The organism is Limosilactobacillus pontis (genome assembly GCF_002940945.1).
GTDB lineage: Bacteria > Bacillota > Bacilli > Lactobacillales > Lactobacillaceae > Limosilactobacillus > Limosilactobacillus pontis_A.
The window spans coordinates 1-223,265 of the sequence record NZ_PNFV01000003.1 but is presented as its reverse complement, the minus strand read 5'-3'; the positions used below and the strand labels follow the sequence as shown (position 1 = coordinate 223,265).

General features: G+C 48.5%; 194 protein-coding genes, 9 tRNA genes, 1 rRNA gene, 2 other RNA genes, 2 pseudogenes and 2 other annotated features. Of the genes and pseudogenes, 177 read left to right on the top strand and 31 right to left on the bottom strand.

Features of this window, described 5'->3' with window-relative positions:
- Positions 1-68 precede the first annotated feature (68 nt).
- The 3 genes from rrf (at position 69) to CK797_RS03950 (ending at position 381) form a co-directional block, all read left to right on the top strand.
- Positions 69-185, top strand: a 5S ribosomal RNA gene (gene rrf / locus CK797_RS03960).
- Positions 186-192: 7 nt separating this feature from the next.
- Positions 193-265, top strand: a tRNA-Asn gene (locus CK797_RS03955).
- Between the two features lie 43 nt (positions 266-308).
- Positions 309-381 (top strand) — tRNA-Thr (locus CK797_RS03950).
- A 247-nt stretch (positions 382-628) separates the two neighbouring features.
- Here the strand turns inward: CK797_RS03950 and CK797_RS03945 are convergent.
- Positions 629-982 carry a helix-turn-helix domain-containing protein gene (locus tag CK797_RS03945; RefSeq protein ID WP_104688502.1) on the bottom strand — a complete coding sequence of 118 codons (354 nt, stop codon included), beginning with the start codon at positions 980-982 and terminating at the stop codon, positions 629-631.
- A 178-nt stretch (positions 983-1,160) separates the two neighbouring features.
- Between CK797_RS03945 and CK797_RS03940 the strand changes: the two genes are divergently transcribed.
- The gene (locus CK797_RS03940) at positions 1,161-4,820 is read left to right on the top strand and encodes an SEC10/PgrA surface exclusion domain-containing protein (RefSeq protein ID WP_181049515.1); all 3,660 of its coding nucleotides are present in this window, start codon (positions 1,161-1,163) and stop codon (positions 4,818-4,820) included.
- 196 nt (positions 4,821-5,016) lie between these two features.
- Here CK797_RS03940 and CK797_RS03935 read toward each other — a convergent pair whose 3' ends face one another.
- Together CK797_RS03935 and CK797_RS03930 are read right to left on the bottom strand one after the other, a co-directional pair.
- Positions 5,017-5,562, bottom strand: a complete 546-nt coding sequence (locus CK797_RS03935) for a hypothetical protein (protein WP_104688500.1) — start codon at positions 5,560-5,562, stop codon at positions 5,017-5,019.
- 149 nt (positions 5,563-5,711) lie between these two features.
- Positions 5,712-6,200 carry a flavodoxin gene (locus CK797_RS03930; protein WP_104688499.1) on the bottom strand — a complete coding sequence of 163 codons (489 nt, stop codon included), beginning with the start codon at positions 6,198-6,200 and terminating at the stop codon, positions 5,712-5,714.
- A 150-nt stretch (positions 6,201-6,350) separates the two neighbouring features.
- Between CK797_RS03930 and CK797_RS03925 the strand changes: the two genes are divergently transcribed.
- From CK797_RS03925 to CK797_RS03840, 18 genes are all read left to right on the top strand, one after another.
- Positions 6,351-6,423: transfer RNA gene (locus tag CK797_RS03925), tRNA-Asn, on the top strand.
- Between the two features lie 62 nt (positions 6,424-6,485).
- A complete protein-coding gene (locus CK797_RS03920; RefSeq protein ID WP_104688498.1) occupies positions 6,486-6,782 on the top strand; it encodes a hypothetical protein in 297 nt (98 codons plus the stop codon).
- A 282-nt stretch (positions 6,783-7,064) separates the two neighbouring features.
- Positions 7,065-8,564, top strand: coding sequence for a peptide MFS transporter (locus CK797_RS03915; protein WP_104688497.1), 1,500 nt, complete (start codon positions 7,065-7,067; stop codon positions 8,562-8,564).
- Between the two features lie 185 nt (positions 8,565-8,749).
- Positions 8,750-8,832: transfer RNA gene (locus CK797_RS03910), tRNA-Tyr, on the top strand.
- An 8-nt stretch (positions 8,833-8,840) separates the two neighbouring features.
- Positions 8,841-8,912 (top strand) — tRNA-Gln (locus tag CK797_RS03905).
- 209 nt (positions 8,913-9,121) lie between these two features.
- Positions 9,122-11,593, top strand: a complete 2,472-nt coding sequence (locus CK797_RS03900) for an MMPL family transporter (protein ID WP_181049514.1) — start codon at positions 9,122-9,124, stop codon at positions 11,591-11,593.
- Between the two features lie 72 nt (positions 11,594-11,665).
- Entirely contained in the window at positions 11,666-12,310 is a 645-nt protein-coding gene (locus CK797_RS03895) for a hypothetical protein (RefSeq protein ID WP_104688495.1), read from the top strand.
- Between the two features lie 190 nt (positions 12,311-12,500).
- Positions 12,501-13,847: an MFS transporter gene (locus CK797_RS03890; RefSeq protein WP_104688507.1), complete on the top strand. Its 1,347-nt coding sequence runs from the start codon at positions 12,501-12,503 to the stop codon at positions 13,845-13,847.
- 136 nt (positions 13,848-13,983) lie between these two features.
- Positions 13,984-15,633: a TrkA C-terminal domain-containing protein gene (locus tag CK797_RS03885; RefSeq protein ID WP_104688494.1), complete on the top strand. Its 1,650-nt coding sequence runs from the start codon at positions 13,984-13,986 to the stop codon at positions 15,631-15,633.
- Positions 15,634-15,658: 25 nt separating this feature from the next.
- Positions 15,659-16,372 (top strand): aspartate/glutamate racemase family protein, encoded by a 714-nt coding sequence (locus CK797_RS03880; protein ID WP_104688493.1) that lies wholly within the window; start codon positions 15,659-15,661, stop codon positions 16,370-16,372.
- Positions 16,373-16,532: 160 nt separating this feature from the next.
- A complete protein-coding gene (locus CK797_RS03875; RefSeq protein ID WP_104688492.1) occupies positions 16,533-17,234 on the top strand; it encodes a GntR family transcriptional regulator in 702 nt (233 codons plus the stop codon).
- Positions 17,235-17,285: 51 nt separating this feature from the next.
- Positions 17,286-18,758 carry a nicotinate phosphoribosyltransferase gene (locus CK797_RS03870; RefSeq protein WP_104688491.1) on the top strand — a complete coding sequence of 491 codons (1,473 nt, stop codon included), beginning with the start codon at positions 17,286-17,288 and terminating at the stop codon, positions 18,756-18,758.
- A 5-nt stretch (positions 18,759-18,763) separates the two neighbouring features.
- Positions 18,764-19,591, top strand: coding sequence for an ammonia-dependent NAD(+) synthetase (nadE, locus tag CK797_RS03865; protein WP_104688490.1), 828 nt, complete (start codon positions 18,764-18,766; stop codon positions 19,589-19,591).
- Positions 19,592-19,609: 18 nt separating this feature from the next.
- Positions 19,610-21,787 carry a Tex family protein gene (locus CK797_RS03860; RefSeq protein WP_104688489.1) on the top strand — a complete coding sequence of 726 codons (2,178 nt, stop codon included), beginning with the start codon at positions 19,610-19,612 and terminating at the stop codon, positions 21,785-21,787.
- Positions 21,780-22,241 (top strand): SprT family protein, encoded by a 462-nt coding sequence (locus CK797_RS03855; protein ID WP_104688488.1) that lies wholly within the window; start codon positions 21,780-21,782, stop codon positions 22,239-22,241. Before CK797_RS03860 ends, CK797_RS03855 begins: the two co-directional genes overlap by 8 nt.
- A 49-nt stretch (positions 22,242-22,290) precedes the next feature.
- A tRNA-Leu gene (locus tag CK797_RS03850) sits at positions 22,291-22,376 on the top strand.
- Positions 22,377-22,535: 159 nt separating this feature from the next.
- Positions 22,536-24,485 (top strand): glycoside hydrolase family 2 TIM barrel-domain containing protein, encoded by a 1,950-nt coding sequence (locus tag CK797_RS03845; RefSeq protein ID WP_104688487.1) that lies wholly within the window; start codon positions 22,536-22,538, stop codon positions 24,483-24,485.
- Positions 24,469-25,428, top strand: coding sequence for a beta-galactosidase small subunit (locus tag CK797_RS03840; protein ID WP_104688486.1), 960 nt, complete (start codon positions 24,469-24,471; stop codon positions 25,426-25,428). Before CK797_RS03845 ends, CK797_RS03840 begins: the two co-directional genes overlap by 17 nt.
- A gap of 90 nt (positions 25,429-25,518) precedes the next feature.
- On the opposite strand, the gene CK797_RS03835 is transcribed toward CK797_RS03840, so the two are convergent.
- A complete protein-coding gene (locus CK797_RS03835) occupies positions 25,519-27,282 on the bottom strand; it encodes a cell division protein (RefSeq protein WP_104688485.1) in 1,764 nt (587 codons plus the stop codon).
- Between the two features lie 184 nt (positions 27,283-27,466).
- Here CK797_RS03835 and CK797_RS03830 point away from each other — a divergent pair, with 184 nt between their 5' ends.
- The 3 genes from CK797_RS03830 (at position 27,467) to CK797_RS03820 (ending at position 30,031) form a co-directional block, all read left to right on the top strand.
- The gene (locus CK797_RS03830; protein ID WP_104688484.1) at positions 27,467-28,417 is read left to right on the top strand and encodes an AEC family transporter; all 951 of its coding nucleotides are present in this window, start codon (positions 27,467-27,469) and stop codon (positions 28,415-28,417) included.
- A 63-nt stretch (positions 28,418-28,480) separates the two neighbouring features.
- Positions 28,481-29,167 (top strand): 2,3-bisphosphoglycerate-dependent phosphoglycerate mutase, encoded by a 687-nt coding sequence (locus CK797_RS03825; RefSeq protein WP_104688483.1) that lies wholly within the window; start codon positions 28,481-28,483, stop codon positions 29,165-29,167.
- Positions 29,168-30,031, top strand: coding sequence for an alpha/beta hydrolase (locus CK797_RS03820; RefSeq protein ID WP_104688482.1), 864 nt, complete (start codon positions 29,168-29,170; stop codon positions 30,029-30,031). It begins immediately after the preceding gene.
- A 49-nt stretch (positions 30,032-30,080) separates the two neighbouring features.
- Here the strand turns inward: CK797_RS03820 and CK797_RS03815 are convergent, their stop codons facing one another.
- From CK797_RS03815 to CK797_RS03805, 3 genes are all read right to left on the bottom strand, one after another.
- Positions 30,081-31,421 (bottom strand): aminopeptidase C, encoded by a 1,341-nt coding sequence (locus CK797_RS03815; protein WP_104688481.1) that lies wholly within the window; start codon positions 31,419-31,421, stop codon positions 30,081-30,083.
- Positions 31,422-31,672: 251 nt separating this feature from the next.
- Positions 31,673-32,356, bottom strand: coding sequence for a ribose-5-phosphate isomerase RpiA (gene rpiA / locus CK797_RS03810; protein WP_104688480.1), 684 nt, complete (start codon positions 32,354-32,356; stop codon positions 31,673-31,675).
- An 11-nt stretch (positions 32,357-32,367) separates the two neighbouring features.
- Positions 32,368-32,664: a GNAT family N-acetyltransferase gene (locus CK797_RS03805; protein ID WP_104688506.1), complete on the bottom strand. Its 297-nt coding sequence runs from the start codon at positions 32,662-32,664 to the stop codon at positions 32,368-32,370.
- 128 nt (positions 32,665-32,792) lie between these two features.
- On the opposite strand from CK797_RS03805, the gene CK797_RS03800 reads away from it, so the two are divergent.
- From CK797_RS03800 to rplA, 12 genes are all read left to right on the top strand, one after another.
- Positions 32,793-33,329 carry a dUTP diphosphatase gene (locus tag CK797_RS03800; protein WP_104688479.1) on the top strand — a complete coding sequence of 179 codons (537 nt, stop codon included), beginning with the start codon at positions 32,793-32,795 and terminating at the stop codon, positions 33,327-33,329.
- An 11-nt stretch (positions 33,330-33,340) separates the two neighbouring features.
- Entirely contained in the window at positions 33,341-34,717 is a 1,377-nt protein-coding gene (gene radA / locus CK797_RS03795) for a DNA repair protein RadA (protein WP_104688478.1), read from the top strand.
- A gap of 27 nt (positions 34,718-34,744) precedes the next feature.
- Positions 34,745-35,896, top strand: coding sequence for a PIN/TRAM domain-containing protein (locus tag CK797_RS03790; protein WP_104688477.1), 1,152 nt, complete (start codon positions 34,745-34,747; stop codon positions 35,894-35,896).
- 360 nt (positions 35,897-36,256) lie between these two features.
- A complete protein-coding gene (gene cysS, locus CK797_RS03785) occupies positions 36,257-37,669 on the top strand; it encodes a cysteine--tRNA ligase (protein ID WP_104688476.1) in 1,413 nt (470 codons plus the stop codon).
- Positions 37,670-37,681: 12 nt separating this feature from the next.
- Positions 37,682-38,095, top strand: a complete 414-nt coding sequence (locus tag CK797_RS03780; RefSeq protein ID WP_104688475.1) for a Mini-ribonuclease 3 — start codon at positions 37,682-37,684, stop codon at positions 38,093-38,095.
- A complete protein-coding gene (rlmB, locus tag CK797_RS03775; RefSeq protein ID WP_104688474.1) occupies positions 38,085-38,834 on the top strand; it encodes a 23S rRNA (guanosine(2251)-2'-O)-methyltransferase RlmB in 750 nt (249 codons plus the stop codon). The genes CK797_RS03780 and rlmB overlap by 11 nt, the downstream gene beginning before the upstream one ends.
- A gap of 455 nt (positions 38,835-39,289) precedes the next feature.
- Complete coding sequence (locus tag CK797_RS03770; RefSeq protein WP_104688473.1) at positions 39,290-39,883, top strand: RNA polymerase sigma factor; 594 nt, start codon at positions 39,290-39,292, stop codon at positions 39,881-39,883.
- 119 nt (positions 39,884-40,002) lie between these two features.
- Entirely contained in the window at positions 40,003-40,152 is a 150-nt protein-coding gene (rpmG, locus tag CK797_RS03765) for a 50S ribosomal protein L33 (RefSeq protein WP_104688472.1), read from the top strand.
- Between the two features lie 12 nt (positions 40,153-40,164).
- A complete protein-coding gene (secE, locus tag CK797_RS03760) occupies positions 40,165-40,341 on the top strand; it encodes a preprotein translocase subunit SecE (protein WP_104688471.1) in 177 nt (58 codons plus the stop codon).
- 116 nt (positions 40,342-40,457) lie between these two features.
- Entirely contained in the window at positions 40,458-41,006 is a 549-nt protein-coding gene (gene nusG, locus CK797_RS03755; RefSeq protein ID WP_104688470.1) for a transcription termination/antitermination protein NusG, read from the top strand.
- A 131-nt stretch (positions 41,007-41,137) separates the two neighbouring features.
- Positions 41,138-41,563, top strand: a complete 426-nt coding sequence (gene rplK, locus CK797_RS03750; protein ID WP_104688469.1) for a 50S ribosomal protein L11 — start codon at positions 41,138-41,140, stop codon at positions 41,561-41,563.
- A 93-nt stretch (positions 41,564-41,656) separates the two neighbouring features.
- On the top strand, positions 41,657-42,349 hold the full coding sequence (rplA, locus tag CK797_RS03745; RefSeq protein WP_104688468.1) for a 50S ribosomal protein L1: 693 nt from the start codon (positions 41,657-41,659) through the stop codon (positions 42,347-42,349).
- A gap of 134 nt (positions 42,350-42,483) precedes the next feature.
- Here the strand turns inward: rplA and CK797_RS03740 are convergent, their stop codons facing one another.
- Positions 42,484-43,275: a 2-keto-4-pentenoate hydratase gene (locus CK797_RS03740; RefSeq protein WP_104688467.1), complete on the bottom strand. Its 792-nt coding sequence runs from the start codon at positions 43,273-43,275 to the stop codon at positions 42,484-42,486.
- A gap of 187 nt (positions 43,276-43,462) precedes the next feature.
- Positions 43,463-43,690 (bottom strand) — a binding site (T-box leader).
- A 92-nt stretch (positions 43,691-43,782) separates the two neighbouring features.
- On the opposite strand from CK797_RS03740, the gene pepI reads away from it, so the two are divergent.
- The 8 genes from pepI to CK797_RS03700 all read left to right on the top strand — a co-directional run bounded on the left by pepI (position 43,783) and on the right by CK797_RS03700 (position 50,454).
- Positions 43,783-44,670 (top strand): proline iminopeptidase, encoded by an 888-nt coding sequence (pepI, locus tag CK797_RS03735; protein WP_104688466.1) that lies wholly within the window; start codon positions 43,783-43,785, stop codon positions 44,668-44,670.
- Between the two features lie 99 nt (positions 44,671-44,769).
- Positions 44,770-45,966 (top strand): PLP-dependent aminotransferase family protein, encoded by a 1,197-nt coding sequence (locus CK797_RS03730; protein ID WP_104688465.1) that lies wholly within the window; start codon positions 44,770-44,772, stop codon positions 45,964-45,966.
- Positions 45,967-46,146: 180 nt separating this feature from the next.
- Positions 46,147-46,265, top strand: a sequence feature (ribosomal protein L10 leader region).
- 32 nt (positions 46,266-46,297) lie between these two features.
- Positions 46,298-46,798: a 50S ribosomal protein L10 gene (gene rplJ, locus CK797_RS03725; protein WP_104688464.1), complete on the top strand. Its 501-nt coding sequence runs from the start codon at positions 46,298-46,300 to the stop codon at positions 46,796-46,798.
- Positions 46,799-46,860: 62 nt separating this feature from the next.
- On the top strand, positions 46,861-47,226 hold the full coding sequence (gene rplL, locus CK797_RS03720; protein WP_104688463.1) for a 50S ribosomal protein L7/L12: 366 nt from the start codon (positions 46,861-46,863) through the stop codon (positions 47,224-47,226).
- 360 nt (positions 47,227-47,586) lie between these two features.
- Positions 47,587-48,630: a DUF5692 family protein gene (locus tag CK797_RS03715; RefSeq protein WP_225365018.1), complete on the top strand. Its 1,044-nt coding sequence runs from the start codon at positions 47,587-47,589 to the stop codon at positions 48,628-48,630.
- Between the two features lie 131 nt (positions 48,631-48,761).
- Entirely contained in the window at positions 48,762-49,085 is a 324-nt protein-coding gene (locus tag CK797_RS03710) for a PadR family transcriptional regulator (protein ID WP_104688461.1), read from the top strand.
- Positions 49,082-49,696: a DUF1700 domain-containing protein gene (locus CK797_RS03705; protein ID WP_104688460.1), complete on the top strand. Its 615-nt coding sequence runs from the start codon at positions 49,082-49,084 to the stop codon at positions 49,694-49,696. The genes CK797_RS03710 and CK797_RS03705 overlap by 4 nt, the downstream gene beginning before the upstream one ends.
- A 2-nt stretch (positions 49,697-49,698) precedes the next feature.
- Positions 49,699-50,454 (top strand): DUF4097 family beta strand repeat-containing protein, encoded by a 756-nt coding sequence (locus CK797_RS03700; protein ID WP_104688459.1) that lies wholly within the window; start codon positions 49,699-49,701, stop codon positions 50,452-50,454.
- A gap of 146 nt (positions 50,455-50,600) precedes the next feature.
- On the opposite strand, the gene mscL is transcribed toward CK797_RS03700, so the two are convergent.
- From mscL to nrdH, 6 genes are all read right to left on the bottom strand, one after another.
- A complete protein-coding gene (gene mscL, locus CK797_RS03695) occupies positions 50,601-51,026 on the bottom strand; it encodes a large-conductance mechanosensitive channel protein MscL (RefSeq protein ID WP_104688458.1) in 426 nt (141 codons plus the stop codon).
- A 125-nt stretch (positions 51,027-51,151) separates the two neighbouring features.
- Complete coding sequence (locus CK797_RS03690) at positions 51,152-51,622, bottom strand: hypothetical protein (protein ID WP_104688457.1); 471 nt, start codon at positions 51,620-51,622, stop codon at positions 51,152-51,154.
- Positions 51,623-51,782: 160 nt separating this feature from the next.
- Positions 51,783-54,413 (bottom strand): bifunctional acetaldehyde-CoA/alcohol dehydrogenase, encoded by a 2,631-nt coding sequence (gene adhE, locus CK797_RS03685; protein WP_104688456.1) that lies wholly within the window; start codon positions 54,411-54,413, stop codon positions 51,783-51,785.
- A gap of 296 nt (positions 54,414-54,709) precedes the next feature.
- Positions 54,710-55,732, bottom strand: coding sequence for a class 1b ribonucleoside-diphosphate reductase subunit beta (gene nrdF, locus CK797_RS03680; RefSeq protein WP_104688455.1), 1,023 nt, complete (start codon positions 55,730-55,732; stop codon positions 54,710-54,712).
- Between the two features lie 74 nt (positions 55,733-55,806).
- The gene (gene nrdE, locus CK797_RS03675) at positions 55,807-57,978 is read right to left on the bottom strand and encodes a class 1b ribonucleoside-diphosphate reductase subunit alpha (RefSeq protein ID WP_104688454.1); all 2,172 of its coding nucleotides are present in this window, start codon (positions 57,976-57,978) and stop codon (positions 55,807-55,809) included.
- A gap of 103 nt (positions 57,979-58,081) precedes the next feature.
- The gene (gene nrdH, locus CK797_RS03670) at positions 58,082-58,303 is read right to left on the bottom strand and encodes a glutaredoxin-like protein NrdH (protein ID WP_104688453.1); all 222 of its coding nucleotides are present in this window, start codon (positions 58,301-58,303) and stop codon (positions 58,082-58,084) included.
- A 241-nt stretch (positions 58,304-58,544) separates the two neighbouring features.
- Here nrdH and tadA point away from each other — a divergent pair, with 241 nt between their 5' ends.
- The 24 genes and pseudogenes from tadA (at position 58,545) to CK797_RS03555 (ending at position 90,266) form a co-directional block, all read left to right on the top strand.
- A complete protein-coding gene (tadA, locus tag CK797_RS03665; RefSeq protein ID WP_225365017.1) occupies positions 58,545-59,045 on the top strand; it encodes a tRNA adenosine(34) deaminase TadA in 501 nt (166 codons plus the stop codon).
- A 35-nt stretch (positions 59,046-59,080) separates the two neighbouring features.
- Positions 59,081-59,178, top strand: an RNA gene (gene ffs / locus CK797_RS03660) — signal recognition particle sRNA small type.
- Positions 59,179-59,318: 140 nt separating this feature from the next.
- A complete protein-coding gene (gene dnaX, locus CK797_RS03655; protein WP_104688452.1) occupies positions 59,319-61,211 on the top strand; it encodes a DNA polymerase III subunit gamma/tau in 1,893 nt (630 codons plus the stop codon).
- A 21-nt stretch (positions 61,212-61,232) separates the two neighbouring features.
- Complete coding sequence (locus CK797_RS03650; RefSeq protein WP_104688451.1) at positions 61,233-61,541, top strand: YbaB/EbfC family nucleoid-associated protein; 309 nt, start codon at positions 61,233-61,235, stop codon at positions 61,539-61,541.
- 3 nt (positions 61,542-61,544) lie between these two features.
- A complete protein-coding gene (gene recR / locus CK797_RS03645; RefSeq protein WP_104688450.1) occupies positions 61,545-62,144 on the top strand; it encodes a recombination mediator RecR in 600 nt (199 codons plus the stop codon).
- 3 nt (positions 62,145-62,147) lie between these two features.
- Positions 62,148-62,399, top strand: a complete 252-nt coding sequence (locus CK797_RS03640; RefSeq protein ID WP_104688449.1) for a YaaL family protein — start codon at positions 62,148-62,150, stop codon at positions 62,397-62,399.
- A 14-nt stretch (positions 62,400-62,413) separates the two neighbouring features.
- Positions 62,414-63,073: a dTMP kinase gene (gene tmk / locus CK797_RS03635; RefSeq protein WP_104688448.1), complete on the top strand. Its 660-nt coding sequence runs from the start codon at positions 62,414-62,416 to the stop codon at positions 63,071-63,073.
- 5 nt (positions 63,074-63,078) lie between these two features.
- Positions 63,079-63,402 (top strand): cyclic-di-AMP receptor, encoded by a 324-nt coding sequence (locus CK797_RS03630; protein WP_104688447.1) that lies wholly within the window; start codon positions 63,079-63,081, stop codon positions 63,400-63,402.
- 17 nt (positions 63,403-63,419) lie between these two features.
- The gene (gene holB, locus CK797_RS03625; RefSeq protein WP_104688446.1) at positions 63,420-64,442 is read left to right on the top strand and encodes a DNA polymerase III subunit delta'; all 1,023 of its coding nucleotides are present in this window, start codon (positions 63,420-63,422) and stop codon (positions 64,440-64,442) included.
- On the top strand, positions 64,442-64,792 hold the full coding sequence (locus tag CK797_RS03620) for a DNA replication initiation control protein YabA (RefSeq protein ID WP_104688445.1): 351 nt from the start codon (positions 64,442-64,444) through the stop codon (positions 64,790-64,792). Before holB ends, CK797_RS03620 begins: the two co-directional genes overlap by 1 nt.
- An 8-nt stretch (positions 64,793-64,800) precedes the next feature.
- The gene (gene rsmI, locus CK797_RS03615; RefSeq protein ID WP_104688444.1) at positions 64,801-65,670 is read left to right on the top strand and encodes a 16S rRNA (cytidine(1402)-2'-O)-methyltransferase; all 870 of its coding nucleotides are present in this window, start codon (positions 64,801-64,803) and stop codon (positions 65,668-65,670) included.
- 9 nt (positions 65,671-65,679) lie between these two features.
- The gene (locus CK797_RS03610) at positions 65,680-66,444 is read left to right on the top strand and encodes an acyl-[acyl-carrier-protein] thioesterase (protein ID WP_225365016.1); all 765 of its coding nucleotides are present in this window, start codon (positions 65,680-65,682) and stop codon (positions 66,442-66,444) included.
- 203 nt (positions 66,445-66,647) lie between these two features.
- Positions 66,648-68,159: an exopolyphosphatase gene (locus tag CK797_RS03605; RefSeq protein WP_104688443.1), complete on the top strand. Its 1,512-nt coding sequence runs from the start codon at positions 66,648-66,650 to the stop codon at positions 68,157-68,159.
- A 2-nt stretch (positions 68,160-68,161) separates the two neighbouring features.
- Complete coding sequence (locus tag CK797_RS03600) at positions 68,162-70,417, top strand: RNA degradosome polyphosphate kinase (RefSeq protein ID WP_104688442.1); 2,256 nt, start codon at positions 68,162-68,164, stop codon at positions 70,415-70,417.
- On the top strand, positions 70,410-71,372 hold the full coding sequence (locus CK797_RS03595) for a Ppx/GppA family phosphatase (protein WP_104688441.1): 963 nt from the start codon (positions 70,410-70,412) through the stop codon (positions 71,370-71,372). The genes CK797_RS03600 and CK797_RS03595 overlap by 8 nt, the downstream gene beginning before the upstream one ends.
- Before the next feature lie 137 nt (positions 71,373-71,509).
- Positions 71,510-72,505 carry a UDP-glucose 4-epimerase GalE gene (gene galE / locus CK797_RS03590; RefSeq protein WP_104688440.1) on the top strand — a complete coding sequence of 332 codons (996 nt, stop codon included), beginning with the start codon at positions 71,510-71,512 and terminating at the stop codon, positions 72,503-72,505.
- A gap of 111 nt (positions 72,506-72,616) precedes the next feature.
- A complete protein-coding gene (locus tag CK797_RS03585; RefSeq protein ID WP_104688439.1) occupies positions 72,617-72,823 on the top strand; it encodes a hypothetical protein in 207 nt (68 codons plus the stop codon).
- The gene (locus tag CK797_RS03580) at positions 72,820-73,398 is read left to right on the top strand and encodes a Fic/DOC family protein (RefSeq protein ID WP_104688438.1); all 579 of its coding nucleotides are present in this window, start codon (positions 72,820-72,822) and stop codon (positions 73,396-73,398) included. The genes CK797_RS03585 and CK797_RS03580 overlap by 4 nt, the downstream gene beginning before the upstream one ends.
- A 71-nt stretch (positions 73,399-73,469) precedes the next feature.
- Positions 73,470-74,195, top strand: coding sequence for a tRNA (adenosine(37)-N6)-threonylcarbamoyltransferase complex dimerization subunit type 1 TsaB (tsaB, locus tag CK797_RS03575; RefSeq protein ID WP_104688437.1), 726 nt, complete (start codon positions 73,470-73,472; stop codon positions 74,193-74,195).
- Positions 74,179-74,748 (top strand): ribosomal protein S18-alanine N-acetyltransferase, encoded by a 570-nt coding sequence (rimI, locus tag CK797_RS03570; protein WP_104688436.1) that lies wholly within the window; start codon positions 74,179-74,181, stop codon positions 74,746-74,748. Before tsaB ends, rimI begins: the two co-directional genes overlap by 17 nt.
- A 2-nt stretch (positions 74,749-74,750) precedes the next feature.
- A complete protein-coding gene (tsaD, locus tag CK797_RS03565; protein WP_104688435.1) occupies positions 74,751-75,782 on the top strand; it encodes a tRNA (adenosine(37)-N6)-threonylcarbamoyltransferase complex transferase subunit TsaD in 1,032 nt (343 codons plus the stop codon).
- 293 nt (positions 75,783-76,075) lie between these two features.
- Entirely contained in the window at positions 76,076-81,367 is a 5,292-nt protein-coding gene (locus tag CK797_RS03560; protein ID WP_181049513.1) for a mucin-binding protein, read from the top strand.
- A gap of 409 nt (positions 81,368-81,776) precedes the next feature.
- Positions 81,777-81,920, top strand: a pseudogene (locus CK797_RS09235) (YSIRK-type signal peptide-containing protein); the annotation flags it as partial.
- Between the two features lie 2,082 nt (positions 81,921-84,002).
- Entirely contained in the window at positions 84,003-90,266 is a 6,264-nt protein-coding gene (locus tag CK797_RS03555) for a mucin-binding protein (RefSeq protein ID WP_225365019.1), read from the top strand.
- A gap of 139 nt (positions 90,267-90,405) precedes the next feature.
- Here CK797_RS03555 and proC read toward each other — a convergent pair whose 3' ends face one another.
- From proC to CK797_RS03535, 4 genes are all read right to left on the bottom strand, one after another.
- On the bottom strand, positions 90,406-91,179 hold the full coding sequence (proC, locus tag CK797_RS03550) for a pyrroline-5-carboxylate reductase (protein ID WP_104688432.1): 774 nt from the start codon (positions 91,177-91,179) through the stop codon (positions 90,406-90,408).
- 27 nt (positions 91,180-91,206) lie between these two features.
- Positions 91,207-92,451, bottom strand: a complete 1,245-nt coding sequence (locus CK797_RS03545; RefSeq protein ID WP_104688431.1) for a glutamate-5-semialdehyde dehydrogenase — start codon at positions 92,449-92,451, stop codon at positions 91,207-91,209.
- Between the two features lie 28 nt (positions 92,452-92,479).
- Positions 92,480-93,268, bottom strand: a complete 789-nt coding sequence (proB, locus tag CK797_RS03540) for a glutamate 5-kinase (protein ID WP_104688430.1) — start codon at positions 93,266-93,268, stop codon at positions 92,480-92,482.
- Between the two features lie 243 nt (positions 93,269-93,511).
- Positions 93,512-95,452, bottom strand: coding sequence for an ATP-binding cassette domain-containing protein (locus CK797_RS03535; RefSeq protein WP_104688429.1), 1,941 nt, complete (start codon positions 95,450-95,452; stop codon positions 93,512-93,514).
- Positions 95,453-95,689: 237 nt separating this feature from the next.
- Here CK797_RS03535 and CK797_RS03530 point away from each other — a divergent pair, with 237 nt between their 5' ends.
- The 6 genes from CK797_RS03530 (at position 95,690) to CK797_RS03505 (ending at position 102,617) form a co-directional block, all read left to right on the top strand.
- Positions 95,690-96,331 (top strand): redox-sensing transcriptional repressor Rex, encoded by a 642-nt coding sequence (locus tag CK797_RS03530; RefSeq protein WP_104688428.1) that lies wholly within the window; start codon positions 95,690-95,692, stop codon positions 96,329-96,331.
- 202 nt (positions 96,332-96,533) lie between these two features.
- Positions 96,534-96,818: a co-chaperone GroES gene (gene groES, locus CK797_RS03525; RefSeq protein ID WP_104688427.1), complete on the top strand. Its 285-nt coding sequence runs from the start codon at positions 96,534-96,536 to the stop codon at positions 96,816-96,818.
- Between the two features lie 63 nt (positions 96,819-96,881).
- A complete protein-coding gene (gene groL, locus CK797_RS03520; protein WP_104688426.1) occupies positions 96,882-98,513 on the top strand; it encodes a chaperonin GroEL in 1,632 nt (543 codons plus the stop codon).
- Between the two features lie 195 nt (positions 98,514-98,708).
- On the top strand, positions 98,709-100,304 hold the full coding sequence (locus CK797_RS03515) for an APC family permease (RefSeq protein WP_104688425.1): 1,596 nt from the start codon (positions 98,709-98,711) through the stop codon (positions 100,302-100,304).
- Positions 100,305-100,462: 158 nt separating this feature from the next.
- Positions 100,463-102,301 carry an APC family permease gene (locus CK797_RS03510; RefSeq protein WP_104688424.1) on the top strand — a complete coding sequence of 613 codons (1,839 nt, stop codon included), beginning with the start codon at positions 100,463-100,465 and terminating at the stop codon, positions 102,299-102,301.
- 55 nt (positions 102,302-102,356) lie between these two features.
- Positions 102,357-102,617, top strand: coding sequence for a hypothetical protein (locus CK797_RS03505; protein ID WP_104688423.1), 261 nt, complete (start codon positions 102,357-102,359; stop codon positions 102,615-102,617).
- Here the strand turns inward: CK797_RS03505 and CK797_RS03500 are convergent.
- Positions 102,614-103,255, bottom strand: coding sequence for a YigZ family protein (locus CK797_RS03500; protein ID WP_104688422.1), 642 nt, complete (start codon positions 103,253-103,255; stop codon positions 102,614-102,616). The two genes, CK797_RS03505 and CK797_RS03500, sit on opposite strands and share 4 nt — an antisense overlap.
- Positions 103,256-103,317: 62 nt before the next feature.
- Here CK797_RS03500 and CK797_RS03495 point away from each other — a divergent pair, with 62 nt between their 5' ends.
- The 21 genes from CK797_RS03495 to whiA all read left to right on the top strand — a co-directional run bounded on the left by CK797_RS03495 (position 103,318) and on the right by whiA (position 129,082).
- On the top strand, positions 103,318-104,646 hold the full coding sequence (locus CK797_RS03495; protein WP_104688421.1) for a DEAD/DEAH box helicase: 1,329 nt from the start codon (positions 103,318-103,320) through the stop codon (positions 104,644-104,646).
- Positions 104,643-105,320: a ComF family protein gene (locus CK797_RS03490; protein WP_104688420.1), complete on the top strand. Its 678-nt coding sequence runs from the start codon at positions 104,643-104,645 to the stop codon at positions 105,318-105,320. Before CK797_RS03495 ends, CK797_RS03490 begins: the two co-directional genes overlap by 4 nt.
- 133 nt (positions 105,321-105,453) lie before the next feature.
- On the top strand, positions 105,454-105,996 hold the full coding sequence (gene hpf, locus CK797_RS03485) for a ribosome hibernation-promoting factor, HPF/YfiA family (RefSeq protein WP_104688419.1): 543 nt from the start codon (positions 105,454-105,456) through the stop codon (positions 105,994-105,996).
- Between the two features lie 203 nt (positions 105,997-106,199).
- On the top strand, positions 106,200-108,563 hold the full coding sequence (gene secA / locus CK797_RS03480) for a preprotein translocase subunit SecA (RefSeq protein ID WP_104688418.1): 2,364 nt from the start codon (positions 106,200-106,202) through the stop codon (positions 108,561-108,563).
- A 97-nt stretch (positions 108,564-108,660) separates the two neighbouring features.
- Positions 108,661-109,777, top strand: a protein-coding gene (gene prfB / locus CK797_RS03475) for a peptide chain release factor 2 (protein ID WP_412458019.1) whose coding sequence is annotated in 2 segments (ribosomal slippage) — positions 108,661-108,732 and positions 108,734-109,777 — 1,116 coding nt in all. Because the reading frame shifts where the segments join, the coding sequence is not laid out codon by codon here.
- Positions 109,778-109,833: 56 nt separating this feature from the next.
- A complete protein-coding gene (locus CK797_RS03470; RefSeq protein WP_104688416.1) occupies positions 109,834-110,163 on the top strand; it encodes a PspC domain-containing protein in 330 nt (109 codons plus the stop codon).
- Positions 110,163-110,522, top strand: a complete 360-nt coding sequence (locus tag CK797_RS03465) for a phage holin family protein (protein WP_104688415.1) — start codon at positions 110,163-110,165, stop codon at positions 110,520-110,522. The genes CK797_RS03470 and CK797_RS03465 overlap by 1 nt, the downstream gene beginning before the upstream one ends.
- 17 nt (positions 110,523-110,539) lie before the next feature.
- Positions 110,540-111,493: an HPr(Ser) kinase/phosphatase gene (gene hprK / locus CK797_RS03460; RefSeq protein WP_104688414.1), complete on the top strand. Its 954-nt coding sequence runs from the start codon at positions 110,540-110,542 to the stop codon at positions 111,491-111,493.
- Positions 111,493-112,314 carry a prolipoprotein diacylglyceryl transferase gene (lgt, locus tag CK797_RS03455; protein ID WP_104688413.1) on the top strand — a complete coding sequence of 274 codons (822 nt, stop codon included), beginning with the start codon at positions 111,493-111,495 and terminating at the stop codon, positions 112,312-112,314. Before hprK ends, lgt begins: the two co-directional genes overlap by 1 nt.
- A 24-nt stretch (positions 112,315-112,338) precedes the next feature.
- Positions 112,339-113,355, top strand: a complete 1,017-nt coding sequence (locus tag CK797_RS03450; RefSeq protein WP_104688412.1) for an NAD(P)H-dependent glycerol-3-phosphate dehydrogenase — start codon at positions 112,339-112,341, stop codon at positions 113,353-113,355.
- 64 nt (positions 113,356-113,419) lie between these two features.
- Complete coding sequence (gene galU / locus CK797_RS03445) at positions 113,420-114,331, top strand: UTP--glucose-1-phosphate uridylyltransferase GalU (RefSeq protein WP_104688411.1); 912 nt, start codon at positions 113,420-113,422, stop codon at positions 114,329-114,331.
- 129 nt (positions 114,332-114,460) lie between these two features.
- Positions 114,461-115,393 (top strand): thioredoxin-disulfide reductase, encoded by a 933-nt coding sequence (trxB, locus tag CK797_RS03440; protein ID WP_104688410.1) that lies wholly within the window; start codon positions 114,461-114,463, stop codon positions 115,391-115,393.
- Positions 115,394-115,582: 189 nt separating this feature from the next.
- On the top strand, positions 115,583-117,310 hold the full coding sequence (locus CK797_RS03435; RefSeq protein ID WP_104688409.1) for a phospho-sugar mutase: 1,728 nt from the start codon (positions 115,583-115,585) through the stop codon (positions 117,308-117,310).
- Between the two features lie 171 nt (positions 117,311-117,481).
- On the top strand, positions 117,482-118,762 hold the full coding sequence (locus tag CK797_RS03430; RefSeq protein ID WP_104688408.1) for a mucin-binding protein: 1,281 nt from the start codon (positions 117,482-117,484) through the stop codon (positions 118,760-118,762).
- 189 nt (positions 118,763-118,951) lie between these two features.
- A complete protein-coding gene (locus CK797_RS03425) occupies positions 118,952-120,469 on the top strand; it encodes a glycosyltransferase (RefSeq protein ID WP_104688407.1) in 1,518 nt (505 codons plus the stop codon).
- A 212-nt stretch (positions 120,470-120,681) separates the two neighbouring features.
- Positions 120,682-122,715, top strand: coding sequence for an excinuclease ABC subunit UvrB (uvrB, locus tag CK797_RS03420; protein ID WP_104688406.1), 2,034 nt, complete (start codon positions 120,682-120,684; stop codon positions 122,713-122,715).
- A gap of 12 nt (positions 122,716-122,727) precedes the next feature.
- Entirely contained in the window at positions 122,728-125,598 is a 2,871-nt protein-coding gene (gene uvrA / locus CK797_RS03415; protein ID WP_104688405.1) for an excinuclease ABC subunit UvrA, read from the top strand.
- A 68-nt stretch (positions 125,599-125,666) separates the two neighbouring features.
- Positions 125,667-126,182, top strand: a complete 516-nt coding sequence (locus CK797_RS03410) for a DUF523 domain-containing protein (RefSeq protein ID WP_104688404.1) — start codon at positions 125,667-125,669, stop codon at positions 126,180-126,182.
- A gap of 76 nt (positions 126,183-126,258) precedes the next feature.
- On the top strand, positions 126,259-127,128 hold the full coding sequence (gene rapZ / locus CK797_RS03405) for an RNase adapter RapZ (RefSeq protein WP_104688403.1): 870 nt from the start codon (positions 126,259-126,261) through the stop codon (positions 127,126-127,128).
- 17 nt (positions 127,129-127,145) lie between these two features.
- Entirely contained in the window at positions 127,146-128,132 is a 987-nt protein-coding gene (locus CK797_RS03400; RefSeq protein WP_104688402.1) for a gluconeogenesis factor YvcK family protein, read from the top strand.
- Positions 128,133-128,143: 11 nt separating this feature from the next.
- Positions 128,144-129,082 carry a DNA-binding protein WhiA gene (gene whiA / locus CK797_RS03395; RefSeq protein ID WP_104688401.1) on the top strand — a complete coding sequence of 313 codons (939 nt, stop codon included), beginning with the start codon at positions 128,144-128,146 and terminating at the stop codon, positions 129,080-129,082.
- A 250-nt stretch (positions 129,083-129,332) separates the two neighbouring features.
- On the opposite strand, the gene clpP is transcribed toward whiA, so the two are convergent.
- Positions 129,333-129,926: an ATP-dependent Clp endopeptidase proteolytic subunit ClpP gene (gene clpP, locus CK797_RS03390; RefSeq protein WP_057806919.1), complete on the bottom strand. Its 594-nt coding sequence runs from the start codon at positions 129,924-129,926 to the stop codon at positions 129,333-129,335.
- Between the two features lie 636 nt (positions 129,927-130,562).
- Here clpP and CK797_RS09205 point away from each other — a divergent pair.
- Together CK797_RS09205 and CK797_RS03385 are read left to right on the top strand one after the other, a co-directional pair.
- Positions 130,563-130,694, top strand: a complete 132-nt coding sequence (locus CK797_RS09205; protein WP_263851300.1) for a hypothetical protein — start codon at positions 130,563-130,565, stop codon at positions 130,692-130,694.
- Positions 130,695-130,910: 216 nt separating this feature from the next.
- On the top strand, positions 130,911-132,263 hold the full coding sequence (locus CK797_RS03385; RefSeq protein ID WP_104688400.1) for an MFS transporter: 1,353 nt from the start codon (positions 130,911-130,913) through the stop codon (positions 132,261-132,263).
- A 104-nt stretch (positions 132,264-132,367) separates the two neighbouring features.
- On the opposite strand, the gene CK797_RS03380 is transcribed toward CK797_RS03385, so the two are convergent.
- Positions 132,368-132,439, bottom strand: a tRNA-Arg gene (locus CK797_RS03380).
- 307 nt (positions 132,440-132,746) lie between these two features.
- On the opposite strand from CK797_RS03380, the gene gap reads away from it, so the two are divergent.
- From gap to smpB, 11 genes are all read left to right on the top strand, one after another.
- On the top strand, positions 132,747-133,760 hold the full coding sequence (gene gap, locus CK797_RS03375; RefSeq protein WP_104688399.1) for a type I glyceraldehyde-3-phosphate dehydrogenase: 1,014 nt from the start codon (positions 132,747-132,749) through the stop codon (positions 133,758-133,760).
- A gap of 87 nt (positions 133,761-133,847) precedes the next feature.
- Positions 133,848-135,053 carry a phosphoglycerate kinase gene (locus tag CK797_RS03370; RefSeq protein ID WP_104688398.1) on the top strand — a complete coding sequence of 402 codons (1,206 nt, stop codon included), beginning with the start codon at positions 133,848-133,850 and terminating at the stop codon, positions 135,051-135,053.
- A gap of 66 nt (positions 135,054-135,119) precedes the next feature.
- Complete coding sequence (tpiA, locus tag CK797_RS03365) at positions 135,120-135,872, top strand: triose-phosphate isomerase (RefSeq protein WP_104688397.1); 753 nt, start codon at positions 135,120-135,122, stop codon at positions 135,870-135,872.
- 90 nt (positions 135,873-135,962) lie between these two features.
- Positions 135,963-137,285 carry a phosphopyruvate hydratase gene (eno, locus tag CK797_RS03360; protein WP_104688396.1) on the top strand — a complete coding sequence of 441 codons (1,323 nt, stop codon included), beginning with the start codon at positions 135,963-135,965 and terminating at the stop codon, positions 137,283-137,285.
- Between the two features lie 129 nt (positions 137,286-137,414).
- Positions 137,415-139,142 (top strand): phosphoenolpyruvate--protein phosphotransferase, encoded by a 1,728-nt coding sequence (gene ptsP / locus CK797_RS03355; protein WP_104688395.1) that lies wholly within the window; start codon positions 137,415-137,417, stop codon positions 139,140-139,142.
- Between the two features lie 123 nt (positions 139,143-139,265).
- Positions 139,266-140,648, top strand: a complete 1,383-nt coding sequence (locus CK797_RS03350; RefSeq protein WP_104688394.1) for an amino acid permease — start codon at positions 139,266-139,268, stop codon at positions 140,646-140,648.
- A 93-nt stretch (positions 140,649-140,741) separates the two neighbouring features.
- Complete coding sequence (locus tag CK797_RS03345; protein WP_104688393.1) at positions 140,742-142,274, top strand: ClC family H(+)/Cl(-) exchange transporter; 1,533 nt, start codon at positions 140,742-140,744, stop codon at positions 142,272-142,274.
- 66 nt (positions 142,275-142,340) lie between these two features.
- Positions 142,341-142,580, top strand: a complete 240-nt coding sequence (secG, locus tag CK797_RS03340) for a preprotein translocase subunit SecG (protein ID WP_057806936.1) — start codon at positions 142,341-142,343, stop codon at positions 142,578-142,580.
- A gap of 67 nt (positions 142,581-142,647) precedes the next feature.
- Entirely contained in the window at positions 142,648-143,424 is a 777-nt protein-coding gene (locus CK797_RS03335) for an alpha/beta hydrolase (RefSeq protein ID WP_104688392.1), read from the top strand.
- Positions 143,405-145,762 (top strand): ribonuclease R, encoded by a 2,358-nt coding sequence (gene rnr / locus CK797_RS03330; RefSeq protein WP_104688391.1) that lies wholly within the window; start codon positions 143,405-143,407, stop codon positions 145,760-145,762. The genes CK797_RS03335 and rnr overlap by 20 nt, the downstream gene beginning before the upstream one ends.
- A gap of 18 nt (positions 145,763-145,780) precedes the next feature.
- Positions 145,781-146,251 carry an SsrA-binding protein SmpB gene (smpB, locus tag CK797_RS03325; protein WP_104688390.1) on the top strand — a complete coding sequence of 157 codons (471 nt, stop codon included), beginning with the start codon at positions 145,781-145,783 and terminating at the stop codon, positions 146,249-146,251.
- A gap of 22 nt (positions 146,252-146,273) precedes the next feature.
- Here smpB and CK797_RS03320 read toward each other — a convergent pair whose 3' ends face one another.
- Positions 146,274-146,843 carry an LURP-one-related/scramblase family protein gene (locus tag CK797_RS03320; RefSeq protein WP_225365014.1) on the bottom strand — a complete coding sequence of 190 codons (570 nt, stop codon included), beginning with the start codon at positions 146,841-146,843 and terminating at the stop codon, positions 146,274-146,276.
- A gap of 136 nt (positions 146,844-146,979) precedes the next feature.
- Between CK797_RS03320 and CK797_RS03315 the strand changes: the two genes are divergently transcribed.
- From CK797_RS03315 to CK797_RS03300, 4 genes are all read left to right on the top strand, one after another.
- Positions 146,980-147,684, top strand: a complete 705-nt coding sequence (locus CK797_RS03315; protein ID WP_104688389.1) for a uracil-DNA glycosylase — start codon at positions 146,980-146,982, stop codon at positions 147,682-147,684.
- Between the two features lie 41 nt (positions 147,685-147,725).
- On the top strand, positions 147,726-148,700 hold the full coding sequence (gene pta / locus CK797_RS03310) for a phosphate acetyltransferase (RefSeq protein WP_104688388.1): 975 nt from the start codon (positions 147,726-147,728) through the stop codon (positions 148,698-148,700).
- A 205-nt stretch (positions 148,701-148,905) separates the two neighbouring features.
- Entirely contained in the window at positions 148,906-149,364 is a 459-nt protein-coding gene (gene tsaE / locus CK797_RS03305; protein ID WP_104688387.1) for a tRNA (adenosine(37)-N6)-threonylcarbamoyltransferase complex ATPase subunit type 1 TsaE, read from the top strand.
- Positions 149,364-149,849, top strand: a complete 486-nt coding sequence (locus tag CK797_RS03300; protein ID WP_104688386.1) for a GNAT family N-acetyltransferase — start codon at positions 149,364-149,366, stop codon at positions 149,847-149,849. Before tsaE ends, CK797_RS03300 begins: the two co-directional genes overlap by 1 nt.
- A gap of 44 nt (positions 149,850-149,893) precedes the next feature.
- Here the strand turns inward: CK797_RS03300 and CK797_RS03295 are convergent, their stop codons facing one another.
- Positions 149,894-150,430, bottom strand: coding sequence for a 3'-5' exonuclease (locus CK797_RS03295; RefSeq protein WP_104688385.1), 537 nt, complete (start codon positions 150,428-150,430; stop codon positions 149,894-149,896).
- A gap of 127 nt (positions 150,431-150,557) precedes the next feature.
- Between CK797_RS03295 and murB the strand changes: the two genes are divergently transcribed.
- Together murB and rbsK are read left to right on the top strand one after the other, a co-directional pair.
- A complete protein-coding gene (murB, locus tag CK797_RS03290; protein ID WP_104688384.1) occupies positions 150,558-151,451 on the top strand; it encodes a UDP-N-acetylmuramate dehydrogenase in 894 nt (297 codons plus the stop codon).
- 165 nt (positions 151,452-151,616) lie between these two features.
- The gene (gene rbsK / locus CK797_RS03285) at positions 151,617-152,540 is read left to right on the top strand and encodes a ribokinase (RefSeq protein ID WP_104688383.1); all 924 of its coding nucleotides are present in this window, start codon (positions 151,617-151,619) and stop codon (positions 152,538-152,540) included.
- 92 nt (positions 152,541-152,632) lie between these two features.
- On the opposite strand, the gene CK797_RS03280 is transcribed toward rbsK, so the two are convergent.
- Complete coding sequence (locus CK797_RS03280) at positions 152,633-153,298, bottom strand: DUF1361 domain-containing protein (protein ID WP_104688382.1); 666 nt, start codon at positions 153,296-153,298, stop codon at positions 152,633-152,635.
- A gap of 128 nt (positions 153,299-153,426) precedes the next feature.
- On the opposite strand from CK797_RS03280, the gene cdaA reads away from it, so the two are divergent.
- The 10 genes from cdaA (at position 153,427) to ssrA (ending at position 163,519) form a co-directional block, all read left to right on the top strand.
- A complete protein-coding gene (gene cdaA / locus CK797_RS03275) occupies positions 153,427-154,275 on the top strand; it encodes a diadenylate cyclase CdaA (RefSeq protein WP_104688381.1) in 849 nt (282 codons plus the stop codon).
- Positions 154,262-155,137 carry a YbbR-like domain-containing protein gene (locus tag CK797_RS03270; protein WP_104688380.1) on the top strand — a complete coding sequence of 292 codons (876 nt, stop codon included), beginning with the start codon at positions 154,262-154,264 and terminating at the stop codon, positions 155,135-155,137. The genes cdaA and CK797_RS03270 overlap by 14 nt, the downstream gene beginning before the upstream one ends.
- Positions 155,138-155,154: 17 nt before the next feature.
- A complete protein-coding gene (gene glmM / locus CK797_RS03265) occupies positions 155,155-156,510 on the top strand; it encodes a phosphoglucosamine mutase (RefSeq protein WP_104688379.1) in 1,356 nt (451 codons plus the stop codon).
- 192 nt (positions 156,511-156,702) lie between these two features.
- Positions 156,703-158,523, top strand: a complete 1,821-nt coding sequence (gene glmS / locus CK797_RS03260; protein WP_104688378.1) for a glutamine--fructose-6-phosphate transaminase (isomerizing) — start codon at positions 156,703-156,705, stop codon at positions 158,521-158,523.
- A 246-nt stretch (positions 158,524-158,769) separates the two neighbouring features.
- Positions 158,770-159,081, top strand: a complete 312-nt coding sequence (locus CK797_RS03255) for a hypothetical protein (protein ID WP_104688377.1) — start codon at positions 158,770-158,772, stop codon at positions 159,079-159,081.
- A 76-nt stretch (positions 159,082-159,157) separates the two neighbouring features.
- Complete coding sequence (locus tag CK797_RS03250) at positions 159,158-160,996, top strand: acyltransferase family protein (RefSeq protein WP_104688376.1); 1,839 nt, start codon at positions 159,158-159,160, stop codon at positions 160,994-160,996.
- 1 nt (position 160,997) lies between these two features.
- Positions 160,998-161,471 (top strand): MarR family winged helix-turn-helix transcriptional regulator, encoded by a 474-nt coding sequence (locus CK797_RS03245; protein ID WP_104688375.1) that lies wholly within the window; start codon positions 160,998-161,000, stop codon positions 161,469-161,471.
- Entirely contained in the window at positions 161,464-162,273 is an 810-nt protein-coding gene (locus CK797_RS03240; protein WP_104688374.1) for a Cof-type HAD-IIB family hydrolase, read from the top strand. Before CK797_RS03245 ends, CK797_RS03240 begins: the two co-directional genes overlap by 8 nt.
- A gap of 178 nt (positions 162,274-162,451) precedes the next feature.
- Positions 162,452-163,039, top strand: a complete 588-nt coding sequence (locus CK797_RS03235) for a LysM peptidoglycan-binding domain-containing protein (protein WP_104688373.1) — start codon at positions 162,452-162,454, stop codon at positions 163,037-163,039.
- A 105-nt stretch (positions 163,040-163,144) separates the two neighbouring features.
- Positions 163,145-163,519, top strand: a transfer-messenger RNA (tmRNA) gene (gene ssrA / locus CK797_RS03230).
- Between the two features lie 484 nt (positions 163,520-164,003).
- On the opposite strand, the gene CK797_RS03225 is transcribed toward ssrA, so the two are convergent.
- Positions 164,004-165,047, bottom strand: a complete 1,044-nt coding sequence (locus tag CK797_RS03225) for a zinc-binding dehydrogenase (RefSeq protein ID WP_104688372.1) — start codon at positions 165,045-165,047, stop codon at positions 164,004-164,006.
- Between the two features lie 210 nt (positions 165,048-165,257).
- On the opposite strand from CK797_RS03225, the gene CK797_RS03220 reads away from it, so the two are divergent.
- The 5 genes from CK797_RS03220 to CK797_RS03195 all read left to right on the top strand — a co-directional run bounded on the left by CK797_RS03220 (position 165,258) and on the right by CK797_RS03195 (position 171,520).
- Positions 165,258-165,971: a response regulator transcription factor gene (locus CK797_RS03220; protein WP_104688371.1), complete on the top strand. Its 714-nt coding sequence runs from the start codon at positions 165,258-165,260 to the stop codon at positions 165,969-165,971.
- Positions 165,972-165,977: 6 nt separating this feature from the next.
- Positions 165,978-167,465 (top strand): sensor histidine kinase, encoded by a 1,488-nt coding sequence (locus tag CK797_RS03215; RefSeq protein ID WP_104688370.1) that lies wholly within the window; start codon positions 165,978-165,980, stop codon positions 167,463-167,465.
- A 143-nt stretch (positions 167,466-167,608) separates the two neighbouring features.
- Positions 167,609-168,469, top strand: a complete 861-nt coding sequence (locus CK797_RS03210) for a GRP family sugar transporter (protein WP_104688369.1) — start codon at positions 167,609-167,611, stop codon at positions 168,467-168,469.
- Between the two features lie 135 nt (positions 168,470-168,604).
- Complete coding sequence (locus CK797_RS03205; protein WP_104688368.1) at positions 168,605-169,963, top strand: glucose-6-phosphate isomerase; 1,359 nt, start codon at positions 168,605-168,607, stop codon at positions 169,961-169,963.
- A gap of 375 nt (positions 169,964-170,338) precedes the next feature.
- Positions 170,339-171,520 (top strand): ROK family transcriptional regulator, encoded by a 1,182-nt coding sequence (locus tag CK797_RS03195; RefSeq protein WP_104688366.1) that lies wholly within the window; start codon positions 170,339-170,341, stop codon positions 171,518-171,520.
- Between the two features lie 102 nt (positions 171,521-171,622).
- Here CK797_RS03195 and CK797_RS03190 read toward each other — a convergent pair whose 3' ends face one another.
- A complete protein-coding gene (locus CK797_RS03190; protein ID WP_104688365.1) occupies positions 171,623-173,002 on the bottom strand; it encodes a sugar porter family MFS transporter in 1,380 nt (459 codons plus the stop codon).
- 303 nt (positions 173,003-173,305) lie between these two features.
- Here CK797_RS03190 and CK797_RS03185 point away from each other — a divergent pair, with 303 nt between their 5' ends.
- The 6 genes from CK797_RS03185 (at position 173,306) to xylB (ending at position 181,829) form a co-directional block, all read left to right on the top strand.
- Entirely contained in the window at positions 173,306-174,220 is a 915-nt protein-coding gene (locus CK797_RS03185) for an AraC family transcriptional regulator (protein ID WP_104688364.1), read from the top strand.
- A 175-nt stretch (positions 174,221-174,395) separates the two neighbouring features.
- The gene (locus CK797_RS03180; RefSeq protein ID WP_104688363.1) at positions 174,396-175,862 is read left to right on the top strand and encodes an MFS transporter; all 1,467 of its coding nucleotides are present in this window, start codon (positions 174,396-174,398) and stop codon (positions 175,860-175,862) included.
- A 29-nt stretch (positions 175,863-175,891) separates the two neighbouring features.
- Positions 175,892-177,931, top strand: a complete 2,040-nt coding sequence (locus tag CK797_RS03175; RefSeq protein WP_104688362.1) for a right-handed parallel beta-helix repeat-containing protein — start codon at positions 175,892-175,894, stop codon at positions 177,929-177,931.
- Positions 177,932-178,083: 152 nt separating this feature from the next.
- Positions 178,084-178,692 carry a polysaccharide deacetylase family protein gene (locus tag CK797_RS03170; RefSeq protein WP_104688361.1) on the top strand — a complete coding sequence of 203 codons (609 nt, stop codon included), beginning with the start codon at positions 178,084-178,086 and terminating at the stop codon, positions 178,690-178,692.
- A 150-nt stretch (positions 178,693-178,842) separates the two neighbouring features.
- Positions 178,843-180,192 carry a xylose isomerase gene (gene xylA, locus CK797_RS03165; protein WP_104688360.1) on the top strand — a complete coding sequence of 450 codons (1,350 nt, stop codon included), beginning with the start codon at positions 178,843-178,845 and terminating at the stop codon, positions 180,190-180,192.
- 125 nt (positions 180,193-180,317) lie between these two features.
- Positions 180,318-181,829 carry a xylulokinase gene (gene xylB / locus CK797_RS03160; RefSeq protein WP_104688359.1) on the top strand — a complete coding sequence of 504 codons (1,512 nt, stop codon included), beginning with the start codon at positions 180,318-180,320 and terminating at the stop codon, positions 181,827-181,829.
- 67 nt (positions 181,830-181,896) lie between these two features.
- Here xylB and CK797_RS03155 read toward each other — a convergent pair whose 3' ends face one another.
- Positions 181,897-182,736: a DNA-binding domain-containing protein gene (locus CK797_RS03155; protein ID WP_104688358.1), complete on the bottom strand. Its 840-nt coding sequence runs from the start codon at positions 182,734-182,736 to the stop codon at positions 181,897-181,899.
- 290 nt (positions 182,737-183,026) lie between these two features.
- Here CK797_RS03155 and argF point away from each other — a divergent pair, with 290 nt between their 5' ends.
- The 3 genes from argF (at position 183,027) to CK797_RS03140 (ending at position 186,016) form a co-directional block, all read left to right on the top strand.
- A complete protein-coding gene (gene argF / locus CK797_RS03150) occupies positions 183,027-184,034 on the top strand; it encodes an ornithine carbamoyltransferase (protein WP_104688357.1) in 1,008 nt (335 codons plus the stop codon).
- Positions 184,035-184,052: 18 nt separating this feature from the next.
- Positions 184,053-184,985 carry a carbamate kinase gene (arcC, locus tag CK797_RS03145; protein ID WP_104688356.1) on the top strand — a complete coding sequence of 311 codons (933 nt, stop codon included), beginning with the start codon at positions 184,053-184,055 and terminating at the stop codon, positions 184,983-184,985.
- Positions 184,986-185,095: 110 nt separating this feature from the next.
- Complete coding sequence (locus CK797_RS03140; RefSeq protein ID WP_104688355.1) at positions 185,096-186,016, top strand: DMT family transporter; 921 nt, start codon at positions 185,096-185,098, stop codon at positions 186,014-186,016.
- Positions 186,017-186,032: 16 nt separating this feature from the next.
- Here the strand turns inward: CK797_RS03140 and CK797_RS03135 are convergent, their stop codons facing one another.
- The gene (locus tag CK797_RS03135) at positions 186,033-186,764 is read right to left on the bottom strand and encodes a matrixin family metalloprotease (protein WP_225365013.1); all 732 of its coding nucleotides are present in this window, start codon (positions 186,762-186,764) and stop codon (positions 186,033-186,035) included.
- Between the two features lie 188 nt (positions 186,765-186,952).
- Between CK797_RS03135 and CK797_RS03130 the strand changes: the two genes are divergently transcribed.
- From CK797_RS03130 to CK797_RS03070, 13 genes are all read left to right on the top strand, one after another.
- On the top strand, positions 186,953-187,441 hold the full coding sequence (locus tag CK797_RS03130; protein ID WP_104688354.1) for a hypothetical protein: 489 nt from the start codon (positions 186,953-186,955) through the stop codon (positions 187,439-187,441).
- Positions 187,442-187,489: 48 nt separating this feature from the next.
- Positions 187,490-187,560: transfer RNA gene (locus CK797_RS03125), tRNA-Gln, on the top strand.
- A gap of 104 nt (positions 187,561-187,664) precedes the next feature.
- Positions 187,665-187,994 (top strand): hypothetical protein, encoded by a 330-nt coding sequence (locus tag CK797_RS03120; RefSeq protein ID WP_104688353.1) that lies wholly within the window; start codon positions 187,665-187,667, stop codon positions 187,992-187,994.
- A gap of 82 nt (positions 187,995-188,076) precedes the next feature.
- A tRNA-Glu gene (locus CK797_RS03115) sits at positions 188,077-188,149 on the top strand.
- Between the two features lie 171 nt (positions 188,150-188,320).
- Positions 188,321-189,184: a hypothetical protein gene (locus CK797_RS03110; protein WP_104688352.1), complete on the top strand. Its 864-nt coding sequence runs from the start codon at positions 188,321-188,323 to the stop codon at positions 189,182-189,184.
- A 114-nt stretch (positions 189,185-189,298) separates the two neighbouring features.
- Positions 189,299-189,769: a MarR family winged helix-turn-helix transcriptional regulator gene (locus tag CK797_RS03105; protein ID WP_181049510.1), complete on the top strand. Its 471-nt coding sequence runs from the start codon at positions 189,299-189,301 to the stop codon at positions 189,767-189,769.
- The gene (locus CK797_RS03100) at positions 189,766-191,526 is read left to right on the top strand and encodes an ABC transporter ATP-binding protein (protein ID WP_104688350.1); all 1,761 of its coding nucleotides are present in this window, start codon (positions 189,766-189,768) and stop codon (positions 191,524-191,526) included. The genes CK797_RS03105 and CK797_RS03100 overlap by 4 nt, the downstream gene beginning before the upstream one ends.
- Positions 191,492-193,330: an ABC transporter ATP-binding protein gene (locus tag CK797_RS03095; protein ID WP_104688349.1), complete on the top strand. Its 1,839-nt coding sequence runs from the start codon at positions 191,492-191,494 to the stop codon at positions 193,328-193,330. The genes CK797_RS03100 and CK797_RS03095 overlap by 35 nt, the downstream gene beginning before the upstream one ends.
- Before the next feature lie 105 nt (positions 193,331-193,435).
- Positions 193,436-194,452, top strand: coding sequence for a serine hydrolase domain-containing protein (locus CK797_RS03090; RefSeq protein WP_104688348.1), 1,017 nt, complete (start codon positions 193,436-193,438; stop codon positions 194,450-194,452).
- Between the two features lie 217 nt (positions 194,453-194,669).
- On the top strand, positions 194,670-195,902 hold the full coding sequence (gene arcA / locus CK797_RS03085) for an arginine deiminase (RefSeq protein WP_104688347.1): 1,233 nt from the start codon (positions 194,670-194,672) through the stop codon (positions 195,900-195,902).
- Positions 195,903-196,028: 126 nt separating this feature from the next.
- Positions 196,029-196,499: an arginine repressor gene (locus CK797_RS03080; RefSeq protein WP_104688346.1), complete on the top strand. Its 471-nt coding sequence runs from the start codon at positions 196,029-196,031 to the stop codon at positions 196,497-196,499.
- 16 nt (positions 196,500-196,515) lie between these two features.
- On the top strand, positions 196,516-197,937 hold the full coding sequence (locus CK797_RS03075) for a basic amino acid/polyamine antiporter (protein ID WP_104688345.1): 1,422 nt from the start codon (positions 196,516-196,518) through the stop codon (positions 197,935-197,937).
- A 50-nt stretch (positions 197,938-197,987) separates the two neighbouring features.
- A complete protein-coding gene (locus CK797_RS03070) occupies positions 197,988-199,385 on the top strand; it encodes an amino acid permease (protein ID WP_225365012.1) in 1,398 nt (465 codons plus the stop codon).
- Between the two features lie 54 nt (positions 199,386-199,439).
- Here the strand turns inward: CK797_RS03070 and CK797_RS03065 are convergent, their stop codons facing one another.
- From CK797_RS03065 to CK797_RS03055, 3 genes are read right to left on the bottom strand one after another with little or no spacing between them, the layout of a single operon-like run.
- The gene (locus CK797_RS03065; protein WP_104688343.1) at positions 199,440-199,739 is read right to left on the bottom strand and encodes a hypothetical protein; all 300 of its coding nucleotides are present in this window, start codon (positions 199,737-199,739) and stop codon (positions 199,440-199,442) included.
- 10 nt (positions 199,740-199,749) lie between these two features.
- A complete protein-coding gene (locus tag CK797_RS03060; RefSeq protein WP_104688342.1) occupies positions 199,750-200,457 on the bottom strand; it encodes a type 1 glutamine amidotransferase in 708 nt (235 codons plus the stop codon).
- Positions 200,457-201,797: a Mur ligase family protein gene (locus CK797_RS03055; protein WP_104688341.1), complete on the bottom strand. Its 1,341-nt coding sequence runs from the start codon at positions 201,795-201,797 to the stop codon at positions 200,457-200,459. Before CK797_RS03055 ends, CK797_RS03060 begins: the two co-directional genes overlap by 1 nt.
- A gap of 183 nt (positions 201,798-201,980) precedes the next feature.
- Between CK797_RS03055 and CK797_RS03050 the strand changes: the two genes are divergently transcribed.
- The 25 genes and pseudogenes from CK797_RS03050 to CK797_RS02930 all read left to right on the top strand — a co-directional run.
- On the top strand, positions 201,981-202,568 hold the full coding sequence (locus tag CK797_RS03050) for a thymidine kinase (protein ID WP_104688340.1): 588 nt from the start codon (positions 201,981-201,983) through the stop codon (positions 202,566-202,568).
- An 11-nt stretch (positions 202,569-202,579) separates the two neighbouring features.
- Positions 202,580-203,662 carry a peptide chain release factor 1 gene (gene prfA / locus CK797_RS03045; RefSeq protein WP_181049516.1) on the top strand — a complete coding sequence of 361 codons (1,083 nt, stop codon included), beginning with the start codon at positions 202,580-202,582 and terminating at the stop codon, positions 203,660-203,662.
- Entirely contained in the window at positions 203,655-204,521 is an 867-nt protein-coding gene (gene prmC, locus CK797_RS03040) for a peptide chain release factor N(5)-glutamine methyltransferase (RefSeq protein WP_104688338.1), read from the top strand. The genes prfA and prmC overlap by 8 nt, the downstream gene beginning before the upstream one ends.
- Before the next feature lie 5 nt (positions 204,522-204,526).
- Positions 204,527-205,555, top strand: a complete 1,029-nt coding sequence (locus CK797_RS03035; protein ID WP_104688337.1) for an L-threonylcarbamoyladenylate synthase — start codon at positions 204,527-204,529, stop codon at positions 205,553-205,555.
- A gap of 111 nt (positions 205,556-205,666) precedes the next feature.
- Entirely contained in the window at positions 205,667-206,302 is a 636-nt protein-coding gene (gene upp / locus CK797_RS03030) for a uracil phosphoribosyltransferase (protein WP_104688336.1), read from the top strand.
- Between the two features lie 114 nt (positions 206,303-206,416).
- A complete protein-coding gene (locus CK797_RS03025; RefSeq protein WP_181049509.1) occupies positions 206,417-207,529 on the top strand; it encodes a YibE/F family protein in 1,113 nt (370 codons plus the stop codon).
- A complete protein-coding gene (locus tag CK797_RS03020) occupies positions 207,530-208,297 on the top strand; it encodes a YibE/F family protein (protein WP_104688334.1) in 768 nt (255 codons plus the stop codon).
- A 318-nt stretch (positions 208,298-208,615) separates the two neighbouring features.
- Positions 208,616-209,323: a F0F1 ATP synthase subunit A gene (gene atpB, locus CK797_RS03015; protein WP_104688333.1), complete on the top strand. Its 708-nt coding sequence runs from the start codon at positions 208,616-208,618 to the stop codon at positions 209,321-209,323.
- 24 nt (positions 209,324-209,347) lie between these two features.
- A complete protein-coding gene (gene atpE / locus CK797_RS03010; protein WP_003666561.1) occupies positions 209,348-209,566 on the top strand; it encodes a F0F1 ATP synthase subunit C in 219 nt (72 codons plus the stop codon).
- A 47-nt stretch (positions 209,567-209,613) separates the two neighbouring features.
- Positions 209,614-210,132, top strand: a complete 519-nt coding sequence (atpF, locus tag CK797_RS03005; RefSeq protein ID WP_057807143.1) for a F0F1 ATP synthase subunit B — start codon at positions 209,614-209,616, stop codon at positions 210,130-210,132.
- Complete coding sequence (gene atpH / locus CK797_RS03000; RefSeq protein WP_104688332.1) at positions 210,122-210,664, top strand: ATP synthase F1 subunit delta; 543 nt, start codon at positions 210,122-210,124, stop codon at positions 210,662-210,664. The genes atpF and atpH overlap by 11 nt, the downstream gene beginning before the upstream one ends.
- Before the next feature lie 32 nt (positions 210,665-210,696).
- Complete coding sequence (gene atpA / locus CK797_RS02995) at positions 210,697-212,235, top strand: F0F1 ATP synthase subunit alpha (RefSeq protein ID WP_104688331.1); 1,539 nt, start codon at positions 210,697-210,699, stop codon at positions 212,233-212,235.
- Positions 212,236-212,270: 35 nt separating this feature from the next.
- On the top strand, positions 212,271-213,239 hold the full coding sequence (locus CK797_RS02990) for a F0F1 ATP synthase subunit gamma (protein ID WP_104688330.1): 969 nt from the start codon (positions 212,271-212,273) through the stop codon (positions 213,237-213,239).
- Between the two features lie 23 nt (positions 213,240-213,262).
- Entirely contained in the window at positions 213,263-214,687 is a 1,425-nt protein-coding gene (gene atpD, locus CK797_RS02985; protein ID WP_104688329.1) for a F0F1 ATP synthase subunit beta, read from the top strand.
- Positions 214,688-214,700: 13 nt separating this feature from the next.
- Positions 214,701-215,129, top strand: a complete 429-nt coding sequence (locus tag CK797_RS02980; RefSeq protein ID WP_104688328.1) for a F0F1 ATP synthase subunit epsilon — start codon at positions 214,701-214,703, stop codon at positions 215,127-215,129.
- 216 nt (positions 215,130-215,345) lie between these two features.
- On the top strand, positions 215,346-215,576 hold the full coding sequence (locus CK797_RS02975) for a DUF1146 family protein (protein ID WP_104688327.1): 231 nt from the start codon (positions 215,346-215,348) through the stop codon (positions 215,574-215,576).
- 18 nt (positions 215,577-215,594) lie between these two features.
- A complete protein-coding gene (gene murA, locus CK797_RS02970; protein ID WP_104688326.1) occupies positions 215,595-216,911 on the top strand; it encodes a UDP-N-acetylglucosamine 1-carboxyvinyltransferase in 1,317 nt (438 codons plus the stop codon).
- A gap of 82 nt (positions 216,912-216,993) precedes the next feature.
- Positions 216,994-217,986 carry a rod shape-determining protein gene (locus tag CK797_RS02965; protein WP_104688325.1) on the top strand — a complete coding sequence of 331 codons (993 nt, stop codon included), beginning with the start codon at positions 216,994-216,996 and terminating at the stop codon, positions 217,984-217,986.
- Between the two features lie 5 nt (positions 217,987-217,991).
- Positions 217,992-218,228 (top strand): membrane protein insertion efficiency factor YidD, encoded by a 237-nt coding sequence (gene yidD, locus CK797_RS02960; protein ID WP_104688324.1) that lies wholly within the window; start codon positions 217,992-217,994, stop codon positions 218,226-218,228.
- Positions 218,229-218,243: 15 nt separating this feature from the next.
- Entirely contained in the window at positions 218,244-218,468 is a 225-nt protein-coding gene (locus tag CK797_RS02955) for a DUF2969 domain-containing protein (protein ID WP_104688323.1), read from the top strand.
- Positions 218,469-218,514: 46 nt separating this feature from the next.
- A complete protein-coding gene (locus CK797_RS02950; RefSeq protein ID WP_104688322.1) occupies positions 218,515-219,708 on the top strand; it encodes an FtsW/RodA/SpoVE family cell cycle protein in 1,194 nt (397 codons plus the stop codon).
- A 15-nt stretch (positions 219,709-219,723) separates the two neighbouring features.
- Positions 219,724-220,023 carry a glycine cleavage system protein H gene (locus CK797_RS02945; protein ID WP_104688321.1) on the top strand — a complete coding sequence of 100 codons (300 nt, stop codon included), beginning with the start codon at positions 219,724-219,726 and terminating at the stop codon, positions 220,021-220,023.
- Positions 220,024-220,164: 141 nt separating this feature from the next.
- Positions 220,165-221,295, top strand: coding sequence for a D-alanine--D-alanine ligase family protein (locus tag CK797_RS02940; RefSeq protein ID WP_104688320.1), 1,131 nt, complete (start codon positions 220,165-220,167; stop codon positions 221,293-221,295).
- A gap of 249 nt (positions 221,296-221,544) precedes the next feature.
- A complete protein-coding gene (locus CK797_RS02935; protein ID WP_104688319.1) occupies positions 221,545-222,384 on the top strand; it encodes a helix-turn-helix domain-containing protein in 840 nt (279 codons plus the stop codon).
- Positions 222,385-222,695: 311 nt separating this feature from the next.
- Positions 222,696-223,130: pseudogene (locus tag CK797_RS02930) on the top strand (MFS transporter); the annotation flags it as partial.
- Positions 223,131-223,265: the final 135 nt, after the last annotated feature.

Below are 223,265 nucleotides of genomic sequence, written 5' to 3'. Positions count from 1 at the left end.
TTAGGTTTGTTGGTGAGATTGGATATTGTTTAGTTTTGAGAGCACAAGCTCTCACCCGAAGAGGGTAGTGTGGTGATGATGGCTTGAAGGATACACCTGTTCCCATGCCGAACACAGTAGTTAAGCTTCAACACGCCGAAAGTAGTTGGGGGATCGCTCCCTGCGAGGATAGGACGTTGCCACGCGCATTATTCCGGCATAGCTCAGTTGGTAGAGCACCTGACTGTTAATCAGGTTGTCGTCAGTTCGAGTCTGACTGCCGGAGTTGTTGAGATGTTGACTGGTTTGGTTAACATCTTTTCTTTTATGCCAACTTAGCTCAGTCGGTAGAGCATCTCCCTCGTAAAGAGAAGGTCGGAGGTTCGATTCCTCTAGTTGGCATTATTAAAACTTACAAAGTTTAATAATCCTTGATATATCAACGTTTTATGTCGGAATATCAAGGATTATTTTTGTTTATATATAAATGTGATGCACACACTATGCACTGTGTGATTAGCGTGTGCATGTTGGAAATTTTCAAAAGCTACGGAATACTGATGTAATAGGCTTTTAGGAACTTTTTCGGTGTGCAGGGTCTATAAAGTAAGACTATCTATGAATTCTTTTGGATTACATAGATAGTCTTTTACTTTGTTAAATTGTTAATTACATAGAATAGATGTTTGCTAACCTCTTCGGCCTCTTTTCGTGGCAGTTTCTTGATAGCGGCATTTAGTTTATTCAGAAAATAAAGTTGAGATTTGCTGTCTTTTTGGTCATCTTTCGTGAGAGTATAAGCGGCTGTAATTAACTCTGGAGTGCTCGTGTTAAGTGCTACTGCAATTGAATCCAGTTTCTTAATACTGATATTTTGATTATTGGTACGTTCGAGTTGTGATAAGAAATTGACGGAAATATTACTTAGTTCAGCAAGGCTTTCCTGTGTAAGGTTAAGTTGCATTCGTCGCTTTCTGATTTCACTTCCAAGATTAGCTATCAATATTTCCCCATTCCTTTACACACAATTTATTAATAGCCTAAGCTTTATGTTTAACGGTTAGAACACTTTATAATGTGAAAATGAATCCATCGAACTGTTGATATAATAATAGTTAAGAACTAGAATTAAATTGTGTAAGTTGGAGAGATGAGTGTTTGAAAAAATGGGGGATCAGTTTATGAATGATAAAAATATACAAAAGAAGGTTGCTGCTACTATCGTTGTTGCTGCTGCTACCATTGCCGGTGTCGATGTTACGAATAATGCTCACGCTGATACGGTGAACACCACTGACCAAGCTAAGACGGTTCAAGATGTTCGCCAACAAGCGATTAAGAATGCTGAACAAGGTGTTCAGTCCGCTCAGACTAACCTGGACTCAGCCAACACTGCTAACAGTGCTGCCCAAAGTGACTTGGATAGTGCACAAGGTGAACTGACTAGTGCTGTTAACGCTGCCAAGCCGCAGCAAGCTAAGGTTGACCAGGCTCAAGCCACTGTTAATAATGCTTCTGCTGTTAACAGCGCTGCTCAAGGAAACCTAAATGAGGCCCAACAAGCTGCCAAAAGTGCCACTCCAGCGAATATCCAAAAGGCCCAGCAAAATGTCACCGATCAAGAAGATCAAATCAAGAATGACCAGCAAGCCGTAAGTGCTGCTCAGAAGGCGGCTGACCAAGCTAATGCTGACGTCAAGAGCGCTAGTGATGCCCAAACTAAGGCTCAACAAGCTACTGACGCTAAGCAGGCTGCTACTAATGCCGCCCAAAAAAGCCTGGGTGCTGCTAAGGATGCTTTGAATGGTGATAGTTCCAAGGTTGATCAAGCATTAAGTGATGCCAATGCCAAAGTTCAACACGATCAGGATACGGTTGCCCAGAAGAGCAGTGATTTAACCAAGGCCCAAGATGCCCAGGTACAGGCTCAAAAGCAAGCAGATCAGCTGGGTAATGGTGCTACTGTTGCTCAAAAGCAAGCGCTGAATCAGGCTAACGACTCCGTAAAGGCGGCTCAAGAGGCCCTAGATCAGGCTAACGATGACGTCGCTGACGCTCAGCAAGATGTCAACGATAAGCAAGCCGCTGTCAACCAGAAGCAGACTGCTTACAACAATGCTGAAGATGCTCTTAAGGGCACTAACGCCGCACAACTGAAAAAGAACTTGGACAAAGCTACGATTGCTGTACAGCGCAATCAGCAGAAGGTTGAGCAGGCTAAGGCCAACAAGGCACAGGCGGAAACCAACAAGCAACACGCATCAGTCGCATTAGATGCTGCTGAAAAGGCTCAGCATCAGTCTGCTAGTGAAGTTAGTGCTAAGCAAGCTGCCGCTGACCGGACTCAAACGGCTCTGAACAATGCTAACAGCGCTCTGAACGATGCCAAGGCTAAGGCACAACGGCTGAACGATCAACTGAGTAGTGTTAATACGATTACGCTCCCTGCTGGGTATGCTCAAGCCCTAAAGGCTTACGAGAATTATCGGGAACAGTCCGACTGGAACCAAGAAGAACAAAATCGGCTAAGCAAAGTAATTAAGGGTTATAACGCAGAAGCACAAAAGTTAAATCAGTATAAGAGCAACGATGCTGATAAAAATGTTATGGTAAGCGTTAACTCAATGCCTGCTGAGCAACAGAAGGAATTGACCCTTTATGCAGCTGACCTGATTAACCAGATTCGAAGTCAGATGGGGACTTCAAAGATTACCGTAACTCCTGAATCAATTGCTTTGGGTAACAAGATTATTAAGGAAGGCTATAACGATGCTAACTGGGACGCATTTGGATCACACATGACTAATGGTCAAGGGCACCACAATGTTTACTTGGATCAAACCAACACTGCTGAAAACCTTGATGGTGCTTTAACCAGCTGGCACTGGGACTCAGAATCTGGGAACTACGTACGGAACCAGTTTAGCTCTGTTCAATCTATGGATGCGTTGAAGCATAGCATCTACTATGGCATTGTGGAAATGATGTTTGCAGACGCCCCTCACAGCTGGGGACACAGCTTGAACTTTGCTAACTATGGTGCAAGCACCTCCGCCCCTAACAGTACTCTTGGCTTTGGATACGATAAATATGGGTATGCACATTACGAGTTTACAGATGCCACCGCAGATAATCACCTTGGTGACAACCCATATGCCATTCCTTCTAACGCCGAGCTTGTTGCTGAATTGAACAGTGCTAAACGGGATCAATCAGTAAAGCAAACGACCGTCGACAATGCCAAGAGTGCAAATGACAATGCTCAACAGGCACTTAAGGATGCCCAAACCGATAAGCAAGCTGATGACGAGGCAGTCGCAAATGCTCAAACTTCACTTAACAAGGCTCAAACTGCATTAAACAGCGCTGCAGCCCAGCTGACGAATGCTGAAAGCACACTGAACCAGTCCAAGGCCGCCCAGGAAAGTGCTCAACAAGCAGTTAATAACATGAGTGCCAACCTGAAGACAAAGCAACAGGCGGTTGCAAAGGCACAGCAGGAACTTAGTGACGCTAAGAATGCCTTAAGCAAGGCACAAGCTAGTCTTGATTCACGGAAGAACCGGGTCAGCTCAGCTGAGCAGGCCCTGAGTCAAGTAAAGCAATCTGTTGCTGATGCCCAGAAGGCTATTGACGATGCTAATGCCAACGCAAAGCGAGTGAAGGAGAACCTGGTTCAAGCTAAGCAGGCTACCCAGGACGCTCAAGTGGCACTGCAACAGGCCAAGGGCCAATTAACCGCAGATCAAAAGACTCAGCAAAATGCTCAAAAGGCTGTTGACAACTTTAATGCTGACCAAGCTACTAAGCAAGCCGCTGTTAAGGCAGCTCAACAAGCACTTGATCAAGCTAACAGTGAATTAGCCAGTGCTCAGCAATCCTTGAACCAGGTTAAGCAAAGCCTTGCTCATCTGCAGAAGGTTGCTGACAACAAGGCTCAAGCAGTAAAGGATGCGCAAGCAACGGTCAAGAAGGATCAGGATAAGTTAGCCGATTTTAATAACCAATTAGTTGCCCTGCAAAACGCTCCTCAGCAATTAGCTGCTGCCCAGCAAAAGGCTGATCAAGCTAGTCAAGAACTAATAGATGCCAAGGATGCACTACAAAGGGAACAGTTAGCTTTGCAGCCGTTTACTGAAGCAATTCAGCGCGCTCAAGATAAGTTGATTGCTGCCCAAAAGAAGGCCGACCAGACTGCCCAAACCGTCAAGGACGCTAAGCGTGATCTGGACAAAGCTAATACTAAGTTGGCCGATGCTAAGACGACTGATGCGCAGCGTTATGGTAAGCAGGTTGTTGTTAAGCCAGTTAATATTACGGCTGGCGATCCAGTACCGGCTCCTAAGCTGGCTAATGCTTTGACCCTGCCAGTATCTAAGAACAATGACGGTACTCTATCCTTGGTTGTTAACAATGGCCAAGCTGCTGAATTACCCGCTGGGACAACGGCTGCTTGGGCTAATAAGACTCAGGTTACGACGGATGCCCAACACGCTGGCAACTATGCCGAGGATGTGCTGGTAACCTTCCCGGATGGATCTCAGACTACTGTTAAGGCCCAGATGAAAGTTGCTGCTAATGTAGCTGGCCAAGGGGTAAGTGTTAGTCAGAATGCTACTATTAGTAGTAGCAGTGGTCACCGTACGGCCGAAAATAGTACTTCAAATGTCGGTAGCGAAACTAGTCTCATGACTAGGAAAGCTTATAAAGTCACGCAACAAGCAAAGCAAAGTCAGCTTCCACAGACTGGCAATGATCAAAGCTCTATTTTGGCAATGCTGGGGCTGACGTTGCTGACCACTACAATGATGACGATGTTTGGCGTTAAAAAGCGAGCATAAACTAATATCGTTTTGAATGAAAAAGAACTCTCTCAGAAATGAGGGAGTTCTTTTTCAGTATTATACTTATTACTGCTAGACACCAAGGTTTCATACCCTATTGGTGCAGAATATTGTCGTTATTGCAGCAGGATCAATTGAATTATGGACAACCTTTGGCCTATTTGTACATCGCTAGCGTAGACCAAGGGAAGTGTTACCGCTTATGCAGGACCTTGTGAACCTCAGGGTGCTGAGCCACGAGATGGTAATAGTAGCCAAAATAAGAGGCGGCAGTGAGGGTCCAGATGTACCAGTCCGTGTGGAAAAAGATCATCAGGACAGGATTGAGGTTCTTGATAATGTACTCGAAGAATTCGTCGGTAAGGCTCTCAACGGTCATATGAAAGCCAAAATAAACCTGCAGGGTAATGTCGGCTGAGAAGACCAAAATCCAACCAATTAGGTAGGGCCAGTTCCGCTTGGCAATGAGAATGGGATGACCCAGGTGGCGCTTGTGGGTATTGACGACCTGAACTTTGCTTGCCTGGTACTTACCGATCAATTCGCCAATGATGAACAGGATTACCAGAAGACGGATCTTGTCGATGGTGGGGTGGCGGTCAACTGAGATTATGACCATTAGAATAGTGTAAGCAGGTATCAGGATGATTCTCCACCGCTTAATCCGTGTGTAGTGGAAGGTTCCCTTAACCAGGGTGTGCAGGAGAAAAAGTAGTAAGATAATCAGCCAGATACGCAATCACTCCCTAGGAATCAAGCCTGTAGAAACAGAATACTACCTCCCTTATTTAATTTGTACTACAAAGATATAATGACGGTGCAAAAAAATGGAGGGGTAGTCCCCCTCCGATAAGGGCTTATAAAACTTATTATATCACTCTATGATCCTTATTTGAGTGATATCGAGTCTAGCCATGCGTTGAGTTTAGCTGGGGAGTTCAAGACATCCCCCGACTGGAGGTCCAGTTGGTAGTCATTCTCTTGGACTGTCCGTGCAATGTTGGCCTGGGCACGGTCGTAGCCGCTGCTGCCGGACGTGCCAAAGGTGGCCAGGACCTTGCCATTAAGGTCTAGCTTGTCGATCGTGGCCGCGATCAGGCGCGGCGGAATGCCCCACCAGATCGGGTGACCGATGATCACGTTATCATACGGTGTCAAGTCTGGCAGGTCATCCTTGATCGGGACCCGACCGTCATGCTCCTGCTTCTGTTCGACGGTTGCCCGGGTTGACTCATCGTGCCAGTTAAGGTCTGTGCTGGTGTACGGTTTGACCGGATGAATCTCGGCAAGGTCGGCGCCGAGCTGTTTAGCAAGTGTCTGAGCAACCTGTTTCGTGGTGCCAGTGGCAGAGTAATAGAGTACAATCGTTTTTGACATAGAAAGGCCTCCTCCTTAATAGCTTACTTTTTACAAGTATATTATAAGAGATTTTGAACGTACCGGTCAAATGATATGTTGGGTAGCGGTAAAATAGTGCTTGACGATTTCCCTACTAGTAAGATATAATATTAAACGTTGATTGATTATTCCGGCATAGCTCAGTTGGTAGAGCACCTGACTGTTAATCAGGTTGTCGTCAGTTCGAGTCTGACTGCCGGAGCTCATATAGCGGCTGGTGAGTTTCTCATCAGCCGTTTTTTGATGGAGTGGAGGATTTAGGAAATGGATATCTTGTACTTAACCTTGTGTGTTGTTTTCATGCTGATCGGAGTTCAATTCACCCGTGGCAAATGGTTGCGCCTGCTGGCGGGACATTCGAATAAGAGCGAAGAGAAACTTAAAAAGTCAGGTCTAATTATTGCTCCAGGGCTGATTGGTCTGGGCTTGAGTATGTTCTTTTTTGGCTTTTTTAATAGTCACTACTGGGCCAACATTGGTAATGCTATCTTTGTGCTATCAATTGCTTACCTGGTAGCGACCGTGATCCTGGCTTATATTAAGTTTGGTCGGGAAAAGTAGGGGGTTGTCGTAAGGAGACGGCCTTTATTTTTTAAACAGAACACTTACGATAGTTAATTAAATTAACCTGTTTTGCTGGCCCTGCTGAAAATTATTAAGCAAAATAAAACATCTTCCCACTTTTCTCTCATCAAAACTTTATTTTGTAATTGACTATTCTGATAGGGAGGACTAAAATAATTACATTGTCATAAGAAAGTTAGATTTTTCTAATTATTTGGAATGAGTATTCTAAAGTGATTAATCTGACCATGCAATTATCAATGGAGGAATCAAATCTTTATGAGTAAACAAAAAGATATTGATACCGCGTTCTTCGGGCAACCGCGTGGTCTCTCAACCTTGTTCTTCACTGAAATGTGGGAACGGTTCAGTTACTACGGAATGCGGGCAATTCTGTTATTCTACATGTACTATGCCGTCACTAAGGGCGGTTTAGGAATGAGCGAAACCACCGCCGCTTCGATCATGTCGATCTATGGTTCACTGGTTTACCTGTCTGGGGTTGTCGGTGGTTGGCTATCTGACCGGGTTTGGGGCCCACGACGGACCGTCTTTATCGGTGGTGTCCTGATCATGTTCGGGCACATCGCTCTGTCGTTGCCGTTCGGCGTCAGCGCCCTCTACGTTTCGATCGCCCTGATCGTTGCCGGGACCGGGCTGCTAAAGCCTAACGTTTCCGAAATGGTCGGTGGTCTTTACGCCGAGAATGACCGTCGGCGGGATTCCGGTTTCAGTATGTTCGTCTTCGGGATCAACTTAGGGGCCGCGGTTGCTCCATGGGCGGTTCCGTGGGCTGCCAACGGCTTTGGATTAAACCTCTTCCATGGCGAAATGAACTTCCACGCCGGCTTTTCTCTGGCCGCTATCGGGATGTTCTTCGGTCTGGTCCAATACGTTGTCGGCGGACGGAAATACCTATCTAAGGATAGCCTGTACCCGGACGACCCAATCGACAAGGAAAGCCTTCGTCCGGTTATGATCTGGACCCTGGTTGGCGTGGTTGTCTTGGCTGTTATCCTTGGCCTGCTGGCTGCAATGGGGCAGTTGAACATCACCAACATCATCACGATCATTACGATTATTGCGATCGCTTTGCCGATCTACTACTTCATCATGATGCTGAATTCCAAGAAGGTTACGAAGGAAGAACATTCTCGGGTACTCGCTTATATCCCGCTGTTCATCGCCGCCGTTATCTTCTGGGCCATTGAAGAATCTGGTTCCGTTGTGTTGGCCCTCTTCGCTGAACAGCGGACGATCCTGCACATCGGTAGCTGGCACTTTGCGGCCGCTAACTTCCAGACACTGAACCCATTATTCATCATGATTCTGACGCCGGTATTCGTTACCCTTTGGGATCACTGGAAGAACCAGCCGAGTGCCCCTGGCAAGTTCGCTGCCGGGCTGGTCTTTGCTGGTCTGTCATACGCCTTCATGGCGCTGCCAGCCTTGATCCACGGTACCACCGCCGGTCGGGTTTCCCCGTTCTGGCTGGTTGGCTCCTGGTTCATCGTTGAAATTGGTGAAATGCTGATCTCGCCAATTGGACTGGCCGTCACGACCCGTCTTGCACCAAAGGCTTTCAAGTCTCAGATGATGAGTATGTGGTTCCTGGCCGATGCCGCTGCCCAAGCGGTTAACGCTCAGATCGTTAAGTTCTACTCATCTTCTACGGAGGTCCCATACTTCCTGACGATCGGGCTGGTAAGTATCGTCTTCGGTATCATCCTGATGTTCTTCGTCAAGAAGATCCACGGCCTTATGGGTGGCGTTGACTAAGCGGTACAATTAAACTTGATTACTTTATTTTATAAAGCCTGCCGGGCATGATCCGGCGGGCTTTTTTCGTAGAGTGGGGAAGTTGGCAAAAAAATATTAAAATTGGTCTTGCATTTACTTATGGAATTCGGTATTATAATAAACGTTGGTTAGTTATGTTTGTGACTGATCAACAAAACCCTTTTGGGGGAGTAGCGAAGTCTGGTTAAACGCGACGGTCTGTAAAACCGTTCCTTCGGGTTCGGTGGTTCGAATCCACTCTCCCCCATTTATTATTGGGCTATAGCCAAGCGGTAAGGCAACGGTTTTTGGTACCGTCATGCGCTGGTTCGAATCCAGCTAGCCCAACTGAGTTAAAGACGATGGTCATCAGGCCATCGTCTTTTTTTATACCATTAAAAGGCAATTTCAGTCGAATGTCCCTTAATACAACAAAAGTGCTGATGCGTGCTTGAATGAATTTTGTAGCAAGCCTTACAATATTTAGCATACTGTCAAAAATTAGCCAATCTTGGCAGGATTGGCTGATAAATGATAAGAGAGAGGGATTTGTTATTTTGAAGCGACTGATTCACAATCATGTATTAGCGTTGATTGCCTGGATCGTGATCACGCTGGTGGCCATCGTCGCCCTGCCAAACGTTAACCAGCTGACTCGCGACCACTCCGCAATCAACCTGCCAAAGAGTGCTCAGAGTCAGGTGGCCAGTGCTTTGCAGAATAAGCACTGGGGACACCACCAGAACAACACCTATCAGGTGGTGGCGGTGTTTAACAATGGCAACCAGGCAATGTCCGCACGGGATAAGGCCAACGTTCAGGAGACGATTAATCATTTGGACAAGCACAGCAGTAAGTACGGGATCAAGGCGATCACCGGTCCTAACGACAATGCGGCAACCCGCAAGCAGCTGATCTCCAAAGATAAGACCACTGAGATTGCCCAGCTGAATGTGTCTAAGGACCACGGGACCCTGCGTTATATCAACCACCAGCTGTCTCACGCGGCCAAGACTAACGGTGTTAAGACTTACATCACGGGGGCCGATATCCTAAACGATGATTTCTCCGGGGCGGTCCAGGAAGGGATTAAGAAGACCGAGGTTATCTCGGTGATCTTCATCTTTGTCGTCTTGCTCCTAGTCTTTCGTTCACCGTTCACTCCGTTGATTTCTCTGCTAAATGTCGGAGTGGCCTTCATTACCTCGTTTAGTATCGTGACGAACCTGGTTAAGCATTTTAATTTTCCATTTTCCAACTTCACCCAGGTCTTCATGGTGATCGTTCTCTTTGGGATCGGGACTGACTACAATATCCTGATGTATAACAAGTTCAAGGAGAATCTTGGGCAGGGAATGGATAAGTGGACCGCGGCCAATGATGCTTTGCACAAGGCCGGTCGGACGATTCTTTACTCCGGCTCCTCAATTCTGATCGGGTTCACTTCGCTGGCTTTAGCCAAGTTCTCGGTCTACCAGTCCGCTGTTGGGGTGGCCGTTGGGGTGGCTGTCTTGCTGATTTTGCTGCTGACGCTAAACCCGTTCTTTATGGCCACGTTCGGCAAGAAGATGTTCTGGCCAGACAAGAAGTTTACCGGCGAGTCAACCAGTAAACCCTGGCACCGAATGGCTCAGAATTCAGTCCTGCATCCGATCATCACCCTGATAGTGGTTTTCGCGATTATTCTCCCGATTGGGTTGTCCTACCGCAATCACCTGAATTACGATGATGCTGATGAGATTAGCAACACCGTGCCATCCAAAAAGGGACTGCTGGTTGTGGAAGACCACTTCTCCAAGGGGACGGCGGAACCAACGACTGTTTATATCAAGGCCAACCACCGGCTCGATAATGAGCGCGATCTGATGCTGATTGACCGGGTCACCAACCAGTTGAAGAAGAGTGCCGGTGTCAAGACGGTGGCCTCTGTGACCCAGCCGGCTGGTTCCAAAGTTGATGAACTCTACGTTAATAACCAGTTGAAACAGATTACTGGCCAGCTTGGGACCGCCCAGTCTAGTATTGGTCAGCTATCTCAAGGAATGCAGAGTCAGGAGAGCGCTGCAGCAGCTCAAGCGGTCCAATCCGGCGCCAGTCCGGCCCAACTAGCTGCCCAACAACAGAGTGGAATGCAGATGATGCAGGGGGTCGATAAGATGAGTGCCGGCCTCAGTCAAGGTGGTGATTACTTGACTGGTCTGCAGAATTCAACTGCGGCCAAGACCTTCTACATTCCAAGTAATCAGTTACGTAATCCTGAGTTCCAGCAGTCCATCAACAACTACCTGTCCGCCGATAAAAAGATAGCTAAGATTACGATCGTCCTCGATTCCAACCCGAGCGGGGCCCGGGCGACACGGGAGATTCCGCAGATCACCGACCTGGTTCGCTACAGTCTGAAGGGGACAGCCCTGCGTCACGGCACCGTGGTCGTGGGCGGCCAGTCTTCAAAGATCACGGACACAAAGCGTGTAGCGGGTGGTGATTTCATCCGGACTGCTGCCATCATGGTTATCGGAATCGGGTTGGCATTGATCTTGATCACCCGGTCGCTGCTCCAGCCGGTTTACATCCTGGGGACCTTGGTTTCTGCCTACATGGCAGCCCTGTCGATTACCCATCTGCTGACCCGGGTCTTCCTGGGACGGCCACTCTTGACCTGGAACACACCGTTCTTCAGCTTTATCATGCTGCTGGCCCTTGGGGTCGACTACAGCATCTTCCTGGTTATGCGCTATCGCAACATTGACCAGAATAAGTACCTGCCAACCGAGCGAATCGTTCGGGCGGCCAAGGAGATCGGTACCGTGGTTATCTCCGCGGCAATCATCTTGAGCGGGACCTTTGCAGCGCTGATTCCGTCGGCGATCCCAACCCTAATTGAGGTGGCGATGACCGTTATCTGCGGGCTGATTATCCTGGTGATCATTATTCCGCTGGTTGTTCCGGCGACGATTCACCTGACCTACCCGCTCAAGTCAACCTTCCGTGACGATGAGGGGAACCGAAAGAAGCAATTGAATCATTAAAACTTGAGTTCCTGAGATGTGCTATCATGTCTTAGGAACTTTTATTTATCATTGGCGAGGGGAGTAATTTTTATGCCAAAACAGGGACAGTTTGCCAAGTCAGCCCGGCGCAAACGGGTTAATAACTTCAAGGTGCGTCGCCACCAGCAGGGACAGACGATCGCAGGCGATCAGCTGACCGACTTCCTCCTGGTCCGTTTTGGCTTGACCGCCAAGAAACGGGTCCCGCGGGCTGCTCAGGAGACGGTTCAGCGCTTTTTGATCGAAGTCAGCGACCAGCTTGTCGCGGCTAGTGGCGATTTGGCGACCCTGGTACCGGACCTTTTGGCCGATATTAACCATCGGGCTCCCTGGCAGTTCTACATGCAGCTGTTACCTCAGTGGACCCTGTTACAGGACTTCTTGAAAAAGGAGCTGCCAGCGGTCCCACTGGCGACACGTTGCTATGTGACCACAACGATGACGACAGCCGAGCTGACCCAGCAGGTGGCCAAGCTACTGGCAGAAAAGGCGGCGGCAATTACCTTCCTGAAGCAACCCGATATTCCAGCAACCATGCGTAAGCAGACATCCCAGTTACTGGTTGCCAGCATCTACGCGGGTGGGGTGATTGACTGGGACAAGGTCCGGGCCCTGTTAGCGCCATTTCCGTTCACGGTTGATACTAGTCTGGATGCAGGGACCCAAGAATGGCTGCAAACGCTGGCAAAGTCCTAAAATTCCGTATGCATTTTGAACTGACCTTTGGTATAATTGAGCCGTTCAATAATTAGATCAATGGCAAACGGGTGCTGTGGTGGAGCAAATCACCAGAGCCCCCGTTTTAATTTGCAATCATGAAGGAGGAGTTGCTGTGCAGCAAACACAACCAAAACATATCTATCCTGCTCTGGGGGCCTTGGCCCTGATGACCTTTATCGGGATTCTTAACGAGACTTCGATGAACGTAACCTATCCAGAGTTAGCCAACCTGTTTCACGTCTCACTGGATGTCGTGCAGTGGATCACCACCGGCTACCTGTTGATGGTGACGATTACAATGGGGACGACAGCCTATTTGCTCCGACAGTTCACGGCTCGGAGCTTGCATTTGGCGGCGGTGACGGCCTTCATTATTGGTGACGTCATGAGTGCTACAGCGGTCAACTTCCCGATGCTGCTGGTCGGCCGGCTGATTCAATCAGTCGCCACCGGGCTAGCAACGCCGATCCTCTTTCACCTGATTTTTACAGAGATTCCCCGGGAGAAGCTGGGGGCGATAACCGGGTTCGCGGGGATGGTGATCTCCTTTGCTCCCGCCTTGGGGCCAACATATGGCGGATTTATCTCCGAGGCCCTTTCCTGGCGGATGATTTTCTGGCTATTGTTGCCCCTGGCCCTGGTCAGTCTGGTAATCGGTCAGCTCTACATTCGTAATCGGCCCTTCGGCAACGACCGTCCCTTCAGCTATGGGAGTCTGATCGCCTTGGCGCTGGCCTTATTTGCCGTTGTTTACGGCTGTTCAACGATCGGGAAGGGCGGCTTTGGCCTGGCCTTTTGGATCATGATGGTGGTGGCGGTAGTCTGTTTTGGTCTTTTTATCTACGTCAACAACCATGGTCAGTCTCAGCTATTCGACCTGACCGTTTTCAAGGTCAAGCCGTTGCGTCTATCGACTTTGACCTACTTCAGTCTCCAGTTTATTAATATCGGGATCTCCCTGGTTATTCCCCTGTACGCCCAGTATGTTCTTCACACCTCGGCTACGGTGGCTGGTCTGGTCTTGCTGCCCGGGTCAGTCCTTGGCGCCTTTCTGGCACCGCTGGCCGGACGATTAGCCGATGAACAGGGCTTCGCTAAGCCGGTGACCTGTGGAGGGATTCTCCTCTTGGTGGGAACGGCCTGTTTTGCTGTCTTCCAGCACCAGCTAAATGCCTGGTGGCTAATGTTCTTCTTCCTTGTCCTGCGGGCTGGATTCAACTTCGCCTTTGGGAATACAATCTCCAATGCCTCAGTCCTGGTTGACCAGCGCAACAGCTCCGATGTTAATTCAATCTTTAACATGGTTCAGCAGTTTGCCGGTTCCCTGGGGACGGGGTTATTAGCCGCGGTGATCGCCCTAACTCAGCAGAGTGGCACCGGTAGCCTAGCTCAGCGGACCTTCATTGGTGGGCGGCTGGACTATCTCCTGCTGACCGGCCTTGCTGTGGTTGTGGTGGTTGCCATCATTGTTAACTACCGCTGGCAGCAGCGATTGAACCTTGCAGAAAAATAAGACGATTTCAAATGAGATGATCCTCATTATGAGGGTTGTCTCATATTCGGTTTTAAAGTGGTGATTTGATTGAATTAGCTTACCATCAATGTGATAATGTGACTGGATTAAAAAGAAAGTGTAAAAGAGATAATTAATGATGGATACAATCGTCCACTTCATGGTGAACAATCAAGTCTTTACCTTGTTTATCTGCATGGCCCTTGGCTTTGCAATCGGTAACTACAAGATCGGCGGTAAGTTTAATATTGGGGCGACGGTGGGGACACTAATCGTGACCTTGATCGTTGGCCAGATTGGCGCCTTTCCCCGTAACGAGATGTTAGGAACGATTTTCTTCGGTGCCTTTATGTTCTCCGTCGGCTACCGGATCGGGCCCCAGCTGCTGGTCAGTCTGCGTCTATTTGGCGTACGGATCGTTATCGCCAGCCTTTTCTGGATGGTGACGGCCTTTCTGGTCGGTTGGGGGCTGTTTGCAGCCTGCCATATCGGACCGGGAATTGCGGCTGGGGTTATCTCTGGTTCGCTGACCCAGTCAGCTACTGTGGCCAGTTCCCTGCAGACGATCGGCGCACTGCCGGTTAGTCATGCTGTTAAGACAACCTATGAGGCTCAGCTACCAGTTGCTTATGCCTTGACCTACGTCTTTGGAACTCTGGGGGTAATCATCTTCCTGCGGGACCTGGCACCTAAGATAATGGGGATCACCATTGAGCAGCAAGGGCCGCAGATGGCGCGCAAGTATCATTTTCATGCTAAGAACCCAAACCCAACATGGCGGCGGACCTACCAGATTGCTGTTGACTCCCCGCTAGTGGGGAAGACGATTGCCGAGTTCAACAAGTGGACCCACTACCACATCATTGCCCTGGCGGTCTTTCATGGCCACAAGATGACTGACCACCTTGAATACCAAATCAAACCAGGTGACCTGGTGACCGTGATTGGCTATGCGGTCTACTTTGATCGCCTTCACCAAGTCCGGGGGATCAAGGAAGTCCTGACGCCGACCAACGCACCCCAGGAACGTAAATTCGTTCTTGGCAAGCACTTCAAGCCAGTTCAGCTGGCAATCCTGCGTCAGCACGGTGTATTCATTAATATTCAGGACCCGATCACCGGTAATGAGCAGCTGATTAACCAGCTCCACCCCGGGGACGTGATTTCACTGACCGGGAACACCTCGCGAACAGCCAAGATTCTTCACCAGCTTGGCCGTTGGGCGACGACCGACCAGGCGATCAACTATGTTTTGTTTTCCTTGGGCATCGGTGGGGCTTCCCTTTTGGGGATTATCGGCTTAAAATTAAATGGTATTCCCTTGCAATTGGGAAACGGGACCGCGGCGCTGATCATGGGATTGGTCTTGAGTTCCTGGATCGACCGGCATCGTGACTATAAGTCCATTCCAGAGACTGTAACCACCTTCCTGCAGAGCTTCGGTCTAACCCTTTTCGTGGGGACAGTTGGTTTACAATCAGCCCAGGCATTTACCGGAGCGATCAAGAGTCTCGGCTTCGGGGTCCTGATCGTCGGTGCCGTGATTTCGATTGTTCCGCACCTGCTAACCCTGTTGTTTGGCCGGTATGTGTTGCGGATGGAACCCCTGGCCTTACTGGGGGCGTTGACCGGTTCGGGCACGATTGCGGCCGCTATGAGCGAGATCTCGCAGAAGGCGGGTCCCGAGGGTGGTGCATACTATGCTGCCGCTTTCACCCCGGCCTTTGTTGTCGGCAATATCGGAATTACCCTGCTGGGACCAATTTTTGTGGCCCTTTTGTCATGATTAAACTAAGAAAGGTAACATTATTATGAAACAATTCTTTACAGTGCTCGGTGGTATGGGTACCCTGGCCACCGAGAGTTACGTTCGCATCCTTGATGCTCGGACACCCATCCACCGCGATCAGGATTACCTCAATTACATCGTGGTCAACCACGCAACGGTGCCGGACCGGACTACCTGGATCCTGGATCACAGCCAGCCTGACTACAACCTGGACCTGATCGAAGATATTAAGCAGCAGAGTCTGCTCAAACCGGCCTTCTTCGTCTTGATCTGTAATACCGCTCACTATGCTTTCGACAAGCTGCAGGCGGCCACCGATATTCCGATCTTGAACATGCTTCAGGAGACGGTCAACGCAATCAAGAAGATCAAGCCGGATGCTAAGAAGGTTGGCCTGCTGGCGACGCGGGGAACGGTGACGGCTGGCCTTTATGACCGTTACATCACGGACGCTGGTTATGAGGAGATCAAGCCGACTCCAGAGATCCTCGACATGACTGAGGACCTCATCTATCACGACATCAAGGAGAGCGGGCACTCCGATGGCGCCAAGTACCATGAGCTGGTGCGGCGGATGATTGAAGAGGAGGGGGCCGACATTGTTATCCTTGGCTGTACCGAACTGTCCTACGCCGAGGAGATGAATCCGGAGACCCAGTACCCGGTTGCTGACTCCCAGTCGATCATCGTTGATCGGTCACTGGAGAAGGGCCTGGCTCTGCGGCAAAACAAGTAGAAAAGTTAAGCAGGATTTCACGATTGGTATTATCCCTGGTAGTGAAATCTTGCTTTTTTTATTGCATGGGGATGGGAAAGTGGTTGATTGGTCTAGATAACTCACATCGTGTTAAAATAGACCAAGTAATGAGAATCATTTGGCTTGAGGAGAAGAGAAAATGGGATCACCAGTATACATTCAGATTCATAATCAGTTGCGCGAAAACATCGAGAGCGGCAAGTGGCGGGTTGGCCAGAAAATCCCAGCCGAACGGGAACTGGCGGCTAGCTTTAATGTCAGCCGGATGACCCTGCGTCAGGCTATTCAGGCTCTGGTTGATGAAGGAATCTTGGAGCGTCGGGTCGGTTCCGGGACTTTCGTGGCTAATCGCAAGGTTCAGGAGAAGATGTCCGGGGTAACCAGCTTCACCGAGCTGATGCGGGCCTCAGGTAAGCGGGCCGCTAGCAAGACGATCTCCTATCACCTAACTATCCCGTCCCAGACGGAAATTGAGAAGCTCCAGCTGCCGGCTGGGGCCAAGGTGCTGCGGATGGAGCGAATTCGCTACGGCAATGATGTTCCGCTCTGCTATGAGATTGCAACCGTTCCGGCTAAGCTGGTCGAGCATTTCAGCAAGAATGAGATTACCACCTCTTTCTACCGGACCCTGGAGGAGAAGGCCCATCTCTACCCGGGCCATGCTACCCAGGCAGTCTCGGCCACCACGGCCACTGAGAAGATTGCCACCTATCTGCAGATCAAACGGGGAGATGCCCTGTTGCGGATGACTCAGCTGTCCTACTTACAGGATGGAAGACCGTTTGAGTACGTTCATACTCAGTACGTTGGTTCACGGTTCGAGTTTATCCTGGAGAAGTAGGCATTTCGTGCTACAATAACGATATTATTTATTTTGAGAGGATCAATATTCATGAAATTCAATTATCCCGATGATAGTCTGGCACTGCATACCGATGCCTATGAGCTGAGCATGATGCAGACGTACTGGAAGCAGGGGCTTGGCAATCGGCGTGCCGTCTTTGAGGCCTTTTTCCGAAAGATGCCGTTTCAGAATGGCTATGCGGTCTTTGCCGGGCTTGACCATATCATTCGTTACGTCAAGCAGCTCCACTTTACTGACAGCGATATTGACTACCTTAAGTCAACCGACCAATACGATGACGACTTCCTGGAATACCTGCGTAACTTCCGGTTTACCGGTTCGATCCGCAGTTTTGAGGAGGGGGATCTTGTCTTCAACCATGAGCCGATTTTTCAAGTTGATGCCCCAATCATTGAGGGACAGCTAATTGAAACTGCGGTTCTGAACATCCTTAATTACCAGATTATGGTGGCTACGAAGGCGTCACGGATTAAGTCAATCGTTGGCGACCAGAGCGTGATGGAATTTGGCTCGCGGCGGGCCCAGGAGTTTGATGCCTCAATCTGGGGAACGCGAGCAGCATACATCGGCGGCTTTAACGCCACCAGTAACGTTCGGGCCGGCAAGCTTTTTGGAATTCCAATTTCCGGAACGCATGCCCACGCCCTCGTTCAGGCCTACCGGAACGACTATGACGCCTTTAAGGCCTATGCGCAGACTCACCGCGACTGTGTCTTTCTCGTCGATACCTTCGATACTTTGAAGAGTGGGGTGCCAACTGCCATCCAGGTGGCCAAGGAATTTGGTGATAAGATCAACTTCATCGGGGTTCGAATCGATAGTGGGGACTTAGCCTCCCTATCCAAACGAGTCCGGACGATGCTGGATGAGGCCGGCTTCCCGGATGCAAAGATCTTTGCATCCAATGGTCTTGACGAGAAGACTATCCAGAACCTGAAAATGCAGGGTGCCAAGATTGACGTCTGGGGGATTGGGACCAAATTGATCACCGCCTATGACCAGCCGACCCTGGGTGCGGTCTACAAACTGGTGGCCGTTGAGGACGATAATGGCCAGCTGGTTGACACGATCAAGCTGTCGAACAATGTGACTAAGATGTCAACGCCGGGCAAGAAGCAGGTTTGGCGGATCAACGATCGGATTGACGGTAAGAGCGAAGGGGACTACATCACGCTGGTCGACGAGGATCCGCGTACAGAAGACTCGCTGAATATGTTTAATCCAAACTTCCCCTTACAGCAGAAAGACGTCAGTGACTTTATTGCCCGGCCGATGCTCAAGGATATTTGGAAGGATGGCAAGTTTGTTTATGATGAGCCGACCCTCGACGAGATTCGTGACCACCGGACGGCCAGCCTGGATGCTCTTTGGGATGAATACAAGCGTGATCTCAATCCTGAGGTCTACCCAGTCGACCTCTCCCAGAAATGCTATGACAACAAGCTGGCGATGATTCACCATATTCATGAATACGTTAAGACACTCGGCCATAAGGAGTAATAACCATGCGGAAAATGCAGGAACAGATTATTGATGATTTAAAGGTTAGCCCCAATGTCGATCCTAAAGAAGAGGTCGAAAAGCGGGTTAAGTTCATCCACGACTTTATGCAAAAGACGGGGATGAAGACCCTGGTACTGGGCATCTCCGGCGGCCAGGATTCGACCCTGGCTGGTCGGCTCTGTCAGCTGGCGATTGACCAGCGGCGGCGCGAAACCAACGACGATGATTACCAGTTCATCGCGGTTCGGCTTCCTTACGGTACCCAAGCGGACGAATCCGATGCTATGGAAGCGATCAATGACTTCATCAAACCTGACAAGACAATGCGGGTTAATATCAAGCCGGCGACAGACGCCATGGTGACGTCCCTGACGGCGGCCGGCGCTGATATCAGCGACTTCAACAAGGGTAATATCAAGGCCCGGGAGCGGATGATCGTCCAGTATGCCATCGCTGGTCAATACGGGGGCGCTGTTGTAGGGACGGACCATGCCGCGGAGGCCGTCACTGGCTTCTATACCAAATTTGGGGACGGTGGGGCCGACATTACACCCCTGTCCGGTCTGGACAAGCGGCAGGGAAAGGCATTGCTGCAATATCTGAAGGCGCCGGCCAACCTGTATGAGAAGACACCAACCGCCGACCTTGAGGATGACAAACCGATGCGCGCCGACGAGGCAGCCTTGGGGGTCTGCTACGAAGACATTGATAATTACCTAGAAGGACACGTGATTGCGGAGAAGGCAGCTGAAAAGATCGAGAGCTGGTATAAGAAGACCCGGCACAAGCGCCATCAACCGATCACTCCACTTGATACCTGGTGGAAGTAGAGTTTTAACGGAGGATATATGGACGAGAAGACACTGCAGTTAGTTAGTCAGCAATTACCCGATATTCGGCGGGGACAGATCAAGGCGGCCCTCAGGCTGATGGATGAGGGGAATACGATTCCTTTTATTGCTCGTTACCGCAAGGAAATGACGGGGACCCTGGATGAGGTGCAATTGCAAGCAGTCCGGGATCAATACCACCATGTCGCCAGTCTGCTGGAACGGCAGGAGACCGTCATCAACAAGATCAAAGAGCAGGATAAGCTCACCCCGGCCCTGGAAAAGCAGATCCGGGAGGCGACGGACCTGCAGACGGTCGAGGACCTTTATCTGCCATACAAGCAGAAACGGCAGACCAAGGCTCAGCAGGCACGGGCGGCCGGTCTCGCCCCGTTGGCTAACTGGCTGTTGACCTATCCGGATGAGGATTTGATGACCGAAGCAGCCAAGTATATCAACGATGCGGTGCCGGATGCCCAGGCGGCTCTGGACGGGGCTCACGAGATCCTGGCGGAGGCAATTAGCGAGATGGCGACGGTTCGAGGCTGGCTACGCAACTACACCACTAACCATGGTCAGCTGGTCACCGCATTGAAGCGTGATGGTGAAAAGAAGGACGAGCTGGGGACCTACAAGCAGTATTATGACTTTACAGCCCCAGTCAAGGGTCTTAGCTCCTACCAGATCCTGGCAGTTAATCGTGGTGAAAAAGCTGGGGTTCTCAGCGTTAAAATTACGGCTGATACGACAGCGGTGCTGAACTACCTTCGTTTTCGTCTCATCCGCACTAATAAGCGTAATGCAGCTACTGACTTTATCACTGCGGCCTATACGGACGCTAATAAGCGCTTCCTGGCGCCAGCAATTGAGCGGGAACTTCGCCGCAAGCTGACTGAACAAGCAGATACCCAGGCGATCAAGGTTTTCGGTGAGAACCTTTATCACCTTCTGATGCAGGTCCCAATCAAGGGGAAGGTCGTGATGGGGTTTGACCCGGCCTATCGAACTGGTTGTAAGCTGGCGATTCTGGATGAAAATGGTCGATTCCTGACCAAGGCAGTCATCTATCCGCACGATCCGGCTCCGGCGAAGCAGCAGGCGGCCGCGGAAGGCGAGTTCCTTCAGCTGATTGAGCACTATGGCGTTGAGATGATTGCGATCGGTAACGGGACCGCCAGTCGGGAATCCGAACGCTTCGTGGCTACCGCCCTGAAGAAGCTCTCCCGACCGGTCTACTATGTAATTGTTAACGAGGCTGGGGCGTCGGTTTACTCTGCCAGTGAGGAGGCACGGGAGGAATTCCCGGATCTTCATGTCGAACAACGTAGTGCCATCAGTATCGGCCGTCGTCTTCAGGATCCTCTGGCCGAACTGGTCAAGATTGATCCTCAGGCGATCGGGGTTGGCCAGTACCAGCATGACTTGCCTAAGAAGGAGCTGGGGACAGCACTGGATGACGTGGTTGAGCGGGCGGTCAACCGCGTGGGGGTTAACCTCAATACTGCCAGTTACCAGCTATTGACTCAGATCTCGGGCCTTAACAAGACGATTGCCAGGAATATTGTTCACTACCGCGACAAACATGGGCGCTATACAAACCGGACCCAGTTGAAGAAGGTACCGCGTCTCGGACCCAAATCCTACCAGCAAGCAGTTGGTTTCTTACGGATTCCGGCTGGGGAAAATCCGCTGGATAATACGGATGTTCACCCAGAGAGCTACCAGATTGCGGCCCGCATCATGAAGGATACGGGAATTGCGATTGATGATCTTGGGACGAAAGCAGCAACGAGACGCCTGGATAAGGTCAAGGCAGCCGATTATACGACCGACCAAGCGGGAACGGCGACGATTAATGACATCATCGACTCCCTTAAGAAACCGGGACGTGACCTCCGGGATGCGATGCCGACGCCGCTCCTTCGTCAGGATGTTATGACAATTGAGGACCTCAAGCCGGGGATGAAACTCCAGGGAACGGTTCGCAACGTTGTTGACTTCGGAGCCTTTGTCGACATTGGGGTTAAGCACGATGGCCTGGTGCACGTCTCGAAGATGAGCAAGAAGTTCGTTCGTGATCCGCGAACGGTCGTGGCAGTCGGTGACATTGTCGATGTTTGGATCGATGATGTCGACTTAAAGCGTCAACGGATCCAGCTGACAATGGTAGCCCCAAAGAAGGCGGCTAATAAATAACCAAGAATTACAAAGCTTTACTGAGCAATGGTCGTTGGAATACTTCCGACGGCCTTTTCTACACCGAATTGTATTCAACGCCCGACTGAGGACGACGGGGGGCCGGTACCACCTGGTTGATCACCACATCGACATCAACCCCTTGATGTACACCGAATTTGATCAGGAAAACCTGAAGCGGGTAGTCCTTCACGAGCTCTGTCACTATCATCTTCACTTGACTGGTCAGGATTATCACCATCGCAGTCCGGCATTTAAACAATTGCTAGCAGCGGTTGGTGGATCCCGGTACGCGCCGCCGACCAGCAAGGCGCGGCCTCGGCGTCGGAAACGCTGGCTTTACCAGTGTCAGGGGTGTGGAGCTCTGCTGGCCCGCCAACGCCGGTTTAACCCAGCTCGCTATGTCTGTCGACGGTGCGGAGGGCGCTTTAAATTAATTAATTTGAAAAAGTAGTTGCCAAGGGTGCCCGCGTTTGCTATAATAATTCTTGTTGATGAGATATGCGGCCGTGGCGGAACTGGCAGACGCGTAAGATTAAGGATCTTATGGTCGATTATGACCGTGGAGGTTCAAGTCCTCTCGGCCGCACTACTAAAAACACCTATTCATTGGACTGGGTGTTTTTGTTTTAAATTTTTATCTGTCTAATAATTATGACTTCATTGAACAATCATTGAAATTCTTGTCTTTCACGTATTGTAAGCGCTATACTTTATATGTAACTTGCTTTATGAGGAGGATTTTTTAATGGATGCAGATATCAAATGGTTAGACGATCCGGAGACATTCCGGGTCAACCAGCTTCCTGCGCACAGTGACCATCATTACTATGGCAACTATGCTGAGTGGGCAGCCGGCGACAGTCGCTTTACGCAGTCCCTCGATGGTCAGTGGCAATTCAAGTTTGCCCAAACTCCCCAAGAACGCCTGCGTGGTTTTTACGCATTGGATCAGGACACCACGGACTTCGATTCAATTACCGTACCGAGTGAAATTGAGATGAACAATTACGCCCAGAATAACTACATTAATACTCTGATTCCATGGGAAGGAAAGATCTACCGGCGTCCGGCCTACGCTCTGAGTGCCGATGATGACCAAGCTGGATCCTTTAGTACGGGCAGCGATAACACGGTCGGCATGTACCGGAAGACCTTCGACCTGGATCCGGCCCTGCGCGGCAAGGAGATTCGGGTACGTTTCGAAGGGGTTGAGCGGGCCATGTATCTCTGGCTCAACGGCCACTTTATCGGGTACGCTGAGGACAGCTTCACCCCGTCCGAGTTTGACTTGACCCCGTACATCCAGGATGAGGGAAACGTGCTGGCGGTTGAGGTCTTCAAACACAGCACCGCTTCCTGGATTGAGGATCAGGATATGTTCCGCTTCTCTGGGATTTTCCGCAGTGTCAGCCTGTTGGCTCAGCCGGTGACCCATGTTGAAGATATGACAATCCGGCCAGTCGTGGAGGATAACTTTACTGACGCTCGCTTCAACCTTAATCTTAAGTTGGCTGGTGAACGTGCCGGAAGCGTTCATGTCATGGTTAAAGATGCCGATGGCAACAGTCTGCTAGATCAGACCCTGCCGGTGACGACCGCCGTTGACTTGGCTGATGTTGACCTTAAGAATATCCACCTCTGGGACAATCACGATCCGTACCTCTACCAGCTGCTGGTTGAGGTTCGTGACGACGAAGGACAGCTACTTGAACTCGTTCCGTATCGATTCGGTTTCCGGCGGATTGAGATCAATGACGATCATGTAGTATTACTCAATGGCAAGCGGCTGATCATCAACGGGGTTAACCGGCACGAGTGGGATGATCACTGCGGTCGGGCAATTACGATGGCCGACATGACAGCAGATATCGCTACCTTCAAGGAGAATAACATTAACGCTGTTCGGACCTGTCACTATCCGGATCAGATTCCGTGGTACTACCTTTGCGATCAGAACGGTATCTACATGATGGCCGAGAATAACCTTGAGTCTCACGCTACTTGGCAGAAAATGGGAGCGATCGAGCCGTCATACAACGTGCCAGGGTCCGTTCCACAGTGGAAGGCTGCCGTGGTTGACCGTGCCCGGAGCAACTACGAGACCTTTAAGAACCACACGGCGATCCTTTTCTGGTCACTGGGGAACGAATCATTTGCTGGTGACAACCTAGTTGCCATGAACCAGTTTTACAAGGAACATGATGATAGTCGCCTGACCCACTACGAAGGCGTTTGTCATACCCATGACTATCGTGAGCAGATCCCAAGTCTGGACCCCAAGAACTACCTGCCAGCCGGGGGGACTAAAGACTACCGTGACCAGATCTCTGATGTGGAGAGCTGGATGTATCTGCCACCAAAGCAGGTTGAAGAATACCTGAAGAACAACCCGGATAAGCCGTTTATGGAGTGCGAGTACATGCACGACATGGGCAACTCCGCCGGGGGGATGGGTTCCTACATCGAGCTGCTTGACAAGTATCCACAATACTTTGGCGGCTTTATCTGGGACTTTATTGATCAGGCAATCACAGTCAAGGACCCGGTCAGTGGTAAGGAGGTCATGCGCTATGGCGGTGATTTCGATGATCGGCACTCTGACTATGAATTCTCAGGTGACGGCTTGATGTTTGCGGACCGGACACCAAAACCAGCAATGCAGGAGGTACGGTACTACTATGGCTTACACAAATAAATTACACGTTATTTACGGCGACGGCGCCCTCGGGGTTGCTGGCGATGATTTCCATTATATTTTCAGCTATGAACGTGGCGGCCTGGAGTCGATGAAGATCAAGGGTAAGGAATGGCTATACCGGGACCCGACACCGACTTTCTGGCGGGCCACAACTGACAATGACCGGGGGAATGGTTTTAACATCCGGTCGGCTCAGTGGATAGCGGCTGACCTCTTCCAGAAATGTATTGGTATCGACCTGACCGTTGGTGACCACCATTTTGATGAACTGCCGGTGGCACCGCAGACTAACGACTTCACGGGTGACGAGGAGGCTGCTGGCGTAGTCATCAGCTACACTTTTGAGACCCTGACCATCCCATCTACCCATGTCACGGTTAGTTATGAGGTTCAGGCGGATGGCCAGATCAAGGTGGGCGTCCACTATGCTGGGAAGGCAGGGCTGCCTGAACTGCCAGTTTGTGGACTACGACTGATTATGCCGACGGAAGCCACCGGGTTCACCTACGCCGGCTTATCCGGTGAGACCTATCCGGATCGGATGGCTGGCGCAACACGCGGGACCTTCACAGTGAAGGGATTGCCGGTGGCTAAGTACCTGGTTCCTCAGGAGAACGGGATGCACATGGCCACGGACTGGGTTGAGATCACTCGGAACACTACCCAGAACAATGCTGATCATGACCGGGCGCCGTTCAGCTTGCGGGTAGCCAAGGATGACCAGCCGATCAACTTCAGCTGCCTGCCGTACACGGCCGAAGAACTGGAAAACGCCACCCACTTGGAGGAACTGCCATTGGGACGCCGGACAGTTCTGGTAATCGCGGGGGCCGTTCGCGGTGTCGGCGGAATCGACAGCTGGGGTGCTGACGTGGAAGAACGGTACCATATTTCAGCTGATAAGGACATTACCTTCTCGTTTATCTTGAATGCTAAGTAAAAAATAATCACCACTCCCTGATGAGAAACCCTCATCAAGGGGTGGTGATTTGGTTTAAATGACAATGAGTCTGAAGGCCCGACGCTGTTTTTATTCAGTTATCTGACGCCAGAAACGTGGCCAGTAGCGTACAAACTGGTAGAGCCCATAGAAGAGGAGTAGGGCTAACCCAGTCAGAGAAACGGCCAGCATGGCCTTAAACCAGCCTGCAATTTGGAAGTAGAGGGTGGCAGTATTTTTGCCACGGCGTTGGTGGACGTATGGCGCTCCAATTGAAGAGCGCTGGTAGCTGGTTAATTGCTTACCATTGACGGTTAGCCGCGACTCATGGTAAGCGATGATTGGCAACCGGACCTTCTTGGCTTGGCTGGCATTCCAAGTCAGCTTCAGTCCACCATGCGGCAGGACCGTGTGCTGATATTCCTGGGCATGATTGATGATTTGATCCTGGTAGGCAAAGGAGCGGATATACTTCTTGTTGGCATACTTTTTAGGGATTGGCAGGTAGTCTGGGCTTCGTTTTTCAACCATTGTCAGCAACTGGCCAGGATAGAGATCGTGAACGGAACGGCGCAGCTTAACCCGGTTATCGGTAACCCAGGCGATGGCACTAGAGGTATTGAGGACAGCGGACGATTGGTAGCGGGCAGTCCGCTGGAAGACGTCAATGGTGTTAGGAACGAAGACCTGGGTGACGACGAAGACCAGAATACCGATCGTGACGTTGCGCCGCAGGTGGAGGGCCGGTTCATGGTCATGCTGAACGAAGGCGGTGGCGGAAATGGCGACTCCCAGCAGGAGCAGGGGGTAGGCAATCACCGTCAGCCGGTTTGGGAACTGGAGATTGTGCTGGAGGCTCGGTATTGCAACCGCTAGTTTTTCCCATGGTGTCCAGATTGAACTGAATATCAGCACAATGGCTCCCATGATCGTGACGGTTGTGTTGACCAGAGAACGTTTCAGATGACAGCAGACGTAAACAAACTGGAGCAGGAAAAGCAGCCAGCAGAAGTAGATCAGGTAAGCCCGAGTACTGCTGAACCGGGACGGCACCAGCGAGTTCTTGAACATATCGAAGGCCGCGGGGGTGGCAATGTTGTTATGCAGGTTGAGCATCAGCAGGGCGCCCCAGACGTTAGCCGTCAAGATGGTGGTACCGATGACGGCCAGGGCGGTCTCCTTGATCATTCCCCAACGCTGGTCGGTTCGGATTAGACCGATGATAAAAAAGGGTACTAGGGTAACGACAAAGAAAACTGAACTCAGCAAGTGGATTTGAATGATGATGGTCATTAGGGTCATCAATGGCAACCAGTGCACAGGCCGGTGACGATCCTGAAGCATTGTCAGCCCGCACATCAGCATGTACGGCGCCAACATTGCGCCCCAGGCGTTCATGTTCTGGGCCAGTTCCCAGCGGGGCAACCAACCGATGTTCATGAAGATCAGGCTGACAAGCAGGGCAAATCGGCGGGAACTATGAGCTTTTACGGCCAATAGGTACATTCCGACACCCCCGCCAATGTAGACGATCATGTTAGTGATGATCTCGTAGCGAAACCAGGTCCCGAGCAGACCGATTAGGGCTCCGTTGAGGTAGGCAAACAACGGTCCGTAGACAGCGTTGATTACCCGGCCGCTCTGCTGGAAGCAGTAGTTGCTCTGAAAGTAGCTGAAGTTGAACTGCTGGATTTGCTTAGCCGCATCATAGAAGCGGTTAAAGTGGAAGATCGAGTCGGTTCCTAGGATCACCCCGTGGGAGATCAGCTGGGGGTACATGATAATGTAGGTCATCGCACAGATCGCTAGATAGGGCAACGACCAGTTAATGAGGTGGTATATTTTACGTTTCATATTTCATCCCTATATCTTGTTAAAATTAGTCAATCTTCACAATTATAAACTATTTTGCAAGGTGACGACATTTTGATAAGACAAATAGTTTAAGATGTCGGATTATGGTCGGTAGGGACCAGACGGTGGGTGTACAATAAGAAATAATTTTGGTGAGTTTATGAGAAAGAGAGGAATTGGTTTAATGCTTTCAATTTTTCTATCGGCCGTTTCTGGAGTTCTGATTATTCTGGTAATGGTCGTAGTCGGGTTCGTGATGAACGAACGTGGCTGGTTCACTCTCCAGTCACCCCGGATCATCTCTCGCCTAGTCACTGAGATTGCCTTGCCATGCTACATGGTCACCACCATCATGCACGACTTTTCGGCTAGCGAGTTGAAGACCCTTCTGCCCGACCTGCGCTACCCAGTGCTATCGATGATCATCCTCTTTGCCCTATCCTTTGCGGTGGCCCGGGCGATCGGGATTAATCGGTCCCACCTTGGCCTCTTCTCATCGATGTTTTTCAACTCTAACACGGTTTTCATCGGGCTGCCGATCAACCTGGCCCTCTTCGGTAACGCCTCGATCCCGTACGTACTGGTCTACTACATGGCTAACACGACTTTCTTTTGGACATTAGGGGTATGGCTGATCCAGCGTGATGGCCTGCATGAGGCCAAGATTGACGTTAAGACGGCTCTCAAGAAGATTTTCTCGCCGCCACTGCTCGGTTTTATTCTTGGGGTTATCCTAGTGATGCTCCATATTCGTCTACCAAAGTTTGTGATGAGTGATCTTTCCTACATTGGCGGGCTGACCATCCCACTGTCGATGATCTTCATCGGAATTGCGATCTCGAATGCTGGACTAAGCCGGGTTCGGCTGACGCGTGATGCATGGGGAATCCTGCTGGGGCGGTTTCTCTTCGCCCCAGTTTTGATGGCTATTCTGGTCCTGCCCAGCAGTATGCCGCCGTTGATGAAGCAGGTCTTTATTCTTCAGGCGGCGATGCCGGTGATGACTAACGCCCCGGTCGTTTCCAAACTCTACCATGCAGATGCCAACTATGCCGCGATCATGGTTACTGAGACCACCGTTCTAAGCGTGATTGTCATTCCAATTCTGATGGTGATTATCAAGACTTTGTTGTAGTTCAAGACTGTTAAAAGGTGCACAACTGCGCTATGATTAATACTGGCAAAGGAGTGAAAGTGTATGGTAGATTTAGTAATTGTTCGGCATGGTCAAAGTCAGGCTAACCGGGATAACATCTTTACGGGCTGGACGGACGTGCCACTGACTCCCGAGGGCATTCAGCAGGGAATTGCGGTCGGCAGGGCACTAAAGCAGATTGGCATCCAGTTCAGCGATGCCCACACCTCCTACATGGAGCGAGCAATTATGACTACCAACCTCGTTCTCGATGTGATTGATCAGCTTTATATTCCGATCCATAAGACCTGGCGCTTGAACGAACGGCACTATGGCGCGCTGAGTGGGCGGAATAAAGCCCAGGTCAAAGAGGAGGTTGGTGCCGACCAGCTCCACCGCTGGCGGCGGGGATTTACTGACCTGCCACCAAAGTTGGAACACCGCCAGCACGAACGCCGCTATGATCGATTGGGGGTCAAGATACCGCTGAGCGAGAGTCTGGCGATGACCCAGCAGCGTTTGTTGCCGTACTGGCAGGACCAGATTGCTCCACGACTGTTGGATGGCAAGAATCAGCTAATCGTGGCCCACGGCAGCTCACTGCGGGCCTTGATCAAGTACCTCGATCAGATCCCTGATGACGAGATTGACCAAGTTGAAGTACCTAACGGCAAGCCGATTTGGTATCGTTTTGATGACCGGCTGAACATCGTCAAGAAGACCTTTATTACAATGGATGGTGAAAAATAAATGATTCATGAGTTGCATAACAACCCCGAACTGACCGGTCAGGTACGCCTGATTGAAAATATCACCTATGCTGCCGTGGCGGGGCGTCCGCTCAAGATGCAGATCTTGGCACCGTGGACCCAACGCTACCCGAAGCAGTATCACCCCGCTCCCCGACCGCTGATCGTCTTTGTTCAGGGGAGTTCCTGGCGGACGGGCCGAATGGGTGAAGAGATTCCACAATTGGTTCAATTCGTTAAGCATGGCTATGTGGTTGCCACGGTCCAACACCGTAGCGCCATTGATGGTTTTGCCTTCCCGGCCTTCTTAAAGGATGTCAAGACGGCAATTCGTTTTCTTCGGTATAAGGCTGCTAAGTATGCGATTGATCCCCACCGGGTTGCCATCTGGGGGACCTCATCTGGGGCCAATGCCGCCATGCTGGTCGGCCTGACCGGGGACGATCCACGTTACAAGAGCCACCTTTATGCCCACGAATCAGACAAGGTCGATGCGGTGGTTTCCTGCTTTGCCCCGATGGACGTGGCTGATACCTTTAAGGCTTCTGCTAAGGTACCCGGCAACAAGCTCCTCCAGTTCTGCCTGTTTGGCATGGATACCGCTAAATGGCCGGCAAAGATGGCAGAGATGAGCCCATTGGACGTTGCTAAGCCTGGGCAGGATTACCCGCCGTTCCTGCTGATGCATGGTGATGCCGACCAGGTGGTGCCATACCACGAGATGGTCGATATGTACAACAAACTGGATAAAGATGGTTACGATGTCGAGGCCTACCGGGTGAAGGGGGCCAATCATGAGCGTGACTTCTGGAGTCAGCGGATCTATGACATTGTTTTGGACTATTTAGATAAGAAAGTAAAGTAATAAAAAAGATACCGGATTTTGAGTCCGGTATCTTTTTTTGTTGATGAGCTTAGGCCAAGGTACCCATTGGATCCCATGGCTTCAGGACGATTGGGTCTTGGGCCTGAGCAGCCTTCAGCTTGTCGGAGAGGTACTTCTTGTTGATGACGATCTGGTAGCAGTACTTGTTCATCCAGGCGTCACTCATTACGAAGTAGCCCTTGTGGCCGACCTTGTTACCCCAGGAATTTTCAACCTTCCACTTGGTTGGCTTGCCATTGACGATATCGACACCGGTCAGAACCATTGCGTGGTCCATCATGCTCTGACCATAGTCGAGGGCCTCGGCTTTGGTCATATCTAAGTCCATGTCGAAGAGGGCACTGTAGTCGTAGGTATTGAGGGCCATGATCCCGAGCTTGGTTTCGGAGTACTGGACAACGTCAGAGCCGAACCAGACGCTTTCGCCATGCTTGAGCTGCTCGATGGCTAGTTCTTTGAACTCATCCATCGGCAGGTTGAGGTGTTTGATCTGACGACCACCGACCACGTTACCCAGCATATCGATCGTGTAGGTCTGGTGATACTTCTTATCGGCAGTTGGGGCCTGGATGATAGAAACGTAGTCGTCAAGGTTCCAGCCGACGTACTTCTTGAAGAACTCCTGGGGAGTCAGGTTGGTATCACGGTGGAACTTGTTATCCTTTTTGGTGCGGTATTCAAAGTCAAAGTGGGTGCTTGGTTCTCCAAAAGCGTAGGCCAGCATCCGGTAGACCTCATTCAGCATCGTCATCCGTTTGGCATCTAGCTCACCTTGATCAGCGTGGTCCTCGTTGACCATCCGGCGGAGGATTACGGCGTCGTGGCGGAGCTTGTTATTGAGGACACTATCGATCCCTCGGGAATTGTTGGAATTAAATGATTCCGGCATGGCGGACTTCGGCATTACCCCGTATTTCTCGATCAGGGCACAGAGCATGTCCCACTGACCGCCGTCATTTTGCGGTTCAGCCATCAGCCAGGCGACCTTACGGCTATCCGTAGGTTTGTGAGCGGTCTTTAGGACATTCTCGTAGAAGTAGTTGGCCTTCTCAAACTTATCCCAGAAGAACTGGTAAGATTGGGAGAGTTCAAAGTTGTCGGGTAGGTTAAACTTTTCCTGCATCTCGTGCCGCATGGTGTTCAAGGCAGCAAACATCCAGCAGCGGCCGGATTGCTTTTGGTCGGCGACGTCCCCAGTCTTCAAGTCAATTGAGAAGTGGGGATCGTTATCCTTGATGGCGTGCCAGTTGAAGCTGGCGTTACGCACCCCGTTCTTGGTTACCGCGTTCTCAATGACGTGGCTGTCGTGCCGGTTATCGTAGTCGTTGCGGAAACGCTTGATATCATCCTTTTTAATTTTAAAAGCCATAGAAAGACCTCCTCATTATTCTTATATCTATTATAGGAGAATTACAGGACTGGGGGAAGGCAGACACTCATTAGTTATAGGGATATTAAGAAATTGGCACGTATGACGACCATGGGGAATAATTGGGGACGGGAACGAGCAACGGGTAATTAGGTGTGGGCCGCTTTTATCATAAATATCATCGTGGATATAAGAAAAAGATCGAGCGATCCGCCTTTTGGCAGGTTGCTCGATCTTTTTGCAGTTATTGATTAACGGGCGTGCATAACCTTGGGGCCATCATCGGTACCAACGATAACGTCATTGACCCGGTTAAGGAAGAGACCGGTCTCAACGACCCCAACCATGTGGATTAGTTCATCCGCCAGTGCGGCCGGATGGTTGATCTCGCCGAGGTGGAGGTCAATGATATAGTTGTTTTCATCGGTGCGGAATTTCTTGTCGCCATCCATCCGCCAACTCGGCTTGTAGCCCTTCTTTTCTAGGCGGGCGAAGACATGCTGGCTACCAAATGGGATGACTTCGACGGGGAGCGGGAACTTGCCCAGCTTGTGGACCAGCTTGCTCTGGTCGACGATCCACATCACCTTGTTGGAGGCGTTGGCGACAATCTTTTCCCAGAGGAGGGCGCCACCGCCACCCTTGATTCCCTGGAAGTCATCGCTGATCTCGTCGGCACCGTCAATAGTCAGGTCAATGTGGTCGACGTCATCGAGGTTCTTGATGGTGATGCCGAGGCTTTCGGCCTGCTTGGTGGTTCGGCTTGAGGTCGTGACCCCGATGATGTCGGTCAGGTTACCGGCCTGAACCTGCTTACCGAGTTCGTCGACCATGTAGCGGACGGTTGATCCGGTACCGAGGCCGACGATCATGCCGGACTTGATGTACTTGACTGATTCCTTACCCGTTTGGGCTTTTAATTCGTCTTGATTCATAAACATTCCTCCTATGAAAAACGATCTTCTGGTAATAACAAACGCTGGTATTCCGGATGGAGCTTGAACTGCTGGGTTGCGTAAGGACACATCAGCTTGACGGTCCAATCTTGGTCACTGGCGTACTTAATAAAACGTTTTACAAGAACGGCAGCAATCCCCTGACCACGGTAGTCGGGATGGACGAAGACTCGTTCGACAACGACCCGGTCGGGGTAACCCGCCACGGCCGGGAAGCTGATCTCACCAATAAATGGCTGGTGAGTGTCGCTAGCAACGATCCGGTGATCCTCGATTTGATATTGCAAAGTGATCACATCCATTCACTATCAATTTTCCGTAAAGTAATCCGAAAAGTCAAGCCTTAGCGATACCATTCCCAAACGTTCTATCCTATAATATTAAAATAGTGATTTAAATCGATGAGGTGAGCTAAATGAAACGCGGATTCAAAGTGGTCTCAGGCAAGGTCAAGGATGGTATCACCCTGCCCCGACGGCAGACGGCCAATGCGGCTGGGTATGACTTTGCGGCAGCAACGGACTTCACCCTACCGTCGATCTGGAAAGGAAACTTCATTAAGGCGCTTTGGACAATTCACCAGCACAAGAAGCTGACGGACGCCGACTTCACTGCGGCTGATGCCCCACTGAAACCTTACCTAGTGCCAACGGGTATCAAGGCCTACATGCAGCCTAACGAGTTCCTCCTCCTGGCTGACCGGTCGAGTGGTCCACTGAAGCGCCGGCTGGTCTTGCCCAATGGGGTCGGGATTGTTGATGCTGATTACTATAATAATGACAGCAACGAAGGGGAGATCTTCTTCCAACTGATTAATTACGGCCTGCGTGACTATCATATCAAGAAGGGCGAGCGAATTGGACAGGGAATCTTTATTCCCTACCTGCTTGCCGACGATGAGGAGACACCGACCACCCAGCGGACCGGGGGATTCGGTTCAACGCAAAAGTAAGGAGCGTTAATATGGCCAAAGTAAGAACACAATATATTTGCCAAAACTGCGGCTACAACTCACCCCGCTATTTGGGCCGCTGCCCGAACTGCGGCGAGTGGAATACCTTTGTTGAGGAGCAGGTCCAGAGTAGTAGCGCAACGACAGCCAAGACTAAGACGACTACCTTGACCGGTCTGGTCGCTAAGCCACAGAAAATCAGCGAGATTAACAGTCACGAAACGCCCCGGGTTAAGACCCGCCTCAACGAGCTCAACCGGGTCCTCGGCGGCGGGATTGTACCGGGGTCTTTGATCCTGATAGGTGGGGATCCTGGGATTGGGAAATCAACCCTCCTCCTCCAAGTATCGGGCCAGCTGAGTGATGAACACCACCGGGTCCTCTATGTTTCCGGTGAGGAGAGTGGCACCCAGATTAAGATGCGGGCGGAACGGCTCCACGTGGCTGGGGACAATTTTTACGTTTACCCGGAGACCAACATGGACAGCATTCGCGACACAATTCGTGAGCTTAAACCGGAGTTCGTGGTGATTGACTCCGTGCAGACAATGCAGGCCACCGATGTCAGCTCAGCGATCGGTAGTGTTTCCCAGATCCGTGAAGTGACTGCTCAATTGATGCAAATTGCCAAGAGCAATAACATCACGATCTTTGTGGTTGGTCACGTTACCAAGGGTGGGGCACTAGCCGGGCCGAAGATTCTTGAACACATGGTGGATACTGTTCTCTACTTTGAGGGGGACCTCCACCACACTTACCGGATCCTGCGATCGGTGAAAAACCGGTTTGGATCAACCAACGAACTGGGTATTTTTGAGATGCACGCCAACGGTTTAACCGAGGTTAAGAATCCATCCGAAATCTTTTTGGAAGAACGGCTCCGTGACGCCACTGGATCAGCTGTGGTCGTTTCTCTTGAAGGGACTCGGCCAATTTTGGTTGAGATCCAGGCCCTAGTTACGCCGACGGTCTACGGAAATGCTCAGCGGACCGCTAACGGTTTGAACCGAAATCGGGTATCATTAATTATGGCGGTGCTGGAGAAGCGGGCCAACCTGATGTTACAGAACCAGGATGCCTACCTGAAGGCGGCTGGTGGAGTCAAGCTGGACGAACCAGCAATCGACTTGGCGATTGCGGTGGCGATTGCCTCAAGCTACCGTGACAAGGGAACCCGACCGAGTGATGCATTCGTTGGGGAGGTTGGGCTGACCGGTGAGATTCGCCGGGTCAACCGAATTGAGCAGCGGGTGGCTGAGGCCCAAAAACTGGGCTTTGAGCGAATCTTCGTACCAAAGAACAATATGAAGGGCTGGACCCCGCCGAGTGGAATTGAAGTCATCGGGGTGACTACCCTGCGTGAAGCGTTGCGTCTGGCACTGGCCTAGAATTTTAATGAAGGAGGTTTTATTATAATGCGGAAACGGATTGTGGTTGCAATCTACGTCCTCGTTGGGGCGATGGTGGGCTTTTACTACCTGCCCCTATTATGGGACGTGATCAACCTGCACATTGCACTCCCATTGTTGGTATTCTTAGATATTGTTATTGGTGCACTTATTTTCTGGCTACTAGGACTGCTATTGGCCAAACCAACAATGCGACTGCTTACCCAAATTGAGCGGGAATTGACAAGGAAGAACCCACTCTATCTAATCTTTGGTGCCTTGTTGACAATCCTTGGGTTGATTCTGGCGGTATTGATTTCAATTCCGTTGTGGCAGACCAATATCCCGATCGTCAATAATGTCCTGCCGATTCTCTTGATGCTACTGTTCAGCTACCTGGGCTTTCGGTTGGGGACGACCCGGCTTGACGAGTGGAAGAAGCTTTTGAACCGGCGGAACCAACATGATGATAAAGGTGAGGTGCTGGATCGACACGATGCCAACTATCACCACTACAAGATCTTAGACACCAATATCCTGATTGATGGTCGGATCTATGACCTGGTTAAGACTGGATTCCTGGAGGGAACCCTCTTAGTACCCAACTTTGTCCTTTATGAGCTGCAGTACATTGCGGATGCCGGAGAGAGCATCAAGCGGGTCCGTGGTCGGCGCGGTCTGGATATCCTAAATAAATTGCGTAGTGAGAAGATCGTGCCCATCGAGATGTATGATGGCGATTTCGAGGACATTCCTGAAGTTGACAGCAAGCTGATTGCCTTGGCCAAGAAGGTCAACGGCGCGATCGTTACCAACGACTACAATCTTAACAAGGTTATCCAGTTTCAAAATGTTGACGTTTTGAACATCAATAATCTGGCTAAGTCGCTGCGTCCCCGGGTAATCCCCGGTGAGACCCTTAACGTTGTGGTTGTCAAGAAGGGGACCGAACGTCAGCAGGGTGTTGCCTACCTAGACGACGGTACGATGGTCGTGGTTGAGGATGGCCGCTACTTCATGAACAAGCCAATTGAAGTAGAGGTTACCAGCGCTTTGCAGACTGATGCCGGTCGAATGATCTTTGCTCGTCCGCTTCATTCTCAGCGTGGAATTGACGAACATAAGGATGATGAACAGGATAAAGGCTCGGATAAGCCGTCAAAGAATAAGAAGAAGTAATTAAAAAGGAGACCGCCTGTCGCGGCCTCCTTTTTGAATTTGACTAAAAAAAGAGCGGCCTGGGATTGGCCGCCCTCGATAATAGGGAGTATTACGAAAACTTGGGGGAGATTTCGTAATAATTATTTTTTCGGTTACTATTGGGAGGAGTAATTGAAAAATAATAGGTTTCATTGATGTAGTAAAGCTCTTCCTTTACTACGTCTATTATACTATCAGTAGAATGTGAAGAAATTATGACCAAAGTCTTAAATAAATTTTCAAGTGGTGAAATCTTCAACTGGGCGCGGATCAGAATGGTTTGTGGTAAGATTAAGGAAGTAATTTATAAGTAAATTAATCGATGAGGGAGCGGATCAGATGCTAACAATTTACAATACGCTGACAAGGAAAAAAGAAGAGTTTAAGCCACTACATCCAGGCGTTGTTAACATGTATGTCTGTGGCCCGACGGTTTATAACTACATTCACATCGGCAATGCTCGCTCGGCGATCGCCTTCGACACGGTGCGGCGCTATCTTGAATTCAAAGGCTACCAGGTCAATTACGTCTCTAACTTCACCGACGTTGACGATAAGATGATCAAGGCCGCCCATGAGCAGGGGATTACCGTTCCCCAGTTGGCGGAGAAGTACATCAACGCCTTCATGGAAGATACGGCAGCAATCAACATTGAACCAGCTACCTTACACCCACGGGCCACTGAAAATATCCCCGACATCATCAAGTTCATCAGTGGCCTAGTCGATAAGGGTTACGCTTATGAAAAAGATGGCGATGTCTATTACCGGGCCCGCAAGTTCAAGCATTATGGTCAGTTGTCCGGTCAGTCGATCGATGACCTTGAGGTTGGGGCTAGTGAGCACGTTAGCGTTGACGAGGTTGATAAAAAGGAAGACCCGATGGACTTTGCCCTCTGGAAGGCTGCTAAGCCCGGTGAAATCAGTTGGGACTCCCCGTGGGGACAAGGCCGGCCTGGTTGGCATATCGAATGTTCTGTGATGTCGACCAAGTATCTTGGCAAGACGATTGACATCCATGCCGGGGGCCAAGATCTGGAGTTTCCACACCACGAGAACGAGATTGCCCAGAGTGAGGCTGAAAATGGCCAGCAGTTTGTTCGCTACTGGATGCACAACGGTTTCGTCACCATCGGCAAGGATAACGAGAAGATGAGCAAGTCCCTGCACAACTTCATTACCGTCCACGACATCATCAAGACGGTTGATCCGCAGGTGCTGCGTTTCTTCATGGCGACAACCCAGTACCGGCGGCCAATCCAGTATAGTGAGGATAACTTGACCGATGCCAAGAACAATTTGGACCATATCCAGACGGCCTATGACAACCTGACCTATCGGGAACAGGATGCTCAGTCTGGCGAGGATGATGCTGTTAACACTCAGTTAGCAACGTTTAAGCAACGTTTTACCGACGCAATGGATGATGATATCAACGTCCAGAACGGGATTGCCGTGGTCTACGAGCTGGTCAAGTATGCCAATATCTATGCCCAACAGGAGCAGGTCCACGCCGGGGCGCTGGCCAATCTGAAGTCGACCCTGGCAACCTTGATGAGTATCTTTGGGGTTAAGCTGACCGCTGCTGACAACCAGATTGACGATGAACAGATCAAAAAGCTGATTGAAGAACGTAATGAAGCCCGCAAGAACAAGGACTTTGCCCGCAGCGACCAGATCCGGGATGACCTGAAGAAGCAGGGGATCATTCTCGAGGATACCCCCCAGGGAACCCGCTACAAGAAGGAGTAAATTAGAACAACAATGGAAAATGCAGATTATCGACAACTGAACGGGATTGCCCTGGCCTACCTCGGTGATGCCGTCTACGAAGTGTTCATCCGCCAGCACCTGCTGAGTACTGGGCTGAGCAAGCCCACCAAGCTTCAGCACATTGCCACCCACTATGTCTCGGCCAAGGCCCAGGCAGCACTGATTGACCTGATGAAGCAAGACGACCTTTTAACCGAGGAGGAATGGGCCTACTTCAAGCGCGGCCGTAACGCTAATAGCCATACCCACGCTAAGCATACCGCGGTCCTGACCTACCGGATTTCGACTGGATTTGAAGCTCTGATGGGGTATCTCCAGCTTTCGGGGCAAGCAAAGCGGTTGAGCGAACTGGCCGAATGGTGCATCAAACAAGTGGAAGCGGGGCGGACAAAACATGAAGACTGAAAACACTGATTTTATTATCGGCCGGCATCCGGCGATCATGGCCCTCAAGTCGGACCAGGAGATCAATAAGGTTTTTATCCAGTCGGGACTGAAGGCTGATGCAATTGCTCAGATTATTAAGCTGGCTAAGCAGCAGCGGCTGGTTATCTCTAACGTGCCTAAGACTAAGCTGGACACGATGACCAACCACCAGAATCACCAGGGAGTTGCCCTGGCGGTGGCTGCCTATCAGTACGCCACGATCGATGACCTCTTTGCCAATGCGGCCAAGCACGAAGAGGACCCATTTTTCTTGATCCTCGACGAGCTAGAGGACCCGCATAATCTGGGTTCGATCATCCGGACGGCAGATGCGGCCGGTGTTCACGGGATCATCATTCCGCGACGGCGGGCGGTCGGATTGACCTCTGTGGTGGCTAAGACCTCGACTGGCGCTATCGAGCACGTTCCGGTAGCCCGGGTCACTAATCTGGTCCAGACTGCCAAGGAACTCCAAGAACGTGGTGTCTGGCTTTTTGGTACTGACATGCAGGGGAAGGACTACCGGACCTGGGATGCTCACGGAGCGGTGGCCCTGGTGATTGGTAATGAGGGTAAGGGAATCTCCACCCTCCTTAAAAAGACATGTGATGAGATGCTGACGATTCCAATGATCGGTCACGTGCAGAGCCTTAACGCCAGTGTGGCGGCCAGCCTGCTGATCTACCAAGGCTTTAATTCTCGTCATCCATTAGAATAGGCAACAAGATGTGACCAGGAAATAAGCCTTTTTTAGCGTGGCCAATGCATTAAAATTTAAGAACTAAGCGTGACTGGCAGTGAAGACATGATTTCATTGCCAGTCACGTCTCTTTAAACGACAACTTTCACTTATCGTCTCTTTAAAAACTAGTGATTTATTGAGAAAGCTGATACTATAATGACCGATTTTTATAATAATTGGCTGCCTGAGTATAGTTATTAACGTTCGATTAGGCGTTCCATCAAACTAGATATGCTGCTATTGTCCACTAGCTGCTTTTGATAAATTAATATCAGACGCGTGGGTTTTACGGAAATTGCGCTGCTTTTTGAAAGCGCTTTTTCGCCGACAGGTGGGGAAGGTAAATACCATGCTGGACGGAAACTAGTATAGCGATGAGCACTAGTTGAAATCGTGACGGGTCAATTAAATTAGGGAGGAGCAATGCAACAATGCACTGCACCAACAAGACTAGACATTTTATGCGTGATCGTGAGGAGATCAAGTTACTGACTGCGGCTCGAACGGGAAAAGATCGGGAGTTCCAGACATTATTCAACCAGTACTGGCCACTGGTTCGCCGCCTCTGGCAGGAATACTACGTGGCGGATTTAGAACTGGAGGACTGGCATCAGGAGGCCGAAGTAGTGATGATGCGGGTCCTGGACCGGTACCACGGCGGATCACTGGCCCAATTTGCAGGCTTTTACAAGCAGAGCCTAATCAATCGTCTGCTGGACCTATACCGGGCCCGGCAGGCTTATAAGCGAATCCCCGCTAGCCAGCTTTCTTCATTGGGGGATGAGGATGCCGAGCAACTGGTGGACGGTCACCATAACCGTCCAGAAGACATTGTCTACTGTCAACTCTGTCTGGAGTCCTTTATGAAGCGGTGTTCACCGTTTGAACGCCAAGTGATTGGTCGGTTGCACCAGGGAGCTAGCATTGCGGAGCTGAAAGGACAATTTAATTGTGATGAACGCAAGATTCGTAGCGCACTAACCCGGGGGCGGCGCAAGCTGATTGCCGAGCTGCAACAAAAATAATATTGCTTAATAACGGCTGAGTAAGCGGACTATCCCGCTACTTGGCCGTTTTATTTGGCGATTCAGTTGATTTAAACGCGAATTTCGTGCTAACCTATTTTATGAATGGAGGTGGTCGGATGTCTCAACAGAAAGTTGCCTTGGAATGTACCAAGTGTGGTGCGCGCAATTACACGATCACCGCTAATCCGCAGCGACAATCACGTCTAGAACTACGCAAATTCTGCAAGCATTGCGGGGAGTATACGCTCCACCGTGAGAGCAAGTAGGTGGAGGCAAGGATGCACTTAATTCAATTTATCAAGAGTGTTAACCATGAGATGAAGCTGGTTGTTTGGCCAACTGCAAAGGAAAATCGGCGTGACACAACGATCGTCATTTCACTGACGTTGTTTTTCGTCCTCTTCTTTGCCCTGTTTGATTGGTTGATTCAATTATTAATGAAACTGTTTGTCTAGGATATGGTCAAACGGTAGGTTGTCTGTTATACTGAATTTGGTGAACTTCGTGACGAGCGAGGTTTTTTATTTTGGCAAAAACTTTGAAAAGCATTAGTTTTTAAGGAGGATTTATCGTGGAATCACATGAAAAACGTTGGTACGTCTTGCATACTTACTCCGGTTATGAAAACCGGGTGAAGAGCAACCTGGAGTCCCGGGCCCAATCGATGGGGATGCAGGACTACATCTTCCGGGTCGTCGTTGCAAACGAGACGGTACGGCAGGTGAAGGATGGCCAGGCTAAGGAAGTTGTTGAAAACACCTTCCCGGGCTACGTCTTGGTTGAAATGATCATGACCGACCAGGCATGGTACATCGCCCGGAATACTCCCGGCGTTACCGGTTTCCTGGGTTCCCACGGTGGTGGTTCCAAGCCAACGCCACTGCTTCCCGAAGAAGTAGAACGGATTATGAAGCGGATGGGTGCTGAAATCACCGTCAGTGACCTGGATGTCAAGGAGGGCGACACGGTTAAGGTAATTGCCGGACCATTCGCCGACCTGACAGGTAAGGTTACCGAGGTCGATCACGAGAAGCAGAAGCTTAAGGTCAACGTGGAGATGTTTGGCCGGGAAACCTCTGCTGAGCTGGGCTTTGACCAGGTTGATACCACGGTAGATTAATCGTTGGAAACGAACTTGAAATTGTGAGATAACTGTGGTATGTTTCTATGGTATGCTATTCGACATACTGTGGGAGAGGTAAATTTTCTGCCTCATCATGACCACAACACGGACTAAGGAGGTTTTGTCTCGTGGCAAAGAAAGTAGCTAACGTTGTCAAGTTGCAAATTCCTGCCGGTGCGGCTACCCCAGCTCCACCAGTAGGTCCAGCACTTGGGCAAGCAGGTATTAACATCATGGGCTTCACTAAGGAATTCAACGCACGGACTGCAGACCAAAAGGGTATGCTGATCCCAGTTGTAATTACCGTTTACGAGGACCGTTCATTTGACTTCATTACTAAGACGCCACCTGCTGCTGTCTTACTGAAGAAGGCCGCTGGTGTTGAACACGGTTCCGGTGAACCTAACACGAACAAGGTTGCTTCTGTAACCAAGGACCAAGTTAAGGAAATCGCCGAAACGAAGATGCAAGATCTAAACGCAGCTGACGTAGAAGCAGCTATGCGCATGATTGAAGGTACTGCACGCAGCATGGGCTTCACTGTTGAAGACTAGTTGCTAAGCAGTCCGGACGCATTATCAAAGTAATGCGTCTCCGTGGGAGGTATTAACTCCGCTAGACCACATTTGCAAGGAGGAAAACACAAGATGGCTAAGAATCGTGGTAAGAAGTACCAAGACGCGCTTAAAAAGGTTGACAGCAAGAAGGAATACGCTGTTAACGACGCGGTTCAATTAGTAAAAGATATTGACTTTGCTAACTTTGACTCAACTGTTGAAGTTGCATTTAACTTAAACGTTGACACTAAGCAAGCTGACCAGCAATTACGTGGTGCCGTTGTTTTGCCAAACGGTACTGGTAAGGACCAAACCGTTATCGTATTTGCTGACGGTGAAAACGCCAAGGCTGCCCAGGATGCCGGTGCGGACTTTGTTGGTTCCGACGACCTGGTAGAAAAGATCCAAGACGGCTGGCTCGACTTTGATGTTGCTATCGCAACGCCAAACATGATGCCTAAGGTTGGTCGTTTAGGTCGGATCCTTGGCCCTAAGGGCTTAATGCCAAACCCAAAGACTGGTACGGTTACGATGGACGTTGCCAAGGCCGTTTCTGATGCCAAGGCCGGACAAGTTACCTACCGGACTGACCGTGATGGTAACGTTGCTGTACCATTCGGTAAGGTTTCCTTCGACACTGACAAGCTGGTTGAAAACCTGAAGACGTTGGAAGACATCGTTGCTAAGGCTCGTCCTGCTTCAGTACGGGGAACTTACATCAAGCACGCTTCAATCGCCTCAACCTTTGGCCCAAGCGTAACGCTTGATCTGGCTTCATTCTAATCTAGATATGAGGTAAAAATCGCCGCGAGTTGCTACTCGCGGCTTTTTTGTATTCTTAATGTCAAAAGCAGCGAAGCCGGGTGAAAGCTTCGCTGCTTTTAGGAATAAGTATTCATTAATGGTAGCGTTAATTACTATTGAACGGTTAGCTCGACACTTCCCAGATCATGGTCGAAGCGGACTAACCAGTGGCCTTGGACCAGCTTTGGCGGCAGAACAAAGGTTCCTGAGGAGACCAGCTGCCCCTGACGGAAGACCTTTCCCTGGCTGGCCAGTTTCTTGACTAGCCATTGCAGGGAGTTCAGCGGGTTGTCGAGGACCTCCTTGGAGACGCCCTCATCAAGTTTACGGTCACCAAGATAGAGTTGGGCATTAACCATTGCCAGTTCGTCGATGTTCTTAAAGAGTTGGTCGGTTGGGTGCTCCTCACCGTAGACGACCAGGCCACCAACGGCACAGTCGGCCATGACATTATACTTGCTGAGATCCGGGAACCAGTCGGCAAAGCGGGAGTCCGGAACCTCCAGGGCCCCAGCGACCGTTGTCTTACGCATCAGGTCTTCGAGACTGTCGCTGGGCTGCAGGTCCTCCTTGGCTCGAAAGGCGAGTTCAACTTCTACCAGAGGTTCCATCTGGTCGGCTAGCTTAACCGTTGCCGGTGATGGCAGGAAGTGACTGTCAACCTGTTGACCGTAAAGCGGGGAGTTGGCGTCAAACATCTGCTGGGTCTTCTTGCTGGTTAGTGAAACCTTGTAGCCGCCGACTGGAACTCCTTTAAGTTCCATTACGCGATTCTGGACGGCATAGGCAGTATCATCGTCTGTGACGGTACCGTTCCAGTCTGCTTCTCGGAGGGGACGGCCAGATGTGCTGGCGTCAAATAGTGCTTGGGCGAATTTAGCTTGTTGTTCGTTTAATACAGTCATAATCAATTCCTCCATTTTCTCTTGACCATGACCCCGTCCCCAATCATTTACCCACACGGATGAGGATCATGGTTATTGGTATTCGTATTCTTTTGGTAGTATTCATCAATAATGTTAATGTCGCTATCGGTCATGTTCCTCACCTCCTTTAGGAAACAAAAACGTCCTCTAAGCATCGTTATGACGCTTAAAGGACGAATAGCTCGTGGTACCACCTTTTCTTCATGGAATAATCCATCTCGACCAGACATGATAATCTGTGGTCCGGGTAATGGTGGACGAAACCAGGGGAACCTACTGCCTTCAGTCCCCAGCTTTCAGGTGATGTTCAGTTTAATGACATTGCTTGGTTCGCACCAACCACCAAGTCTCTGCAATCAGTTCATCAACCTACTATCCTGAGCATTGCTGTTTCTTTGTTAATTTTTGATTATGATACTCATTGATTTATAATCTGTCAACCCTGTTTGGTAAAAATGTTAAGATTAGTGGCAAGGAGGAAATACAATGAACGTAACCGAACTTAACATTCCTTTTGGTCACTTCCATACCTACTGTCGAATCGTGGGTGAGCCGGGCGGTCGGCCACCACTACTCCTATTACATGGCGGACCAGGTTCGACTCACAATTACTTCGAGCTGCTGGATGACCTGGCGGAACGTACCGGTCGTCAGCTGATCATGTACGATCAACTAGGCTGTGGGCGTTCATCAATCCCCGACGACCAGCCTGAATTATACACGGCGGGAACTTGGGTGGCCGAGTTGGCTAACCTGCGCCGGTATTTGGATCTTGATCAGGTCTACCTGCTGGGCCAATCATGGGGCGGAATGCTGGCAATTATCTACCTCTGTGACTACCAGCCGCAGGGAGTTCAAGGCGTAATCCTCTCTAGTACCCTGTCCTCAGCCCGGCTGTGGTCCAATGAGCTCCACCGTCTGATCAGGTTTATGCCTGAGAAAGACCAGGCGGCCATCCGTCAGGCCGAGCAGACGGGTGATTTTACCAGCCCAATCTATCAGCAGGCTAACGCGGCTTTTATGGCACGCCATGCGGCGGCTCCAGTAACGCCCGAGTCACCAGAACCGTTGCGGCGGGCTAAGCGGGGTGGTAATAGGGCTTACCTGACCGCCTGGGGACCCAATGAATATAACCCGCTGGGGAATCTTAGAAATTATGAATATACGACCCGGCTAAACTGGATTAAGATACCGACTTTAGTAATTGACGGGACCAACGATCTTTGTACGCCCCTAGTAGCCAAGACGATGTTTGACCACCTGCCGAACGCGCGCTGGCAGCTATTTTCGGGAGCGCGGCATATGGTTTTTGCGGAACAGACCGCAGCCTATGAGCGGACGGTGGCCGATTGGCTAGGCATGGTTGAAAAATGAAATTACCCCTTAACAAGTTTGCATGGTTGGTGTATACTGCTTACCAACATCGATGATTAAAAACCGGTGAGAAAGATTAGTTTTTAAGGAGTGACGACAATGACCCAATTTAAGTATTCAAAGCGTGTTCCAGCAGATGGGACAGATGCGGTGGGCGCAATTCTCAAGGCAGCGGCGGATCCGCAGATTATTTCATTTGCTGGGGGATTGCCGGCACCCGAATTATTCCCAGTTAAAGAAATGAAGGCAGCGGTGGACAAGGCTTTTGATACCCACGGCCAAGAAGTCATGCAGTATGGCGCGGCCAAGGGGGTTACCGCCCTGCGTGAATTGATTCAAAAGCATGTTAAGGAAAAAGAAGACGTCGACGCCGAACTCGACAACGTATTGGTCACTACTGGATCGGAGCAGGTTCTTGATCTGGTCGGCAAGGCCTTTGTCAATCCCGGTGATACTGTCTTAGTTGAACAACCAACCTACCTGTGTGCCCTCGATGTGTTCAAGACTTATGGGGCTAACTTCGCTGGTGTGGAGATGGATGAACAAGGGATGAAGATGGACGCCTTGGAAGAAGCACTAAAGGCCCATCCGAATACTAAGCTGATTTATACGGTACCAAATTTCCAAAATCCAACCGGCCGGACAATGACTCTTGACCGCCGTAAGAAGCTGGCTGAACTGGCTGCCAAGTATGACGTTTACGTCTTGGAAGACAATCCTTACGGCGAAATTCGCTTTGCTGGCGAGCATGTGCCGGCTGTAAAGTCCTTCGATAAGACCGGTCATGTCTTCTATATGAGCACTTTCTCCAAGACCCTGGCTCCTGGCTTCCGGCTTGGTTGGGTCGTGGCCGATTCTGAAGTGGTCAACAAGCTGACCGTGCTGAAACAGTCGGCCGACCTGCACACCGATAACCTGGTTCAGTATGCAGTGGCCCAGTTCTTTGCAGACAATGATGTTGACGCCCACGTTAAGGAGATCAGCAACCTCTACGGTAAGCGTAAGCAGTTGATGGCCGATGGGATTAAGCAGTACTTCCCAGCCGGTGTTAAGTACACTGATCCTGAGGGTGGAATGTTCCTCTGGGTCGAGGTTCCCGGAGTAGACGATACCGTCGAGCTCTTCAAGGAGTGCTTGAAGCATAACGTGGCTTTCGTGCCTGGCGACCCATTCTTCGCCGGCCAGCCCCAGCCGGGCGCTTTCCGGCTGAACTACTCCAATGCTCAGGAGGATCAGATCAAGGCCGGCATGAAGCAGCTTGGTGCAGCTCTTCAGGATGCCGTTGCCAACAAGTAGTTTCAGTCCCTAATAATATCTCAATATGTGTTTTCCAAACCCCAGACGCGATCGTGACGTATCCGGGGCTTTTTTGTGAGCTGAACCGAGCTGATGCCAAGCACGATGGCCGTCTCTAGGAGATAGAAATTCAGAAAAGTCCCTTTACAGGACTGGGGAAGCATGTTAAACTATCTAAGTTGATTAAATATGACTCTGCCTAAGACTCAGGTGGCGTAAGCCTTAATCCAATGCCTGCCGAGGAAGAAATGTAAGTTCCTTCTCTATGTCTGCGGTCATAGGGATTTTTTTATAAAATCCGATCAAAATACATTGCAGGAGGTGAAAATTCATGAGTGAAGCAGCTATTGCTAAGAAGGCTGAAATCGTTAAGGACACTCAAGCTCTGCTTAATGATGCTGAATCAGCTATCGTTGTTGACTACCGTGGTTTGACGGTTGCCGAAGTTACTGACTTGCGTAAGCAACTCCGTGACGCCGGTGTTAAGATGTCAGTTATCAAGAACAAGATTCTTGAACGGGCCGTTGAAGGCACTGACTACGAAGATCTGAAGAGCACCTTTGTTGGTCCTACTGCTGTGGCTTTCTCAAACGAAGACCCAATCGCACCAGCAAAGATCTTGAAGAAGTTCGCTGATGACCACGACGCTCTTGAAATCAAGGGTGGCTTCATCGAAAAGAATGTTAAGACTCTCGATGAAATCAACGAATACGCTACTATGCCAAGTCGCGAAGACCTGTTGTCAATGCTTGCATCTGCACTGCAAGATCCAATGCGGAAGATTGCCCGTGCAGTCAAGGCCGTTGCCGACAAGGAAGACGAAGCCGCATAATTGCCGTATTAAGATTAAATACCAAATTAAAATCAATTACCTAAATATTGGAGGAAATAAACATGGCTTTTGATAAGGATGCTATCATTGCTTCATTAAAGGAAGCATCAATTTCTGACCTTAACGACCTTGTTAAGGCAATCGAAGATGAATTCGACGTTTCTGCAGCTGCTCCAGTTGCTGTTGCCGGTGCTGCCGGTGGCGATGCTGCTGCTAAGGACAGCTTTACTGTTGAATTGACTGAACCAGGTCAAGCCAAGGTTAAGGTTATCAAGGCTGTTAAGGACATCACTGGTGTCGGCCTGAAGGATGCTAAGGACCTGGTTGACGGTGCTCCTTCAGCAATCAAGGAAGACGTTAAGGAAGACGAAGCCAACGAAATCAAGGAAAAGCTTGAAGCCGCTGGTGCTACTGTTACCCTTAAGTAGTCTTACATTCATTAATACGAGGGAAGGTCGCCAATTGGCGGCTTTTTCTTTTTAAACACAGAATAAGGTTTAGGATGCAATGTCCTAAACCTTATTTTTTAATTGTACCGATTTATTTGCAGTTGTTACTCCCAGAATCCAATCATAGTTGCACAAATGTTAGTCCAAGTGAATACTGCTGGACAAATCAGGGGAGCGTCAAGAGGATGGGGTATTATTTGCACACTAATTGCCACAACTGTTTTAGTATGAGATGAATATCCATAAATAAACGTTGTTTCCCAAATCTGCACTATTGTACAATAAAACCGTAATAGGAAGCGCTTTCTTAACCGTGTTGCTCACGTGATAGGGGAGGTAATGAAGATGCTATTTCAGGTTTACGGTGACCAGGCGACTTGGCAGTTTCTCGGCTGGTTCCTTGTCTTCACTAGTTTGATTGTGGCTAACGAAATCGCCCGGCGGAGCAAGCTCGGGGGATTGCTTTTCTTTGTTATTCTGCCGGTATGTCTGACCATTTACTTTATCACGATTTATATTTGCGCAGCACAGGGCCAGTCGTGGGCGTTGCATAATCAGACCTATGTTCACATGAACAGCTGGTTCCACTATGCTAAACTCTACGCGGCTACCTTTGGCTGTATTGGTTTCATGATCCTGAAATATCACTGGGGTCATCTTGGAAAAGCCTACTGGTTCAAGGTATTTCCCTTCGTTATTGTAGCAATTAATATTTTTATCGCGGTAGGAAGCGACTTTGAATCAGCCATTCGAGGAATGCACGCCTTAGAGACTACCGGCAGTCAGTGGTGGTTGTCGTCAGAGGGTGTATGGCTCTATGGTGGCTGGTGGAACGTCCTCAACGGCCTAGCTGGAATTCTTAATGCTTTCTGTATGACCGGCTGGTTTGGTATCTACTCATCCAAGAACGAGGATGATATGCTGTGGCCGGACATGACCTGGCTATTCATTCTGGCTTACGATGTCTGGAATTTTGAATATACCTACGCTAACCTGCCGACTCACACCTGGTACTGCGGGCTGGCCCTCCTGCTGGCCCCAACCTTTGCGGCAGCCTTTTGGAACAAGGGTGGTTGGATCCAGAACCGGGCTTTCACGCTGGCCATCTGGTGTATGTTTGCCCAGGTTGTGCCGGAGTTTCAGGAGACCGGGAAATTCGCGGTTCTTCCCGTCCTATACAAGGATGGGGTGATGAACCCAGCTGTTCATCCCAGTGCTGCTGACCCGCATATGATGGGAATTATCGCGGTCTTGTCGCTGGCGATTAATGTAGTGGTCTTCTGTATTATTTGGAAACGGGCCAAGAAGATGCACATCAACCCGTACCTGCACCCGGTATTTGCCGGTACCAAGGATTATGAGGAGGCAATGGCTCGTCGTTAATCCAGCTGATTTAGATGAAGAACCGTGACGATTACGCCACGGCTTTTTTATTTTAAAGAGGCTTGCCAGCTTTATACTGATTATATATAATACTATATATCATATAATATAAGATGAAAGAGGGGGTAGCGATGAAGATTCAGATCACGGCGGATCTTCTGGACGGGATCGTGTTGGCCATTCTTGAGCGCAATGACTATTACGGCTATGCACTAACCCAGCGCATTCAGGAGGCCATTACGATCTCTGAGTCGACGATGTACCCAGTGCTGCGGCGGCTGAAAAAGGATGGCTATGTGACTACCTATGATCAGCCCTATCAAGGTCGTAACCGCCGCTATTACCAGATTACGGCTGACGGAAAGGCTCACTTGGCCCGGGTGCGCAGACTCTGGAACGACTACAAGGACACTCTTGACCAGATATTCAATTCAAGCGAGGGGGAGACAAAATGAATGCGCGTGAGAAATATATTACGGACCTGGCTAGCTGCCTCAGCCCGCTAACCGAGGCGGAGCGTCAGGATGCGTTGGAATTTTACGATGAATTTATTGCCGATGGGGGCCTGACTAGTCGCCAGGCGATTGAGAAGAAGCTGGGGACGCCCCGGCAGCTAAGCCGGAAGATTCTTGCTGACTATTCAATTAAGGCTAACACAGAATCCGCCCAACACGGCCGGCCAGCCAGTACGCACTCTAGTTGGCGGGTATTCTGGTGGGTCCTAGTTGCTATTATTACCTCACCATTAACATTTGGCATTGGCCTAGTAGCAGTTGGTGGTTTAGTGGCAATGGCTGCTTGTCTTTTCGGTGTAATCGTTGGGGCATTAGCCCTAGTAGGCTCATTGGCAGTTGCGGCAGTTGTTTTACTGTACCTAGGAATTAGTCTTTTGATTACAGAACCAATGGTTGGCCTCTTTTATGGTGGTATTGGGCTAGCCGCAATTGGCGGGTTCATGGTTTGCCTACCACTGGTCTATTGGTTGATTCGCTTGCTGGCGCAGGCAATTGCAAACTTTGCTAAATATATTTATCAAAAGATTCAAACACGAAAGGGGGAGGCCTAATCATGAAGCGAATGTTCAAGATCGGCTGGCTAGTCCTAATCATTGGTGTCGTAGCCCTGCTAGTCGGTTACTTAAACCATGGTAATCAAACTGTTGACTTTATTAATGGCCGGCCACAGGTTCAACGACAGAGAAGTTGGCAAATGACGAATAAACACTTTGATAAGATTGACCTGGATGTGATAACCACTGGTGTAACGATTGAACGGGGGGATTCCTTCAGTGTCAACTACCGGGGGATGCAACGAAATAAGCCGACTGTATCGGTAAAAGACCATGTCTTGACGGTTAAACAACAGGCAAGCGGTAATGGCATTTTCAATATGGGAGGATTTACCGATGAATTAGTAGTCACAGTCCCACATGATACTCAAATTAGTGCGGGAACAATTAAAATGGGAAGCGGCGGTCTCGACGTTGACCGGGTTGATCTGACGGATACTAAAATTGATATAGCAAGTGGCGCAGTCTCCTTGAACGATCTGATGCTTAACGGCGGCCAGACCAAGCTGCAATCTGGTGAGTTTGAAGCTCGGGGCCTACGGATTAACGGCCACTACCGCGTTGAAAATGATTCGGGGGATAACGACGTTTACGTCGCAAAGCTTGATGGTTACCGTTTACAGACAACTAGTGGTGAAAATGCGGTGAATGGTCAGGACAAGGATGACCAGACGACCATTGAAGAGAACATGGCTGGTACTAATACCCTGGAGCTGATTACTAATTCGGGTGATAATGAATATCATCAGCGTTAACGTTAAGAGAGAGCTTGACGAAGATCCTCAATATATATTAAGAAATAAAAAGAGCTCAAGTGTTGAAAATGACACTTGAGCTCTTTTTGTACTTACGAGGACTTCTTTAGGTTAATTCCTAACCGGCTATTTCTATTCCCCGTCTTTTATTTACTATTTGATGTCTGTTTATCAATTGTTGGTGAGCTAACTGGAGTGGTTGGACTTTGCTGCTTTAGGGTTTCAGCAATCTCCTTGAGGTACTGAACTTCGGCACTTGGTTCTGCCGGCTCTGGCTCCTCTTTCTTGGTACGGAAGCGGTTGACGCCCTTAACAAGAAGGAAGACGACGAAGGAGATAATCAGGAAATTGATCACCGCGTTTAAAAACGACCCGACTTTGAATTGGGCGGCACCGATGGTGAAGACGATATTCGATAGGTCAATCTTACCGATAAAAAGCCCGATCAGGGGGTTGATTAGGTAGGCGACCAGGTCCTTAACAATGGTTGTGAAGGCAGACCCGACGATGATCCCGACAGCCATGTCCATTACGTTGCCACGGGCGATAAATTCTTTAAACTCTTTAAGCATGTTACGCTCCTCCTTTAGTTGGTGTTGAGTACCTTAATTTTACCAGATTACTTATATTCCCGCCAAGTCTGGTGGGGCAGGAGAAGGTAGCTTTGATAAATTCTTAAACTTACGAATACCGTCCCTTACTCCATGCGCCGGGCATTTAAATCGCCAATGGTGTTGAAAATTTCAAACCACATATTATAGAGGTCAAGGCCTTCCTGGGTTTGAGGACAATTGGCCGTAATTACTTGGCCATCAGTGAGGTGATAGCCTTTCGGCGTAGCGTAAAAGGTGAAGCAATCCGGGCAAGTGAAAATACGTGCTGGGCTAATTCCATCACCGGTTTGATCGTTGAAAATTAAGAATGGGTCGTTTCCTTCGGGGAAGATTGTCTTATAAAGAACCCTTCCACAACGGGGACAACGGTATGAGGAATATTGGTAATTACCCATTACCGTAATCTCAGGACGCGGTACTTCGCCACCCGGAAAATTAAAAACGTTTCCTGGCGCGGTAAGAGTACACCAATCAGTTTGCTTTGAGGCAATTTGAAAAAGCAGGGTCAAGGCGTTGATGTTTTTACTAGCGATATCATAGGTCGATTGATACATGGTGGAATCCTCCTTATATAAATATCCAGTCTAATTATAGCGCTTTCATATTTCCCTTGGAAAACTGAATCACCAATCATGGCGCCAAAAGAAAACGGCGGCGAATGAACTTCATTCACTGCCGTTTCTATACTATTTAACTAAACAAACTCGTTTTTAATTATTTAACATCCTCAACACCGGTACCGTCGTAGCAGCGTTCAAGAAGTTCTTTGAGCTGGCTAACCAGCGGTTCAACCGGGTTAGTAGTCGTACATTGGTCCTCGTAAGCAAGGACGGCAAGTTGGTCAACAACCTTGTCAAACTGTTCACGGGTAACGCCATTATCCTTCAGGCTCAGTTTAACACCACACTCGTGGGCTACTTCGATGTACTTCTTAGCATATGCTTCTGCCAATTCTTCATCCGTGTTGCCTTGCAGGCCGATAAACCGGGCCAGGTCGGCGTAGTCCTTCGTTGCGTGGAAAGTCTCGTAGTGTGGCCAGAGGGCAAGCTTCTGTGGCCGTTGAGCGTTGAAACGGATAACCTGTGGCATGGCGATGGCAATCAGCAGACCGTGTGGCAGACCAAAGGCACCACCCATCTTATGAGCCAGGGAGTGGGTGATTCCCAGGAAGGCCTGACCGAAAGCCATTCCGGCCATTGTGGAGAAGTCGTGCATCTTCCGCCGAGCAAGCTTGTCACCGCGGACAGACTTTGGCAGGTATTCCATGGCCCCCTTAATGGTTTGCAGTGACCAGCCACGAGTGTAGTCGGTCGCCATAACGGAAACGTAGGATTCAGTTGCGTGACAGATGACGTCTAAACCCGTGTAGGCCGTGGTCTTGGCCGGGACCGTTTCAACAAATTGAGAGTCAACGATCGCAATGTTTGGTGTTAAGGCATAGTCAGCAAGCGGGTACTTAACGTGGGTCTTAGAGTCAGTGATGACTGCGAATGGGGTAACTTCGGAACCGGTCCCGGAAGTAGTTGGGATGGCAATCATTTGTGACTTAACCGGCTTCTTGATTTGGTAAGCCCGCTTCCGGATATCAAGGTACTTCTGCATTACGCCGTACCAGGAAGTCTCAGGGTGCTCGTAGAACATCCACATTGCCTTGGCAGCGTCCATCGGTGAACCACCACCGAGGGCAATGATGGTATCTGGCTTGAAGTCGTTCATCATTGCGACACCCTTTTCAACGGTGTGTGTGGATGGGTCTTCTTCAACATCATCAAAGACAAGGTAAGCTGTCCGGTTTTGACGGAGCCGAAGCTGGTCAATTACTCGTTGAACGTAACCCCGCTTGCTCATCCCTGGGCCGGTAACGATGAAGGCCCGCTTAATGTTGGGGATGTCCCGCAATTCTTTTAATGAGTTCCGTTGAAAGTATACTTTTGGGGGAATCTTGACCCATTGACGATTTTCACGCCGCTTTGCAATGACCTTGATGTTCAAGAGGTCCCAGTCGGTAACGTTGTGGGAAACTGAGTTACCACCGTAGGATCCGGTTCCCAGGGTCAGGGAAGGAGTCATGTTGTTGTAGATGTTACCAATTCCACCAATGCCTGATGGTGAGTTGACGATGATCCGGGAAGCCCGCATTTCCAGGCCGTACTTGGTAACCAGGTCATCATCCAGGGTATGAATTGCGGCCGTGTGCCCTTCACCACCGTAGTGCAGAAGCTGACGGCAGATGTCAAAGGCGTTTTCGCGGGAGCTGGCCCGGTACATGGTCAGCACTGGGGACAGCTTTTCGGCGGATAGTGGATACTTGTCACCGACCCCGTCGTATTCGGCAATCAAAACCTTAGTGTTGGCAGGAACGTTCTTCAGGCCGCACATTTCAGCAATGGCGTTAGCAGAACGACCGGCAATTGGACCGCGGACCTGGTGACGTTCAGGGTCGATGAAGCCATCGGTGAAGGTTTTGATTTCATTTGGCTTGATGAAGTAGCAGTTCCACTTCTTGAATTCTTCCTTAACTTGGTCGTAGATTTCATCGTCGACTACGACGGAGTTTTCAGAGGCACAGATCATCCCGTTATCGAAGGTCTTGGAAAGAACGATGTCGTAGATGGAACGGGCGATGTTAGCCGACTTTTCAATGTAGGCTGGGCCGTTACCAGGACCAACCCCTAAGGCTGGATTACCAGAGCTGTAGGCAGCCTTAACCATAGCTGGGCCACCAGTAGCTAGGATGGTAGCAGTGTTGTGGTTGGTGATCAATGCGTTCGTTGCTTCAAGGCTGCATTGTGGGATCCATTGGATCATGTTCTTTGGAGCGCCGGCTTTTTCGGCAGCTTCCTGCAGGATCTTGGCGGTCTTGATGGAAGACTGAAGGGCCTGTGGGTGGAAGGAGAAGATAATTGTGTTCCGCGTCTTAGCAGAAATAATGGACTTGAAGATTGTAGTGGAGGTTGGGTTGGTAACCGGGACGATTCCGGCGATTACACCCAGTGGATCCGCGATGGTGATTGTTTGATCCTCATCGTTATCTTCGATGATTCCCACTGTTTTATCGTGACGGATGTTATTCCAGATGTATTCGCTGGCGTAGATGTTCTTGATTGCTTTATCTTCGGCAACACCACGCCCTGTTTCCTTAGCGGCGTCGACAGCTAGGTCCATGTGGTGCTCTTCGGCAGCCAGGGCCATCGCTTGACAGATATTATCAACTTGTTCTTGTGAATAGTATCGTAACTTTTCAAAAGCAGCCAGGCTCTTTTGCATCAGGTCATCGACCATTGCTTGCGCCTGCTGTTGTTTGCTTTCTTTGGATTCAACGGTTTGCTTTTTTTGATTAGCCATAACAAATTGCTCCTTTAGTTTTTAATAAGCTTGTTACGCTTTGAACATGGTTAATATTAATATAGGCCTTCTGAAAAAGCAAGGGGTTTGTGACTGTATGAACAATGGTTGTACCATTGAATTCGCTTACAATATTATTCTGATAAGGAGCGTCAAATCAATAAAAATATTGGTATATTTTTAATTAGCTAGTACGTGCATAAAATTTAACTTATTCATTGTTTGAATAGGGATTCACATTAACGGGTAAAAGAAAACCCCGTCAACCAGTTATCAGGTTGACGAGGCTCGTCTAGTTATTCACGTGAATTCTTGTCTTTACCGGCGTTGGGGTCCTTGATGTTGTAGTCATCGTCGCTCATTGCTTCGACCTCGCCGAGACGGTAGCCGTTACCAACTTGGCTGAAGAAGTCATGGTTGGAGGTGGAGGTGGAAATTCCGTTCATGACGACCGGGTTAACATCGGCAGCGGTGTCCGGGAAGAGCGGTTCCTGGCCAAGATTCATCAAGGCCTTGTTGGCATTGTAACGGATAAAGGTTAAAACATCGCTGGTCCAGCCAATCTGATCATAGAGGATCTTGGTGTATTCTTCCTCGTTACTGTAAAGGTCATAGAGGAAGTTGTACATCCAGTCCTTCATATCCTGCTGCTGTTTCTCGGTTCGATCGTGCATGCCGACCTGGAACTTGTAGCCGATGTAAGTACCGTGAACAGATTCGTCTCGGAGGATCAGTTTAATGATCTCAGCCACGTTGTTCAGTTTGTTATGGCCGAGGTAGTAAAGCGGCGTGTAGAAGCCGGAGTAGAAGAGGAAGGTTTCCAAGAAGACGTTGGCAACCTTTTTCTTCAGTGGGTCCTCCTCGGGATCCAGATACATATTGGCAATCTTAGTCGCTTTGTTTTGAAGATACTCCTCAGAATCCGACCATTCAAAGATTTCGTCAATCTCATCAGGGGTGTTCAGGGTGGAGAAGATGGTGGAGTAACTCTTAGCGTGGACCGATTCCATGAATTGGATGTTGTTTAAGACGGCAGTTTCATGCTGGGTCTTAACATCCTGCTTAAGGGCGGTCAGACCGGCCTCGGATTGAACTGTATCTAGGAGGGTCAATCCCCCGAAGACGTGGCCAACGGTCCATCGGTGGTCGTCGTCCAGTTCCCGCCAATCATCAAGGTCATTGGAAACGGGGATCCGGGTATCCAGCCAGAACTGTTCGGTCAGCTTCTCCCAGGTCGCCTTATCGATCATGTCGGAAACCTCATTCCAATTGATCGCTTTATATTTTTTTAGTGGCTTAAATTCTTGTTCAAGCTTCATTGTGCGACTCCTTTATCATAATTAAACAAATATCGTATTAGCGTTTTTAAGTTTAGCAGGTGGCCAGGGGCAAATCAAATGACGCAGCTTTCGCACTGATTGGCGCCGATCTCGTCGTTGTCATCAGTGAAGGTCCGAATGTAATAAAGGGACTTGATTCCTTTTTTATAGGCATAGTGACGCAGGAGGTTGAGGTCTCGGGTGGTCATCTTATTGGTCCGGCCATCTTTCCAATCGTAGAGCCCCTCTGGGATGGTGGACCGCATGAAGAGGGTTAGAGACATTGACTGATCAACGTGCTGCTGGGCCGCTGCGTAGGTATCGATAACCTTACGCATATCCGTGTCATAGGCGGACTTGTAATATGGCATTGTATCGTTGGACAAGTACGGGGCCGGGTAATAGATCTTGCCGATCATTTTCTCCTGACGTTCTTCAATCCGGTTGACAATCGGGGTCAGACTGGCGGTTGAATCATTGATGTAGGCGGTTGAACCATTTGGCGCCACGGCCAGACGGTAGGCGTTGTAAAGGCCGTCCTTCATAACCCGGTCACGGAGGGTTGCCCAATCTTTAGGACCGGGGATAAAGATGTTAGCGAAGAGGTCTTTGACAACATCGGATTGAGGATGCCAATCCCGGTTAACATACTTGTCAAAGTAGGAACCATCGGCGTAGGCACTCTTGGCAAAATCATGGAAGGATTCACCACGTTCCTTGGCAATCTCGTTAGAAGTGACCAGAGACCAGTAGTTTAGTAGCATGAAGTAGACCCCGGTGAATTCAATGGCAACCGGGCTACCATACTGGATGTGGTTCTTGGCCAGGTAGCCGTGCAAGCCCATGGCCCCCAGACCGATAGCATGGGTGAGGTCGTTACCGTGCTTGATGGTTGGAACTGTATCAATCTGTTCGACATCACTGATTCGGGTCAGACCCCGGACCATCGCCCGGACGGACCGGCCAAAGTCAGGGCTTTCCATCATGTTGGCAATGTTGGTTGAACCAAGGTTGCAGGAAATATCCTGGCCTAGATTGGTGTAGGTCTGGTCATCGTTAACCCGGGATGGCACTTGGACCTGGGCAATCTCGGAACAGAGGTTGCTCATAACGATCTTGCCGGCAATTGGGTTGGCCCGGTTGACGGTATCGATGTTAATAATGTATGGGTAGCCGGATTCCTGCTGGAGTTTGCTGATTTCATCTTCGAGTTCACGAGCGTTAAGTTTCTTCTTGTGGATCTCGTCATTAGCGACCATGTTATCGTATTCTTTGGTGATGTCTACATAAGAGAATGGAACGCCATAGACCCGCTCAACGTCGTAAGGACTGAAGAGGTACATATCCTCATCACGTTCGACTAACTCGTAGAACTTATCAGGGACGGTGACTCCCAGGGAAAGGGTCTTCAACCGGATCTTCTCGTCGGCGTTTTCTTTCTTGGCTCCGAGGAATTCAATGATGTCGGGGTGGAAAACACTCAGGTAGACCACGCCAGCACCCTGGCGTTGCCCCAACTGATTGGAGTAGGAGAAACTGTCTTCAAGAAGCTTCATGACCGGGACGACTCCGCTGGCCGCGCCCTTGATCTTTTTGATCGGGGCACCGGCTTCACGGAGGTTAGACAGGTTGATGCCGACTCCGCCACCGATCTTGGAGAGCTGGAGAGCAGAGTTGATCGTTCGACCAATGGTGTTCATGTCATCTGTTGTCTGGATGGCAAAGCAGGAAATAAACTCGCCACGCCGCTTTCGACCAACATTGAGGAAGGTAGGGGTAGCTGGCTGGTAGCGCTGATGGATGATTTCATCGGCCAGGTCCATTGCCAGGTCCTCATCACCGTCGGCAAGGTAGAGGGCGTTCATTGCGACCCGATCGATGTAATTCTCCAGATAATATTCCTTATCGTTGGTGCGTAGCGCATACTGGGCGTAAAATTTGTAGGCAGCCATGAAGGAGTGGAAGTGGAAATCTTGGGCCTTCAAGTAGTCGTATAGCTTTTCCAGAAATTCCAGGCTGTACTTATCCATGAAGCCCCGTTCGATGTAGTCGTGATCTTCCAACCAGGCAAAGCGTTCTTTTAGTGATGAGAATTGCTTAGTATTGGGCTTAACGTTGTGCTCAATGAAGTCAGCCAGGGCCTCCTTGTCCTTGTCGAGTTGGATCTGCCCGTCGCGGGGGATGTTGACCTCGTTGTTGAGGTCGAAGTAGCGGACCTTAGTCAGGTCGATATCAGATAGTGCCATGTGTTAATGCTCGCTTTCTAATTTGATTTACTTAACTAAATAAGCCAGGGCGAAGGTGAGGGGACTCACTGTGCTGCCTTGGCTTAGGGATGACGGTTAACGATTATGCTAACTGTGAAAGACGGTCTGGACGGAAGCCAGAAAATGCGTTACCGTTGGAAAGCTTGACGACCGGGGTGGCCATGAAGCCCTCGGCCCTCAGTTGGTTAACGTATTCGGGTTGCTCATCGATATTGTGCTCGATAAAGTCAATTTGGTGCTGCTTTAAGAATTTTTTGGTCATCTTGCATTGAATACAGTTATTCTTGGAAAAGACTGTTACCATCCTAATCCCTCCTTTGAACTTAAAATCGTCATTTGATGTTTTCTAGTATAGCGATAAATACGAAAAAATCAATCAAAAAATACCATATATTGTGATTCATAATCAGTGAAACACGATATATGGTAATGGTGACGGCGATTAACTTTGTGAAACTTTTTAAAATAACTATCACTAGATAAAACTTACCTAACTATTATACACTGGAAACGGTGAAAAGCATTTTAATCTACGGAGAAATTTTATGACAGATGAAAAAATACATCAGAAATACATGCGGGTTGCAATTAAGGAGGCCCACCAGGCTCAGCTGCTGGGCGAGGTGCCGATCGGGGCAGTAATTGTCCACAACGGCCAGATCATTGCCAGCGGGCACAATATGCGGGAGAGGTTCCAGGACGTCACTTATCATGCTGAGATGCTGGCGATCATGGAGGCCTGCACTGCTCTGAATAGCTGGCGCCTTGAGGATTGCGACCTTTACGTTACTCTGGAGCCCTGCATCATGTGCAGCGGGGCAATCGTCAATGCCCGGATCAAAAATGTTTATTATGGGGCTAGGGATCCAAAGGCCGGGGCGGTGGACAGCCTTTATCACTTGTTGGGCGATCAGCGGCTAAACCACCAGGTACATGTTGAAAGCGGCATTCTGGGAGAAGAGTGCAGTCAGATGTTGAAGGACTTCTTTCGGACGGTCCGGAAGAAGAAGAAGCTGTCCCGCAAAAAACGTTGGACAAGGGGCTAGCATTTCGCGACAAAGTAGTGTACTATAAATATTGCCGCAAGGCCTTAGAGCAAGGTTGCGCTTACGAACCGTGTCAGGTCCGGAAGGAAGCAGCACTAAGTATGATGCAGCTTGTGCTCTAAGTTTTATTGATAATTAACGCTGGTCTATGACGGGACGCCCTCGTCATGGGCCTTTTTAATTTTCTGGAAATGCTAAACAGATTGATAACAAATTAAGTTGGAAAGCTTGTATAATATTTATTAGCACTTGTTATCAGAAAGGAAGGTTTGCGTGAGTTACCAGGCTTTATATCGGGTTTGGCGGCCCCAGCGTTTTGATGAGCTGGTTGGCCAACAGATTGTTACCCAGACCCTGAAAAACGCAATCATTACTAATCAGATCAGTCACGCCTACCTCTTTGCAGGTCCCCGGGGAACGGGGAAGACATCGGCGGCGAAGATCTTTGCCAAGGCGGTTAACTGTCACCATTCCAAGGATGGCGAGCCTTGCAACCAATGTGAGATCTGCCAAGCGATCACCAAGGGGCAACTTAATGATGTGATTGAGATTGATGCGGCTTCCAACAATGGGGTCGAGGAGATCCGTGACATTCGTGATAAGGCTAAGTACGCGCCAACCCAGGCCGACTATAAGGTCTATATTATCGACGAAGTTCACATGCTTTCCACTGGGGCTTTCAATGCCCTGTTAAAGACCCTAGAGGAACCACCGGCCAACGTTATCTTTATTCTGGCGACGACCGAGCCGCATAAGATCCCGTTGACAATCATCTCCCGGGTCCAACGCTTCGACTTTCGGCGGATCAGTACCCAGGATGCCTTTGATCGGATGAAGTACATCCTTGATCAGAAGAAGGTCGACTATGAGGAGAAGGCCTTGTGGGTGATCGCCAACGCTGCTGAGGGGGGAATGCGGGATGCGTTGAGTATTCTGGATCAGGTTCTTTCCTTTAGCGACAATGAGGTTAAGCTGGACGACGCTCTTCTAGTAACTGGTAGTGTTACCAAGCAGCTGCTGAAGAAGTACTTCCTAGAGCTGGCCCACCACGAGAGTGCCAAGGCCCTTGATACAATGAAAGACATCTTAGGGGAGGGAAAGGATGGTCAGCGCTTTATCGAAGACCTGATTTCCTTCATTCGAGATGTTCTCCTCTATCAGGAGTCTCCTGACTTGATTAGTGTGGCTTCAACCGGACTCAAGGATGAGGACTTTAGGGAGTTAAGCACGGCGGTTGCGGCGACTAGCCTCTACCAAATGATTGACGAACTCAATGATATTCAAGAGGAGATGCGGTTTACCACCCATCCGGACGTTTATCTGGAGGTTTTGACGGTAAAACTCTGCCAGATCAAGGATAAAACGGGGAAGACGAATGTGCAGCCGGCACCTCAACAGGCGTCAGCCGCGCAGCCCGATTTAGCGGCCAATACGACGATCAAGCAGCTTCAGCAAGAGATTCAGCAGCTTCAGAAGACGGTTCAACAGCTCAAGGCTAATGGTGGAGGCGTAGCCAAGAAACCGGCCCAACCGCGAGTCCAGCAGCGTAAAGTTCAGGTAAACTTGGGTCAGATCTACCCAGTTCTTGGAGCGGCAACCCGTAAGGATTTGGTCAACATTCAGGATCTATGGGGGGATATGCTCAATCACCTGACAGTTCCTCAGCGTTCGCTGCTTCACGTCTCCAAGCCCGTGGCGGCTAGTGCTACCGGGGTAATTGTTGCTTTCAACTATGCCTTCCTCTTTCAGGAGGCCACGACAGATGATAACCTGATCGCGGCGATGGAGGGGGCCCTCCAGCAGCTGATGGGGGCTGAACACAAGGTGGTTTTCGTACCAAAGGACAAATGGCCACAGATCAGAAAGAATTACATCAAAGAGCATGGCCTCGACCACCGAAATCAGACCGCTGGCAAGCCATCAAGCGCATCCCAGCCAGAGTCGGCTGCTAGTCAGGCGTCGTCTCAGCCAACAACGGCTGACTCAGCCACCCAGCCCCCGACCCCGTCGAACTCGGAACCACCTCTGCCAGAGGAACCGCCGCTTGATGGTGAGGATGATCGTCCAGTGGACAGTCAAACACCCAAACCGATCAACAACCAGGATCCCGTCGCTGCAGCTAAGCAGCTTTTTGGCGACGATATTGTTAAAATAGAAGATAATTAAATGTAAAGGATGGATAAGAAAATGATGCGTGGAATGAATATGCAACAAATGATGAAACAAGCTAAGGCAATGCAGAAGAAGATGATGGCTGAGCATGAGGAACTGGCCAAGCAGGAGTTTATCGGTAAGGCCCCTGATGACATGGTGACCGCCACTTTTACCGGTGATAACAAGCTGGTTGACCTGAAAATTAAGCAGGAGGCCGTTGATCCTGACGATATCGACATGCTCCAGGACCTGGTTGTGGCTGCTATCAACGACGGGATGGCCAAGGTCAATGACGCCACCCAGCAAACACTTGGCAAGTACACCCGTGGCATGGGGATGTAATCGATGCAGTACCCAGAACCACTTGCCAAGCTGATCGAAAGCTACACCAAGCTGCCGGGAATCGGCCAGAAGACAGCGACCCGCTTGGCCTTCTATACCCTGGGGATGGAGGAGGACGATGTAACCAACTTCGCTAAATCCCTCTTGTCAGCTAAGCGGGACCTCCACAGTTGCAGCATTTGCGGCAATATCACGGAGGATGACCCGTGTCCGATTTGCCGGGACAAGACCCGAGACCGGTCCAAGATTCTGGTGGTTGAACAATCTCAGGACATCATGGCGATGGAACGGATGCATGAGTACCATGGCCTCTATCATGTCCTGCAGGGGGTCATCTCACCCGTTGCCGGGACCGGGCCTGAGGATATCAACATCACCAGCCTGTTGAAACGGCTCCAGAAAAGTGATGAGGTCAAGGAAATTATTATCGCTACTAATGCCTCCTCGGATGGGGAGCTGACGGCGGGCTACCTGGCTAAGCTGATCAAGCCAGCGGGGATCAAGGTAACCCGTCTAGCACATGGCCTGTCGGTAGGAGCTGATATCGATTATGCCGATGAGATGACCCTGTTCAAGGCGGTTCAAGGACGAACGGAGATGTAGGAAATGTTATTCAGACGCCAACCCAAGCATGAGGTGGAAAAGCAGCGCAACCAGCACCTCCTGGCCACGATCTATGAGACTAAGGCCAGCTGGGACCACGCCCGGGAGACCGAGCGGGCAGTCTATGAGGCCAACGTCAGCAGTGAACTTCAGGATCGAGCCCACCTGCAAGAGCAGAAGTACTTGTACCTGTACCGTATTGCTCGGCGCTACCATGTTCATGGTCAGCTTAATCACGGCATTGTGAGCCAATAGAAAGGAAACAAAGTATGAGTGGAAAGTTTATCTCTTTTGAGGGGCCCGACGGTGCGGGTAAGACTAGCGTGATCCAGCAAATTAAGGCTGACTTGGTCGATCAACTGGGGGACAATCGGGTACTGTACACACGGGAACCCGGTGGCAGTCCCATTGCTGAACAGATTCGGCGGGTTCTCTTTGCTCCAGAGAATAAGAATATGGATGCCCGTACCGAGGCACTCTTGTTTGCTGCATCCCGGCGTCAGCACGTTGTTTCCACGCTCCGGCCCGCACTGGCCGCTGGCAAAGTGGTCTTGTGTGATCGCTATCTCGATAGTTCGCTGGTTTACCAAGGGGCAGGTCGCCAGCTGGGGATGGAGACTATCTGGAAACTCAACCAGTATGCCATTGATGGCCTGTTGCCAAACCTGACAATTAATCTAGATGTACCATCGGAGTTGGGCCTGCGCCGGATTGCCGAGCACCGGTCCAATCAGGTTAACCGCCTGGACAAGGAAAAACTGTCCTTTCACCATATGGTTCGTCATGCCTTTCTGGAACTTCAGAAGGCCGACCCAGACCGGATCAAACTGATTGATTCCAGCCAGTCCCTTGACCGGGTGGTTGCCGACGTTAAGCGGGTAATCAATCAACGTTACCCAGAACTATTCGCAAATGAAATACAGAGGTGATTATAATGAAGATGATTGTGGCCATTGTTCAAGCAAAGGATAGCAGCCGTCTACGGAAGGCGTTCACAGCAGCCAATATTCAGGTTACCCAGCTCTCCACTACCGGTGGCTTCCTGCGTGAAGGAAACGCAACCTTCCTGATTGGGATCCAAGATGATCGGGTCCAGGATGTCTTGACTGTCATTAAGAAGAATGCTAAGTCACGGGAACAATACATTACGTCGCAGATGCACATGGATGTTGAGGGAGGCTCAGCCTTTCCAGTTAATGTTAAGGTCGGCGGAGCAACGGTCTTTGTCCTGCCGGTTGACGACTTTATCAAGTTCTGAGTAAGCGGGGGATTAATTTGTCTGAGGAACCACAAGAACGTTCTGAAGAGCTTCAGCCACAGATTATTGCTCGGCTCAAGCGGATCCTGGATAACCATGAACTGGCCCATGCCTATTTGTTTGTGGGACCGACTGGATCGGGCAAGCTGGCGGTTGCCCGTTGGCTGGCGCTACGACTCTTTTGCCTGCACCCGCAGAATGGAGAACCAGACCTGACCTGCGCGGAATGTCAGCGGGTTTTATCCGGCAACCACCCGGACATTGTGACGGCTGCTGCCACGGGTCGACAGATCAAGGTGGATGAGATACGTCATCTGAAGGCCGAGTTTACCAAGAGTGCCATGGAGGGTAGCCAGAAACTTTTCATCATTCGGGATGCCGATAAGATGACCACCGGGGCGGCCAATAGCCTCCTGAAGTTCATAGAAGAACCCGGTCCGGGGGTTTACATCCTGATGCTGACTACCAATAAGAGTGCGGTCCTGCCAACGATCCGGTCACGGACCCAGGTAATCGAGATGCAGCCCCTCAAACGGGCTAAACTGCTTGAGCAGCTGGCTGCTGCAGATATACCTAAGGGCGAGCGGCTGGTAGCGGTGGGACTCACCGATTCTATTCAGCAGGTTCAGGAATGGTGTGCTGACGACTGGTTCAAGCAGGCGATCATCGCGGTTAGCCAGTGGTTTAACAGTGTTAGTCAGGCCAACATGATGGCTTTTGTTGAGGTCCAGACCAAGCTGGTCAAGTTGGCTAGCGACCGGGACAAGCAGCAGGTCCTACTCGACTTAATCACCCTGATATGGCGTGACGCCCTGCTGATAGCTAACGGGGTCGATGATCCAGAGCGCCTGCATTTTGTCAGCGAGCAGGGGCAGATGCAGGCGTTGACAGGCCAATATTCAATGTCACAGCTGCTGACAATTAGTCAGCTAACCTTGGAGATCCGCCACCTGCTTAGTCAGAATATCAACTTTCAGAATATTGTCGAGCAGCTGACCATCAGAATTGTTCAGACATTGCGTGCAGTGGGGGCAGAATAATGAGTGAAAAACAACCAAACGGGAATATCTATGATCGCTTTGCCCAGGTGATGAAGCAGACCCGGGAACTGGTCGTCAACATGGAGCAGCTCCAAGCCCAGATCACGGAGGTACTGGAGCAAAACGCTGAGTTGTCGATCGAAAACGACCACCTGCGCAGGGTGATTAAGAAGATGAAGGACCAGAGCGGAGAGACAAAGTTGTCCGGCTCGCGGCAGAATCTTAAAGAGCTCTACCAGCAGGGGTTCCACGTCTGCAGCGAGTACTTTGGCAAGCGCCTGGCCCCAGGGGAGTCCTGTGCCTTCTGCACGGACGTTATTTTCGGCCATGATCCCGATAAAGCAAAGTAGGTGAAGAGATGCAACAGATTAGTAGTTTTAATAAACAACAGGTGGGGCACCTCTACCTGGTTCCTACCCCAATCGGGAATCTTGATGATATGACCTTTCGGGCGATCAAGACCCTTCGCAGTGTCGACCTGATCGCAGCAGAGGATACCCGACACACCCAGCAGTTGCTGAACCACTTTGAGATTGATACTCGTCAGATCAGTTTTCATGAACATAACACGGAGCAGCGGATCCCTGAATTACTAGCAAAACTTCAGGATGGGCTGGATATCGCCCAGTGCAGTGACGCGGGGATGCCCTCTATTTCTGATCCTGGAAGGGAATTAGTGGCTGCCGCGGTTCAGGTGGGGATCCCAGTTGTCCCGCTACCTGGGGCTAATGCGGGATTAACTGCCCTGATTGCCTCGGGTCTAGTTCCCCAACCCTTCTATTTTTACGGATTTTTAGAGCGCAAGCACCAGCAACAGGTGGCCGCCCTTCAGGAGCTGCAAAATCGAACGGAGACAATGATCTTTTATGAGGCACCGCATCGGCTGAAGAAGACTCTGGCGACGATGGCGGAGGTCTTCGGTGATGACCGGCCTGCTGTTCTGGCCCGGGAACTGACGAAACGTTACGAGGAGTTTAGCCGGGGAAACCTGGGTGAACTGCGTGACTGGTTCACTGATCATCAGACCCGGGGGGAATTTGTCGTTCTGGTAGCTGGCAATCCCAAACCACAGGCTGTGACGGAAAACGATGACCAGGACCTGCCATTGACCAAGCAGGTTGACAAGGAGATCATTGGTGGCCTTTCGACTAATGCGGCCATCAAGCTGGTTGCCAAGCGCAATCACATTAGGCGCCAGGAACTGTATAAACAGTATCATAACCTATAGGAGGCAAGGATGGACTTACAGCAAAATAAGCAGGTGTATGAGATGCCTCATCAGCTGGCCTACTACGAGTGTGACGATACCGGTCACCCGAGTATGAGTATGCTGCTCAGCATGATGACGATGGTTTCTGATGCCCACTGCATTTCCCTAGGGATGGACACTGCCACTATTCAGCAGACTGGAGGGGCCTGGGTAGTTACTGAATATGATGGACAATTATCGCCCGAACAACCGACCTTTGGTGATCAGGTTATTTTGGGAACCCGGGCGGTTGCCTATAACCGTTTCTTTGCGTTGCGGGAGTTCTGGATGGATGATGTCCAGCATGCTAACCGTTACCTTCACCTGCGGGCAATTTTTGTATTCATGAATCTGCAGAAGCGCCGGTTAATGTCGATTCCACCGGAAATGATTACGCCGTTTAACTCACCGGAGGAAAAGCGGCTGCCCCGGTTGGACCGCCCCAGTGCGATCACAACGACTGATCCAGCTAGTCGCCAGTACCGGGTGCGTTACTTTGATATTGATGCTAATCACCATGTCAATAACGCCCGCTACCTTGACTGGCTGCTTGATCCCCTTGGTGGGGAGTTCCTTCGTAACCACCGGCCGACTAAGCTGGTGATCAAGTACGAACACGAAGTTCAGGCGGGAGCAACCGTCACTAGCCAGTACCAGCTGGTTGATAACGACCAGGGGCTTCATAGCCGGCACGTGATCCTGGTTGATGGCCAGGTTTGTGCGACGGCAGAACTGACATGGATAGATAACTGAATAGTTATTAAAAGCTTACTTTCCTAAGTGTATTATGTATATGAAAAATAAATGAGCGACTGTTGAGAAACATACTTTCTCACCAGTCGCTTTTTAAGATTAAATCTTATTTGCCAATTTAACCGTTTTCATTTCTTGGTCACTAACTGAATGTTTTATAATTATAACCAAGTAGAGAATTATGAAGAAGAGGAGTGGTTAGTGTGAAGAATTCATTGACCGCAGTGATCTATTTGGAGCCTGACCAAGTCAGTCTGCGAATAATTGAGCTGCCAAAGGGCCGTGTAGTCAACGATGTTCGTTCTGGGGCACTGGCGCTTGGCAATGACAAGATTGCCAATTATGCCCAGAATATGGCCGCCATTGTCAATAATCTAAATGGGTTCAAACAGCAATTGAAAGACTACCAGGTTCAGAACGTCCACTTTTATGGGGCAATTGAGGACCTGGCACCGATTGATGCCCGCTACGTTGCCGACCAGCTTGAAGTTCGCACCGGGCTTAAGATCCAGTGGCTGAATAATAACCAGCTGATGGCCAAGACGATGGGTTGCGTTGTCAACCGCCTGGCTGAGTTCAAGACGCTGAGCAAACACTGCCTGTACCTGTTGACATTGGGACTGGACTCGATGACTTTGGCCTTTTTCCACCATGGCAATTTCGAGAAGCAATGGGAAATCGACCTAGGCGGGGCTAAGATCAGCCGGCTGGTTCAGCGGCTGCGTCAGACAACTACTAACCCCCAGGAAATTATCCAAGACTATATCTCTAGCAAGCTGGAGTATATTTCACCCGAACTAAAGCGGAAGAAACGAACTGTCCTGCTGATTCAAAACGCTCCGGTTCTGAGCAGCCACTACATCAAGGAGGGGAAGCATCTAGCCGAAATTCCTCAGGAGCTGTTGAGTCAGGCCAACCGGGAGATGGAAATTAAGATTGATGACCGTCATCCGTGGTCCCAGAACATCACCACCGAGCAGGAACGGCGGCTGGTCATACCTAACTACCTGGTGATTGCCCGGACTGCCTACCTGATTCACCCGTTGAGTATCTTCGTGACTGATATCTCAATGATGGATGGCCTGGTCAATGGTTTTGCGGATAGCCGGGCTCAGAGCCAGATCAATACGATGATTCGGACATCTGCTGACGACCTTGCCCAGCGTTACGGAGTTGATACGGCCCACCGGGACTTTGTGACCCGGTTTGCTCTCCAATTCTTTGACCAGCTGCGTCCCCTTCACCGGCTGGACAATCATGCCCGTCTTTTACTGGAGATTGCCAGCAAGGTTGATGATATTGGTAACTTCATCAACCAGCAGAGCCACTACCGACATTCAGCCTATATTCTAAAGTCCAATCCATTGATTGGTCTTTCCGACGACGACAACCAGATTATCGCTGAGGTGGCCCGCTATCACAGTTCCGAGGCCCCGACGGCTACCCAGGAACACTATCGGCGAATGGATGATGATATTCAGCTAATCGTGGCTAAACTAGTGGCAATTCTCCGGTTGGTCGATGCCTTGGATGACTCACGCCAGCAGAAGATTTCGTCGATCAAGCTTAATCTGACCAATGATAGTCTCCTGAAAATTAAGGTTATTGCCAATAATGACCTGGTTCTTGAGAAGTGGTCCTTCAGCAAGAAATCAGAGCTGTTTAGCGACGTATTCGGCATCAAACCGGTATTGATTGAAAGGGGCGGACACTAATTATGTATAAGAATTTCTACAAACCAGAAAATTATGTGAACCGGGAGCTCAGTTGGATTGACTTCAACGGTCGGGTACTCGGTGAGGCAACGGACATGGAGAACCCGCTCCTGGAACGGGCCAACTTTTTAGGGATCACCCAGAGTAACGTTGACGAGTTCTTTATGGTCCGGGTGGCTTCGTTGCATAAACTGGCGGCGGCCAACGTCACCACAACGGATGCGTCCGGCTTAACTCCCCAGGAACAGTTGGATGCGGTCAATGAGAAGGAACACCGAATGGTTGAGGAGCGCTACACGGTTTACAACCAGCAGATTATTCCACAGCTGGCTGACCAGGGGATCACAATTCTTCATGTTAAAGAGCTCGACGACAAGCAGTACGAGTTTATTCGCCGCTATTTCAACGATGAATTGATGCCGGTCCTGACTCCGATGGCTGATGATAGTTCCCGGCCGTTCCCGTTCATTTCTAATAATTCCTTAAATATTGCAGTCCAGTTGCGGCGAGACCCTACCCAGCGGGCCATGTCGATGAAGACCAAGGAAATTCTGGAAGGGGACCAGGAAGTGGAGCGTCACCAGAATGAGCCCCACGATGACTCAAAGGAGGCCGACATCAAGTTTGCCACGGTGCGGGTTCCGGAAATCTATAAGCGCCTAGTTCGGTTGCCGGGGGAGAACAACTTCATTTTGATCGATGAGCTGATCAAGGAATTCCTGTCCCTGCTCTTCCCGGGGTACCAGATCATCAAAACAGCCACCTACCGGGTCATGCGGGATATGGACCTTGATGTGGCTGAAGAGGACACCTCTGACCTGTTGCGGGCGGTCAAGCACCAGCTGCGTGAGCGTGAACACGGTCAGGTCATGCGGTTAGAGGTCGAACACGATATTGATTCATGGTTGGAGGACCAGCTGATTGACAACCTTCACGTCAACGAGCGGTCCCTCTACCGGGTAGATGGTCCAGTTGACCTAACCTTCCTGAAGAAGCTCTCGGGAATGGTTGACGGGCACGATGACCTGCGCTATAAGCCGTTTAAGTCCTACCTCAATCCGAAGCTGGACATGGACCACAATATCTTCCAGTCGATCCGGGAGAAGGACTACCTGGTCCAGCACCCGTACGATAACTTCGATGCGGTGGTCAACTTCATCCATCAGGCGGCTGTTGATCCCGAGGTCCTGGCGATTAAGATGACCCTTTACCGAGTTTCTGGGAATTCGCCGATCATCAAGTACTTGGGGATGGCGGCCCAGCGCGGCAAGCAGGTCACCGTTTTGGTTGAAGTTAAGGCCCGCTTTGATGAACAGAACAATGTTCGCTGGGCTCAACGATTGGAGCGGATGGGCTGCCATGTCATCTATGGCTTGGTTGGCCTAAAGACTCACTGCAAGGTTGCACTGGTGATCCGGCGGGATGAAGATGGCCTTCGCCGGTATATGCACCTGGGCACCGGGAACTACAATGACGTCACGGCCCACTTCTATACTGATATGGGGCTCTTCACCTGTGATCACGAGCTTGGTATCGACATGACCAACCTCTTCAACATGTTATCCGGGTTTGCCCGGCCTCCATACTTCCACCAGCTCCGGGTCTCACCTGATGGGATTCGGGAGTTTATCAATAAGAAGATCGATGAGCAGATCGTGGTGGCTAAAAACGGCGGTCTAGCCCTAATCCGGATGAAGATGAATTCCCTGTCCGATAAGCAGATTATTGCTCGTCTGTATGATGCGGCGGCTAACGGAGTCAAAGTCCAGCTGCTAATCCGGGGGATCACCTGCCTGCGCAATGACCTGTCAGAACTGCATGGCAATATTGAAGTACACTCGATTGTCGGCCGTTTCCTGGAGCACTCCCGGATCTACTACTTCAAGAGCAACGGAAACGAGGAAATCTACCTAGCTAGTGCCGACATGATGACCCGAAATCTTAACCGGCGGGTTGAGGAGCTCTACCCGGTCAAGCAGGCCGACACCAAGGCTCGTGCTATTCAGATCTTTAACATTATGTGGAAGGACAACACCAAGGCTCGTATCCTGGAAGGCGATCACTACGAGCGGATCGACCGTGGTGACGCAGCCCCGTTCAACGCTCAGGAGTACTTTGTCGAAGAGGCAGAGAAGCTGAACCGGCAAAAGCGGCACCAGCACAAGAGCCAGCGGCACCTGTCTTCGGTCTTTGCAACCTTGTCTAAGCACGTGCCATCATTGCACCTCAACGATGAAAAGGGTGATTCCCATGAATAAGTATTTAGTGGTGATCGATCTGGGTTCCAATTCGATCCGGCTCAAGATCAGTGAGCTTCAACCAGACGGTCAGGCAGTGACTAAGCACTACGAGAAACGTTACGTCCGTTTATCGTCGCAGATGGGGCCGGAGAAGATCTTAAAGGAAAAGCCAATGCAACGAACGCTTGATGCTTTGCGCGAGTTTCGTCATATCTGTGACAAGTATCAGAATAAGAAAATCGTGGCAGTGGCTACGGCCGCAGTCCGGCAGGCTAAGAACCAGCAGGATTTCCTGCGGCGGGTCAAGGCAGAGAGCGGCTTCGATATCCATATAATTTCTGGTAAACAGGAGGCCTATCTGGACTATGTCGGCGTCACCAGTAAGCTGCCCCTAAAGCGGGGAATTATTATCGATACTGGGGGTGCCAGTATGGAGCTGATTGCTGTTGAGGACGGGGCCGCCGAGGAGACGGTGAGCATTCCCTTCGGTTCAGTGACCCTCTCCCAGCGTTACCACCTGGGGGACCAGGTTAACGCTGCCGACCTGTTTGATGCCATGGTCGAGGTTGACGAGGTTCTTTCCCACCAGCGCTGGCTGAACCGTTTTCGACGGACTAAGATTATTGCCCTGGGTGGTAGTAACCGGGCACTGGCTAAGATATACCGTTGGCGCAATGCGATTGACGGCAAGCCAGCCCCGGTTCAGGGCTTGACCCTCCGCTCGGAAACTGCCTTTGCGATCATGCATCAGCTCCTCGAGGCTGACCGGGCAACCCGAGCCAGCACCCGGGGGGTTATGAAGGAACGAGCTGACGTAGTAATCGGTGGCTTGCTGCCATTGCTGGCCCTAATGCGTCAGTTGGCAATTGATGAGGTTAGCTTCAGTAATAGTGGCCTACGGGAAGGAGTCCTGGTCAAGTACCTTGAGCATGTGCAGGACCTGCCCGATCTGACTCCTGATCAGAACCATTAGTGAAGCGGTTACATTTTTACGTAATTTTTACTAAACTTTACTCGCCCTGGCGGATAAACTGTGCTACAATGCCAATTGAAAGATAAATCAGGTAAGCGATTTCGCGCTTAGCTAGTCGACACAAGGAGGAATTTGGTATGGCAATTTTAGTTGCTGGTGGTGCCGGATACATCGGCTCCCACATGGTCAAGGATTTAATCGAACACGGTGAAGACGTGGTCGTTGCCGATAACCTGTCAACAGGTCACCGGGATGCCATCAACCCACAGGCAAAGTTCTACGAAGGGGATATCCGGGATCGGAAGTTCTTGGACAAGGTCTTTGACAACGAGGACATCACCGCAGTGGTTCACTTTGCAGCCTTTTCGATTGTTCCCGAATCAATGAGCAAGCCACTGAAGTACTTTGACAATAACACTGGTGGTATGATCACCCTCCTGGAAGCAATGCGTGACCATAACATCAAGTACATCGTCTTCAGTTCGACTGCCGCTACTTACGGGGTTCCTGAACACATGCCAATCAAGGAAACCGATCCGCAAAAGCCGATTAACCCATATGGCCTGAGTAAGCTGATGATGGAAAAGATGATGGCTTGGGCGGATAAGGCTTATGGTATCAAGTTTGTGGCGCTGCGTTACTTTAACGTTGCCGGGGCTGCTCCTGATGGCACGATTGGTGAGGATCACGGTCCAGAAACCCATCTGGTACCGATTATCCTGCAGGTTGCTCAAGGTAAGCGCAAGGAGCTGAGCATCTTCGGCGACGACTACAACACGCCGGACGGTACCAATGTTCGTGACTATGTTCATGTCATGGACTTGGCTGATGCCCATATCCTGGCCATTAAGTACTTGAAGGCCGGCAACAAGTCCAATGCCTTCAACCTTGGTTCCTCGACTGGCTTCTCCAACAAGCAAATGCTGGAAGCTGCCCGGGAAGTCACCGGTAAGCCGATCCCAGCCAAGATGGCTCCACGGCGTCCCGGGGATCCTGACTCCCTGGTTGCTGCGAGTGACAAGGCCCGGACGATCCTGGGCTGGAAGCCAAAATATGATGATGTTCACGACATCATCGCCACAGCCTGGAAGTGGCACTCAACCCACCCAAAGGGTTACGATGACCGCGACTAATCAACTTAATTAATTTTTCAAGTCTACCGTGCTGACATTGTTAGCCGGTAGATTTTTATTTATCCAGATCCCTGTTATAATGGGCTTGTTTGCAACAAGGAGGGGATATGTGTGCAGTTTAGCTTTGATAATCAACAGCAGTCAATCATGGGGGTTGTTATTACTGACCGTCAGTGCTATCGCTGTGTACGGGATGCAATGCTGTTCAACGTCTATGAGGGCTGGCGGCCGACTGTCACCGATGTTCAGCGAGCCGTCCAGGAGGCTCAGGCGCCGGATAGTCCCGGTAACCGCAAGTTTAGGGAGGCATTTCAATGACTGATCAAGAGCTGTTTAACCGTTTCAAATATCCTAATGGCACCATGAAGAACAAGCGGGGGATCACTGATGCAGCTGCACTGAGCCAACTTGAGTTCCAAATTGTCAATGCCAACGTCATTGCACTTCTCCATCATGCGGCCCAGTTTCCACAGATTAGGGAAATTAACCAGCTGGCGGTTGTTCACCGCTTCCTGTTTGATGATCTCTATACGTGGGCGGGTGAGATCCGAAACTACAATCTGGCTAAGGGCGGCCACTTTTTCCAGGACTTTCAAACTTTCCGTGAGGCAGCTCAATGGATTAACAGTCTGCTGGATAAAGCTGCTCAGTGTGACCACTTACCAGCCAGCGCCTATGCCGAGCTGCTGGATAACATCAACGAGTACCACCCCTTCCGTGAGGGAAATGGCCGGAGTACTAAGACCTTTCTTCAGCTACTGGCAATGCAGCACCACCAGTACATCAACTTTCCTCGCCGCCAGGATCAGCTGGTTGCGGCCTTTAATCAGGCTGAGGCAATTGACTACGAAGCCTTGGGTCGAATGCTGGCCGTTCAAGACCTGGACGAATAGGCTTAGGACCGGGACTAATGGGGCTGGTTGTGATAAGATGTTAGTTGTGATTTGAAAGGATGGACGGAAAAATGAAAGTATTAGCAATTGATACATCAAACCACCCGATGAGTGTGGCCCTGGTCGAGGATGACCAGCTCCTGGCGACGACCACGCTGAATATGGTGCGCAATCATAGCATTTACCTGATGCCAACGATTGATCGGCTCTGTCATCTGGTTAAGTGGCGGCCGGCTGACCTGGACCGGGTCGTCGTTGCCCAGGGTCCTGGCTCCTATACGGGAATCCGAATTGCAGCCACTACGGCCAAGGTTTTAGCTGATACCCTCAACATTGACCTGGTAGGGGTGTCCAGCCTGGAGGTGGTGGCCCGTAATGTTCTGCCGACGACTAAGGCGATCATCGTCCCATTCTTTGATGCTCGGCGGGGGAACGTTTTTGCGGGTGCCTATCAATGGCAGGATGGTCAGTTACATAACCGGATTGCTGACCAGCACCTGGCGATGGCCGACCTGCTTGCCCAGTTAGCTAAGGTTGGCCAACCGGTGGTTATGGTGGGGCATGTGACGAAGAAACTCGCCGATCAGTTTGAGAGCCTGCCACAGAATGTTACCCTGGCACCGCGCGCCTATGGGATCCCGTCGACCTATCAGCTGGCATTAACGGGTGAAGAACGGCCAGCTGTCAAAGAGATCGACCCGTTTGTCCCGCATTATCTACGGATTACTGAGGCAGAAGCTAACTGGCAGAAGCTGCATCCTGGAGTTACCAGAAAGAATTATGTTCGAGAAGTTTAAGAATTGGTGCCGGGTCACCATCAACGGCCGGAAATGGCCAATGCTGGATTTTGCGCGTCGGGTTGTAATGATCAAGCGTCACCAGTACGTGGTTCGAATGGCGGCGGAACAGGATATTCGGGAGATAGTTGAAATTGAGCAGGCCATCTACGGGACTGCTCCATGGAGCTACGCTGCCTTTCAGATTGAGCTGCGCCGTCCCCACGACCGTCTTTATCTGGTGATTGTTGACGACGGCCGGGTTGTCGGTTTTATTGGTATGGCGGTCGACTGGTACCGGCTCGACCTGCACATCACCAATATTGGTGTCACCCCCGGTTACCAGCAGAAGGGGATTGGTACCTACCTGATCAGCACCGCTATCAACTATGCCCGCCATACCCAGCTGCATTCGGTGAGTCTGGAGGTACGGGTACACAACCTGGTGGCCCGGAAGCTATACGAGCAGTTAGGGTTCCGAGAACGGGAGATCAAGCACCGCTACTACCTCGATGATCATGAGGACGCGGTGGACATGGAAGCGGACCTATTGAATAAAGGAGAGCAGAGATAGTTATGGCAGAACGTACGCTCATTTTAGCGTTTGAAACCAGTTGTGATGAAACCAGCGTGGCCGTTGTCGAAAACGGCACCAAGATCCTTAGTAACGTGGTGGCTACCCAGATTGATAGCCATCAACGCTTTGGCGGGGTTGTCCCTGAAGTGGCTAGCCGTCACCATATCGAGTGGATTACCCGTTGCGTCGACCAGTCTTTGGAGGAAGCCGGGGTCAGCTACGACGATATTACAGCCGTGGCTGTTACCTATGGTCCTGGATTGGTTGGTTCCCTGTTGGTTGGGGTTACCGCGGCTAAGGTGATTGCTTGGGCCCACCAGCTGCCCCTGGTTCCGGTCAACCACATGGCCGGTCACTTGTATGCAGCCCGTTTTGTTGGCGAGTTCAAGTACCCACAGATGGCCCTGCTGGTTTCTGGAGGACATACAGAATTGGTCTACATGCCAAAAGAGCATGAGTATGAGATCATCGGTGAAACCCGAGACGACGCAGCCGGGGAGGCCTACGACAAGATCGGCCGGGTGCTGGGGGTCAACTACCCAGCCGGGAAGACGATCGATGAGTGGGCAGCCCAGGGCAACGATACATTCAACTTTCCGCGGGCAATGGAGAAGGAGGCCAACTACGACTTCAGTTTCAGCGGGTTGAAGAGCGCCTTCATAAACACGGTTCACAACGCCGACCAACGGGGAGAGCAGCTGGATAAGTACGATCTGGCTGCCAGCTTCCAGCAGAGTGTTGTCGATGTCCTCGCGGAGAAGACGATGCGGGCCTTAGACCGGTATCCGGTTAAGCAACTGATCCTGGCTGGTGGAGTGGCAGCCAACCATGGTCTGCGGACCCGGCTTGATCATGATATGGCCAAGTACCACCCGGAGGTCGGAATGCTCCAGGCTCCCCTGAAATTATGTGGGGACAATGCTGCTATGATTGGAGCAGCCGGATACGTTGATTATCAGAACGGTGACCGGGCTGAATTAGATCTCAATGCGGTCCCCGGTCTGATGTTTAAGCGAATGGAAGTTGAATAATTACATAGTTATAATTTCAGTGGTTAACGCCCCCTAAACAGTTAAGTGAGCAATTTACTTGGCTGTTTAGGGGGCGTTTGGCGTATGTAACATATAATTATGGAAAATGATAAAAATATTAAGAATTAAATCATATCATCAGTATATTAAGACATTTTTAGTTAATTTGATAAAAGAAATAACAGGAACTATACTATGAGCATAGGATAAAATGTTTTATATTGATAGAACTATAAATATTTGGGGGTATTTTTATGGTTTCAAGGAACAATAAGAAATTGATGACGAAAAAAATGATAAACCGTGAAGTACCGCACTATAGCTTACGGAAATTAGGAATTGGTGTCGTTTCCGTTTTGCTTGGTACGACGATGTATCTTGGTACAGATAATATGATTGCTAATGCGGATACCACCATGGCTGAGGATGGTGATAACGCTGCGGGAACAACAGCTACAACTCAAAATAGCAAAATTCAATCGAATAGTGTTGCTCTGACGTCTGCTGGTCAAGCAACGAGCAAAGAAGCAAGCCAGCAGTCAGCTGCGCCAGCCAATGTGGTTGCCAACCAGTTCAGTAGTCAATCAGCAGCAGCTAAGCCAGCTAGTGCGGTTTCAGCTGAGCCATCTCAAAAAGCAGCACCCATAAGCGGACAGTCGGAATCAACTAGTAGTCAGCCGAACAGCGCTCAAAATCAGTTGTCAGCATCACTAACTTTGGATGTAAAGCCGACAGTTAACGTTAATGGTACCAACTATAATTTAAGTGATGATACTACTTCATTGCAGTTTTCAATGACACTTGGTAAGAACGGCAAGGTTAGTGCGGTTAGCACGCCCGATAGTGCGGAGACTGATCAATTTGACCCGCAGAACCAGCAACTGACGGTTAAGTATCACTTTGCCCTGCCTAGCTCGACTGATGACCAGCAGCCAATCCAGGCCACAACTAATGATGGAATGACCAGTGTAGACTTGAATAATGTTATCTTTGGTCCTGCGGGAATAACGTATCAGTTTGACCTCAGCGGCTTGAGCAATGATCATCTGACTTCGGATAAGATTAGTCAATATCTTGCCAGCCATATTAGTTCAGACAACGAACAGGATGGTCAGATTGAAGGTAATTACCAGGTTCCATATAAGGTCGTAGGACAGTTTATCCCTGTCGACGGCAATGGTCAGCTTTTGGCGCGAGGGGTGTTTAATAATTATTATTCTGTAAAGGATAATCAAGTCGTTGCAGCTCAGACAGTGCCAAATATTCCGGGTTATCATCCTAAAAACAGTACGCAGGTAACAATTCAAGACCCCTATAGTGATACAAAAGTTGAGTATGTTAAGAATAACGATAATGCACTTACCTTACTCTATGTGACAAGTAATGGAACGGTTGATCCAACTGCGATTGAGCTTCCATTTACTAAGGACAGCAATGGAGAATTTGCGCAGCTAGACCTAAGTCCACTAACTTTGGCTAAACAGATTAAGAGCAAATATCCAGATTTATGGAGTCAACTGCAGAATGATACCGTAAATGCTCCAATTGCTGTTGATGAGTACGGTAATGAAGTGGACAGTTATGATCCAAATAAGCAGTCAGGACCTCTTTACTTGGTTGAGAGTGCGCTTATCGGAGAGCACAGCATTAAGGTGCCAGCAGGTGGTCAGGCGCAGACACAGCCTTATAGCGGTTTTTACCGTTACACTGACTCTGGGATAAAGAACTTTTACGCCGAGGGATATGATGCTGATAGTCCTTTCTATGGTCCTAAGGCACTTAGCTACAGTCGGACTGGCTTTATCCTTGGGAATAGCGTTAATGCCACCAGTAGGGTTATTCTGCCGAGCCAAATTGATTCTGATGATGCAACTGGTGTTACCACCCCTAATGAATTGTTGGCATATGCCGAAAATCCTGATGGCTCCCGCTCAAATCGTGTAGTCGGTATGTGGAATGGAATCTTAAGTCAGCAAACGGATGATACTACCCCGTACGGTACCATTTCGGAGGGGTTCCCATTTGTTCGTTTTACCTCAACTGATCCTACGTTTAGTGGTAAGGTGTATCCAATTTATCTGCAGATGACCGGCGATGGTGGCGGTGATATTGGGTTTATCAAGCTCGGTGCTGAAGTTGATCCAGTAGTACGTGAAACTAAGACGGTCACCCGGACAATCAATTACCTGGATAGCCAAACCCATCAGGCAATCCCCGGGGTAAAGCCGGTTTCTCAGCCAGCAACTCTTTATCGTTACCAGCTTAAGAACGATCAGGGGAAAGTGATTGGTTATAGAAGTCTGGATGAAAAGACTCACCAATACCAATTTAGTAATACCTGGATGCTGGACCAGAATAAATGGCAGCAACAGGAGTCACCGAACCTCACTAGTCGTGGTTATCAAAAAACACCTCATTTTGCTGATGGTCAAGCCGCAATGATAGTAGCGGCTGGACAGCCTGACCTGGTGGCGCCGACTGATCAGACAATTAATATTTACTATGACCATGCGACGGTTCCTGTTACTCCGGATCACCCCGAAGATAAAGCTGGATTGCGCTATGATGACTTAAATAAGTTTGTTACCCGGACAATCAACTATCGGGATACGACCGGCAAGAAGGTTAATGGGGCGCCAAATGGTAAGTCTACCTATACCCAAACAGCGCACTTTACTCGAACCGCCATTGTCGATAAGGTGACTGGAAAGATCTTGGGTTACGATACCAACAATGATGGCCAGGTTGACGTTACCAATGGTGATTATGCTTGGACGCCGCTTGATGCAACCTTTAACGCGGTAGATTCTAAGGACCCCGCTAGTCTTGGCTACACAAGTGTTGATATCAAGTCCGTCGGTCAAGAATTGGTTACTTATCTTAGCCCGGCACAGACCATAACGGTTACTTATAGTAGCGTTAAACCCGAACAGTTAGAGAATGCCACCCTGCATATCATTGATATGAATGAAAACAATCGTGATCTGGGAACGTTTAATACCGCAGGCAAGGCCAATGCAGCAATCGATTTTAATGGGGCAGCAGCTGCAGTTGATGCCTGGACCCACGCTGGTTATAAAGTTCACAGCATTGTTCAGGCGACCGCGGATCCTAATGCGCCAACTGAGTACGGAACTAATTACCCAACTGCCGCTCAGCAATGGAAATTTGATGATCAGCCAGGAACCGACCAGCAATTCTACGTTTATCTGGAACATGAGTATACGCCGATTAACCCAAGTAATTCATTTGGGCGGACGGACCTGACCCGGGAAGTGACCGAAACGGTCCATTATTTGAATGAAGCGACTAAGAAACCAGTCGCTACCGATCACACCAGCACCCTTACCTTTAGTGGCCAGGGGATGGTTGATCTTGTTACTGGTAAAATGCTGGCAATCAAGAGCGTTAAGAATGGTCAGGTTACCTATGATAATGATGTTGATCATGAAATCAATATCACAGCAGCTAAGGCGAGTGATTTTGTATGGTCCGATCCATTAACGTTTGCCAAGGTAGTTTCGCCAACAATTAAGGGTTATACCATTGATGCCGCAAAGACGACACCGCACTCTTTAGCAGATAGAAATGATATTAAGGCAATTACCGATGTGACCTATAATCATGGTAATGTAGAGGCAACAGTTTACTACCAAGCCAATCCGGCCGAGGTTCATAATGCTAAACTGGCGATTTATGTTAACAACCAGCTCGTAGGCACGGTAAATGCATCTGGAATTGGTGGGACGCCGATTCAGTTTGCTGGAGCAGCGGCGATTGTACAGGCCTACATTGCCAATGGTTGCACATTTGATCATGCACAAGACGTGACTAACAAGCTCACCTTGAAGGGGCATTCATATAGCAGTGTTAACTTTGGAAAGTACGCGGCTGCTAATCACAGTAACCAGGAGTTCGCCATTTATCTGACGAAAGCACCAGCTAAAACACCACAGACTGCTAAGTTGGTCATTCAAGATGTTACTTCAAAGGTACCAGTTCAGCTTGGTGAATATACGCAGCAAGGGGTAGCAGGCAGTCCGATCAGCTTCACGGCTGCTGGATCGCAATTAGCTTACTTGCTTAGCCATGGTTATATATGGAAGACCGCCACTTACAACGATCAGGTGCTCAATGCTAAGGATTACCGGGCAATCAACTTTGGCGACTATGATGATCAGTCAGATGTTGACCAAGAATGGGTAATCAAATTAGTTCATGCACTTAAAGATCAACAAATAACCACTAAATCAACTGCTTATGTCCACTATCTTATGGCCGACGGGAGCAAGGCACCAGCAGACAGTTCGCTTCAGACGATTACCTGGACGAAGGTTGATCAGGTTGACCAGGTTACTGGCCAAACGATTAAGGATGGTGCCTGGACCCCAAGTCAGTCAGCCTTTGCTAACGTTAACTCGCCAATGGTTAGCGGATATACGCCTAGTCTGAAGACTGTGCAGTTTGCTACGCCACGTCAGGGGATTAGTCAGGTTGTTAACGTTATTTACACTAAGGATGGTCAAACCCCAAAGCCGACCACAGAATATGGAACGATCGAAGTGATGGTTCATGATATCACCACAAATCAAGACCTGAAGAATTATAGTAAGCAGAGTGGTCGTCAGAAGGTTGGAACTAAGTTTAGCTATGACACTCAGGGGACCATTGCCAAACTAAGACAGGCGGGCTACAAGGTGCTTAACCCAACCGTTGTGGTTCCAACTACCATTAGTGATGGTAATCAGCAAGTCATTATTTATGTGGCTCATCAAATTATTCCGGTAACCCCATTACAACCGGGCAATGGGTTAACCACTGCTGATCTGCAGAAGGTTGTTAAGGAAACAGTTACCTATACTGGTGCCGGTGATCAGACTCCGGCTGCCAAAGTGGCTAAGTTAACCTTCTCCGGAAGCGGCTATTATGATTCGGTTACAAAGAAGTGGACAGATATTAATGGTCGTAAACTGAAAGATCAATCGCAGCCGCTGACTTGGGTTGCTAATGATGGTCACCAATTTGCGGTAGTGGTAACGCCGCAAATCAATGGTTATACATCCAAGGTTGAAGCGGGATATGGTGACAGTGAAGGCAATGTTAAGGCCATTGAGGGAATTACCCAAAATTCTGCCAATATCGATATTATCGTTACTTATAGTAAGGCACCACAGCCAACGACACCACAGCCAACAGCACCGCAGCCGACGACGCCACAGCCAACGACGCCGCAGCCGACGACGCCACAACCAACGACACCACAGCCAACGACGCCGCAGCCAACGACGCTGCAACCGACAGTGCCGCAGCCAACAGTACCGCAGTCGAGTGAATCACAACCAAGGATTGATCATAATCAGCCGCTAACTCCAAATGAGTTAGCACATTGGCAGGTACCTTCAGTTCCACAGCCTGAAACGATGCCGAGTTCTGATCGGGTAGTAAGGAAATCACAGCCAAATGCAACTAAATCAACATTGCCACAAACTGGTAATGAAGAAGCAACTTCGGCAGTTGCCTTTGGTCTGTTAGGCCTGACGCTTGCAGTTGGAACTAGTGCTGTTAAGAAATACCGTAAACAATGAAGTCGATTTAACCAGGTAGTTGTCGAATTTCTGAGTTAGCATACCTCTATTAAATTTATAATTCAGGATTATTAACGCTAAATGAACACCTCACAATTATTAATTGTGAGGTGTTTTTACTATTAATAGACAATCAGATAATAATTGTATTTAATAAAAATATAAATAATTATTAACATTTATTTATCAAATGTATTTTCAATTAAAACGTTTAATAATAACCATTTACTTTATAAAAATAGCAATTAAACAGCGGTTTAAATTATATATTGTCTGAACTATAATGAAGATGTTTAGAATGATAAAAAAGGTTATATTAATACATGTGTTTTGCTATTATTTATAATCTTCAACAATGCTTATTTGCATCGCTTTTATCTTTTGATAAGTAATAAGGGGGTTACTCAACATGGTTTCAAAAAATAATCGGTACCAAAAACAGTTGATGACGCTTGATCGCGAGGTCCCGCACTATAGCCTGCGGAAGCTCGGCATCGGGGTTGTCTCTGTTTTACTGGGGACCACGATGTATTTTGGCGCTAACAACACGGTTGCCAACGCCGATGAAGTGGTAAACAATGACAATCACAATAATAGTACTTCAGAATCAACAAATTTGAATAACTCAATTGGTGCTTCTTCGGTACCGCTAACTAGTAATTCGTCAAATAGTCAACTAAGCACAGTAATTGACCAGTCAGATCAAACAGATGTTTCAGTTAATCAAACAGGACAAAAACATGTCAATAGTACTAAGACATCAGCTATTCAGAATATGACTGTGTCACAAAATAATACCGTAACTAATAATGTTGCCCGTACTATTAGCGACAATAAAGCTGCACAAAAAAATAGTGCATCCATTACTCTAGATGATGGTGCAAGCTTAAAAACTGACAATAATGTAATTACAAATGATAATAGTACCAGCACCGTTATTTTTAATGCTAATGAAGTAAAGGCAGGGGATACATACACAATTCGTGTTCCTAGAAAGTATATTGCTAATATAGACGCAGGTTCAATTTCGAACAACTTTGGTGAAGTAAACGATACTAGGGACGAAAATTATTATTATATATCGGATAAATTTAGTAAGTCAGGAACGGTTAATCAATCAATTTCATTACAAAGTTGGAGCTTCAGTGAATTCTTAAAATACTATAATACAGATGCAGATTCATTGTATCCAGGAGAGCAATTTAATTTTAATTTATCCATAAAGAAAAACGATGGCGTATGGAAGGAATTACCGTTTGTTTATCAAATTCCAACAGAAATTAAAGGTAAACTTATAGTTGGGCCAGCCCATAGTCTTCTATATTCAGAGGGAACTGATCCGACGTCATATTATGCCCCATTACATAAGTTGGTAGCAAGTATTCCAATCCATAATCAACAAGAAGTTCAGTATGGCTTAATGTTAAATGATTATGCTTTGCAATATAGTTTTGGTTATAACTACACCTTTAATCATGGTGGGACATTGACACTAACCGCTCCTAAATACTTTACAGTCGATACTACTCGTCCATTAGTAGATGTGAACGGACAGAAGAGTGATGCAACGATTAACCAAAATGGGAATATTATTACTGTGCATATACCAGCGGGGAGTAAGGCATTAGTTGATTCACCAGTATATTTTTATGGGAAAGTTAATGCACCCGATAGTTTTTTAGCTGGTGATAATACGTCACTAACATTTAAGAATGGAGTCTATACTCAACAGTTCCGAAATAATACAAGTAAACAGATTACTGGGAATGATACCTCATTCGTTGTTGCTCCCAAGGTTCCAAATAAAAGTGATGGTTATGTCTACGATATTTATTACGCAGACAGTTATAATTATGTCAATGGTAATTATAATGACGATTATATAAATGGGGAAATTGATGGTAAGAATGCGGTCAATACGGGAGTATTCTTCGTCACGAATGCAATTAATCAGTCTCGTAAAAACGTTAAGATTCATGTTGACTATTCTGATGGACTTAATTTTCTAGGTAAGTATTATTATGCCTCACTTACTGGAAACAAGAATCAAAATTTTAAGGTTACTTTTACTTTTAAAGATGGTAGTAAGCAGACAATAACTTCAAAAGATTTTGAAGCTATGGATCATAATGTTAAGAATAAAAAGTATATTAAAAGTGTAGATATGGTGGTTGATGAGCTTGATCCAGGAGCGACTGTTGCTTTAGTTCCAAAGTATTACTCCATTGCAAATGCCTACAGTAATGGGCAACCCGTAATAGTTGGAGATAGCCTAAAAAATACAATTAGTGTAGATGGCAGTACTAAGGTAACTCAAGACGACATTTTACTTGCTAGACCACAATTGCCACTAAGCTTGAGTAGTTTTTTAAGTGTAACACAAATTAGTACAGATCCGACACAATCTGATTCAGGATACATTGCTCAAATTGTTCTTCAAAACAAAACTGGTTATGACATAAAACTAGTTCATCCAATTATCTATATAAAGCTTCCTAATAATGCAACAGTTGAAACAAGTGACCAGACCTTTAAGAAATATAATCCCAAATCAATTTCAACTTTTAATGTTGGAAATAATAAATATCTAAAAATTGATTTGTCAAATCATAATGAACTCGATGATGTTTTAGATTTGTTTGATAAGGAGCTATCCATTAACTTCAATAACCAATTTGATGCACAAGCTGGTGCAAGCCCGATTCAAATGTTTGTGTTAACGCAAAATACAGCTGACATTACTAAAGATAACAATCTTGAAGATACCAAATTAGCAAATCAGCTTACTAACGCAGAAGGTAAGCAATTTGCCGATGAAATTGCTCAACATGAAGGAATTTCATTAGATAAGCTTTTTGCAAATACGCAACCATCTAATTGGGTGATTAATACGGCGCATATCACGACTTCAGCTGAAGCGGCTCAAGGAAACCAGAATTCTAGCCTTCAATTAGCTGGTAATTCGGAAGATCATCATGGAAGTCAAATGACTTATGCCACATCAGTAATCAATGCGACAGATCATGTCCTAAATAATTTGGAATCATTCACTAATTTACCAAGTACTAAGGATGGCAAGAGTGAATTCGATGTATCACTTACTGGTCCAGCTAAGGTAATTAACCCAATGACTGGTCAAAAGGTAACTGATGCTAAAATCTCATATTCTACTCAACCAGTCGTAATCTCATCATCAACCGAACCAAGCAAAAATGGTTTTGTGGATGGCAGTCAAATCAAAGACTGGTCAACAATCCGTGCTGTCCTTGTCACAATGCCAAGTTTGGCTGGTAATACTTCAGTTCGGCTAGTGCTACCAGGGCAAGACCCTAATATCTATGATCATGTGGGTAAAATCGCTTATCTTGCCAGCTCTACCTGGGCCAATGGCCGGAGTAGTTCGGAGAAGCAGAAGCCATTTATTATCGCTGCCGGTGACAAGTCTAGTTCTAATATTACGGTAACGGAACAAGATAAGATTAATGTTGCCATTCACTTTAAGGATAAGGACGGTAATGATAAGACTGTTGTATTACCTGATCAGGCTAAGACCTATGATTATGGTGACCTGATGTCAAAGTCCGACTTCTTGACTGGTGATAAAGATCTGACTGCAGCTGATAAAGCATTACTACCATCTAAGATTTACATTGACTATGCTAACCCAACTATTCAAAACTCAAACGATCAGTATGAGAATGGCTATCCGAATGGCAAGGCTGCCTTTGGACAAAAGGTTAAGTATGATTTCAATAACGATACGGTTGTTTATGAGGCTACACTGAATGAAAACAAGCCAACCCAGCGGACTAAGAAGATTACGGAGACGATTACCTATATTTATGGTAATGGTCCCAAGAAGGGCCAAGTTGCTCAGCCGACATCTACCAAATCAGTTATTTTAACTCAGTCTGGGGTTAAGAATTTAGCAACTGGTAAAACCGATTGGAATGGCAAGATTTCTCCTGCACAGTTTGATGCGGTTGATAGTCCTAAAATTCCTGGGTATACACCAGATAAAAGTAAAATTGATCAGCAGCCGGTTAATGTAACAAATGATAATTGGAATACAGATCTTGATAAACCGTTTACGGTAACCTACTATATTGATTCTCAGAAGATTACGGTAACCTATATTGATGATACGGATAAACGGACTCTTCATACGGATAATTTAAAAGGGATTTCCGATAATAAGGCAAATTATTCCACCAAGGGAAAGATTGCTGACTATAAAAACCAACACTATCAACTAGTGAGTGATACTTCGAATGGCCAGCCATTAGTATTCGACAATGATGATACAGTTGACCAGCATTATGAAGTTCACTTTAAGCATGGACTACAAAAAGGCATTCCTGACCGTACAACCAAGAACCTAATTGTCCACTATGTCTTTGAAGATGGTAGTCAGGCTCATCCCGACAAATCGCCGGTTGCGGTTGCCTTTAATCGGACTGGTACTAAGGACTTAGTCACAGGAAATACTACGTGGGGCCCTTGGTCACCACAACAGACCTTTGCGACCGTTAGTTCCCCAAATATTTCAGGTTATACACCAAACCCAGGTGCCGTTAGCGGAATTACCATTAAGGGTGATGGTCCAGAAACTACGGAACGGACGGTTAAGTACACGGCTAATGACCAACAGGCGGTTGTTGAGTATATCGATGATACGACTAATACCCAACTGGATAGTACCCCTGCTAATGGTAAGTTTGGAACAAAAATCAGCTTTAACCCGAGTGTAGATCAAACAATTCAAAAGTATAAGGGGCAGCACTATGTATTAGTTTCAAACGGCTTCAAAAATCAGTATTACCAGAGTGATAACAGTAAGAATATCTTTAAAGTACATTTCAAGCATGCAACAACGCCGGTTACAGATAAGACACAATTACAGAAGGAAATTACTGAGGTTATCCATTATGTCTATGCAGATGGTAAGAAGGCGGCGGATGACTATTCTGCTCAGCCATTAACCTTTACACGGACTGGAACGAAGGACCTGGTAAATAACCAAATTACCTGGACGCCTTGGACACCAGCTACACAGTCCTTCCCTGAAGAAGTTAGTCCTGTGATTGACGGTTATACGCCTGATCGTCAAACATATCCTGCGGTTTCAGTGAATGCGTCAAGCAATAATGTGGTTGATAAAGTAATTTACATTGCTAATGACCAGAAGGCCCAGATTAAGTATATTGACGACACCACCGGACAACAATTAGGTGATACTGATTATGCTACGGGTAAATTTAACCAACCGATTGTCTTTACTAATAATGTTCAGGATCGGATTAATGGTTATTTGATCAAGCACTATCAGTTAGTTTCTAATGACTTTAATGGTCAAACGTATCAAAGCGATAACAACAAGAATGCCTTTGAGGTTCATTTTGTTCATAGTACGTCGCCAGTCAATCCTGATAATCCTGCACCGGGTTATACTCGGGAGGACATGCAGAAGACCATTAACCGGACGATTAAGTATGAAGATGCTGAAACTGGCCGTTCATTAGCTGGTGATGTTGTTCAACCAGCTCACTTTACCCTCAATGGGAACATTGATAATGTTACTCACCAAATCGTTAAGGTTGACCAAAAGGGTAATATTACTGGACCAGGGGCCCTAACTTGGGAACCGGATAACGTAACCTTACCAGAAAAAGATTCGCCAAAGATTGACCATTACCACGTTGGTTTCATTACCCAAGATCAAGATGGAAATACGCCGAATGTAAAGAGCGTCACCCTCAATCATAACGATAATAGCTATACTGTTATCGTTCACTACGTTAAGAATGGTCAGATTGATAAGAATGGTAAGACTAAGCCAATCAGTCAAACGACGAAGTTTGTCGATGAACAAGGAAACCGGCTTCATGAAGATGATGTTCAGAGCGGTTACTTCACGCGGACTCCGGATGTTGTTGACCAGGTTACGGGTGATTTGATCAGTAAAGGTACTTGGGATTCGACAAGTCATACCTTCAATAGTGTAATTGCACCAGTTATTCCAGGCTATATCGCTGAGGTTCGTTATGTTCCCGGTGGGACTGCTACGCTTAAGAACCCGAATATTTGGTTAAAGATTGTTTATCATAAGCTTGGCAAGATTATTCCGGTAGAAAAGGATGGTAAGACACCAATTCCGGGTGCCCCAACGCCAACCTATCCGAATGACCCAAGTGATCCAACAAAGGTCCAGCCTAATGAACCGATTCCAAATGTCACGGGCTATACACCAGTTAATCCAGGAACGGTGATTAACCCGACCGATCCAACCAAGGATACTCCAGTGCCATACCAAAAGCCGGTTGTCCAGTTGCAATACGCAATTGTTCACTACTTAGATGCTGATCGTGGTAATAGTGAACTTACCAACTCTGGACAATTGAGGGGTAAACCATATAGTCGGATTGATTACAGTACTGCCAAGACAATTCATGACCTGGAAAATCAAGGGTATGTTCTGTATGAAAATGGCTTTGACTATGCTGGGCAAGATAAATACTTTGATAATGACAATAAGACTCTACAGTCCTTCAATGTTTATCTGAAGCATGGTACGCAGACAATTAATCCGCAGAATCCTGGCCAACCAGGGCAACCAATTAATCCTAATGATCCTAATGGTCCAAAGTATCCAACTGGAACTGATAAGGCTAGTCTGATTAAGCAGGGTACGCAGACGGTTCACTATACTGGTGCTGGGATTTTGACTCCAGCAGATAGTGTGACGCATGTTTCCTTTAACCATCAGCTAGTGCTTGATAAAGTTACCGGTGAGGTTATTACGGATAATGGCTGGATGCCAGCTAGTCAAACGTATGGTGTAATCAGCACTCCATCAGTCACTGGTTATGTTGCGGACAAACCATATGCTGGTGGTGAGACGGTCGTTCCTGCCAGCCCTGACCGGAGTTATATTGTTAATTATTCACCTGTACAGCCGAGCGGCCAGAGTCAACCAAGCGGTACAAGTCAGCCAAGCGGCACAAGCCAGCCAAGCGGCACAAGTCAGCCGAGTGGCCAGAGCCAACCAAGTGGTCAGACTCAGCCGAGCGGCACAAGTCAACCAAGCGGTACGAGTCAGCCAAGTGGTCAGACTCAGCCAAGCGGCACGAGTCAACCAAGTGGCAGCAGCCAGCCAAGCGGTACGAGTCAACCGAGTGGCCAGAGCCAACCAAGTGGTCAGACTCAGCCGAGCGGCACGAGTCAACCGAGCGGCACGAGTCAGCCAAGCGGCACGAGCCAGCCAAGCGGTACGAGTCAACCGAGTGGCCAGAGCCAACCAAGCGGTAGCAGCCAACCGAGTGGCAGCAGCCAGCCGAGTGGTACGAGTCAACCGAGTGGCCAGAGCCAGCCAAGCGGCACAAGTCAGCCAAGTGGCAGCAGCCAACCAAGTGGTAGCAGCCAACCAAGTGGCACAAGTCAGCCGAGCGGCACAAGTCAACCAAGCGGTACGAGTCAGCCAAGTGGTCAGACTCAGCCAAGCGGTAGTAGCCAGCCAAGCGGCACGAGTCAACCAAGTGGCAGCAGCCAGCCAAGCGGTACGAGTCAACCGAGTGGCCAGAGCCAACCAAGTGGTCAGACTCAGCCGAGCGGCACAAGTCAGCCAAGTGGCACAAGTCAGCCGAGCGGCACAAGTCAACCAAGCGGCAGTAGCCAGCCAAGTGGCACGAGTCAACCGAGTGGTCAAAGCCAGCCAAGCGGCACAAGTCAACCGAGTGGCAGCAGCCAACCAAGCGGCACAAGTCAGCCAAGTGGCCAGAGCCAACCAAGTGGTACAAGCCAGCCAAGTGGTAGCAGTCAACCAAGCGGCACGAGTCAACCGAGCGGCACAAGTCAGCCAAGCGGTACGAGCCAGCCAAGCGGCACGAGTCAGCCGAGTGGTAGCAGTCAACCAAGTGGTATGAGTCAACCAAGTGGCAGTAGCCAACCAAGTGGCAGCAGCCAACCAAGTAGCACGAGTCAACCAAGTGGTAGCAGCCAACCAAGCGGCACGAGTCAACCGAGTGGTACGAGTCAACCAAGTGGCAGCAGCCAGCCAAGCGGTACGAGTCAACCGAGTGGCCAGAGCCAACCAAGTGGTCAGACTCAGCCGAGCGGCACAAGTCAGCCAAGTGGCCAGAGCCAACCAAGTGGCACAAGTCAGCCAAGTGGTACGAGTCAACCAAGTGGTCAGCAACCAAGCGGCCAGCAGCCGAGTGGTCAACAACCAAGTGGTCAGCAACCGAGTGGTCAACAGCCGAGCGGTCAACAACCAAGTGGTAGTAGCCAGCCGAGCGGCACAAGTCAGCCAAGTGGTCAGCAACCAAGTGGCACGAGCCAACCAAAAGCTGGACAATCACAAACGGCCGAAGTTGTTTACGTTGATCAGGACAATGGCTTTAAGCAAATTGCTAATTCAGGCAATTTGATGGGTCAGCCTGGTACTAAGATTAATTACAGTACAGGCGACACCCTTAAGCATCTGGCTGAACTTGGATATGAAGTAGTAGAAAATAACTTTGATCCAAGTGGCCAATCACCGGAATTTGATAATGATAGTAGTATTACCCAAGTTTACACTGTCGTTATGAAACACAAGGTTAACGGTGGCCAAAGTACTGTACCAGTTTCGTTTACTGGTAATATAGGTGGAAATACAAGTACCACGAATAATATGCAAACTGGGCTTAATAGTCAGCCAAATAGTAATTTAATTGCTTTGGGGAACACTAAGCAATCAGTTACTGAAGGAGCTGGTATTGGGACAAGTGGCAATGTCAGCGGTCAAAATGAATTGCCACAAACTGGTAATAACGAGGCCAAGGCAGCTTCTGCTATGGCGTTTGGCTTGATGGGTGTAGCACTCATTGGCTTGGGAGCAACCAAGCGTCGTCATAACTAATTGGCAATTTATTTCCAATAAATCACAAGACCTCTTCATCGAGTAAGATCGATGGAGAGGCCTTTTTTTAGAAAAAAGGAACCTGATTATGGTTGAATTGGGCTATAATCAGGTTCCTTATTAGTAATATGATAATTATTTACTTTTCACCATTGGCCTTATTGACCGCATCAATCACACCAAAGCGGAACCCGTGTTTCTCTAGGGCTTCAACTCCTTTGATCGTTGTGCCGGCTGGGGAGGTCACCTCGTCGCGTAGAGCAGCCGGACTCTTTTCGGTATCGTAAGCGAGGGCGCCGGTTCCCTTGACCATGCTGGCGATCAATTTATAAGCAGTTTGACGGTCAAGACCATGTTTGACTGCAGCGTCGCTCATAGCGTCCATGAAGACGTCGACGAAGGCAGGACCGCAACCACCAACCACGCCCACAATGTCGAGCTTGTCCTCATCAACCATGATGACATCGCCGAGCTGGTTCAGGACATGGGTGACGGCAGTACTGGTTGCTGCACCGTCTCGGGTAGAAAGAGCAAGACCGATCGTACCGGCGTTAACCGCCACGGGTGTGTTGGGAATCATTGTGGCGATGGCGTTATTTGGCAGGACCTCTTGTAGATCATGCTGGCGGACCCCCGCAGCAGCGGAGATGATAATAGTACTGCTTGGCAGGCCGTTGAGTTCCTTGGCCACGGCCAGAGTGATATTGGCAGGGGTAGTCAAGATAACGACGTCCGGTTGGTATGCAATGACCTCACTAGCCGTGGTAAACAGCTTGAAACCGAGCTGTTTGGCAAGCTTGCTGACCCGAGGATTAGTTGGATTGAGTCCGCTGATTTCGTCAACACCACTGTTAACAAGTCCTCTTATGATGGCGCCGCCCATATTGCCGACACCGACAACTGTAATTTTCATATTAATTCCTCCTTGTAGATAAGAACCCTAGTGACGAATCTGACCGTCACCGGTGATTTCGTATTTGATGGTGGTTAGCTGGCCTAATCCCATTGGCCCGCGGGCATGCAGCTTTTGGGTACTAATACCAATTTCAGCGCCAAAGCCGAAGACACCGCCGTCGGTAAAACGAGTTGAGGCGTTGACGTAGACACAGGCGGAGTTGATCCGTTGCTGGAATGACCGGCCCCGCTCAATGCTATCGGTAACAATGACCTCGGAGTGGTGGGTGCTGTGACGATTGATATGTTGGATGGCGTCATCTAAGGAATCAACTACCTTGACGGCCATGATTAAATCATTATATTCGGTATCCCAGTCTGCATCACTGGCTGCTTGTATTTGGGGCACAATGGCCCGGGCTTGATCGTCACCCCGGAGTTGAACACCGTGATCGATCAGGTCCTGAGCAATTGTCGGTAGGTACTTGGCCGCCACATCGCGGTGGATCAGGAGTTTCTCGGCAGCGTTGCAGACGGATGGCCGTTGAACTTTGGCGTTGACGGTGATGCCGGTAGCCATTCTTAGGTTTGCATCCCGGTCGATATAGACGTGACAGTTGCCGGCCCCGGTTTCAATTACAGGGACGGTAGCTGTTTTAACGACCCGCTGAATTAGGCCTTGGCCACCACGGGGGATAAGGACGTCAATATAGTCTGTCAGGTTCATCATCTCCTGGGCGAGCTCATGGCTGGTATCTTCAATTAATTGTACTGCATCGGCCGGCAGTCCCTGTTTCTCCAATGTATTTCGCAGAATATTAGCTAGGGCGGTATTAGTCCGGATGGCTTCCTTGCCACCACGAAGGATAACTGCGTTGCCGCTCTTGAATGTCAGGCCGGTGGCGTCTACGGTAACGTTTGGCCGAGCTTCGAAGATGATGCCGATGACGCCCAGGGGAACTCGCTGTTGCAGAATTTGCAGTCCGTCGGCATTTATCCAGCCCCGGTCGATTCGGGCGGTTGGGTCGGTCAAGTTGGCGATGGTCCGTAGTCCGTTGGCCATGTCAGCAATCCGCTGTTCGTTGACCATCAGCCGGTCGGTGAACTTCTTCGGCATGTTGGTAGCTTGGTTGAGATCGTCCTGGTTAGCAGTAATGACCTCATCCTGGTGGGCTAGTAGGGCGTCAGCCATGGCATTTAGGGCCTGATTTTTCGTGGCGGTGTCGAGTAGGGCCACCTGGCTCTCAGCTGCCTGGGCGCGTTGACCGATCTTAACTAGTGTTTCGTTCATGGTAAATTCCTCCTTACTATATTATTTGTTACTTGCCAAATTGAGTGCCGACTTCTTCACCATTGATGACCTGGAAGATAATCTTCGGGTCGGCACCGTTACAGAGGACCATTCGTTGGTGGGCCTTCATCACGGTGGCAGCGGCGTGAAGCTTGGTGACCATTCCCCCAGTACCGAAACGGGTGCTGGAGCCGCTGGCCGCGGCCGCCAACTCCGGCGTCATCTCGGCTACCCGGCGAATCGGCTGGGCATCAGGGTATTTGTGGGGGTCCTTGTTGTAAAAGGCATCGATGTCGGAGAGAACCACCAGCAAGTCGGCGTGGATCCGGGTGGCGACCAGGGCAGAAAGTTCATCGTTGTCACTGAAGGTAGTGTGGTGGTCCAGCTCGTCAACCGAGACCGGGTCGTTTTCGTTGATGATTGGTACGACGTGGTCTGCCAACAGGGTTGAGATAGTGTTGAGGACGTGCTGCCGACTGACCGGAAAGTGGAGAACGTCCCGGGTCAGGAGGAGCTGGCCGACCTTGGTCTGGTAGTCGAGGAAACGTTGCGAATAGATCCGCATCAGCTCGGTCTGCCCAATGGCAGCTAGGGCCTGCTGCCTGGCGATCTCACGCGGCCGTTCTTTTAAGCCCAGGCTGGCTAGACCGACTCCAATGGCCCCAGACGAGACGAGGACTATCTCGTAGCCTTGATGGTTGAGGGTGGCGAGGGTGAACGCCAGACCATCGATTGCCTGCAAGTTTGTTTGACCATTGGGAAGAATCAAACTGCTGGTTCCAACCTTGACGACGATTCGTTGTTTTTTTACTGCCATAAGGCAAATCCCTCCTTAAAACAAAAGCACGCCTTTAATCGAGACACCCGTTACGGCGTTACCATTCTCGTTTAAAGACGTACTTTACTCTTTTTAATTACTTATTTATATGTTTGTTCAGACTGGCTTGGATTCGGTATGACGACGGAGCTTGCAGCCGATGACCCCGTTCTCTGGACGGACCTACTATGACCATATCCTAATTTAACTTCACCGCGATTTATTTGTCAAGCATGAAGCAACCTAGCCCTGCTGGTCAAACTCTTCCAGCTTCTCGGCGGCCGCGGTCCAGGCCAGTTCAACCTCATCGGCCTTTTCTTTGGCAGTGTCTAATTCCTTCTGCAGGTCGGTTAGCTTACCAATGTCGGTTGCGATTTCTGGCTGACTCATTTTCTCCTGAAGCTGAGTTTGCTGTTCCTCCAACTCACCCATCGTGGCTTCCAGCTTATCCACCTGGCGTTGAAGTTTACGACGGGCTTTTTGCTGCTCCTTACTCTGTTGGTAGGACTGCTTGCCCGTATAAACAGTCGACTTTTGGGATGTAGCAGTGTCAGCCGGTGAAGCGGCGGACTGTTGCTTGGCCTGTTCAGCGAGGAAGTCATCGTAATTCCCCTCATAGTGGGTGATGCCATCCTTATGCATGTCAAGGACATCGGTGGCAACCTGGTTGATAAAGTAACGATCGTGGGAGACGAAGAGGACCGTCCCAGTAAACTCGTTGATGGCATTCTCTAGAACCTCTCGACTATCAATATCGAGGTGGTTAGTTGGCTCATCGAGGATCAAGAAATTAATCGGCTTAAAAGAAAGCTTGGTCAGCTCTAATCGAGCCTTTTCACCACCGGAGAGGTCATGAACCGGCTTGTAGACGTCATCACCGACGAATAGAAAGCTGCCCAGCAGGGAGCGGATGTCTTTTTCGGGAATCTCGGGGTGGTCGTCCCAGACTTCATCGAGAACGGTCTTTTTGGGGTGGAGCTGTTGCTGCTCCTGGTCGTAGTAGCCGATCTCAAGATTAGCCCCAAACTTAGCGGTTCCACTGATCAGTGGAATCTGGTGGAGTAGGGACTTGAGGAGGGTTGACTTCCCAATCCCGTTTGGGCCGATGATTCCGATTCGCTGAGGCTTGCGGACGGTGAAAGAGAGGGGACCGGCTAGAACTTGATCGTCGTAGCCAACTTTGGCGTTCTCAACGTCGAGTACCTCAGTCCCACTGTCCTGATCACTGTGGAAACGGAAGTGGATTGACCGATCATCGGTCTCAGGCCGTTCAAGGCGATCCATTTTTGCCAGCTGCTTGCGCCGTGCCTGCGCTCGCTTGGTGGTTGAAGCTCGAACAATATTGCGATTGACAAAGTCTTCCAGCTTAGCGATCTTCTTTTGCTGCTGGTCATAATGCTTCCACTCGGCCTTAAGCCGCTCCTGCTTATGGGTGACAAACTGAGTGTAGTTACCCGTGTAATGGGTCAGTGTTCGGTTGTCAAGATCGTAGACATCCTTGACAACATGATCGAGAAAGTAGCGGTCATGGGAGACGACCAGCAGGGCACCCCGGTAGCTCTTGAGATAATCCTCCAACCATGCCAGAACGTTCATGTCGAGGTGGTTGGTCGGTTCGTCTAGAATTAGAAGATTTGGTTCCTGAAGGAGGATCTTAGCCAGGGCCAGCTTAGTCTTCTGACCACCGGAGAGAGCATCGACGGGGGTATCGTAGTACTTTTCCCCAAAGCCGAAGCCGTGAAGAATCCCACGCATCCGGGATTCGTATTCAAAGCCGCCCCGTTTTTTGTATTCACCCTGAAGACGGTCGTATTTGTTAAGAACCTGTTGATACTGGTCACCATCCGGGTCTAAACTGGCTAGTTCCTCTTCTAACTGGTGAATTGTTTTTTCCATTTCGTGTAGGGGAGCAAAAACCAGGTCAAGTTCGGCCCAGATATTATTCTGGCTGTCGAGTCCCTGATCCTGGGCCAGGTAACCGATGGTCAGATCCTTGACTTTACTGATTGTTCCCTCGTCTGGCTGGGTAATACCAGCGATCATCTTCAAGAGGGTTGTTTTACCGGCTCCATTGCGACCAACGAGGGCTGTCCGTCCGTGGTCCTGGATCTGAAGATTAATATTGTGAAATAAGACGTCGGCACCGAAGCGGCGCATGACGTCATTAGTTTGTAAAAGTATCATGGATGAAACCTCATTAATATAGTATATTCAATCACTTTCCATTCTAGCAGATTTTGAGAAATTTATAAAAAAAGGGATTTTTATTGTTGACTGGTTCACAATAGGACGGAAAGTTGCTAGAATGAAGTGTAATGTAAATTTCACAAGCATTCAAATTAAAATTGATAATTTGCTCAACTATAAGCGTGAGAGTTAAGGTGGGCAATTGTTTAAAATTATTAAGTAGGAGGAACATATATGCCAAGCAAAAAGATTCCGCGAGCCACAGCCCGTCGTTTACCAATTTATTATCGTTATTTGACGGTGCTGCTAAATGCTAACAAGCAGCGAGTATCGTCCACTGAGCTGTCAGAGGCCGTTCAGGTTGATTCTGCTACCATCCGGCGGGACTTTTCTTATTTTGGTGAACTGGGGAAGCGGGGCTATGGTTACGACGTTGCCAACCTGTTGAAGTTCTTCAAAGGGATCTTGCACCAAGACTCTTTAATCAGCGTGGCTTTAGTTGGGGTTGGTAGCCTGGGGAGCGCCCTTTTAAATTACAACTTCCATCAGGATACTAACCTGCGGATCAGTGCGGCTTTTGATACCAAGCCAGAGTATGCCAATACGGTTAAGAGCGGAATTCCAATTTATCCGGCTGAAGAGATGATAACTCAGCTTAAGGAGCAGCAGATCGACGTGGTCATCCTGACAGTACCAGGATCTAAGGCCCAGAAGGTTGCTGATCAGCTGGTTGAGGCGGGCGTGAAGGGGATTTTAAACTTTACTCCGGTTCGCCTGTCCGTACCTAAGAGCGTTCAGGTCCAAAACATCGACTTGACCAACGAACTGCAGACTCTGATTTACTTTATCAAGAACTATTCTGAAGATAATAAGTGATATCAACGGAGCGGAAATGCTAAGCGTGTTTTCGCTCCGCTTTCGTATTTTAAATACAGCAGGAAAGATAAAATAGTCAAAATTGGTCAAACTTTCTTGTTGCAATTCGGAAAAAAGATGTTATAGTAATAACTGTGGTTAGCACTTAGAAACGTCGAGTGCTAAAATGATAAACTAATTTTAACAAGATGGAGGGATTAACGTGTTAAAACCATTAGGAGATCGCGTTGTTCTTAAAGCTGAAACTGAAGAAGAAAAGACGGTTGGTGGAATTGTCCTTGCTTCCAATGTAAAGGAAAAGCCAACTACTGGAAAGGTTATTGCCGTTGGTGAGGGTCGGACCCTAGACAACGGACAAAAGCTTACTCCAGCTGTTAAGGAAGGTGACCGGGTACTCTTCGATAAGTACGCCGGCAACGAAGTGGAATACAAAGGGGAGAAGTACCTGGTTGTCCACGAAAAGGATTTAGTCGCGGTAATTGACTAGATTCAATCAATAATCGAAATTAAACGTTAAAATCATTACATTAATTTGATGAGGTGACAATAAATGGCAAAGGAAATTAAGTTTTCTGAAGATGCACGGAACGAAATGCTCCACGGTGTTGATAAGTTAGCTAACACGGTTAAGACGACGATGGGTCCTAAGGGCCGCAACGTTGTCCTTGAACAAAGCTATGGCAACCCAACCATTACTAATGATGGTGTTACGATTGCTAAGAGCATTGAACTGGAAAACCACTTTGAAAACATGGGTGCTAAGCTGGTTTCCGAAGTTGCTTCCAAGACCAACGACATCGCTGGTGACGGAACCACAACTGCTACTGTTTTGACCCAAGCAATCGTCAATGCCGGGATGAAGAACGTTACGGCCGGTGCTAACCCAGTTGGTATTCGTCGTGGGATCGACAAGGCAACTCGGGCCGCTGTTGAAGCACTGAAGAAGATGTCACATGATGTTAAGACCAAGGATGACATTGCTCAGATTGCTTCCATTTCTGCGGATAACAAGGAAGTTGGTAAGCTGATCGCCGATGCCATGGAAAAGGTTGGTAACGACGGTGTAATTACCCTGGAAGATTCCCGTGGTGTTGATACCAGCGTTGATGTTGTTGAAGGGATGAGCTTCGATCGCGGTTACATGTCACAATACATGGTAACTGACAACGACAAGATGGAAGCCGACCTCGACAATCCATACATTCTGATCACTGACAAGAAGATCAGCAATATTCAAGACATTCTGCCATTGCTGCAAAATGTTGTTCAAGAAGGCCGGGCCCTCTTGATCATTGCTGATGACATCACTGGTGAAGCTCTGCCGACCCTGGTTCTTAACAAGATCCGTGGTACCTTCAACGTGGTTGCTGTTAAGGCCCCTGGCTTTGGTGACCGTCGTAAGGCTCAACTTCAAGATATTGCCGTATTGACCGGTGGTACTGTTATTTCTGATGACCTGGGTATGAACCTGAAGGACGCTACGGTTGAACAACTTGGCCAAGCCAACAAGGTTACGGTTACTAAGGATGCCACGACCATCGTTGACGGCGGTGGTGCCAAGGAAGCTATTGCTGAACGGGTTGACCAAATCAAGCAGGCTATCTCTAAGGCAACTTCTGACTTCGACAAGGAGAAGCTTCAAGAACGTCTGGCAAAGCTTTCCGGCGGTGTTGCCGTTGTTCGGGTTGGTGCTGCTACCGAAACTGAAATGAAGGAAAAGAAGTACCGTATTGAGGATGCCCTGAACGCTACCCGGGCCGCTGTTCAAGAAGGATTCGTACCTGGTGGTGGTACGGCATTGATCAATGTTCTGCCTGCTCTGGACAAGGTTGAAGCCGACGGCGATGAAGCAACTGGTGTCAACATCGTCAAGGATGCCTTGGAAGCACCTGTTCGTCAGATCGCTGAAAATGCTGGTGTAGAAGGCTCTGTCATTGTTAACCAACTGAAGAGCGAAAAACCAGGTATTGGCTACAACGCTGCTGACGGCAAGTTTGAAGACATGGTTAAGGCCGGGATTGTTGACCCAACCAAGGTTACCCGTTCTGCCCTGCAAAATGCTGCCTCAGTATCAGCACTTCTGCTCACCACTGAAGCCGTTGTTGCTGATAAGCCAGATGACAGCAAGAACAATGCCCCAGCTGCTCCACAAGGCGGCGCTGGCATGGGCGGCATGATGTAATCTGTCCCCCTAATCAAGTTGAATAGTTAAAATTAAATAACCGGTTGAGGATGATTCTTCAACCGGTTATTTTTATTTCCCGGGAAATATTTACCCAATGTAAAATTTTTGAGGACCGCGTTGAGACGGCTTTGTGGTAAAGTAGAACATGCACTAATGTTTAAGAAAAAGTAAACCTTGGCAGAGGGAGTCATGATGAAAAAACTAAAAGTACAAAAAATAAGTCTCTTTTCAGGGATCATGCTGGCCCTGAATTCTTTGATTGGGTCTGGCTGGCTTTTTGGGGCCGGAACCGCCGCTAGGGTCGCTGGACCGGCCGCTATTATTTCCTGGATTCTTGGGGCGGTGATCATTATCAGTATCGCCCTGACCTACGTCGAATTGGGGGCGATGTTTCCCGAAAGCGGTGGAATGAGCCGGTATGCTCAGTATAGTCATGGTCAGCTCCTTGGTTTCATTGCCGCCTGGGCCAACTGGATCTCCTTGATTACCTTGGTCCCAATGGAGGCGGTGGCCTCAGTTCAATATATGAGCTCCTGGCCCTGGTCATGGGCTAACTGGACTCATCATTTTATGCATGATGGCAACATAACCGCCAACGGTATGTGGGTGGTAATCCTTTTTATGCTGGCTTTCACCCTGATCAATTTCTGGTCGGTTAAGTTAATGACCCGGTTCACCAATTTGATTTCAGTATTTAAAATTGCTTTGCCGACGTTGACCATCCTGATGCTGATTATCTCTGGCTTTCATCCAGCTAATTTCGGTCACAGTGTTGGTACCTTCATGCCATATGGGAGTCGGTCGATCTTTGAGGCTGCGGCGGTATCTGGTATTATCATGTCCTACGATGCATTTCAAACAATTATCAACATGGGCGGCGAGATGGTGAACCCCCATAAGAATATTGTTCGTGGGGTCCTGATTTCGATGATCATTACCGCGGTGATCTATATCATGCTTCAAGTGGCCTTTATCGGAGCAATTAATCCGGCGATGCTGGCTAAGGACGGTTGGCACGGGATTAATTTCACATCACCATTTGCCGACATTGCCATCTTGCTCGGTATGAATTGGCTGGCAATTCTTCTCTATATGGACGCCTTTGTTTCGCCATTTGGAACCGGGGTGGCCTTCGTGGCGACGGCTTCCCGGGCCCTGGCGGCAATGACCCACACTAGGCATTTGCCCCAATGGTTGGGACGCTTAGCCCGGCGCTACATGATCCCGCGCTTTGCTATGGTGACCGACTTTATCCTGGCTGTTATTTTGGTTAATACCTTCCGGAACTGGAGCCTGTTGGCGACGGTTATTACCGGGTCAACCCTAATTGCCTACCTAACTGGACCGGTGACTGTGATGGCTCTGCGTAAGATGCGGCCGGACCTGAAGCGGCCTTTTGCCCCGGCCTATATGACTTGGCTGGCCCCGGTGGCCTTTGTTTTGGCTAGTCTGGCAATTTATTGGACAATGTGGCCGACGACGATTCAAGTTATCCTGGTGATTGCCCTGGGACTGCCAATCTACCTTTATTATGAGGCCCGGTATCATCACACCGCCTGGGGAGTACAGTTAAGGAGCAGTGCCTGGCTGTTATGTTACCTGGTCTTCATCTCAATCATGTCCTACGTGGGCAGTGAGGGATTCGGCGGTCAAAACTGGGTCAAGTACCCATGGGACTTTGTCGTCATCATCATCGCTTCCCTGTTTTTCTATTGGTGGGGGACGTGCAGCCACCTGCCAGCAATCGACCCCGGTGCTGAAGAGGTTAATCGGCGGGTCAAACTCTAGGAATGATTTGTTTCAATCAGCTAAAAAAGTTCCAAAATGCTTGTTGCAAACGATGGGAATAAATTATAATATTATCCAGTTATCTAAATTAAAGTGATAATTAAATTAATGGAGCCAATTTACTGACCCAAATAAATATCAATTGGGAGGGGAGAGACATGTGGCGTTATCTTAAACGCGTGTTGATTGGAAAACCATTAAAGACCCTTGATGAAGGGCAGACCCATTTGACAAAGTTTAAAGCCTTGGCAATGCTGTCGTCAGATGCTATTTCGTCAGTTGCCTATGGTCCAGAGCAGATCACTACGGTGCTGGTTACTTTGTCTGCGGCAGCAATCTGGTACTCAATCCCGATTGCGGCGATTGTTCTGATCTTATTGCTGGCGATCACACTGTCCTATCAACAGATTATCCATGCTTACCCGAGCGGTGGGGGTGCCTATGTGGTAGCTACCCGGAACTGGGGAAGCAACGGGGGCCTGTTCGCTGGGGGGTCGCTCTTGGTCGACTATATGTTGACCGTGGCGGTTTCCACAACCTCTGGGACCGAGGCAATTACTTCAGCAATCCCGGCTCTTTATCATTACTCGGTGCCAATCTCGATCATTATCGTCCTCTTGATCATGTTCATGAACCTGCGGGGGATGAGTGAGAGTGCCAACTTCTTGACCGTCCCGGTCTATTTCTTCGTCTTAATGACGATGGTCATGATTATCTGGGGTGGCTATAACATCATTACCGGCCAGATTCACTACCACGCGGTTGCCGACTATGGGACCCCGGTGGCGGGAATGTCATTTGTCCTGTTCATTCGGGCATTCTCGGCTGGTTCGTCCTCGCTGACTGGGGTAGAAGCCGTAAGTAATGCGGTTCCTAACTTCAACAAGCCTAAGGAAAAAAATGCGGCAACAACCCTGGCGATTATGAGTGCCATCCTGGCATTCTTCTTCATTGCCATCATCTTCTTCAGCTTCTACCTGGGGGTCGTACCGAACTCCCGGACAACGATCATGTCACAGATGGCGGCGCAGATCTTCGGTGGTCATGGCCTTGGCTTCTACCTGTTACAGTTGTCAACAGCCATGATTCTGGCGGTTGCTGCCAACACTGGTTTTTCAGCATTCCCAATCCTAGCCTTCAACATGGCCAAGGATAAGTATATGCCGCACGCCTTCATGGACCGGGGAGACCGGCTGGGTTACTCCAACGGGATCATCGCTCTGGCGGTAGGGGCAATCATCCTGATTTTGATCTTCCACGGGCAGACCAATATGCTGATCCCCCTGTACGCGGTTGGGGTCTTCGTACCATTTACCCTGTCCCAGTCTGGAATGATTATTCACTGGTTCCGTGAACGCCAAGGCTGGTGGGTTGGCAAGGCTTGCATTAACTTTGTTGGGGCCTTAATTTCACTCATCTTGGTTGTTTGTCTCTTCTGGCAGCACTTCGGTAATGTTTGGCCGTACCTGATCATCATGCCGCTTCTGCTCTACATGTTCCATGCTGTCCACTCCCACTACGTCAAGGTGGCAGCTCAACTGCGGGTGGCAGAAAAGACTAAGGTTCAGCTCCACGACTACGATGGCTCCACGGTCATTGTCCTAGTTGGTAACGTAACCCGGGTGACCCGGGGGGCTATCAACTATGCCCGTTCGATCGGTGATTACGTCATTGCAATGCACGTGTCGTTCGATGAGAACCCTGGTAAGGAGCACAAGACAGCCAACGAGTTCAAGGCGGAGTACCCGGATGTCCGCTTCGTAGATATCCACTCTTCCTACCGGTCAATTGCCAAACCAACCCTTCGTTTCGTTGATGTAATTGCCAAACGGGCTGAGGCGCGGAACTATTCGACTACCGTCCTGGTTCCTCAGTTTATTCCGAAGCACCCGTGGCAGTTGGCACTGCATAACCAGACCAGTGTCCGTCTGCGGGCCGTTCTGAACTCCCGTGAGAACATCATCGTAGCTAGTTATAACTATCACCTACATGAATAAAAAAGCAACGGTGTCCGGATTTGTCGGACACCGTTTTCGCTAGTAAGGAGTATTTATGGATAAGAAACAGCTGTTTTTCGGCCTGCTCTTTGCACTGGGCCTCTTCTTCACTGCTAGTTACTCCATTGACAACCGGGGGTTTCACTCGGGAGTTTATGGGGTTATCGGCTGTCTGTTGATGTTAGTTGCTTATTGCGGCTTTAACTGGGTTAAACTAAAAGCCCATGACCACCACACGCGGGTGATCCTGGGCTGGTTGGCTGCAATACTAGCTGTGATCGTTGTTTTGGATATTGCGGAAGCCATTTTGGCCTAAGCCGGTTGATAGGGTACCTCGTGTTTACGGGGCTGGCCCTTTTTTATTTGGAGTTGACCGTTGAAATAGTTGGTAAGCTGGTTGATTAGGTCGTCGCAGTCTACTTGATTGACGAAGACGGTGACCGTCACATTGACCCCGTATGTCTCGTTAGCCAGCTCAATCTGGTGCTCTTTGAGAAAGAAGCGGAGGCGGTCATGCTGGGCGTAACTGATGGTAATATCAACTGCTGTCTGCATAACGCGTTGGACGAGACCAGCCTGGTGAATAGCGTTGGTGGTGACGTTGCTATATGCCCGGATTAGTCCGCCTGCACCGAGCTTGATACCACCGAAGTACCGGGTCACCACAGCGACAACGTTATGGAGCTTAGCCAGCTGGAGGGACTCTAGGATCGGTATTCCGGCCGTTCCGCTGGGTTCGCCGTTGTCGCTTTCCCGCTGGACCTGGTCGGATTCACCGATCATGTATGCAAAACAGTTGTGAGTAGCCTTGCGGTTGGCCGTCTGGATACGTTCGATGAAGGACTGGGCATCCGCCTCGTTCTCTATTCGACCGAGCGAGCAGATAAAGCGGGACTTCTTAATGACCATCGTGAAGCTGGTGTTTTTAGCGATGGTAATGAATGGTTCTGACATATGAAAACTTCTTTCGTGATTTTTACTAAATTCTCCGTACTTACTAAGTAGGGGGGATGACGATGAACTTAGACGAGTATTATGGCCGACGGGTTCTGGTCGACCAGCCACAGTGGCAGGAGACCATCCCACCTACATCGGTTGAGGTCATGCCCACAATGGAACTGCACGGCCAACGGGTACGTTGTCTGCGTTGTGGTCATGAGACAAATCGACGACTGGCTGCTCTGCCTAACGATGAGTTCTACTGTCCGCATTGTATTAACTTAGGTCGAGTCTCGACGTTAAATAAATTTTATCATGTTCCCGAGCCAAATCAATTCACTGTACAGCGGCCGGTGCTGACCTGGACGGGACAATTATCGCCATTGCAGGAAGAGGCCGCTGTCAAGGTTGATCAGGGGTTGGCTGCCCGGTGGTACCAGCTTTTGTGGGCGGTAACTGGAGCTGGGAAGACCGAGATGATGTTTTACGGAATCGCCCATGCCCTGGAACGCGGCGAACGATTGGCGGTGGCCTCGCCCCGGGTGGACGTCTGCTTAGAATTGTATCCTCGACTTGAGGCAGCATTTCAGAATACAACGATGGTCCTGCTGCACGGCCGTCAGGAGCTGCCCTATCGTTATGCCCAGCTGACGGTCTGCACAACCCACCAGCTGCTCCGTTTCTACCATGCTTTCGATAACCTGATCATCGATGAGGTGGATGCCTTTCCCTTTGCTGCTAACGACGCTTTGCTATATGCCAGTCAACAGGCGATTAAGGAGGACGGGGGATGTTTATACCTGACCGCAACCCCAGGCCCGGTCCTTTTGCGGCGGGTAAAGCGGGGAGAATTGACGGTGAGCTACCTGCCGCTTCGCTATCACGGCCACTTGCTGCCACGGATCAACCTGCAGCTGGCCCCGGGGTGGCGACGTGGCCTTCGGCGGGGACACTTACCGACTAGCCTGGTTGCCCGCCTGCGCCGGTCGTTGGCTGATGGTTACCGATTCCTACTATTTTTGCCACATGTAGCGGACCTGGCAGCGGTTGAGCCCCTTTTACGTGAGACCCTGCCAGGATGTTCCTTTGCCACGGTGCATGCGACGGATCGGCACCGGCTGGCTAAGGTCCAGGCGATGCGGGATGGTAAATACGATTTCCTGGTAACCACTACCATTATGGAACGGGGCGTTACCTTTCCGGAGATTGATGTTTTTGTCTTGGGAGCCGATGAACCAATCTTCTCTTCGTCGGCTCTGGTGCAGATCGCCGGTCGTGCTGGTCGTGCGGTCAGTCGGCCAACGGGAACGGTCTGTTTTTGGATTGCGACTCAGTGCCGACGAGTGCGGTCGGCGGTACGCCAGGTGGATTTCATGAATCGTAAGGGCCGGAGCTTACAGCAATGAATTGCTTGCTCTGCAATGCCCACTTGCCGGTTCGGTTGAAGATACGTGACTTAGTCATGCTACGTCCGCTGGCCCAGCCCACGCTTTGTGAGCAATGTCGGGCGCGCTTTATTCAGATCGATCCCACCCATGCCTGTCCCGGCTGCAGTCGGCCGCAAGAACATACCCGCTTGTGCCCGGAGTGTACGGCTTGGCAGCACCAGTATGGTTGGCATCTTCATCATCAGGCCCTTTACACCTACAATGATGCCATGAAGGAGTATGTGCACTGTTATAAGTTTGCGGGTGACTATCGATTGCGGGTCGTCTTTCAGTCGGTACTAGAGGCACGAATACGTAGGATAGCAGCAGACGTGGTGGTGCCTATTCCAGTAACGCGGACGACAATGGCTACTCGGGGATTCAATCAGGTTCTGGGAATGTTAGGGGGAGTTGTCGTGACCCCGGCCCTGCGGCACTGCGCCACTGACAAGGTTGCCCAATCCCACAAGACTCGTCAGGAACGCCTACAGACTCCACAGCCCTTTGAACTGGTTGATCCCATGATGGTGCGTGGGAAACGGGTCCTATTGGTAGATGATATCTATACGACGGGTCGGACACTTTACCACGCAGCAGACCTTCTTAAAGCGGCGCAATGCTGTGAATTGACAAGCCTTTCCCTGGCACGTTAAATAATTTTAAAGGTTGATGAAAACGGTTTGTTTATTGACCGGAACTACACTATAATAATCTATAGGATATGAGAAGAGTGGTCCTTCTGATATCAGATCAAGCATATGCTTGGACTGAAAGGAGAGATGTTTGATGTTAAAGTTCAATATTCGTGGTGAAAACGTTGAAGTCACTGACTCAATTCGTGACTATGTAGTAAAGCGGATTAGTAAGCTTCAAAAGTTCTTTGAGGACAATGTTGAAGCAACCGCCCACGTGAACTTGAAGGTTTATCCAAACCGGACTTACAAGGTCGAAGTAACCATTCCGCTTCCGTACTTGACGCTGCGGGCCGAAGAGACCTCAAATGATATGTACGGTAGTGTTGACCTGGTAACTGATAAGCTTGAACGTCAAATTCGGAAGTACAAGACCAAGATCAACCGGAAGTCACGTGAAAAGGGCTTCAAGAACTTAGAATTCGTTCCGAGTGATGACGATTCAGCAAACAACGACGACTTAAAGATCGTACGGACAAAGCAGGTTTCCTTGAAGCCAATGGATCCTGAAGAGGCGGTCTTACAAATGGATATGTTAGGGCATGACTTCTTTGTCTTCCAGGATGCTGAAACTAACGGAACGAGCATCGTCTACCGTCGTCGTGACAATCGCTACGGCCTGATTGAAGCTGAATAATAAACAATAAAATATCTTTTGTAAGGACTATGGCAATACTGATTGCGATGGCCCTTTTTGTTTGGTGAATCCCCGGGTTGCTTTAGGTTTCAAAGCGGGGTGGAAAGTGGTAAAATACTTAAGTTAGAATAAAATATAATTGGCTTGAGTAGCACTTTTTAATGGATTTTAGCTCGAGCTAGTAAATTAGGAAGGACGCTTTTATGGCCAACATTTTAAAAAAATGGATCGAAAGTGATCGTCGTGAGTTACGGCGAATTAACAAGATCGCAGATAAAGTTGACGGTTATGCTAAAAAAATGGCTGCAATGACTGACGAACAGCTACAGGCAAAAACGCCAGAGTTCCGCCAGCGCTACCAAAATGGCGAATCACTGGACGACATGCTGCCAGAGGCGTTTGCTGTTGCCCGTGAAGGAGCTAAACGGGTACTGGGTCTGTACCCATTCCACGTTCAGGTTATGGGGGGCATTGTACTCCATGAAGGAAATATCGCCGAGATGAAGACTGGTGAGGGGAAGACCCTGACCGCAACGATGCCGGTATACCTCAATGCCCTATCTGGCAAGGGGGTTCACGTTATAACGGTTAACGAGTACCTTTCCAAGCGTGATGCCACCGAGATGGGACAGCTTTACAACTGGCTGGGTTGCAGTGTCGGCATCAATAACTCTGAGATGAGCCCCGACCAGAAGCGGGAAGCTTACAAGGCCGATATCATGTACTCTACCAACAGTGAAATTGGTTTCGACTACCTGCGTGATAATATGGCGGTTTACAAGGAGGACCAGGTGCAGCGTGGCCTGAACTATGCCATTGTCGACGAGGTGGACTCGATCCTGATCGATGAGGCCCGGACGCCGCTGATCATTTCCGGACCAGGGACGGGGACCTCCAAGCTCTATAAGCAAACGGACCGGTTCGTCAAGCAGTTGAAGAATGAGGTTGATTACAAGGTCGACCTGGAGTCCAAGACAGTGTCTTTGACGGATACCGGGATTCAAAAGGCGGAAAAGTACTTCAACCTGAAGAACCTTTACGACCCAGAGAACACCCCACTGACCCACCACCTAGACCAGGCGTTGCGGGCCAACTACATCATGCACCTGGACAAGGACTACGTGGTTTCTGATGGCGAGGTCCTGATCGTCGACTCATTCACCGGACGGGTGATGCAGGGACGGCGATTCTCCGATGGCCTTCACCAGGCAATTGAGGCCAAGGAAGGCGTCGAGATTCAAGAAGAAAACAAGACGATGGCCAATATTACCTACCAGAATCTGTTCCGGATGTATAACAAACTGGCCGGGATGACCGGGACTGCAAAGACGGAGCAGGAAGAATTCCGAGAGATCTACAACATGGAAACAATTTCGATCCCAACGAATAAACCGGTTATTCGAAAGGATGAACCAGACTTGCTCTACCCAACCCTGCAAAGCAAATTTGCGGCGGTCGTTAAGCGGATTAAGAAACTCCACGAGAAGGGGCAGCCGATCCTGGTCGGGACCGTGGCGGTTGAAACTTCCGAGTACTTGTCTCATTTGCTGGATCAAGAACATATTCCGCATGTGGTTTTAAATGCCAAGAACCACGCTAAAGAGGCTGACATTATCAAGAATGCCGGTCAGAAAGGTGCCGTAACGATTGCCACCAACATGGCTGGACGGGGAACTGATATTAAGCTTGGCCCCGGTGTTCGAGAACTTGGCGGTCTGGCCGTGATTGGGACCGAACGGCACGAGTCGCGGCGGATTGATAACCAGTTGCGTGGTCGTTCTGGCCGGCAGGGAGATCCTGGATTGTCCCAGTTCTACCTGTCCTTAGAGGATGACCTGATGAAGCGGTTCGGTGGTGACCGGATCAAGAACTTCCTGCAACGGATGAAGGTTGACGACGACGATGCTGTTATTAAGAGTCGGTTCCTGACCCGTCAGGTTGAATCAGCCCAGAAGCGGGTTGAAGGGAATAACTACGACTCTCGGAAGAACGTTCTCCAGTACGATGACGTGATGCGTGAGCAGCGTGAGATTATCTACAAGGAACGGCAGCAGATTATCACTGAGGATAAGTCGCTGAAGTGGGTTCTGATGCCGATCTTCAAGCGGACTATCCAGCGCGAGGTTGAACAGCATACCCTAGGTGACAAGAAGGATTGGGACCTGAAGGGAATCGTTGACTTTGCTGAGGAGGTTCTGGTCAAGCCGGATACGGTTAAGGTTGCCGACCTCAAGGGCAAGAGCAAGGACGAGATGGTTGACTATCTGATGTCTTTCGCTCAGGGCGTTTACAAGGATAAGCAGCGTCAGCTCTATGACCCGGCCCAGATGTTGGAATTCGAAAAGGTCGTCCTTTTGCGGGTAGTTGACTCCCACTGGACGGATCACATTGATGTGATGGACCAGTTCCGGCAGTCAGTTGGTCTGCGGGGATATGGTCAATTGAACCCGCTGGTTGAATACCAGACGGCCGGTTACCATATGTTCGAGCAGATGATCGCCGATATTGAGTATGAGACAACCCGGCTCTTTATGAAGTCTGAGATTCGGCAGAATGTGACCCGATAAAAATAGATCTAACGATTGCTACTAGTTTGTAAGGTACGGCAGTAAGGTAACCCATGACGGTACCCCCTGCCGTATATTTATATATGGAGGTACGATTGTGGAATTAAGTGAAGCTAAGAAACAAGTAGAAGCAATGCAACAAGAAGTTGCCCGCTTCGGGAGGTCTCTTTGACCTTGATGCACTAGACGAGAGCATTGCAGAAAATGAACAGAAGATGGCCCAGCCTGATTTCTGGAACGATAATGAGGCCGCTCAGCGGGTTATCAACGACAACAACGCATTGAAGGAGAAGCGTGACACCTTTGTTCAGCTGCGTGACCAGATTGCCAACTTGATGACGACAATCGAGCTATTGTCGATGGGGCCTGATCCCGACTTGCAACAGGAACTTGACAGCTCCTTTGAAAAGACCAAGAAGGCCCTGGACCAATACCGGCTCAATCAGCTACTCGATGGTGAATACGATGCCAAGAATGCCATCCTAGAAATTCACCCTGGGGCTGGGGGGACTGAGGCCCAAGACTGGGGATCAATGCTCTTGCGGATGTACGTCCGCTGGGGTGAGCAGCATGGCTTCAAGGTCGAGACCGCCAGCTATGAAGCTGGTGATGCGGCCGGGATCAAGAGTGTTACCCTTCTGATCAAAGGTCATAACGCCTTTGGCTACCTTCGCAGTGAGAAGGGAGTTCACCGTTTGGTGCGGATCTCGCCGTTTGACGCGGCTGGCCGGCGTCACACCTCCTTTGCCTCAGTCGACGTAATGCCGGAGCTTGATGAGAGTGTCCATATCGACATCGACCCATCTGACTTGCGGGTTGACACCTTCCGGTCGAGCGGAGCTGGTGGTCAGCACATCAACAAGACGGAATCGGCTGTCCGGATTACCCACCTGCCGACTGGGATTGTCACCTCGTCGCAGGCAGAACGTTCCCAGCTGCAGAACCGGGTAACTGCGATGAATATGCTGAAGTCTAAGCTTTATGAATTGGAAGAAGAGAAGAAGGCCAAGAAGCGGGCCGAGATCGAGGGTGAACAGTTGGAAATCGGCTGGGGCTCCCAAATCCGCTCCTACGTCTTTCATCCCTACACCCTGGTTAAGGATAACCGGAGCGGTTACGAAACCCACAACGGGCAGGCCGTGATGGATGGAGACCTTGATCCCTTCATCAACGCCTACCTGCAGTGGAAACTCAGTCAGAAGAATCCGCAATAATGGAGATTGCGGTTACAGCAGAAAGCAAGTAAGATTAACTTAAAGGAGTGGTGCAAATGCGTGAAAGTCGTCATCGTCGTTTGACCCGGTCAGCTTCCGACCGGATCATCGGTGGGGTCTTTGGGGGCTTTGGTCAGTATCTTCACATTTCGGCTAACCTCCTACGGATTATCTATGTTATCTTGACCATTATGACTGCAATTGTGCCGGGTGTGATCATCTACCTAATCCTACTGATTATCATGCCACCGGATCCTAGCAAGCCGGGAATCCTAGGGATGTTGCATGCCCTAAACGATTTGGGCAAGCAGGCGGATCATTCTCAGACCCGGCGTCAGCTGACAGACGTGGAAGAAAAGGACATTAAAAGAAATGAGCGATCATAATGGGATTTTGGAAAAAAGTACTGATTGACACGATCTTGTTTATTGCCCTGGCGGGACTCTTTGCGGGTACGGGGATGTTCTACATTAGTAGTGCCTGGATGGCGCTTCTGGCCAGCTTTGTGTTAGCAATTCTCAACGTCCTGGTTAAGCCCATCCTGGTGATCCTGTCGCTACCGATCAATATTTTGACGTTGGGGCTATTTAGTATTGTGATTAACGGAGTAATGCTTGAGCTGACCTCCTTATTTGTTGGGTCAGGATCTTTTAGCTTCTCTTCGTTCTGGAGTGCGTTGCTAATTGCCATTATTATGTCGATCTGCAACACCCTGATCACTGATCACCAAGAAAACAGTTATTAATAAAGGAGTGAATGGTTGTGCCAAACAGCGTTACGGTTAAGGAATTAGTTGAGAAGGTCCGGCTGAAGGTTCTCCAGGGTGAGGACTACCTTGACCGGCCGATTACCACCAGTGATATTTCACGGCCAGCCCTGGAGTTTGCTGGGTACTTCAAGCACTATCCAGCCCTGCGGATCCAGTTATTAGGAATCACGGAGACGTCATTTTCCAAGGACCTGACCCACGAGAAGATGGTTAAGTACATGACTAAGATGTGCACTCCACAGACGCCATGTTTTGTAATCTCTACCAACCTGCCAATCCCGGCGGAACTGAAGGTGGCGGCCGAGGAAGCCCATATTCCAATCCTCGGAACGCACCTGACGTCTTCACAGATACTCAGTAACATGACCTCCTTCCTATTAGGCCGGTTAGCACCGCGGAAGTCGCTGCATGGGGTTCAGGTCGATATCAATGGTGTTGGAGTCCTGATTACCGGGGATTCCGGAGTCGGTAAGAGTGAAACCGCCTTGGAACTGGTTCGACGGGGACACCGGCTGGTTGCTGATGACCGGGTGGAGGTTTACGCCCGTGATGAACAGACCCTGATTGGGAGTGCCCCGGCGATTTTGGAGCACCTGATGGAGATTCGGGGGATCGGAATCATTGACGTTGCTACCCTTTACGGAACCGGGGCCGTCATGCCCAATGATAAGATCGACCTGATCGTCCACCTGGAGACTTGGACCCCGGATGCTAAATTTGACCGACTGGGAGACCGGGGCGATACCCAGACCATTCAAGGGGTTATTATTCCTAAGGTTTCTGTGCCGGTTAAGATTGGGCGGAACCTGGCGATTATCATTGAATCAGCGGCAATGAATTACCGTGCTGAGACAATGGGCTACGACGCTACTGAAACGTTTGACCGTAACCTGAATAAGCTGATTAAAGAAAACTCCGCCCGGGACAGTAAGAAGGGTCAGAAGTAATGGCAATGACAATTACCGCCGCCCTCAACCCGATTGCCCTGCAGTTTGGCCCCTTCGTCATTCACTGGTACGGGGTTATTATTGCAACCGGGGTGGTTCTGGCACTCTGGCTGGCGATCCGTGAAGGAAAACGGCAGAGAATCCCCGAGGACTACTTTTATGACTATCTTCTCTGGGCCTTGCCAGTTGCCATCGTTTGTGCCCGGCTCTACTACGTTACCTTCCAATGGCCGTATTATGCGGCCCACCCGGGGGAGATCATTGCCATCTGGGATGGGGGAATCGCCATCTATGGGGCCATTCTGGGTGGATTCTTGGTTCTCTACCTTTTTTGCCGGGCTCGTCACCTGTCGATGTGGGCCATGCTTGACGTAATCGCGCCGACCGTTATCCTTGCCCAGGGAATCGGCCGCTGGGGCAACTTCATGAATCAAGAGGCCTTTGGGATAGTCACTACGCGGGCGGCGCTACTGGCTCAGCATATTCCTACTTGGATTGTCAACCAGATGGACATCGGTGGCCAGTACCGGGTGCCAACCTTCTTATACGAGTCGATTTGGGACCTGCTGGGCTTTATTATGCTGATCAGCCTGCGTCATCGCAATCACCTCTTTCGGCGCGGCGAGGTTTTCCTGACCTACGTGATGTGGTACGCATTTGGCCGCTTCTTCATTGAGGGGATGCGGACTGACAGCTTAATGATTGGTTCTGTGATTCGTGTGTCGCAGCTATTGTCATTGGTGTTCTTTGCTGGAGCACTGGTCGTTTTACTGATACGTCGCCGCCAGGGAAATGTTCCCTGGTATCAGCAGTCAAAGTAATACTTAATAGAGGAGAGATTAATCATGACGGAAAAAGTAGCAGTGTTGGGTGCCGGTTCCTGGGGCAGTGTCCTGGCTAACCTGTTGGTCGATAACGGTCACAAGGTTGAGCTGTGGTCGCGGGACCAGGAACAGGTTGACCGTCTGAACAAGGAACACGTTAACCCGGCCTACATGAAGAACTTTACCTATTCCAGCAAGCTCCACGCTACAACTGATATGAAGGCTGCTGTCAAGGGAGCTGACGTTATTCTGATTGTGATTCCGACCAAGGGGATTCGTCAGGTGGCCCATCAACTTAATACGGTCCTGGCCGAACTCAACCAGCAGTCGCTGATTGTGCACGCTACCAAGGGATTGGAACAAAACACCTATAAGCGGCCATCTGAAATGCTCAAGGAAGAAATTGATCCTAAGTATCGGCGTGACATCGTAGTGCTTTCCGGCCCAAGTCACGCTGAGTCGGTGGCGATCAAAGATATGACCGCGGTTACGGCGGCCTGTGCCAACCTAGCTGATGCCGAAAAGGTTCAGCAGCTCTTCAGTAACTCTTACTTCCGGGTTTATACCAATGACGATGTGATTGGCGCCGAATTTGGGGCGGCCCTGAAGAATATTATTGCCATCGGCGCTGGTGCCCTCCAGGGATTAGGCTACCATGACAATGCTCGGGCAGCCTTGATCACTCGGGGCCTAGCAGAGATCCGGCGCCTGGGCGTGGCCTTCGGCGCCAATCCGATGACCTTTATTGGGCTATCTGGAGTTGGTGACCTGGTTGTGACAGCAACAAGCAAGAATTCACGAAACTGGCGAGCCGGCTACCAGCTTGGCCAGGGTCAACAGCTTGACGACGTCATCAATAACATGGGAATGGTGATTGAGGGTGTCTACACGACTAAGGCGGCCTACGAACTCAGCAAGAAGCGACAGGTGCCGATGCCAATTACCGATGCCCTATATCAAGTCCTGTATAAGGGTGAAGACATCAAGACCGCAATTTCTCAACTGATGAACCGTGACCTGACTTCCGAAATGGAATAAGTATGGTAAAATATGATCGGGTAACTTTGAGAGAAATTGAAGTTATGGAAAGGATTTTGTAGTTATGAAACGTGTTAGAAAGGCAATCATTCCGGCTGCCGGCTTGGGGACTCGTTTTCTCCCCGCTACGAAGGCATTAGCCAAGGAAATGCTGCCAATTGTTGATAAGCCAACGATTCAATTCATCGTTGAGGAAGCGCGGAAGTCTGGAATCGAAGATATCGTCGTGGTTGATGGAAAGAACAAGCGCTCCATCGAAGACCATTTCGACTCCAACCCAGAATTGGAAGACAACCTGCGCTCTAAGCATAAGGATGAAATGTTGAAGCTGGTGGAAGATACCACTGACATCAACATCTACTTCATCCGTCAATCACACCCTCGTGGTCTTGGGGACGCTGTTCTGACGGCTCGGGACTTCATCGGGGACGAACCATTCGTGGTTATGCTCGGTGATGATCTGAACAACATCAACAACAACGGTGAACCGCTGACCAAGCAACTGATCGAGAGCTACCAGCAGACTGGAGCCTCCACTCTGGCCGTAATGCGGGTACCTCATGAAGACACCGCTAAGTATGGGGTCATCAACCCAAGCAAGGAGGTTACACCAGGCCTCTACAACGTCACAAGCTTTGTTGAAAAGCCGGCACCAAAGGACGCACCAAGTGACCTCGCTATCATTGGTCGTTACGTCTTTACCCCAGAAATCTTTGATGTTCTGGCTAAGACGAAGCCTGGTAAAGGGAATGAAATTCAACTGACTGACGCCATTGATACCCTGAACCAGACACAACGGGTTTTTGCTCGTGAATACAAGGGTGACCGTTATGATGTCGGTAACAAGTTTGGCTGGGTCAAGACCAATATCGAGTATGGTCTGCAACACCCACAGGTAAAGGATGAATTACGCGAGTACATCAAGGAACTGGGCGCTAAACTGACTGCTGAAGACAAGAAGAATCATAAAAAGTAATCTATTAAATAAAGAATCCGCTGACAATGGGCAGCGGATTCTTTGTTTACTTATAATAAACAAGTTGATAGACAAGAATGGCCTTAGTCGGTATGATGGGATTGATGATTTGTGATGGGAGGAGATCATATGGCAGAGACAAAGAACTATGATGTGGTTGTAATCGGTGCTGGTCCTGGCGGGATGACGGCAGCAATGTACGCATCCCGGGCCAACTTGTCCGTGGTGATGCTTGATCGGGGAATCTACGGTGGTAACCTGAATAATACGGCTTCGATCGAGAACTACACCGGCTTTAAGAATGTACAGGGACCGGAGCTGGCTAAACAGATGTATGATGGTGCTACTCAGTTTGGTGCCGAGTACGCCTATGGAACCGTTACTAAATTGATTGACAAGGGAGTAACCAAGGAGATTACAACCGACATGGGTGATACATTTATCGCTAAGGCGGTTGTGATTGCCACCGGTTCGACCCAGCGCCACTTGGGCGTTTCGGGTGAGGAAGAATACAGTGGCAAGGGTGTCTCTTATTGTGCTGTCTGCGACGGGGCCTTCTTCAAGGGTCGTGACCTGATTGTTGTTGGTGGTGGTGACTCTGCAGTTGAGGAGGGAATGTACCTGACCCAGTTGGCTGCCAAAGTAACGGTGCTCGTTCGTGGTGATCACCTGCGGGCTCAGCCATTATTGCAGGATGAGGCACGTAAAAACGATAAGATGACGTTCGTTTTTAACACCAGTGTTACCGCAATTGTCGGTGATCAGACCAAGGTAACCGGGGTCAAGACTCACAACAACGCCACCGGTGCTGATAGTGAAATGGCTGCGGACGGGGTCTTCATTTATGTCGGTAGTTTGCCGATGACTGCTCCGTTTAATGGCCTTGGAATCCTCGATGATCAGGGATGGATCAAGACCGATACCCAGATGCGGACCAGTGTGCCGGGTATCTTTGCCATCGGGGACGTTCGGGAGACCCCACTGCGCCAGATAGCAACTGCGGTTGGTGATGGGGCGATTGCCGGTCAGCAGGTCTATCAATATATCAACGCAACAAAGTAATCGTCAGCACTGACCAGAATTGGTTGGTGCTTTTTTTGCGTCAGGACCGGGTTCAATTATCTAGCCGCCGCAGGGAATTACGCTAACCAACATCGAGTGAAACTTTAGTAAAACAATTAGTAAACGTCCCCTTCAAAACTAATCTGCGGTATACTAGACAGCAGAGAAAATAGTAAAGGAGACTTCACTGTGAGCTGGAAAGATACCTATCAAGTTTGGAAAGAGCGGACGGATCTCAATCCGCAATTGAAGCAAGAGCTGGATGCCATGAATGATGACAAAGAAATAGAGGACGCCTTCTACGGTCCTTTGTCATTCGGAACGGCGGGAATGCGTGGCCTGATGGGGCCAGGAATTAACCGGATGAACATCTATACCGTTCGCCAGGCCACCGAAGGGTTAGCAACCTTGATGGATTCCCTCGGTGATGACGTTAAGAAGCGTGGGGTTGCGATTGGTTACGATTCTCGTCACCACTCCTACCAATTTGCCCACGATTCTGCCCGGGTCTTGGGTGCCCATGGTATCAAAGTTTACATTTATGATAACGTGCGGCCAACACCTGAATTGTCCTTTGCCGTTCGTGACAACCATACTTACGCTGGGATCATGATCACGGCCAGCCATAACCCGAAGGAATACAATGGTTACAAGATTTATGGTGAAGATGGCGGTCAGATGCCACCGAAGGAATCAGACATGATGACCGGTTACATCCGTAAGATCACCGATATCTTTGATATTAAGCTGGCTGACGAGCAGGAAATGCTCAATAACGGACTTGAAACGGTTATGGGCGAGGACGTTGACCATGCTTACCTGCAACATGCCAAGGAGGTTACGGTCAACCCCGAACTGGCTAAGGAATACGGTAAGGATATGAAGTTCGTCTTTACGCCTCTCTGTGGAACCGGTCGGATGCTGGGGGAACGGGCCCTACGCCAAGCCGGTTTCACCAACTTCACGATTGAGCCAACCGAGGCCCAGCCAAATGGTGACTTCCCTGGTTTGGAACACCCAAATCCAGAGTTTCCTGAAGCCTTTGTGCGGTCTATCAAGCTTGGCAAGCAGATTGATGCTGACGTTCTGATTGCTACCGATCCTGATGCTGACCGGCTTGGTTGTGCAGTTCGTCAACCAGACGGCGAATACCAATTGCTGACTGGGAACCAGATCGCCTCCATTATGCTCCACTACATTCTTGAAGCTCACAAGCAGGCTGGTACCCTGCCGAAGAATGCTGCTGCAGTTAAGTCAATTGTTTCTACCAACTTTGCGGCTAAGATTGCCGAGAGTTATGGGGTATCAATGATCAACGTTCTGACTGGCTTCAAGTGGATTGCTGACCAGATTCACCAGTACGAGACTGGTCAGGCTGATCACACCTTCATGTTTGGTTTTGAAGAGAGCTACGGTTACCTGGTTAAACCGTTCGTCCGGGACAAGGACGCTATTCAATCCCTGACCCTGTTGGCCGAAGTTGCTGCTTACTACCGGAGCCGGAAGATGACGCTGTACGATGGTTTACAGGAACTCTTCAAGAAGTACGGTTACTTCCGTGAGAAGACGATTGCTAATACCTACGCTGGGGTTGACGGCCCAGCCAAGATTCAGGGCCTGATGAAGAAATTCCGTGAGGAGGCTCCACAGGACTTCGCCGGTCACAAGGTAATGATTAGCGAGGACTTCGCCAAGGGGACAAAGACGACGGCTGATGGCAAGATCAGCGAGTTGGGAATTCCAGAATCCAACGTGCTGCGCTACGTGCTGGATGATGAAACCTGGATTGCGATCCGGCCATCCGGAACGGAACCAAAGCTGAAGTTCTACATCGGAACGAGTGCGGACTCCCTCGACAAGGCCAATGCTAAGTTAGCCGACTTTGAAAAAGCTCTGCAGGCGTTTGCTGAGGAATAAAATTATAAAATTAATAACTAATGGCATTAGATGTGAATACCTTGCATCTAATGCCATTATTTGTATATTACATGGTAATTTAAATTACATTTGACTTGTACTATAATTAAAATATAACCATTGAATAATTTATAGGCCTATAAGGTTTGGCCATAGTTAGGGGGAGCTTTGGTGGATAATCAAGCACAGGATACAAAAGAACAGCAGTTGGTATTTTTCAGTTATATTGATAAGGAGACAGGAAAGGTCCTGGCCCAGGATCAAGCATCTGGACAAAGCGGCCAACCGATTGAGTATCAACCTAATGAAAGATTAGCAACATTGGAGAAGCAGGGATATACCCTGGCTTATAATGGTTTTCCCCAAGGGGCACGATACTCAGAGAATGATCAGATGAATCAGGTCTTTGCAATCTTGCTTAAGCATAAGCAAAAATTGGTAATGGCTGATGAAATTCAGGGTAATAGCCAGCTTCCTGATTCATCAAAATCCTATACGTTAACGATTAGTTTCGTTGATGAACAGGGAAATGAATTGCACCCAGCTGTAACTCAGCAATCGGTTTGGCGATGTCCGGTTATTATTGATGAGGTTACTGGTGCAGTGATTAGTCGAAAGAACGATGAATGGAAACCGACCCAAGAACAGTATGAGCCAGTTTCTGTTCCAGTGGTTAAGGGATACCTGGCCGATAAATCGGTTTTGCCTAGTCAGCCTGTTGTCCAGCAAAATATCAATAGTATGGTTGTATATCAGCCGTTGGGCAAAATCGTACCGATCATGGTAAATGGTCAGTCGGTGCCAAATGTAGCTTCCGTCCAGTACCGAAACGATCCGGATAATGCTAGTAAGGTGGCTGTTCAGTCCTTGCCGCAGGTAACTGGCTATACAAATAATCTACGGAGCTTAATGCCGCTAGATCCTTTGAAGGACACTAAAGTGCTTTATGAGGCAACTACGGCGAGTAAATCCGTAGTATCAACGTCGACATCCAGTCAGAAGCCGGTCAATGATAAGGGTTCCCAGGAGGTTTACCATTACACTGTTCACTTTCTGAACCAAGACGGAGAAAAGGTGGCTGAAGACAATGTTCAGAGCTCTATTTGGCAGAGTGATGGCAGTCGGGACATCAAGAATTATCAAGATGTTAAGGCTCCATTAATTAAAGGCTATTACACGATTGATCATCGTCTCAAGGGCCCCGTAGCCGTACCGTTTGAACTTAATCATACTGTTATTTATCACCGGCTGGGCAAGATTATTCCGATCGACGAAAATGGTCAAGAAATTGCGGGTGCCAGCCAACCAATTTACCAGAATGACCCAACGGATCCGACGGTGCCATTGGCTAATCAGTCGGTTCCTAAGCTGGTAGGCTATTCGGCTAAAGTTACTACTATTACCCCTGACGATGCCGGTCTGAACACGAAAGTTATCTATCAAAAAGACTAATTTTGGATGGTAAAAATGCCGGTTGCTCGAATATGGGCAATCGGTATTTTAGTTGTCCTCAACTTAAATTGCTCAAAAATCTTACTGTATGGTGACGAAAGTATGTAAACGGGTGATGTCATATCAGCAATGATCGGAAACAATTAATAAGCAGGATTTCTTTAATATCATCAGAAAGGAATCGAAAAAATGAATTATTTTATTACTAGTCGGCAGGATATGCTAACTTCTGCGATTGAGTTGGCTCAGGTAAAGCGGCTGAGAATCTTTGATAGTCTGCATCAGCCGGCAATGATTGTAACCCTTTGCTATAATTTTGACCATCGGGAGGTAGAGAAGAAGCTCGGTGTTGGTGGGCGGGTCATTAACCTATTTCAATACTTTCAGAAGCTGCCTTATCATGTCTTTAGTGGGCGTGTCGATGGTAGAATAGCCGAACAGGTACTGAATCAATCTGGATATACGGTGCAAAATGAAGAGCATGCGGCCTATTGTAATGGGAAAAAACGAGTACAGATTATTTATAATAATAATCGGCTTCGTTATATTGATTATCTTGACCGCTATGGTTTTTCTGATCATCGTGACTTTTACGACTGTGGTTGCTTGAGCTACAGCGAATTCTTTGAGGATAAGGGTCGAATTGTCACGCGTCAGTACTATGATGGTCAAGGTTGCCCTAAACTGCTGTTTTATTACCGGGGCGGTGACCAGAATAAACCAATTTTGACGATGATTCGTTTGTGTGATCAGGGAGCTATTCATACTTTCGATACTGAAGAACAATTACGAGCCTACTTTCTTGACCAACTTGTAAGGGATGATCCCCAGTCCTTTTTCATTAGTGATCGTTCTGATTACACCTTTGAGGCATTTCGCTGGATGAAGTACCTGGTTCCACGATATCAGGTCCTTCATTCTGCTTTCACTCTAGATGGTCAGCCGCAGGGAAAACTATTTCCAATCTATAAGAAGATTCCCGAAATGCTAGAGAAGAAGTATCTTACCGGTTTGATCTCTGCAACTGCTCAGGAAGCTCAGGATGTTGGTCGGCGTTTTCAAACTGCAGCTAGTTATGGAATACCAGTAACCTACATAGATCGGAACCTATTAGCTAAGCCCATTCCATTTGATCAGCGTAAACCAGGTCAGCTGATTGCGGTTGCTAGGCTAACCAGTGTTAAACGTCTTGATCATTTGATTAATACGGTTATCTTACTACGGCGCAAACATCCCAACATTGACCTTAAGATTTACGGTTTCGATGATAGTTGGAATAATTATGCAACTTCGACGCATCTTAAACGAATTGTTCGTGAAAAGGGTGCTGGTGATTACATTCACTTCAGCGGGTTTCATCATGATCTAACGACAATTTATGAGACTGCTGATGTTGAAGTTCTGACGAGTTCTTACGAGGGTTTTGCGATGGCATTGCTGGAGGCCCAGGGACATGCTTGTCCAGCCGTTAGTTACGATATCAATTATGGCCCATCGGAAATCATTGTGGATGGAAAGAGTGGACGGTTGCTGCCATCTGGCGATACCCATGCCTTGTATGTGACATTGGATCATCTTTTAAGTAATCGTGAGCTTTTGCGTGAATACTCCGCTCATGCTCAGCAGGCGGCTGCTAGGTATTCATTTGAAAATGTCCGAGCGGTCTGGGAGAATTTTCTTCAGACGGAGAAACTTTTTCAAAAATAGTTTATAAATAATAAATGGTGTTGTTTTAAGCTGCTTGAGCATAGACAGTTGATTAGATAGCTTTAATGAGCGGAAAAGCTGCCGACTATGTACAAATCCATATCGATAGACGAATAAACGTTTGGGTGATAAACTGATTAATAGTTAAATAAAGGGAAAGGGTGACCTTTCTCTTTTTCTACGTAAACGGCTAATTAGGGAGGTACGCATTAGTGATTTATCGACAGCCAGATAAGAAATTTGACCTTGTTTCGGATTATCAGCCAACTGGGGACCAACCCGAGGCAATCGCCGAATTGACAAAGGGGATCGAGAGGGGAGAAAAGGCCCAGATCCTCCTGGGAGCGACGGGAACTGGGAAGACGTTCACAATTTCCAACGTGATTGCCAACGTGAACAAGCCTACCCTGATCCTCTCACACAATAAAACCCTGGCGGGACAGCTCTATGGTGAGATGAAGAAGTTTTTTCCCAACAATGCGGTAGAATACTTTGTCTCCTACTACGACTACTACCAACCGGAAGCCTACGTGCCGTCCAGCGATACCTACATTGAGAAGGATGCCTCAATCAATGATGAAATCGATAAGCTGCGCAACGCGGCCACCACGGCCCTGTTGGAGCGTAATGATGTGATCGTGGTCGCCTCAGTCTCCAGCATCTTCGGCCTTGGTAATCCTAATGAATACCAAAATAGTGTTCTTTCCCTGCACGTTGGTCAGGAGATCGAGCGTGATACTGTCTTGAATGACCTGGTTAAGATTCAGTACGACCGCAACGACATTGACTTCCAGCGTGGTCGTTTCCGGGTTCACGGTGACGTGGTAGAGATCTTTCCGGCATCCCACGGGGAAACGGCCTTGCGGATTGAGTTCTTCGGTGATGAGATTGACCGGATCCGGGAGGTTGACGCTTTGACTGGCGAGGTCAAGGGCGATCGCGAGGAGGTCTCGATCTTTCCGGCAACCCACTTCATGACCAATGAGGATATTATGGACTTGGCCCTACCGGAGATTGAAAATGACATGAAGAAGCAGGTCAAAAAGTTTACTGATCAGGGAAAGCTTCTGGAAGCCGAGCGGATTCAACAGCGGACCAGCTACGATATTGAGATGATGCGGGAGGTTGGCTATGTCAACGGGATTGAGAACTATTCCCGCTACATGGACCGGCGCAAACCCGGTGAGCCGCCGTACACCCTGCTTGACTTCTTTCCTAAGGACTTCCTGCTGGTAGTCGATGAATCCCACCAGACGATGCCTCAGGTGCGGGGGATGTACAACGGAGACCGGGCCCGTAAGCAGATGCTGATCGACTATGGCTTCCGTTTGCCAAGCGCTCTGGATAATCGGCCGCTGAAACTGGCGGAGTTTGAGCAGCATGTCAACCAAGTTGTCTACATGTCAGCAACCCCGGGTCCCTATGAGGAAAAACAGACCGATCACGTGGTTCAGCAGATCATTCGACCAACTGGTCTGCTGGACCCAACGATTGAGGTTCGGCCAGTAATGGGCCAGATTGATGACCTGGTTGGCGAAATCAATAAGCGGATTGAACGCCATGAACGAGTCTTTGTTACTACCCTGACCAAGAAGATGTCAGAGGATCTGACCGACTACCTGAAAGATCTCGGCCTGAAGGTCAAGTATCTCCACAGTGATATTAAGACTCTGGAGCGGACCCAGATCATTCGGGATCTACGGTTGGGTAAGTTTGACGTCCTTGTCGGGATCAACCTGCTTCGGGAGGGGCTCGATGTTCCCGAGGTATCTCTGGTCGCCATCCTCGATGCAGATAAGGAAGGCTTCTTACGTAATGAGCGATCACTGATCCAGACGATTGGCCGGGCTGCCCGGAACGAACACGGGGCGGTCATCATGTATGCTGATACGGTAACTGAATCGATGCAGAAGGCGATCGATGAGACGAAGCGGCGGCGGGCAATTCAAATGAAATATAACGAGGAGCACCACATTACGCCGAAGACGATTATTAAACCGATTCAAGATGCAATTTCAGCAACGAAGCCGAGTGAAGACGACGGTGAGACTGCGGACAGCACCGAGTTTACCACGAAGGACTTTGCCAAGCTGAAGAAGGCCGACCAAGAGAAGATGGTGGCCGAGCTGACGGAGCAGATGCAGTCTGCAGCCAAACGACTGGACTTTGAGCAGGCTGCCACGTTGCGTGACACTGTCATGGAACTGAAGGCTCAGATGACGGGAAAGAAAAAGACTAAGCAATGAGGGGGATATGTAATGGCAACCGATAAGATCGTGATTCATGGGGCCCGTGCCCATAACCTGAAGAATATTGACGTGACAATTCCCAAGAATAAACTGGTGGTAATCACCGGTTTGTCGGGATCGGGGAAGAGTTCCTTGGCCTTTGATACCCTGTATGCGGAGGGTCAGCGACGCTACGTAGAGAGTTTGTCTGCCTATGCTCGACAGTTTTTGGGCCAGATGGATAAGCCAGACGTTGACTCAATCGACGGGCTCTCTCCAGCTATCTCGATTGACCAGAAGACGACCTCGCACAACCCGCGGTCAACGGTTGGGACGGTTACCGAGATTAACGATTTTCTTCGTCTCCTCTGGGCCCGGGCTGGGACGCCGATCTGCCCGAACGACCACATCCCGATCACTAGCCAGTCGCCGGACCAGATGGTGGATCGAGTCCTTAAGCTGCCTGAACGGACCCGTCTCCAGGTCTTATCCCCGATCGTCCGTGACAAGAAGGGAACCCAGAAGAAAGTCTTTGATAAGATCAAACGCGAGGGCTTCGTTCGGGTCCAAGTTGATGGAGAGACTTACGACTTAGATGAAGTACCGGCACTTGATAAGAATAAGAAGCACACAGTCAACGTGGTGATTGACCGGATCATTGTCAAGGACGGCATTCGTTCCCGGCTCTTTGATTCCTTTGAGGCGGCCCTTCGCTTGAGCGATGGTTACGCAATCGCTGACATCATCGGTGGCGACCCGATCCCGTTTTCCGAGAAGTATGCCTGCCCAATTTGCGGATTCACGGTGGGGGAGCTGGAACCCCGGCTCTTCTCCTTCAACGCCCCGATTGGTGCCTGCCCGGTCTGTGAGGGTTTAGGCTCCAAGCTTGAAGTGGACGTTGACCTGGTTGTGCCCGATCGGACTAAGACCCTGCGTGAGGGGGCAATGGTGCCGTGGAACCCGATTTCCTCCCAGTACTACCCGCAGCTGTTGGAGCAGTTCTGCACGGCGGTTGGCATCGACATGGATACCCCATTTAATAAGCTGTCAAAAAAGCAGCAGAAGATGGTACTCTATGGTAACGGTGACCAGACCTTCCACTTCCACTATGAGAATGATTTCGGCGGCATTCGCGATGTCGACGTGCCATTTGAGGGGGTCATTAACAATGTCAAACGCCGTTATAAGGAGACCAATTCTGATTTTACCCGCGAACAGATGCGTAAGTACATGACTGAGCTGCCGTGCCCAGCTTGTCATGGTTACCGGCTTAACGAACGGGCCCTGGCGGTGAAGATTGACGGACAGAATATCGGTGAAGTTTCCGACCTGCCGATCAGCCAGGCGATTACCTTCTTCAAGGGGGTTAAGTTGTCCGAACAGAACGAGCAGATTGCCAAGCCGATTTTAAAGGAGATCCTGGACCGCTTGACTTTCATGCAGAATGTTGGGGTTGACTACCTGACCCTCAGTCGGTCAGCGCGGACCCTGTCTGGTGGAGAGGCCCAGCGGATTCGACTGGCTACTCAGATTGGTTCCAACCTATCCGGCGTGATGTACGTCTTAGACGAACCATCGATTGGGTTGCATCAGCGGGACAACGACCGGCTGATCTCTTCCCTTAAGGCGATGCGTGACCTCGGCAACACCCTGATTGTGGTCGAACATGACGAAGATACGATGCGGGCGGCTGACTACATCATCGATATCGGCCCCGGTGCCGGTGAGAATGGTGGTCAGGTGATGGCCGCTGGGACACCAAAACAGATCATGCGGTCTCGCAAGTCGTTGACCGGTCAATACTTGTCCGGCAAGAAGATGATTGAGGTGCCGACCGAGCGCCGGACTGGCAACGGTAAACACATCATCTTAAAGGGTGCCGCGGCTAATAACCTCAAGGACATCGACGTCGACTTCCCGCTCGGCAAATTTATCTGTGTTACCGGGGTTTCCGGCTCTGGCAAGTCGACCCTGGTCAACTTGATTTTAAAGCGGGTCCTGGCCCAGAAGTTGAATAATAACTCCGCCAAACCTGGTAAGTACAAGTCAATTTCGGGAATCAAGAATATCGAGAAGGTCATCAATATTGACCAATCCCCAATTGGTCGGACGCCGCGGAGCAATCCGGCCACCTACACTGGGGTTTTTGACGACATTCGCGAGCTCTTCGCTCAGACTAACCAGGCCAAGGTGCGTGGCTACACCAAGGGCCGGTTCAGCTTCAATGTCAAGGGTGGTCGCTGCGAGGCCTGTCACGGGGATGGGATCATTAAGATCGAAATGAACTTCCTTCCCGACGTCTACGTTCCTTGTGAGGTCTGTCATGGGACTCGTTATAATTCTGAAACCTTGGAAGTGGAGTATAAGGGGAAGAACATTGCTGAAGTACTGAACATGACGGTCTCTGAGGCCCTGGACTTCTTCAGTGCCATTCCAAAGATCAGACGCAAGCTTCAGACAATCGAGGACGTTGGCTTGGGATATGTTCATCTTGGTCAACCGGCCACTACCCTGTCTGGTGGGGAGGCTCAGCGAATGAAGCTGGCTGCGGAACTGCACCGCCAGTCCCACGGCAAGAGCTTCTATATTCTAGATGAGCCGACGACTGGGCTTCATATGGACGATATCAAGCGGCTGCTCGGTGTTTTACAACGACTGGTTGATGCTGGCAACACCGTCCTGGTGATTGAGCATGAACTCGATGTGGTCAAGTCCGCGGATTGGCTGATCGACCTTGGTCCAGAAGGCGGCGAGGGCGGTGGCCAGATCGTGGCTACCGGGACACCGGAGGAAGTTGCCCAGGTTAAGGGCAGCTACACTGGGAAGTACCTCAAGCAGATGCTGGACCGCGACCGAGAGTTGATGGCGGCTCATGCAGCCAAGCAACACAAGAAGAAGTAGTATTAAAAGGAGCTTCGCCGACGCGGAGCTCCTTTTGGTGTATCCTTTAGATTAAGGAGATGAGTGCAATGATTCTAATCAGTGCCTGTCTGGCGGGCTTCAACGTTCGCTACGATGGTGGCAATGCCCAAAATGACCTAGCAGTGAAGCTGGTGGCGATGGGTCAGGCGATCACGGTTTGCCCGGAGATCATGGGTGGTTTTGCGACGCCTCGAGTGCCAGCCGAGATTCAGGGTGGCACCGGAGCTGATGTATTGGCGGGGCAGGCTGCGGTGAGGAACTGCCATGGCCGAGACGTGACGGAGGAGTACCTGCAAGGGGCAAGGATGGTTTTGAAAATTGCCCAGGAACACGGTGTGAAGGTGGCCTTCCTTAAGCAGAAGAGTCCAGCCTGCGGAACCAAACGGATCTATGATGGTCGTTTTGCCGGACATAAGATTTCGGGGGCGGGGGTTACTGCAGCCCTTCTCCAGGCTCACGGGATCAAATGTTTTGGTGATGAAAATCTGACCCTGACTAAAATCCATCCATACGTCGACGCAGTTACTTGGGACAATCTTCATCATGATAATCTTCGGGCCTAGCGGGGCAATTCTAAGACACGCCCGGCTCGGTATGGTACAATACATGGGTAGTCCTGAAAGAAGAGAGGAAAAATAAATGGCTGAAAAGATGCAGGTAGTAATCATCACGGGAATGAGTGGTGCCGGAAAGACGGTAGCGGTCCATAGTTTCGAAGACCTCGGCTACTTTGTGATTGATAATATGCTACCGAGTCTGGCAGAAAAGTTTGTAGACGTGATTAAAAATTCCGGGGAGTTCGATAAGGTTGCCATGGTGATGGACCTGCGTTCACGCGGTTTTCACAGCAAGGTTCTACCGAGCCTGGAGAAGCTCCGGCAGCGTGATGATTTAGCGGTGCGGCTGCTGTTTTTGGATGCTGACAATGTTACCCTGGTTTCTCGCTATAAGGAGACACGGCGGGCCCATCCACTGGCACCCCAAGGTCGGCTCCTGGACGGGGTTGAATTGGAGCGGAAGCTGTTAACGGAATTGAAGAGTCGTGCGGACGTGATCATTGATACCACCAACCTGACTCCACGAAACCTGAAGTTGCGGATTAACAAGTTCTTTGGTCATGGTGAGGGTAGCAACTTCTATGTTGAGGTGATGTCCTTTGGTTTCAAGTATGGTCTTCCGCTGGATGCCGATATCGTCATGGATGTTCGTTTTCTGCCAAATCCGTTCTATATTCCAGAACTGAAGCACCAGACCGGAAATGATCGGGCGGTCCAGGAGTATGTTATGAAGAGTGCAGATGCTCAGAAATTTTATCAGCACCTGTCTGCCCTAATTAAGGGGGCGCTGCCTGGCTATATTCACGAAGGGAAGAGCAGCCTGACAATCGCCATTGGTTGCACGGGGGGCCAGCATCGGTCGGTTACCATTGCTAACCGCCTGGCTGATGACCTTCGGAATAGTAACTATCGGGTCAATCTTTACCACCGTGACGTTGATAAGGCCCAATAGGAAGGAGGACGGCGTTTATGTTTCATAAGCCAAAGGTTGTGGTGATTGGCGGTGGAACCGGGCTTCCCGTTATCCTGCGTGGCCTGCGTGACAAGGACGTTGACATTACCGCGGTAGTCACAGTTGCTGACGATGGTGGTTCATCCGGCATCTTGCGTAACTACATCAACGTGGTACCACCTGGTGATATTCGTAATGGTCTAGTGGCGCTATCCGAGTTGCCGCCGCTGGAGCTGGATGTCTTCCAGTACCGTTTCAATAGCCGTGACCAGTTCTTCGCCGGGCATGCTATCGGCAACCTGATCATTTCGGCCTTGTCGGAGATGAAGGGCGGGATCTTCACAGCTGTCCAGGAGTTGTCCGAGATGATGAGGATTCGTGGTCACATCTACCCGGTTGCCAACGAACCGCTGACGCTGCATGCTGAGTTTACCGATGGAACGACCATGCGGGGCGAGTCCGAGATTACCGCAGCCCATAAACAAATAAAACGGGTCTGGGTCACCCCGTCCAACGATGGTGATGGACACCAGGCAAAGCCGGTCCCTGAGGTTATCCAGGCTATCAATGAGGCTGATCAGATTGTTTTGGGGCCAGGGAGCTTGTTTACCAGTATCCTGCCTAATCTGATGATTGACGAGGTCGGTCAGGCGGTCTGCAATAGCAAGGCGGAGGTCATTTACATCTGTAATATCATGACGCAGAAGGGGGAGACCGACCACTTTACCGACGCTGACCACGTTCGGGTTCTTAACCGGCACCTCGGCAGAAACTTTATCGATACGGTCTTGGTTAATATCCGGCCGGTACCTAAGAACTACATTGACTTTCAGGAATGGAATGAGATCTCCCAGCCGGTCGGCCATGACTTCCAAGGCCTGCGTGACCAAGGCTGCCGGGTGATCAGTTCTAACTTCCTGCGCCTCAAAGATAATGGGGCCTTTCACGACCGCGACTTGGTGGTGGCTGAGCTGATCAACCGCTTGCACCAGGTCCATGACTAGGAGGTAATTTTGTGTCGTACGCGAGTGAAGTAAAGAAGGAACTAACAGCCATTAAGGTCCACCAGAAGAACGCCCAGGCTGAGCTGATGGCCCTAATCCGAATGAACGGCAGCATCGCCTTAGCCAACCACCAGCTCGTCTTAAACATCCAGACAGAGAACCCGGCGATCGCCCGGCGGATTTATTCGCTGCTTAAAGAGTTCTATCACGTGGAGAGCGAGATCGTAGTGCGGCGCAAGATGAAGCTCAAGAAGAACAACCAGTACATTGTCCGCCTGCGTTATGCGGCCCAGCATGTCCTCGACGATCTCGGTATTCTGCAGAATTTGCAGATCAAGGAGCGAGTGCCTTTGGAACTGCTTGACGACGAGTGGATGGTTCGGTCATACCTGCGGGGGGCCTTTCTGGCTGGTGGATCGGTCAACAATCCGGAAACCTCGCGTTATCACCTGGAAATCTACTCTCTGTACGAGGAGCACAATGAAATGATTGCCCAGATGATGAACAAGTTTGGCCTTAACGCCCAGACGACGGCGCGGCGGAGTGGATTTATTGTCTACCTGAAGGAGGCTGAAAAGATAGCTAATTTCATGTCGTTGATCGGGGCTACCAACTCGATGCTCCAGTTTGAAAATGTTCGGATTGTCCGGGACATGCGTAATTCGGTCAATCGGTTGGTCAACTGTGAGAATGCCAACATGAATAAGATCGCTAACGCCTCAACCCGGCAGATCGAGAATATTAAGCTGATCGATGCCCGGGTTGGGATTAAGACCCTTCCTGATAAGCTTCGCGAGATTGCCGAGACTCGACTGGCCCATCAGGAAGTCAGCCTTAAGGAGCTTGGGGAGCTGGTACCTGGCGGGCCAATCTCCAAATCAGGAGTCAACCACCGCTTACGTAAGCTTAATGCCTATGCGGATGAGTTGCGGATGTCGAAAATGGAATAGAAGAACTAGACTGGAAAATAAGCTTCTCGGCGCCCTGTACGGCTAGCATAGGACGGAGATTGTCTGCTTTCGTTCGTAGTCAATAGACTTGTTTTGTTGTGCTAGACGCTAAGGGCGCGCTTATTTTTCGTAACTGCTTTTAATATTTGGAGAACTAAACGTGGCTGGTGAGAAAATAAAGGTTTCTCACCAGCCACGTTAGTATAAAAAAACATCGTGCGGATTGCCGCACGATGTTAGTTAAGCCGAATTACTTCAGCTTGGAGTTGTTTTCCATGACGCCATCGAGTAAGCCGTAGTCCACTGCTTCCTGAGCAGTGAAGTAGTGGTCACGTTCCGTATCCTCTTGAATCTTCTCAATCGGTTGACCGGAGTTCTTGGCAAGGATGCCATTCAGCATCTTCCGTGTCTTCAAGATTTCGGTAGCGGCAATTTCAATTTCTGTTTGCTGACCCTGGGCACCACCAGATGGTTGGTGAATCAGAACTTGAGAGTGGGGCAGCCCATAACGCTTGCCCTTGGCACCAGAAGATACCAAGACACTGGCCATGGAAGCCGCCATTCCGATGACGATCGTCTGAACGTCCGCCTTGATGAAGTTCATTGTGTCGTAGATCGCCATCCCGGACGTAACGACACCACCAGGTGAGTTAATGTATAGGTAAATATCTTTCGTTGAATCTTGCGCATCTAGGAACAATAGTTGCGCAACAATTGAGTTTGCCATATCGTCTTCAATTGGACCGGACAGCATAATGATCCGATCTTTCAGAAGCCGTGAGTAGATATCATAAGCACGTTCACCACGAGATGATTGCTCAATGACAGTTGGAACTAAGTTCATGTTGTGGCCTCCTTAGTTAATTAGCACTCATTAGTATTTATTGCTAATGGATATTAATACTATAACCGATTGGTCAAAAAAGGTCAAATGTTTTACCCCTGATATAATAAAAAACGGACCCAGCAATGCCTAGGCCCGTCCTTAGTCAAGGGAATTTTGGTGATTACTTTTCGTTGATACTCTCAGAAACCATGTCTAATTCAGTGGCTGCACTTTGCTGGTCGAGTTCCTTCCAATCAGCAGCAGTCTTGAATACGTTTAATTTACTAGTGTCTTCCATGATATTTACCTCCAGATGGTATTAGTTAATTTTTATTAGTTTAATTCTTTTTATTAAGTAGCTCCTTGTTACAGTCTGAATACTACACCAGATTGGTATAGTTTGCAAGTGCCTAGATAATAATATTTTGAAAGGGTTTTATTGAATTGGTATAGTCTGAATGGCTGAAGATATAGGGCTACAGGATTGGTAACGTTTATCAATGAGTAGTAAAAATAGAAAAAGAAAATTACCTATTTCACGAGGGCCTAGAAATAAGTGGCAGAAATACCGTCAAGGGTTGCTTTTTAAAACGGGGCCCGGTATAATTGGAACGTTAATTAATTTACGTTTGATATAAAAGGAGGCATAGTCACATGCGTAAAGCACACCCATACGGCGTACAAGGCCGTCGTCCAGTTGCTCCTAAGTACAAGCGAGCATTAAAAGAAAAGAAGATTGAAGCTATTCGTAAGTGGGCTAAGGAAAAGCCAGCTGACGAAAAGTAATATAAATTTCGAGCTATGCTGTTAATGGCATAGCTTTTTTATTTTTAAAACACAGTCGACAGATAAAATATGTTAAGTGTTTTATGAATAATTGCTAAGGAATGCTGGGCGCTGCGTTAAAAATAACGGAACATTACTAAAGCGGACTAATGCTGATATATTCGTGATAAAATGAGTCAACTTTTCCAGAAAACATTGAAAAAGAGGCGACAAATTATGTTTACGTTTTTAAAACCAGCTCCCGCAGCTAAGGAGAAAGTTCCGGCTGATAAAATAGCAAGTTCATATCGGTTGCACCAATTTGGTGTATTGTTAGCAATCTGTATCGGATATATTGGCTACTATATTATTCGTTTGATTTTTACTACCGAACAAAATGAAATTATGAAGCAATATGGCTTCACCACAGCGGATATTGGACTGGTTTTGTCCTGCTTTGGGATCGGCTATGGAATTTCAAAATTATTCATGGGTGCCCTAAGTGATAAGAGTAATACTAATCGTTATCTTGCAACTGGATTAATTATTTCAGCATTGCTTAACTTTGGCTTAGGGGCGACCCGAAACCTATACGTTATGATGACTTTGATGCTGGTTATGTCGATTGCACAAGGAATGGGTGCAGCGGCCTGCCAACGTGCAGTTCAATTATGGTGGGGGAAGAAACACCGTGGTGCAATTTATTCAATCTGGTCTTCAGCACATAATGCCGGTGCATTTGTCTGTGTTGCAGTCGTTCAATTAGCTGCCTTTATGTTTTCCGGTTCGATTCCGGCGGTGTTTTACACGGCATCCGTTGTTTCGTTGCTGATCGCTGGATTTGTTTTACTGGTGGGTGCCGATCGGCCAGTTAGCGTTGGGCTGCCTAGCATTTCTGAGTATACTGGGGATGAGGTCGTCCTAGAGAACGGGACCGAATCCGATGCTGAAGAAACTACTCTGACACTGCCGCAGATTTTTATGAAATATATTTTGACAAATAGGATTGTATGGGCGATTACGCTGACCTCGATGTCTTTATATCTGGTACGGTATGGTGTGATGAGCTGGATTCCAAGCTACTTGGTCGAGTCAAAAGGCTTCACAACTAACTTTGCAAAATGGTTGGTCGGTATTTTTGAATTGGCAGCAGTTCCTGGCGTGATTATTATGGGAGCAATCTCAGATGCGTTAAAGGGACGGCGGGCACTCGTTTGCATTCTATGTGTGATTGGCTTATTCATCTGTTTGACAACTTACTTCTTTAGTAACAATCATGCTTTGATCGTCAGTGTTCTATTTATTATGGGGACGTTGATTTATGCACCGCTAACCCTTGTTGGTTTGATGGTGAATGAAGCCGTGCCTAAGTTCGCTGTAGGCTCGTCGACTGGATTCATGGGATTCTTTCAGTATATTTTTGGTGAAACCTTAGCCACAGCTTTAATTGGTATCTTGGTTGCAAAATATGGCTGGCTTGCCAGTAACGTTGTTTTGTACACGGCAGTAACCTTGGCGTTTCTACTATTAGTTTATATCTATATTGCAGAACGTCGGGCGGAAAAGACTGCTCACTCAGCTGAAAACTAAAAATAGAAAATGCTGCCGTAGATCGTGGGGCGAGTCTTAACTCTAAGATCTACGGTATTTTGTTTTAAAATACAAAAGGCCGGCATATGCCAGCCAATAAAAAATGCGCCCCCCGGGAGTCGAACCCGGATCTCGAGAACCGGAATCTCACGTGCGATCCATTACACTAAGGGCGCAAACTGTTATGTTGTATCAATCAACGTTTATTATAATATCCTATTCTGTATTTGAATGCAACTATTATTTGAGATTTTTAATCAAGATAACGTTTTCACAACAAAAATAGAAATTTCTATTGCGATTGAATAGACAATTCTCCACAAGATGGGTATTATAAAGTACGTAAGGTTTGTATATTGCTTAGGCCTTACTGCATTGGTTTACATATTTTAGAATAAGTATAAAATCTTTGTTCTAAAATCGGAATGTGATAAACTAAGCATGTACGCTAATTATGTTTTTCCTAAAGGAGGAAATTGCAGTATGACTGTAAAGATTGGTATTAATGGTTTCGGCCGTATTGGTCGTTTGGCATTCCGTCGTATTCACGAACTCAACACTGATGACATCGAAGTTGTTGCTATCAACGACTTGACCTCACCAGAAATGTTGGCTTACCTGCTGAAGTACGACTCAACCCAAGGTCGTTTTGATGGCGAAGTTTCATCAACTGACAAGGGCATTGTCGTTGACGGTAAGGAATACCCTGTATACGCAGAACGTGACGCACGCAACATTCCTTGGGTAAAGAACGACGGTGTTGACTTTGTTCTTGAATGTACTGGTTTCTACACTTCTGCAGAAAAGTCCCAAGCTCACTTGGACGCTGGCGCAAAGCGTGTTCTGATTTCTGCACCTGCTGGTAACATCCCAACGGTTGTTCCAGGTGTTAACTTGGACACTCTGAAGGCTGACGACAAGATCGTTTCAGCTGGTTCATGCACGACTAGTTGCCTTGCCCCAATGGCATACTGGCTTAACAAGAACTTCGGCGTTAAGGTTGGTACGATGACGACTGTTCACGCCTACACTGGTAGTCAAGCTGTTCTTGACCAACCACGTGGCAAGAAGTTCCGTAACAACCGTGCTGCAGCTGTTAACACTATTCCTCACTCAAGTGGTGCTGCCAAGGCCATCGGTTTGGTTATCCCAGAACTGAACGGTAAGCTTTCTGGTCACGCACAACGTGTTGCCGTTCCTACTGGTTCATTGACTGAATTGGTTACCCTCTTGAACAAGAAGGTTTCTGTCGACGAAGTTAACGATGCCATGAAGAAGGCTGCTGAAAACAACCCAGCTTATGGTTACACTGAAGACCCAATCGTTTCAAGTGATATCATCGGTTCTACCTTTGGTTCAGTATTTGATCCATCACAAACTGAAATCATGGAAGCCGAAGACGGTACTCAATTAGTTAAGACTGTTGCTTGGTACGACAACGAAAACGGCTTTACTTGCAACATGATTCGGACTCTGCTTCACTTTGCAGAACTTTAATCTGATTGCTTAAATAAGCTTTAATGAAAGGTGGGAGGAGGAGACTCCAACCACCTTTTCTTAATAGAGAAGGAGGAAACATAGTTTATGGCTAAATTAACTGTTGAAGACCTGCCATTAGAAGGCAAGAAGGTCTTAATGCGGGTTGACTTCAATGTTCCGATTAAGGATGGGGTCGTTGGTGATGACAACCGGATCGTTGCCGCACTGCCAACCATCAAGTACGTTATCGAACATGGCGGCCGGGCAATCCTGTTCTCACACCTTGGTCGGATCAAGAAGGAAGAAGACAAGCCTGGTCTGTCCCTGCGTCCAGTTGCTGAACGGCTTTCTAACCTGTTGAACAAGCCGGTTACCTTTGTCCCGGTAACGGAAGGCAAGCAGCTTGAAGATGCCATCGCTAACATGAATAACGGTGATGTTCTGCTGGTTCAAAATACTCGTTATGAAGATGTTAAGGATGGCGAATACGTCAAGCGTGAATCCGGTAATGACCCTGAATTGGGTAAGTACTGGGCTTCACTTGGTGACGTCTTCGTTAACGATGCTTTCGGTACTGCTCACCGGAAGCATGCTTCAAACGTTGGTATCGCTACTAACATGCCAGGCAAAGCCGCTGCTGGTTACCTGATGCAAAAGGAAATCAAGTTCTTGGGTGATGCTGTTGATAACCCAGAACGTCCATTTGTTGCCATCTTGGGTGGTGCTAAGGTTTCCGACAAGATCGGAGTTATTGACCACCTGCTCGATAAGGCTGATAAGATCATCATCGGTGGTGGGATGGCCTACACCTTCTACGCTGCCAAAGGCATCAAGACTGGTGACTCCTTAGTTGAGAAGGACAAGATCGATGTTGCTAAGCAAATTCTTGACAAGGCCGGCGACAAGATTGTTTTGCCAATCGATAACGTGGTTGCTGACAAGTTCGATAATGATGCCAACACCAAGGTTGTAGAAGGCGACATTGATGATGGCTGGATGGCCTTGGATATTGGTCCAAAGTCTGTTAAGGAATTCGAGGATGTTCTCAAGGACGCTAAGACGGTTGTTTGGAATGGCCCAATGGGTGTCTTTGAAAAGCCTAACTTCGCCAAGGGAACCCTTGAAGTTGGTAAGTTCCTTGGTACCTTAGCCGACGCAACTACGATTGTTGGTGGTGGGGACTCAACTGCTGCCGTTAAGCAATTAGGCGTTGCTGGTAAGCTTACCCACATCTCCACTGGTGGTGGGGCTTCCCTGACCTACCTTGAAGGAAAGGTATTACCAGGAATTGCTGCAATTTCTGAAAAGTAACCTAATCTTTAACGAGCGGAACCAGCACCGGGTGCGGTTCCGCTTTTTTCAAAGGAGCGATGAACGATGCGGGTCCCAATGATTGCGGGTAACTGGAAGATGAACAAGACGGTTGACGAGGCGGTGGCCTTTGTCAATCAGGTCAAGGATCAACTGCCGCCGGCCAGTCAGCAGGAGACGGCACTAGCGGCGCCGACTCTGGCCCTGGTACCAATGGTCAAGGCTGCGGCTGGTTCTCCCCTGAAGGTGATGGCGGAGAACTGCTATTACAAGGATAGTGGGGCCTTCACTGGTGAGACGAGTCCCAAGGCCCTCTATGCTGCGGGAATTCACCACGTCATTCTTGGTCACTCCGAACGGCGCAACTATTTTCATGAAACCGACGAGCTGATCAATAAGAAGGTCAAGGCTGCTCTGGCCAATGACATCTGTCCGATCGTCTGCTGTGACGACACGATGGGACGGCGGATTGCTTACGACCAGAAAATTCACTGGGTGGTTAATCGAATCCTGGCTGACGTCAAGGACCTAAGCGAGGATGAGGTGGCCAAGGTCACAATTGCTTATGAGCCTAATTGGGCAATTGGGACCGGTCAGAGTGCTGATCCTGACCAGGCTGAGGAGGGTTGCTACCTGATTCGTCAGACCATCTCTGATATGTATGGTCAGGCGGTTGCCGACGCAATTCGAATTCTTTATGGTGGCAGTGTCACAACCAAGAATGTTGGGGCGCTAATGGCTCAGCCGGATATTGATGGTGCCCTGGTTGGGATTGCCAGCCTGGATCCAGTCACCTTTTTACAAATCGTCAATCATTAGTCGCGAAAAGCTTGTTTTTAGTTGTGCAAGATAATACAATATTACTTGTGGAATGTATCCAAAATACAAGACAGAGGAGAGATTCATCAAATGTCACTTATTACAGATATTTATGCACGTGAAGTTCTTGATTCACGTGGTAACCCAACCGTTGAAGCTGAAGTTTACACTGAAGCTGGCGGTGTTGGCCGTGGAATTGTTCCTTCAGGTGCTTCAACTGGTGAACACGAAGCCGTTGAATTGCGTGACGGCGACAAGAACCGTTTCGGCGGCAAGGGCGTTCTGAAGGCTGTTTCAAACGTTAACAACATCATTGCTAAGGAAATCGTTGGTATGGAAGTTACTGACCAAATTGCCATCGATAAGGCAATGATCAAGCTGGACGGTACTCCTAACAAGGGTAAGCTTGGCGCTAACGCCATCCTGGCCGTTTCACTGGCTGCCGCACGGGCTGCTGCTGATGAACTGCAGGTTCCGCTTTACAACTACCTTGGCGGTTTCAACGCTCACGTTCTGCCAACACCAATGATGAACGTTATCAACGGTGGTGCTCACTCTGATAACAAGGTTGACTTTCAAGAATTCATGATCGTGCCAGTTGGCGCACCAACTGTTCGTGAAGCTATTCGTTGGGGTTCAGAAACTTTCCACGCCCTGAAGAAGGAATTGGAAGCTGCTGGTAAGGTAACCTCTGTTGGTGACGAAGGTGGATTTGCTCCTGACTTTGCTAACAACGAAGAACCATTTGAATACCTGATCAAGGCTATCAAGGATGCCGGCTACAAGCCAGGTAAGGATATTGCCATTGCCTTTGACGTGGCTGCTTCCGAACTTTGGAATGACGAAGACAAGAAGTACAAGCTTCGTTGGTCAACTGGTGAAGAATTCTCCACTGAAGAATTCATTGACTACCTTGCTGGGATCATTGAAAAGTACCCTGTTGTATCTGTTGAAGACCCAATTGATGAAAACAACTGGGATGACTGGGTAACCATCACTAAGAAGTTAGGCAAGAAGGTACAACTGGTTGGTGACGACTTCTTCGTAACCAACACTGACTACCTGAAGAAGGGTATCCGGATGGGTGCCGCTAACTCCATCCTGATCAAGCTTAACCAAATTGGTACTTTGACTGAAACTGTTGAAGCTATCGAAATGGCTAAGGAAGCCGGCTACACGGCCATCGTTTCCCACCGTTCTGGTGAAACTGAAGACACGACGATCGCTGACCTGGTTGTTGCTACAAACGCCGGCCAAATCAAGACTGGTTCTATGAGCCGGACTGACCGTCTTGCTAAGTACAACCAACTGATGCGGATTGAAGACCAACTTGGCGATGTTGCTCAATACAAGGGCATTCACTCATTCTACAACTTGAGTGAACAAGCTCGTCAAGACATCGAAAACCGTTAATTTACTGATTAAGTTAACGTCAAAGGGCCTGTTCCTCTACGTGAGGGACGGGCCCTTTTGTGTATTTCAAAATAGGTTATAATGCTAGTAGGTAAGATACCCGGTATAAGTTTTAGAGGAGGAAATAGTATGCCAAAAGACATTCAGGGAATTGCGGCTAGTGACGGGGTGGGGATTGCCCCAGTTTACCTGCTGACAATGCCGGACCTGTCGTTTAAGAGACGGCGGGTGGCTGACACCGATCAGGAGTACCAGCGGGTCAAGGAGGCCTTTGCCGCCTCGATTGCCGACCTGCGCCAGATCAAAGAAAATGCACGGCAACGGTTGAGTGACAAGGAACTAGATGTCTTCGATGCTCATATTACGATTCTCTCTGATCCTGAGATGCTAGGCCAAATTAAAAGTGAGATTGATACTCTTCAAGTCAATGCTGAGGAAGCAGTTAGCAAGGTAACCGGAAACTTTGCCAACATGCTGGCGGCAATGAAAGATAACCAGTATATGCAGGAACGTGCGACCGATGTTCGGGATATCGCCAAGCGGACCCTTAGTCACCTTTTGGGAAAGAAACTGCCAAGCCTAACTGCCATCACTCATCCGGTGGTCATCGTGGCCGATGAATTGACCCCGTCTGATACCTCCCAGATGGATCCCAGACTGATCAAGGGAATTGTGACCAACCGGGGTGGCCGAACCAGTCACGCAGCTATCATGTCGCGAACCCTCCGCATTCCGGCAGTGGTTGGGACCAATAATATTACCGCTAACGTCCAGAACGGTCAGTTGATGGTTGTTGATGGGTTGAGCGGGAGAGTCGTGGTGGACCCGACTGATGCCCAGGTTGATGCCTATCGACGCAAAGCAGCTGGTTTTGATGAACGTACCGCCGAGTGGGCTCGGCTGGTCGATGCACCGTCGATTTCCAAGGACGGCCAGCGCTTTGCGATTACCGCTAATATTGGAACTCCTGACGACGTCAACGATGTGATCAAGCAGGGGGCTGAGGGGATCGGACTCTTCCGATCTGAATTTCTCTACATGAACAGTGACCACTTGCCAACTGAGGACGAACAATTCGAAGCCTACCGGCGGGTGATTGTTAATATGCAGGGGAAACGAGTCGTTGTCCGGACTCTTGACATCGGTGGGGACAAGCCATTGCCGTTCCTGCCTCTTCCCCGGGAGATGAATCCCTTCCTTGGCTACCGGGCGATCCGGCTGTGCTTAAACCATCCCGAGATTTTCAAGCCCCAGTTGCGGGCGCTGATCAGGGCGTCGCAGTATGGGCCGCTTTCAATTATGTTTCCGATGATTGCGACGGTGCAGGAGCTGCGTCAGGCCAAGCAGATTTTCAACGATTGCAAGGCCGAACTGCAAGCTGGTCAGCCGGGAATTGGCGATGATATCCGGTTGGGAATCATGATTGAGGTTCCCTTAGCCGCTGTTAATGCCGATAACCTGGCCAAGGAGGTTGACTTCTTCAGCATTGGGACCAATGATCTGATCCAGTATAGCTTTGCTGCCGACCGGGGGAGCGACGCGGTATCCTATCTTTATCAACCGCTTAATCCGGCCTTCCTGAGTCTAGTCAAGCACGTGATTGATGCCGCCCATGATCATAAGATCACGGTGGCAATGTGTGGTGAGATGGCCGGTGATAAGTGGGCCCTTCCATTATTGATGGGACTGGGACTGGATATTTATTCGATGTCAGCCTCGACAGTATTGCGGACACGGAGCATGATGGGTAAGCTCGACACCCGGGAATGTCGGCGGGTGGTGACTGATGCCATTAATAACTGCTCTACTGATCGGGACGTTAAGATGCTGGTTAAGAATAGTCTCAATATCAAGTAAGTTAATGTGGTGAGTCAATTGACTCACTATTTTATTATAAAATAATGAGAAAAAATCTGGAATTTAATACGAAATTATAATATACTTTCCTAGAATTAGGTTAGGAAAGGGATTTGATAAAACATGAAAGATAGTGCACCGAAGCTTCGCCGATCGATGACAGCGGGGCAGATGGAGATGATTTCCCTCGGTGGGGCGATTGGGGTCGGCCTGTTTATGGGGTCCACCTCAACAATCAAGTGGACCGGGCCATCTGTTCTGTTGGCGTATGCCTTAGTGGGATTGATCCTCTACATCGTGATGCGGGCCCTGGGAGAGATGATATACATCAACCCGGGAACCGGATCATTTGCCGACTACGCAACTGAGTATGTTCATCCCCTAGCCGGCTATCTAGCCAAGTGGGCCAACGTCTTTGAGTATATTGTTGTCGGCATGTCCGAGGTGGTGGCGGCCACAGAGTATCTCAAGTATTGGTGGCCGCATATGCATACCTGGATTGCCGGGATCGTGATTATTATCTTTCTGGTCCTGGCTAATCTAGCGAGTGCGAAAGCCTACGGATCCCTGGAATTCTGGTTTGCGATGATCAAGGTCATCACGATCATCTTCATGATCCTGTTAGGCTTCATGGTGATCTTCTTTGGCTTTGGTAATGGAGGACACCCAACCGGTTTTAGCAACCTTTGGGCACACGGTGGCTTTTTCACCGGTGGGGTTAGCGGATTTTTCTTCTCAATGTCAATCATTGTTGGTTCCTATGAGGGAATCGAGTTGCTGGGTATTTCTGCTGGTGAGGTGGCCAACCCTCAGCGGGCGATCGTCAAGTCAGTCAAGTCGGTGCTCTTCAGAATCCTGATTTTTTATGTTGGCGCCATCTTCGTGATCGTGACGATTTACCCGTGGAACCAATTATCAAGTGTTGGTTCACCGTTCGTTTCCACCTTTGCTAAGGTTGGGATTACAGCGGCGGCCTCAATCATCAACTTCGTGGTTCTGACGGCAGCATTGTCGGGGGCCAACTCCGGAATCTACAGTTCCAGCCGGATGCTTTTTAAACTGGCCCACGAGGGGGATGCCCCCAGATTTTTCGGTCGGCTCTCCAAACGGGTGGTACCGGATACGGCGATCCTCGGAATCTCCGGTGGGATTTTGATCGGTTTCATTATTGATATGATTGCCTCAAACTACAGCAAGTCGACTGCTGATATGTTCGTGGTCGTATTTAGTTCCTCCGTTCTACCGGGGATGATCCCGTGGTTCGTGATCCTATTGGCGGAGCTGCGTTTTCGTCATAACAACCCGAACTTGATGGACGATCACCCTTTCAAACTGCCGTTCTACCCATTCTCTAACTATTTTGCTTTTATCATGTTGATCGTAATTGTGGTTTTTATGTTCATCAACCCTGATACCCGAATTTCCGTAATTGTCGGCGCCGCGGTCCTGATTGTTGCAATACTGGCATACTACTACCGGCATCGAACCATGGTTAACGCCAAATAGTTACAAAATCGCCGATTCTGCTGCTTGCTTAGCAGGGTCGGCGATTTTAGTGTAGAATGGTTAGGTGATTCTAAAATTAAGTGGGGGAATGTCATGAAAAATATTCAGCGCGACAGTCAAACCAAACAGCTCCTGCGGGCGATTCTGATCGGTTTCCTGACCGGAATAGTGGTGAGTCTTTTTCGCCTGGCAATTCAACACATGCTGATTGTGGTTAATAAGAGCTTTCAGTATTTTCATACCTACCCAGTTTGGCTGATTCCGTGGGCAATTGGCTCGGTTATCCTAGCCCTGCTGCTCGGCTGGATGGCCCAGCGCAACCCGAATATTAAGGGATCGGGAATTCCTCAGGTCGAGGGGCAGTTAACCAGTCAGTTTGACGAGCAGTGGTGGCCGGTTCTCTGGCGCAAGTTCGTCGGCGGGATCCTGGCGATCGGTTCGGGTCTCTATCTTGGTCGGGAAGGGCCATCAATTCAACTAGGGGCCACGATTGGCCAGGGAGTCGCGGAAAGTCGTCACTCCAACCAGCTGGATCGGCAGGTTGGTATCGCTAGTGGGGCTGCAGCCGGACTCTCGGCAGCCTTCAACGCTCCAATCGCCAGCACCATCTTTATTCTCGAGGAGGTCTACCATAACTTCTCACCGGTAATCTGGCTGGCCACCTTTGTTTCGGCCCTTTGTTCCAACATGGTCTCGATGGTCTTTTTCGGGTTGCGGCCCGTCCTAAATGTTCCCTACCAGCAGATGCTGCCAACCCGGTTCTACTGGCACCTGTTGATTTTGGGCCTAGTGTTAGGGGTGTTAGGTCGCCTGTATCAGGTCGTAATCCTGCACCTCAACCAGTGGAGTGCCAAGCTAAAATGGCTGCCACCACTGGCTTATCCGGTGGTGCCGTTTTTGTTGGTAATCCCGATTGCGTGGTTCTGGCCGCAGACCCTGGGTGGGGGTAATCAGCTGATCGGCACATTACGGCTGATGCCGGTTTCCGTGAGCCTCTTCCTTGGTATTTTCGTTCTTCGCTTTGTTTTTTCAATGATCAGTTACGGTTCGCAGCTGCCTGGGGGGATCTTTTTGCCGATCCTAACTTTAGGGGCGGTATTAGGGGCCCTATACTGTGCTTTGATGAACCAGCTGGGACTCCTGCCGGCTCGCTATCTGCCCAACTTTATTATCTATGCGATGGCAGGTTATTTTGCCTGCATTAGTAAGGCTCCCTTTACCGCCATTCTGCTGATTACTGAGATGGTTGGTTCCCTGGCTCATCTGATGCCCTTAGCCATGGTAGCAGTGGTGGCCTACCTGGTGGTTAACGCTCTCCACGGTGAGCCGGTCTATACGGCAATGTTTAATTCCTTTATCAATAAGCACCCACAGAAGATGGAGCAAAGTGTCACGATGCCGGTAACTGTGTATGCGGGGTCGCGTCTGGATGGCTGCCAAGTCAAGGACTACTCCTGGCCGACCGATAGCATTGTAACCTTGATTTACCGTGGGGAGGACAAGCTGATTCCCAACGGCCAGACGACGATTCAGGCTGGTGATACCCTTCTGATTCGGGCCAATTTCACCCCAAGCAACCAGTGCTATCAGCGGATAATGAGTGCGGCTCACTATGCGAACGTATAGCATTCAGGCTAGGCTTATGGTATGATAATGAAGATATAGTGGGTAAAATATTAGGAGGAAAAATCCTTGTATAACACATTAATGACCTTATTTTTAATTGATTGTGTGGTTCTGATCGCATGTGTAATGATGCAGCCAGCGAAGAATGATAACGACGCAATGTCAGCCTTGACGGGTGGTGCGGGGGACCTCTTCTCCCGGCGTAAGGCCCGTGGTTTTGAAGCGGTCATGCAAATTGTCACGACAATCTGCGGGGCACTCTTCTTTATTCTGGCATTGGCACTGGTTTACGTATCATCACATTAGACATTGGTAGTGTGCCCCCTGCAGTAATTCAGGGGGCTTTTTTTAACAGTGGAAAAGGATGATAGTGATGAAAACATATCCTGGTGAACCATTTTATTTTAACGGCGGCCGGCCAGCAGTGATCCTGCTGCATGCCTATTCAGGCAACAGCAACGACGTCCGCATGTTGGGGCGGGCCCTGCAGAAACATGGCTATACAGTTTACGCTCCGGTATTTACCGGACACGGCGGTGATCCCTGCCGGATCTTGCGCGATGGTGATCCCGCTGTCTGGTGGGAAGACACACAGCTGGCGATCCGCCGTCTGCGCGACAGCGGTCATGACCAGCTAGCAATCTTCGGCCTATCGCTTGGGGGACTCTTCGCTACACGAGCTTTGGAGAATGATGCTCAACTAAACGGCGGGGGAATCTTTGCCTCACCGATAACCAGCTGGGGTCGGTCTAACGTTCCGGATTACTTTCCCCGTCTGGCCATGAACTACTATCGCAAGGAGCAGACCCCGTCAGCAATGGTTACTACCAAGATGGCCTGGATCAAGGAACACCTGCCGGCCCAATTAGCAGCCATCCAGGCGATGTCCAAACAACTGGATGCAAACCTGGATCAACTTCATTGCCCTTTCTTTATCGCCCAGGGCGGCCGCGACGAGATGATTGATCCTAACTCTGGCGGCCAGCTGGCAGATCGGCTGCGTGCTCAGAGGACGCCGGTTGACTATCACTTCTATCCGAATGCCAGCCACCTGCTGACGGTCAACTCGGCCCACCGGCAACTGTTTAGCGACGTCCTAGATTATTTACAAACATTATTCGAGGTATCAGATGACAACGAAAACAAATAACAAGCAACATTTAGAAGAACAGATTATTAAGTATTTAACGGACAATGCGGGGGTCAGCTACTCCGCTGAGCGGATCGCCTACCATCTGGGGATGGACAACGGTAACCAGTTTACGCCGGTAGTTCAAACGCTGGCCAAGTTGGAACGGGACAAGAAAGTTCAAGTAAATGATAAGGGGGAATTTGAGGCAGTTATCAAACAGCAGCCCCTGACTGGAACCTTTCACGGTAATGATAAAGGGTTTGGCTTCGTTGATTATGATCCCGATCTTCCCGATATGTACATCAACCCAGACCACACCATGCACGCTTTGAATGGCGACCAGGTGACGGTTAAGGTCTTGCGTCCTGGGAAGCCGGGCACTGACCAGGGGCCCGAGGGTCAGGTTACGTCTATTGTTGAACATAACTACACGCGGGTAGTCGGTGAGTTCAAGCAGGAAACGGTCGGAAACTACATCGGTGAGATTTTGCTGAAGGATAAGAAGCTGAATACCTACCGCTTCTTCGTTACCGACCAGGGCTTGAAGCCAATGGATGGTCAGGTGGTCACTGCTACGGTTGCTACCTACCCGGACGACGATTCTCCAAAGGTCATGACTGGGGCGGTCACCGAGGTCATCGGAGACAAAGATGAACCTGGCATCGACATTATGTCGGTCATCTACGCCCATGACGTTCCCCACGAGTTTCCTAAAGAAGCCCTTGAGCAAGCGGATAAGATTCCTTTACATGTCCTGCCAGAGGAGAAGAAGGGGCGCGAAGACATTACTGACCAACCCCTGGTCACAATTGATGCCATTGAGTCCAAGGATCTGGACGACGCTGTGGTGGCCTGGAAGATGGATAATGGTCATTATCATCTGGGGGTCCACATTGCCGACGTTAGCCATTACGTTAAGCCGGGTACCCCACTGGATAAGGAGGCCTTCAAGCGCGGAACTTCAGTTTATCTGACCGATCGGGTGGTGCCGATGCTGCCGAAGCGTCTATCCAACGGTATTTGCTCCCTAAACCCAGGGGAGGAACGACTGGCGATGAGTTGTGAGATGGAGATCGATGAGAATGGTAAGATCGTCAATCACCGGATCTTCCCGAGTGTTATGCGGTCCCATGCCCGGATGACCTACAAGGCGGTCAACCGGATTCTGGAGGCCCATGACTCGAAGACAATTGCTGAATATAAGAATCTGGTACCGATGTTTGAAACGATGGGCGACCTTCACCGCATCTTGCTTAAGAACCGGAAACGGCGGGGGGCCATTGATTTTGAGGCCCCAGAAGCCAAGATTATCGTTGACGAGAAGGGCCACCCAACCGACATTCAACTTCGGGAGCGGGGACTGGCAGAACGGATGATTGAATCCTTCATGCTGGCGGCCAACGAAACGGTAGCCGAGCACTACTTTAAAGAAAAGGTACCGTTCCTTTACCGGATTCACGAAACGCCGGATAAGGACCGGATCAAATCCTTTGTTGACTTCTTGGAGGTCTTCGGTATCAATGTCCACGGTGACATTAACAATGTTAAACCGAAGATGCTGCAGAACGTCTTAAAGGAAGTTGCCGGTAAGCCAGAGGAAGAAATGGTTCAGGTTATGATGTTGCGGAGTATGCAACAGGCAAAGTACTCGGACGAGGAACTCGGTCACTTTGGATTGGGCGCTCCCTACTATACCCACTTTACCTCTCCAATTCGGCGTTATCCTGATGACACGGTTCACCGTCTGATCAAGTGGTACTACGCTCATGGTAAGGGGGAAAGATCCAAGGACCACTGGCGTGATAAGCTGCCGGAGATTGCAGAACACACCTCGGTTACTGAACGGCGGGGAATTGACACGGAACGTGACGTCGATAGCATGAAGAAGGCCGAATATATGGAGGACCACATCGGTGAGACCTTCGATGCCGTGGTCAGCTCCGTAATGAAGTTTGGCCTGTTTGTTGCGCTGCCGAATACAGTCGAGGGCCTGATTCACATCAGTGTAATGAATGACGACTACTATGAGTATTCTGAGAAGCACCTGGCTTTGATCGGCCGTAAGACCCACCGCATCTTCCAGATTGGCCAGCCAATTCAAGTCAAACTTCTTCGGGTTGATAAGGACCTGCGGGAGGTCGATTTCGAGATTGTTCATCCGGAAAATACCCCAACCACTAAGATCCGGGTGCCGCATGATGATCGTCGCGGCAACCACGGCCACTTCAACCGTCGTGACCGCAATAAGCACAATGGTCACGTCAATAATCGGCAAATCAACCGGGGACAGAGTCGTCACCATAATAATTCGCGTGACCACCATTCCGAAGGTCGCCGTCACCGTCGTCGTTCATAATTTTAACGGAGGGATAGCATGGCAAAGAAATCCCAACATTTAAACGATAACCTGATTGCCCAAAATAAAAAGGCTCGTCACGATTATTTTGTGACGGACACCTATGAGGCGGGGCTGGTGCTGACTGGGACTGAGATCAAGTCAGTTCGCGCTCACCGGGTCAACCTTAAGGATGGGTTTGCTCAGATTAAGAATGGGGAAGCATGGCTGATGAATGTTCACATCAGCGAGTACGATAATGGGACCTACTTCAATCAGGACCCGTTGCGCAACCGTAAGCTCCTTTTACACAAGAAGGAGATTCACCGTTTGACTGGGACCCTTCAGGATAAGGGGGTTACCCTGATCCCACTGAAGATGTACATTAAGCATGGCTATGCCAAGGTCTTATTGGGGGTTGCCAAGGGTAAACACCAGTATGACAAGCGTGAGGCTATCAAGCGGCGAGAACAAAACCGTGAGATTGAACGGGTTATGAAGCATTATTAGATAAAAACGAGCAGCATCGTAATCAACGGTGCTGCTCGTTTTTAATATTGTTGCATTTGATGCCCATCCCGAGGTTGTCGGCCAGGCGGGGATGACGAAGACGGAAACAGTTTCTACTACGCTGCCCGCGCCGGGCCCAGTGGTCTAGTACGCTAGCCACTAGAATGGCGAGGGGCTCGTCGGCCTGCTGGTCAACGTTAAGCTCATGGTAGTAATTACCGGTGAGCGCCACTGGCTGGAGTGAGAAAACCTGCCGACTGCCCTGAAAGACTCGGTAACGGCCAGCCAGTGGGGAACCGATGATGAACCAGTTCAGGCCCCGAATGTAGATCACCTGGCGGACGAAGCCGAGGGACTTGCCGACAGTACCGACTCGCTGACGGTTGAGATAGAGGGCAAACTTGGGCAGCATTCCTAGTGACTGTTGCTTGACTTCGGCGAGCAGTGCTCCACTGATCGCGTAGAGGGAGAGAACGTCATAATGCATTCCCCATTTGCCGACTAGGAGGTAGCACGACCGCCCCTGGTGATCACGAATGACCGTGGTACCGTGCAGGTCGGTTGCATGATCCCGCAGATATAATTGCCGCATTTTTTCACCACCAATCTACTCATTTATGAATATTTTACCAGCTTGTCAAGTGATTGCCTACTGCCAAAGCGTTTTCATTTCGGTGCGCAGACAGTGGATAGATATGCTAAAATAATAGGCGAGGTGCTAAATAGTCATGAAACAACTAATTCATAATGACTGGTGGGATGTTTTAAAACCACAGTTTGAGAGCGCGTACTACGCGCAGCTACGCGAATTCCTGAAGGAGGAATACACACACCATACGGTCTATCCAGAGATGCATCATATCTTTGAGGCCTTTGAGTGGACACCCTTTCACGCAGTTAAGGTGGTGATCCTGGGTCAAGATCCGTACCACGGACCACACCAGGCGCACGGGTGCAGCTTTTCTGTTCTTCCGGGGGTTCCGGTACCGCCGTCGTTGCAAAATATCTATAAGGAACTGCAGAGTGACCTGGGCTGTACCCCCGTCAACCATGGCTACTTAAAGAAATGGGCCGATCAAGGGGTACTGCTTTTGAACTCGGTGCTGACCGTTCGTGATGGTCAGGCCTTCTCACATAAGGGACACGGCTGGGAGAAGCTGACGGATGCGGCAATTCATGCCCTGTCCGAACGCCCTAAGCCAGTGATCTTTATTTTGTGGGGGCGGGCTGCTCGTGACAAGAAAAAACTGATCAACCTGGACACTAACATTGTCCTCGAATCGGCTCACCCGAGTCCGCTGTCCGCTAACCGTGGTTTCTTTGGCTCGCGGCCGTTCTCCAAGACCAACGAGGCACTTCAGGCAATGGGAGAAAAGCCGATTGACTGGCAGCTACCGGCCCAGCCGGTGGTTGATGAGCGGATCGCAAATTAGGTGTAGATGCTTGATGACCACTAATAAGGAGGTTTAGCATAATGGAACTTTTTGATGAAATTGCTGCTAAGGTAAAGGGACAGGGAAAGACAATCGTATTCCCTGAGGGTGAAGACAAGCGGATCCTTGGTGCCGCCGTTCGCCTGCAGAAAGACGGACTGCTGAAGCCAATTCTGCTCGGTACCCGGCCCGACATTGAGAAGACTGCTCAGAACAACGGCTTTGATATCGCTGGCCTGACAATCATTGATCCAGCTGAATACCCGGAGGCAGATAAGAAAGCTATGTTTGATGCCCTGCTGGAACGGCGAAAGGGCAAGAACACTCCTGAACAGGTCGAAGAGATGCTCAAGGACGTCAGTTACTTCGGTACTATGCTGGTTTACATGGGCAAGGCTGACGGAATGGTCTCCGGAGCGGTTCACTCCACCGGCTCCACCGTTCGTCCGGCTCTGCAGATTGTTAAGACTGAGCCCGGTGTTCACCGGATCAGCGGGGCATTTTTGATGATCAAGGGTGACCAGCGTTACATCTTTGCCGACTGTGCTATCAACATCGAACTGGATGCCCCAACGATGGCCGAAGTTGCGGTACAAAGTGCTAAGACGGCCAAGCTCTTTGGCATTGACCCGAAGGTAGCCTTGCTGAGCTTCTCCACCAAGGGCTCGGCCAAGGGTGATATGGTTACCAAGGTGGCCGACGCTACGGCTAAGGTTCACGAGATGGATCCTGACCTTCCTGCTGATGGCGAGCTCCAATTTGATGCCGCCTTCGTTCCAGCTGTGGGTGAGCTGAAGGCACCGGGTTCCAAGGTTGCTGGTCATGCTAACGTCTTCATCTTCCCAAGTCTGGAAGCTGGTAACATTGGCTACAAGATTGCCCAACGGTTTGGTGGCTTTACCGCCGTTGGCCCGATTCTGCAGGGGCTGAATGCACCAATTGCGGATCTCTCACGGGGTTGCAGTGAGGACGATGCCTACAAGGTTGCGCTGATCACGGCAGCCCAGGCACTATGATTAAAAACTAACCTTAGTCGGTAGCTGTAGTGGGCTACCGATTTTTTTGGTTATATAGCTTTGGTGGGCTCTGAATGGTTTGACGATCTGACTGTTAAATGGTCCCTTGCCATAATTGTCCGCAATACGATAAGTGGTGACCTTTGTCTTTCCTGGGGTGGTAGGTTAGAATAGGGCTAAGATCAATATATGAGGTGGATTGTAAATGAAGAAGAAAACGTTAACCAGCCGGGAAGCGACAATCGCACTCGGTGAACAGCTTGGTCGCCAACTGATGGCGGGGGATGTTTTAGTCCTAGATGGTGACCTTGGTGCTGGTAAGACAACCTTTACTAAGGGCCTGGCCAAGGGACTTGATATTCCCGACCTGATCAAGAGCCCGACCTTCACGATTATTCGAGAGTATCAGGATGGTCGTCTACCCCTTTACCACATGGATGCCTACCGGCTTGAGAACGGTGGAGCTGCGGACCTCGGCCTTGAGGAATATTTTGACAGCGATGGGGTGAGCGTTGTTGAGTGGGCCAAATTTGTAGAAGACGAGTTGCCAGACGACTTCCTAGCCATTCACTTTAAGCGGACCGACAACGAAGATACCCGGGTTCTAGAGTTTGAACCACATGGGACTCACTTTGCCAAGCTGGTTCAGGACGTGGTTGCGTAATGGCGGATCAAGTAGCAATAAAACTAGCAACAGCCGATGATGCTCCAGCAATCCTGGATTTTCTGCGGCAGGCGGCCACGGAAAGCGACGCGGTCTTGATTCCCCACCTCGACCAAGTAACTGATGCCCAGGAACGACGTAACATTGACCTGATCAACCGTTTTGACGACTGTGTAATTATGCTGGCAATGCTGGGCGATCAGCCGATTGGAATCGTGACGGTTATGGTTTTGGGTGACCGGCCCAGCGCTGGCGAGCTCGGCGTAGTGGTTGCCAGGAATTATTGGCGTAACGGAATTGGTCGTCTACTGGTCGAGGAAGCTCAGTACTGGTTTACCAATTATAGTAGTCTGGATTCCCTAGTGCTGACTGTTTTCACCACTAATACCCCCGCGATTGGCCTTTACAAGAGTTGTCACTTCGTTCAGATCGGGACAACGCTTGAAGGAGGGAAGCCTGCCTTAAAGATGGAGTATCATAAGTAATATAAAAGCACGGTGAGGAAAAATTCTCATCGTGCTTTTTCAATTTAACCGAACATCTTAATAAAGGGGCGAATTCGCTGGTCACCAAAGCGGCGGCCTTGGTAAAGAAGAATATTGGCACAGGCTTGGGCATCGTCGAGGGCATTATGATGGTGGTGAAGATCAATATTGAGGGCGTCACAGACCGTGTTGAGTTTGTAATTGGCCAGTCCCGGTAATAGTTGGCGGCTGCTGTTAACAGTGTCAAGAGTTTGATAAGCTGGGGGCTCAATCCCGTAATGCTCAAGGGTGCTCTTGAGGACACCGTTGTCGAAACGGTTGTTGTGAGCAATTACTAGTTTGTCTGGGGTGTAGAAAGTCTTGATATGCTCCCAGACCGCTGGGAAGTCTGGGGCGTCCTGGACATCGCGTTCGTGGATCCCGTGGATCTGGATGTTGCGCCAGAAAAAGTCGGTGTGGGGGTTGATGAGGGTATAAAACTCGTCGACAATCCGGTCGTTACGGACGATTGTCAGGGCCAGTGAGCAGGCACTGTAGCGTTTGCCGCTGGCCGTCTCAAAGTCCATGGCGATGAAGTTCATGCGGGTGCTTCCTTTCGTGATTGATAACTACTATTTTAGTCGTTGGTGGTGTTTTTAGCAAAAGTTCTGCTGAAAGATGATACAATATCTAAGAATAATAATTTATGAAAAGGGAAGGCATACCAAATTGGCTAACTTAATGAATGAATTTCCAGAGATTGATATCAAACAAGATGAACCATTGATGAAGTATACCTACACGCATACCGGGGGGCCGGCTGACTGGTTAGCCTTTCCCAAGAGTATCGATGAGGTCAAACAGCTGGTTCAATACGCCAAGGCTAACCAGCTACCACTAACTGTGCTGGGAAATGCCAGCAACTTGATCGTTCGTGATGGGGGAATTGACGGACTGACGATGATTCTCACCAAACTTAACGATATCACGGTAGATGGCAACCAGGTGACGGCTCAGGCTGGTGCTGCCTACATTGATACTACGATTGCGGCTCGCGACCATCACCTGTCCGGATTGGAATTTGCGGCTGGGATCCCTGGCAGTATCGGTGGGGCAGTTTTCATGAATGCTGGAGCCTACGGTGGCGAAACCAAACATGTAGTCACTGCAGCTACGGTAATGCTGCCAGATGGGACGATTGAACACTTCGATAATACGGGGCTGGACTTTGGTTACCGGCACAGCAGTGTCCAGGATAACCATGGGGTAGTCCTTGATGCCACCTTTACTCTTGAACCCGGTGACTACGACCAGATCAAGGCCAAGATGGATGACTTGAATGAGCGGCGGGCTGCCAAGCAACCTCTAGAGCTGCCATCTTGTGGGAGTGTCTTCAAGCGGCCGCAGGGTTATTATGCGGGTAAGCTTATTCACGATGCCGGCTTGCAGGGCTACACACACGGTGGTGCTCAGGTTTCCACTAAGCATGCCGGATTCATTGTCAACATTGATCATGGAACGGCGGCAGACTATGTGGCGGTCATTAAGCACGTTCAGGCGACAGTTAAGGATAAGTTTGGCGTAGCTCTTCAGACTGAGGTTCGGATTATCGGTCGTAATTAAAAATATGTGGGGATGAAATTATGCGCCGGACAGGTGTTTCATCCCCTATTTCAAGTCATTCCTATAAAACGTTTTACGTTTTGCTAGAATAGTCTTTGTAATCGTTTTAGTTCTATGATAAAATGTTCTTGAAATATGAATTCGGATTGAATAAGGAGAGTAAGTATGAGTAAGAAAGTAGTTGTTTTAGGAAGCATTAATGTTGATACGACCTACCATGTTGAACGTTTTCCACAACCTGGTGAAACGATTTCTGCCAAGAGCAAGAGTTCAGCACCAGGTGGCAAGGGTGCCAACCAGGCGGTAGCGGCGGCCCGGTCTGGAGCCAAGACGGCCTTTATCGGGGCAGTTGGTTCTGACAGTGAGGGGCAATACATGCTTGAAGCCCTGAAGGACAACGAGATTGATACGCATCACATTACGGTTGATAAGTACCATGGTACCGGGACAGCAGCCATTACCCTGGATGCTGAGGGACAAAACGATATCATGATTTACGGTGGTGCTAACCAGGCAATGACACCGGACATGGTAGATGACATTGATGATGTTCTAGATGACGCTGACTTCCTGATCAGTCAATTTGAGACGCCACAGGATGTTACCTTAGCAGCCTTCAAGAAGGCCAAGGAGCACGGTGTGACCACCATTCTTAATCCGGCCCCGGCCCACGAGATCATTCCGGACCTCCTTAATGTAACTGACGTGATCGCTCCAAATGAGAGCGAGTGTGCCCTGTTGACGGGGATCCCGGTAACAGACGAAGATGCTATGCTGAAGAGTGCGGAATACTTCCGGAAGCAAGGAGTTAAGCATCTATTGATCACCCTGGGATCTAAGGGAGTCTTTTACGCTACTCCTGATGGACACGGGCTGGTTCCTGCTTTCAAGGTTCACGCGGTCGACACGACGGCAGCCGGTGATACCTTCATTGGTGCATTGAGTTCCCAGTTAGAGGATGATCTGTCCAATGTTGCTGATGCCCTGGTTTACGCTCAGCGGGCTTCCAGTTTAACCGTTCAGGAGATGGGTGCAATGCCATCGATTCCAACGGCTGATAAAGTCAAGGCGGCCCTGGAGGAAAAGTAAAGACGGAAAGTAGGTTTCACGGTATTTCGTGAACATTATAGTATTTACCAAAACGTGGCTGGTGAGAAGATGTTTTCTTCTCCCAGTCGCGTTTATTTGTTATTGGCGATACTGAAGTGCTGGCTGACCTTCATCAGCCAGTAGACGATCAGCTGGAGGATGGTCATGATGGCTACAAATTCGAATGTTTGGATATTCCAGATGCTCCATAGCTGGCGGAAAAACCAGGTTGGGGTGAAGAGCAGGTAGATGGAATGGAGACGAAGAAAGCGGCCAATGTAGATGCCAACGCTGGCCAAGGTCATAAAGATGATAATCCAGAGGTAGCGTAATCTTGCCCGGCGCGGGGCGGTCAGCATGGTTAACTGCCGGGCCGTCTGCTCAAGAGTAGCGGTCCCAATTAGCAGGCAGGAGATGGCACAGACCATCATCATAGCAAAGTTGAGCCAGACGAGGGGGTCCGAACGGAGAATACCGGTAATATTGGTATGGGGATGGAGCCATGAGAGGTGGAAAAGGTCAGTCATTACGTAGGGAGCGTTCGGATAAAAGACCAGCCAGGTGATTAATAAGAGCCAGAAAGCTAGGGCCCGGCGGTCGTTAAAGCGTTTGAGGTGAAAGCTCAATTCAATCGGTACGTAGCCTAGAAAGGTATTGAACGCCATGAAGTCATAGGGCGCCCGCACGAAGATTTTTAAAAGTATAATCAGGATCCAGAAAAAGAGCCGGATCCGCCAGGTATAAGATAAGTGTTTCACGATAATTGCCTTCTCGATTAATAGTAATTTTCTCTAGCATAGCAGAATTTTGTGAATTAACTATGGTACTTTCGTGATTACTAAAAAATGATATAATATGAACGTGAATTTAGAGGATGGTGAATGCGATGCAGTTTATAAGTTCGCTCTTGACATGGCAAAACTTGATTCACCTGATTGACATCTTAGTAATTTGGTTCCTGATCTATGAACTCCTGGTCCTAATTCGTGGAACTCGGGCAGTACAGCTCTTCCGGGGGATTATGATCATTATTTTGGTAAAGGTCATCAGTTGGTATGCCGGGTTGAGTACGGTTTCCTGGGTAATGGATCAAATCCTGAACTGGGGCGTGATCGCCATCGTGATTATCTTCCAGCCGGAGATTCGGCGGGGCCTGGAACATCTGGGACGGGGTAGTTTCCTCAATCATAACCAGTCCACCAACGAGACCGAAGAAGAGATGATCAAACAGCTCGATCAGGCGATTCAATATATGTCGAAGCGTCGAATTGGGGCATTGATCAGTATTCAGATGAAGACAGGACTGGAGGAATACATCGAGACGGGGATCCCACTCGATGCGGATATTTCCGGGGCACTCTTGATCAACACATTTATTCCCAATACGCCCCTTCACGATGGTGCGGTAATTATCAAGAACAACCGAATCGCGGTTGCGGCAGCCTACCTGCCCCTTTCGGACAGTAAGCTGATTCCAAAGGAACTAGGGACCCGGCACCGGGCTGCGGTTGGAATCAGTGAGGTCACCGATGCGCTAACTATTGTGATCTCCGAGGAGACCGGAGAGGTTTCGATCACTAAGGATAACGAACTGATCCGTAATATGTCACAGAACGATTACCTAAAGTTCATGCGTTCGCAACTGTGTACGCATGAGCCGGCACACGATAACTTGTTGACACGACTCTACTCACTCTTTGAGCGGCAAGGAGGTGGCCAACATGGACAGAAATAAAGGCTTTTTTAACCATAAATGGGTGATGCGCCTGGCATCACTAGTACTGGCGATCCTCCTATTTGCCTACGTTAATGGAAGTAAGAATGGTTTTCTCCGTCAAAACACGCGTAACAATAACGAGAACAGTGTCTTAATGTCCAACAAGTCGGTTACCCTTAAGATGCCGCTGGATATCACGGTCGATAACTCCAAATACGTGGTTTCTGGCTATCCGCAATACGTTAAGGTACGCCTGAGTGGGCCATCTGCCCTGGTTACCACGACCAGTAATACCCAGAATTTTAAAGTATATGCTGACCTGAGTAGCCTGGGGGCGGGTAAGCACCGGGTACCGATCAAGACCAGTGGCCTAAATGCGGAACTCCGGGCAAATGTTGAACCGAAGAATATTACGGTTCAGATTCAGCCACGACGGACAGTCAACGTCAAGGTTAGTGTCCGGCTGAACGCCCGTAACCTGGCTGATGACTACCAGGCTGGTCACCCGCATGCGGATGTCGACAGTGTTCAGGTTACTGGGGCCCAGAACGAGGTTCGACGGGTTAACCGGGTGGTTGCCTATGTGGTGGTTCCCCGGGATGCCAAGGGTAACTTGCAGCGGCAGGTAACCCTGCAGGCCCTCGACCACAATGGTCAGACGCTTAACGTAGTGATCTGGCCAGCCACAACGACGGTCACGGTGCCGATCAGTTCAAAGAACAGCGGTTCCAGTAGCAGTCAGTCGAGTTCTGACAGCAGTACATCGGCGAGTGATTCATCGGCCAAGAAAAGGGTGCAAACCGAGTCGTCAAGTAGTAGCATAAGTAATAACACAACTAGTAATTCGGAAACGACTGCTACAAGTAGCAGCCAGTCTTAATTAATAAGGAGTACATGATGAAACTAAAGTATTTTGGTACCGATGGTGTTCGGGGAGTTGCAAACGAAGATTTGAGTCCAGAACTGGCCTTCCGGGTTGGACGGGCTGGTGGTTACGTCCTGACGCGGCATTCGGACCGGGAACAGCCTCAGGTCCTGGTGGCTCGGGATACCAGAATTTCTGGACAGATGTTGGAGAACGCCTTGATTGCTGGCTTGCTTTCGGTTGGTATTGAGGTTCTACGCCTCGGTGTGGTCACCACGCCAGGAGTTGCTTATCTGGTACGAGCCCAGGAAGCTGATGCTGGGGTTATGATTACGGCCAGCCATAACCCAATCAAGTACAACGGGATCAAGTACTTCGGGGGCAATGGCTTCAAGCTCTCGGACGACCTAGAGTACGAGATTGAACAGTTGCTGGACGCCGATGAGGATACCCTGCCACGTCCGTCCGACAAAGGACTGGGGACAGTTGCCGACTACCATGAGGGTGCCTTGAAGTATACCTCCTTCTTGGAACAGACGGTTTCAACCGATCTCTCCGGCCTGAAAGTGGTCGTCGATGCGGCCAATGGGGCGACGAGCGGCTTTGTCTCCAACTTATTTGCAGATATGAACGTGGACTTTGTACCGATCAATGACCAACCGGATGGCCTTAATACCAACCTTAACTGTGGTTCTACCCATCCGGCGGGCCTGCAGAAGGCTGTCGTTGACAACGGGGCTGACTTAGGGGTGGCCTTTGATGGTGACGGTGATCGCTGCATTGCGGTTGACAACGAGGGGAACATCGTTGACGGTGACAAAATCATGTACATCTGTGGGAAGTACATGGATAGCAAGGGGATGCTGAAAAAAGATACCGTGGTTACGACCGTCATGAGTAATCTTGGAATGTACAAAGCCCTGGAAGCTCATGGGATGAAGAGTGTCAAGACCAAGGTTGGTGACCGTTACGTCGTCGAGGAGATGCTAAAAAATGGTTACAATCTTGGTGGTGAACAATCCGGTCACATCATTTTCTTGGATCACAATACGACTGGTGACGGGATGCTGACCGCATTACAACTTCTTTCCGTAGTTAAGGAGACCGGGGAAAGCTTGAAGGAATTGGCCAGTGACGTAACGACCTATCCACAAGAGTTACTGAATATTAAGGTGGCCGATAAGGCAGCTGCCATGGAGAATCAAAAGCTCAAGGACATTATCGCCGTGGTTGAAGAAGAGATGCATGGTGATGGTCGGGTCCTTGTTCGGCCAAGTGGAACAGAACCATTGTTGCGGATTATGGCCGAGGCTCCAACCAAAGACCTGGTTCACCGGTACGTTGAAAAGATTGGTGACGTAGCCCGTGCTGAATTAGAAGTCAAATAAGTAATTTTAGCCGGTGACGGGAGTTCTTCTCTGCACCGGCTATTTTGATTGGTTATACGAACTAGACCAATCAGTAGTGATTAATTGACAATCGTTTCCAAAACTTGTACTATACTTAACAGTTGTCGTAGATCAATTACCTTGCTTATTGATCTATACCAATTTTAAGATATTTAAAGGATGGAAATAATTATGTGTGGAATTGTTGGAGTTACAGGGACTGATAATACCCTGTCGATTTTAATTGATGGTTTGAAGAAACTTGAATACCGTGGTTACGACTCGGCGGGAGTCTATGTCAACGACAATGCTGGTCATGACTACCTGGTTAAGCGGCCGGGACGGATCAGCAACCTGGAAGCCGCTTTGACGGAAGACGTGCATGGCCTTTCTGGAATCGGTCACACTCGTTGGGCCACTCATGGTGAACCAAGTGAGGCCAATGCGCACCCGCAATATTCTCAGGATAATCGCTTCTACCTCGTTCACAATGGGGTCATTGAAAACTACGCTCAACTGAAGAAGGAATATCTCTCTAATGTTCATTTCACTAGTCAGACCGATACTGAGGTTATTGTTCAATTAGTTGATAAGTTTGTCGTTGAGGATCATATGGACACCCAAGCAGCTTTGCTCAAGGTCTTGCGCCTGATCAGTCCGGACTCTTCCTATGCATTTGTGATGATTGATCGCGAGGACCCTGAGACACTCTATGTTGCCAAGAATAAGAGTCCGCTGCTGGTTGGGCTGGGCGACGGTTACAATATGGTTGGTTCCGATGCTATGTCCATGATTAAGGAAACCAACAAGTTCATGGAAATTGCCGACCATGAGCTGGTCATCGTTAAGCCGGACCATGTCCAGATCAAGGACTTTGATGGCAACGAGAAGCATCGCGATAGCTTCACAGTTGACATGGACGCCAGTGCGGCCGACAAAGGGGCCTACCCGTTCTACATGCTTAAGGAGATTGATGAGCAGCCAGCCGTAATGCGGAAGCTGGTCCAGGAATACTTTGGCGACAAGAATGATCCACAGATCGATCCTGCGCTGATTAAGTCCATGGCTGAAGCCGATCACATCTACATCGTTGGCGCTGGGACAAGCTATCACGCTGGACTGGTTGGTGCCCGGATCTTTGAGCGTCTGTGCGGAATTCCAACCTCCGTACACATTTCGTCCGAATTTGCCTATGATCAGCCATTGCTCTCTAAGAAGCCATTCTTTATCTTCCTGAGCCAGAGTGGGGAGACAGCCGACAGTCGGCAGGTCCTGGTCAATGTTAACGCTCACAAGTGGCCAAGCCTGACCATTACCAACGTTGACAAGTCAACCCTGTCCCGGGAGGCTACCTTTACGGAGTTGCTCTATGCGGGCCCAGAAATTGCCGTTGCCTCTACCAAGGCTTACACGGCCCAGATTGCGGTTGAAGCTATTCTAGCTAAGTCTTTGGGTGAATATCTGGGCAAGGACGCGGCTAAACAGTTTGATGTTAAACATCAGCTTGGTTTGGTGGCTAACGGGATGCAGTCAATTACCGACAGCAAGAAGAAGATTGAGGAGGTTGCGGCCCGCTACCTATCCAAGCCACGTAATGCCTTCTACATTGGGCGAGGACTTGACTGGACGGTATCCTTAGAGGCAGCCCTGAAGCTTAAGGAAATTTCTTACGTTCAGGCTGAAGGTTTTGCATCTGGTGAGCTCAAGCACGGAACGATTGCCTTGATCGAGAAGGGAACCCCAGTGCTAGGGATTATTACTCAAGATCGGACGGCTGGTCTGACCCGGAGTAACTTGGATGAGACTAAGGCCCGGGGTGCCAATACGATCACGATTGTTTCCCGGCATCTGGCACAGGAGGATGACACAATTATCCTGCCTGATGTTGATGAATGTCTGACGCCACTGCTAAGTGTAGTTCCTGCTCAACTGCTGGCTTACTACACTAGTCTAGGCAAGGGTCTCGACGTGGACAAGCCACGGAACTTGGCTAAGTCCGTAACAGTTCAATAATTTTACTAAAACAGGCGCTTCCTAGGTGGAGCGCCTGTTTTTGACGGTTCTGAATAAAAAGTAAAAAAGTTTGCTAATATCATTGACATTCTTAATTGAAACCGCTATCATAATAGTCGCAAGGTATTAAGTATTTACCTTCTAATCAATTCTCTTTCTCTCTTATGCCAATCATCGTCGTCCAGACGGTGATTTTTTTGTTTAAAGCCGTTATAATATTATTATGCTGAAAGGGGAGCAATACACGTGGAAAAACAACATCAAGTATTGACGTTAATTGAGGAGATTACTCGTAACGACGGGAGCAAGTACTTCGAGATCGGCAACATGGTTCACAATGGCCGGGCTGAGTTGGCGGCGGAGCGTGGCTTCATTAAGGAGGTTCGGATCCTTCAATTAAACATTCCCCATTCACGTAATGTCATCCGGTATGAGGATTTTATCAATACCCATTACAAGATGCAGGACGAGTCCATGGATCACTGGGAGGAATGGAAACGAACACCAGAGATGAATCAGGTCGTCAGTGATATTTTAAAAGAAAATCATATTGGATAGTTAAACGGTAGCTTAAGGTTACCGTCTTTGTTTTTGAATTGTTTACCGGGGCCGGTGCTGGAGGAAAATAACTAAAATGAAGACAATTGGGCCAAAGCAGTATATAACCGGAATTGACGGTTTACGGACGTTAGCGGTGTTGGGGGTAATCATCTATCACCTTCTGCCTAATGTTCTGCAAGGGGGCTACCTGGGTGTGCCGCTCTTTCTTCTGATTTCCGGATACTTTGTGACATACCAGTTTAGCCGGCAGTTGGCGGCCGAACAGCGGATTTCGATTGGTCATTTCTACCATAAGCGGTTCAAGAGGCTGTATCCAGTTTTGATTGCGATGCTGGTTTTGACGACAGCCTACATCACCTTGTTTGCCCGGGAGCTGCTGCACAACATTAGGATGACGATCTTGACTAATCTCTTGTGGGTCTATAACTGGTGGGAGATTGGTCATGGTCAGTCCTACTTTGACCAGTTTGGTGGGGTATCGCCATTTACCCACTTGTGGACCCTTGGTGTTGAGGCCCAGTTCTATCTTTTGTGGCCGCTGATTATCTGGGGACTTTATAAGCTGGTGCACCGTAAAGTAATTGTGCGGCGGATTATCCTTATCCTTGCTATTTTGTCAGCAATCGAGATGGCGGTCCTTTATGACCCGGCTAACATCAATCGGGTCTACTACGGGACTGATACCCGGGCATTTTCCCTGCTGCTGGGGTCCTGGTTGGGGCTGGCCTGGCCGCTAAACCGCCTGAATCTACATCCGGCTGGGTACCTGCGTCAGTCGTTGAATGTGGTGGGAATCATTGCAACTGTGATCACAATCATCGGTTTCTTCACCCTCAACGGGCAGGCTGGTTTTACTTATCACGGGGGAATGTTTCTGTATAGCGTTGTGGGGATGATACTGATGGCAACCATCTTTCACCCCGGCTCGCGGATGAATACCTGGTTCTCTAACCCCGTTTTCCATTGGGTGGGGCAGCGATCCTACGGGATTTATGTTTATCAATACCCAGTTATGGTCTTTTATGAACGGCTCGTCAAGGTAGGCTTGCACCCGGTTCTGAACGCAATTATTGAACTGGCCATCATCGGGATAATCAGTGAAGCCTCATACCGGCTCCTGGAGCGGCCCCTAGCCCATACTGACTGGTCAAAACTAGCAGCCGGTTTGGCAAACTACCGTAGTTGGCGCTGGACGACGGTGGGCAAGCTGGCTTTCAGCACGTTGATGGTCATCATAGCGATCGTGGGCCTGTGCCAACCGAACCGTACCCCCAAGAAGACGGCCGTTCAGCAACGGATTGAGCAGAACCAGCAGCAGGCTGCTGAGCACAATAAAGAGATTGCGGCCGGCAAAAAGGCAACGACTGATGATGCGGATGCCAATGCCAAGCAGTATGCGCTGACACCGGCTGAGGTCAAACAAGCACAGAAGCTCAAGATTACGGCGATCGGAGACTCGGTTATGGCTGATGCCGCCGGGAGTATCCAGAAGCTGATGCCTCAGGCTTACGTTGATGCTCAGGTTGGCCGCCAGGGTTCGGCTACTCCAGCGGTAATCAGGCAGCTCAAAGCCCAAGGGCATCTCAACAATATTGTAGTGTTGAATTTAGGGACCAATGGGGCGATGAGCCAGCGGACGATTGATGAAATTCTGAACGAGATCGGTCCAAATCGTCAGGTCTACTGGCTGACTGCTCATGTGCCAACTAAGCCGTGGCAGCAGGTTGTCAACAGCGAGATCGCTGCGACTGCCAAGAAACATGATAATGTTCACCTGGTGGACTGGTATGCGGTGAGTGCTAAGCATAGCGAGTGGTTTGCCAGCGATTCCGTCCACATGGGTGAGCGTGGAAACAACAGTTATGCTCGCCTGATTGCTAAGTCGATCCTCGATAACCAGAAGGAAAATTAGTATGTCAACAGATGAGTTATTAAATCAAGCGATTGACATCTATATGTCATCATTGAAGGGCTTAGAACACTTTGTCTCACAGCCGGCTGCACGATACTCCTTGTCCTTTGAACAGTACCTAGTTCTTCAAGAAGTGGTTAAGTCGCCGGGAATCAAGCTGATGGATATTGCCGCGAAGCGCCAGGTGACCCGTAGTGCGGTTTCGCGGCAGCTACGGGTACTGATTAAGAACAACTATATTAAACAGGAGCCCGACCAGGCCGACCGGCGCAAGGTTTCCCTAGTAGCGACGCCAGCGGGACAGACTGTGGCTGTTAAGATCAAGCAGCGGATCAGTGAACGCTTTGCCAAGTGGGTTGCCGTTTTTGGCGAGGAGCGCGGTCGGTTGCTCCTCCAGCTCTGGGACGAATTTAACCATCAAGTCATCCAACCGGAAAACAATAGTAAGCAAGAAGGGGAAGAGCAGAATGATTAAGATGATCGCACTAGATCTTGATAATACTTTGTTGAATAGTGATAAGGAGATTTCTGACCGTAATGAGTCAGTCCTGCGGCGTCTCCACGACCAAGGAATCCATGTGGTTCTTTGTACGGGGCGGCCGATTAACGCTATCTGGCCGTACATTGAGCAACTTGGCCTGACTCGACCGGATGATTTCACCATTACCTTCAACGGTGGGCTGGTGATTAATAATGTTACTAAGGAGCACTTGTTTGAGCTTGGGATGGGTAAGCAGGATCTTCAGCCGCTGTTTGACTTTGTCCGCCGGGAAAAACTTCCGCTGGACGTGCTGGACTTTGCACGGGTCTACGAGCTCAGCGACCAGCCGACATCCATTTACCGGACGGTTCTCAAGCATATTGAATTTAAAAATACCAGGCTGGCTGACCTACCGGACACCACCTTTAGTAAAGCGGTGATGGCGATCCCAGCTGAGCAGCTACGTCCGATTATCGCTAATCTGCCGGCGACGCTGAAGGAGCACTATCATGCGGTTCAGTCTCAGCCGATGATTATGGAGTTCCTCCCTCAGCGGGTTGATAAGCACGTCGGCTTGAAGGCGCTTCTCGACCACTTCGGGGATAACTTCAATAACCTGATGGCCTTTGGTGACGCTGATAATGACTTGGGAATGATCAAAGCCGCCACCCAGGGGATCGTGATGGCTAACGGTCTACCTGAGGTCAAGGCGGCGGCTACCGCTCTGACTGATTCTAATGATGAAGACGGGGTAGCTACCTACTGTGAGCGTTATTTCGCTGACCAGCTAAATTGATAATTCGTTAACATTAAAACCGGCAAGAGGTGATTAATAAACACTTGTTGCCGGTTTTATATTACATTCTGTAATGATTCGGTTTGAAATAGAAATGCCGTTGTCATGGTTTGGTAACATAAAATGTGTAATATAGACACTGTCAAAAGGTATGAAAAAATTAAAAGGATGGTTATTCATGATTTCTAAGAAAAATATTGTAAAGACAGTTGCAACTCTGGGAACAGTCGCATTTGGTGTAGCGGCTGCCACAACAGTCGCAAACGCCGACAGTGTTTACACCGTCAAGAGTGGAGACACGCTTTCCAGTATTTCTCAGAAGTTTGCAAATGACAACAGCCTTGTAAACAGTATCGCTCAAGATAATCACATTGCCGATATCAATAAGATTACCGTTGGTCAACGGCTGATTATCAAGGGTGACCATAGTACACAAAATACTCAAACCACTAACAATACGGCAAGTCAGCCGGCTCAGGCAACGGCTAACACTACGGCTCAAGGTCAAGGGAGTACGACAAGCTACAACTCTGGTGTTTCTGGCAGTGATGCTGCTGCTAAGGCCTGGATTGCTGGTCGGGAATCCGGTGGTAACTATGGAGCTCGTAACGGCCAATACATCGGTAAGTATCAATTGTCTGCTTCCTACCTGAATGGTGACTACTCTGCTGCCAACCAGGAACGGGTCGCTGACCAATACGTCGCAAGTCGTTATGGTTCATGGACCAACGCCCAACAACACTGGCTGGCTAATGGCTGGTACTAAAATTAAATAGCGATTTAAGGGGAGTGGTTCTGCGTTGCGGGACTGCTCCTTTTGAGCTTCTTGGATGCGTTTTGAGATGGAGTATGGTAAACTTATAATATATCTGGGGATGTTTTTTGGATTCGACAGGTATAGGTCGAGTTTTGACTGCGTTTCGAAGGTTGCGTCTTCGTAAAAACGCTCAGTTTTAAATTATAACTGCAAACAATAATTCAAACTCTTACGCATACGCTGCCTAACAAGTAGCGCGCGTAAATCCGTTCCGGGTTCGTCCATGATGCGGATACGGGTTTCATATCTAGTGGACTACGTTAATGACTGCCGTTTGAGGTTGTTAAAAGAGATCTAACAAGCTAGCTAGTCATGGTTGCCCTGATCAACGGCGTTTTGATTAGTGAATTTTAAATAGTTGAGATACGAACGTAGAGGTCGAAATGGCGATATGCTTGGACACGGGTTCGACTCCCGTCATCTCCATAATTGGGGTATCAACGAATTTTATTAAATATCAAAGCGTTGATATGCCGGGCGCAGCTGTCACTGAAAAGTGGCAGTTTTTATTTTAAAGTCATGCACGGTTTGAAATTTAATGACTATAACAAAAAAGTGCACGGGCAACCACCAATACACGCATAACTTTATGAAAGACCGTGAGATTATTACGAAATTTTTTGGTTGTACCTCGCTGATGGATGCTATCTACTAATCTATCAGCCTAATTTAATATTCAACCTCTTAACTGGTTATGCGTGGGTTAGTAGCTTGACCAACCGTCTAGCTTTCGGGCTGGGCAGTTTTTCTGTCGCGCGATGACCTTTCTTCTTTGTAAACTGATTTTCTCGAAAATACTGATTATTATATAAAAAGGCCGCCCTATACCAGTGAGATATAAGGCGGTCATATTACAATCTACCGTATAGAAAAAACCGGGTGCTGGTGAAAGCACGCCGGCTAAGCTTGGATACTAATCATTGACGATCACGTAGGACTTAATAACTTGGCGCTCACTCATGCCCTTGTATGCGGCATCAATATCGTCGAGGCTAAAGCTTTTGGTAAAGACCTTGCCAGGATTGATCTCACCGTCGAGGACAGCCTTGAGTAAGGTAGCCTTGTCGTAGGTAGTGACAGAAGCCGGCCCACCAGCGACAATCGTGTTCTTGTAGAATGGGGTAGTCATGTCTTGTTTAGGGGTGTGCGGGAGACCAACCCGGCCGATAATAGCACCCGGCCGACCGACCTTCATGGCGGTGTCGGTTGATTGTTCAGTCCCGACGCATTCAAGGACAGCGTCGGCACCAGTGCCGTTGGTCAGTTCCATGATCTTCTTGACGGCATCGTCCCCACGGTCGGCAACATTGTCTGTTGCCCCGAATTCCTTAGCAAGGGCCCGACGATCAGCGTGCCGGCTGGTGGAAATAATCCGCTTGGCACCACGCATCTTGGCGGCGATGATGGCGCAGAGGCCAACTGCCCCATCACCCATGACGACCACGGTATCACCAGCACTGACGTTGGCCACCCGGGCAGCATGGTAACCAGTAGCCATGACATCGGCAAGGGTCAGCAGGGACTTGAGCATCCCCTCACTGTAGTCAGCAGGCTTACCAGGAATCTTGACTAGCGCCCATTGACCATGAGTGAAACGGATGTATTCTGCTTGGACACCATTGCTGAAATTGTCATCGTGACTTTGGCAGGAACCATCGAAGCCGGCCCGGCAGGCAGCACAGTGGCCACAGCGGTGCGTGAATGGGGCGATGACAAAGTCACCGGGTTTAACGGTGGTAATGTCGTCACCGACCTCTTCGACAATCCCAATTGCCTCATGACCGGAGTTTTCAGCGTTAGCCTCCACTGGGTTGATCCCCTTGTAGTACCAAAGATCGGAACCACAGACGCAGGTCCGGACAACCTTGATGATAACGTCATCGGGAGCCTGGATGGTTGGCTTATCGATGTCGATTAGCTTCATTTGGCCCGCCTTAGCAAAAACAGCAGATTTCATAATAAACAGTCTCCTTTCTTTGTAAACACTTTCATTATAACCGGTTAACTTACAAAATGATAATACTTTAAGTTAATGGGGAAGCATACACCGGTTGAATGGCTAAATATGAATTAATAATGACTTCTTAGGCCAATCGCGGGCGCTGGCTAGGGATGAATGTTACACTAGGGAAAACGAGTAAAGAAGAATTTGAAGGAAGTGTGACTTATGAACATCCTGATGATTGAAGACAATCATTCTGTTTGCGAAATGATGGCAATGTTTTTCAAGAAGAATCAATGGCAGTATGAGTTTGCCTATGACGGGGTGGCTGGTGAGGAGAAGTTTGCCGACGAGCCAGATAATTGGGATATCATTCTCCTAGATTTGAACCTGCCGAAGAAGGATGGAATGCAGGTGGCAGCAGATATTCGCCGGATTTCTCCGACGGTCCCCCTAATCATGCTGACAGCCCGGGATACCGAGAGCGACCAGGTTCTGGGACTGGAAATTGGGGCTGATGACTACGTGACTAAGCCATTCAGCCCGATTACCCTGGTAGCTCGGATCAAAGCTCTTTACCGGCGGAGCCAGCTAAGTCAGCAGCACCAGCAAGGACATGCGGACGTTGGCGGTTTCGACATTCAGACCGACCATTTCAAAATGAACACTAAGACCCGGGAAGTATACCTTTATGATCAGCCAGTCAGCGATCTAACACCGAAGGAATTTGACCTGTTAAAGACGCTGGCAGCCAAGCCCCGTCAGGTTTTCACCCGGTCTCAATTGCTCCAATTGGTTTGGGATTATGAGTACTACGGGGATGAGCGGACGGTCGATGCCCATATCAAAAAGCTACGGCAGAAGCTTGAAGATATTGGTCCCCAGGTGATCAAAACCGTCTGGGGTGTTGGTTATAAGTTCGATGATGAGGGAGAATAGTTAATAATGAAGTTGATGTATCGGCTGATGCTGACCTTTTTTACGATCATTATTATCCTGCTGGTGATCTTGAGTGTGTCCTTTATGCAGGTTACCAATAACACCCTCTACCACAATACTTGGGACCAACTGAAAAGCTACTCGGACAGCCTAGTTCAGGATTCGATCCGCTATGATCCGACCAACCGGAGTTTTGAGGGCTTTGCGACCAACTCTCTGCAAACCAACGCCAACCTGCTGACTCGTCAGCACGTCCATTTTGCGATGTATGATACAACCCACAAGCAGATTTATGCCAGTAATGGTTTTACGCCGACAATCAGTAAGGAACAGTGGCGCAAGCTTAAGGACGGTCAGGTTATCTGCACCAAGGTTACGATGGCTAAGGTTGACCACCAGGTGGCGAATACTACAACCCCTCAGATGACTGAGGTCCTCAAACCGTATTTTTATAAGGGAAAATTGGTAACAGTGGTATCCATTGCCACACTGATTTCGACGATTAAGGAAAATATGCACCAAATTGTCCTTAACTTGCTGGTTGCCTTTGTGATCGCAGCCCTGTTGACGCTGGCAGTCAGTTACTTTTTGGCCCGATCGATTACCCAACGGATCCAACGCCTTCAGAAGGCTACCCACGAGATTGCTCAGGGTAACTACAATGTCCAGGTGGCAACGGCTGGTAAGGACGAGGTGACTGACCTGGCCCAGAGTTTTAATATTATGACCCAGTCACTTGCGGCATCGCAGCAGGAAATTCGGCACCAGGAGGAGCGGCGGCGCCAGTTTATGGCGGATGCCGCCCACGAGATGCGGACCCCCTTGACGACTATTAACGGGATCCTGGAAGGCCTTGAATATGATGTCATTCCTGAAGAGGATAAGCAGCACAGTATTCACCTAATGCAGAACGAGACCCGGCGATTGATCCGCTTGGTCAACGATAACTTGGATTATGAGAAGATCCGGACCAATCAGATCTCGATGGAGCGTAAGGTCTTTGATGCAGCAGCGGTTCTAGCTAACCTCCAGGAGCAACTCAATAAGAAAGCCCAGGCCCAGGGGGATCGAATCACGTTGGATATCACGCCAGGACTCCGGGTTTACGCTGATTACGACCGCTTTGTCCAGATTATGTTTAATATTACCCAGAACGCCATTCAGTTTACTAAGGACGGTCTGATTAGGATCCAAGGCCGCGCAGTTACTAATGGGAGCCAGTTCAAGGTTAGCGACAATGGGATCGGAATGACTAAGGAACAGCTGACTAACATCTGGGAACGCTACTATAAGGCTGATCGTTCACGGATGAATACCAAGTATGGCGAGTCGGGCTTGGGTCTAGCAATTGTTCACCAGCTAGTCCTGCTGCATGGTGGGAAGGTGTCCGTCGAGAGTAAGTATGGTGAGGGGACAACCTTTACTATTTTCTTCCCTGACCGCGATCACGCCCCACACACAACGGTAAAACCAAGTCCAAAGCAAAAAAATTAAGGACCCGTCATGACACTATCTAAAAGTAATTAATGGGCTTTGTTCAATCGTTAACTTACTGTAAACGCTTGCGTAAACGTTTGCATTGTGATAAATTACTAACTTGTAATATTTGTTATTGATTGATAGGAGAGAATTGTATTATGAGTTATTTGATTGCATTAATCCCAGCGCTTGGTTGGGGATTCATGCCGCTAATTACTGGAAAAATTGGTGGTTCAACGATCAATCAGATGTTTGGCATCGGTGCAGGTGCTTCAGTTGTTGGTATTATTGCCTTCCTGATTGGTCATCCTAGTGTAAGTACAGGAGCATTTTGGTTCTCAATTGTATGCGGTGCATTATGGACGATTGGGCAGATTGGACAATTTGTTTCTTTTAAACGGATGGGCGTTTCAAATACCATTCCGTTATCAACTGTTTTTCAATTAGTAGGTAATTCTTTAATTGGTGTAATCATTTTTGGCGAATGGCGTGGTGCACGAGCATTAACAATTGGTTTTATTGCCCTGCTGGTCGTTATTATCGGTGCGCTGATGACATCAATTACTGATGGCAGTTCAGACAAGAAGGTTACGGTACAGAACTTCTTCTTCCTGTTAGTTACGACCATCGGTTACTGGGTTTACTCAGCCTTTCCAAAGCTGCCGGTAGTCAGCAGTGAGGATCCGCTAGGGGTTTTCCTTCCAGAAATGCTTGGAATCTTATTAGGTTCGGTTATTTATACGATTGCTTCTGGACACTTAAATGCTTTTAAGCAAAAGAAACAATATCTTAATATTCTTGGTGGATTATCCTGGGGTATTGCTGCATTAGCATACATCTTTGCTGGTCGTGCCTTAGGGGTAACCGTAGCATTTGTGATGACTCAGATGAACGTAATAATTGCTACGATCGGTGGAATCTTTATCCTGCATGAACATAAAACCGGTCGTGAGCTGACCTTCACTATCATCGGTATCTTGCTGATTGTCTTAGGTAGTGTTGGGACAATTTTCGCTTAACTTGTAATAAGGGCTGTAACAAAATCAATATTTTGTTGCGGCTTTTTAACTTTGCATTGCATGTTTATAATGAATTCGCTATCATTTAGGTATACTTAAATTGTAGTTAATTATTATAGAAAGAAGTTATTTAATATGACGCACGTTTCGTTAGATAGTCAAGGATTAAAACAATTTGTTAATGCCAACGAGCTTGGCGAGATGCAAGCAATGGTCAATGCGGCTGACAATGAACTTCGTAATGGTACCGGAGCTGGGGCAGACTTTCGTGACTGGCTCCACCTCCCGACGGAATATGATCGGGATGAGTTTGCCCGAATTAAGGCTGCTGCTAAGCAGATCCAAGCTGACTCAGACATCTTGGTAGTTATCGGAATCGGTGGCTCTTATTTGGGTGCCCAGATGGCAATTGACTTTTTGCACAACACCTTCTATCAGGCGCAAAGTCCCAAGGATCGCAAATACCCACTTGTGATCTTTGCTGGGAATTCCTTGAGTTCAACCTATGTTCACGATCTGCTGCAGCTGATCGGTGACCACGACTTCTCCGTCAATGTAGTTTCTAAGTCGGGGACCACTACGGAACCTTCAATTGCTTTTCGAATTTTCAAGAATAAGTTAATTGCCAAATATGGTGAGGCAGGTGCTAACAAGCGGATTTACGCTACTACTGATAAGGCCAAGGGTGCACTTAAGACTGAGGCCGATGCCCATGGGTATGAAACCTTTGTGATTCCTGATGGTGTAGGTGGTCGTTATTCTGTTTTGTCAGCTGTCGGTTTGTTGCCAATCGCCGCATCCGGCGCTGATATTGACCAGCTAATGGCTGGGGCAGCGCAAGCTGAAAAAGACTTTGTGGATCCGGACTTGACCAAGAACGCAGCTTACCAGTATGCAGCTTACCGAAACATCCTTTACCGGAAGGGTTACGAGACGGAACTTCTGGAGAATTATGAGCCAAACATGCGGATGTTTGCTGAATGGTGGAAGCAGCTGGCTGGTGAGTCAGAAGGAAAAGATCATAAGGGGATCTACCCATCTAGCGCAAACTTCACGACTGATCTTCACTCATTGGGGCAGTATATCCAAGAGGGTCGACGTTTCTTGATGGAGACGGTTGTTAAGTTGGATAAGCCAAACTACGACGTGGAAATTCCAAGTGAAGAAGATAACCTTGATGGCTTAAAGTACCTAGAGGGCAAGACGATGGATTTTGCCAATACTAAGGCTTATGAAGCGGTAGTAGCGGCTCATACTGCTGGTGGCGTTCCGGTAATGACGGTTCACCTGCCTGAGGAAGATGAATACAGTCTGGGTTACCTAATCTACTTCTTTGAAGTGGCCATGGGGATCTCTGGCTACCTGAATGGCATTAACCCATTCAACCAGCCGGGTGTTGAAGCCTACAAGGTTAACATGTTCGGCTTGTTAGGTAAGCCAGGATATGAAGAAGTTGGTGATAAGTTGCGTGCCGAGATGGATAAGAATAATTAATTGGCAAGCTACTATTAGTTTTATGTATGAGTGAGAATGCTTTGTATTATAAGAGTGGAATAAAGAGTTCAAAGTAACCTTTATCCCACTCTTTTTGGTAATTTAGATGAAAAAAGAAGAAATACGGAAGAATCAGCGCCATACTCAGCAACGCCTAGTAGTATGGCTGGTGTTAGTCATTGTTTTGCAAATTTTAACAACACTTATTCATTGGAATTTTTTGCAGTATGTGACTTGGCTTGCGGTAATATACTGTGTTATATTAATTATTCTATGGTGCTATTTGGAATGGCAACTGTTGCGTTTATAGTAAATAAGATCGTGTTATAATATATGTATAATTTAATTAATTGTATAAAGTAAGGAATAATTTATATGACAATTGACCATCGGAATTTGTCGCGGATCAATAATCGAAAGCAAGTTTTACAACAGTTATTTAATAATCAAGAAACTTCGCGGGCGGAGATTGCACGACAATTAAATTTAAATAAGTCAACCGTATCCTCAATTTACAGTGAATTAAATGCGTTAGGACTAATTGAAGAAGTACGGCAAGGAGAATCGACGAGCAGTGGTGGCCGGAAGCCAAACTTGATTTGTTTGAACCAAAACTATGGATTTGTCGCCAGCTTTAATATTGGAACTTCGTATATGGCTTCGATGTTTAATTATATTAACGGCGAAATCATTCAGTACAGTCGTCAGCCCATTGAACACTTTGATATCTTAAATATCATGCAGATGATAAAAAATGAGATTAAACATATGGAAAAAGTTGATCAGACTAGCCATGGATTGCTAGCCATTGGCTTCTCAATTCACGGAATTGTTTATCATAATAAAGTGATTGATTCGCCGTTTTTAGAATTAGATGGGATAGACCTTCAAGAGTATTTTGAAAAGGAATTTGGGGTTCCGGTCGTCCTTGAAAATGAGGCTAATTTATCCGCAGTATTTGAGAATGACTTCTATGCTAGTGACCAAATTAAGGATTTAATTACCATTAGTATTCATCGCGGAATTGGTGTTGGTGTAATTGCAAATGGTAGTCTTTATCGTGGTAACCGTGGTATGGCGGGTGAAATAGGTCGTGCACTAATGACTGACCGGTTAAATGACGGCTCTAACGAATTGGTGAAGGTTGAATCATTGTGTTCGGAAGATGCGATTATTAATCAAGTGAAAAGGGTCAAAGGGCTTAAGCACATTGATGGTGCTGAATTAAGCCGGCTTTATCACTACGATAATCAGGTTCTACAGATTTTTGATCATGCAATTGAACTATTAGCAGAGGTATCTTATAATGCGGTTGTTTCTTTTGGGCCGCAAGAAGTTTATTTTAACTCGACATTGTTTGAGGATATTCCAGAGTTATTTGACCGGATTAAGGCTAGGCTAATTGAAATGGGGACTTTTTCACCCATTAAAAAGATTGAGGGGTCAAGGATGACATCGTTACTAGGTGCTAGCTCATTAGCTATCCATAGAGCCCTTGATTTAGAGCATTATAAGCTCAAAATGCGCTGGCCAAATGAGGTTAAGAATGTTGACTAAATTAAAAGCGAGGTAAGAAAAGTTTAATTTTCTTGCCTTGCTTTTTGACATAAAAAGAGACATAAGACACTTTAACTGTGCCTTATGTCTCTAGGGTTTTAATTAGTCAGATGTTGTCTTTTTAGCAGCAGCACGCTTGGCAGCTTGATCACGTAACCATTGTTCGATACTCTCAAGGGACTTGCCTTGGGTTTCGAAGACTTTGGCGTGAACAAACCAAATGGCTATCAGACAGAAGACACCGTAACCGATGAACAGCGTACCTTTGCCAAAGAAGCTCAGTAGTGGTGGGAAGGTTAAGGAAACGATCATGTTAGCAGTCCAATTAACACCGGCAGAGAAGGAGTTCCCCAAACCACGAATGTTAAGTGGGAACATTTCACCGATCATTGTCCACATAATTGGACCCCAAGTACCAGAGAAGGAAGCGATGTAAACAACCATTGAAAGAACGGCAACATCAGCGGCAAATCTTGATTCAGCGGAGTGCATTAGTCCCCAGCACATGATGAACAGGGTGATGGCCATTAACCAACCACCAACGATTAACATCTTACGCCGGCTAACGCGGTTCATTAGCCAAATACCAATAACGGTAACGATAACGTTGAAGATACCAATCCAAATGTGTGACAGAAGGGCAAAGTGAACACCGAAGCCGGCATCAGTGAAGATAGTCGGAGCGTAGTAAAGCACCGTGTTACAACCCATAACTTGTTGGAAAATAGCTAATCCAATAGCAGCAACTAATGCTGGGTGAACGATTGGGCCAAATAATTCATTCCAACCGCCAGATTTGATGGATGCCTGTTTCTTAATATCAGCAATATCACTGTTAACAACTTGCTCGTCATTACTGTTCATTGCCATTAAGACATCACGAGCAACGCTTTCTTTGTCATTACGAACCAGGTAACGTGGTGATTCTGGAAGGATAATTGCTCCGAAGAAGAGAATTGCAGCTGGGATAGCAGCAAATCCAAGCATCCACCGCCAACCAGTGTAGAGACCTTGTAGCCAGAAGTTAAGCAGGTAGGCAAGCAGTAACCCGGACATAACCATTAATTGGAACAATCCGGACATCATCCCACGTTTAGCAACTGGTGCTAATTCAGCAAGGTAAGTTGGGATTAAGGCTGAGGCAGCACCGACAGCAAGACCTAAGATAATCCGGGTAATGATCAGCGTCCAGAATTCTGGCGCTAAACCAGAACCTAAGGCACCAATAAAGAATAGCACAGAAGTAAACATTAGTAGCTTCCGCCGACCAAAGCGATCGGAGAAAGGACCAATTGTAACGGCCCCAAGGATGGCACCTAATAGAACAGCGGATACGACACAACCTTGTTGCCAGGAATTTAATGATAATTGCTTTTCAATAAAGAGAATGGCACCAGAAATTGAACCAGTATCATAACCAAATAGCAGTCCACCTAAGGCAGCAAAGAAATAAATCCACCCTGCGGATAATTTATGTTTCATGATTTTTACTCCTTATCATAAATGATTAAAACAAGTGTAGGTTAAACAGAGTGAAGCTAGTTGTTTATAAGCGTGGTTAGTTTTGCTAACCAACTAACATCTTAAATCTAACATACTTATCCGATTTTGGAAAGCGCTTTTATTATTATTTTAGACAAAAGAGAATCATAAAAGGACAAATGAATTTCATTGCATAGATCATAAAATAACAAATTATGGTTACAAATAGAACTAACAAGAGTAAATTTTAAATTGGACAATACACATGAAAGTGTTTACATTTATTCTTAGGGGGTGGGGCTGATGCAAAGTTTTATTTCAATCCCAACAATTGAATCCGGCCTATACATGTTTGGCGGGCATAAGCATACTGTTAACGGAAGCTGGTCCTTTTTTGAGCAGAAACATCAGGTTTTTGAGTTAATGGTAATAGTTAATGGACACCAAATTACGGAGATCCGTGATCATGAACCAATTGACCTTAGCCCAGGAGACGCAATTATTATTGCACCAGGCACCTATCATACTAATCGTAACGCTAGTGCAACTTCTAAGATGACGTATATGTGCCTGCACTTTGATTTTGAGGATACACAAATTCGTTCACGGATGATTGGCTTATTGGTTAATCATAAATATACTGCAGAAACACCGTTGGCCAGGCGATCATACGAAATGCTGGATAAAATTATTGAATATAGCCGTGATTGCAAACAACAAAATGATTTTGATACCCAGGTAAATATTGAAATTGCTCTTTTAAAGTATTTACGTGATCTTAATCGTCTGATGGGAGAGGTTGACTATAAAGATAGTGGGATGCCTTATACCAATAAGGAAGCAAAAGTTGGCCGTGATATTGTGATGGCAATTGAAAATCGGGTTAACAATGATGATAGTAATCCGTCTTTTAATTTCAGCGATATCTGCAAGGAGCTAGCAATCAGCAATGGTTATGGTCATCGTGTTTTTAAGAAGGTATACGGGATTACGCCACTGCACTTTATTGATAAGGAAAAGTATAAGAAGGCTCAGCGGTTGCTAGAGTACTCTGGAAATTCAATCGAAGAGATTGCCTATATGACCGGTGCAGCTAATATGTCGATCTTCAGTAAGCAGTTTAAGAAGTGGTCGGGCTATTCGCCAACAGAGTACCGAAAGCAGGTTATCCATAAGCGTTCCGTACGTTCTAAAAATAAAGTGGGATATTTTGAGTAGTAATTAACAAAAACAAGCCCTTATATCAGATCATGATTTGACAAATAACCGTCAGATTATGATCTGTTTTTAATTGTTGAAACCGCATACAATAAAATAACGAAGCGGTTGCTTTGTTTACACAACTAACTTACTATTCTTATCTTGCAAAAAATATTTCTAAGGGATGATAAAAATGGATAAAGCACCTACTAAACATGTAGATGAATTTGCCAAACTATCTTGGCGTGAGCGAATTTGCTACGGTGCCGGAGATTTAGCACAAAACTTAATTTTTGGTACGATCGGTTCTATGTTGCTGTTCTACTTAACAACGGTTTTTGGAATTTCGGCGGCTGCTGGGGCTACAATCTTCCTAATTGTTCGGTGGATTAACGTTTTCTGGGACCCATGGGTTGGGACCGTAGTTGATAAGAGTCATTTCAAGCACGGTGGTAAGTACCGGCCATTCTTAATTTATTTTGGTATTCCGCTGACTATTTGCTGTGCTTTGGTTTTCCTGCCAATTCCGGCTGTTCGAGGAAACGTAATTTATGCATTTGTTTCTTACTTAGCAACTGCACTTATTTACTCATTTGTTAATATTCCATACGGATCATTAAATGCCTCATTAACTCGTGACAACGATGAAGTTTCGACTTTAACGACTGTTCGGATGACTGAAGCAAACATTGGTAATTTGTTGGTTTATACTTTCTTGCCATTATTTGTTCAATTAGCTTCTCCAGCTAAGCAGCTGAAAAATATTGGACTGTTTGGTATTAAGCTGAATTTAGGTAACTATGCTTCTCCTCACGCTGCAGGTGCCTACTTTAAGGTTATGAGCATTTACATGATTATTGGTTTTATCATGCTGCTGTGTACCTACTTTGGTGTTAAGGAACGTGTTCTTCCTACTGCTAAGGAAACCGCGTCAGTTAAGTTTTCAGATTTATGGAATGAATTAATTGATAATAAGCCGTTGCAAATTTTAGGCTGGTTTTTCTTAATTGGTTTTACCTTCATGTTCTTTGGTAATACTGTATGGCCATTCTTTGTTCAATATAATATCGGTCACTCTGAATGGATGGCGTCAATTAACCTAATTGGTTCTATTCCAGGTATTTTCTTAGTATTCTTATGGCCAATTATTCGGAAGAAAATTGGTAAGAAGGGTTTCTTCTACCTATTCTTAATTCTCTTTATTGTCGGCCAATTAATCTTATGGGTTTGGTCTTTCCCTGCATTTAAGAATAGTATTACGCTTGGTTACATCGGTCGTTTTATTATGCAGTGGGGAATTACAGCTGCAACTGGTTACATGTGGTCACTGGTTCCAGAAGTCATTTCCTATGGTGAATGGCATTCAAAGAAGCGAGTTGCCGGAATTATTAACTCTATCATGGGGCTGTTCTTTAAGATTGGTTTAGCTCTTGGTGGTATTATTCCAGGTTATATTAATGCCTTCTGCCACTTTAACGGTAATAATGCAACGCAACCGCATTCCGCATTAACTGGTATTTCTATTTCAATGATTTGGATCCCAATTATTCTTGCCTTAATTGCCATGTGGATTATTAGCAAGTACCCATTGAGTGACCCAGAAGTTGACAAGATTAACCATGAAATTGAAAATACTCGGAAAGCAAATGGTGAAAACTAAGTAATTAATATAGAAAGAGGGATTCCTTCATGAAAATTTATGTTGATATTAATGCGCCAGTAAATGGTGATGGGACCCAGGAACACCCGTTTAAGGCTATTCAAGCTGCGGCTGATATTGCAATGCCGGGGGATACGGTATTAGTTGCTCCAGGAACTTATCGTGAGAATGTTAATCCAAAGCATGCCGGAACTGCTGATGCCCGGATTACTTATAAATCTGTTAAGCCACTAGGAGCTGTTATCTCAGGAGCTGAAAAGGTTGACACTTGGGAGAACACTGACGGCGATGTATGGCAGGTTGAAATCCCCAACAGTATTTTTGGCGATTATAACCCATACACGACTCGTGTACTTGGTGACTGGTTCGATGCCCGAATCATTGCCCACACAGGTGAAGTTTATCTAAATGATGTGGCTCTTTATGAAGTTAACTCCTTGGATGAGGTGAAGAAACCAGTAAAGAACAACAAGTCTTGGTACCCAGAGAACACTTTGTACACTTGGTATACTGAACAAAATAAAGACCAGGATACAACAATTATCTATGCTAACTTCCAGGGAAGTAATCCGAATAAAGAAAACGTTGAAATTAACGTCCGTGAGAATTGCTTCTATCCACAGGCTGAAGGGATAAGCTATATTACTCTTTCTGGTTTTGGTGTTACCAAAGCGGCTACTCAGTGGGCACCGCCGACAGCTTATCAGGAAGGTATGATTGGTCCGCACTGGTCAAAAGGCTGGATTATTGAGTATTGTGATGTTTCACACTCAAAGTGTTCAGGAATTTCACTTGGTAAGTATTTGCAACCAAATAATGATAATAAGTGGTTAAAGTGGAAGTATAAGGATGGTACGCAGACCGAACGGGATGTTATTTGCCAAGCGTCCTATGAGGGCTGGGATAAAGAGCATGTAGGTTCTCATATTATTCGTCATAATCACATTCATGATTGTGGTCAAACCGGGATTGTTGGGCACCTCGGTGGTGTATTCTCACTGATTGAAGACAATGATATTCATGACATCAATGTTCGCCAAAACTTGGCCGGAGCCGAGATTGGTGGTATCAAGATGCACGCCGCTATCGATGTTGTTTATCGTCACAACCATATTCACCATTGTACCCGGGGATTATGGCTTGATTGGCAAGCACAGGGGACAAGAGTTACCCAAAATGTATTTGATCACAATAGTCTGCCAGAAGGCTTTAGCGTTGACAAAGACAATGTTGGTGATGTTTTGTCCGGACTTGGTGAAGATATGTGGATTGAAGTTTCACATGGTCCGACGTTGATTGATAATAACTTGTTCTTATCAGAACGGGCTATTCGTTTTGCTGCACAAGGGATTGCCTTTGTCCATAATGTAATTGCCGGGAGCTTCACTGCTACTGGTCGAGGAACTGATAATAATTCCGTTAACCTACCATCGAATCGGTTTACTCCTTATCACGAAATCCATGGTACTAAGGTAATGGGCTTCATGACGATTCAACATGGTGATGATAAGTTTTATAACAACGTCTTTATTCAGCAAAAGTTGCGTCCAGAAATGCAAAAGCTGGCGGAGCTTAAGAAAGACGAGCCGGATGACTGGGATGACTATAACTTCACGGTTGGTACCAAACCATTTGATGGATACCCGACATTTGAAGAATGGAAGAAACAGTTTGAAGGCTATTGCGGGATCTATGCACCTAATAGTGATCATTATTACAACCATCTGCCAATCTGGACGAAGGGTAATATCTACTTTAATGGTGCACAACCATGTGATAGCGAGAAGGACGCAGTTATGTCTGATAAGGAAGTTCAAATTAAACTTGAGAAGAAGGACGATGGCCTTTATCTAAAGACCAACTTGCTTGATGAATTGCCGCAAAAGACAGATGGTGTTATTTCGACTAACACAATTGCGATGGCCTTTGAGCCTGAAGAAAAGTATGAAAACCCTGACGGAACACCGATTACTTTTGATACTGATTTCTTCGGTAACCATCGCGATGGTGTGAAGGTAACTGCTGGAGCATTTATTGACAACCAGGAGTTGGCTATTAAAGTATTTTAATTAAATTTAAGGAGCATGGCAGAGGTCATTGATGACTTCACGCTCTTGCAAGCACAAATAGGCCTTCAGTGTTCGGCTTTGCCAGGCACTGAAGGCCTTTGTTGTACTGACTTAATCAAGGTGTAATGCAGCATACAGAGAAGGGATAAGTAATGAAGAAAATCTCGTTAACGTTTGATGATGGACCGTGGCAGGAAACAACACCACATATCCTGGAAGTCCTAAAAAAATATAATGTACCAGCAGCATTTATGATTTGGGGTGAGCATGCCGAAAAGTATCCAGAACTATTAAAGGAAGAGGTAGCTGATCCACTTTTTACAATTGGTAACCACACTTACCATCACGTTGATTTAACGAAGGTATCGCTTGAAAAAGGCAAGAATGAATTAAAGAAAACAGATCAAGTTATTGAGGCAATTACGGGAAAACGTCCAGTGGTAATTAGGCCACCGTACGGTTCAATTAATAAGGAAGTCTTATCTTATATGGACCGTCCGGCAGTGATATGGTCAATTGATACTAAAAGCTGGGATCATCATGATAAGGACAAAGTATTAGAGAACATTAAATCTGCTCAAGATGGCGATGTGGTATTAATGCATGATTTTCAGCCAGCTGATTCTGCCGCAATTGAACCATTAATTCGATATTTACAAGCCAATGATTTCAAGATAGTTTCGTTAAAAGACTTAATCGGGGTTAAAAAATTAAGCAGCACTAAAGTCATTTATAGTAAAAAAAGGATAATTAGATCTTGAAAAGGAAGCTAAGAAAGGCTATTTCATGGGCTTTCAAGAGTTTTACAAATAAAATTCAAGAAAGGGTTTACAAAATTAAAAAAAGGTGTATAGTAATAGTTGTAAGTTAGTTGTTTATACAAACTAAAAAGATTTCAGGAGGCTATCGATATGGCTGATTTATGGGAAAACATTGGGGACATTAAATACGAAGGCCCACACAAGAGCTTAAAGTCTGGTTTGTTCTATCAATACTACAACCCAGATGAAGTAATCTTGGGTAAGAAGATGAAGGACTGGTTACGGTTTGCCGTTGCTTACTGGCACACCTTTGATCAACGTTTGGTTGACCCATTTGGTGATGGTACCGCAATTCGTCCATACGATAAGTACTCTGACCCAATGGATCGGGCACTTGCCAAAGTTGATTACGCATTCGAATTTTACAAGAAGCTTGGGGTTAACTTCCTTTGCTTCCACGATCGTGACCTTGCTCCAGAAGGCGACACTCTTCGTGAAACTAACAAGAACCTTGATAAAGTTGTTGACAAGATTGTTGAATACCAAAAGGATACCGGAATGAAGGTCCTTTGGAACACTTCCAACCTCTTTACTAATCCACGGTTCTTGTCTGGTGCTGGTACAGCTCCATCCGCAGAAATCTATGCTTATGCATGTGCACAATTGAAGCACAGCCTTGAGATTGGTAAGCGGGTTGGCTCTGAGAACTATGTCTTCTGGGGTGGTCGTGAAGGTTACGAATCACTTTGGAACACCGAAATGAAGCGTGAACAATCACACATTGCCAAGTTCTTCCACATGGCAAAGGATTACGCTAACGAAATTGGTTTCGATGCTCAAATGTTGCTTGAACCAAAGCCAAAGGAACCAACGACGCATCAATATGATTTTGATGCTGCTACGACCATTAACTTCATGCGGGAATACGGCTTGGATAAGGACTTCAAGTTGAACCTTGAAGGTAACCACGCTAACTTGGCTGGTCACACTTATCAACACGAGATTCGGGTTGCTCGTGAAGCTGGCTTGCTTGGTTCACTTGATGCTAACCAAGGTGATAAGCTGATTGGTTGGGATATTGATGAATACCCATCCAACCTTTACGAAACCACTGCTGCTATGTGGGAAGTTATTGAAAATGGTAGCATTGGACCTCGTGGTGGTCTGAACTTCGATGCTAAGCCACGTCGGACTTCCTTCAAGCCAGAAGATCTCTTCTATGGTCACATTGTCGGCATGGACAGCTTTGCCGCTGGCCTGCGGGTTGCTGCAGCTATGAAGGAAGATGGCTTCATCGATGACATTCTCAAGACCCGTTACGCAAGCTGGGATGAAGGCTTAGGCAAGGACATTGAAGATGGCAAGGAAGACTTCAAGAGCCTTGAAGCTAAGGTAATTGATACTCCACAAGCACAATTACGTGCTGCTACTCAATCTGATCATCTCGAAGAAATCAAGGATACAATTAACCACTACATGATTGAAACCTTGGCTAAGTAACGGAGATCGTTTGTTAATACAATTACACCCTAATAATTCCATCTAATTAATAACAAATAATCTATAATAAGGGTCGTGGCAATTGGTTTGCCGCGGCCCTTATTTCTGAAAGGAACTGAGTGATAATGAATAAATACGTAATTGGGGTTGACCTTGGTACCAGTGCCGTTAAGGTTTCAGCGATGGATCGTCAAGGACAGATTATTGCCCAACAGAGCTATGGTTATGAGCTTCACCAGCCACATCCGGGATACAGTGAGCAGGATCCGCGTGATTGGCTGTATGCCACAACAATTGCAATTGACCGGCTAATTCTTCGTGACGGGATTGCAGCATCAGAAATTGAGGGAATTTCTTTTTCTGGTCAAATGCATGGCCTCGTTCTGCTTGACGAACAGGGACATGTTTTGCGGCCGGCAATGTTGTGGAACGATACCCGGACCACTAAACAATGTGAAGAAATCAAACAGACACTTGGTGATCGTTTTATTGAAATTACTGGTAACCGTGCCCTTGAAGGATTTACTCTTCCTAAGTTACTGTGGGTAAAGGAAAACCAGCCAGAAATCTGGGCGAAAGCAAAGAGCTTCTTGCTGCCTAAGGATTATGTCCGCTTTGTGATGACGGGGAAACAGGCAATCGATTATTCGGATGCTACTGGAACCGTGTTATTTGATATTAAGAAGAACCAGTGGAGTAAGGAAATCTGTGATGCTTTTGACATTCCAATGTCGATGTGCCCACCGTTAATTCGATCAATTGATGAAGCAGGAACCATTAATGACAACTATTCGATGTTTTCAGGATTAAAGACAACAACGAAGGTCTTCGGCGGTGGTGGCGATAACGCTTGTGGTGCCGTTGGTGCAGGAATTCTGCAACCGAATATGGTAATGAGCAGTATTGGAACCTCTGGCGTTGTCTTAAAGTATGAACCAGATGCAAATGTTAACTACAATGGTGCTCTTCAGTACGAATGCCATGCAATTCCCGATACTTATTATTCAATGGGGGTTACCTTGGCTGCTGGCCACTCTCTAAACTGGTTTAAGCATACATTCGCTGCTGACGAAGACTTTACGACAATGGTTAATCGGGCTGCACAGCGTCCAGTAGGGGCTAATGGCCTTGTATTTACACCGTACGTTGTTGGTGAGCGGACTCCTTATGCAGATGCCGATGTTCGAGGAAGCTTCATTGGTGTAGATAGTATGCAGAATAAGTATGATTTTGTTCGGGCAGTTATCGAAGGAATTACGTTTAGTTTTCGGGATATATTAAATATCTATGATCAACATGGTCAAGATTTTGATACAGTTGTCGCAATTGGCGGTGGGGCCAAGAGTGAATTTTGGCTTCAGCTGCAAGCTAATATCTTTAATAAGAAGGTTGTATCATTAACGAATGAACAGGGACCAGGATTGGGAGCAGCAATGCTGGCCGCTGTTGGCCTAGGCTGGTTTGATTCTCTTCAAGACTGTGCTAAAGCATTTGTTCATTTTGGCAAAGCCTACCTGCCACAGCCAGCAATGGTTGCCAAGTATGATCAATTGTATAAGGTTTACCACCAAGTTTATGATCAAACCAAGGGCTTGAGTCATCAATTAATGAAACTGCGTAACGATTGGGATAAATAAAAAATATGGTGTGGTTTGAAAGAGCGAGATAGCTGCTCTTCTAAACCACACCTTTTTTAGTGTGAGGTTAGTTGCTTTCTTGAATCAGACCGTTGAAGAAATGCTTGATCGAAACTTGACCACCGGTCTGGCGCTGGCCTTGGAGGTAGGCAATTTCGTTATGGACATTTTTGTATTCATATAGATTGTTGGCATATTCTAAAATAATGTCATTTTCTGGATAGTCAATGCACATGTGGGCCAGATTGGTTAGGCCCGCCCGGATATCGCGCCGAACCCGCTGGAAGATGATCTTTTTCCCGTGTTTATCACAATGGTAGCTTTCTTCAAAATTAATTTGTTCAAAGTCGAGTTCACGTTCGATCATCATGTTGATAATACTGATGATCTCCTGACCACCGTTGCCAGCGGTGATACCAAGAAAGCGTAGGATCGATTTGGCGTTCTCTTTCTGTTTTTCTTTGTAGCTAATCGAAACAGTGTTGCTATTGGTAGCGGCGCCGCTGACAAGGTCGAGGATCTGGAGAAGGCGCTTGGACATGTCGATGTTCTGACTGGCCAGTTTAATAACAGTCTTGACCTCAGCAATGTTGAGCGGTTTCTCTAAGAAGAAATCAATTCCGCTTTTGTAAGCCCGCGTTCTGGTGGCTGGGTCGATTGCCGGGGCCATCATGATGAAGTGGGGGTAGTGGCGGCTGTCTTGAATGCGACGAATTAGTTCAACCCCGTCGATCCGCGGCATAGCAAAGTCGACGAACATGATGTCGATGCTGAGCCGCATGGCATCATCGTAGGCCTGCTGAGGGTTGGTAGTGATGCCGACGATTGAGTTATTGAAGTCGTTTTCGATGATATCCTTCAATAATTCCGTACTGTTATCGTTGTCATTGACGATGTAAAAGTTCATTGATCTAGGCTCCTCTTAATTCAATGAAGTAATATGAAGTTTTTTGAAACTCAAGAATATTTTATACCTCTGTGCGGACGTGCACAATGGATATAATTTTATCTTAGGCATCTTCCCCTAAGAAAGGGGATTTGTTTTATAAAAATCTTGGTTCCGCTTCCATTGATGTTATAATGGGCCTTGAGGAGCCGAAAAAAGAAAATTTTCTTTTGCGATTTTGTGATGTTATGCGAAGCTTCTTGAAGTATACCGGTATGATAGTAACTGTAATAACCAAGGAGGAATTAATTATGGCTTTTAATTTACGTAATCGTAGTTTCTTAACTCTTTCTGACTTCAACAAGCGTGAAATGGAATACATGCTCAACTTAGCTGAAGATTTGAAGAAGGCTAAGTACACTGGTACTGAAGCCAAGAATCTTGAAGGCAAGAACATCGCTTTGATCTTTGAAAAGAGCTCCACTCGTACTCGTTGCTCCTTTGAAGTTGGTGCCAAGGATGAAGGTGCACACGTAACCTACTTAGGTCCTTCAGGCTCACACATTGGTCACAAGGAATCTGTTAAGGATACTGCCCGTGTTCTTGGTGGAATGTTCGATGGTATTGAATACCGTGGTTTCTCACAACGTAATGTTGAAACTCTTGCTAAGTACTCAGGTGTTCCAGTTTGGAACGGTCTGACTGACGAAGACCACCCAACTCAAGTTCTGGCTGACTTCTTAACTGCTCATGAAGTACTGAAGAAGCCTTACGAAGACATCAAGTTTGGTTTCGTTGGTGATGGTCAAGACAACGTTTCTAACGCTCTGATGCTCGGTGCTGCTGTTATGGGTATGGAATACCACGTTGTAACTCCTAAGGAATTGAACCCAACCAAGGAAGTTCTGGACAAGGCAAACGCTATTGCCAAGGAAACTGGCGCCAAGATCGTTGTTTCTAACGACGTTAAGGAAGGCGTTAAGGGCATGGATGTTATCTACGCCGACGTTTGGGTATCAATGGGTGAATCCGACGACATGTGGGAAAAGCGGATCAACCTGCTTAAGCCTTACCAAGTAACAATGGATGTTATGAAGGCTACTGAAAACCCTAACGTTCTCTTTGAACACTGCCTGCCTGCATTCCACAACCTTGACACTGAAGTTGGTAAGGAAATCTACAAGAAGTTCGGTCTCAAGGAAATGGAAGTTACTGACGAAGTCTTCGAAAGCAAGCACTCCGTTGTCTTCCGTGAAGCTGAAAACCGGATGCACACCATCAAGGCTGTCATGGTTGCAACCTTAGGTGAACAAGGCTAATCAAGGGAGGACTGCTACATGGCTAAAGTAGTTGTTGCCTTGGGTGGTAATGCCCTTGGTAAGTCACCTGAAGAACAATTAAAGTTGGTTAAGAACACCGCTTCCTCACTGATCGGTTTAATCGATGCTGGTAACCAGGTTGTTATCAGTCACGGTAACGGTCCACAGGTCGGTGCAATCAACCTAGGGATGAATTTTGCAGCGGAAAATGGTAAGACGGCGGCCTTTCCATTTCCAGAATGTGGTGCCATGAGCCAAGGCTACATTGGTTACCACTTACAACAAAGTCTGCAAAACGAACTGCATAAGCGTTGGATGAATAAGAATGTGGCCACGATCGTTACGCAGATTGCGGTTGATCCACAGGATCCCGCATTCAACAACCCATCCAAACCAGTTGGTGATTTCTACACGAAGGAACAAGCTGAGCAGATTGAAAAAGAAAAGGGCTACACCTTTAAGGAAGATGCTGGACGGGGTTACCGTCAAGTTGTTCCTTCACCACTACCGAAGAAGATCATGGAACTCAACAGTATCAACACGCTGATTGAATCCGGTGATCTGGTTATCGCTGGTGGTGGCGGTGGGGTACCAGTTATCATGACTGATGATGGTCTCCAAGGTGTTCCTGCCGTTATTGACAAGGACCGGTCAAGTGCCCTTTTGGCTGACCAAATCAGCGCCGACAAGCTGATTATTCTGACGGCGGTAGATTATGTTTACGTAAACTACGGCAAGCCGGATGAAAAGGCCTTGAAGACGCTGTCGATCGACGAAGCCCATAAGTACATGGATGAAAAGCAGTTTGCTGCTGGTAGCATGCTGCCGAAGATTGAAGCCTGCCTGTCATTTGTTGAAGGTCACCCTGAACGTGAAGCAATCATTACTTCCCTCAACGGCCTTGACGATGCCCTGGCTGGCAAGGTTGGTACGGTTATCCGTGACAACTAAATAAGAAGTAAGGATGGCAATGGATTGGATAAATTCATTGCTGTCTTTTTTTGCTTTAAATTGTGATAGAATGGCACTTGTGGAAATTTTAGATTGGAAAGTGGAATGTTATGACAAATAAAAAAATCTTGGGGACGGTCATGATCATCGTAGCCTGTACCTTTTGGGGAATTTCGGGCTTGTTTGCCAAGGCCCTTTTTAACGTGAGTACCAGCATCACCTCGATGTGGGTGACACAGACTAGGATGATTTCGGCTGGTGTAATCTTATTGTTTCTCAGTCAGTTTAAGGGCGACCACCCATTGCAGATCTTTCATAATTTGCACGATGCCTGGGTGATCTTTGCTTATGGTTTCTTTGGCCTGGTACCGGTTCAGTATGGTTATTTCATGGCGGTCCAGTACGGGAACGCCTCGATCTCAACGGTATTGCAGTTTGTGGGGCCTTTTTTTATTATTGCCTACCTGGCGGCCTTTCGTCATATTCCGCCCCGTCGGATTGAAATCATCAGTGCCATCATTGCCTTTGCCGGAGTATTCATTATTGCTACCCATGGTAAGGTGAATCATCTGGCGGTTACACCGTTGGTCCTCTTTTGGGGGATGGTGGCAGCCATTGGGGTAGCCACTAATACTCTAATTCCCCAACAGATGCTACGGACTAACCGGGTGCCATCACTGGTGGTTACTGGATGGGGGCTCCTCTTTGCTGGATTATCTCTTCTGGCAATCCACCCTAGCCAGCCGCACGTTCCAAACATGCCGATTGTTTGGATCTGTTGGCTTGGTATTTTAGTGATTGGGACCTTGATTCCGTTCCAGTTGGCTAACAATTCGCTCAAGTACATTGACGCGACTACCTTCAGCCTGATGGATGCTTTTGAGCCGCTTTCTGCTACAATCGGGTCCGTGTTGATTTTTCACCTGCACATGACTGGGGCCGATGTGCTTGGCTCAATCCTGGTCATCATTGCTGTGCTGGCGATCAATATTCGAATCCCGGTTCACCATGATGATAGTAAAATTGCATAATGAAAAGCTGTTCGCCTCATTTTGCTGAGGTGGACAGCTTTTTATTACGAACCGATTGCTGGTTACTGCTGTTTTCGTTCCCACTATTCTGATCGCCAGTATGGGGCGTTTGCGCGTATAATTTCTTAACGGCCGTAACGTCAGCAGGCTGGATAGTATAGAAGGAACCAGCTGGTTGCATAACCGAGGGTTCGTTGGCATGTTGAAGACCGATAGCGTGGCCTAGCTCATGTTCAGCCGTATTGATTACCCGTTGCTGAGAATAGCCGTAGCTGGGATTGAGCAGGTAGCTGGCGTTAAGCTGGACATCGGCATGGGTGATGTAGCCGGTCATCGCATTGGTTGTTGAGTTAGTTAATCCTGCAGCGTTATTGTTGTTTTCATTGATAGCCGTAATCGTGATATCGGCCTTGGATTTATCGTTGATTTGCTTGAAGGTGAAGGCGCCAGTCCGGTTCCACTGACTGAGAGCCGACTCTGCGGCATTGCGGAGGATTGAGTTGCTGAGATCGATGTAGACTGTTGCCGTTGCTTGTGGCCAGCGTGCCCCGGTTGTTGTGGCAGTGGTGTGGCTCGGATCAACCCGTTGCTCATTCGTCGCCGGTTTGCTTCCTGTCAACTTGTTGAGACCGTTGTAGGTAAGTACCTGAAGGTCATGGATAGCGACGTTGGTATGTTGTTGGAAGAGCGGGCTGTTCTGATAGGACCAGATAAGGGCACCAAAGACAAGCAGGTAAACTAAGGGCAAGAATAGATGTTTGCGAATTGTGACCACCTCCTAATAATTGAGAGTTTATTATACTCTACCTATTGTTGTCCATAATTATGATTATTTGATGGAAAACTTGGTAGTAATTTGATAAATTGATTATGAACTAATTCACAAGACGGGGACGCATGCGGTAAAATAAAAGTAAAGATTGGGGAGGGAGTAACATGGCACATGCTTTTAAGGTTCACGTCATACTGAGTTGGGGTGAGCAGCGCGATTACCTGGTGGCAAATGATGTTGAACCAGGATTAGAGCATCGGTTGGCTACTCGCAAAAACTGGCAAGAAGTGATGCGTGGGGCGCTGATTAACGTGCCAGTTGCCCCCTACCTGCCTAGTGGTAAGCCCATGCCGCCGATTTCTACGGCTAAGGTTGTTGATGTGGTAGCAATCCCCGCTGACGACCTATCAGAAGGCCTTCAGCGGACCCGAAGCCAATTTATCATGGCCACAGTTTGGGAAAATCAAGACAGCCGGACTAACTATAACTATTTACGGCACGATTATGATCTGGCATCGCAGAGGCAGATTAAGGCAGACGTCGAATACTGGTGCGATGGAGTGGCTACAACGACTGTTGTAGCCATAACTAAGGCCCGGATTGCCGCTCAAAAAAAGAAATTTCAAAAAGAGTTAGGAAAAAGGGTTGACTAATCATGAAATATTCAGTATAGTAATGACTGTTGTATGAGACAACGTCATTGGGAATTGGCCAAGCGGTAAGGCGCAGGACTCTGAATCCTGGATCACTGGTTCGAACCCAGTATTCCCAATTTATTTTTGAGAGTCGCAATTCAATCTTTATGTTTGAATTGCGATTTTTTGTTTTAACTAACAGTCTCTGTTACAATAATGGTTAGAACAAGGAGAAAGAGAAATGGCAAGCAATTCTGATTCGATTTATTATGTTTTAACAAAGATCAAGCGGCATCCCGAGTTAATCGTGATGCAGCAGCCACGTTACACCAACACAATTATGCTCGCAATTGATGATCGGTTGAAGATTGCGGATGCAGGGTACTATTTTCCAAAACTGTCGCTGATGGTTAACCGTTTGTCGAACGATTTTGTGGCAAAAAATGAGGATCTGCTTGATGATTATTTTGCCAAGACTAATTGCGAGCAGCCGATTTACCATGATGTGTGGGTGACGACTTCGCACCTGCCGGCTAAGCGGGCTTACCTGTTGGAATTGTCCTATGAATAACATAGTATTTCAAAAAATCAAAAATTTTGATTGACAGTTCTGACGGTCTAACGTATAATCTATCTTGTACGTTACAGGACATTGCCCGCTGGTCAAATTGGTTAAGACGTCGCCCTCTCAAGGCGGAGTTACGGGTTCGATCCCCGTGCGGGTGATTTATTAGGAATGCCTCTTGCATCATATTTAATGGTGCAGGGGCATTTTTTAGTTTGGCCTATTGCTAATTTGTAATTTACTCTTAAAAACTGGTGTCGTTCATGGTAAAATTTCATTGTATTGGTTAAATTATTTGGAATAAGTAATGATAAGTAATGGTGTTTTAAATTATGCGAATTAAGAATTTATTGATAATCATAGCAATTGTTGCCGCCGTCCTGCTGATTATGCGCTATGTCCGTCAGGTCAAGGATACGCGGCGAGGCTATAACTACGTCAGCAGTAGTCGAGTGACTATCAACTGGCTGTTAGTTATTCTTCTGGTCGGCAGTCTGGTGGGAATTGGGGTTACCTCGTTTACCGGCCATAAGGATAATGCAGCACCGGTAAAGAGCAGTGAGTCATCCTCGGCGGTGGAACCAACAGCTGATGATGACGATGATGAAGGCAACGTGGTGCTCAAGTTTAAGAAGACAGCTCGCATGAATGATAATGGCGAGGCCAAGGTTAAGTTTTTGATTTCAGCAAAGACCAAGGTTGTAATCAAGGGTCACCGAAGTGGTGTGGTTGTGAAGACTTTCAAGCCAAGCAAGGGCGATGATACTGTCACTCGTTCACTCACCTTTGACATGCCAGGGACTTACGACATCACGGCCACGCGTGGAGACAAGAAGATTGTCAAGCACCTGAAGGTCAAGGGACAAACAAATAGCGAATCATCTGACAGCAGTAGTACTTCATCTGTTACGAGTCAGTCTTCAAGTAGCAGTGCCAAGGCTTCTAGCAGTGCCAATTCAGCAAATAGTATTAGTACAGCTGATAGTAGCAATAATGGCGGAGGGAGCAACAGCAATACCAGCACAAGTCTAAGAGGGAATAACGGGAGTTCATCCAGAAATCATTACTACAACGGTGGTAGCAGTAATTATGGTGGTGGTAGTGGTACAAGCACCCGGCCAGTCCATGAGAATAATGTACCGTCTACACCAGCTGGTGGTCAAGATACAACGGGAACCCTTAGCGAAGAACCATAAATATATTAAGCGTCCGAGATTATTCTCGGACACTTTTTTATTTTAAATTTTTATCGTTTAGTAGTAAAATAATCAATCGTTATGCACCTAACTATTTTGAAGGAGATGATGAGCATGGCAATTACCGATGAGGAGTTCTTTAGACGGTTGGCCGACCTGATTAAGAATATTGATAGCACGATTCAGTGTACAGAGCAGGCCTCTAACTTTCGGGGACAGGGCCTCATTATCGATCTGATTGCTCATCATGAGGGATGTGCTCAGCGGGAACTGGCTACGCTGGCCGGTGTCAAACCGGGGTCGTTGACCGAGGTCCTGGAACGTTTAGAACGCAACGGATATGTAATACGGCGGCGCGATGAGCGCGATCGTCGCGTTATAAGGGTTTTCCTAACCAAACAGGGGCAGAATTTCCGGGCTAAACTGGTGAAACAGCGAGCCGCGTTCGCCCGTCAGCTCCTCACCGGAGTTAGTCCTCAGGAACGCCAACAGTTTGTGCGCGTCGTCGATAAGATGCAGGCCCAGCTTTATAAATATAATGGTGAAACATTCACAAAAAATAACGAAAGGGATGACGAAGAGTGATTAAGATTGCCAAGAAGAACCTGGTTTGGTGGGCAACCACCCTGGCCGTAATCTTTCTATTGGTTCAGGTTGCCTGTGATCTCTACCTGCCGACGATCACGGCCGACCTTGTTAACAAGGGGATCATGCAACAGGATATGCGTTTTATTTGGCGTGAAGGTGGTCTAATGCTGCTTGTGGCGGCTATCGGTCTGGTAGCTGCAGCCGGGAATGTCTACTTTGCCGCGACCCAGTCGATGCAGGTGGGGGAGAAACTCCGTCGGCAGATCTTCAGCAAGGTACTACGCTTCTCCAACAAGGAGGTTAATGCCTTTGGGGACTCCTCGCTAATCACACGGTCGACCAACGATATTGTTCAAATTCAGAATGTGATGGTTCAGGTGTTACGGATGATGCTTCAGTCACCGATCATGCTGGTGGCTGCCTGTGTACTCGCTTATGTGCGGGAGCCACGGCTGACTCGGGTCTTTTTGATCAGTCTGCCGATCCTGGCCATTGCCGTGATAATCGTAATGTACTTTGCAGTTCCCCTCTTCAAGAGCATCCAGAAGAAGACTGATAAAATTAACTTGGTCTTTCGAGAAGGGCTAACCGGGGTTCGGGTCATCCGAGCCTTTCGTCAGGAGGAACGTGAGCAGGACCGCTTCAAGGCGGCCAACGAGGATTACACGCAGACCGGGATTAAAGCCTTTACCCTGGTCTCCTTTCTCTTTCCGGTAATGACGCTGATCCTTAGCCTGACTAACGTGGGCATCATTTTGCTGGGGAGTCATTTAATCGCCAATATGACAATGCAGGTGGGGAACTTGATTGCCTTCATGACCTACGCTACCCAGATCATGATTAGCTTTATGATGTTATCGATGGTCTTTGTTTTCGTTCCCCGGGCCTCGGCCTCGGCTAGCCGGGTTAACGCCGTCCTGGAGATGCCAATCAGTGTAGCCGATCTGCCGACAGATGAGCAGACTAAGATTGACCCAACTCATCCAGCCACTCTCAGCTTTGACCACGTTGACTTTCGCTACGACGGGGCAGAGAAACTTGCCCTCCAGGATCTTACCTTTAAGGTCAAGGCTGGACAGACCCTGGCAATTATTGGGGGGACTGGTTCCGGTAAGTCAACCCTAGTCAACTTGATTCCACGGCTTTTCAATATTGAACGTGGCCGGATTAAGGTTGACGGTCAGCCGATCGAACGGCTTAGTCAGCACGATCTTCATCAGGTGATCTCTATCACCCAGCAGAAGGCAGTTCTCTTTACTGGAACGATTCGATCTAACCTACAGTTTGGAAACGCCCAAGCGACTGATGAACAGATGTGGCAGGCCCTGGCGATCGCCCAGGCGGCTGACTTTGTCAAAGAGGCGGGTGGCTTGGATGCTGTCGTTGAGCAGAATGGTGGTAACTTCTCCGGAGGTCAGCGCCAGCGGTTGGCGATTGCCCGGACGATCATCAAACCGGCCTCAATCTATATCTTCGATGATTCCTTCTCGGCCCTTGATTTTAAGACCGACGCTGCATTGCGGCAGGCGCTGCGTCAGGACAAACAGATCCAACAGGCCGTGACGGTGATCGTTGCTCAGCGGGTTTCTACCGTAGCCGATGCGGACTTGATCATCGTGCTTGATGATGGGAAAGTGGTTGGTCAGGGAACGCACGCCGAATTGAAGGCCCATAATAAGACCTACCAGCAGATTGTTGACTCACAAATTCAGAAGGGGGATGAGGAACGTGCGGCACGCACCAGCCAAGACTAGGAAGCCAAAGCATTTTTGGCCCACAACTAAACGCCTAATCGATTACCTTCGGCCGTGGAGGGGTGGAGTCATCTTCTCCATCTTTCTGGCGATTGTCTCGGTTATTCTCTCTATCATCGCCCCGAAGATTCTTGGGGAGGCCACTACGATAATTTATAACGGAGTGATGAAGGGATACGCGTCAATTAAGGCCGGTCACCATTTGACCAGCCTGCCGATTGACTTTCACCGAATTATGATCATCGGGGTTACAGTCATCCTCTTGTATGTCTTCTCAGGACTCTTTAGTTTTGCCCAGCAGATTATCATGACCAGGATATCCCAACGGGTGGTCTACAACCTGCGTCAGGACCTGGAGGAGAAGATGGGCCGGGTCCCGGTCAGCTTCTATGATACCCATAGCAATGGGGATATTATGAGTCGGATGGTCAATGATATGGACAACATTGCCGGGACCCTTCAGCAGAGTTTTATCCAGATCATCACCAGTGTAATCACTTTTGTCGGGGTTTTAATCCTGATGATCACAATCAGCTGGAAGCTGACCTTAGTGGCGCTGGTTACCATTCCACTAAGTCTGCTCGTTGTTGCGTTTGTGGCCCCAACTGCTCAGCGGCTCTTTAGTCGTCAACAAGCTGAGTTGGGGAGAATCAACGGCCAGGTTGAGGAGACCTATGCCGGACATACGATTGTTCGGACCTTTAATAAGGAAGCTGATGAGGAGCAGCAGTTTGCCGAGAAGAACCACAGCTACTACCAGGCTGCTTGGAAAGCTCAGTTCTTCTCCATCCTGATCTTCCCCCTGATGAACTTCATTCGAAACCTTGGCTACCTGCTAGTGGCAGTTGTGGGAGCCATCCAGGTCATCCACGGTCAGATTACCCTTGGTAATGTTCAGGCCTTCCTGCAGTACACGAACCAGTTCTCCCAGCCAATCACTCAGATTGCCAACCTGAGCAGTACCATTCAGCAGACGGTGGCCTCCGCTGAGCGAATCTTCGCTGTTTTGGATGAGCCTGAGATGAGCGAAGAGTTGGTCGTTGATAAGCCGCTGACCACCACACCGGTACCGAAGATCGCCTTCAAAGATGTACGGTTTAGTTACCAGCCGGATGAGCCCCTGATCGAGGATTTCAGCCTAACGGCGCCAGCCGGACACATGGTGGCGATCGTTGGGCCAACAGGTGCCGGTAAGACTACCATTATTAACCTTTTGGAACGTTTTTACGATATCCAGGGTGGGCATATCTACCTTGATGGCCATGATACCCGGTCGATGACTCGTCACGAGTTACGCCAGCACATTGGGATGGTCCTTCAAGATACCTGGCTATTCACCGGGACGATCATGGATAACATTCGTTTTGGACGTGAGGATGCCAGTGATGAGGAGGTCTACCAAGCAGCCAAGCTGGCCTACGCTGACAGCTTCATTCGAGAGCTGCCGGATGGCTACCAGACGGTCCTGAACGAGTCGGCCTCCAACATTTCACAGGGGCAGCGTCAGTTGTTGACGATTGCCCGGGCCTTCCTGGCTAACCCCGAGATTTTGATTCTTGATGAGGCCACCAGTTCGGTTGATACCCGGACGGAGGCCCTGATTCAGAGCGCTATGAATGCCTTGCAGAAAGGACGGACAAGCTTTGTAGTTGCGCACCGCCTGTCGACAATTCGTAACGCTGAACAGATCATTGTGGTTAACCATGGTCACATCATTGAGACCGGTAATCATGACCAGCTGATGCAGGCCAACGGTTTCTATGCCGATCTGTATAATAGCCAGTTCATGGGCCAACAAATTTGATATCAAGTCGCCTAATTGGGCGGCTTTTTTTATTTTTGAAGGAAATTATCTTTTCACCATGTCAGGTTGTAAAATAAAAAGGATATTTTAAAGGAGCACAGATAGATGGAACGATATCGAGAAACAATTAAACAGCTGAATGCGATGGTCGACGATGGGGTGATCCCGGGGATGACCTATTTGATCTTTGATGGTGCTCAGGAGTGGACGATGAGTCGTGGTTGGGCTCAGCTTGAACCGACCAGGGAGAAACTTCGACCGGGGATGGTGTATGACTTGGCCTCCTTGACTAAGGTAGTGGGGACGGTTCCCGTGGTGGCGTTGCTCATCCAAGAAGGGTGCCTTCACCTTGATGATCCTGTTCAGCGATACCTGCCGGAATTTAGCGATCCACGACCAACCATCCGTAACCTGCTGACCCACACCTCCGGGATTCACGGCTATATTCCACACCGCGATGCATTAACATCGGACCAATTGATGACGGCCTTTCTCACTCGGCAGACAGTCGACAGCACCCTGAATCGCCAGATCCGCTATGCCGATGTCAATTACCTCTACCTTGGCTGGATTATCGAGCGGCTCTGTGGTTGTCCGGTCCAGGATGTGATTACTCAACGAGTGCTGAAGCCGCTGAGGATGACCACGGCAACTTTTCATCCTGATCCGGTTGCGGCAGTGCCGACGGAGATTCAAACAGGACGAGGACTGATCCGTGGCCGGGTACATGATCCCAAGGGCAACATTCTGGGCACTCGGTGCGGTTGTGCAGGTCTCTTCGCCAGTCTTAGCGACTTGGCAATCTTTGGCCGCCAGCTGATTGAGAATCACTTAGGCAATCTGCTTAATGCTGAGCTGATCGATGCAATGTTTGTCGATCAAACTAAGATCCCTGGGTTCCATAGCCGGTCGCTGGGATGGAAGTTGCTTCACGACCGGGCCGATGGTCACCTTCTGATCAGTCATACTGGTTTCACCGGAACCTGGCTGATCCTCGACCGCCAGACCGATCAGGGATTTATTTTCCTCTCCAACCGGGTTCACCCGACAGCAGACAACCAAGAATACCTGAACCGGCGTGATCGCATTTACGCAACTTACCTACGAGAGAAGAATAAATAAAAAGTTTGTGAAATTATTATTCAACTTTCATGTATACATTAGGCGCAGAATATGCAACTGTTCCCAATGTAATGCATAAAATGAGGGAGCGGACTTAAAATGATACATCCAGTTGCATAACTACACAAAATATTGGTAAATGGGCATTTGACAACGGTTACAATCGTGTTATGATATATTACGTAATCAAGTGAATCTCTTAAAGGAGTGATTGTATATGCAAAGTCCAATTCATGTAACATCTGAAATTGGAAAGCTGAAGACAGTTATGCTTCACCGACCAGGGCACGAAATTGAAAATGTCTACCCTGACATCCTTCATCGGATGCTTGTCGATGACATTCCATACCTGCCAATTGCACAAGAAGAACACGATTACTTTGCTGACACGCTGCGCAAGCAAGGAATTGAAGTATTATACTTCGCCAAGTTAGCTGCAGAAGCCCTGCAAGATAGTCAAGTTAAGGACAAGTTCCTTGAACAAATGCTGGCAGAATCCGGCCATGCAGCTGGTGCTGTTCACGATGCATTGAAGGAATACTTGTTAAGCATGGACACCCAAGCAATGGTTGACAAGATCATCGCTGGTGTTCGTAAGGACGAGATTGATGTTAAGTTTGTTTCACTTGCTGAAATGGCTGAAGACCAGGACTACCCATTCTTCATGGATCCAATGCCAAATGCCTACTTCACTCGTGATCCACAAGCTTCCATTGGTGACGGTATTACCATCAACCACATGACTTTTAAGGCTCGTCAACGTGAATCGCTCTTCACTGAATACATCATCAAGTACAACCCACGCTTTGCCAACAAGGGCGTACATGTATGGCGTGATCGTTACCACGACACCCGGATTGAAGGTGGGGATGAACTGGTACTTAGTGACCACGTATTCGCCATCGGTATTTCACAACGGACGTCAGCCGATGCCATTATGGACATCGCTCGGAACCTCTTCAAGGATTCCAACTACGACACGGTTATTGCTATTCACATTCCACACAACCACGCAATGATGCACTTGGACACCGTCTTTACGATGATCAACTACAACCAGTTCACTGTTCACCCGCAAATCTTGGATGAACATGGTAAGGTTGATACTTACATTCTGCACCCAGGTAAGGACGGCGAGATTGAGATTAAGCACCGGACTGACTTACAACACGTTCTGGAAGAAGCGCTTAATGAACCAGAAATCGACCTGATTCCTACTGGTAACGGTGACCCAATTGTTGCCCCACGTGAACAGTGGAATGATGGTTCCAACACCTTGACCATTGCACCAGGTGAAGTTGTAACTTATGACCGGAACTATGTATCAAATGATTTGCTGCGTAAGCACGGAATTCTCGTTCATGAGGTTCGGTCAAGTGAATTGTCTCGTGGTCGTGGTGGTCCACGTTGCATGTCCTGCCCACTTGTTCGTGAAGATCTTAAAAAGTAATTTTAGCTAACTAAAAGCAGCAAACATTATCCACTTGACTCATGGACAATCGCGAGGAAAGGGTATAATTTTGCTGCTTTTTCTAGTATTATTTAGGTGTAATCACTTTATTGAGAGGGACCGCGGATGGATCGAAAAGCGAGAAGGAAATTTATTGAGCAACTAGTCAATGATCGAAAGATTGAGACCCAGGATGAGTTGTTGCAGCTTCTTACAGAGGCCGGAGTTGAAACAACTCAGGCGACCATTTCTCGTGATATTCATGCGCTTAACATTGTTAAGGCAAATGATGGGAAGGGACATACTTACTATGTTCAGTTGCACCTGGCTCCAGAGCATGACTTCAACCGCCTTTATCAGGGCATTCATGATAATGTTCGGACGATTGAGACGGTGCAGTTCTTAAACGTCGTCAAGACGGCCCTGAATTCGAGCTATGCAACAATTCTAGCGGGGATGTTCGACGAGCTTGATATTCCGGAAGTTGTCGGAACAATCGCGGGAAATGACACCTTGATCATTATTAGCAAGGATAATGCGGATGCCAAACTGGTCTATAATCTGATTGCAAAGCACATTAATGCACGTATTGTGTAGAAACGAGGGGATATTGATGGATACTGAGAAAAAGGGTATCGGTAAGGGCGAATTAATTGCCCTGATTGTTAGTTCATGTATTGGTACTGGGATATTTGGGATCACTAGCGATGTCTCAGCTGCCGCTGCACCAGGTCCAGCATTGCTTGCCTGGATCTTTGCAGGTTTAGGTTTCTTGATGTTAGTTCTTTCACTGAACAACTTATCTGAAAAGCGGCCAGACCTTGAAGCCGGGATCTTCTCATATGCCGGCGCTGGTTTTGGACCAATGGGTGAGTTCATCTCTGGTTGGTCCTACTGGCTCTCAGCATGGTTGGGTAACATTGCCTTTGCCACGATGCTGATGGCTTCACTGGGGACTTTCTTCCCTGTATTTAAGGGTGGACAGAACGTTCCGTCAATTATTGTAGCTATTATTTTCTGCTGGTTATTGACTATTCTGGTTAACAATGGTGTTGAAACGGCCTCATTCGTTAACATGATCGGGACGATCTGCAAGGTTCTGCCACTGATTATCTTCATTATCATCATGATTGTCAGCTTCAAGAGCGGTATGTTTACTGCCGACTTCTGGGGCCGGGTTGCCAACAATGCTTCCAAGGGAACGACAACTGGTTCTACTTGGAGCCAAATGAAGGGTACCCTGATGACACTGATCTGGGTATTTATCGGTGTTGAAGGTGCCTCCGTCATGGGCCACCGTGCTAAGTCACGGAAAGATGCCCAAGCGGCTACGCTGATTAGTTACGGCCTCTTGGTATTAGCTTACGTATTGATTTCCATTCTGCCTTACGGTGTTCTGACCCGGGCTCAATTAGCTGGAATGGGTCAGCCAGCCATTGGTCATGTTCTTCAGATGACTGTTGGTAACTGGGGTTCAATTTTGATCAACGTTGGTTTGATCATCTCCACGATTGTTTCCTGGTTGTCATGGACGATGCTGCCAGCCGAAACGACGATGCTGGTTGCCGAAGACAAGGCAATGCCAAAGCTCTGGGGTGACACCAACGCCAAGAATGCTCCAACGGCTTCTCTGATGATCACTGGTGTATTGCAGACGATCTTCCTGTTCTCCCTGTTGTTCACACAAAAGGCTTACGAATTTGCTTATTCCCTTTGTGCCGCAGCTATCCTGTTCTCTTACCTCTTCGTTGGTCTTTACCAAATGAAGTACAGTAAGGAACACAGTGAATGGGGTCAATTCACGATTGGTCTACTCTCTGCAGCATTTATGCTCGCATGCATGTTCTTAGCTGGTTGGCAAGAAGTTTTGCTGGTTTCTATCAGCTTCATTCCTGGCTTCTACATCTACTACTTGGCATGCAAGGAAAACAGTCACAAGATGTCTGTTGCTGAAAAGTGGGTCATGACGTTGATCCTGGTATTATCCATTGTTGCTATCTGGCTTGTTGCTAATGGAACAATTGCTATTAGCTAATTAAACGAGTAAAATAACAATTAAATATTTAATGAATTGAGGTGATTAAGGTGAAAGACAAGAAATTAAACTTGTTTCTCTTAATCACCTTAATTATTGGAACGATTATCGGTGGGGGAATCTTCAACAGCCCTACTGACTTGATTTTAAAAGCTAACCCACTGTCAGCAGTCCTGGCCTGGTTGCTGGGAGGCTTTGGGGTCCTGATGCTGACCCTGGTTTTCTATGAGCTGTCGATTTATAAGCCGGAATTGACGGGGGGTATCTATACCTACGCTAAGCAAGGATTTGGTAACTATGCCGGGTTCAACTCTTTTTGGGGTTATTGGATTGGTTCAATCTTCGGCAACATTGCCTTTATCACTCTCTTTTTCAAGACTGTGAACAGCATGCTGGGGAGCCACCAGTTATCATCATTGGGGTGCTTTATTGGTGGTAGTATTATTATCTGGCTCTATGCCCTGATTGCCTGGCGGGGGATTAAGGGCGCCAGCATCCTGAATGCCGTAATCACGATTGCCAAGATCCTGCCTCTCCTGTTGGTTGTGGTAGTTGGAATTGGTCTTTTTCACTGGGGAACCTTTACCGTGCCGCACTGGACGACGATCCTGGCTTCCAACCAGCAGCCGGTCGCATTGCCACACCAACTGGGAGCTGCGATGAGTACAATTGTTTGGTGCTTTGTCGGTATTGAGGCGGCAGTTTCCATGTCACGGCGGGCGAAGAAGCCGGCTGACGTGGGACTGGCTACGATGATTAGCTTTGTGATTGTCCTAGCCCTCTATATCGTGATCTCTGTGGTGCCAATGGGAATCCTCCCAGCTGATAAGTTGGCAAAGTCTGCGGTGCCACTGGCCACAGTTCTGGAGGCAACACCAATTGGAGCAATTGGGGCCGATATTATCAAGATTGGCCTGCTGATCTCCTTATTAGGTGCCCTGCTGAGCTGGTATATGATTGGTCCAGAGATTGTCTACGTCACCAGTATGGACCATGACATGCCACGACCATTTTCCTTAGTCAACAGACATGATATTCCGGGATTCTCCCTAATTGTCTATACCCTGCTGATGCAGGTTTTCCTAGTGGTCCTCCTTGTACCACAGCTCCAGAAGGCGTACACAATCGCCTATACTCTGGCGGCTGCGATGACCCTGGTGGCCTACCTGCTTTCAGCTTTGTATGGTCTTAAGGTGGCCTTTGGTGAAAGGCGGGGGATCTTCTTCAAGACAGTAGCACTCTTAGCAAGCATTTATTCGGTCTATACCTTGTTTGCCTCTGGGATTGAGTATGTTTTTGCCAGTGCCCTGATCTTTGCATTAGGTATTCCGCTCTTTATCAAGTCGGCAGACCGTCTTAACCACCGCGAACGGATCGCCATGATTATCATTGCAATCCTCGGGGTAGTGGCCCTGATCCTGATTATAGCTGGTAAGATTAAGTTTTAAAATATAGCAAAAAGGCTGTCGCAAGACTCATCTGAGCTTTGCGGCAGCCTTTTATTATAGATTTAGCTTTTGCTTGATACGATCCATTCGTTGAACAATAACCGTCTCTATCAAGGTGATGACGCTGACCAGCAGGATAGCGTAGTGAGCAGGCAGGACGATGAGCGCCAGTATGAATAGCCAGGAAAGCCAGTTCCAGACACGTTCAATTCGCAGAATCCTTTGGAGACGGCGCCGACTGGCTGCTTGAGGATGGTGCTGGGCGACAAATTGTAGAAAGAGGTATAGTCGCACCTCGTAGAAGCTCTCTGCCAGAAAGATCAGCGTCAACCCAAAACTTAGTAGTGATTCCACGGGGACCTCCTTAGAAGGTTGACTTAATTTGGAGGGCTTCCTGACGACTAAGATCAGCAGTGGGGTACTTATTTTTCAGGGCCTGCAGGAGTAACGACTTAGCAATTTCACCGTTCCGGGTTAGGATTGGTCCGTGGAAGTAGGAACAATAAGTTGACTTGTAAATAGCCCCCTCGGTGTGGTCTTCTCCGTTATTACCATGGCCCGTGACAACTATTCCCAGTGGCTGTTCACCTTTACCGATGAAGGTGCGGCCGTTATGATTCTCAAAGCCGTGGTATTCTTGGCCGGTTACGGGGTTCTTGATAGTGATATCGCCTATAAAGCGGTTATTATCCTGGCTGAGGGTGTAGTGGTCAAGAATTCCCAGTCCTGGAATCTTCTCACCATTGGCGCCGATGTAGTAGTGGCCTAGCAGCTGGTAGCCACCACAGATAGCCAGCATGGGTTTATCATCATTGATGAACTTGGCGATGCCGGCCTTCTTATTGGGTAGGTCCCGGGAGACAACGAGCTGCTCGTAGTCCTGACCACCGCCGAAGAGAGCCAGGTCGAAGTCGTCGGGGTTGAACTGGTTATCAATACTGATCACCGTAACGGCGATGTCGGCGTCCATCTGCTTAGCGTAGTAACGCAGGGCGATGATGTTACCGACGTCACTGTAAGTGTTCAGCAGGTCGCCATAGAGATGGGCGAGTCGAAGATGATATTTTGCCATTAATCCATTCCACCTTTCTTGATGTATTGTTTCTCAGCCAGGAGCTTGCGTAGCTGGAGCATGGCCGTGTAGCTGGCCAGGATATAGACATGGTCGGTCGGCATCTGTTTGATTTTGTCGACTACCTTGGTCAGGTCTGGTTCGTGCCAGACGTTATCAATCCCCGCCATAGTCAGCCGGGTAGTGATGTCCTTGTAGCGCTCGCCACCAGTCATGTACTGAGGAATCTGGTGGGTGGCCAACTTCTCAAAATCACCATCCCAGATCCAGCTGGTATCAATCCCATCGGCGTAGTTTGCGTTGAGCAGGAAGGCAAAGCTGAATGGTTGGGGATCGGTCTCGATCATGTCGAGGACCTGATTGAGGCCGACCGGATTCTTAACCAAGATGATTGTGACCTGCTTTCCATCAACGTTGATAATCTCTTGACGGCCAAAGACTCGTTCGTCGGATTCAAAGGCATGTTTAATCTGGTCAGGTGCCACCCCCATGAAACGCCCCAGGGAATAGGCAGCCAGTGCATTGTAAATGTTGTAAAGTCCCCCGATGCCGATCGTATAGCGATGACCATCGATCTCAAAGGTCGAGTTTGTTGGCGTCAATTTGTCGAGCTTGGTGACGCTGTAGGTCAGTTTTGGACGTTTGAAGCCGCAGTGGGGACAGAAGTAGTCACCCAGCCCGGCGTAGGTTCGCATATGGTATTGCAGGATATGCTGACATTTTGGACAGAGCAGGCCATCGGTGTTGGCTGGAGCGTTAAAAGCTGCGTGATGCTCATGGTTGAAGCCGTAGTAGATGATAGGGTTGGGCAGTTCCTTGCTATGGAAAAGCTGCTCGTCTCCATTGGCGATGATCGTCGCCTTAGGGGCTAACTTGACCCCGCGGAGGATCTTATCATAAGTGGTGTAGATCTCTCCGTACCGGTCCATCTGGTCACGAAAAATATTAGTGAAAACGAAGGCCTTGGGGGTGATGTAGCGGCAGACAATTGGCACGTTGGCTTCGTCGACTTCGAGCACTGCCAGTCCCTTCTTCTTGGCGCGGGGAGCAGTGATGAAGGTCGTTACAATCCCCTGTTCCATGTTTGAACCAGTAGGATTAGTGAGGACCTGGTCATACTTTTCACGCAGGACCCGGACACTCAGTGCAGTGGTCAGGGTTTTACCATTGGTTCCAGTGACGATCACCAAGTCATACTTCTTGCTGAAGGATTGAAGAATATTGGGGTCAAGCTTGAGGGTGAGCTTGCCGGGAAGGGAGCTCCCACCATGCATGAAGGTGTGGAGAAACCAGTAACTTGATCGACCGGCAAACTCAGCAAATGAACTTCGAATTGACATTGAGACAATTCCTTTCTTATATTGAGATTAAATACCGTTTAATTTTAATCTTTACGGCCGTAAAAAGAAAGTTATTCGCCTAAATTACTTTGCCTGACCTATCTTCTGAAAATGGTTAGTATTTAAAAGCTTCCTGTTTTTGGATATAATGAAGAGTACTATGCAATAAAAGGAGTATCCATCGTGGCACAGCTATTTTTTAAGTATGGAGCAATGAACTCGGGCAAGTCGATTGATATCCTGAAAGTTGCCCATAACTATGAGGAGCAGGGCAAACCGGTGGTCTTAATGACCAGTGGTGTTGACAACCGATCGGGTCAGGGCGTGATTGCCAGTCGGATTGGCCTCAAACGCCAGGTGACCCCGATCATGGACGATACTAATATCTATGAATATGTCAAATCGATTGACCACCCGGTCTACTGTGTGTTGATCGATGAGGCCCAGTTCTTGAAGAAGTACCATGTTCTACAACTAATTAAGATTGTGGACGAGCTCAACATCCCGGTTATGACCTTCGGCTTAAAGAATGACTTCAAGAACGAGCTGTTTGAAGGCTCCAAATACTTGTTGATCTATGCTGACAAGATTGAAGAGATGAAGACCATCTGCTGGTTTTGCCCCCACAAGGCGACGATGAACCTGCGTATTCACGATGGCAAACCGGTCTACGAGGGTGAACAGGTGCAGATTGGCGGGAATGAATCCTACTATCCCGTTTGTCGCAAGCATTACTTTCACCCGTTGTTAGATCAAGGACAGGAGGAATAACTTTTATGGAAATGAAGGATATCTTCGATAAGTTGCAGGCGGTAGCGGACCGCTACGACGAATTGAATGAGCTAATCAGTGATCCAGCGGTGATCGCCGACTCCCAGCGTTTTATGAAGCTCTCCAAGGAAGAGGGAAGCCTGCGGGAGACTGTGGAGAAGTACGACGAATATAAAAAGGTCACCCAGACAATTACTGATGATGAGGAAATGCTGCGCGAGACTGACGATCCTGATCTGACGGCATTGACCAAGGATGAGCTGAGTGATGCTAAGGAACAGCAGGCTAAGCTGGAGAAGGAGTTAGAGGTTCTTTTGATCCCAAAGGACCCTAATGATGATAAAAACATCATCATGGAGATCCGCGGGGCTGCTGGTGGTGACGAGGCAAGCCTTTTTGCTGCCGACCTTTACAATATGTATCTTCACTATGCTGAGCGTCAGGGCTGGAAGGTCGAGGTCGTTGATAAGAATGAAACCGAGGTTGGGGGATTCAAGGAAATTGCCTTGATGATCACTGGAGATAAGGTCTACTCCAAGCTGAAGTTTGAGAACGGCGCCCATCGGGTTCAACGGGTACCGGTCACAGAATCGGCCGGCCGAGTTCACACTTCCACCGCTACGGTTGGGGTGATGCCCGAGGCCGAGGATGTTGATGTGGAGCTGGACCCCAAGGATATTCGGGTTGACGTCTACCGGTCCAGCGGTGCTGGTGGTCAGCACGTTAACAAGACGTCGTCAGCGGTCCGGATGACCCACCTGCCGACTGGAATCGTGGTTGCCATGCAGGATGAGCGATCCCAGCAGCAAAACCGGGCCAAGGCCATGCGGATCTTGAAGTCGCGGGTATATGATTACTACCAGCAGAAGGAACAGAGTGCTTATGACCAGAAACGTAAGGACGCTATTGGGACGGGAGATCGTTCTGAGCGGATTCGGACTTACAACTACCCGCAGAACCGGGTAACAGATCACCGGATCGGTTTGACCCTTAACAAGTTGGATAAGATCATGGCCGGCGACCTCGACGAGATTATCGAGGCGCTGATCGTGGCCGACCAAACCAAGAAACTGGAACAGCTGCGCAATGAGTAGGGATAGGCAGACCTACTTTGCGGCTCAGCGTTGGGCCAAGGATCAGCTGGCGGGAACTGACGTCGATCTCGAGTCGCCCCAGTTTTTGCTACAGATGCGGCATGACTGGGACGCCACTCACCTGCTCTTGCATAACCGTGACCTGATGCCAGCCGACGAACAGGCCTGGTTCTGCTCAGCTGTCCAGCGGTTGCTGGATCATGAGCCGGCTCAGTATATTGCCGGGCAGGCGCCATTTTACGGGCGTAACTTTGCCGTTACCCCGGCTGTTCTGATTCCGGAGGCGGAGACAGCTGAACTGGTTGATTGGGTACTGGCCAAGCTGCCCGACCGGCCGTTATCGGTTCTTGACCTAGGTACCGGTAGTGGGGTGATTGGGATCACCTTGGCTCTGGAACGACCCCACTGGCGGGTAACCCTGAGTGATGTTTCACCGGCGGCCTTGACGGTGGCTCGACAAAATATCCGTCGCTTTGGCCTGGACTTGCCAGTGATTGAGAGTGACCTTTTTGCCGGCATGGCTGGGCGGCACTTCGACTTGATTGTGACCAACCCGCCTTATATTGACCCGGGAGCGACCAGTATCATGGACACGGCGGTATTGAATTATGAACCGGATTTAGCCCTGTTTGCCGACGAGGCGGGCTTAGGGTTCTACCATCGACTCTTTGCTCAAGCGGGTGACCACCTGAATGCAGGTGGTCAGCTCTTTGGCGAGACTGGCTTTGACCAGGAACAGTCGATTCAGAACCTTCTCCACCGGTGTGACCACCAGGCAAAAATTGAGACCCGTCATGATGTGGCGGATAAAATGAGGATGATACACGTATGGGATTTTTTAGGCGCAGGAGGAAATTAGCGAGAATGGATACTAAGATTTTTCAATTGAGTGAGATTGATCAAGCTGCAGCTGCGATAAAACGGGGCGAACTGGTGGCGTTTCCGACCGAGACCGTTTATGGCCTGGGAGCTGACGCGACGAACGAGGATGCCGTCAAGAACGTCTACCTGGCGAAGGGGCGGCCAAGTGATAATCCGTTGATCGTTCACGTCAACTCGGTGGCGATGGTAGAGCAGTATGCTGCCGAGATTCCAGACAATGCCCGGAAGCTAATGAAGACTTTCTGGCCGGGCTCATTGACAATCATCCTGAAGATCAAGAAACATGTCCTGTCTAAGACAGTCACCGGGGGATTGAAGACGGTGGCCTTCCGCTTTCCAGACTGTCAGCCGACCCTTGATCTGATTGCCAAGGCCGGTGTGCCAATGGTTGGTCCATCAGCCAACACGTCCGGCAAGCCGAGTCCAACGACAGCTCAGCATGTCTACCACGACCTGCATGGCAAGATTGCTGGAATCCTGGATAACGGGCCAACCCGGGTTGGGGTTGAGTCGACGGTCCTGGACATGTCCACGGACCAGCCGGTGATTCTGCGGCCAGGTGCCGTCACCAAGAAAGATATTGAGCAGGTGATTGGTTCAATTGACATCAACCACCACAAGGTTGGCAAGAACGAGACTCCGAAGGCTCCTGGGATGAAGTATAAGCATTATGCCCCCAACGCCCAGGTATATATCGTCGATGCGGAAACCGACTGGGGTGATGTAGTTAAGTGGATTCAGCAACAGCCTTTCGATGTCGGTATGATGGCTGAAGAACGGATTCTCCAGCAGGCAACCCTACCAATGAACGCGATTCAATTTTCCTTGGGAACCGGGGTTCAGGACGCAAGTGCCCGCTTATTCGATGGCCTGCGCCAATTTGATGACCAGCCGAACGTCAAAGCGATTGTAACCCAAGCCTTTCCTGCTCAAGGGCTTGGGGGAGCCTACATGAACCGGCTTAATAAGTCTGCCGGTGGGGTTCATTTTGACGCCGCAATGGTCAAGTAGACTGTTTGAAGTCAACAGTTAGAATGATTGTGAGAAGATGGACAAAGTAGCTTTGTCACTTCTCATTTTTTTTGGTAGAATAGAGAAGAAATTCAAAGGAGTGTATTAGGCATGGGCAAGTTTGAAGTTATTGATCACCCATTAATTCAACATAAGTTAACGATGATTCGGGATAAGAATGTCGGGACTAAGTTTTTCCGGGAAACGGTTAAAGAGATCTCGACCCTGATGGCCTATGAGGTGGCTCGGGATATGCCAATGAAGGACGTTGAAATTGAGACGCCGATTGCTAAGACCACCCAAAAGGAACTGGCCGGTAAAAAGGTTGCTATTATTCCGATTCTGCGTGCCGGTTTAGGAATGGTTGATGGGATGACCGATCTGATTCCGGCCGCTAAAATTGGTTTTATCGGGATGTACCGTGACGAGAAGACCCTAAAGCCCCATGAATACTTCGTCAAGCTGCCGAACGACATCACGGAACGGCAACTGTTCATCGTGGACCCAATGCTGGCCACCGGTGGTTCCGCAATGATGGCCATCGAAGCGTTGAAGAAGCGGGGATGTCAAGAGAGTAATATGAAGTTTGCCTGCCTGGTTGCCGCACCAGAAGGGGTCAAGGCCGTTCGTGAGGCATACCCAGACGTTGACCTTTATGCTGCAGGGCTTGATGACCACCTCAATAAGGACGGTTACATTGTTCCTGGTTTGGGGGATGCTGGGGACCGGCTCTTCGGTACTAAGTAATTATTTATGATTGTTAAAAATGTTTACGAAGATCATAAGATTTTCGTAAACACTTTTTTATTTGTCAAATAATATTAAAATGGCAACTGATCAATTCGTAAGGGAATGTTGAAATTGTTAAATGTTGCCTGGTTACGCAATAAACGATGGCTGCTGGTGGGCTTGCTCATCCTCGGTCTGGTTTGCGTGGCCTTTACAATGAATAACCAGCGCTTCTACCGCCGGCCGATCGCCCGTGTGGTCAAGGTGACGACCGTGGGGCACCCACGGCAGACCAGCGACCAGTTCAAAAACGTTGATCACCAGTATGATCAGCGTATTACCGCGGTGATGGAGAACGGGACGAACCGGGGACAACGGGTGTTGCTTAGTAATACTTATAGTGATTCCCGGCCGATGGACCAGCGCTACCGAGTAGGCAACCGGGTCTTCTTAAGCCAGGTTCGGCACCACGGCAAGCAGCTTACCGCTAACATTATTGGTTACAAGCGGGATACGGTCCTGGTCACGGTAGCCTGGCTGGTTGTCATGATTCTCCTGTTGACGATGGGAAAGGCCGGCGCTTGGGCGCTGACCAGTGTAATCGTCAATGCCCTCCTCTTCGTCTTAGCGGTCGAATTTGACCTGCACAACAACGGTGAGCATATCATGGGGATCTTCGGTGTTCTCACGATCATCTTTGCCTTTATCAGCCTCCTGCTGGTTCTGGGACCAAGCAAGAAGATGCTAGCCACCTTCAGTGCAACCATAATCGGGACCTTCGCTGCGCTTGGCGTTAGTCTATTGGTCTTTTCCTGGACCCACCAGCGGGGAATTTATTACGAGTCAATGCAGTATGTCACCCAGGTACCCCGGCCGCTCTTTTTAGCCGAAACCCTGTTGGGATCTTTGGGGGCGGTGATGGATGAGTCCAGTGATATCATCGCAACGCTGTTCGAGCTTAAACAGTTAGAGCCTGCCGTCACACCGCATCAATTGTTTATGTCCGGTCGAAACGTCGGTAAATCAATTATGGGTCCACTAATCAATGTTCTTTTCCTGATCTTCATGGCCGACACCTTTACGTCTAGCTTGCTTTATATCAAGAATGGAAACTCCTGGGGCTATACCTTTGCTATGAACATGAGCCTGGGAACTGTTCAGAGCCTAGTTTCAGGGATTGGGATCGTGCTGGCCGTACCTCTGGTCAGTGCATTTGGTGCGTTATTGTTAGGGAGGCGATCATAAATGACAACCATTACTGCCCTTGGCCTGGTATTAATGATTCTAATGGTCCTGGTCGGCGGCAAGCAGGGCTGGTCTGCATTTCTCAGTCTCCTACTTAATTTTGGCTTTCTTTACTTTGCGATGGTGTTAATTGCCTTCCACGTGCCGCCGCTGTTTGTCACAGTAGTCACGGGGGTAACAATCCTGGCCATTACCATCTTTATGGGCGAGGATGACCTACGGACCACGGTGACCGCTTTCTATGCGTCATTGATCGTTATGGCGCTGCTAATTGCCTTTATCATTCTGATTGAACACTGGGCCCAAGTTCAGGGATTTGGTACCGAGGATAGTGACGACCTGGAGGGGATGTCAATTCTGATCGGGATCAGCTATCTGAAGGTTGCCGTGACCGTGACCGTTTTGAGTACGCTCGGGGCGATTGCTGAAGCTGCCATGGCAATCTCCTCGGGACTGACCGAGGTCTTAGAGAACCACCCGACCATCAGCAACCCCCGCTTAATCAAGAGCGGGATGGCGATTGGTCGTCAGATCATTGGAACGACCTTTAATACTCTTTTCTTCGGGGTTTTCGGTGGATTCTTAGCCCTTTTTATCTGGTTTGCGGGTCTTCACTACTCCCTGGGGACGATCATGAACAACAAAATTTTCGTGGCCGAGATGTTGGAAATCCTGATTTCTTTTATCGGGGTTCTGATTACGGTGCCGATGACCGCCTGGGTAATGACCAGGCGGCGGGGGCATCTGATCCACGATCAGCATAAGTAGAATAAACAGAAAGCAACGGTGGGCAATAAGCGCCACGGCTGCTTTTTTTGTGTGATGATCGTGGCCATTGTGGATACGATTATTGATTCTTATTAAACTTTAATCGATATTTTGTCGGGATCGTTCATAACGAAAGAAAAACCGCTGGCGCTAGGCCTGGCAACAATCAACGCTCTTAGCCAGACTTAATATTTTTTTGAATTTTTCCTTAAATAATGATATATTACTAGACGTAACTTGGGCTAGCTCGTCTTTTACAGCGACTTTTAACCAACTTACAAGCCAAATTATTGTTATAAGGAAAGAGGTGGAATATGAATGGGCGGTGATGCTTTAACTTTTAAGCTTTTCGGACTCACGTTCAATACAACGAACATTGTCTCTGGACTGATTATTTACGCAATCGTGTTCTTCACTCTTTACGGGATGTCACGAAAGATTCAGATGAAGCCAACAGGCGCGCAAAATGTCTTTGAGTGGTTAGTTGATTTTACAAATGGAATTGTCCGGAGTCAGATGCCAGCAGCAGAGCAGGGACGTTACAGCTTCTTTGCTTTTGTGCTGTTTGTCTTTATCTTCTTCGCTAACCAATTTGGGTTGATCTTCCAGTTCCATTGGAACGGGGCAGAAGTGCTTAGAAGTCCAACGGCGGATCCAGTTGTTACGCTGACCTTCTCACTGATGGTAATGGCTTTGGCACACTTTGCCGGTGTTGCCCACAACGGCCTTGGGGGTTACCTCAAGAACTACACTAAGCCATTTACCCTGATGCTGCCAGTCAACATCATTGAAGAGTTTGCAAACTTCTTGACACTGGGTCTTCGTATCTTTGGTAACATTTTTGCTGGTGAACTGTTAATGAGTTTGATTGCCAATATGGCCTTCTCACACGGTGCCTTAACAATCATTCCGGGATTGCTTCTGGAATTGGCATGGCAAGGCTTCTCCGTATTTATCGGTTCAATCCAGGCTTATGTCTTTGTAACATTAACGACGGTTTATATTTCTCGGAAGGTTTCCGAATAATAATCTCTAAGGAGGAATTTTAAAATGGCATTAGGAGCAATTGCTGCAGGACTCGCGGCTATGGGTGCCGCTATCGGTGGTGGTATTGGTGATGGTATCTTAATCGGACACACTGTCGACAGTATCGCACGTCAACCAGAATTACAAAGTAGATTACAAGCAACGATGTTCATTGGTGTTGGTTTGATTGAAGCCATGCCTATCATCGCCATCGTTATTGGCTTCCTTGTTATGAACAAGTAATTGTTGAATCACAATTTGATTTTTTTACAACAAGGAGGTGTCAATAGATGTTTGTGAACAGTGTGTTAGCTGAATCGAACAGTTTATACATTGGGGATCTTGTCTTCTACATCGTCACCTTCATTATTCTGATGTTGCTGGTCAAGCACTTCGCATGGGGACCAGTTACCGACATGATGAAAAAGCGGGCAGACAAGATTGCCAGTGATATCGACAACGCGGCGCGGTCACGGGAACATGCCGAAAAGATGGCTGCTAAGCGTCAGGCGGAACTGCAAAATTCACGTCAGGAAGCTGCAGACATTGTAAGCAATGCCAAGAAGTCGGCTGAAACACAACGAGCACAAATTGTTGAGGCAGCACAAAATGATGCTCAAGCCCTCAAACAACAGGCACAACAGGATGCGGATCAAGCACGTCGCGATGCGCTGAATGGTGCCAAGGATGACGTTGCAAACTTATCTATTGAGATTGCTTCCAAACTCATCCAAAAAGAATTAAAGGCAGACGATCAAAAGGAATTGATCGACTCCTACATCGAAGGGTTGGTAAATCATGAGTCTTGATAAGAAGACAGTTGCGGGGCGTTACGCTCGGGCACTGTTCGAATTGGTCGATGAAGACAATGAACTCGATCAGACTTATCAAGAATTGATTGCTTTACGCCAAGTCTTTGAGGACAATGAGAGCCTGGAATCCGCACTAGCGGGTGTCCAACTGTCACTCGATGAAAAAAAAGCATTAGTTCAGGATTTGCAGCAGGGAACTTCCCAATACGTTACGAACCTGATTCAAATGCTTTTTGATTACGGCCGCATGGATTGCATGGTCGCAATTATTGATGAGTTTGAACGGCGGTATGACGCTAAGAATAAGCGGATGCATGCTGACGTTGTCACAGCGATCCAACTCGATAAACAACAACGGGATCAACTGAAGACAAACCTGGCCAAGCGTTTCGGCGCCACCGAGGTTGTCTTAAGCGAACAGGTTGATCCGGAAATTTTAGGTGGGGTTATTGTCCATGCCGATCATAAGACCCTGGACGGTAGTCTCAGCTCAAAGATTAAGCAAATTCGTCGTTTACTAGTTAGATAAAATAGATCTTTTGTTAAAGAGGTGAGACCTTTATGAGCATTAAAACTGAGGAAATCAGTTCACTCATCAAGAAACAGCTTGCCAACTACCAAGACCAGGTTTCTGTTGAAGAAACGGGAACGGTTACCTATGTTGGTGATGGTGTTGCTCGTGCCGATGGCTTGGAAAACGCCATGGCCGGTGAGTTGCTCGAATTTAGCAACGGTGTTTACGGAATGGCCCAAAACCTCGAAAGTAACGATGTTGGTATCGTTATTTTAGGGGACTTTACGGGAATTCGTGAAGGTGACACCGTTAAACGGACGGGTCGAATCATGGAAGTACCCGTCGGTGATGCATTACTGGGACGGGTTGTTGATCCACTAGGCCGGCCAATTGATGGTCTGGGCGAGATCAAGACTGATAAGACACGTCCAATCGAACGGAAGGCTCCAGGGGTTATGGAGCGGAAGAGTGTTAGTGAACCATTGCAGACTGGGATCAAGGTTATCGATGCCCTGGTTCCAATTGGTCGTGGTCAGCGTGAGTTGATCATTGGTGACCGGAAGACCGGTAAGACCGCTATTGCGTTGGACACGATTATCAACCAGAAGGACAAGGATGTTATCTGCATCTACGTTGCCATTGGTCAAAAGGAATCAACTGTACGGGCTAATGTAGAAACATTGCGCAAGTTCGGTGCTATGGACTACACGATCGTTGTATCCGCTAGTGCTTCTAACCCTGCGCCAATGCTGTACATTGCGCCATATGCCGGTGCCGCAATGGGTGAGGAATTCATGTTTGGCGGCAAGGATGTCTTAATTGTTTACGATGACCTGTCCAAGCAGGCCGATGCCTACCGTGAACTTTCTCTGATTCTGCGTCGTCCTCCTGGCCGTGAAGCTTACCCTGGTGATATCTTCTACACCCACTCACGGCTGCTGGAACGGGCTGCGCGGTTATCTGATGACCTTGGTGGTGGTTCAATGACCGCCTTGCCAATCATTCAGACCCAGGCCGGGGACGTTTCCGCATATATTCCAACCAACGTTATTTCTATCACCGATGGTCAGATCTTCCTGGACGCCGATGAATTTTACGCTGGTCAGCGGCCAGCCATTGATGCCGGGACTTCAGTTTCCCGGGTTGGTGGTGACGCCCAGATCAAGGCTATGAAGAAGGTTGCCGGTACCCTGCGTCTGGATATTGCTTCCTATAACGAGTTGGCATCATTTGCCCAATTCGGTTCTGACCTTGATGATGCGACCCAGGCCAAGCTGGCTCGTGGTCAGCGGACGATGGAAGTCTTGAAGCAGGGCTTGCATCAACCTCAATCAGCAGCCCAACAAGTTGTAACGCTGTTCGCCCTGTCCCACGGATTCATTGATAAGATTCCGTTGGATGATGTTCAACGTTACGAGAGTGAACTGGCTGCTTACATGCATGCTAACCACCAAGACCTTTATGACGATATCACTAAGACTGGTAAGCTGCCGGAAGGCGACAGCTTGCAAAATGCGGTTGCTGACTTCTCCAAGTCATTCCAGACGAGTGACAGCCAGAAGAAGGCCGCTGCTGCTAATAAGTAGTTAATGATAGTTAGTCGAAAGGACGGTGAGATTTAGTGCCAGCTTCACTTGCTGCAGTTAAACATAAAATTGAATCTACGAAGAGTACTCGGCAAATCACGTCTGCGATGCAGATGGTTTCAACTGCTAAACTGAACCAAATTCAACACCATACCCAAACCTACGAAGTTTATGCTGAGAAGGTTAGACAAATGTTGGCTGATCTGGTTAAATCTCACAGCGCAACATCTGCTGCTTCGCAAGATGATGTTTACGCTGCACTATTCAAAAAGCGTCCGGTTAAGAAGACCGGGATCCTGGTAATTACCTCAGACCGGGGCCTCGTTGGTAGTTACAACAGTAACATCATCAAGGATACTATGAGCCTGATGGATAAGCACAACCTGACCAAGGATAATACCGTCTTCTTGACGATCGGAAAGACCGGAACGGAATTCTTCAAGAAACGCGGCATGAACATCGTGTACCAGTATTCTGGGGTCAGCGATGTCCCGTTGTTCCGCGAAGTGCTGCCAATCGTCCGGACAGCTGTCCAGATGTACAATGACGGTGTCTTCGATGAGTTGTACACGGTTCATAGTCACTATGTGAACCGGATCACGTCACACGTGATGGTTCATAAGGCATTGCCAATCACCGAGAAGACTCTGTTGAACGCTGACGAGCTAGCCCAATTAGCGGCCAACGATCAGCAGGATAGTCCGGCAAACGGTGAAAGCGGTGATGTTATGACCGCACACGTTTCGGCTGAATATGAATTTGAACCGTCAGATACGGCAATTGTTTCTGCACTGGTTGAACAGTACGCGGAGAGTGCCTTGTATGGAGCAATCTTGGATGCCAAGACATCTGAGCACTCATCAAGTGCCAACGCCATGCGTTCTGCCACCGACAATGCTGATGACATTGTTTCAACATTGCAATTGCAATATAACCGAGCACGGCAAGCAGCCATCACCACCGAAATTACTGAAATTACCGGTGGGATGACCGCACAAGAATAATTTCAAACGTAGGAGGAAACAACATGAGTACTGGTAAAGTTCTCCAAGTTATCGGGCCAGTTGTCGATGTTGAGTTCCCCTTAGACGAAAAGCTTCCTGAAATTAATGATGCCTTGAAGATTAAGGAAAGTGATGACAAAGTCTTAACGACTGAGGTTGCCCTGGAATTGGGTGACGGGGTCGTACGGACGATTGCCATGGACGGAACCGACGGTCTTCAACGGGGAATGGAAGTTGAAAACACTGGTGCCGCAATTAGTGTGCCAGTTGGTGACGATACTCTTGGTCGGGTATTTAACGTCTTAGGTGAACCAGTTGATAACGGACCGAAGTTTGGTCCAGATGCTAAGCGGATGCCAATTCACCGTGACGCACCTAAGTATGACGAATTGAACAACAACACGGAAATCCTGGAAACCGGGATCAAGGTTATTGATCTCTTGGCTCCATATGTCCGTGGTGGTAAGATTGGTCTCTTCGGTGGTGCCGGTGTTGGTAAGACCGTTTTGATTCAGGAATTGATTCATAACATTGCCCAAGGGCACAATGGTATTTCTGTCTTTACGGGGGTTGGTGAACGAACCCGTGAAGGTAACGATATGTACTATGAGATGAAGGCTTCTGGGGTTCTGGAAAAGACAGCCATGGTTTATGGTCAGATGAACGAACCACCGGGTGCCCGGATGCGGGTTGCCTTGACTGGTCTGACGATTGCGGAATACTTCCGTGACGTCAAGGGGCAGGATGTGCTGCTCTTCATCGATAATATTTTCCGGTTCACTCAGGCCGGTTCAGAAGTTTCTGCCCTGTTGGGGCGGATTCCTTCGGCCGTTGGTTACCAACCAACGCTGGCAACTGAAATGGGTCAGTTGCAGGAACGAATCACTTCTACCAAGAAGGGTTCCATTACGTCGATTCAGGCTGTTTATGTTCCTGCCGATGACTATACCGACCCAGCTCCAGCTACTACTTTTGCTCACTTGGATGCTACTACCAATCTGGAACGTCGGCTGACACAAATCGGTATTTACCCAGCCGTTGATCCACTGGCCTCAACTTCAACTGCCTTGACGCCAGAAATCGTTGGTAAGGAACACTATGAGATTGCAACACAGGTTCAACACGTTCTGCAACGGTACCACGAACTGCAAGATATCATCTCTATCCTGGGGATGGATGAACTGTCTGACGAAGAAAAGACGATTGTTGCTCGTGCACGGCGGATTCAGAACTTCCTGTCACAGAGCTTCAGTGTTGCTTCACAATTTACCGGTCAACCTGGTAAGTACGTTCCATTGAAGGACACCATCAAGGGCTTCAAGGAAATCCTGGAAGGTAAGTATGACGACCTGCCGGAAGAAGCATTCCGTTTGGTTGGACCAATCGAAGATGTTGTGGAAAAGGCAAAGAAATTACAGGCGGATTCTGACGAGAGCAGTAAAGATTAGGAGGGGATAATTTATGGCTGACAGTAAATTTAAGGTCACGATTATTACCCCTGACGGCACTGTTTACGACAATGATAATGCCACGATGATCATTATGAACACTTCTGGTGGTCAGATGGGGATCATGGCCAATCACGTGCCCCTAATTGCCGCGCTGGAAATCAGCACCGTGCGGATTAAGCACAATGAAGGTACTGCCGAAGTTGCTGCCGTTAACGGTGGGATCATCCAATTCGATGGTCACCAGGCCTTGATTGCGGCCGATAGTGCTGAAATGCCTGAGGAGATTGATATCCAACGGGCAGAAGAAGCCAAGAAGCGGTCCGAATCAGAGATTGAAAAGGCTAAGCGCGAACATAATCAGGATGACTTGGCACGGGCGGAAGTCCACCTTAAGCGGGCGATTAACCGTCTAAATACCTCTAAGCTCATCAAAAAATAGGAACAACTCAAAAGAGGGTTTCACCAGATAAGGGATTGCAACACGGGAACGTGGATGCGATCCCTTTATTGTTTTCTTGGTTGATAACGGTCATAATGCTCTTATAATTGGTGGGGAAGGGCGGCTAATTATTTTAATTCGGTTAAGCTTTCTTGGTATGGCCACCCGGCTAGTTATGATATGATAAAATACAAACGTTTGTGAGGAGGATAACGCTTGGAACTGACGGGAATACATGCACTAATTGAGATTGTGGTTCAGTTGCTGTTTGTGTGGCTGGCCTTTAATGCAATTCAAGGCTTTCATGTTGAACGCTACTTCAAACGGCCACCCCGTACTCTGCCGCTGGCAATTGTTTTAATGGCAACGGCAGTGGGGTATCTATGTGCCAGCTTTTTCCTGAATATTATCAGTGCAATTGGTAACTTGGTGTATCTTGTTCGCTAGGAATTGAGGGAGGAAACAATGGAAAAAATGGTAATCAAGGGCGGGCGGCGTCTAACCGGCCGTGTCCATATTGAAGGTGCCAAAAATGCGGCACTTCCGATCCAGGCTGCCAGCCTTCTGGCGACGGTTGGCAGCTTTCGGTTGACCAATGTACCGCCGCTTTTGGACATCATCACCATGAATCACCTTCTTAAGTTCCTGAATGTGGCAGTGGCCTTTGATGAGACGGGACACGAGCTTTTACTAGATGCCCAGAAACCGATCGCCAACGAGGCTCCCTTTGAGTACGTCGATGAGATGCGGGCTTCCCTGTTAGTGATGGGGCCGTTGCTGGCTCGGACTGGTCACGCCAAGGTAGCCTTGCCAGGTGGCTGTGCGATCGGTTCACGCCCAATTGATCTTCATATCAAGGGGCTACGGGCCCTAGGCGCCCACGTTGACCAGCGCGATGGTTATATTGAGGCTCATGCTGCCCAACTAATGGGAGCGCGGATCTATCTTGATTTTCCTAGCGTGGGGGCGACCGAAGACTTAATGATGGCTGCCACCCGGGCCACCGGAATCACGACGATCGAGAACGCCGCTAAAGAACCCGAGGTCATCGACTTGGCCAACTTCCTAAATAAGATGGGCGCCCGGGTTCACGGTGCCGGAACGTCGGTCATCCGCATCCAGGGGGTTAACTTTCTTCACGGCTGTGAGTACCGTCTGATGCCGGACCGAATCGAGGCTGGGACCTTCATGATTGCTGCGGCAGTCACTAACGGAGATGTTCTGGTGGCTGACGCGATTGCCGAACACAATGCCTCCCTGATCGCTAAACTTGAGGAAATGGGGGTAACCGTCATTCGTCAGGATAACGGTATTCGGGTCTTGGGGACGGCGGTTTTACTGCCGACTAATATCAAGACGATGCCTTATCCGGGTTTTCCGACCGACCTGCAACCGCAGATCTCGGTGCTTCAGCTTCTGGCTAACGGGGTCAGTACTCTGGACGAGCGAATCTTTGAGAAGCGTTTTATGCATCTTGAAGAGTTGCGGCGGATGAATGCAAAGTTCCAGATTAGTGGACCAGTGGCGGTTCTGGATGGGCCGACCAAGTTTAGTGGTGCTGAGGTGACCGCCTCTGACCTCCGGGCGGGGGCAGCTCTTGTGTTGGCTGGCCTGGTTGCGACGGGAATTACCCAGGTTCGCAACATCGCAGAAATCGACCGGGGATACTATCACTTTCAAGAGAAGTTGCACGCCCTCGGTGCTTCAATTGATCGGATTGACATTGCGGACAAGTACAGGTTGTCACCGGACCATCCCACTAATGAAACTAACCATGACTGATCCGCAGCACGGATGATATTATGGTATAATACGAACGATATTAACTTAGAATAAAATCTTTCACGAGAAGGAGCAGTAAATAATGGCACAAGATATTGGTATTGATTTAGGGACAGCCAACGTGCTGATCTATGTTCAAGGCAAGGGAATTGTCCTGAACGAGCCTTCCGTTGTCGCAATCGACACCCAAACCAACAAGATCCTGGCAGTGGGTTCCGAGGCCTACCGGATGGTAGGACGGACGCCAAGTAACATCCGGGCGATCCGTCCATTGAAGAACGGGGTCATTTCTGACTTTGACGTCACGGAGGAAATGTTAGCTTACTTTATCGGTAAACTAAGCGTCAAAGGCTTTATGTCCAAGCCAAATATTTTGATCTGTGCGCCAACTAATATTACCGAAATTGAGCGCAAGGCGATCATCCAGGCTGCCGAGCAGTCTGGTGGTGGCAAGGTCTACCTAGAATACGAGCCTAAGGTTGCGGCCATCGGTGCTGGTCTCGATATTTTCAAACCACGAGGTAGTATGGTTATCGATATGGGTGGTGGAACCAGCGACATTGCCATCCTCTCCTTGGGTGACATTGTTTCTAGCCGTTCGATTCGAATGGCCGGTGACAAGCTTAACAATGACATTGCTGCCTACATCAAGGATAAACATGGCCTGGTTATCGGTGAGCATACCGCTGAAAATATCAAGATGAAGATCGGAACGGCTTTAAAGTCAGATAAGCCGGCCGAGATGGACGTCCGGGGCCGTGATGTAGCCAGTGGAATGCCAAAGCAGATCACGGTTAATGAGAACGAGATCGAGGAGGCCATCCATGATACCCTGGAGCAGATCTTAACGGCCACCGTTAATGTTTTGGAGACCGTGCCGCCGGAATTGGCTAGTGACATCATCGACCGGGGGATCATGCTTACCGGTGGGACGGCTCTTCTGAAGGGAATTGACCAACTCTTCAGCGACCGCCTTAAGGTACCGGTTGTTGTTTCCCAGAGTCCGCTGGATAACGTGGCTAAGGGTGCCGGTGAAATGCTGGAACGGATGCAGAAGACCGATCGAAAGAAGTAGCATTGATGGTTCAGGTATTATGTAAAATAGTACGGTGGTATCAGCGGGTGATCTCGGCACGGCGACAGATACGGGTCTGTCGCTACTATCCCAGTTGTTCTCAATATATGTTGGAGTCCTTGGAACGTTTCGGGTTAAAGGGCTCTCTTCTGGGCATTGCGCGGATCTTGCGTTGCCATCCGTTTGCACGCGGGGGATATGACCCGGTACCTGATCATTTTACGTTTCGACGCAAATACTAAGTAAAAGGTGAAATTGTGGCTAAAAAAGACAAAAAGATTGAAGTAAGTGTTAAGGATATTGAACGGCAGAATCAACCGGTTCAACAGATCTTCATTGGTGAACGGCTGATCGGCGAGGTGGTAACGGATAACGATCGCTTCAAGGCCCTGTTGACAGCGGATCAGAGCGAGTTCTTCGTTCATTCGCAGGAGGAAGGCCTGGAGATGGTTCTCCAGCAGTACCACCTGCACCAGCACTAACGCGATACCGTTCTCTTTGAAAATAATTGAGTAAAGGAGTTAGGTAATGCAACGTTCGCAAAGTGATGAAGAAAGTCGAATTGACTGGGGGATTATCTTCTGTGTCCTCCTTCTGGCCTTAATTGGTTTGGCCTCGATTTACGTGGCGGCTGTCCATGACCGGCAGCAGACTAGCGTAGCTCGACAGGTAATCACCCAGCTGGTATGGTATGCAATCGGTACGATCTTAATCGTAGTGATCATGCAGTTTGATTCGGAGCAGCTCTGGAAGTTGGCACCGATTGTCTATTGGCTGAGTATCTTCTTGATGTTTGCCATCCTGGTATTTTATAGTCGCTCTTATTACGCTAGTACGGGTGCAAAAAGCTGGTTTGCCATTGGACCGTTTACCTTCCAGCCTTCGGAAATTATGAAGCCGGCCTATATCTTGATGATGGGGCGGGTAATCACCACGCACAACAATCGTTACAGTGTCCATACTGTTCAGTCCGACTGGCGGCTGATTGGGACGATGTTTCTTTGGTTGTTGCCAATTCTGGTTTCCCTTCACTTCCAGAATGACTTCGGGACGGCCTTGGTCTTCTTTGCTATTTTCTGTGGGATGGTCCTGGTTTCCGGGGTTACCTGGCGGATTATTGCTCCGGCGGCCATCGCCTTGACGGTGGTTGGTGGCTCGGCTCTAGCGATGGTTACCTCCTCGATTGGTCGGCGGATACTGGAGCACGTTGGCTTTCAGTCCTATCAGTTCGACCGGGTTGATACTTGGTTACATCCCGAGCAGGATACGACTAATCAGGGCTACCAACTTTGGCAGAGTATCAAGGCAGTTGGTTCCGGTGGAATTACCGGGACAGGATTCAATAATTCCAAGGTTTACGTACCAGTACGGGAGTCCGATATGATTTTCTCCGTGATTGGTGAAAATTTTGGTTTCATCGGTGGGGTTCTCCTCATCCTGATCTATTTGCTCTTAATTTACCTGATGATTCGTGTTACATTTGATACTAAGAATGAGTTTTACGCCTATATCTCAACCGGGGTCATCATGATGATCCTCTTCCACGTTTTTGAAAATATTGGGATGAATATCGGATTGCTACCCCTAACTGGTATTCCGTTGCCGTTCATTAGTGCCGGGGGGTCTTCTTTGATCGGTAACCTGATCGGGATTGGAATGGTAATGTCGATGCGTTATCACCATCATTCTTATATGTTTAGCAACAAAAAAGAGTTTAGATAGTGGGGTAATTAGATAATGGCTGCGAAAAATAACTACTTTTGGACTAAGAAACTCGATAATGGTAATACGCGAGTAGGCCTAAATGATCAAGGTCGTGATGATCTGGGGCAGATTAGCTTTATCGACGTGCCAGCCAAGGGGACTGTCTTGAAAGACGGCGGCAAGTTTGTTTCCGTCGAGGCTGAAAAGGCGGTTACTGACCTGGACAGTCCAGTTGCTGGGACAATTGTGGCGATTAACGACCAGGTTGTTGACGACCCGGCTGGCTTGGATTCGGCTGACGAGAACCAAAATTGGATCGTCGAAGTTAAGTAATGAGATGATGTAAAGCAACCGCTGATGAAGGTCAGCGGTTGTTTTTATTTATTCCATTGGCGGGACTAGTTAATCATGTTATACTTAAGTTTCTAGGAATGACGGATTAAATAGAAAATAATATATAAGGTGGTATTTCAAATGGCTAAGAAGTTACGGATTGCACTGCTTTTTGGTGGGAATTCCTCTGAGCACGACGTTTCCAAGCGTTCAGCCCACAATATCTATGATGCCCTTGATAAGGACAAGTATGATGTAAGCCTGTTTATGTTTACCAAGGATGGGATCCTGCTGAACAACGCAGCCTCCCAGCGAATCTTTGACGGTGAGCCGGAAGATGAGGTTGTCAAGGACGCTTACGCAAAGATGGACCTGACTCAGCCTCTAGCCCCGATTATGGCCCTAAATGAGCTGAAGACGATTGACTTCTTCTACCCGGTTATCCACGGAAACCTGGGCGAAGATGGGACTATTCAGGGACTTTTCAAGCTCCTGAACAAGCCTTACGTTGGTTCCAATATTGCAGCGAGTGCGATGGCCTTTGACAAGGATCTAACCAAGAAGATCCTGACTGAGGCGGGGATTAGGAATACCCCCTACGTTCTGCTGACACCGGAGAACCGGGCTGACTACTCATGGGGGCAGATTGAGGAACGCCTCGGCGACCTCGTTTTCATTAAACCAGCCAAGCAGGGATCCTCGGTTGGGATTCACCGGGTTACTAACGCTGACGAGTACGAGGCAGCCCTGGACGACGCTTTTAAGTACGATTTCAAGGTTTTGGCCGAACAGGGAGTTGCCAACCCGCAGGAGGTTGAGATTTCTATTCTCGGGAACGAGCACCCGATTGCTTCCAAGCTAGGAGCAATTCGCGTTCCAGAGGGTGATCCTTTTTATGATTACGAGAATAAGTTTGTCGACGCCAGTGGGGTTATTTTTGAGTTGCCGGTCAAACTACCTCAGTACCTCACTGATGAGATCACTGAGATGGCGCTAAAGGCTTATAAGGCGCTCGGCATGAAAGGAATGGCCCGGATCGACTTCCTGGTTGACGAGAACAACGTACCATACCTGGGTGAACCCAACACCCTGCCAGGCTTTACGAATATCAGCCTTTACCCGCAGATGTGGGAAGTTTCCGGAATTAGTTACTCAGAACTGATCGATCGGCTAATTGAACTGGGGCTGGAAGAATTTAAGCGCAACAGCCAGATTACCTATGACTTCAAGGAATTGGGCACAGAACGCGTCGGTACGAAGAAATTTAATTAAAATTTTTTTGAATGATATTGTTAAAAATGAGTGGTGATGCTAAGATAATTAGTGTTATTGCCCATTTTTGTTTTTAAAGTAAAAAACAGGTCCGGCAATGGGTAAATAATAGCATAGGCAAAAGAGACGACAAAGGACTAATTACTAGCAAGGATATTATAATAAGTGTTATACTTCTTACAGAAAGTAAATAATATTTTGTTGTTTTAAGTAACCTGAGAGAGATAATTTATTTGAGGATGATAACCAATGAAACTCCGTGGAGACGTTTTAAAACAAATTCGCCGCAAGAGGGGCTTGTCGCAAACCGCATTAGCCGAGGGCATCTGTACTCAAGCGACGATTAGCTTGATGGAAAAGCAAAACCGATTACCAAAGATGGACATCTTGACTGCAATTTGTGAGCGGTTAAATATTTCGTCAGATCGGATCGTTGAAAACGAGGTTAGTGGAGTTAACGATACCTTCAACAAGGTAATTGACCTGCTGACGGCGCACGAGTACGACAAGGCCGAAAAAATGCTCGATGCGATTAAGGTCAAGCAGCTCGATAGTGACTTTGATAAGCAGCGCTACTATTACCTGTTGGGGATGGTCCAGGTTGAAAACGACCAGATTGACGATGCCATCTTTAATTTTGAATTAGTCTTGACTCAATTTGCTACAACGAGCGCTAATATTTATCTGGCTATGACGACGGCTGGGATGGCATTGGCCTACCTGAAGCGTAATGATCGTGAACGAGCTATTCGCTTGACCAACCGATCAGTTAAACTGATCGATAACAAGAAATTGATCGGTAGTTTGCACCAGTGGGTATCAATCAACGATCAGATTGCCAGCCTCTACCTTGAGTTAGGTGATCCGGATAGCGCCATTGAGATGGTTAATCGTGGGATTAAAATGTGTCGGGCACACGATTCCCTGTTCCTGCTTGATGAGCTTTACCTGTGTCTGGGACGTTGCTACATCGCCAAGGGCGAGCAGAAGGATGCTAAGCAGGCTTTAGAGATTGCTAAGAGTCTCAGTATTGCCCGTCACGGGACTTTGATGGAAGAAGATATCGAGACCGAGCTGGAAAAGCTCTAATAAATTTAAAAGCTATTATTAAGAAGAACCGTGTTCAGTGTTAACTGGACATGGTTCTTTTTTATTGGCTTATTGTTACGGACAAATATATTTTAAAATAAAATTTGAACGTATTTTCACAATATAAATTGTCTGAAAACGTTTTATTATAAGTGATTCATCTTATATAAGCTTTTAATATTCACAATTAGTCCTAACTAATTTGTAAATTTTCCTCTTGATTTATACGTACAAATAAGATAATATAATAATCGTTCAATGAATACGTTTTCATGAGTGAGCAAATTATCTTAGCAAGTATGTTAAGGAGGATGAATGTAATGGCAAAAGCCAACAAAAAAATCTCAAGTGCATTTATCTACTTCTTCGGTTCATTCGGAGGAATCCTCTTCGGTTATGATATCGGGGTTATGACGGGTGCATTACCGTTTCTGCAAACCGACTGGCATCTAGAAAATGCCGCCGGGCTGGTCGGCTGGATCACTTCAGCCGTCATGTTTGGGGCTATCTTCGGGGGTGCTCTGGCCGGACAGCTTTCCGATAAGTTCGGACGGCGGAAGATGATCCTGATGTCGTCAATCGTCTTCATGATCTTCTCCATCCTGTCTGGTGTTTCACCAGATATGGGTGAGGCCAGTGCCTATTACCTGATTATTGTTCGGATGCTTCTCGGGCTGGCGGTTGGTGCCGCTTCTGCCTTGGTACCGGCTTACATGTCAGAAATGGCGCCAGCAGATAAGCGGGGGCTATAATGCCCTCTAAGTATACAGATGAAATAGAAAATTCATCTTATATACTTGGAGGGCATTTTTTGTGGATAGGAATTCAAAATATAGTACAGAAGAAAAGCTATCGATATTAAACGAATTAAGTCATTCTAG

Coding starts and splice junctions, on each gene's coding strand:
- CK797_RS03940 (WP_181049515.1), top strand. CDS start 1,161: ATGAATGATAAAAATATACAAAAGAAGGTTGCTGCTACTATCGTTGTT.
- CK797_RS03930 (WP_104688499.1), bottom strand. CDS start 6,200: ATGTCAAAAACGATTGTACTCTATTACTCTGCCACTGGCACCACGAAA.
- CK797_RS03920 (WP_104688498.1), top strand. CDS start 6,486: ATGGATATCTTGTACTTAACCTTGTGTGTTGTTTTCATGCTGATCGGA.
- CK797_RS03915 (WP_104688497.1), top strand. CDS start 7,065: ATGAGTAAACAAAAAGATATTGATACCGCGTTCTTCGGGCAACCGCGT.
- CK797_RS03895 (WP_104688495.1), top strand. CDS start 11,666: ATGCCAAAACAGGGACAGTTTGCCAAGTCAGCCCGGCGCAAACGGGTT.
- CK797_RS03890 (WP_104688507.1), top strand. CDS start 12,501: ATGACCTTTATCGGGATTCTTAACGAGACTTCGATGAACGTAACCTAT.
- CK797_RS03885 (WP_104688494.1), top strand. CDS start 13,984: ATGATGGATACAATCGTCCACTTCATGGTGAACAATCAAGTCTTTACC.
- CK797_RS03880 (WP_104688493.1), top strand. CDS start 15,659: ATGAAACAATTCTTTACAGTGCTCGGTGGTATGGGTACCCTGGCCACC.
- CK797_RS03875 (WP_104688492.1), top strand. CDS start 16,533: ATGGGATCACCAGTATACATTCAGATTCATAATCAGTTGCGCGAAAAC.
- CK797_RS03870 (WP_104688491.1), top strand. CDS start 17,286: ATGAAATTCAATTATCCCGATGATAGTCTGGCACTGCATACCGATGCC.
- nadE (WP_104688490.1), top strand. CDS start 18,764: ATGCGGAAAATGCAGGAACAGATTATTGATGATTTAAAGGTTAGCCCC.
- CK797_RS03860 (WP_104688489.1), top strand. CDS start 19,610: ATGGACGAGAAGACACTGCAGTTAGTTAGTCAGCAATTACCCGATATT.
- CK797_RS03845 (WP_104688487.1), top strand. CDS start 22,536: ATGGATGCAGATATCAAATGGTTAGACGATCCGGAGACATTCCGGGTC.
- CK797_RS03840 (WP_104688486.1), top strand. CDS start 24,469: ATGGCTTACACAAATAAATTACACGTTATTTACGGCGACGGCGCCCTC.
- CK797_RS03835 (WP_104688485.1), bottom strand. CDS start 27,282: ATGAAACGTAAAATATACCACCTCATTAACTGGTCGTTGCCCTATCTA.
- CK797_RS03830 (WP_104688484.1), top strand. CDS start 27,467: ATGCTTTCAATTTTTCTATCGGCCGTTTCTGGAGTTCTGATTATTCTG.
- CK797_RS03825 (WP_104688483.1), top strand. CDS start 28,481: ATGGTAGATTTAGTAATTGTTCGGCATGGTCAAAGTCAGGCTAACCGG.
- CK797_RS03820 (WP_104688482.1), top strand. CDS start 29,168: ATGATTCATGAGTTGCATAACAACCCCGAACTGACCGGTCAGGTACGC.
- CK797_RS03815 (WP_104688481.1), bottom strand. CDS start 31,421: ATGGCTTTTAAAATTAAAAAGGATGATATCAAGCGTTTCCGCAACGAC.
- rpiA (WP_104688480.1), bottom strand. CDS start 32,356: ATGAATCAAGACGAATTAAAAGCCCAAACGGGTAAGGAATCAGTCAAG.
- CK797_RS03800 (WP_104688479.1), top strand. CDS start 32,793: ATGAAACGCGGATTCAAAGTGGTCTCAGGCAAGGTCAAGGATGGTATC.
- radA (WP_104688478.1), top strand. CDS start 33,341: ATGGCCAAAGTAAGAACACAATATATTTGCCAAAACTGCGGCTACAAC.
- CK797_RS03790 (WP_104688477.1), top strand. CDS start 34,745: ATGCGGAAACGGATTGTGGTTGCAATCTACGTCCTCGTTGGGGCGATG.
- cysS (WP_104688476.1), top strand. CDS start 36,257: ATGCTAACAATTTACAATACGCTGACAAGGAAAAAAGAAGAGTTTAAG.
- CK797_RS03780 (WP_104688475.1), top strand. CDS start 37,682: ATGGAAAATGCAGATTATCGACAACTGAACGGGATTGCCCTGGCCTAC.
- rlmB (WP_104688474.1), top strand. CDS start 38,085: ATGAAGACTGAAAACACTGATTTTATTATCGGCCGGCATCCGGCGATC.
- CK797_RS03770 (WP_104688473.1), top strand. CDS start 39,290: ATGCACTGCACCAACAAGACTAGACATTTTATGCGTGATCGTGAGGAG.
- rpmG (WP_104688472.1), top strand. CDS start 40,003: ATGTCTCAACAGAAAGTTGCCTTGGAATGTACCAAGTGTGGTGCGCGC.
- secE (WP_104688471.1), top strand. CDS start 40,165: ATGCACTTAATTCAATTTATCAAGAGTGTTAACCATGAGATGAAGCTG.
- rplA (WP_104688468.1), top strand. CDS start 41,657: ATGGCTAAGAATCGTGGTAAGAAGTACCAAGACGCGCTTAAAAAGGTT.
- CK797_RS03740 (WP_104688467.1), bottom strand. CDS start 43,275: ATGACTGTATTAAACGAACAACAAGCTAAATTCGCCCAAGCACTATTT.
- pepI (WP_104688466.1), top strand. CDS start 43,783: ATGAACGTAACCGAACTTAACATTCCTTTTGGTCACTTCCATACCTAC.
- CK797_RS03730 (WP_104688465.1), top strand. CDS start 44,770: ATGACCCAATTTAAGTATTCAAAGCGTGTTCCAGCAGATGGGACAGAT.
- rplJ (WP_104688464.1), top strand. CDS start 46,298: ATGAGTGAAGCAGCTATTGCTAAGAAGGCTGAAATCGTTAAGGACACT.
- rplL (WP_104688463.1), top strand. CDS start 46,861: ATGGCTTTTGATAAGGATGCTATCATTGCTTCATTAAAGGAAGCATCA.
- CK797_RS03715 (WP_225365018.1), top strand. CDS start 47,587: ATGAAGATGCTATTTCAGGTTTACGGTGACCAGGCGACTTGGCAGTTT.
- CK797_RS03710 (WP_104688461.1), top strand. CDS start 48,762: ATGAAGATTCAGATCACGGCGGATCTTCTGGACGGGATCGTGTTGGCC.
- CK797_RS03705 (WP_104688460.1), top strand. CDS start 49,082: ATGAATGCGCGTGAGAAATATATTACGGACCTGGCTAGCTGCCTCAGC.
- CK797_RS03700 (WP_104688459.1), top strand. CDS start 49,699: ATGAAGCGAATGTTCAAGATCGGCTGGCTAGTCCTAATCATTGGTGTC.
- mscL (WP_104688458.1), bottom strand. CDS start 51,026: ATGCTTAAAGAGTTTAAAGAATTTATCGCCCGTGGCAACGTAATGGAC.
- CK797_RS03690 (WP_104688457.1), bottom strand. CDS start 51,622: ATGTATCAATCGACCTATGATATCGCTAGTAAAAACATCAACGCCTTG.
- adhE (WP_104688456.1), bottom strand. CDS start 54,413: ATGGCTAATCAAAAAAAGCAAACCGTTGAATCCAAAGAAAGCAAACAA.
- nrdF (WP_104688455.1), bottom strand. CDS start 55,732: ATGAAGCTTGAACAAGAATTTAAGCCACTAAAAAAATATAAAGCGATC.
- nrdE (WP_104688454.1), bottom strand. CDS start 57,978: ATGGCACTATCTGATATCGACCTGACTAAGGTCCGCTACTTCGACCTC.
- nrdH (WP_104688453.1), bottom strand. CDS start 58,303: ATGGTAACAGTCTTTTCCAAGAATAACTGTATTCAATGCAAGATGACC.
- tadA (WP_225365017.1), top strand. CDS start 58,545: ATGACAGATGAAAAAATACATCAGAAATACATGCGGGTTGCAATTAAG.
- CK797_RS03650 (WP_104688451.1), top strand. CDS start 61,233: ATGATGCGTGGAATGAATATGCAACAAATGATGAAACAAGCTAAGGCA.
- recR (WP_104688450.1), top strand. CDS start 61,545: ATGCAGTACCCAGAACCACTTGCCAAGCTGATCGAAAGCTACACCAAG.
- CK797_RS03640 (WP_104688449.1), top strand. CDS start 62,148: ATGTTATTCAGACGCCAACCCAAGCATGAGGTGGAAAAGCAGCGCAAC.
- tmk (WP_104688448.1), top strand. CDS start 62,414: ATGAGTGGAAAGTTTATCTCTTTTGAGGGGCCCGACGGTGCGGGTAAG.
- CK797_RS03630 (WP_104688447.1), top strand. CDS start 63,079: ATGAAGATGATTGTGGCCATTGTTCAAGCAAAGGATAGCAGCCGTCTA.
- CK797_RS03620 (WP_104688445.1), top strand. CDS start 64,442: ATGAGTGAAAAACAACCAAACGGGAATATCTATGATCGCTTTGCCCAG.
- rsmI (WP_104688444.1), top strand. CDS start 64,801: ATGCAACAGATTAGTAGTTTTAATAAACAACAGGTGGGGCACCTCTAC.
- CK797_RS03610 (WP_225365016.1), top strand. CDS start 65,680: ATGGACTTACAGCAAAATAAGCAGGTGTATGAGATGCCTCATCAGCTG.
- CK797_RS03600 (WP_104688442.1), top strand. CDS start 68,162: ATGTATAAGAATTTCTACAAACCAGAAAATTATGTGAACCGGGAGCTC.
- CK797_RS03595 (WP_104688441.1), top strand. CDS start 70,410: ATGAATAAGTATTTAGTGGTGATCGATCTGGGTTCCAATTCGATCCGG.
- galE (WP_104688440.1), top strand. CDS start 71,510: ATGGCAATTTTAGTTGCTGGTGGTGCCGGATACATCGGCTCCCACATG.
- CK797_RS03580 (WP_104688438.1), top strand. CDS start 72,820: ATGACTGATCAAGAGCTGTTTAACCGTTTCAAATATCCTAATGGCACC.
- tsaB (WP_104688437.1), top strand. CDS start 73,470: ATGAAAGTATTAGCAATTGATACATCAAACCACCCGATGAGTGTGGCC.
- rimI (WP_104688436.1), top strand. CDS start 74,179: ATGTTCGAGAAGTTTAAGAATTGGTGCCGGGTCACCATCAACGGCCGG.
- tsaD (WP_104688435.1), top strand. CDS start 74,751: ATGGCAGAACGTACGCTCATTTTAGCGTTTGAAACCAGTTGTGATGAA.
- CK797_RS03560 (WP_181049513.1), top strand. CDS start 76,076: ATGATAAACCGTGAAGTACCGCACTATAGCTTACGGAAATTAGGAATT.
- proC (WP_104688432.1), bottom strand. CDS start 91,179: ATGAAAATTACAGTTGTCGGTGTCGGCAATATGGGCGGCGCCATCATA.
- CK797_RS03545 (WP_104688431.1), bottom strand. CDS start 92,451: ATGAACGAAACACTAGTTAAGATCGGTCAACGCGCCCAGGCAGCTGAG.
- proB (WP_104688430.1), bottom strand. CDS start 93,268: ATGGCAGTAAAAAAACAACGAATCGTCGTCAAGGTTGGAACCAGCAGT.
- CK797_RS03535 (WP_104688429.1), bottom strand. CDS start 95,452: ATGATACTTTTACAAACTAATGACGTCATGCGCCGCTTCGGTGCCGAC.
- CK797_RS03530 (WP_104688428.1), top strand. CDS start 95,690: ATGCCAAGCAAAAAGATTCCGCGAGCCACAGCCCGTCGTTTACCAATT.
- groL (WP_104688426.1), top strand. CDS start 96,882: ATGGCAAAGGAAATTAAGTTTTCTGAAGATGCACGGAACGAAATGCTC.
- CK797_RS03515 (WP_104688425.1), top strand. CDS start 98,709: ATGAAAAAACTAAAAGTACAAAAAATAAGTCTCTTTTCAGGGATCATG.
- CK797_RS03510 (WP_104688424.1), top strand. CDS start 100,463: ATGTGGCGTTATCTTAAACGCGTGTTGATTGGAAAACCATTAAAGACC.
- CK797_RS03505 (WP_104688423.1), top strand. CDS start 102,357: ATGGATAAGAAACAGCTGTTTTTCGGCCTGCTCTTTGCACTGGGCCTC.
- CK797_RS03500 (WP_104688422.1), bottom strand. CDS start 103,255: ATGTCAGAACCATTCATTACCATCGCTAAAAACACCAGCTTCACGATG.
- CK797_RS03495 (WP_104688421.1), top strand. CDS start 103,318: ATGAACTTAGACGAGTATTATGGCCGACGGGTTCTGGTCGACCAGCCA.
- CK797_RS03490 (WP_104688420.1), top strand. CDS start 104,643: ATGAATTGCTTGCTCTGCAATGCCCACTTGCCGGTTCGGTTGAAGATA.
- hpf (WP_104688419.1), top strand. CDS start 105,454: ATGTTAAAGTTCAATATTCGTGGTGAAAACGTTGAAGTCACTGACTCA.
- secA (WP_104688418.1), top strand. CDS start 106,200: ATGGCCAACATTTTAAAAAAATGGATCGAAAGTGATCGTCGTGAGTTA.
- CK797_RS03470 (WP_104688416.1), top strand. CDS start 109,834: ATGCGTGAAAGTCGTCATCGTCGTTTGACCCGGTCAGCTTCCGACCGG.
- CK797_RS03465 (WP_104688415.1), top strand. CDS start 110,163: ATGGGATTTTGGAAAAAAGTACTGATTGACACGATCTTGTTTATTGCC.
- lgt (WP_104688413.1), top strand. CDS start 111,493: ATGGCAATGACAATTACCGCCGCCCTCAACCCGATTGCCCTGCAGTTT.
- CK797_RS03450 (WP_104688412.1), top strand. CDS start 112,339: ATGACGGAAAAAGTAGCAGTGTTGGGTGCCGGTTCCTGGGGCAGTGTC.
- galU (WP_104688411.1), top strand. CDS start 113,420: ATGAAACGTGTTAGAAAGGCAATCATTCCGGCTGCCGGCTTGGGGACT.
- trxB (WP_104688410.1), top strand. CDS start 114,461: ATGGCAGAGACAAAGAACTATGATGTGGTTGTAATCGGTGCTGGTCCT.
- CK797_RS03425 (WP_104688407.1), top strand. CDS start 118,952: ATGAATTATTTTATTACTAGTCGGCAGGATATGCTAACTTCTGCGATT.
- uvrA (WP_104688405.1), top strand. CDS start 122,728: ATGGCAACCGATAAGATCGTGATTCATGGGGCCCGTGCCCATAACCTG.
- CK797_RS03410 (WP_104688404.1), top strand. CDS start 125,667: ATGATTCTAATCAGTGCCTGTCTGGCGGGCTTCAACGTTCGCTACGAT.
- rapZ (WP_104688403.1), top strand. CDS start 126,259: ATGGCTGAAAAGATGCAGGTAGTAATCATCACGGGAATGAGTGGTGCC.
- CK797_RS03400 (WP_104688402.1), top strand. CDS start 127,146: ATGTTTCATAAGCCAAAGGTTGTGGTGATTGGCGGTGGAACCGGGCTT.
- clpP (WP_057806919.1), bottom strand. CDS start 129,926: ATGAACTTAGTTCCAACTGTCATTGAGCAATCATCTCGTGGTGAACGT.
- CK797_RS09205 (WP_263851300.1), top strand. CDS start 130,563: ATGCGTAAAGCACACCCATACGGCGTACAAGGCCGTCGTCCAGTTGCT.
- CK797_RS03385 (WP_104688400.1), top strand. CDS start 130,911: ATGTTTACGTTTTTAAAACCAGCTCCCGCAGCTAAGGAGAAAGTTCCG.
- gap (WP_104688399.1), top strand. CDS start 132,747: ATGACTGTAAAGATTGGTATTAATGGTTTCGGCCGTATTGGTCGTTTG.
- CK797_RS03370 (WP_104688398.1), top strand. CDS start 133,848: ATGGCTAAATTAACTGTTGAAGACCTGCCATTAGAAGGCAAGAAGGTC.
- tpiA (WP_104688397.1), top strand. CDS start 135,120: ATGCGGGTCCCAATGATTGCGGGTAACTGGAAGATGAACAAGACGGTT.
- eno (WP_104688396.1), top strand. CDS start 135,963: ATGTCACTTATTACAGATATTTATGCACGTGAAGTTCTTGATTCACGT.
- ptsP (WP_104688395.1), top strand. CDS start 137,415: ATGCCAAAAGACATTCAGGGAATTGCGGCTAGTGACGGGGTGGGGATT.
- CK797_RS03350 (WP_104688394.1), top strand. CDS start 139,266: ATGAAAGATAGTGCACCGAAGCTTCGCCGATCGATGACAGCGGGGCAG.
- CK797_RS03345 (WP_104688393.1), top strand. CDS start 140,742: ATGAAAAATATTCAGCGCGACAGTCAAACCAAACAGCTCCTGCGGGCG.
- CK797_RS03335 (WP_104688392.1), top strand. CDS start 142,648: ATGAAAACATATCCTGGTGAACCATTTTATTTTAACGGCGGCCGGCCA.
- rnr (WP_104688391.1), top strand. CDS start 143,405: ATGACAACGAAAACAAATAACAAGCAACATTTAGAAGAACAGATTATT.
- smpB (WP_104688390.1), top strand. CDS start 145,781: ATGGCAAAGAAATCCCAACATTTAAACGATAACCTGATTGCCCAAAAT.
- CK797_RS03320 (WP_225365014.1), bottom strand. CDS start 146,843: ATGCGGCAATTATATCTGCGGGATCATGCAACCGACCTGCACGGTACC.
- CK797_RS03315 (WP_104688389.1), top strand. CDS start 146,980: ATGAAACAACTAATTCATAATGACTGGTGGGATGTTTTAAAACCACAG.
- pta (WP_104688388.1), top strand. CDS start 147,726: ATGGAACTTTTTGATGAAATTGCTGCTAAGGTAAAGGGACAGGGAAAG.
- tsaE (WP_104688387.1), top strand. CDS start 148,906: ATGAAGAAGAAAACGTTAACCAGCCGGGAAGCGACAATCGCACTCGGT.
- CK797_RS03300 (WP_104688386.1), top strand. CDS start 149,364: ATGGCGGATCAAGTAGCAATAAAACTAGCAACAGCCGATGATGCTCCA.
- CK797_RS03295 (WP_104688385.1), bottom strand. CDS start 150,430: ATGAACTTCATCGCCATGGACTTTGAGACGGCCAGCGGCAAACGCTAC.
- rbsK (WP_104688383.1), top strand. CDS start 151,617: ATGAGTAAGAAAGTAGTTGTTTTAGGAAGCATTAATGTTGATACGACC.
- cdaA (WP_104688381.1), top strand. CDS start 153,427: ATGCAGTTTATAAGTTCGCTCTTGACATGGCAAAACTTGATTCACCTG.
- CK797_RS03270 (WP_104688380.1), top strand. CDS start 154,262: ATGGACAGAAATAAAGGCTTTTTTAACCATAAATGGGTGATGCGCCTG.
- glmM (WP_104688379.1), top strand. CDS start 155,155: ATGAAACTAAAGTATTTTGGTACCGATGGTGTTCGGGGAGTTGCAAAC.
- glmS (WP_104688378.1), top strand. CDS start 156,703: ATGTGTGGAATTGTTGGAGTTACAGGGACTGATAATACCCTGTCGATT.
- CK797_RS03250 (WP_104688376.1), top strand. CDS start 159,158: ATGAAGACAATTGGGCCAAAGCAGTATATAACCGGAATTGACGGTTTA.
- CK797_RS03245 (WP_104688375.1), top strand. CDS start 160,998: ATGTCAACAGATGAGTTATTAAATCAAGCGATTGACATCTATATGTCA.
- CK797_RS03240 (WP_104688374.1), top strand. CDS start 161,464: ATGATTAAGATGATCGCACTAGATCTTGATAATACTTTGTTGAATAGT.
- CK797_RS03235 (WP_104688373.1), top strand. CDS start 162,452: ATGATTTCTAAGAAAAATATTGTAAAGACAGTTGCAACTCTGGGAACA.
- CK797_RS03225 (WP_104688372.1), bottom strand. CDS start 165,047: ATGAAATCTGCTGTTTTTGCTAAGGCGGGCCAAATGAAGCTAATCGAC.
- CK797_RS03220 (WP_104688371.1), top strand. CDS start 165,258: ATGAACATCCTGATGATTGAAGACAATCATTCTGTTTGCGAAATGATG.
- CK797_RS03215 (WP_104688370.1), top strand. CDS start 165,978: ATGAAGTTGATGTATCGGCTGATGCTGACCTTTTTTACGATCATTATT.
- CK797_RS03210 (WP_104688369.1), top strand. CDS start 167,609: ATGAGTTATTTGATTGCATTAATCCCAGCGCTTGGTTGGGGATTCATG.
- CK797_RS03205 (WP_104688368.1), top strand. CDS start 168,605: ATGACGCACGTTTCGTTAGATAGTCAAGGATTAAAACAATTTGTTAAT.
- CK797_RS03195 (WP_104688366.1), top strand. CDS start 170,339: ATGACAATTGACCATCGGAATTTGTCGCGGATCAATAATCGAAAGCAA.
- CK797_RS03190 (WP_104688365.1), bottom strand. CDS start 173,002: ATGAAACATAAATTATCCGCAGGGTGGATTTATTTCTTTGCTGCCTTA.
- CK797_RS03185 (WP_104688364.1), top strand. CDS start 173,306: ATGCAAAGTTTTATTTCAATCCCAACAATTGAATCCGGCCTATACATG.
- CK797_RS03180 (WP_104688363.1), top strand. CDS start 174,396: ATGGATAAAGCACCTACTAAACATGTAGATGAATTTGCCAAACTATCT.
- CK797_RS03175 (WP_104688362.1), top strand. CDS start 175,892: ATGAAAATTTATGTTGATATTAATGCGCCAGTAAATGGTGATGGGACC.
- CK797_RS03170 (WP_104688361.1), top strand. CDS start 178,084: ATGAAGAAAATCTCGTTAACGTTTGATGATGGACCGTGGCAGGAAACA.
- xylA (WP_104688360.1), top strand. CDS start 178,843: ATGGCTGATTTATGGGAAAACATTGGGGACATTAAATACGAAGGCCCA.
- xylB (WP_104688359.1), top strand. CDS start 180,318: ATGAATAAATACGTAATTGGGGTTGACCTTGGTACCAGTGCCGTTAAG.
- CK797_RS03155 (WP_104688358.1), bottom strand. CDS start 182,736: ATGAACTTTTACATCGTCAATGACAACGATAACAGTACGGAATTATTG.
- argF (WP_104688357.1), top strand. CDS start 183,027: ATGGCTTTTAATTTACGTAATCGTAGTTTCTTAACTCTTTCTGACTTC.
- arcC (WP_104688356.1), top strand. CDS start 184,053: ATGGCTAAAGTAGTTGTTGCCTTGGGTGGTAATGCCCTTGGTAAGTCA.
- CK797_RS03140 (WP_104688355.1), top strand. CDS start 185,096: ATGACAAATAAAAAAATCTTGGGGACGGTCATGATCATCGTAGCCTGT.
- CK797_RS03130 (WP_104688354.1), top strand. CDS start 186,953: ATGGCACATGCTTTTAAGGTTCACGTCATACTGAGTTGGGGTGAGCAG.
- CK797_RS03120 (WP_104688353.1), top strand. CDS start 187,665: ATGGCAAGCAATTCTGATTCGATTTATTATGTTTTAACAAAGATCAAG.
- CK797_RS03110 (WP_104688352.1), top strand. CDS start 188,321: ATGCGAATTAAGAATTTATTGATAATCATAGCAATTGTTGCCGCCGTC.
- CK797_RS03105 (WP_181049510.1), top strand. CDS start 189,299: ATGGCAATTACCGATGAGGAGTTCTTTAGACGGTTGGCCGACCTGATT.
- CK797_RS03095 (WP_104688349.1), top strand. CDS start 191,492: ATGAGGAACGTGCGGCACGCACCAGCCAAGACTAGGAAGCCAAAGCAT.
- CK797_RS03090 (WP_104688348.1), top strand. CDS start 193,436: ATGGAACGATATCGAGAAACAATTAAACAGCTGAATGCGATGGTCGAC.
- arcA (WP_104688347.1), top strand. CDS start 194,670: ATGCAAAGTCCAATTCATGTAACATCTGAAATTGGAAAGCTGAAGACA.
- CK797_RS03080 (WP_104688346.1), top strand. CDS start 196,029: ATGGATCGAAAAGCGAGAAGGAAATTTATTGAGCAACTAGTCAATGAT.
- CK797_RS03075 (WP_104688345.1), top strand. CDS start 196,516: ATGGATACTGAGAAAAAGGGTATCGGTAAGGGCGAATTAATTGCCCTG.
- CK797_RS03060 (WP_104688342.1), bottom strand. CDS start 200,457: ATGGCAAAATATCATCTTCGACTCGCCCATCTCTATGGCGACCTGCTG.
- CK797_RS03055 (WP_104688341.1), bottom strand. CDS start 201,797: ATGTCAATTCGAAGTTCATTTGCTGAGTTTGCCGGTCGATCAAGTTAC.
- prfA (WP_181049516.1), top strand. CDS start 202,580: ATGAAGGATATCTTCGATAAGTTGCAGGCGGTAGCGGACCGCTACGAC.
- prmC (WP_104688338.1), top strand. CDS start 203,655: ATGAGTAGGGATAGGCAGACCTACTTTGCGGCTCAGCGTTGGGCCAAG.
- CK797_RS03035 (WP_104688337.1), top strand. CDS start 204,527: ATGGATACTAAGATTTTTCAATTGAGTGAGATTGATCAAGCTGCAGCT.
- upp (WP_104688336.1), top strand. CDS start 205,667: ATGGGCAAGTTTGAAGTTATTGATCACCCATTAATTCAACATAAGTTA.
- CK797_RS03020 (WP_104688334.1), top strand. CDS start 207,530: ATGACAACCATTACTGCCCTTGGCCTGGTATTAATGATTCTAATGGTC.
- atpB (WP_104688333.1), top strand. CDS start 208,616: ATGGGCGGTGATGCTTTAACTTTTAAGCTTTTCGGACTCACGTTCAAT.
- atpE (WP_003666561.1), top strand. CDS start 209,348: ATGGCATTAGGAGCAATTGCTGCAGGACTCGCGGCTATGGGTGCCGCT.
- atpF (WP_057807143.1), top strand. CDS start 209,614: ATGTTTGTGAACAGTGTGTTAGCTGAATCGAACAGTTTATACATTGGG.
- atpH (WP_104688332.1), top strand. CDS start 210,122: ATGAGTCTTGATAAGAAGACAGTTGCGGGGCGTTACGCTCGGGCACTG.
- atpA (WP_104688331.1), top strand. CDS start 210,697: ATGAGCATTAAAACTGAGGAAATCAGTTCACTCATCAAGAAACAGCTT.
- atpD (WP_104688329.1), top strand. CDS start 213,263: ATGAGTACTGGTAAAGTTCTCCAAGTTATCGGGCCAGTTGTCGATGTT.
- CK797_RS02980 (WP_104688328.1), top strand. CDS start 214,701: ATGGCTGACAGTAAATTTAAGGTCACGATTATTACCCCTGACGGCACT.
- murA (WP_104688326.1), top strand. CDS start 215,595: ATGGAAAAAATGGTAATCAAGGGCGGGCGGCGTCTAACCGGCCGTGTC.
- CK797_RS02965 (WP_104688325.1), top strand. CDS start 216,994: ATGGCACAAGATATTGGTATTGATTTAGGGACAGCCAACGTGCTGATC.
- yidD (WP_104688324.1), top strand. CDS start 217,992: ATGGTTCAGGTATTATGTAAAATAGTACGGTGGTATCAGCGGGTGATC.
- CK797_RS02950 (WP_104688322.1), top strand. CDS start 218,515: ATGCAACGTTCGCAAAGTGATGAAGAAAGTCGAATTGACTGGGGGATT.
- CK797_RS02945 (WP_104688321.1), top strand. CDS start 219,724: ATGGCTGCGAAAAATAACTACTTTTGGACTAAGAAACTCGATAATGGT.
- CK797_RS02940 (WP_104688320.1), top strand. CDS start 220,165: ATGGCTAAGAAGTTACGGATTGCACTGCTTTTTGGTGGGAATTCCTCT.
- CK797_RS02935 (WP_104688319.1), top strand. CDS start 221,545: ATGAAACTCCGTGGAGACGTTTTAAAACAAATTCGCCGCAAGAGGGGC.